This is a genomic window from Plantibacter flavus, from assembly GCF_051487245.1.
GTDB lineage: Bacteria > Actinomycetota > Actinomycetes > Actinomycetales > Microbacteriaceae > Plantibacter > Plantibacter flavus_B.
Window position 1 is genome coordinate 1 of the sequence record NZ_JAHVDH010000003.1, and the last position, 230,686, is coordinate 230,686.

Sequence of the window (230,686 nt, forward strand, 5' to 3'; positions counted from 1 at the left end):
GCGTAGTACACGGTGTTCTCCAGCAGCGACTTCTCGACGAGCACGTTGTCGCCGTGGATCTTGATCGAGTCGACGTTGCCGACCACGTGCACGTTCCGGGCGGTGAAGTCCCAGCCCTTGATGCCGTCGAAGTACACCGAGGGGAACTCCGCGACGACGTCGACGTGGTCGATGACGAGGTTGTCGAAGCCGTAGTTCGTGATCAGGCCGGTGGCGAAGCCCTGCGCTGTGCCGCCGCGGACGATGGAGTTCTTGATCGTCACGTTCGGGGCCTTCACGTTCACGAAGCCGTGGATGTCGAGACCGTCGATCACCGTCCCGGCCGTCGTGATGGTGAGGTCGCCGTCGCGGCGGGTCAGCTTCGTCCCCGCGGGAACGCCGGTCGTGGCAGCGGACGGCTTGGCGGAGCCAGCCCCACCCGAGCTGCCGCTGGACGGCGCCTCCGGCTTCGGTGCGGTCGTGCTCGGCGCGGGTGTCGGAGCCGCGGTGGGAGCCGGCGTGGGGGTCGGCGCCGGGGTCGCGGAGGGAGCGGGGGTCGCGGCGGGCGCCGGGGTCGCAGCGGGCGACGGTTTGGGCGCTGCAGGAGCACTCGGCGTGGCGGCGATGGGTGTTGGCGCGGACACCGAGGCGGAGGTGGTCGCGTTCGAGAACGGCACCTGTGCCTTGCCGACCGCGGTGCCGGACACGTACCCCCAGAGCCGGACCGCGCCAGCGGCGGCGATGCGGCTGCTGGTCGTGTCCTTGACGGCCTGCTGCCAACCGGGGGTCGGGCTGCCCTCCACCCACGCGCGCACCGACAGCTCCACCGGGTTCGTCCCCTTGACAGCGCCCTCGACCTTGAGCTTCTGGCCTGCCCGCACGGTGACCTTCGTGAGCCCAGCCGCGAGAGTCGTCTCCACGCCGCCCGCCACCCGCACGAGACTGACGGAGACCTCACCGCTCGGCAGCACACGAGCCTTCGCCCGGTATCCCGAGGAGACCGCGGCCGAGCGCATCTGCACCGCGAGGTACGCCGACCGCTGCGTGGGAACGGTGAACTGCGCGGACGCCGTGACGTTGCCGAACTTCGTCTCCGTGACGGTGGCTGCCGCGGACGCGCCGGGAGTGATGCTCAGCGTGCCGGCGGTCGCGGCATGTGCGGCCGCGGGAGCGAGCAGGGTGGACGCGATGGCGATGGCGACGGCAGCGATTCCGGCCGTCAACAGACGACGTCTTCCGGCACCGGCCTGCACGGTGTCGTGCGCGATCGAGCGTGCTGCGAGGGTTGACTGTGTCACGGGCGGCTCCTCCGTCGGACAGGTACAGCGGTTCGGCGGAAACCGTCCCCGACGGTCCCTGATATTGCGTGTGCGCAATACCTTGCCCGTAGGGATAACCCTGATGCAAGAGGTGGGTGACCGGGTATTTCTTGATGCCCCCCGCGCGAATGCGCCTCGTCGGGACGTCGGCGTGCCCGTCGGATTCGAGGCGCAGGACGCTCAAACCGCACCAGCACTGGCTTCTCCCCCACTTGGGGGTCACGCCTGCGACCCCCGCCACCTCCCGGCTCGGGGCGGGACGACCAATCCCGCTCGCCGAGAAGTTTTTCTGATGACCCCCTCGTTCGGGGGTGTCGTGGCCGGATCGCGAGGCGTGAGAACGACGACGGCCGCCTGTGCGATGCACAGGCGGCCGTCGATCGAAGCGGAGGACTACTCGGCGTCGTGGTCCGTCTCGAGGACGGCCGCGAGCTCCGCGAGCGCAGCGTCGGCGCCGTCGCCCTCGGCACGCAGGGTGACGACGTCGCCGTTGCCGGCACCGAGCGCCATGATGGTGAGGATGCTCGAGGCGTCCATCGCAGCGGCGTCACCGAGTGCGATGGTGATCGGCATCGGCTGGCGCTTCACCGCTTCGATGAAGATCTTCGCGGGGCGGGCGTGCAGTCCGACACGGCTGGCGATGGTGGCTTGGCGTTCGGCCATGGTGATACTCCTTCGTGAGTTGTACGTGTGGATCGGGTCGGCTGGTGCCGGTCAGACGGTCGCGGGTTCCGCGACGGCGGCCGACGTGGTCTCGTCGACGCCCTCGACCGGACGGCGACGGGCGAAGCGCTTCAGGAGGATGACGGCGACGGCAGTGATGACCGTGCCGACCGCGATCGACAGCAGGAACATCCCGAAGTTGCCGATCGCGAAGAACACGAACAGACCACCGTGCGGTGCCTGCGAGGTGACACCGGTCGCCATGATGAGCGCACCGGTCGCCGCCCCGCCGAGGATCGACGCGGGGATGACGCGGAACAGGTCTGCTGCGGCGAACGGGATCGCGCCCTCGCTGATGAAGGCGAGGCCGAGCAGCCAGGCCGCCTTGCCGTTCTCCCGCTCGACCGCGGTGAACGAACGGCGGCTGAGGACGGTGGAGGCGAGCGCCATCGCGAGCGGCGGCACCATGCCGGCCGCCATGACCGCGGCCATGATCTCCCACGGAGCCTGGTTGGCGACGGTGCCCGCACCGAGACCGGCGACGGCGAACGAGTACGCGACCTTGTTGACCGGACCGCCGAGGTCGAACGCCATCATCGTGCCGAGGATCGCTCCGAGCAGGATCGCCGAGGCACCGGTGAGACCGGACAGCCAACCGTTGAGGCCGTTCATGAGCGCCGCGATCGGACCACCGAGGACGATGATCATGAGGCCGGAGGCGACGATCGAGCCCACGAGGGGGATGATCACGACGGGCATCAGACCGCGCAGCCAGCGGGGCACGTTGAGCCGTCCAAGACCGTATGCCACACCACCGGCGAGCAGACCGCCGACGAGACCGCCGAGGAAGCCGGCGCTCATGAGCAGCGCGACGGCACCGGCGACGAACCCGGGCGCGATGCCCGGGCGATCGGCGATCGCGAAGGCGATGAAGCCCGCGAGTGCCGGCACCAGGAAGCCCATCGAGGCGGCGCCGATCGAGAACGCGACCGCACCGAGGTAGGCACCGAGGCCGCCGGCGGGCAGGTTCACGAGGCTGTTCTCGACGATGATCTTGCCGGCGTTCTCGGTGATGTCGTAGCCGCCGAGCAGGAAGCCGAGCGCGATGAGCAGACCGCCGCCGGCGACGAACGGGATCATGTAGCTGACGCCGGTGAGGAGCCAACGCTTGACCGACTGACCGGCGCTCTCGTTCTGCTTCGCCGACGTCGAACCCGTCGAGGCACCCGCGGAGGCGACGCGCGGTGCGTCCGGGTTGGAGATGGCTGCGACGGCGTCGTTGATGAGCTGCTCCGGGGCGTCGATGCCGCGCTTGACCGGCGCCTTGATGACGGGCTTACCCGCGAACCGACCGATGTCGCGGACGTCGACGTCGACGGCGAAGATCACCGCCTGGGCTGCTGCGACCACCTCGGCCGGCAGCGGCGTCGCACCCGACGCACCCTGTGTCTCGACGTGGAGTTCGACGCCGAGCTTCTTGGCGGTCGCGGCGAGCGAGTCGGCCGCCATGTAGGTGTGGGCGATTCCTGTGGCACAGGACGTGACGGCGATGAGGACCGGCTTCGGAGTGTTCGGCGCTCCGGCGGTCTCGACCGGTGCGGCTGCGGCGCGTTCGGCTGCCGGTGCGGCCGGTGCCGGTGCATCGCTCAGGGCGCCGTCGACGAGCGCGACGATCGCAGCGGCGTCCGGTGCCTCGCGGAGCGACGCCACGAACTCGGGCTTGATGAGCGAGCGTGCGAGCTTCGACAGCAGCGCCAGGTGCGCCTGGTCTGCGCCGTCCGGAGCGGCGATGAAGAAGAGGAGGTCGGCCGGGCCGTCATCGGAACCGAAGTCGACGAGTGGCGACACCCGGGCCATGGCGAGCGTCGGGACGGTCACCGCCGCGGAACGGCAGTGCGGGATGGCGATGCCACCGGGGATGCCGGTGTCGGTCTTGCTCTCGCGAGCCCACGCGTCGGCGAAGAGCGCGTCGGTGTCGGTGGCACGTCCTTCGGCGACGACGAGCTCGGCGAGCGCGCGGATGACGCCCGCGCGATCGGTGCCGAGGTCGGCATCGAGGGCGACGAGCCCGGTGGTGATCAATGGGGTGGACATCTGGGTTCTCCTTCGAAACGGATGCTGGTGCTTCGGGTATCGGGGTGGCCCTTCGACAAGCTCAGGGACCGGGGTTGCTCAGGGACCGGCGGTCGCTCGGTCGCCGAGCGGAGCCCGATCACCGAGCCTGTCGAGGTGGGACGTCGAGGGCAGCCGGACGACGTCGATGGCGGCAGCGTCGGTATCGGCGAGCGCCGGAACATCGCTCCCGGGCAGCGCCGCGGCGGCTGCTCCGTGGGCGACGGCCTGCGCGAGGCGGGCAGCGGGCTCGAGGCCCGCGGTACGTGCGATCAGGTAGCCGGCGAGCGAGGAGTCTCCCGCGCCGACGGTGCTGCGCGCGACGATCTTCGGTGCGCGGGCGAACCAGGCGTCGCCGGACTCGACGAGCACCGCCCCACGCGAGCCGAGCGTCACGAGGACGCCGACGACGGGTCCGGGCGAGGCGTGGGTGCCGACGAGTCGTTCGGCGACCGATGCCGCGAGCGCCGGGTCTGCCTCGATCGCGTCGCCCGCGGCCGCTCCGGTGAGCTCGGAGAGTTCGGCGCCGTTCGGCTTGATGAGGTCGAGGCGCTCCCCTGAGGCGGCGAATGCGGCGATGAGGGCTGCAAGCGGTTCGCCCGAGCTGTCGACGGCGACGAGCGGTCGGCCGCCACCGGCGACGGCGCGCGCCGCACGGACGACGCGTGCGTAGAAGTCCGGGGACAGTCCGGGCGGCAGGGAACCGGCGATGACGATCCAGTCGGCACTCGCCGCCGCTCTGGCCGTCGCCTCGACGAGCCGGGACGCGTCGTCGTCGGTGAGCAGTGGGCCGGGCTCGTTGATCTTCGTCGTGGTGCCGTCGGGCTCGGTGAGGGTGATGTTCCGTCGGACGGGCTGCCCGGTCGACACCGACAGCACGTCGATCCCCTGCGCTCGGAGCGCGACGATCATCGGGTCACCAGGTTCCCCGGGGAGCACCGCGATCGTGCGGAGCCCGGCTGCGGCGAGCGCCCGCGACACGTTGACACCCTTCCCACCGGGCTGCTCGCGGCTGGAGAGTGCGCGGAGGACCTCGCCTCGTTCGACGACGCCGGGCAGCTCGACCGTGTGGTCCAGCGACGGGTTGGCGGTGAGCGTGATGATCATGCGACCACGACCTCGACGCCGGCGCGCTCCAGCGCGGTCGCGAGCACTGCCGAAGCCGGTTCGTCGGTGATCACGGTGTCGATCTCGTCGAGCGCGGCGAACCGGACGAGGGCTTCCTCGCCGAGCTTGGCGGCGTCGGCCAGGACCACGGCACGGCGGGATCCGCGGACGATGGCGGACTTCACGGCGCCTTCGAGTTCGTCCGGCGTGCTCAGACCGAAGTCGGCGCTGACACCGTTGGCCCCGACGAAGGCGATGTCCGGGCGGAAACGACTGAGCTCGTCGACGGTGGTGCTGCCGACCGCGGCGCTCGTCACGCCGCGCACCCGACCTCCGAGGAGGTGGAGTTCGAGGTGCTCGCAGCGGTGCAGGACGGCTGCGATGGGCACCGAGTTCGTGATGACGGTGAGTGACTGCGACGGGGCGACGGGCCGCCAGGCGACGAGGAGGTCGGCCAGGTGGGCGGTGGTGGTGCCCGCGTCGAGCACGATCGAGCCACTGAAGGTCTCGGGGATGAGGCGGAGGGCTGCGCGGGCGATCAACGCTTTCGCCTCGCTTCGCTGGTCCTGGCGTTCGGCGAGGCTCGGCTCCGCAACGGAGGCGCGGGCCGCGGAGACGGCGCCACCGTGGACGCGGCGCAGGATGCCGGAGGACTCGAGCTGGTCGAGGTCGCGGCGGATGGTCTCGGCGGTGACGCCCAGTTCGCGCGAGACGTCGGCGACGGAGACCCGTCCGCTCGTCGTCACCCGGTTGGTGATGTGCTCGTGCCGCTCCGTCGCGTACATGCGTCGTCCTTGACCTTGGTTTCTGTGCTGCAGGTTCGCAGTGCGAAGAAACTATCACACAAACACAGAGAAACACAGATCCAATATCAAGGGAAGACGACACCTATCGTCAGGCTCAGGGAACGACCGCTCAGCGCACCGTGGCGCGGACGGCGAGATCGGGCACCGGCAGGTGGAAGGTGTTCCGCAGCGCGGACTTCGCCGCGAGGAAGCCTGCCATGCCGTGGACGCCCATCCCGGGCGCAGCTGAACTCGAGCACAGGTAAATGCCGTCCGCCGGGGTCCTCCACGGTTCGCGACTCACCACCGGGCGTCGCAACAGCTGCTTGAGCGACGGTTCGCCGCCCGAGATGTCGCCACCGATGTCGTTCGGATTCTCCCGCTCGACGACCACGGTGTCGCGGCCCACCTGAGCGATGATCGTGTCGCGGAAGCCGGGCGCGAACCGCTCGATCTGATCGATGATCGCTTCGGACATGTCGACCGTCGAGCCGTGCGGCACGTGGCAGTACGCCCACACGGTGTGCTTGCCCTCGGGTGCCCGCGTCGCGTCGAACAGCGACGGCTGGGTGAGCAGCACGTACGGACGCTCCGGGTGTCGGCCGGCGGCGACCTCGTTCTCCGCAGCGGCGACCTCCTGCGCGGTCCCGCCGAGGTGCACGGTGGGAGTCTGGAGCAGCCCACGGTTCCGCCACGGGATCGGTGCCGACACGGCGAAGTCGACCTTGTAGACGGCGTTCCCGTACTGGAATCGCTTGAGGGTGCGTGCGTAGCCGGCGGGGATCCGCGAGCCGGAAGCCGCCAGCAGGTCGCGCGGAGAGGTGTCGAACAGCACCGCGGAGCCGCCCGGTAGATCAGCCACGTCCGTCACGCGATGCCCGGTGACGACCCGGCCGCCGTGAGCCTCGAGGTCGGCGACGAGCGCGTCGGCGAGGGATTGCGCTCCGCCGATCGGCACCGGCCATCCACCGGAGTGCGCGGTGGCGCCGAGCACGAGACCTGACGCCGCGGCCGGGATCCCCGGGAGTCGGGTGATGCTGTGCGCGAGGACTCCCGACAGCAGCCCAGGAGCGACCGTGCCCTCGAAGCGTCCGAGCCAGGCACGCGACGAGGCCTCGAGGACGCGCAAACCGTACGGGATGACCTCGAAGAGGCGCTTCGGCAGCGGCAACACGGGGTTGAGGGTGAAGTCGGTGACCGCCTCCATGCGGTCGACGATCGGCTGGTAGAGCTGGCGCCACACGATCCCGTCGACGCCGAGCGTGCCGGCCGTCCGGTCGAGGTCGCGGTAGGCGATACCGGCGCGACCCCGATCGAGCGGATGACCGTAGGACGCTTCGGGGACGACGTACTGCACGCGCTCGGTCGCCCGCCACGCGCGGAAGAACGGCGACGTCAGCACCATGGGGTGGATGGCCGAGCACACGTCGTGGAGGAACCCCGGTTCGGTGAGCGCCTGAGAGCGGAGTCCACCGCCCACGGTGTCCGCCGCCTCGTGCACCTCGACATCGAGGCCGGCGCGCGCCAAGGTGACCGCTGCGGCCAGTCCGTTCGGGCCGCTGCCCACAACCACCGCGTCTACCATCGTCCCAGCCTAGGTGTCGGATCCTTCACTGGATGCACGGGACGGACGTGTCCCCGTGCGGTGTCGCAAGGAATGGCGGCGGTCGGCGCAACCGTGGCGCCGACCGCCTGTTCGTCTCGCACCCGAACGTGCAAGACGTCTGTGGTCACGACGGCGAACCCACCTTCGTCGTGACTGGTCTGTCTGCCGCCTCACGTTCAGGCAGCAGTTGGCGGAGGACTCCCCCGGCATGTCTCGCCCAGCGGCCCGCAGCGACCCAACTGCGGTCGCGGACGAACAGGAGGTCGAGGGCGATCATGGCGAGCGAGAACGGCCACAGCCCGAGGAACAGGCCGATGCCGAGGTGCATCATGATCGTGAAGGCGAGCGCGACGATACGGGTCGGGCGCCACAGGATGAGCAGCGGGAACAGCAGCTGCACCCACACCGACAGGAACGTCGCGATCCACACGAACCCACTCACCTGCCAGGCGAGGTCGCTGAGCGCGGGGAACGGGCGGAAGACGTCGAGCACGAGCGAGTAGTAGAACGCCGTCCCCTCGCGCCACTCCGCACCCATCAGCTTGTAGATGCCGGAGTTCACGTAGACGAGCATGATCTGGTACGCGCAGAGCATCACCGCGGTGTTGTTCGCCGCGTTCGCAAGCCATCCCGGGACGGCGAGACGTCCGCGGAGGATCGGACGGAGCTCGCGCCCACGTCGCTTCGTCAGCCACGCGTCCACCGACCAGTGCTTCGACAGGTTCGCGAAGATCAGGAACAGGAGCGTGATCCGCAGGATCGTGTCACCACCGTTGGTGAGCACCGTGCTGTTCGTCGCCAGGCCCACCCAGAACACGAGGAGCACCGGGGTCACGAACCGGGTCTGCCAACCCACGAGGAACAGCAGACCGAGGACGATGAGCACGCCGTACGCGAGGTCGAAGAGGAACGCGTTGTCCTTCGTGAAGATCACGTCGAACAGGGGGAACCAGCCGCGTCGCCTGGCCTCGGGGTCCACCCACTTCGACGCCACACCCCAGAGGTAGTGGCGGTCGGCGAGGTTGGTGAAGAGGAAGCTGACGATCGCGATGCCGTAGAGGATCCGCAGAGCGGAGAGACTGTACCCGGCGTGCTTGGCACCGGTGATCCAGCCCGCGAGGCGGTCGAACTGTGTGCGGACGGCGTTCATCGTGCATCTCCGTACCGGCTGATGATGTCGCGGTACACCGCGAGCGTCTCTGGGTCGATGACGTCGTCGACCTGGCGCCATCCGAAGGTGACCGCGGTGTCGTCGAACTGCTGGTCCGCGGAGAATCGATGCTCGAAGTCGTTCGGTCTCGTCCGGTCGATCCGCCACCGCACCCGTTCGACATCCTGATCGAAGTAGGCGGTGGAGAACGCCGTCGCATACTCCTTCAGCATGTAGTCGTAGCGAAGGAACCGGACGACGTCGCCCTGGCCCGATCCCGCAGGCTCCGCCACGGCGTCGAGGTCGGCGATGAGGGTCGCTGCGGGCTTCGCCTGGTAACCGCCGCCGTCGGCGCGCTGGATGAAGGTGTCGCGAACGATGTCCCGCTGCGCCTGGTCGAGGGCGAGGTACCGGCCGTTGTAGGCGAGCATGGCGTTCCACGACGACTTCTGAATGCGTGACGGCTCCGGGTTGCCGGGGACCGACTGCTGCTCGAGCTGGGTGACGTTCACCCAGTCCGACTTCACCAGGGCGCCGGATTCGTCGCGCCACTGGGCCTGGACGGAGAAGGTGATGTTCGTCTTCATGATGCTCGGGGCGAAGACGTTCCACTTCTGCGTGAAGTACGGGCCCGCGGCAGCGACGACGGCACTGCGGACCGGCGTGGTGGGCGAGACGATGATGATCGTGCTCGCGACGTAGGCCGCGACGATCGCGATCGAGACGGCTGCCGCGACGCGCGCGACGCGTTTGGGCGGTGGGGGTGGTGCGGTCGGTGCAGTGCGGCCTCGCGCGGAGCGTCCCGAGCCGGAGCCGCTGGACGCCTCATCGGTGGGTGCGCCGGCTGCATCCGGCGCCTCTGTGGTGTCGAGATCGCTCTCGACGGGCGTTTGTGTGATCGGAGTCACGGTTCCTCCTTGTCGGTGGTGCTGGTGTCATCCGCGACCGGGCCAGTTCGGTGGCATCCGGTACGGAGAGCGGAGTGGGCCGTGCCGACCCGAAACGGCACGGCCCACTCCTGTGGGGGCTACTCCATGCGTGCCCGTCGTGTGGCGACGAACGCGCCACCGAGGAGCAGCATGAGCGCTCCGACCCCGCCGACCAACAGGCCGTCGAAACCGGTGTTCGCGAGGCCGCCTCCACCAGGCTTGGTGCCCGGTGCAGCGGTCACCGTGGTGACGGTGAACGCCGTCGCCTCACGGTCCAGCGGCAGGTCGCCGGAGACCGAACCGGTCAGCTCGACGCGGTGTGCACCCAGCGCGAACGCCGAGTCGATCGCGAAGGTGAACGTCGCGTTGCCGGAGGCGTCGGCCACGGTGGGCGTCAGCGCGAACGGCGTGGAGAAGACCGTTGCGGAGATCGTCTCGCCGGGCTCGAAGCCGGTGGCGTAGACCTCCTGGATCACTCCCGTGCCGCGGACGATCGTCGAGTACTTCACGGTCGCCTCGCGCTGGTCGCCTGCGTCGGTGTCGCCATCGGCGTCAGCTGCGACGTCAGCGTCAGCTGCGACGTCCGCGTCAGTAGCGACGTCAGCGTCAGCCGCAGCGTCCGCGTCAGTGTCTGCGTTCAGGTCGACATCGGTGCCAGCGCTGTCGGTGTCGGCCGCAGCATCTGCATCGGCCGCGGTGTCAGCTGCAGCATCAACATCAGCAGCAGCGTCAACATCAGCGGCAGCATCCACATCAGCGGCAGCATCCACATCAGCGGCAGCGTCAACATCGGCGGCAGCATCTACGTCAGCGGCAGCGTCAACATCGGCAGCAGCATCAGCGTCTACGTCAGCAGCAGCATCGACATCGGCAGCAGCATCAACATCGGCAGCAGCATCAACATCCGCGGCGGCATCAACATCCGCGGCGGCATCAACATCCGCTGCGGCGTCTACGTCAGCGGCAGCGTCGACATCAGCTGCAGCATCCACATCAGCTGCGGCATCAACATCGGCAGCGGCATCAACATCGGCAGCAGCGTCAACATCAGCTGCGGCGTCTACGTCAGCAGCAGCATCCACATCAGCGGCAGCATCCACATCGGCGGCAGCGTCAACGTCAGCAGCAGCATCCACATCGGCAGCAGCGTCAACATCAGCTGCAGCATCCACATCAGCAGCAGCATCCACGTCAGCAGCAGCGTCAACATCAGCAGCAGCATCCACGTCAACATCAGCAGCGGCATCAACATCAGCGGCGGCATCAACATCGGCAGCGGCGTCAACGTCAGCAGCAGCGTCAACATCAGCAGCAGCGTCAACATCAGCAGCAGCATCAACGTCAACATCAGCAGCGGCATCAACGTCAGCTGCAGCATCCACATCAGCAGCAGCATCCACATCAGCAGCAGCATCCACATCAGCAGCAGCATCCACGTCGGCAGCAGCGTCAACATCAGCTGCGGCGTCTACGTCAGCGGCAGCGTCAACATCGGCAGCAGCGTCTACGTCAGCGGCAGCGTCAACATCAGCAGCAGCATCCACATCAGCTGCGGCATCCACATCAGCTGCGGCGTCAACATCCGCGGCAGCGTCAACATCCGCGGCAGCGTCAACATCGGCAGCAGCGTCTACGTCAGCAGCAGCGTCAACATCAGCAGCAGCATCCACATCAGCTGCGGCGTCTACGTCAGCAGCAGCGTCAACGTCAGCAGCAGCGTCAACGTCAGCAGCAGCGTCAACATCAGCGGCAGCGTCAACATCAGCGGCAGCGTCAACGTCAGCGGCGGCATCCACATCAGCAGCAGCATCCACATCGGCAGCAGCGTCAACATCGGCAGCGGCATCAACATCGGCAGCAGCGTCAACATCGGCAGCGGCATCAACATCAGCCGCAGCATCGACGTCGACCGCGGCAGCGTCGGTGTCGGCGTCGACCGCTGCATCCTCGACGGTGAGGCCGGTGGTGGCCGGCGTCGCCGAGACGTTGCCCGTTGCCGTGATCGTCACGGCACCAGCCGGGTAGTCGACCGGAACCGGCAGCTCGACGGTGAACGACCCGTCGTCTTCCGCAATGACGGTCACACTCGGTGCATCCGGGATGCTCACGGTGACGGTCTCCCCGCCAGCGAAGCCCGTGCCGGACACCTGGGTGGATGTACCGGCGTCGAGCGTCGTCGGCGTCGCCGTGATCTCGGTGTCGTACACGATCGCCTCGACCGTGACCTCCGTGGTCGCAGGGACCAAGGAGACGTCGCCGGAAGCGGTCAGCGTGATCGGCCCGACAGCGGTTCCAGCAGGAATCGTCACGTCCACCGAGATGGCGCCGGTGTCGCTGGCGGTGGTGATGACGTCCGGCCCACCAGGAACCGTGATCGTCACCTCCTCTCCGTTCGCGAAACCGGTACCGGTCACGAGCGTGGTGCCTCCCGCGTTCACCGTGTCCGGTGTCGCGGTGATGGCCGTCACGTACGCCTCGACCTCGACGGTGTCCTCGGCCGGCGTGTTCGAAACCTCACCGGTCGCGGTGATGACGAGCGGCCCAGCAGGCGTACCGGCCGGGATCGGCAGGTCAACTTCGAATTCACCGTCGTCGTTGGTCGTGGTCGTCACCGGGGTGCCGCCGGGGTAGGAAACGGTGACCGTCTCGTTCGGCGCATAACCGGTTCCGGTGACCGTCACCGGGTTCCCGGGGAGCACCGTGGTCGGGTCGACGGTGATCGCCGTGTCGAACGGGGCCACCGTGACGTCCGCCGTCGCCGGCTCGTTCGAGGTGGCACCGACAGCGGTGACCGTCACCGGGCCGAGCGGCGTACCGACCGGGATCGGCAGCGTGGCGGTGATCCCGCCGTCCTCGTCAGCCACGACCACGACGGGCGTACCGCCGGGGATCGAGACGCTCACCGACTCGCCCGGCAGGAAGCCGGTTCCGGTGACCTCGGTGGAACCCCCTGGGTTCACCGTGTCCGGATCGACCGAGATAGCGGTCACGTACACCGTCGCAGTCACGTCCACAGTCGTCGACGCCTCCGTGGCGGAGACATCACCGAGCGCCGTGACCGTCACCGGTCCGACCGCGAAGTTCTGCGGGATCGCGACGGGAACCGTGATCGCCCCGAGGACCGATGCGGTGGTTGCGATCGGCGCGAGCCCCGGGAAGGTGACCGTGACGGCCTCATTCGGAGCGAAACCGGCACCGTTGATGATCGTCGTGGTGCCGCCGGGAACGGAGGCCGGAACAGCGACGATCGACGTCTCGTAGGTGACCGTGACGTTCGTCGTGGCCGGAGTGTCGGACGTCGCACCGAGTGCGGTCACGACGACCGGGCCGGCAGCGAATCCGTTGGGAACGGCGAGAGCCACCGAGATCGTTCCGGTGCCGGTCGCGGTCGTGGCGACCGGGTCGATGCCTGGAATCGAGACGACGACCGACTCGTCGGGCGCGAAGCCCGTGCCCGTGATCGTCGTGCTGGAGCCTGCGACGACCGTCGCCGGGTCAGCCTCGATCGAGGTGACGAACTCAGCCTCCTCGACGGTGACGTCCGTGCTGGCCGGGGTGGCAGAGACAGCACCGGTCGCGGTGATCGTCACGTCGCCGAGGGCGAAGTCGGCCGGGAAGGCCACGCTCGCCGTGATGGCGCCCGAGCTGTTCGCGGTCGTCGTGATCGGCGTCGCGATGCCGGGGACCGTGATGGACACCGACTCGTTCGCAAGGAAGCCCGTGCCCGAGATCGTCGTGCTCCCGCCCGGAGCCACCGTGGCGGGGTTCGCCGTGATCGCGGTCGCGTACGGAGCGACGACGAGGTCCGTCGTGGCAGGAGTCTCGGAGACCGGACCGGTCGCCGTGAACGTCACCGTGGCGGGTGTGAAGCCGATCGGGATCGCGATGAGCTGGCTGATCTCACCGGCCTCGTTCGCCGTCGTGGTCGTGTCGGGCAGGCCGGGCGCCGTGATCGTCACGGTCTCGTTCGGCGCGAAGCCAGAACCCGTGATGGTCGTCGCCTGGCCGGGGTTGACCGTCGCAGGCGTCGCCGTGATCGCGGTGTCGAACACGACGTTCGTGCCGCGAACGGTGGACGACGCGAGGTTGACGGTCGCGAGGGAGATCGCGGGAACCAGGGACACCTGCACCGCGCGGACCGTTGCCGAGCCGGCACCGAGGTCACCGGTCGCGGGTTGGACGTTGGCGGTGACGTCGGCGACGAGCCGGACGATGTCGAGCACCGGGCCGACGACGTTCGTCGCGAGGCCCCCGGTGATGGCGTTGAGTCCGGTGTTCACGGTGCCGAGACCGGTGAACACGGTGGCGACCACGTTCTTCACGAGGTTGAGCGCCAGGTTCGCGACGTCATCGATGCTCAGGCCGAGCAGTGCGAGCACGGGGTTCAGAACGCCCGGCAGGAGACCCGTGGTCGTGAACGCCGCCGTGCCCCCCTGGACCGCGCCGAGCGTCGAGTCGAGGGAGATGGCGATGACGTTCTGCCAGTTGGGCGTGATGACGCCGGTGTTGAGCTGGATGTTGCCCGTCACCTGGATACGCGTGCTGTCGAGCAGGGTCTGGAGGCCGGTCGACACCGCGGTCACCTGCGCGGTGACGGCCGAGGTGATCGCGGCCGCGATGGCGGCGCCGATCGGACCGGACAACAGCGAGGTGTTGGGCGGGAGTTCGTTCAGGTCCGGCAGCGACGGATCGTTCGCGAGCAGTGTCGCGAGGTTCACGGAGACGGCGCCCGTCAGGAGGTTCACCGAGACACCGGTCGCCGAGGTCTGCGAGGCCTGGGTGGTGAGGATCTGGTTGACCGTGGTGCTGAGGTTCGGCGGGGTGACGGTCGCCGTGGCGTTCACGCGGAGCGCTCCGATGAGGTTCACGTTCGCGAGAGCACCGTTGAGCGCGGAGGTCAGGCCGTTGAGCGTCGTCTGCAGCGGCGGCAGCAGGTTGGTGACCTGCGTGCCGACGTTCGCCACCAGCGGGCTGGTGAGGTTCAGGGTCGCACCGGCGATCTGGTAGTCGGGCACCGCCGTGCCACCGTCGGTTTGGGAGATCTGCGACGCGAGCGCCCCGAGGCTGAGCGACAGGTTGCTCAGGATGCCGGTCGTCGGCGTGCCGACGCGACTGAGCAGTCCGGTGAGGTTGAGGTTCGCGTTGGCCGGCGGAGAACCTGGGCCGCCGATCGAGATACCGCCCTGATCGCTGACCGCACCGGACGCAGCGACCGCGTCACCGTTGTCCGCGGCCGAGCCGTACTGGGCGACGGCGCCGAGCTCGATGACGCCCGCGTTGCCGAAGAGCTGCAGTGAGCTGCCGAGGTCGACACCGAGCGCGTTGAGCACCTCTGCCGACAGCGGGTTCGCCGCCGTGGGGTGCACTCCGCTGGGGTTCTCGGCGCGAGCGCCGCTCACCGCGGCGAGGTCGTCGAGGTTGATCCCCGCCGCCTGCCCACCGAGGAATCGGCCGAAGCCGTCGGACACGTCACTCGGGGCCGCGATGGCCGCCGTCGTGGTCGAGCCCATGGCGATGACCGAGCCGACCACGACGATCGCCGCGGCCTTCCAGGCTCTTCCTCGCCCGAGGATGTTTCGTCGTTCCCCCACAGTGGGACCCTTTCGTCGGTGCGCGAGCGTGCCTGCGCATGGCGTCAATCCCGGCCAATCTAAGGTCGCTGGAGCCTGACCCCCAGAGGGGGGACGGCAACCCACGTAGTGCACGCGCGAAAATCAGTATTCGGACGACCGTCCGAATCAGCAGTCCACGTGTCGGGTCACCTCCCCGTCTCCGAGCGACGCGCGTGCTGGCGTTCATCTCGCGCCACTCGGCTCACGCGCACCGATCACGGCGCCGCCGATCGATGACAACGAGGGACAACGCCAGGGGGCAGCGAAAACCCCCAGAAGACGGCACCTGCGAGTCGTTTAGGCTCAGTAGTAACTACTGAGAACGCTCAGGTTCATCCCCACAAGCCCCCAGGCACTACCGATAATGGACACACCGCGCCCGCAGGCTCCGAACAACGATGGGAGCTTTCGGGAGCAGCATTGCGGCGACATCAGCCAGAGGGGGCGGCGTCATGGAACACGATGCATGGGCACAGCAGCAGCAGATCGGGCGGGGGCCTGAGAAGCGCACACGCGACACGAGTACTGGCAGCACCACGCGCACCGGCGCGATGGATCGAGGGCGATCACACGGAGGTCGATCTGCATGAGCGACGGTCTCCGTCCTGATCGAGTGCGCGAACCGATCGACATCGTCCAAGAGGAACCTCGCCGACCGCTCACCGAACCTCAGGCGATCCGGCCGAGGGCCGAGCGGTTGAGCGGGCGGCAATCCGCGCTCGCCCGTGCCGTCGAGCTCCTCGAGCACCGCACCAGCGCGCTCCTCGTCGGCCCGAACGGCTCAGGGAAGACCTTCGCCGCCGAACGGATCGGGCGCACACTCCTCGAGGCAGGCAGAGCGGTCCACATCGTCCATGCCCGCTCCTCGGACTGCACCGAGACGATCGACCACTGGCGCGACGCCCCGAGCGGTTCGGTGTTCATCATCGACGATGGTGCCGCGCTCCCCGCAGAGGCGATGCCATCGGTGATCGACCTCTCCCGTGCGAGCGATCACGCCGCGCTCATCACCCTCGAACCCACACAGACCGAGGGAGGCGGAGACGAACACGACCGCGCCACCGCACGGCTGCTCGATGTCTGGCGCAGCGGCGCGCTCAAGCGAATCGATCTGCCGGGCATGGACCGCGCGGAAGCGAAGGCGCTCGCATCCTCGACCGCCGAGGGCAGCGTCCTCGACGACATGGCGCAGGCCACGATCGTGAGGCTCGCGAACGGCTCGCCGTTGCTCATCACGGAGTTGACGAAGGACGCGCTCGAGACCGGTGGCGGCTTCTACCGCCCTCGGAGCATCCTCTCCCTCGGCGATGCCGGGGTCTCGCCCCGGGTGCACGACCTCACCCTGCCCCTGCTCGAACGCCTCGACGACGCGGAACGCTACTCACTCGTCATGCTCGCGAAGCTGGGACCGACACCGTACGCGCGAGCGGCGCGACTCCTCGGCGAAGACAACCTCCACGCGCTCCTGCGCCACGGGCTCGCCCGGAACGACGGCTCGTCGCTGGACCGCGTCATGGCCGATGAACTGCACGCCTGGTCAGCCCTGTCTGACTGGCGCCACTCGTGGCGCCTCCGCACACACGACCGGGTGCAGCGGCTGCTCGTGGGCGACCTGCAACGCGGCACCCGCCTCACCCCGAACGAGTCCTTCATCGTCGGACGGTACTGGGTGTACCTGTCAGACCAGGAGATCCTCGCCGACGTCATCGCCCGCACTGCCGCCGATGTGCTCCTGAGCGCAGCGCACGTCGCGAACATCGCAGGCCTCCCTGGCGACGGCCAACTCCTCGCCTCCCGCGCATTCACCTTCGTCCCCTCGGTGGCAGCGGCGCTGCAGGAATCGCGCTCCCTCGCCATGCTCGGCGACGTCCGTGGCGCTGTGAGCGCTCTCAACGTCGACACATCCGCGGAAGTCGACGACGAGTCACGAGCCGAACATCTCAGCTGGAGCGGCATGCTCGCCCGATGGGACGGGCGCGAAGCCGAACGCGAAGCCGAGCTGCAGTGCGCCGAAGCGCTTGCCAACGGGAGTCAAGAACTCGCGCAGCGCGCTGAACTCGTGGAGGTGTGGCGGGCTGCAGACCGGCCTGGCCCCTCACCGGCCGACGCCGTGTTCTCCCGAGTCCTCAACGATTCGTCGGCGACCATGCCGGCACGCCTCTACGCTGGCGCGGGACTGCTGTCGAGACTCGCTCCGTTCCGCTCGTTCGACCAGGCACGCGCTGCACTCACGGCTGGGAACGCCGTGCACCGCACGGTGCCGTACACCGCGCTCCAACCGATCTCCCACTCACTGCGTGACGCGAGCGCGATGTACTTCCTCACCTCGGGACTCACCCGACTCGAGGCGGGCTTCTCGTGGGCGAGCGTCGAACAGGACATCGAAGACTTCACGCTGCGAGCCGGCGCCGCGAGCGGACAGCTCGCCACGGTCGACCAGTGCGTCGTCGGGATCCTGACGGGCACGATCGCCTTGCTCGACCGCGCCGCTGAGCGGGCCGTCGCCGACCTCACCGTCGTGGAGGGACTTCTCGACAGCACGCTCCCACCGGACGTCCACGCGCAGACCAGCCTCACCCTTGCCCTCGCCCTGACCGCGACCGGGAACATCGCAGCGGCCGAGCGACGTCGCGAATCCCTTGATCGCGCCGTCGTCGGTGCCAACGGACTGCTGTCCCTGTTCTCCGATGCCCTCGACGTCGCCATCGCCTCCCAGAAGACGCCCCAGAGCGCCGCATCTCGACTCGTCCGCGACCTGAGCTCGGATCGGAGGAAGGCACCGTCCACACGGATCCTCCTCGCGCACGCCAGTCGTGCGACGGGGGTCTCCGCGGCGACCGCGATCGGATGGATCGACGACCTCCGCGGCGAAGAACTGACTCCGATGCCATCGGCCTTGCTCGCCCTGTTGGACGCCGAAGCGACCGGCGATGCGGCGACCGCGGAGCGCGCCGCCCGCGCGTTGGAGACCATCGGTGCCAGGCACCGTGCGGCACTCGCCTACCGGCTGGCAGAGGAACTCCATCTGGCAGCAGGTCGGCCGGGCCATGCCAGACGTTGCGTCGAGCAGGCCGAACGACTCGTCGCTCCCGGCTCCCTCGTCACCGCGGGTCACCGACCGCCGATCCGCCTCGATCCGCCGATCGCCGTCGAGGAGTCCGCTCCCCTCGCCGACATCAGCGGCCTGACCAAACGCGAGCTCGAGATCTCCCGTCTCGTCGCACAGGGCCTCAGCAACCAGGAGATCGCCAACCGCCTGTTCCTCAGCGTCCGCACCGTGGAATCGCACGTGCTCCAAGCCCGCACCAAGCTCGGGGCCGCACGACGCAGAGATCTGGGACGACTGGTCACCTCCCGTCAGGACGGCGCCTGACGCCCTGACCTCCCCCATTCAGGGGATCTCAGTAATCGAACCGACTTCCCAGTACCCCACTACTGGTTACACGGCCCACCGCGCCGAATAGCCTCCCTGGAACGGCCATCGGTTCGCGCACGACACGCCAGCGCCCGGCAGCCGACCGACTGAGACGAGGGGCCATCACATGAACACGGACGAGCAGCTGACGACCGACACCACCGCACCGGAGCGCGGCCTGCGCAGCAAACGGGTGAGAGCGATCCTCGCCGGCGGACTGGTCCTCGGCGTGGGAGCGGCGATCACCCTCGCCGCCTGGAACGACTCGGAGTTCGCCACCGGGATCTTCTCCGGCGGTGCGTTCAGCATCGAGGGCAGCACCAACGGGACGGCGTTCACCGAGCACGCGACCGCCGGCACGGCCGCCGGTCTCACCTTCGAGCTCGACGCCGACAACCTCGCTCCCTCCGAACCGGTGTACGCAGGGTTCGCCGTCCAGCTGACGAGCGCCTCCACCTACGCTGCGACCGTCGACATCGTCGCCTCGAGCAGCGACACGATCGCGTCCTCGCTCACCTACTCGCTCGTCGAGACGGCGACCTTCGGCTGCGATGCGACCACGTTCGCCGCCGGCGACGCGCTCGTGACCACTGCTGCGACGACCACGAGCACCGCGACCGACATCTTCACGCTCGACGCGGTCACAGACCCGGTGTTCCTCTGCTTCCAGGTCACGCCCGCAGCGAACCTGCCGCAGGCGTCGCCGCAGGGCACCGTGCTGTGGGAGTTCGCAGCCGAGTCGACCACGCCGCTCCCGTAGGGCGGGTGAGCAGCATGGGACGCCACACCACCCGGGACGCACGACACCATCGCCCCGAGCCGCGACCGGCCCGCTGGTGGTACACGAGGACCCGTGCGGCGCTCGCCGGCGCGCTCGTGCTCGGTGTGGGAACGACGCTCACGCTCGCCGCGTGGAGCGACGACGAGTTCGGGACGGCCACCTTCGCAGCGAGCACCTTCGTCGTCGAGTCGCAGACGCCCTCGTCGACGTGGGCGGCTCACGAAGCGGGCAACCCGGCGACACTCGCGTTCAACGCGGTCGCCATGTCGCCCGGACTCTCCCAGTACGCGTACATCGACATCCGCACGACGACCGCCACGAACATCGGCGGTACCGCGGCACTCGCGGCCGTCTCGGCAGCAACGGGCACCCTGTTGCCCCAGCTCGAGTACCGAGTGGTGGTCACACCGGCTGCGACCGCGTGCAACTCCGCGGCGTTCACCTCGGCGACGGTTCCGGCGTACACGACGACCCTCGCGACGACCACGGCGCCGCCGAGCGTGTCAGGCGCGCTCTCGGCCGCCGGGGCATCGACGGTCCGGTTCTGCTTCGACGTCCGGGTGAAGGCTGGCACGGCGTCGACGTTCCAGGGCGGGACAGCCTCGGCGACCTGGCAGTTCACCTCGACGTCGAGTTCCTGATCGGAGCGATGTGACCCGGATCGACGTGGATGAGTTCGACGTCGCCGAGCGGCAGCGGCCCCGCCGCTCGGCGGCGTCGATCGTCGGTGGCACCCTGCTGAACGTCGCCGCGGTCGGCGGCGTGATCTGCATCGTGCTCGTCATCCTCGCGTACTGCTTCAACATCACCCTCATCATGTTCAAGACGGGGTCGATGAGTCCGACGATCCCGACGGGCTCGCTCGCCCTCGTGCGTGAGATCCCGGCCTCGGACATCTCCGTCGGCGACGTGGTGACGGTGGACCGAGCCGGGCAGCTGCCCGTGACGCACCGGGTCACCTCGGTGACGGGTGATCGCGGCACGGAACGGACCATCACGCTGAAGGGCGACGCGAACCTGTCGGAGGACCCGGCACCATACGTCGTGTCGACGGTGCGCATCGTGCTCGCGTCGGTGCCCGGCCTCGCCTACGTCGTCATCTGGTTCTCGAACCCGTGGGTGCTCGCCGGGCTCACACTCGGGTGCTCAGCACTCGTCATGTGGGCGTTCTGGCCGCGCGCTGGTCGCAAGCGTCCTCCTGGCTCGTCCGGAGGGACCGGTGTGCACGGGGGCGGGTCGAGGACGGACGGCGCCGCGAGCTCGCAGTCACGGCAGCCGGGTCAGCGACCGGCTCGCCACGCCGCAGCGCGGAACACGGCCGTCGCCGTCGTCCTGGGAGCAGGTCTCACCGTGGCCGGCGTCGCCGCGCCCGCGTCGGCTGAGCCGCAGGAGAAGGTCGTCGCCGGTGAGGCGGTCGTGCTGACCGCCATCGGCGACGCCTCCGTCATGCAATCCCTCACGCCGGGCGCATCGGCTCCGTGGGAGGTCGGCATCACGACCAGACCCCAGGCGGGTCCCGGTTCCATCGACGTGACGCTCGCCGGCGCGGGTTCGGCGGCGCTCGGCCTCGTGATGGTGGTGGACTCCTGCACCGTCCGCTGGACGAGTGCGGGGTGTGCCGGCACGAGCACACGACTCCTCGACGAGGAACCCGTCCCGGTGGACGGTGTCGCACGCGCACTGCTGTCGATGCCGAGCGACCAGGCCCGCTGGGTGCGGTTCGACGTGACGATGCCCGCAAGTGCCGAGGTGGTGGACGCATCCGTGGCGCTCACGGTCACGGCGAACGGGATCGGTGACGACGTATCCGTCTCCCCCGGCCCCATCTCATCGCTGCCGTCGACGGGCGCGAACCTCGGGTTCGCGGTCTGGGCCGCCGCGGGTGCGATCGTCTTCGGCCTCGTCGGGGCATGGATCGGCCGACTTCGGCAACGCGCGCGAACCGAACGGACTGTTCGATGAGCGCGCGCTCCGCCGAAGCCGCCGCACCACGAGGTCGGACAGGACACCACGGCTGGCGCCGACGCATCGTCGTGCTCCTGATCGTCCTCTCCGCCGTCCTGGTCTTCGCCCGCCCGGCACCGGTCCAGACGGAGGCGGCCTGGACGGACCCGGAGTTCGGTGCGGCCAGTTTCACCGCTCTGACGGTGCCTCCCGTGACGGCGTCCGGCTGTGTGGTGAACCCCGGGCTCGCAGGCATCCTCGGCTCGTTCACGATGACGTTCCAACTTCCCGCGGGCTATGCCCTCGCGAACGTCAGCTACGCGGTGGCGAACAATGCCGCGATGACCGGAGCGACGGTGGTGACTCCGTCGGTCGCCGGTCCGACCGGCGCGAACTACACGGCGACGTTCGGCACCGGCCTCCTCGGATTGCTCGGCTCGAACGTCTACCTCGGCATCCTCGTCTCCCAGCCATCGACCACGCCGGCGTGGACGTCGCCGTACAAGGTCGCGCACGGTGTGGTCGCTGCACTCGCGATCAACTCCAGTTGCACCCTGGTCTGATCGACCCGCGGGGCCCGACCGACGACGCGGGCGTCCCGAGACGACGAAACGGCGGCCGGTGCAGATGCACCGACCGCCGTTTCGTGTGCGGCGCGAGCCGCGAAGGGTTACGCCTCGATGGACGCGCGCTGGCGGCGCACCATCATCAGCACGGCGATGAGCGCTGCGCCGAGGGCGACAGCACCGGCCGCACCCCAGACGACGAACGCCGGAGCGCCGAAGCCGGTGTCGGCCAGGTCGTTGTTGTTGCCGCCCGAGCCGGAGCCCGAACCAGCGGCCGTGACCGTGAGGGTGGCGGTGCCAGGGTTCCCCGACGTGAGACCGACGGCCGTCACCGTGTAGCTCCCGGTCGCGTTGCTCGGCAGCGTGACGTTCAGGTTGACTGCGCCGGTGGCCGAAGCGGTCTTCTCCAGCGACTGCGAGTCGACGGCGGCGAGGGTCGCACCGGAGGCGTTCTCACCGGTCAGCGTGAAGGAGACGGTCTCGCCACCCAGGAAGTAGCCGTCGCTGAACGAGACAGTGCTCGTTGAGCCTGGCGCGATCGAGCCGCTCACCTCGACGGTGGCACCGGGCACGTAGGAAGCGTTTGCGGCAACCGGCGCGATGAACAGGCCTGCGAGGGCCAGCGCGAAGACCGCGGTGATTTTCTTGATCATGTGTGTCCCCTAGGAGGCGGTGCAGAAGTGGTGGTGCGATGACAGTGCTGTAGCCCACCGCCCGGACGGAGTCGTCGCGAAACGGAAGGACGTCGAGTCGATCTGACACCCCCCGAAAACGGGTCAGAGGCGACAACAGTCCTCACTGTAGAGCAAATTCACAGTTAATCGCCACATGTTGTGTTTCGCGGAGATGAATTCTGGGCGTGGCGACGACTTCCGGCGGTTTCGCCGTGTCATACGCCGTCACACCGACGTCGACCGTCGTCGTTTCGCCGGGCGCGAGCTCGACGACGAACTGCGTGACGGGGAACTCACCGTCCGTCGCGAGTTGCACCGGGAGCATCGCGCCATCGCGTTGTACCCCACCCGGCATGGACCCCGGTGGCGCGTAAACGACGACGTTGAACCGGAAGTTGCCGGGCGTCACGCCCACCTGGCCCGCCCCGGTGACGTAGTCGCTGAGCGTCGATGCGGCATCCGCCGGTGCGGTGTTCGTGAGCGTGAGCTGCAGTCCGAGGAGCCGGCCGTCGGAGCCGCACTGGGTGACACCGGTCGACGTCTCGACGTCGAGGTAGTAGCCCATCTTGCTGCCGGTGGCGTCGTTGATGTACACACCGAACGTGTCCGGCGCCTGCTCTGCCGTCGGCAGCAGATCGGTCAACGACGTGCCGTCGAGCAGCGCCTGTTCCGCGTCGTCGGCGTTCCACAGCAACACCCGGCGCTCGGTTCCGGCGTGGGCCAACGCGCCGATGAGCTTGCTCGGATCGAACGAACCGGAGGCGATCCGGTCGAACACCGCCCCTGAGGCGGCAGCGAAGAACGCGTCCTGTTCCGCGCCGGCCGGATATCGGTTGTAGACCTCGCTCAGCAGGAGCGTGCTCGCGTTCTCGCTCGTGAGTTGGTCGCCGGTCGCCAACGCGATCGGGCCGGTCGCCTCGAGCAGGTAGCCGAGGGCGACGGGGTCGATGCTGAGGACGCCGTCGACCCGTGTGCCGAAGCGCTGGAACCACATCTCGGACGCGAGTTCCGCGGACTGCTGGAACCTCGGGGTCAGGGTGACGTCCTGCAGGAACCTGCCGGTGAGGTTGCCGTAGATCCCGGCGGTCTCCGTGGTGAGCGGCAGGACGGGTTCGGGGAATCTGGGGAAGTCGGCGGTCGAGGCCTGCTGCAGCAGGGAGATCCGTCCACCGTCGGTGCCGACGAGCGCGAGAGCGCCGGGATTCCCGCCACTCGCCCGGGGCTCGGCCGGATTCTGGAACATGACGAGGTAGGTGCGCGGGCCGTCGGCTCCGAGCATGGCGGGAAGGAGATCGATGGCGCGGCGTGCGGCATCGACGGTGTCGGCCGTCTCGGTGAGGACAGGGCGCAACTGATCGACGGCAGACCGGACCGGGGCGAGCAGCGGGTCCGCGTCGATCGCCCGGACCCGGCCGGCCGCTCCGGCGAGCGCGTCGTCCGCCTTGCGCACATCGTCCTGAGCGTCGATGACCGGCTGCAGCGGCACCGCGCCGTCGACGGGCTTGAACAGTTCGGGGCTGAGCGACCCGGACAGGTTCACGAGGGGCGTGATGGCTCCGACGGCGACGTCCTCGGTCGCACCGGCGAGTTCGCGGACGGCCGAGAGGTTCGGGCCGAGCCACGGCACGATCTCGGCTGCGCGCCAGATCGGGTCGCTCGTGAGTGCCGCGGCGGACCGTGCGTGGGCGGCGAGTTCGCGAGCCGTCTTGCCCGCGGTGGCCGGGTCGTCGGCGACGACCTGTTCGCGGACGGTCTGCGCCAGCGGAACAGCCGCTTCAAGCTCGCCCTTCGCCAGCAACGCACGCACGCCGATCCATGCGACGACCGCGACCACGAGCAGCACGAGTCCCCCGACGACCAACAACGTCGTCCGGCGGCGAACACGAATCCGCTCGTCGCGGGCACCGTCGCGTCTGCGGGCACGGGCGCGCGCACCGGACCCTCGATCGGAGCTTGCGGGGCGCCCTGAGGCTGGGCGACCATCGGAATGAACACGACGATCGTCGGATTGGGGCGGCATGCGCGCTATTCAATCACGACGCCGGTACCACCGGTCACAGCGGTGACGCCGAGCACCAGCAGCGAGGCGTTGAACACCACGTGGGTGACAACGGCCACCCCGATCCGGCCGGTCAGGACGACGGCCGTTCCCGTCCCGAGCCCGACGAGGAACGTTCCGAGACCTGCGACGAGCGCTTCCTTCGGTCCGTTCGCGACGACGAGGTGCAGCGCTGCGAACATCGCGGCAGAGACGAGCACCGCCGCCCAGACTGCTCCACCGCGGACGCTCGCTCGAAGCGACCGCAGCAGCAGACCCCGGAAGAACAGCTCCTCGATCAGTGGCGCGAACAGGGTCGCCGCGAGCACCGCGATGACGAACGACGACACGATCGCGGCACTTCCCGACGGGGCCGGTCCGCTCGCGACCGCCGGCATCGTGCCGTTGACGAGCACCTCGAGCACGCTCACGAGGATGCGCAGCAGCAGGCCTGCGGCGATTCCCCACAGGAGGTCGATCGGGCGGAACCCGAATCCGAGCACGGACGGTGACCCCGCCGGCGCACGCACACCGAACCGCGCGACCACCACGGCCGCCAGCAACGGAGCCCACACGAGCACGTACCCGCCGAGCGCGTCGAACGGTTCCGGAATCCGCACCCCGGCGCGCATCGAGCCCGCAAGAACGGCGGCGACGATCCAGCCTGCGAGGGCGACGAGCAGCCGCTTCCGAGCGAGGCGCTCTGCGGAACTCGGCCCGGTGTCCACCCTGTCTGTCACGGCAGCAAAGCTACGCCACGAGGCGAGTCGCTTCACAGCGGCGCTCGGGAACACGTGATGGTTTATGGCACCATGGCACAATCCCCCTCTTCGGGGCCCGCCTCGATCCGAGGCGCCATGCTCTCCCCTCTCACCGATCGGATGCCACCGCGTGGAGCTTCGTGACTATCTCCGTGTCCTTCGCAAATACTGGGTGTTGATCGTGGCGCTCGCGCTGCTCGGCGTCGGGATCGCGGCGACGTACTCGATCATCAAGACACCCGAGTACAGCTCGTCGGCCAAGGTGTTCGTGTCGACCCAGTCGAGCGACAACGTGCAGGAGCTCGCGCAGGGCAACACGTTCACGCAGCAGCGGGTCAAGACCTACGCGGACCTCGTCACGACGCCGATCGTCCTGCTGCCGGTCATCGGGACCTTGCAGCTCAACATCACCTCGGCACAGCTCGCCACGCAGGTGACGGCGTCCGCGCCACTCGACACGACGCTCATCGAGATCACCGCGATGAGCCCGGATCCCGTCCTCGCTGCCGAGATCGCGAACACGACGGCGGAGAGCCTGACCAACGTCGTCTCGAAGATCGAAACGCCCGAGAACGGCGCATCCAGCCCGGTCAAGCTCACCCGCGTGCAAGAGGCCGATGTGCCGAACACTCCCGTGAGCCCGAACGTGCCGCTCAACCTCGCGCTCGGCCTGCTCGTCGGCCTCGCGCTCGGTGTCGGCTTCGCCGTGCTGCGCGAGACGCTCGACACGCGGATCCGCAACGAACGTGACGTCGAAGGCGTCACCGACATCCCGCTGATGGGCGGCATCGCCTTCGACCCCAAGGCGAAGCAGCGTCCCCTCATCGTGCAGGCCGACCCGAAGAGTCCGCGCGCCGAGTCGTTCCGCAGTCTGCGGACCAACCTGCAGTTCCTCGATGTCAGCGACCAGCCGCGAAGCTATGTGATCACGTCGTCGATCCAGAGCGAGGGCAAGAGCACGACGGCGGCGAACCTCGCGATCGCGCTGACGGATGCCGGCCACAAGGTGATCCTCATCGACGCCGATCTCCGTCGCCCGAAGCTCGCGAACTACTTCGACATCGAGGGAGCGGTCGGTCTCAGCGACGTCCTCATCCGCCGCGCAAGCCTCGACGACACGATCCAGCAGTGGGGCCGCGGACTGCTCTCCATCCTGCCGGCCGGCGCGATCCCCCCGAACCCCAGCGAGCTGCTCGGGTCCACCGTCATGCAGCAGCTCATCACCGGGCTCGAGAAGCAGTTCGATTACGTGCTGATCGACGCGCCGCCGCTGCTGCCGGTCACCGACGGTGCGCTCCTCGCCCGTCACACGGGCGGCGCGCTCATCGTGGTCGCAGCCGGTCGCACGCACAAGAACCAGCTGAAGGGTGCGCTCGAGTCGCTCACGCACGTGAACGCCTCGATCGCAGGTCTCGTGATGACGATGGTCCCGACCAAGGGCCCTGATGCGTACGGGTACGCCCGCTACGGGTACGGCGCCGGCTACGGCTACGCCGAGGATGTGAAGAAGTGACCGGTTCCCCGGCGACTGCGGCTCGACCCTTCTCGGTGCTGTTCGTGTGCACGGGGAACATCTGCCGCTCCGCACTCGGCGCGCAGATCCTGTCTGCCAGGCTCACCGCCGACGGCGTGACCGCTCGTGGCCGTCCGATCGCGGTGTCGAGTGCTGGAACCGGCGTGGGCCAGGGCCTCGAGATGCCCCCTGAGGTCGTCGCGCAGTCGATCCGCTTCGGCGGTTCGCCCGAGGGACACGTCCCGACGGCGCTCGATCGTGACCTCGTGGCCGGGGTGGACCTGATCCTCACCGCGACGCGCGACCACCGCAGCGTCGTCGCACGGCTGCTCCCCCGTGCGTCGCGCATCACGTTCACGATCCCCCAGTTCGCTCGCCTGACAGCCGACGCGCCCGAGGTCACGGACCCGTGGGAGCTCGTGGCCGCGGTCGCAGCGCAGCGCGGTTCGGTCATGCCTCCGGAACGCCCCGAGGACGACGACATCGACGATCCGTACCGACGGAGCGAGAGTACCTATGCGCGCGTCGGTGAGCAGATCCACGGTCTCGTCGAGGTCATCGCCAGCCGCCTCGTGCAGGCCGGAGACCGGGCGTGACGACGAAACGTGGACGGTCGACGTACCGACCGACGAACCAGCCCGAGAGCTTGCGCGACCGCCTGGGCTCCAAGCGCCGGATCCTCGTCTTCGTCGGGCTTGCGTTGTTCCTCATCGCCGATCTGGTGCTCGTGGGTCTCGCGCTCACGGCCAACGGGCGCAGCGGTGAGACTCCGACCCAGCGCCCCTTGACGACGTTCGGCATGTCGCCGACACCGACACCGACGTCGACCGAAACACCGGTGGCAGCGGCCCCGACGGGTCGATTCCTGGTCGCCGGGAGCGCTGACGTGCTGTGGCGAGCGACGGAGGGCAGCTGCGAGACGCCTGCGGTCGTGGAGCGCAGTGTCGACGCCGGCCTGACCTGGACGGCTCTGCCCACGGGAGCGGGCATCGACCTCCGCGTCGTGCGGGCGCTCTCCGCAACGAGTGCGGACGAGCTGCAGCTCGTCGGAGCCGCTGGCGCGGACTGCACGATCGACGGCTTCTCGTCGACCGACGCCGGCGACACCTGGGAGAGCGACCCGGCAGTGGTGACGACCGCAGCCTACGCGTCGACGGGTGCGGGCGACGGCGGGACCACGATCACGATCGGAGGGCAGCCGGTGGTCTCACCCTGCCCGACCGTCGACGTCCTGACCGCCCGCGACGAGCGGACGGTCGCCGCCTGTTCGGCGGTGCTCGCCGAATGGGACGCTGTCGCGGGGGCGTGGGTCGCGGTTCCGTTCGCCGGCATCCATGCCGCGGAGGTCCAGGACGACCAGATCCTGTTCGCCGCCCGCGGGACGACCGGCTGCTCCGGCCTCGGTGTGATGCGCGTCGCAGGCACCGTCCTGACACCCTCGTCCGGGATCGAATCCGTCGGCTGCGTCCCTGATGCCGACATCACGGCTCCCGCCACGCTCGCGTCGTTCGACGGCGCAGTGTGGCTCTGGGTCGGCGACGCGGTCTTCCGCTCCGTCGATGCCGGAGCGAGCTGGACCGCATGATCGCTCATCGCTAGCCGGAAAACGCAACGCCCGTGCGCCGAACGCACACAATACGCTCTGCACACAGGGCTATCCCTACATCTGCCCCCGTTTCGGGTGACAACCGTCATAAGGGGGACAGACGTTGGATATCTCAACCGATAGTCTCAGCTCCACAAGCGATACGCTCGCGTATCGAACCACCTCCTCCCCCTCCCGTCATCAGTAGTAATTACGTGTTCCATCACGGAGACCGCATGCTGTCGCAGCCTTCCGTGCCGCTGCCATCGACGCCTGCGAGCACCGCCACCGCACTGCGCGGGGTTTCAACGCGCAACTGGCGTGACGTGTACGCCCGGCGGCTCGTGGTCACCGATCTCCTCGTGCTGATCTGGGTGGTCTTCGGCGTGCAGCTGCTGTGGTTCGACGTCGACTTCGGTGACGCCGGCGCGAGCGCCATGCCCGCCGAGATGGTTCGCGGTGCCATCAGTTACACGGCCATCTCGGTGATCATCATCGTGGCGTGGATGGTCACGCTGACGGTCTACGGCACCCGTGAGTACCGCGTCGTCGGCAGTGGCAATACGGAGTACAAGCTCATCGCCGACGCCAGCATGCGACTGTTCGGTCTCATCGCGATCGTCGCCTTCCTGTTCAAGATCGACCTCGCTCGCGGCTACATCCTCGTAGCGCTGCCGGTCGGTGTCGCGGTGCTGCTGTTCTCACGGTGGCTGTGGCGCCAGTGGCTGGCAATCCAACGAGCGCACGGCAAGTACTCCTCGACGGTGCTGCTCGTCGGCTCGGTCCCGTCTGCGCTCCACATCGCCCGCGAACTGGCGCGCAACTCCGACGCCGGCTACCGGGTCGTCGGCGCCTGCGTGCCGACCGGCGAGGTCGGTGGAACGCTCGGCGACACGAGCATTCCGGTGTCCGGTTCGGTCGACTCCGTGCTCGAGGCGCTTGCGGCGACCGGCGCCGACACCGTCATCATCACGAGTTCCGACGATCTCCCGCCGAAGAAGGTGCAGGAGATCGGCTGGAGCCTCGACCAGGGTCGCCAGCACCTCGTCGTGGCGCCGAGCCTGACGAACATCGGCGGCCCGCGAATCCACACGCGTCCCGTGGCGGGCCTGCCGCTCATCCACGTGGAGACGCCACGGTACGAGGGGCGGAAGCGGTTCTCGAAGCGCACGTTCGACCTCCTCGGTTCCGGCATCATCCTGCTCCTCACGTCGCCGGTTCTGCTGGTCGTCGCCCTGCTGGTGAAACTGACGAGCCCCGGCCCGGTGTTCTACCGTCAGGAGCGCGTCGGGCTGAAGGGCGAACCGTTCGACATGCTGAAGTTCCGCTCGATGCGGGCGAACGCCGACGACGAACTCGCTGCACTCCTCGAGGCGCAGGGAACGGCGGAACAGCCCTTGTTCAAGGTGCAGAACGATCCCCGCATCACATCGATCGGAGCCTTCCTGCGCAAGCACTCGCTCGACGAGTTCCCGCAGCTCATCAACGTGTTCCGCGGGGACATGAGCCTGGTCGGTCCTCGTCCGCAGCGCGAGGGCGAGGTCGCCCTGTACGACCACGCAGCGAAGCGTCGCCTGATCGTGCAGCCCGGCATGACCGGGCTGTGGCAGGTGAGTGGACGCTCCTCGTTGAGCTGGGAGGATGCCATCCGCTTGGACCTCTACTACGTCGAGAACTGGTCCATCATGGGCGACGTCGTCATCCTGTGGCGGACGATCCGCGCCGTGCTTGTCCCGGGAAAGGAAGCGCACTGATGGCCGGGCTGATCGTGCACGAGTGGATCGAGCGTCACGGCGGATCCGAGAACGTCGTCGACGAGATGGCCGCGGCTTTCCCGGACGCGGACATCCACTGCCTGTGGAACAACGCCCCGGACCGCTATGCCGGACGGAACGTGACCGAGTCCTGGCTGGCTCGCACGCCGCTCCGCAGGAGCAAGGCGGCTGCCCTGCCGTTCATGCCGGCGACCTGGGCTGCGACGAAGGTGTCGCAGGCGGACTTCGTCCTCATCAGTTCGCACGCCTTCGCGCATCACGCGGGTGGGCGCCAGCACGCCGACGGTCCGGAGCGCTTCGTCTACGTGCACACGCCCGCCCGATACCTGTGGGCGCCTGAGCTCGACGTCCGTGGCGGGAATCTGATCGCCCGCGCCGTCGCGCCAGCGCTTCGTCGAATCGATCACCGGCGCGCGCAGGACGGCGCGACGTTCGCGGCGAACAGCGACTACATCCGTCGGCGGATGGAGCGTGCCTGGGGTGTCGAGGCGACGGTGATCCATCCGCCCGTCCGTGTCGAACACCTGCAGAGTGTCCCGTCGTGGGCGGACCTGCTGGATGACGCAGACGCGTACCTCTTCTCGACGCTGCCGCCGGAGTTCATCCTCGGAGCCTCGCGGTTCGTCGACTACAAGCGTCTCGATGTCGCGATCCGCGCCGGGGAACTCGCGGGCCTTCCCGTCGTGCTCGCCGGCGCGGGACCGCAGTACGCGGAGCTGCAGGCGATCGCGGATCGTGCGTCCGTGCCGGTCGTCTTCATGACTCGACCGAGTGATCAGCTGCTGTTCGCGCTGTATCAAGCGGCGTCACTACTCGTGTTCGCGGCGATCGAGGACTTCGGGATCATGCCGGTCGAGGCGATGGCGTTGGGAACGCCTGCGCTCGTCGTCTCCGAGGGCGGGGCTTCGGAGAGCGTGCTCGCGCTGGATGGTGGCGTCGTCGTCGATTCCCTCGACGACGCTTCCCTCGCGGAGGCGACCGAACGCGCACTGACCCTGGACATGACGCTCGCGCAGGCTCTGGCGAAGGACTCCTTCGGTTCGGCCGCGTTCGGTGAGCGGCTCACGACCTGGGTGGGACGCCCCGCCACCGCGGTCGACCGGAATCGGACGCTGGCCTCATGATCCTTGCCGACACCAGGTGGAGCGGCGTCCACGGCATCGGCCGGTATGCCTCCGAGGTGCTCCCCCGGTTGAGTGTGGAGTGGACCGCGCTCGACGTGGGTGGCCGACCGTCCCAGCCGCAGGACTTCCTGCGGGTGCGTCGTGTTCCGGCGGGTGCGAGCATCTACAGCCCCGGATACAACGCGTTCGTGGCTCGAGTGCCCCAGGTCGTCACGATCCACGACCTCATCCACCTGCATGCGACGACCCCGCGACGCGCCGTCTACGCAGCACACTACGCAGCGGTGCTCCGGCCCACCGTGCGGAGGAACGGCCTCGTGCTCACCGTCTCGGAGACCTCGAAGCGTGTGATCGAGGAGTGGGTCGACGATGATCGGGTGCGCGTGGTCAACGCCGGCAACGGTCTGTCCGCCGCGTTCCGAGTGGACGGCCCGTCGGACGCCACCGAGCACACTCGTCCGTATTTCTTGTACGTCGGGAACCTCCGAGCGCACAAGAACATCGACGTCGTCCTCACAGCGCTCGCGCAGACCGAGGGCTGCCGTTTGGTCATCGTCATGAACGACCGTGAAGGAGCCCTCCAGCGCGCGGCCGAGTTCGGTGTCGCTGATCGTGTCGAGGTCCGGAGCGGTCTGACCGATGAAGCGCTGGCCGAACTGTATCGAGGGGCCGTCGCCACGGTGCTCCCCTCGCTCGTCGAAGGCTTCGGTCTGCCTGCCGCTGAGAGCATCGCCTGTGGAACTCCGGTGATCTTCTGGGAGGGGTGCGAATCGATCGCGGAGATCTCCCGCGGCCAGGGCGTCCCGGTCGCTGATCCACATGACGACCTCGAATGGGCGCGCGCGCTGTCGACGGCACTGTCAGTTCGCCCTCGTGCTGGTGCGTTCGCAGCCGAGTACAGCTGGGACCGCACGGCGAAGCTCGTCTCGACGACATTGCGTGAGCGTTGATGGGCGTGCAGTCCTCGCTCACGCAGAGATCTCCCTCAGTCGCGGCCGTCGTACTGAACTGGCGAGACACAGAGAACACCATGGCCTGCCTGGGCTCTCTCGCAGAGCACAGCACGCTCGAGCAGATCTTCATCGTCGATAACGAGACCGACGGGTCGTTGGGGCAGGCGCTGGCGTCGCCCGGAACTCCGTCGCACACTCTGCTCGAAGAGCCAGCCAACCGCGGCTTCTCGGCCGGCGTCAATGTCGGTCTGCGCGCGGCCATCGCCGCGAAGTCCGACTACGTGCTCGTCATCAACAATGATGCACGTCTCCGCGAGAGAGCAGTCGAGACGATGCTTCGGCAGTTCGCGGAAGATCCGAACGTCGGAATCGTGGGCCCAGCGGTGTTGAACGAAGACGGCTCGTTGCAAGCCCTCGGTCCCCGCATCGGTTTCCCACTCAGCATCGATGAGACTGCCGCTTCCGCGACACCCGACTTCGTCACTTGGGCGTGCGTCTTAGTGTCACGCGAACTCCTCGAAGCCGTCGGCCTCTTGGACGAGACGTTCTTCATGTATTGGGAAGACGTCGAGTTCGGAGCTCGAACGCGCTCTGCCGGGTTCCGAATCGCGACGGCTTACAGTGCACTTGTCACTCATGCGGTCTCTTCCTCCCACAGCATTGCCGGCGATCGCGTCGAGCTGTACTCCGCGTACGGGCTCGGCCGTATCGCCGCCCGGGATCGCCGTCTGCTGTTGCCCTCGCTGATCCGTGCAACACTTCGTGTCGGGAAGCGCGTCGCCACAGGCCGATTCCGTTTCGCCGCGGAGCTCGGACGTGCCTACCGGGATGGCTTGCGACCGAATGAGCAGGCGGCTTTCGACCGGGTGACGAAAGGCGCATGGCCAGGATGACGACGAAACCGATAGCGCGCTACTACCGCGGTGCACGAACCACCCACCTCGAGCGACTCCATGACAGCGCGCCGGGCGACTTCTTCTACCAGAAGCCGATGTACGACTTCGATGTCTCACGCGCACCGTCGTCTGTCCGCGTGGAACAGACGTCGTTCCTGCGCATCGGGCTCCTGGTCTTGAAGGGCACGTATTCGTCACTCGAAGTCGTGGAGCCATACGCTCCCAGCGCGCTACCTCAGAACCTCATCCTCTCGCTGGCGGCCCGAATCGGCCACATCCTGCACCGCAACCCGACGCAGCTGGTCACATACGCGATCGAGAACGCGGACTTGCCGAAGAAAGTGGCGGCAAGCACCCGTCTCCCGATCAGAGTGACCCGAGCGCTCCTCCGTCTGACCGTCGGATTCTGTTACAGCTCACTGAGCCGTGTCGTGTTCGGTACAGGTGATGCCGAGCAGAACTATGCCGCGCTTCTTGGAAGTCGGTTACGCCGGCGCCGCCCGAAATCGAGGCTGATCTGGGGGCTCCCCGCTGCTCGCGGTGACCTGCGCAGCGACGCTGGCACCAGGTCCGGAGACGCACGGCGGGTGACCTTCGTCGGAGCTTTCGACGAACGGAAGGGTATTCGTCAGCTCATGGACAGCTGGTCGTCTGTCGTGGCCGAGGAGCCGGACGCGCAGCTACACATCGTAGGTAAGGGCGAACTCGAAGAGACGATCTTGGCCTGGTCAGCGTCTGCGCGGAACGTCACGGTGACGGTTGACCCGCCACGTGCGTCCATCTGGAAGGCCTACCGCGAGTCTGATGTCCTCGTTCTGCTCTCGCAGCCGTTCACGAACTGGAAAGAGCAGATCGGCCTTCCGATCGTGGAGGGACTGAGCTTCGGCAATGAGATCGTCGCAAGCACTGAGACAGGTATCGCGAGCTGGCTGACGGAGCACGGACACCGCGTACTTTCTCCGAAGGCGACGCGTGACGAACTCCGCGACGCAATCGTCAGTTCGCTCAGGACACGTCGGCCGCGGGTAGATGTCGTCCGCGACCTCCCGTCGGTGGATGGCCGTTTGACCGCCGACCGATGGTTGTTCCCGCGGGATACCGAGCAGATCGAACGGGCCCACTGAAATGATCGGTCTCGACAAGACGCGCGTGGCCATGTTGCCGTGGCCGCGAGCTTTGGGGGTCCAATGAAGATCGCAATGCTCACTCCTGACATCAGCTCGAACTCTCTCGGTCGGACGTATTGCCTGTGGCTGCTCATGCAAGCCAACGGATGGTCTGTCGAAGTTTTCGCTCCGCTGGGCGCAGAGCTCTGGATGCCGCTCCGCGGAACGGAGTTCGCCACAATCTGCTCCACGGTGGCCGAGGACGATCCCCGACTGAGGGAAGCAGTCTCCGCGGCAGACCTGGTCGTCGCGGTGAAACCCGTGGACGCGTCCTTCGGGCGCGCGACTCGCCTCGTCGCGCGTGTGCACAAACCGCTGCTGCTCGACGTCGACGATCCAGACCTCGAGGCGGCGCTTTCCTGGCGTAGGCCCGTCCGTCGGTTCGTGAAGGGGGTGGTGAAGTTTCGATCAGTCCGACAGAACGTTGCTCTGAAGAACATGGCTCTGCAGGCCACGACCATCGTGAGCAACCCGGTCCTCCAGACCATTTACGGCGGCGAGATCGTCCCGCACGTACGCGCGGATCTTGGCCCAGGTTCGGTCCACAGCAGTCGCACGCCCAACGTCGCCTTCGTCGGAACGAACCGGAAACACAAGGGCGTCGATGTCCTGCGGGCTGCCGTCGCGACGCGGCAGTCTGAAGGCGTCACCCTCACTCTGACCGATACGCCGCCGGCGGATGCGCGACCGTGGGAGAACTGGATCGGAACAACCACTCTGGAGCACGGCCTTCAGGTCGTGGCAGAGGCCGACATCGTCGTCATTCCCAGCCGGGTGGACGGCTACTCGCGAGGCCAACTTCCGGCGAAGATCATCGACGCAATGCTGAGCGGTCGGGCGATCGTGGTGTCCGACATCGAGCCGATGCCATGGGCTGTCGCAGATGCTGGTGTCGTTGTGGAACCCTCATCTGTGGCTGCACTTGCTAGCGCGCTACATCGCCTCGCTGATCCCGATCTTCGTCACAGGCTCGGCTCAGCTGCTCGGGAACGAGCGCTCATGCTTTTCACTGTCGATGCCAATCGCGATGCGTTCCGTCACATCTGCGAGCGGACAGTTGCGGCGTTCGCGCGCTCTCAGGGGAGCCGATGAAGTCCACTGATCTGCAAGACTTCCGGCGGGAGACGCTTCAATGAACGCGAGGTCATTCCGCCGTCTGTTCGGGTTCCTCATCCTGCCGATGCTCGGGGCGATCAGTCCGCTGATCGCGCTTCCGGCGATCACCTCGAACTTCGGAGCACGTGCGTGGGCCGCCATAGCGATCGCGCAATCGGTCGGCGCCGCCTGCGGCGTCATCGTGGAATTGGGCTGGGGACTCAACGGTCCGCAGAGGGTGGCCCGCGCGCAACGCCGCAATCAGCGACAAATCATGGCGACCTCCATTGCAACCAAGGCGTCTGCCTTTGTCGTCATGGGTCCGCTGGCCGTGGTGCTCTCAGCAGCACTCGCTCCCGGCTATGTCCTCGCTGTAGCGCTTGTCGCCCTCGGCGCGACCGGTGTCGGGCTGACCGCCTCCTGGTTCTTCGTCGGCACAGGTTCACCCGCCAAAATCATGGTCACAGACTCTCTCCCCCGCATTGCGGCGGTCATCATCGCGACATTGCTGATCAGCGTCGGTGCGCCTCTCTACGTCTACGGCCTCGCCATCCTGATTCCGTCGCTCATCTCCCCCCTGCTTGCGATCGTCCTGACGGGCGTATCGCCGGTCGACTTTCGCGCTGTTCGAGGAGTGCGGCTTCTGATCGCCATTCGCCTGCAGCTCGTCGCCCTTTCCGGGCGGGCGGTCTCCGCGCTCTACATCGCCCTACCCATCACTTTGGTCAGCTTGGTTTCACCGCAGTCGGTCGCCGTGTTCGCGTCGATCGAACGACTCCAGCGGATGACACTCACGGTCCTGCAGTCGGTACCCAACTTCATGCAAGGCTGGGTCGGCCGCACAGCGGATCGTGAGATGAGGTTGAAGCGCGCTACGCACTCGATTCTCTTGAACGCTGTGATGGGAGCTGCCGCCGGTGGCGTCTTCACCGCCCTGGCTCCGTGGGTCAGCTCCGTTCTGTTCTCAGGAGTCGTCACGATCTCCTTCACGTTGAGTGCTCTCGGTGGGTGCATGATCTTCATCGTCTGCGTGTCGCGAGCGACAGGCAACATTGCCCTTGTGGCACTTCGAAACATCCGGGCAATCAGTCTGAGTGCGCTCGCTGGTGCCCTGATCGGCGTCCCGGCGATACTCGTGCTCGCCTTCGCCCTCGGCCCGGCCGGCGGCCTCCTCGGGGAGATCATCGCCGAGGCCGTCGTGCTGTCGATTCAGCTCACAGCAGTTCGACGCGCCATCAAACGAGGCTGAAGGACGATGTGGAAAGCCTCTATGTGGCCAGGCATTCACCGGTTTGGCATCCGGTGTCCGCCGGCGCCCCACGGTACTGTCGACCGTATGTGCATTGACGATCATCGGCCGCGAGGCCGCACATGATCATCTACCTCGTCACCTTCACGGTCACCGCAGTCTTCGTTCAAGCCGCCGGTAGCCCGCGCATACGGTCGGGAGTGCTTCGAGTTCTCGTCCTCTCCGTCCCCGCCCTCATCATGAGTACGGTTGCGGGCATCAGAAATTACGGCGTCGGAGGACCCGATGCACTCGTCTACGGCAATGACGCCTTCGCCGGAGCCGTCAGCGCAAATAGCTTCGGCAGCTTGGTCGAATACGCGAACCGGTTGAGTATCCGCGGCGAGGTCGGATACCTCGGCCTCAACTATGCGGTCTCACGCATCTCATCCGACGCGCATGTCTTCTACTTCTGGCTTGCGCTCGTCAATGCGACCATCGTGCTCATCGCGATCATGCTGATGCGCGACTACGCACCTCCGGGGCTGATGTGGCTGACCTACCTGTGTACCGCCTATGTCGACAGCTTCAACCTCCTACGCCAAGGACCGGCACTAGCGTTGGCGCTTCTGGGGATCGTGCTTGTGCTCCGAGCGCGCGCATGGACAGGTCTCGTCGTGGGTCTCCTGGGATTCCTGTTCCATACATCGGCCATCGCGTTTATCCCGATGTGGTTGGTTGCTACTTACCTTGCCCGTCCAACGACGAAGCGGGGGCGTCGTGCCATCCTCATCATCGTTGTGGTCGTCGTCGGCATGTTTGCGAGTTCGGCCATTCTCCAAGCCGTCGGTGGGTCTTTTGCGGGCGGCGCGTACTCCGACTACCTCGGCGGATCCGCCCGACGTGGGGCTGCGGTCGGAACGGAAGTTCTGTATCGTCTCATCCCGATTCTCGGTGGCTTGTATGCGCTGAAGGCGATGGCTCGACGATCCGAACCAACCGAGCTGCTGGCGGAACGATCAGACAGGGACCTTCCAGGGCACCGAATAGTGGAGTCCGTTCTCTCGGCGACAACCCGCCAGAAAGCTCTCCTCATCGTTGTGGTCCTGCTCATCATCGAATTGATCATGCTGCCGATCCGGGAGATTTCGTATCCTCTGTACCGCATTCCGGCGTACTTTGGCTACATCAGAATCGTCGCGTATGCGATGATCGCCAGCAGTCTGCGCACACATAAGCTGCCTGGGTACCTCGCCGTTGTCACGTTTGTGGCAGCCTATTTCTACCTCGTTGTGTACCTTCGCAGCCAGGGCGAGTACTCATCATCTGTCCTCAACGGCTGGTTGCAGTTGTAACTGCTTGACGTCGCCCGTTTGTCGAAGAGCAGTGGCCTCTATCGCCCACCCCAGTCGTCGCGACACAACTATGGCTGGCGGCTGCACTCCGGAAGCGGCCACTCATCGTGAGCGCCCGCCGAATCTCCGGCCCGGATGGTCACGCACAACACACCACGCCTACGCTGGTGGTCACGATGTCGACCTCGACCGGGCGCCATCCGCAAGCACCGGGAGGCATGAGTGACGACGAACGACGAAGAACCGCATCCGGACGCTGGCCCTGCCCAGACCCCCCGCCCCAAACACCCCGCGTCCCGCCGAGACTTCTTCCGCGCTGCGGGCTTCGGCGTCGCCGGACTGGCTGCGGGTGGCGCAGTCGCGGGCGGTATCGCAGCGGCGACTGCCGCGAACACGCAGGAGGAGTACGGTTTCACGCCACTGCCCAAACGGAGCGAACCCGGCTTCGACCACGTCGTCGTGATCATGTTCGAGAACCGCTCGTTCGACCACATGCTCGGCTGGTTGTATCCGGCGGGCGGAGAGCCGGCCGGGCAGACCTTCGACGGCCTCGCCCAGGGCGACTACAGCAACCCGGGGGAGAACGGCGAGGCGGTCCCGGCGCACGTCTACTCGGGCCCGACCGACCAGATCATGGCCCAGCCGGATCCGGACCCCGGCGAGTTCTACCCGCATGTGAACACGCAGCTGTTCGGCACGATCGCCCCGGAGAGCAACGGCGACCTCCGGAACCCGCTGCAGCCGCCGTGGAACCTCCCGTCCGACACGTCTGCACCGAGGAACGACGGCTTCGTGAAGGACTACATCGTCAACTCCACCCTCGCCCGCGGCCGGAAGCCGACGCCGGAGGAGTACTCGGTGGTCATGGGCGGCTTCTCCCCCGACATGCTGCCCGTCCTGTCGACGCTCGCGAAGAACTTCGGCGTCTACGACCACTGGTACGCGGCGGTGCCGTCGCAGACCTTCTGCAACCGCTCCTTCTTCCACGCGGGGACGTCGCACGGCTACGTGACGAACGTGGAGGGCGACGGCATCGGCAAGTGGCTCGATGCCCCTGCCGTCCCGACCGTGTTCACCCGGCTCGAAGAGGCAGGCAAGAGCTGGCGCGTCTACTACGACGCGCAGCAGGTCGTGTCTCTGACCGGACTCCTGAGCGCCCCGTCGATCGAGCGCTACTGGAAGACCAACTTCCGGAGCATGGAACAGTTCCACGAGGACGCGAAGAACGGGAACCTGCCGGACTACGCCTTCGTCGAACCGCGGATGGTGTTCGACCACAACGACATGCACCCGCCGGTCGTCCGTCCCGTCGACCGCCCCGGCGATGAGGAGACACCGAACCTCGCCGAGACACCGGAGCTCGACTCCGCATTCTCCGACATGCGTGCAGGCGAACAGCTGCTCGGTGAGGTGTACACCGCGGTGAAGGCGAGTGCGTCCACGACGGGGTCCAACGCGATGAACACCGTGCTGCTCGTCACGTTCGACGAACACGGCGGTATCTACGACCACGTCGCGCCGCCGAAAGCCGTGCCGCCGTCCGGCGAGCCGGAGGCCGGGGAGATGGGGTTCACCTTCGACCGCCTCGGCCTGCGCGTGCCGTCGATCGTCATCTCCGCGTACACGAAGGCCGGGAGCGTCATCAACGAGGAGATGCACCACGGTTCGCTCATGAAGACGCTGGCCGAGCTGCACGGGCTCGACCCGCTGACGAAACGCGACGACTCGGCGACGAGCATCTTCAACGCAGTGAATCTGAAGACACCGCGCCAGCCGGCGCTCTGGCCGACGGTCACCCCGGCGTACGTCCCACCGAACCCGGAAGCGGATCCGCGCTCCGACACCGACAAGGACCGAAGGCGCCCGCTCACCCCGCCCGCACTCGGCCTGATCGGCATCCTGCTCGCGAAGTACGAACCGGGGGCTCCTGTGCCCGACAACTACGCCGACGCCTACGCGGTCCTCACGAAACACGGTGACGGCCTGTTCGGCACCACGGACTGAGGCCTCAGGAGCGTCGGCCCTCGATCCGATCGAACGGACGCCACTTCGGCCCCGCTGCAGGCGACATTCGTCGGGTAAAAAGGCCAGATCAGAGGCATCTTCCAATGTCAGTGGTCCGTGTTTGGATAGTCCCATGTCCAGCACCCCCGCCACCGGCCCGATCGCGAGCGACGCACGCTCAGCGATCACCGGCGCGGTCGGTGACGTGCTGCAGGCGTGGTCGGGGGCACTCGACGCACTCCGCCCGGGCGACGACACCTTCGAGCAGCTCGAGGGCATGAACGACGCAGGCGCGCTTCGGGTCCTCGACGCCCTCGGCGCTCTCCGCCACGTGGTCGACGGTGTCGCGGCCCACGTCATGGGCACCGTCGGCCACCGCTCGGCGCGCTCCAAGGGCAGCGAGGGGCTGGCCCGCTCACAGGGGCACGCGAACCCGATGACCCTGCTCGCCGATCGGTGGCGGATCCCGCGCGCCCAGGCATCGGCGCTCAGCACCGTCGGCACCGCCGTCGCGCCAGGACGCAGCTTCCTCGGAGAACTCGAGCCGTGTCCGTTCCCGGAGATCGCCGCAGCGATCGAACCCCAGCCAACCGAGACGGGCGGACGGGGAGCAGCCGCACTCAGCGTCGACGGCGCAGCAGTGCTCCTCCGCGAGATGAAGGTCGTCCCGGGCTCCGTCGAACGCGCCCACCTGCATGCTGCCGTCGCCACCGGCATCGAGCACGCCGCCCACGCGCCGCTCGCGGAAGTCACGGGCATCGCGAAGCTGGTCCGCACCAGCCTCGACCAAGACGGCCGGATGCCGCGGGAAGACCGTCTGCGGCAGGAGCAGAGCTGCACTGTTCGCGAACTCCCCAGTGGCATGACCGAACTCCGAGCACTCTTGGCCCCGGAGGCAGCAGCCTGGGTGCGAGCGGGCATCGACGCGATCGTCGGCAAGCAACTGCGGCAGGTCAGGTTCGTCGACAGTGCACGTGACACGCGCTCCCCAGACCCCGAGTCCTCGGCACGCCGAGCTTCGGTCGACCCGTTCGACGACGATTTCGTCCCTCCAGCCGAACTCCCCGACACGCGCACGATGGAACAGCGTCGGGCGGACGCCCTCGTCGACGTCTTCCGCCACACCGGCGGGTGCGCCGGCGCGGCAACCGAGCTCGCACCGGTCTCCATCGTCGTGCGCATGGACTACGACGACTTCACCGCCGAGGAGAGCCTCACCCACGTCGGTACCGCCACCATCGAGGGCATCGCCGAGCCCATCACCGCCGGAGCCGCCCGTCGCATGGCCGCAGACGCCCGCATCATTCCCGAAGTCCTCGGCGGAGCGTCCCAGATCCTCGACCTCGGGGTCGGCACCAGGTTGTTCACCAAGGCGCAGAAGCTCGCCCTCGCCGAACGCGACGGCGGCTGCGCGTGGACGGGCTGCACACACCCGCCGACATACACCGAAGCCCACCACCTGAAGTGGTGGTCACGTGGAGGCACCACAGACCTCGCCAACGGAATCCTGCTGTGCAGTTTCCACCACCATCGGATCCACCACGATCGTTGGGAGATCGTCGTGCGCGACAATGTGCCCTGGTTCATCCCACCAGCGAACATCGACCTCAGCCGCACGCCCCGCCGAGGCGGCCGACCACGCCTCGCCGCCTGAGCGCCCGTTCACCAGGCGCAGACGTCTGCCCACGCCCACGTGCCGCAGCATCCACCCACCCGCCGAACCGGTCACCGTGCCGTCACCAGTGCAGTCACCGATCGCCACCTCAGTCACCGAACGCCACGCCGTCGCCCAGCGCAACGCCGGTCACGGAACGCAACGCCGTCGCCGAACGCCACGCCGGTCGCCCAGCGCAACGCCGGTCACCGAGCGCAACGCCGGTCGCCCAGCGCAACGCCGGTCAGCGAGGCTGTCGACGTGCGCCCTTGCTCAAGCTCAGGGGCCGACAGCCACCGCGGGACGGAACTGTCCGACAACCCTGCACACCGGCACACGAAGCCCCGCCCTCGAGTCGAGGACGGGGCTTCGCGAGACGACGTCGCCGTGATCTACGCGGTGACCTGCGCACCCTTGCGACGTGCAGCTGCGAACAGCATTCCCGCAGCACCGAGGAGCATCAGCGCGGCAGCGCCACCGACCAGGAGGCCGGAGTCGGCACCCGTGTCGGCGAGCGTCGGCGTCACCGGCGCACCAGCTGCGACCGGGTCGGCGATGACGGCGATGGAGTCCGCCTCGCTGACACCATCTGAGTCGGTCACCGTGAAGATGTACGTCCCCACCTGGATGCCTTCGCCCTCGAGCGTGAGCCCGTCCGCCGCGAATCCACCGTTCTCATCGGCGACGACGGTGTTCTGTCCGTCGACCGATCCGAAGACCTCACCGTTCGGGTCGGTCACCGCGAACGACAGCGTGTCACCCGGGGTGAAGCCCGTGACGGTCACACTGAATCCAGTGCCGCCCGGGCGAACCTGGGAGAAGAAGATCGTGTCAGGGTCGACGACCACCAGCGGGTCGAAGACCGGCGCCGGCACGAAGAAGTTGTAGTCGTCCCCGTTGAACGAGATCGTCTGCACGACGTCGTCGCCACTCTCGATGGCGAGCACGCCGAATGCGAGCAGGCGGAAGTCGCCGATGGCGGCGCTCAGCTCGTCGATCGAGTACGGGGTCTCGGCGGTGACGCCGGGGATGCTGTTGCTCGAGACCCACTGCCCGGTGAGGCCCGCCTGGCCGGGCGCCAGCGGCCGCAGCGTGGTGAACTGGCCCGCGGCGCCATCACCGAAGATGGGGATCTGGAAGTACACGGCGTCGTTGGTGGACGTGAAGCCGGCCGTCCCGGCGAGGTCGGCGAACGTCGTGTCGACCCCGTCGACGTCGATCGGCGTGGTGAGGCCGTTGATGATCTGCGAAGGACCGGTGAGCACCAGGCCCGCGTCGGTGATCTCTGCGGGAGCGCCGACCGCGTCGGCTGCATAGCCCTCGTGCCACCCGGCATACGCGCCGGGCTCGATGCTGCCCTGAAGCTGGTCAGGAGTCACCTGGAAGTCGGCGGCCGACGCCGGGGCGGCCAGCAGCAGGGTGGAACCGGCGACGACAGCCAGGCCGGTGGTGAGAGCCGCAGTACGGCGAGGAATGAGTTTCACGTGGATGAACACCTTTGTCTTGGGATCGCGGTTCGGCGATCCCGACAAGACTAAGGAGATTCACAGCAAAAACTAATGGGGGGAACCACTTATTCCTTGCAGTCCCCCGAATGGAGGACAACAGGCTCGGTGATTACGCGAGCGCAGCGACCGTCTGGCGCGCGATCTCGAGCTCCTCGTTCGTCGGCACGACGAGCACGGTGACCGGGGAGTCGTCGGTGGAGATGACCCGGATACCAGGAACGCGCGTCGCGTTACGCTCCTCGTCGAGAACGATGCCGAGCCCCTCGAGCCCCTGCACCGCACCGGCACGGATGAGCGGCGCGTTCTCCCCCACGCCGGCCGTGAACACCACGACGTCGAGCCCGCCGAGCACCGCGAGATATGCGCCCAGGTAGTGCCGCAACCGATGGATCGTCACCTCGAGGGCGAGCTTCGCTGCTTCGTCTCCCTGCGCCGCTGCGTCCGTGACATCACGCATGTCGCCAGTACCCGACAGCCCGAGCAGACCGCTCCGCCGGTTCAACAGCGTGTCCAGTTCCTCGAACCCGAGCCCGGCCTTGCGATGCAGATGGAACAGCACCGCCGGATCGAGGTCGCCCGATCGGGTCCCCATCACGAGCCCCTCCAACGGCGTCATGCCCATCGACGTGTCGACCGACCGACCGCCGTCGACCGCGCACGCCGAAGCACCGTTGCCGAGATGGAAGACGATCTGCTTCAGCTCGCCGAGTGGACGCTCGAGGTATGCCGCAGCGGCCTCCGACACGAACTTGTGCGACGTGCCGTGGAAGCCGTACCGACGCACCCGGTGCTTCTCGGCCAGCTCCGCATCGATCGCATACGTGTACGCCGCCGCCGGAATCGTCTGATGGAACGCCGTGTCGAACACCGCCACATGCGGCACATCCGGGAACGCCGCCTGCGCCGCCGTGATGCCCTGCAGGTTCGCGGGGTTGTGCAGCGGCGCGAGCTCGGAGATGTCCTCGATGTTGATCTTCACGAGATCGGTGACGACCGTCGGCTCGAAGAATCGCTTCCCACCGTGCACGACCCGGTGCCCGACCGCGACCGGAGCGTGCTCCACCAACGACGGACCGTGCTCGGCGAACGCCTCGAGCATCACACGGAACCCGGCGGTGTGGTCGTGGATCGTGCGCTCGATCAGCCAGCGCTCCTCGATCGGCGGGTCGTCGACGCCCGCCGCCTGGTCGATGGTGAACGACCGGTGCTCCGCAGCCCCGCTCTCATCACCGATGCGTTCGACGAGGCCACTCGCAAGCGTCCGCTCCGTCTCGACATCGATGAGCTGGTACTTGAACGACGAGGAACCGGAGTTCACCACGAGAACGGTTGGCATATGCGTGCGGAGTCCTTATTCCTGTTCTTGCGCCTGGATGGCGGTGATGGCGACAGTGTTCACGATGTCCTGCACGAGGGCCCCCCGCGAGAGATCGTTGATCGGCTTGTTGAGCCCCTGCAGCACCGGCCCGATGGCGACAGCACCAGCCGAACGCTGCACCGCCTTGTAGGTGTTGTTGCCGGTGTTGAGGTCGGGGAAGATGAAGACCGTCGCACGGCCGGCGACCTGCGAGTCCGGCATCTTCGTCGCAGCCACCGCAGCATCCGCAGCAGCGTCGTACTGGATCGGGCCCTCGACGAGCAGGTCGGGACGACGCTCACGCACCTGCTGCGTCGCAGAACGCACCTTCTCCACGTCCGCGCCGGCACCGGAGTCGCCCGTCGAGTACGAGAGCATCGCGATGCGCTGCTCGATACCGAACTGCTCAGCCGTCTCAGCCGACGAGATCGCGATGTCCGCCAGCTGGGCGTCCGTCGGGTCGGGGTTCACGGCGCAGTCTCCGTAGACGAGGACGCGGTCGGCGAGCGCCATCAGGAACACGCTCGACACGACCGAGACCCCCGGCTTCGTCTTGATGATCTCGAACGACGGACGGATCGTGTGCGCCGTGGTGTGCGCCGCACCCGACACCATGCCGTCGGCGAGCCCCAGGTGCACCATCATCGTGCCGAAGTAGGAGACGTCGGTGACGGCGTCGTTCGCCATGTCGATCGTGACGCCCTTGTGTGCGCGCAGCTTCGCGTACTCCTGCGCGAACTTGAACCGCAGCACGGCGTCGAACGGACTGACGATCGTCGCCTTACTGAGGTCGATGCCGAGTTCGATGGCCCGCGACCGCACTTCGATCTCCTCACCGAGGATCGTGAGGTCGGCGACCTCGCGGGCGAGCAGGGTACCCGCCGCGCGGAGGATGCGGTCGTCGTCGCCCTCAGGCAGGACGATGTGCTTGCGGTTCGAGCGGGCACGCTCCAGCAGGCCGTACTCGAACATGAGCGGCGTGACGACGTCTGCACGCGCGACGTTCAGCAGCTCCAGCAGCAGCGGTGCGTCGACGTTCTGCTCGAACAGCGCGAGCGCCGTGTCGTACTTGCGTTGCGAGTCGGCCGCGAGACGCCCACGTGTGTTCATGACCCGGACGGCGGTCTCATAGGTACCGAGGTCGGTGCTGACGATGGGCGGGATCTCGCCGAGCCCGGAGATGAGCTGCTCGACCGCCTCCGGCAGCGGGAAGCCACCGTTCAGGACGATGCCGGCGATGGACGGGAAGGTGTCGGATGCGTTCGCCATGAGCGCCGCGAGCAGCACCTCGGTGCGGTCGGCGGGGATCACGATGACGGCACCCTCGGTGAGTCGCGGCAGCACGTTCACCATCGACATGCCGGCGACCACCACGCCGAGCGCCTCACGGGTGAGGAGCTCCTCGCTCCCCTTCACCAGCGTGCCGTCGACCGCCTCGAGGATGCTCTGCATCGTCGGCGCGATCAGGAAGGTGTCTTCAGGGATCGCCCACACGGGCACCATCGCGGCACCGGCAGCGTGGCCGGCCGGCGCGACGACGGAACCGTGGGCAGCGCCGTCGGGGTGGATCGCATCGCTGATCGCGGCCGTGATCTCGAGCAGATGCTCGGGGTCGGCACGGTTCGCGACGACGGCGAGGAGCTGCGCGTGAGCGTCGGCAAGCTCCCCGAGGGCGAGCTCCGCGATGTTCCGCATGTCGTCGGGCGTCCGCGCGAGCGATCGACCGAGCTGCTCACCTGACCCCTGCCCGGCACGACCACCGAGCACGAGCAGCACCGGTGCGCCGAGGTTCGTGGCGATCCGCGCGTTGTACCCGAGCTCGGTCGGGCTGCCGACGTCGGTGTAGTCGGAACCGAGGATGACGACCGCGTCGCACTGCGCCTCGATGTGCTTGTAGCGCTGCACGATACGGGAGAGCGCCGCCTCCGGGTCGGTGTGCACGTCGTCGTAGCTGACCCCGATGCAGTCCTCATAGGAGAGGTCGACGCCGTCGTGCTCGAGGAGCAGCTGCAGCACGTAGTCGGGTGCCGTGGTGGAGCGCGCGATGGGCCGGAACACCCCGATCCGCTCGATCTGGTGACTCAGGGTGTCGAGCACCCCGAGGGCCACCGTCGACTTCCCGGAGTGTCCTTCGGCAGAGATGATGTAAATGCTTCGCGCCACCCCTCAAGCCTAGGCCGGGGGCATCCGTGCCCGCTGGGTATCCGCACAATGCTGTGTCGCCTACCGGACAGCCTGTCACCGGGCGGACCCGGAGTTCGTCGACGAGCGGTCCCGGTTGCGGGCGGTCGGCCAGAAAGAGTGGATGGATTTCCGATCTGGACCCGTGATCCTGCGGCCAGATGAGGATCGGTATGGCCCGCCCGGAGCACGAAAAGACTCCCCGCGCACCCGCCAGAGCCCGGTTACCCTTGCTGCGTTTCCGCCCTGGGGGAGTTGGCCTGGATGGCGCCACGCGGGGAGCCGTCAACCAGTGTACCTGAGCATCGGCCGGGTTGCGCGCGCCGCCGATGGGGCGTTGACTGACGCACGCAACACCCGAGCATCCACCCGAACGAGAGGACCCGAATGACTGACGTCGTGATCGCCGGAGGACACGGACAGATCGCCCTGCACCTGCAGCGCCTCCTCGCCGAAGCAGGGCACTCCCCCGCCGGCATCATCCGCAACCCGGAACAGGTCGGCGAACTGCAGGCCATCGGCTCCCGAGCCATCGTCCTCGACCTGGAGCACTCGTCCGCTGCTGAGCTCGCCGACGAACTCGCCGGGGCCGATGTGGTCGTCTTCGCGGCGGGCGCCGGCCCGAACAGCGGCGCGGAACGGAAGCTGACCCTCGACCGCGACGGCGCCATCCTGCTGGCCGAGGCCGCCGAACTCGCGAACGTGCCCCGCTATCTGATGGTGTCCGCGATCAGCGCCGACGACTTCGACCCCGACTCCGACGACGTCTTCCAGGTCTACCTGAGGGCGAAGTCCGAAGCCGACGCCGATCTTCGCGGCCGCGACCTCGACTGGACGATCGTCCGCCCGGGTGGCCTGACCGACGACGAGCCCACGGGCCGCATCACGGCGGCGGCATCCACCGGCCGCGGCACGATCCCTCGTGCGGAGGTGGCTGCAGTCCTGCTCTCGCTCATCGAGACCGGGGCCGCGTCACGCACGCAGTTCGAAGTCATCGAGGGCTCGACGCCGATCGCGGAGGCGCTCGCGGCCCTGTAGTCGCGCCGGGTGACCTGCGCACCCGGTGCCTGAGCCTGTCGACGGACGCCTCGACGAGCTCGGCGACCGGGTGGGCACTCCGGTGGCCAGGTAGGCACTTCAGCGACCGGGTGCACTTCAGCAACCGGGGGCACTTCAGCGACCGGGTGCACTTCAGCGACCGGGTGCACTTCAGCGACCGGGTGCACTTCAGCGACCGGGTGCACTTCAGCGACCGTGTGCACTTCAGCGCCCATCCGCTCCGGCCCGCGTTCCGAACAGATCATGTGCAACGCAACTGCGCCACATATGCAACTGCTGTGCACCATTCCGCCAGGGGTGTTACCTGTTCGTTATCAGCCATAGGATCGGCATGAGTGGATCAGACCGCCACGACGAGGTGAGGCCGACGATGGATCAGCGTTACGATCCCGCATTCCAGCGCGGACACACCGCCGAGCGCCCACGTCCGGTCGCCATCGAGAACAGCCGCCGCAGCCACCTCGCCTCATTGGAGGAGATCGCACCCCAGCTGATCGAGCCACCACGGGACGCACCGGTTCGCCCGCCCGTCGACGACCGCTTCGACCGCGGCCACGACGGCGGATACGACGGCGGCCCTCGAGCGCGCGTACAACCGTACGAGCAGCGCACCACGAGTGTCGACGCCAGGATCGGTGATGCGCCAGCTCCGGCCAACACCCTGTCGGAAGCACCCGAGGGCTTCGATGGAGCAGATCCCCTCCCGCCGCGCCGCAACAGCTGGGAGCACGCCCTGTGGGTCATCGGCGTCGTGCTCACTGTCGGCGGGATCGTCCTCACCTGGCAGGCGACGAACAACTCCTTCCGCGGATGGAACTCGTCGGACGGCCCCGAGACCGGCTACATCCTCATGCAGACCGTCTACGCGATCGCACCCGGCTTCATCACCGTCGGCCTCGCCACCATCGTCGCGCTCATCTTCCGGCGCATGCTCGACCACGACCGCAGGAGCCGATCATGACGGAACAGACCTCGCGCATCGACCCAGAGCTCCGCGACACGGTCGCCGCCATCAAACCGCCCCTCGGCGCCGCAGAGTTCCAGGCGCTCGCGGAACGCATCCTCCAGAACGTTGAGCAGGTGCTCGACGGCAAGCCCTTCGCCACCCGCATGGCGCTCATCGTCATGCTCGCCGAAGGTCACCTCCTCATCGAGGACGTACCGGGCGTCGGCAAGACGGTGCTCGCGAAGGCCCTCGCCGCCTCGGTCGGGAGCAGCGTCCGCCGCATCCAGTTCACACCGGACCTGCTGCCCTCCGACGTCACCGGCGTCTCGATCTTCAACCAGGTGGACCGCGAGTTCGAGTTCAAGCCGGGTGCGGTGTTCGCGAACATCGTGATCGCCGACGAGATCAACCGCTCCTCACCGAAGACGCAGTCGGCGCTGCTGGAGTCGATGGAGGAAGGACAGGTGACCGTCGACGGCGAGACGCACGCGCTGCCGTCACCGTTCACCGTCGTCGCCACCCAGAACCCGTTGGAGATGGAGGGGACGTACGCCCTCCCGGAGGCCCAGCGCGACCGGTTCATGGCACGGATCTCGATGGGCTACCCCGATTCCACCGCTGAACTCGCGATGCTGCGCCAGCGCGACACCGTCAACCCGCTCGACACGATCTCTCCGGTTGCGAGCCGCAGCGACGTCGAGCGCCTCATCGCCTGGGCGCGCAGCGTGTTCGTGTCGCCGATCGTCGAGCAGTACTGCGTCTCGCTGGTGCAGGCCACGAGAACCCACCCGGAGCTGCGTCTCGGGGCAAGCCCGCGCGCGACCCTGCAACTCGTGCGGGCGGCGAAAGTGCTCGCGGCCCTCGACGGTCGTGAGTTCGTCCTCCCCGACGACATCGACCAGTTGCTCGCCCCGGTGCTCGCCCACCGCCTCATCCCCACGCGTCGAGCCGTCAGCGCACACGACCGTTCCGGTGTGCAGGCGGTCGCCGAGGTGCTCGTCGAACTGCTCGAGCGCACGCCCGTGCCTCACTCGGGCCGGGTCGACCAGAGGTCCTGAGGCGATGAAGCGCCGGGCGCCGCTCACGAGACGCGCCGTCGGCGTGCTCGTCGCCGCGGGTGTGTGCCTCGTGTTCGCGCGCGGGATCGGCTCGCAGGAGCTCCTCGCAGCAGCCGGGCTGCTCATCGCCCTCGTCGCAGCGAGCTTCGGCGCCGTCTACCTCGAGCGCCCCTCCCTCCGCGTCGACCGCTTCACCCGGCCGGACCTCGTCAGCGTCGGCGGGCGCACCGAGGTCGAGGTCACCATCGCCGAGACGAGTGCCCTTCCGCACGTCCACACCGAGTGGAAGGACCGCGTCCCGCCGGGGCTCAACGGGAGCGCCTCCGGCACCCTGCCGAGCACCGGGGTCGCCGGCATCGGTTCGCGCGGCCGCACCGCCCGATACACCGTGACCGCTCTGCGCCGTGGCGAGCACCAACTCGGCCCCCTCGCCCTCACCGTGAGCGACCCGTTCGGTCTCGTCGTCCGGCGGCGGGACGTCGGTGGCACCCACCCCGTCATCGTCCTGCCGGAGATCATCGCACTGCCCGAGATCCCGGCCCTCACGGCCAGCCGAGACGGGTCGACGAGGCCATCCGCACTCCACGTCGGCGTCGGCGAGGACGACATCATCGCCCGCCCCTACCTCCCGGGCGACGCGGTCCGCAGGCTGCACTGGCGCGCGAGCGCCCACCACGGTGAGCTCATGGTGCGACAGGAGGAACAGCGCAACGACCCTGAAGCGACCGTGCTGCTCGACACCGCGGCAGCGCACTGGGCGTGGCCCGACGACGATCCCTCGTACCTGCCGGCCTTCGAGCAGGCCGTCTCACTCGCGGCCTCCATCGCGAACCACCTCGTCGACGCCGACTACCGGGTGAACCTCTTCGGCGCAGGCGACGAAGGACTGGCCCGCGAGATCAGCGCCCGGTCCGCCGCGAGCGGACTCCGGTCGTCACCGGTCGGCGGCATGGGCGATGCCCTCGAACGCAGCGGCCAGCACGTCGAGGAGGACGAACTCGATGCAGCGCTCCTCGACCTCGCCCTGCTGCGGCCCACGCGGAACGAGAACCGGTTCCTCGACCTCTCCCAGGTCACGGCCGCCCGACGCGCCCAACCGGTCATCGCGATCCTCGGCGACGTCGACGAGGGCGACCTCAGTGAGCTGACGGCGGTCGCGCACCTCTCCCCGCTGCCGATCGCCCTCCTGCCCGCCGGCGCCCGCCACCGCACCATCGACCTCCTGCAGCTCGCCGGGTGGCGCTGCCACGTCGGCGAACGCGGCGAGTCGTTCTCCGCACTCTGGCTCGGGACGAGCGGGCCGGCGACCACGACCAGCGCATCGCCGACTGGGCGCACGAGAGGTCGCGCCGGTCGCCGGAACGGAGGCGATCGTGGCGGTCACTGAGGATCGACGCCTCCCTCCGCAGCACCGACCGTCGACCCCTGATCCGGCTGCGGGTGGCGGGTCCGGCACCGGAGCGAGTGGCGGCTCCTGGTCCAACCTCCCTCGCGCGGACGACCCGCGCGACACCGCGAACGTCGGCGATCTCCGGCTCGCGCTCGCGGCCTTCGTCCTCCTGGCGACCGGTGGTCTGGGCTTCGGCCGGGTCCTCGCCGAACTCGACTGGTGGTTCGTCACGAATCTCGTGATGGCGATCGTCATCGCCACTGCCGTGCTCCTCCGGCGGACCCGACTGCCGGCGGCCCTCGTCTGGCTCGGTGCCGCCGCCGTCTGGCTCGTCACCATCACGCTGTTCTTCGCCTCCTCGACCTCGATCGTCGGGCTCATCCCCACGCCGGCGACGTTCGACGCGTTCGTCCAGTTGCGGGACGCCGGATTCCAGACCTTCCACGACGGCTCGGCGCCGCTCGACACCGACGGCGGTGTCGTCTTCGTCATGGCAGCGGGTGGTGGCCTGGTCGCACTCGCCGTCGCCTGGCTGGTGCTCGGCCGGCATGCGCCCGTGATCGCCGGGGTGTTCGTCGTGGCCGTGTACGCCGCGCCGACCGTCGCCGTCTCCTTCCCCCTGGACCCGTGGGTGTTCGCGCTCGTCGCCGTGTCGTTCCTGTGGCTCCTGCGGGAGGACGTGCGACGCAAGGAGCTCCTGCGGGCGGTCGCGGCCGCTCGGGCGTCGGGCCGCGGCGCCGGCCGCGCCGCCGTCGCCGGCAACGGGCGGCTCGGGAGTGTCGGCCCGGCGATCATCGTCAGTGCCGTCGCCGTGATCGTCGCCCTCCTCACCCCGGCGATCCTGCCCGACCTCGCGGTCCGTGACGCGACCGTCGGAGCGCGCGGCACCGGCCCGTTCGTCAACGGCATCAACCCGCTCATCTCACTCGGGCAAAGCCTGCGACGCCCGGCGAACACGACGGCGCTGCAGTACACCACCACCGCCGACGCGGCCCCGTATCTGAAGGTCACCGACCTCAACGAGTTCACCGGCAGCGTGTGGGGACCGGACAACTCCGGCTACGACGACGACAACCGCATCGACGCCTTCGCCACACCACCGGGTCTCGGTGAGGCCATCCCGGTGGAGACGTTCGAGACGACCGTCACGATCGACTCGCTGTCGAGTCCGTGGCTCCCGCTGCCGTACCCGACGAAGCAGGTCGACGGCCTTCGCGGCGACTGGCGCTTCGAGGCGGCTGGACTCACCGCGATGGCCCGCAGCGGGTCGACGCGCGGGCAGACGTACACGGCGACGAGCTATCAGGTGCTCCCCACCGCGCAGCAGATGCGCGACGTGCCGCCCGTCGCCGACCGCGCATCCGCCGAACCGTACCTGGCGCTGCCGGAGGACATGCCCGACATCATCGGGGACACGGCGCGCGAGGTGACGGCCACGGCATCGACCGACTACGACCGGGCGATCGCGTTGCAGCGGTACTTCCGCAGCACCTTCGAGTACTCGGAGACCGCGCCGGTCGAGGAGGGCTTCGACGGCAGCGGGACGGACGTGATCGCGACGTTCCTCGAACGCAAAGCCGGGTACTGCATCCACTTCTCCTCCGCGATGGCCGTGATGGCGCGGATCCTCGACATCCCCGCGCGCATCGCGATCGGCTACCTGCCGGGCACCACGATCGACAACACCGTTGCGAACCGCGACACCTACGTGGTGACCTCCGACCAGCTGCACGCCTGGCCCGAGCTGTACTTCGAGGGCGTCGGTTGGGTGCCCTTCGAGCCGACCGCGAGCCGCGGAGTGGTCACGTCGTTCAGCGACGAGAGTTCGGCGACACCCGGGAGTGGTTCGGTGAACCCGGACAGCCGGCCGGCGCCGACGGCGGAGTCGACCCCGACACCGTCGGCGAGTGCCCTCGGCGGGCCGACGGAGACCGCGACCGACGGTGCACTGCCGGCCGCCCTCGTGCCGTTCGCGATCGTGCTCGGGGTGCTCCTGCTGCTGGCGAGCCCGGCGATCGCCCGAGGTGTCAGTCGGTCGGTCCGGCGTCGCCGGGCGGTCTCCGAGGGGACGAGCGCCGGTTGGGCGTGGTCCGAGTTCCTCGACAGTGCGCGGGACCTCGGTTTCTCGGTCACGTCGGCGGAGTCGCCTCGCGGGTTCGTCGCGCGGCTGCACGGGCAGTTCCGGATCGATTCGCCGGCGATCGACCGGCTGCTCGCGGCGGTCGAACGGGAGAGCTACGCGCCGGGCACGAATCCGGCGGCGGCGCTCGACGCGACGTTGACCGAGGCGGTCGGTGCACTGCGGGCGGCGAGCACCCCGTTCGAACGGTTCGTCGCGAGCGTGCTTCCGCGGTCGCTGGTGTTGCGGGCTGATCAGCGGGTGGACTGGCGGCCGCCCGCGACCGGGTGAGTGTGGCCAGCGCGATGCGCTGAGTCGAGCGCGGCCCACTGGCGCGACCGCGGGCCTCCGGAGGGGTGCGCCCGCGCGAGCGCACCGCGCTGACGCGGGTGGCGACGAACCCGGGCAGACCAGCCCCCAGACGCACGAAAGCCCTGATCAGCAGACCAGGGCTTTCGTTCTTGGCGGTGACGGAGAGATTCGAACTCTCGAAGGCTTGCACCTTACACGCTTTCCAAGCGTGCCTCTTCGGCCGCTTGAGTACGTCACCAACGCCTCACAATGTTACACGACTGAGCGCCGCACTTCGAACCCCTCCCGTGACCCTGACGCCAGCGCCACGACTCCTCGCCCATCGATCACTTCGAAGGTTGACTATTTGAGATCGAAGAGTTAGGGTTCTAACTATGAACGAAACGACGCCCGTCCTCACCAGCAGCCTCGAACTGATCCGCTGGATCGGCTGGGCACAGCGTAAGGTCGGCGAAGACTGGATCCGCGCCCGCGAACTCAGTCACGAGCAGGCCTTCGTCCTCGGTTACCTCGTCCAGAACCCCGGCGCCATCCAACGCGACATCGCCGAGATCAGTCGGACGAGCGCGGCAAGCGTGTCGAGCCTCCTGCAGGGGCTCGAACGACGCGAACTCGTCGATCGTCGAACCGAAGGCGACAATGCACGCAGCAAACGCGTGTATGCGACCCCGTCCGGCACCGAACTCATCGCCGGCTTCGACATCGCGATGCGCGCCGCCGACGACGTCATCCTCGCCCCACTGAACGACAGCGAGCGCGAGACCCTGCACACCCTCCTCACGAAGGTCACTGCCGAACTCCCGCAGCCGACCCGCTGAGCCGCGACGCCCCCAGCCGGTGACCCCGGCGGTGTCCGTCGCGCCTGGAATCATCGCCCACACCGGCACGCATGCGATCCATCGCATCGGTGCTCCCTCACCCGGACCCCCGGTCTCCTCAACCCCGCCGCGCCGGCCACCTTCGGCGCGCCCACGAACCTGCCCGGAAAGGAGCACGTTCATGAACCCCACGCCTTCAGATCCCACCGCCACGAACCCGTCTGCACTCTCCCCCGCCAGCGCGTCCGACGCCCCCGGCTCCAACCGCTGGTACCTCTCCACCGCCCCGATCATCCGTGCCCTCATCCACCTCTGCGTGCCGATGGCCGCGGCCATGATCGTCAGCGCCGTCTACAACCTCATCAACGCCGGGGTCATCGGTTCCCTCCACGACACTGCCCTCCTGGCAGCGATCACCCTGGGCGCTCCGATCCTCGGACTCGTCATGGGCATCGGCGACCTCTTCGGCGTCGGAGGCGGTGCCTTCATCTCGCGACTGCTCGGAGCCGCAGAACACGATCCGACCCGGGCAGGCCAGATCAAACGGGTCGCCTCCTTCGCCGTGTGGGGATCGCTCCTGACCGGCGCCCTGCTCGGCGGCATCGGCCTCGTGTTCCTCGGTCCGCTCGTCTCGCTCCTCGGGGCGGATGCCGCAGCCGTCCCCGCCACGACCGCGTTCGTCGGGGTGATGCTCGCCTTCGTCCCCGTCATGGCCACAGCCTTCTGTCTCGAGCAGCTCGTGCGAGCGGAAGGTGCAGCCCGTCAGGTGATGATCGCCCTCATCGCCTCGACGGTCGCCAACCTCGCACTCGACCTCGTGTTCATCCTCGGTCTCGGTTGGGGCGTCGCAGGAGCGGCGCTCGCGATGGGACTGGCGAACCTGGGCGTCGCCGTCTTCTTCGTCGCGTGGTTGCAACGCAACAGCGAGCACGTCAGCCTCGCACCGCGCTGGTTCACCCTCTCCCCCGCGGTCACGAGGCCGGTGCTCGGCGTCGGCGTCAGCACCCTGCTGCAATCGTCCTTCCTCATCGTCACCTCCCTCGTCCTCAACAACCTGGCTGCGGCGTACGGCGATGGCCCGCTCGCGGCGATGGGCGTCGCCGTCCGGATCGCGCAGGTACCGGAGTTCCTGCTCATGGGCGTCACCCTCGGTATCCTGCCCCTGCTCGCGTACACCTTCGGCAGAGGGGACGGAGCACGTCTCCGGGCCGCGCTGCGCACGTCCGCGCTCGCCGTCGGCGGGATCTCGATCCTGTTCGCGGGCGTCGTGTTCGTCTTCCGGGAGCAGATCGTCGCAGCGTTCATCGCAGATCCCGCCGTGCTCGGCCTCGGTGTGACGATTCTGGTCGCCCAGCTCACGGCGATGATCGCGAACGGCTTCACCGGGCTCATCACCTCCCTGTTCCAAGCGACGGGTCGGGCACTGGCGGCGACCGTCATGGCGGTCACCCAGGGTGTCCTGTTCATCCCGATCGTGCTGCTCGGCAACCTGTGGTTCGGGCTGAGCGGCATCGTGTGGTCGCTGACGGTCACCGAGGTGATCGTCGTCCTCGTCGGCGGAGCACTCTGGCTCGGCTCTCGGCCGGCGATCGAACGCGGCCTCGCGGACGGCACCCCGGAGCGCGCGGAGGCAGCTCTCGCAGAGGGGTGAGGGTCGCCGCGCCGGGTACCGCGCCCCGGGGCGGGTCCAGCGCGATGCGCCCGACCGACCGCGGGGGTGTAGCGCGAGCGCGGGTCTCCGGACGGGCGCGCTCGCGCCACAAGCCCGCGCTCGCGCCAGCGCACCGCGCTGACTACGACGACGCCGCGAGCGGGTATTCCGCCGCGAGGAACGCAGCATACCCGCCCGGCGTCCTCCCGCGCCGCCGGGCGGACGTGGTGACCATGCCGTCGAGGGTGGGGACGATCCGCAGTCCGGCGGCGCGGGCACGGGCGACGAGATCGACGTCCTCATGCTCAGGCATCGCACCGAACCCGCCGAGCTGTCGCAATCGGTCCGCTCGCACCCCGAGGTTCGCTCCGTGCACGTTCCCCGGCAGATGTCCGGCCGGGTGCGTCGCCAACCAGTGCTGCACGTCCCGCTCGGAGAATTCGTCGAAATCGGGCCGCACCGTCCCGAGGAGCACGTCGACACCAGCATCGAAGGCCGCCATGTGTGCCACGAACCAGTCGGCGGGAACCCGTGAATCGGCATCGGAGTTCGCGATCCACCGCTCGTCGTCGGCTGCGTCACCGAGCTGGAGTGCCGCTGCGACACCGGCGCCCCTCGCCGCCCCCACGCTCCGCTCGGTCACCGACACGACCACGCCTCCCGCACCAGGTTCCCACCCTCGCGCCAGGCGTTCGCGCACGATCCGTGCGGTGTCGTCGCGGCAGTCGTCGAGAACGATCACGACTCCGACCTCGAGCCCGGGCCGGTGAGCCAACACAACGGCACCGGCGACGAGCAGCGCATCGATGGATGCGCCCACCAGGTCCTCCTCGTCGTGCGCCGGCACCACTGCGTCGATCCGGCGGAGCATCATCTCGCCAAGCCGTGCTGCGCGGCGACACTCGGTTCACTGCGATCGACGAGGACGTCCAGGAGGAAGTCGTCCTCGACGTGCTGGACCGCGTGTCGTCCCGGCCAGCGCTCCAGCAGGCGGCGGTGCACGAACGACGCCGACGTCGCCGCATGGTCGTCCGGATGCCGCCAGTGGCAGGCCACGACGCTGCCCCCGTCCGCGAGACTGGCGAGGACACGGTCGATCACTCCGTCCAGGTCCGCCACGGAGAGGTAGTAGCCGACCTCGGAGAGCACGACGAGGTCGAACCTGCCCGTCGGCCACTCTTCCGGAACGGTGAGCCGTTCGAACCTGGCAGTCGGCACCGCGAGGCGCGCCACCGCGAGCGGAGCCTCGGCGATGTCGACCCCGAGGACGTCGTCGCTGCGCTCGGACAGCCGTCCGGCGAGCACCCCGGTCGCGCAGCCGATCTCCAGGACCGAGCCGTAGCGCCGACGCGGCAGAGCCGCGAGCAGCACCTCCCGTTTGCGTTCCTCGTACCAGGAGCCGAAGTCCCACCCGTCCGGGTGCTCGCGGTAGTGCGCGTCGAACGAGTCACGGGAACGCGACGACGCATCACTCCGACCGGCGGACGGGCCACCGAGGGCGAGTGCGCGCGCATCCGGGAACAGCACCTCGAAGCGGCGGGCGTAATGCTGCAGATGATGGTGGTCCACGATCGCCTCATCACCCGGCGCATCCGAGAGCGGTTCGGTCTGCGAGGGGTAGGCGTCCATCGCCGCGATCTTCGCGCCGTGGGCCGCAGCGTCCAAGCCCACCGTCCGCGCATCGGCCCACGGGAGGGTCTCGTCGTCCGTCGCCGCCCAGTGCCAGAGCCAGATCGGGAACTCGGCGAACGCGACACCCCGCTCTCCGGCGAGCGCCGCCGCGATCTCACCGGCCACCCGGTGGTCGCGGTGCCCGTCGCCACGCCACGGGGCGACGATCAACGGTCGGTCACCCGCAGCGTCGATCGCGTCCCGTAGGGCCAGTGCGAGCCGTGGACGTTCGTCGTCGAGGCCACCGTCCGGCACCCGCAGCAGGACGTGCCGCACCTGCGGATGCAGGCGGGCGAGCGCATCGGTGAACTCCCGCTCGCGCACTCGGGCGAGCGACTCCGGGGTCGTCGTCGGCGAATCCGGATGGGAGCCCTCGCCGAGCGTGACGAGGATGACCAGCACCGGGACGCCGGCTGACGCAGCAGCAGCGATGAGCCCACCGACGCCGAGCGACTCGTCGTCGGGGTGCGGCGACAGCACCACGATGCCGGTCGCAGCTCGCCAGCCGTCCCAGGCGTCCAGGTCGAGCTCGTGCAGTCGGGTGGCCCAGGCTGCGGCCGAGGTCCCTGGGTCTCGATGATCGAAGGCGGGCATCACTCGACCTCGAGGAGCATCCGACCGTACCTCGCGAGGTCGCGGTCGCCGTGGTCCTGCAGCACGTAGAGCTCCAGATCGGACATCCGGCTGAGGTGGGCGGGCTCGGTCGTGAGCGGACCCGGTCCGAGGGCGGCGAGGACCGCGGCCCGGATCGCGTCGACGCGACCCCGCACCGTTGAGCGGACGCGCTGGGCGAGCCTCGGCCCCGCAGCGCCCTCCGCTCGTCCCTGCTCGATGGCGCGCGCCGCCTCCGCGATCGCCTGCTCGGCGATCGCCAGGTCGATCGCGGCCGTTCCCAGGGTGCGGAGCAGGAGCTCTGCACCCGGGCGGGTGCGAGCGGCGGCCAGGAGTCGGTCGACGAGGGGGACGGCGCCACCCCACCAACAGGCCGCGACACCGATGCCGCCCCACGAGAACCCCGGCCGGCGCAGGTACCAGCCGTCCTCACCGACGGGCGATGCCGGCACCTGGCTGAACTCGACCGGACCGCTGGCGACGAGCGGCAGACCCCGGGCGAGCCAGGCGTCGTCGTCGGTCGTGACCCCGGGAGCGGTGAGGGAGACGGCGAACAGTCGACGCTCGCCCGGGCCGGTGTGCGCGGTGACGAGTGCATCGCTCAGGCGGGATGCGAGGGAGCACCACGGCTTGACGCCGTTCAGCCGCCAACCGTCGGGGCCCTGTGTCGCGTCGAGGTGCAGGCCGGGCGCTTCCGCGGCGAACACACCCCAGCTGGAGTCCGACGAAGCTTCGCGACCAGCCTGCCCGAGGATCCCGAGCGCGTCGAGGTGCGGTTCGACGACGCGCGCCAGCGTCACCTCGACGGCCGCGATCGCGCCGAGGCCGGCGAAGTGACGACCGGCGGTGTGCTGCTCGAGCGTCCCGACCAGAGCGGCCGCACGCGGTGCGAATGCGATCCGGGATTCGATGTCCCCCAGTGCCGCCGACGCTCCGTCGTGCAGCGCAGTGAGGTCGAGCTCGGACACGTCGTCCGGCCAGGCGGTCGACTGCAAGCGGATCATCCGACGACCGACCAGGTCGACTCGGATCCTTCGGATACGCGCATGCGACCTCCTCGCGTCGTGTGAGGTTCAAGCGTGCTCCGTGCGGCGCGGTGTCGCCCGGGGGTGGACCCTGGGCGCGGGGACTGATAGAGGCGGGTGGTGGCCGAGGACCTGGCCCGGAGTGTCGTCCTGGTCTCGCCCAGCGCCAGGCAACTGCAGCCCGGGAGCAGCTCAGTCGCGGAAGAGCGCGCTGTAGGCGTTGAGTGCCGGCTGCCCGCCGAGGTGCGCGTAGAGCACGTTGCTCGTCGCCGGGATGTCGCCACTCGTGACGAGGTCGATGAGGCCCGCCATCGACTTGCCCTCGTACACCGGATCGATGATGACGCCCTCGAGGCTCCCTGTCAGACGGATCGCCTCCATGGTCGACTCCACCGGGATCCCGTAGAGGTCACCGGCCCACCCCTCGAGCACGGTGATCTCGTCCTCTCGCAGTTCTCGGTCGAGGCCGATGAGCGACGCCGTGTTCCGAGCGATCCGCGCGACCTGGTCACGGGTCTCGTCGATCTTCGCGGACGCGTCGATGCCGATCACCCGACGAGGCCGTTCCTGCCCGGCGAACCCGGCGATCATGCCGGCATGTGTGGAACCGGTCACACTGCAGACGACGATGGTGTCGAAGAACACACCGAGCTCGCGCTCCTGCTGTTCCACCTCCATCGCCCAGTTCGCGAACCCGAGACCTCCGAGACGGTGGTCGGACGCACCGGCCGGGATCGCGTACGGGGTGCCACCGCGCTCACGGACGTCGTCGAGCGCACGCTCCCAGCTCGACTTGAAGCCGATCCCGAACCCGGCCGGGTCGAGCCGCACTTCAGCGCCCATGATCCGCGAGAGCATGATGTTCCCGACCCGGTCGTTGAGGGAGTCCGGCCAGTCCACCCAGTTCTCCTGCACCAGCACGGCCTGCATGCCGAGCTTCGCCGCGACCGCAGCCACCTGGCGCGTGTGGTTCGACTGGTAGCCACCGATCGACACGAGCGTGTCAGCTCCCTGCGCGATGGCGTCGGGGATGAGGTACTCGAGCTTCCGCGTCTTGTTCCCGCCGTAGGCGAGACCGGAGTTGACGTCCTCACGCTTGGCCCAGATCCTCGCCCCGCCGAGGTGCGCGGTGAGCCGACTCAGTTCATGGACGGGGCTCGGGCCGAACGTGAGCGGGTAACGGGGGAAGTCGCTGAGGGACACGGTGGCTCCTGGTTCTCGGTGGTGGTGAACGGCATGGGACGTCGGATGGTACGGCGGTGCAGGTGCAGTGGGGCGGTGGCTCAGGTGCGGCGGCTCAGGTGCGAAGGTGCACGTGGTGCGGTGGTGCAGGTGCGATGGTGCACGTGGTGCGGTGGTGCAGGTGCGATGGTGGGAAACAGCGTCACAGCCGTCGCAGCGACACAGCCGTTCAGCGCTCGTCCGGGTGGGCGAGCACGAGGTCGGCGAGGGTGGTCCAGTTCCCACGGACGAGCGTCGCAGCGGCGTCGGCATCGCCCGCCGCGCACCGCTCGATGACGGCGGCGTGCTGGGCGATCGATCCGCGGGCGGCGACGGACGAGAACCGCAACCGTTCGACCCGGTGCAGCAGCGGGGTGACCGCTTCGAGCGCATCGCGGATGAACGGGTTCGCGGCGACCTCGACCGCGACGGCGTGGAACGCGTCGTCGGCGTCGAGTGCGGCATCCGCGTCGTCTCGTTTGAGGGCCGCCGCGAACGCCTCGTTCGCCGCCTGCATGCGGTCGAGGTCGTCGCTGGTGAGGTTCGGAACGGCTTCACGCACGGCGAGTTCGTGCATGGCGGCGGCGACCGTCTGCGCCTGGAGCGTGGCCAGGGTGTCGAGCGGCGCCACGACGGTTGAGCGGCCGGGCTTCGCGACGACCAGACCACTGCGCGCAAGTCGGAGCACCGCCTCGCGGATCGGGGTGCGGCTCACGCCGAGCCAGCGTTCGAGCTCGGTGTCGACGAGTTTCTCCCCCGGCGCGAAGGTCCCGTCGACGATCGCGTTGCGCAGCGAGCGGTAGACGTCGTCGCGGAGCAGCGCACGACTGTGCAGGTTGGCTTCAGCGGGAGCGGGCATGCAATATATTGCACATTGCAACGCGGTGAAGTCAAGTCACAGCACCGCCGCGCCGTGCCGCGGGGCCCGGCACGGACTGAGTCAACCGTCCCACTTGTCCTCCACAAGGTGGATTGTCTGCCCCCTGAATGCAGGCCACGATTGAACAGGGGGCCAGCAGGTCCGATGGACCGATGGAAGACGGGGTACGTGTGCAGGTGACGGTCAGACCACATCGTCGAGTCTTCTGGGGCACCATCCTGAGTGCGGCCATCCTCGTGCTCCCGGTGTGGGCAGTGTCGCTCTGGCTCGTCGCGTCGACTCCCGGTGCCGAACGCGGTTGGGTCATCGGCCTCGGCTCAGTCGGCGCGATCACGCTCTTCGGACTCGCCCTGCTCTCCCGCCGGCAACGCATCGTCGTGCAGGCCGACGGCATCCTCGAACAGCCGATCATCGGCCCGGCGACCTTCATCCCCCGAGAGGACATCGGGCGCAGCCTGCTCTTCGAGTTCACCGGCCGCGGACCGGAACCGACCACCCACTTCTTCGTGTGCGACGCCGAGAACCGCCCGTTGCTCCGCATGCGCAGCAACCGGTGGAGCAACGACAGCATCGCCGCCGTCGTCGAGGCCTACGACGGCCCCGTCGAACGCGCCAAGCAGCCGGTGTCTCTCGACGACCTCCGCGAGGACCACCCGGCCCTGCTCACGCCGTTCGAGCGTCTGCGCTGGGCGCGCTCGGAACTCCTCTAGCCTGCAGCGCGACGCCCGGGTGCAGCTTCAGAGTCGTTTCGCGTACCAGATCGCGCCGTCGTCCTCGGCGACGCGTGTGAAGCCGGTTCGCTCGTAGAAGCGGTGCGCACCAGTGTTCCCCACCCCGACCCCGAGGTGTACACCGGGCACACCTCGCTCCCGCAGCAGTTCGCAGAACGCGTCGATCAAGCGGCGCCCGACGCCCATCCCCTGGGTCTCCGGCAGCAGGTCGATGTGCAGGTGGGCGGGATATCCGGCCAGCAACTCCTGAGGCAGGCCGCCACGCTCGGTGGCCGATCGCACGATGGCGCGCTCACCCTGCGAGGCGGTACCTGCAGCGACCGCGGCGGCGTACGTGTCCGCGACCGTCGGCCACCAGCTGTCGACGAACCAGCGATCGAAGGCGACCGTGTCGGCAGTACCGAGCACATAGCCGATCGCCCCGGCACCGGCGTCGACGAGCAACGCGAGTTCCGGCTCGTGGTCGACGTAAGGCAGCGCGTAGATGTCCGGAAGCAGGTCGTCGGTGCTGAAGTGCCCCGTCGCGTCGCCTCCCGAGTCGCCTGTCCTCGTGCAGATCTCCGCCACGCGTGCACGGTCGGTCGATCGGTACGCACGGATCTCGGTCATCGCGCCAGCCTAACGGCCCTGCGCGATCTCGCGATGGCGTCGCGTCCGGCGCGGTCTGCGATGGTGCCTGCGTAGGCTGGAGGGCGTGGCATGGCGACCGGGGAGCATCGACGAAGCCGTCCGCCGATGGGCTCTGGTGCCCGACGGCGAGGCGTTCAGCACCGCGTCGAGCACGCTGCTGCCCGTCCGGCACGACGGTCGACGAGCCATGCTGAAGGTGCCACGCGTCGAGGAGGAGTCGCTCGGCGGGCGCCTCCTCGCCGCTTGGGGCGGCGTCGCCACGGCCGCCGTGTTCGAAGTCGACGAACAGGCCATCGTCCTGGAACGCGCAGAGCCCGGGCAGGACCTCAGCAGACTCACCCGCGACGGGGACGATTCCGCGGCCGTCGCGATCATCTGCTCCGTCCTCGACACCCTCCACAGCGCCCGGCCTGCCGATCAGGTGGTGAGGGAACTCCCGACACTCCGGCGCTGGTTCCGCGATCTCGAAACGGCGGCCGGGCGCATGCAGGGCGAGCACCTCACGGATGCTTCCACCGCGACCCAGGCGTTCCTCGTCCGCGCCTGGACGATCGCGGCGCGACTCCTCAGCACCGCCGAGCTCCCGCAGCACGCTGGTGACACCGTCGTGCTCCACGGAGACCTCCACCATCAGAACGTGCTCGAGTTCGCCCCGGGCGACTGGCGCGCGGTCGACCCGAAGGGCATCGTCGGGCATCGCGCGTTCGACCACCTGGTGCTCTTCGGCAATCCTGACCCGGCCACCGCCCACGACGAGGCGGTGTTCGCGCGGCGGCTCGCGACCGTCAGTGCACTCAGCGGGTTGGCCGAACGGACCCTCCTCGAGTGGCTCGTGGCCTGGAGCGCACTGTCCGCCACGTGGAGCCTGCAGGACGGCGACCAGGGTGCGGCGACCGACGTCCTCGCCGTCGGAGCCCTCGCAGAACGTGCCCTCGGAGAACGTGCCCTCGCCGAACAGGACTCCTGAACCCGCCCTCGCCTGTGCGCCCGTGCCTGTGCGCCCGTGCCTGTGCGCCCGCGCCTGCCCGGAACCCAGCACCCGCCCCGGCCCCTGAGCTTGTCGAACTGCCATACCTCGACGCACTCGGAGTATGCGCCGGACCGTCAGCGCAGTCGCTCAGCGGGCAGCGACTCGGCGGTACCGGAGCGGCGCGTCGGCACGACGCCGTGGCTGCTCGAGGAGTCCGGATGCGGCGAGCGCCCGTTCGAAACTGTCGGGCAACCGGGTGAGCAGTTCCGTCGTGCGCGGCTTCGTCCATCCGTCGGACGACCCCAACCCGACAAGCACTTCCAGGGTCCGATCAGCGCTCCGTACCTCCGCCCGGGCGTTCCAGCCGGTGCGTTGCCAGACGAACTCGACGACCTCGGCCAGCGGCACCCGCTCCACGCGTCCGCCGCGCACGAGCGCGATGCTGTCCGTGTCGAGGCGGATCGTCACGTCGCTCGCGCGTCGCGCGAGCCAGCTGGAGGCGAGGGCGAGCGGCAGGATGAAGATCGGCGCGAGGAGCACGAGGAAGCCGACACCGCGGAAGCCCGCGTCGTCGAGCGCGAACACCGCCGGGAGGTAGACGCCGACACCGATGACCGACGCGATGACGATGACCGTCAGCGACGCTCGCTTCGACCAGCCGGCAGCCCGGACGGTGAGTGCGTAGCCGTCGCGGTCGCGTCTCCAGCGTTGGCGCTGCGCAAGCACCGCAGCAGATTCGGAGGCCGCCGCGGTCGTCCGTGCACTCGATGACGACATCGCGAGCTGGCCGATCCGCCACAGGAGCGCGAGGGCGAGCATCCCGGCGCACGGGAGTGCGGCGAAGAGCAGGAAACCCAGCGCACCGACCATCCAGCGCGGAGCGGCGGCGAAGAGGGGCGTGAGCACGTCGAACTCGATCATCAGCACGATGACGGTGCCGAGGACCACCACGATCAGCACGTGGACCGTCCACCCGAGCGCCGGGTGTTGCGGGCGCTGGACGAATCCGAGGACGCTCGAGGCCACGCAGCCGCCCGCGATCAGCGCCAACACCATCGGGACGAGGTCGATCGCTTCGCCTCGGACGACCCACCAGGAGGCGGCGACGAAGCAGAGGACGGCGTAGACCCACGGCTCGCGCAGCAGCCGCGCGAGCACCCCGCGCCGCTCGGACGCCGGCCGCGCGTCTGAGACGTTGTCGATCACGCATCTCCCCCACGTGCTGCTGGACGTACTCGATCACGCTATCGCGTCGGATGCCCGGGGACGAGACGCTCAGATCGGGTGCCCGGCGAGCTGTCCAGCTCGCGCCCTGCGACAGGCTCAGGAACCAGACCCGAGCTCAGGAACCGGGACACCGCCGAACGAGACCGGTCACGGGGCCTGTCGAGGTGCCGTGTCCGCAGGCCGGCGGCTCCAGCTCAACGACGGCGTCGGGTCCCGAAGATCCCCTCGACCACACCGGTGAGGATCGACTGCGTCGTCTTCGAACCGAGCAGCTCCTCCAAGGGGCTCTTCGCCTGCCTGCTCGTCGAGGTTTTCGTCGTGCGACGGGTCGTCCCGGCAGTCTTGCGCAGCAGGCGCTCGTACTCGGCGTCGGCCTTCTTCTGCGCTGCCGCCTGCGCCTTGTCTGCCGCCGCCTGTTGCTTCGCGAGCTCGGCCGCGATCCGCTGACGTTCGAGCTCCGCCTCAGCAGCAACCGCCGCCTGGTTCGCTGCCTCGAGCTTCGCCGTGAGGATCTCACGCGCGGACTCACGGTCGATCGGCGTGCCGTACGTCGCGAGCAGCGGCGACGCTTGGACGGCCGCATCGATCTGCGCGTCCGGTGTCGGCGACATGAGCCCCTGCGGTGCGCGCAACCTCGTCCAAGCCACCGGCGACGGCGCACCCTTCTCGTTCATCACCGTGACGACCGCTTCACCGGTGCCGAGCGAGGTGAGCACCTCGCCGAGGTCGTAGCCGGACTTCGGATACGTCGACACCGTGGCCTTCAGCGCCTTCGCGTCGTCGGGGGTGAACGCACGGAGCGCGTGCTGCACACGGGACCCGAGCTGCGCCAGCACCTCGCCGGGGACGTCCTTCGGCGTCTGGGTGACGAAGAAGATGCCGACCCCCTTCGAGCGGATGAGCCGCACCGTCTGCGTGATCTGCGACAGGAAGTCCTTCGACGCGTCCGCGAAGAGCAGGTGGGCCTCGTCGAAGAAGAACACGAGCTTCGGCTTGTCGAGGTCGCCCACCTCGGGGAGGCTGTTGAACAGGTCGGCGAGCAACCACATGAGGAAGGTGGAGTAGAGGGCCGGTTTGTCCTGCACGCCGGGCACTTCGAGGAGGCTGACGATGCCCTTCCCGCTCGCGTCCAGGCGGATGAACTCGGCCGTGTCGATCTCCGGTTCACCGAAGAACACGTCGGCGCCCTGATCCGCGAAGGTGATGAGTTCACGCAGGATGACGCCGACGGTGGCACCGGACAGCCCACCGAGGTCTTTCAGCTCGTCCTTGCCCTCGTCGCTCGCGAGGAAGCTGAGGACGGCACGGAGGTCGCTGAGGTCGAGCAGCGGCAGGCCCGCCTTGTCGGCGTAGTGGAAGACGAGGCCGAGGCTCGACTCCTGGGTGTCGTTGAGGCCGAGGACCTTACTGAGCAGGAGCGGTCCGAACCCCGCGATCGTCGCGCGGATCGGGACACCCTTTCCGAGCCCGCCGAGCGCGAAGTACTCCGTCGGCGTCGCGGCCGGAGTCCAGTCCTGTCCGATGCCGCGCGTGCGATCGAGGAGTTTCGCGCTCGACTCGCCCGGCGTCGCGATGCCGGAGAGGTCCCCCTTGATGTCGGCAGCGAACACCGGGACCCCGTTCGCGGACAGCTGCTCCACGAGACCCTGCAGGGTCCGGGTCTTGCCCGTGCCGGTCGCGCCGGCGACGAGGCCGTGGCGGTTCATCATGCCGAGCGGGATGCGCACCTGCACGTCGGGCAGCGGGTCGCCGTTGACGAGCGCGCCCATCTCCAGTGCGGGGCCGGAGACGACGTAGCCGTCGCGGATCGCCGTGACGTCGTCGAGACCGAGCGGCCCTGCGCCGATCGTCTCGGCGGTGAGTGCTTCCCCGGCGCCGGCAGCGGGAACGTCACCTGCGGCGGGCGCGGTTGCAGTGCCTTCCGACACCGAGGCGGCGGGTGCGGGTGCAGTACCTTCCGACACCGAGGCGGCGGGTGCAGGCTCGGTTGCGGGCGGGGTGTCGGCAGCCTGTGCAGGTGCCGGTGCCGGTGCCGCGCTTGCGGCAGCGGTGATCCCGGCCCCGGCGAGCGCCGCCGCGGCCTCCGCGGCTTTCACCTTCGCTGCGGCGAGCGCCGCCTGCGCCTGGGCCGCTTCCAGTTCGGCCTGCGCCTGAGCGGCTGCGGCCTGGAGTGCGGCGATCTGCGGGTCGGATGCTGCGTCACTCGGCGTCATGACCTGAGCCTATCGATGCGCCAACCACCGGTCGAGGTCCTCGCACCCTTGCCCGCGAGGCTCGTCGTTGCAACACTGTTCCTGTCGGCCCAGCACACGGGTTCCGGCCTGTGACGCCGAATCGTCGCCGCACCAGCAGGATGAACCGGCCGTCGGCTCGCCGCCCGGCCAGGACAGAGGAGAGCATGGGACTGTTCGATCGCGCGAAGAACGCACTGGGCGGCGGAACCCCCGCCGGGACCGACTGGGCGGCTCAGGCGCAGGCCGCTCAAGAACTCGCGAATCAGCACCTCCGCGACGCCGGATACACCGACGGCAGCCCGGTGACCGCGGCGAACGTCGGCACGATGGCCACGGACATGTACGCCGACCGCGAGGTGCTCACCGCCTACGGCCAGGAGCTCAACCGCATCATCGCGATCGGCGCGCCGGGCACCGCCGTCATCCGCTCCGCCGTGGACACGGGAGAGCGCATCTCGGGAAATCCCTGGTACCAGCTCGAGGTCGAGGTCACCTTGCCGGGTGCGGCCGTCTACACGGTGAGCAAGCGCGAGATGGTCGCGCCGCAGTTCCTCGCGAACTATGCGGTCGGCACCGAGCACGGCGTCGCAGTGGATCCGGCGAACCCGCAGCAGATCGCCTTCACGAGCTGACCGTGGGCGTCTTCGGCGATGTGTTCCGGCTGATGAAGGCCGGAACGAAACAGACCGCCAACACCGACCTCGCAGCGAACCTGCGTCAGTCTGCAGACCTTGCGGAGCAGTTCGGCGGTGCGGCCCCGAACACGCCGCTCGGCACGCATGGCGCGGCCGCAGCGAACCCGTTCACGAATCTGGCGGCCTACGCGAACATGCTCCAGGGTTCCGGAACGGTCGTCTCGCTCGCCCCGACAGGTGGTGACGTCGCCGGAACACCGGTGTACGCGGTCGAGCTCGATGTGACGGTGCCCGGACGAGAGCCGTACCGCACGAGGTACCAGACGGTCATCGCCCAAGCCGCACTGCCCGGCTGGCAACCCGGCGCCATGTTCCCGTTCCGGGTCTCCCCGACCGACCCGCACTCGCTGATGCTCGGCTGAGCCGCGCGAAGCAGATCGGCAGCGCGGATGGTCGAGGAGAAGCGATCGCTCAGCGCACGAGCAGTTTCCACGCGCGCTCGAGGTCGGCCCCCATGTCGATCGAGGGGTCGAGGCTCCACTGCACCTGCAGGCCGTCGGCGATCGCGATGAGGATCCGCGCGAGGTGTTCCGGATCCGCGTCCGCCGACACCTCGCCCGCGGCCTGTCGCACGGTGATCGCCTCGACCAGTCCAGCGCGTGTCACGCCGATGTGCTCGACGAAGAACTCGTGCGCCGGATGCGTCGGGTCGCCGGCCGCGGCCGCCATCGTCAGGTACAGCTCGACGAGCCCTGGCACATCGCGGTTGTGACGCATGACCGCGATGAGTCCGTCGATGACGTCCCCGGACGACGCCGTGAACTCCTCGGCGTCGACGGCGTCTCGCGCCCGCAGGATCGCTGCGAACAGGTGCTCCTTCGACTCGAAGTAGTGCATGAGCCCCGGGAGGCTCACTCCGACCTCACGCGAGACCTCCCGCAACGAGGTCCCCCGGTAGCCCTCACGGGCGAACACGGAGAGCGCCACGCGCAGGATCTCCACCCGCCGCGCGACACCCTTCGCGTACGAACCGCGTGCTGTCGTCATGCGCCGATTGTATGGCTGCAGCCGGTCGGCGACGAGGGGGCGCTCCCCACGCGTGCGATGCTGCTCCGGCACCGCATGCCGAGCGAGCGCCCCGCGACCGGCCGGTCGCCGACTCAGGCGCTCAGCCCGACCGCCGTCCACGACACGGGAGGCAGCGTGATCGTCAGGACACCGTCGGTGAGCACAGCGCTCTCGTTCGCGACCAGACCGACGCGCTCGCGGTCGTCGATCGTGTTCTTCGCGTACACGTCCTCGTCGTGGATGCCGTTCGCCTCGGCGACGGTCGTCACACCGAGCGCCGACACGTCCACGCGCACGGCGATCGCCTCATCCTGGCTGCGGTTCACGAGGAACACGGCAGCGGCGCCGGCCTCGGCGTCGTAGGTGGCGACCGAGTCGACCAGGGGCGCGTCACCGTGCACCTTCGTCGCGTAGCTGCCGACGTCGATGCGCGGCGCGAGCACGACTCCCGAGGCCAGACGACTGGTGACCGAGAACGGGAAGAAGGTGGTCTGTCTCCAGGCCTCGCCGCCCGGCTCCGTCATGATCGGGGCGATGACGTTGACGAGCTGCGCGAGGCTCGCGGAACCGACCCGGTCGCTGTGCTTCAGCAGCGTGAGCAGCAGGTTGCCGAACACGACCGCGTCGGCGACGGAGTAGACGTCCTCGATGAGGCGGGGCGCGTAGGCCCACTCCTCGATCGTGCCCTCGATCGCGTTCCACTCGTCGAGGTACCAGACGTTCCACTCGTCGAACGAGAGCATGATCTGCTTGTCGGAGTGGCGCTTGTGCTGCACGTGGTCGGCGGCCGCGACGACGGTGCGGATGAAGTACTCCATGTTGAGCGACGAGGCGAGGAACGACCCGAGGTCGCCCTCGCGCTCCTGGTAGTACGCGTGGCAGGAGATGTAGTCCACCGAGTCGAAGCTGTGCTCGAGGACGGTCCGCTCCCAGTCGCCGAAGGTGGGCATCGACGAACTCGACGACCCGCACACGACGAGTTCGAGTTTCGGGTCGACCATCTTCATCGCCGAGGCGGTGCGGGCGGCGAGCTTGCCGTAGTCGTCGGCCGACATCGCACCGACCTGCCACGGCCCGTCCATCTCGTTGCCGAGGCACCACATGCGGATGCCGTAGGGCTCGGGTGCACCGTTCGCCACCCGCTGATCCGACAGCGCCGTGCCACTCGGGTGGTTCGTGTACTCGAGCAGGTCGAGCGCTTCGAGCACCCCGCGGGTGCCGAGGTTGACGGCCATCATCATCTCGCTGTCGGTGAGCTTGCACCACTTCGCGAACTCGTCGACACCCACCTGGTTCGTCTCGAGCGAGTGCCAGGCGAGGTCGCGACGCACTGGGCGGTCCTCCCGCGGTCCGACGCCGTCCTCCCAGCGGTACCCGGAGACGAAGTTGCCGCCGGGGTAGCGGATGGTGCTGGTGCCGAGTTCCTTGACGAGCTCGACCACGTCGCCGCGGAACCCGTCAGCGTCGGCCGTGGGGTGGCCGGGCTCGTAGATGCCGTCGTAGACGCAACGCCCGAGGTGCTCGACGAACGAGCCGAAGATCCGACGGTTGACGGGTGCGACGACGACGGCCGGGTCGACGACCACACTCGCGGTGGTCTGCTGCACGGTGGGGGTCTGCTGGGACATGCTGCTCCTTGGCTACAACGTTGTAATGGCTGAGCACAGCATACGATCGGTCACTGCGATCTGTCGAGTCCCGCCCGCGGATTCCCGTCAGGAAGCGGTCGACTCCCGCGGAACGACGCGGAACCCGCTCACGAACTCGCGTGGCTCGATCGTCGCGCCACCCTCCGCAATGCGTTCGATGAGGAGTTCGACAGCATGCTCGGCGATCTCCTCACGACCGATGTCGACCGTCGACAGGGTCGGGATCGCGTACCGCGTCTCGTCGAGGTCGTCGAAGCCGATGATCGCGACGTCCTCCGGTACGCGCAGGCCGGCCTCCTGGAGGACCCGCATCGCACCGAGCGCCATCGAGTCGTTGAACGCGACCACGCCGTCGAACGGGATGCCGGAGGCGATGACGTCGCGCATCGCGCCCGCCCCGTCGCTCCGATGCCAGCTGACGACCGTGCTCACGTAGGCGGGGTCGGTGTCGATCCCGGCGGCCGCGAGCGCCTCGCGATAGCCCTGGAGGCGGAGGGCGGCCGGGCCGCCGAGGTCGTCGCGGGGATCGGTGCCGAGGGCCACGATGCGGCGACGCCCCTGGGCGAGGAGGTGCTCGGTCGCCGCCCTCGCGCCGTCGACGTTCGCCATGGTGACGTGGTCGCGGCCGTCGAACACCCGCTCGGCGAGGACGACCATGGGTCCATCCGGCAGGAGCGCACTGTCCTCATGGTCGAGGCTGAGGGGGCTGTAGAGGATGCCGTCGACGAGCTGCATGCGAGGACCACGGAGGATCTCGAGCTCGACCTCCCGCCCGCCGGCGACCTGCTCGATGAGGACCGAGAGACCACGCGCCCTGGCCCGTCGCATGACCGCGTCGGCGAGCTCGGCGAAGTAGGCGTTGCGCAGGTCGGGGATGATGAGACTGATGACGCCGGAACGGCCGGAGCGGAGGCTGCGTGCGGACAGGTTCGGTCGGTATCCGAGCTCGGCGATCGCCTGCTCCACCTTCGAGCGGGTCACGGCACTCACGTACGGGTAGTCGTTGATGACGTTGGAGACGGTCTTGATCGACACTCCAGCCCGGGCGGCGACGTCATGCATCGTGATCGACACGCGGCTCCTCCCGATCGGCTCGCACTGTCCAGCACACTACCGCTCCGGCGCGGGCACTCCGATCCGTCAGGCGTCTGCCAAGGCGACCCGTCGCTTCGGCTCGGTCGACATCCGCTGCAGCAACGGGACGGCGAGGATCAGCGCGACACCTGCCCCCAGCAGGAGACCACCGACGGTGTCACTCAGCCAGTGCGCCCCGAGGTAGGTCCGCGAGAGCATCATCAGCAGCGTGTAGGCCGCACCGATCAACCACACCCACACCCGAGGGAAGATGATGCCGAACGCGACCGCGATCGTCGCAGCGTTGGCGCTGTGGCCAGACGGGAACGACCCGAAGTCGGCGTGGACCAGGATGTCCTCCGGCCTCGAACGGCCGACGATGTTCTTGATCAGCTGCACCGCGCCCGCACTCACCGCCGACGCCAGGGCGAAGTACAGCGCGGCCCACGGGCGTCGCAGGACGAGCAGCACGGCGATCCCGAGGAGCGGCACCACGAGGATCGCGACGATCCCACCACCCAACCAGTTCATCACCAGTGCCGCCTGGACGAGCCATGGCGAGCGCTCCTCGAGGATCTCCTGCATCCACTCCTCGTCGAACCCGAACGGCGCGTTGGGTCCGCGAAGGAAGATCAGGACGCCGAGCAGGAGGACCAGCACGACAGCGATGCCGCCGCTGAACAGCGGCCACCGCCGGGACACCTTGGCCGCGAGCTTCGGGTCCGGGCGGATCGCCGCAGGGTCCGGGTCCATCGCGAGCGCACCCGACTCGTCGAGTGCCGGCGGCACGCGATCGTCGGGTCGCGCCCGGGCTGCGGGGTCGTCGTGCTCGTCTGGTGCCGTCATCGTCCCATCATGCCGTGTCGACCGGCGATCGCCCGGAGGGTTGCGCCGACGGGCGATACTGGACGGATGTCTTCTTCCGCCGCCGCACCGCTCGCCGACGACGCCCGCTGCCCGTGCCTGTCGGGCGAGACGTACGGCGCCTGCTGCGGCCGGCTGCACCGCGCCGAGGCGTCAGCGGCGACCGCCGAGGCGCTCATGCGCTCGCGGTTCTCAGCCTTCGCGGTGGGCGACGTCGCGTATCTGCTGCGCACCTGGCACCGCTCCACCCGGCCGGCGACGTTGGACCTCGACCCCTCGGTGCGCTGGTACCGGCTCGACATCATCGCGACCACGCGGGGAGGGCTGCTCGACGACGAGGGCACGGTCGACTTCGTCGCCCATCACAAGGTCCAAGGCGTCGCCGGATCCGCGGGCCGGCAGCGGGAGCTCAGCCGGTTCGTGAAGGAGGCCGGTGCCTGGACGTACCTCGACGGCACCGAGCCCATCGGCTGACCGGTCCCCGGCGTCGCACTCGGCCGGACCACCCGTCGACCCGATGGCCGGCGCGGTGCGCTGGCAGTCACTGCCGGAGCTACCCTGCGAGCGCCGGGACCTTCTTCGGCTGCACGATGAACCAGAGCGCGAGCACCGAGACGAGCGACGTCGCCGCCATCACCGACCCCATCGGGATCGCCGTCCCGATACCGAGCACACCGACGATCGGCGAGATGATGCCCGCCAGGCCGAAGTTCAACGCACCGAGCAACGACGCAGCCGTCCCAGCCTCATGACCGTGGTTCGCGAGCGCGAGCACCTGCACCGCCGGGAAGCCGAAGCCACACGAGAGGATGAAGAAGAACAGCGGTACGAGCACCCCGAACAAGCCGACGTCGGCCATCGTCAACGCGACGATCGTCAACGCCGTGATGAGCTGCACGATCGTCGTGCACGCGAGGATCCACTGCGGCCCGTACCAGCGCATCAGGCGCGAGGAGATCTGCACACCCGCGACGATGCCGAGCGAGTTCACCGCGAACAGCAGCCCGTACTCCTGCGCGTCGAACTGATACACCTCCTGGAACAGGAACGACGAGCTCGACAGGTAGGCGAACAGGCCGGAGAAGCTCATACCGCCGATGAGGGCGACACCGACGAAGACGCGGTCGCTGAACACGGACCGGTAGCGGTCGCGCACGGTGCTGTGCCCGGCGTCCTGGCGACGGGCCGGCGGCAGCGTCTCCACGATCCACAACGACACGGCGATCACGACGAGCAGCCCGTAGGCGGCGAGGAAGATGAAGAGACCGCGCCAGTCCATCACGAGGAGCAACTGCGAGCCGATCACGGGAGCGGCGATCGGAGCGAGTCCGTTGACGAGCGCGAGACGCGACAGCATCCGCACGAGCGGCTTGCCACCGAAGAGGTCGCGCACCATCGCCATCGCGACGACACCACCGGCAGCCGCACCGGCGCCCTGCAGGATACGGAACACCATCAGCCAGGCGATGTCGGGAGCGAACGCCGCACCGAGCGACGCACCGATGTGGATGATCGTCGCGAGGATGAGCGGCAGCCGACGGCCCACCTTGTCGCTCCACGGCCCCATGAAGAGCTGACCGACCGCGAAGCCGATGGTCGTGCCCGTGAGCGTCAGCTGGATGAGGCTCACCGGGACGTCGAGGTCCTGTTCGAGCACCGGGAACGCCGGAAGATACAGGTCGATCGTGAACGGGCCGAGCGCGGTGAGGGCACCGAGCACGAGGATGTAGACGAGCCGTTGACGGCCGGACAGTGAGTCGCCCGGGTGGACGACGGTGATTCCTGCGGTGTGCACTGGTGGACGGTTCCTCAAGATGGTGGAGACGGGGATGGGGCTTCCGAATCGAGTCGAATCGATTCGAGAACGACGATCAAGGGTAGCAGCCGACGCCTCGCCGCCGCGACGTCAGCCGTCGCCACGTTCACGATCGGGCCGCCGGTTCCAGCTCCCGTTTCCCCTCGCCCGATAGGCTGTCCCGGCTGCGCGCGACGTCCCGCACCCGCCGGCGAGGGCACCCGCAGCGAACCGCAGCACGCCGATGGAAGAGAGCCCATGTCAGACGACACCCGAGCCCCGCTGCCGTTCCAGGTGGACCTGCGCGGGGTGGTGGACCTGCTGAGCCGTCACATCTACTCCGGGCCGCGCGTCTACCTCCGCGAGCTGTTGCAGAACGGACGGGACGCGGTCGCCGCGCGCCGGGCCGAGGATGCGGCTGCACCCGTCGGACTCGTCACGATCACCGCGTACGCGTCGGAGCATGATGCGCCAGGCGACGACGGCACGGCCCGCCCGTTCCGCTTCCAGGACAACGGCATCGGGCTCACCCGCGACGAGGCCGCAGAGCTGCTCGCGACGGTTGGCCGGAGTTCCAAACGCGGCGATCTCGACGAGCTGCAGCGCGGTGACTACCTGGGCCGGTTCGGCATCGGCCTGCTCAGCTGCTTCATGGTGGCCGACACGATCACGGTGCGCAGTCGCTCGGCGCGGGGTGGTCCGGCGATCGAATGGATCGGGAGCACCGACGGCACGTTCACGATCCGGGAACTGGACGAACGGACGACCGCCGAGACACCGATCGGTTCCGAGGTGGTCCTCGTCCCGCGCGACGGCGGGCCGCAGCACGACGGCTCCCTCCTCGCCCACGGTGCCGTCCTCGGTTCGGCGACCGCCTACGGACGCTTCCTCGACCTCGACGTCGACGTGGTCGACCCGGCGCACCCCGACCGCCCGACGCGCATCAACGTCGCCCCGGTGTTCCGATCCGCCTCCTCCACGCCGAGGGAGGACCTCCTGGCGTTCGGTGAGGAACTGCTCGGCACACGACCGTTCGAGGCGATCGAGATCGTCGTGCCCGGCACCGGGACGCGCGGAACGGCCTTCGTCCTGCCGACGCCGCCACCGCCCGGCGCCCGACAGGCGAGCCGTGTGTACCTCGGCGGCATGCTGCTGAGCGAGCAGATCGACGACCTCCTGCCGGACTGGGCGTTCTTCGTGCGCTGCATCGTCGACACGACCGGGCTGCACCCGACCGCGTCACGCGAGCAGCTCGTGCAGGACGAGTCCCTCGAATTCACCCGTGAGGCGATCGGTGCCGCGCTGCGCCGTTGGATCCTCGACCTCGCGCGGTCGCGCCCGCACCGGCTGCAGGAGTTCATCGGCATCCACCAGCTCGGCATCAAGGCGATCGCCGTGCACGACGACGACCTCGCGAGCGCCGTGGTGCGCTGGTTGCCGATCGAGACGTCCGCCGGCACGGTGACGATCGAGGAGCACCTGGAGCGCACGAGCACCGTCCGGTACACGGCGACGCGCGACGAGTTCCGACAGATCGCGGCGGTGGTCGACCCATCGTCGCCCATCGTGAACGCCGGCTTCGTGTACGACCAGGAGATCCTCGAACGGCTGCCGCACCTCATCGACGGGGTCCTCGTCTCTCGGGTCGCGGTCGCCGACGAACTCGACAACCTCGAGCCACCGCACCTCGACGACCTCGCGGTCACCTCGGCGCTCGAAGACCGTGCGAGTCGGGTGCTCGCCGAGGTCGAGTGCCGGGTGTCGGTGCGTCGCTACCGGCCGGACGACCTCTCGGCCCTGTACGTCGCCGACCCCTCGGTGCTCCGCCGTTTGGAACGGCACCGCGCAGCATCGGTCGCGCCCGGCATCTGGTCCCAGGTGGTCGGCACCGTCGACACCTTCCTGCAGAGCGCCGATCGGAACGACGACACCTCGCCCGGTGCTGCCAGGCTCTGCCTCAACTGGAACGCGCCCCTCGTGCGTCGACTCGCCTCACTCGACGACGAGCTCGTCTTCGACCGCAGCATCCAGCTCCTCTACGTGCAGGCGCTCCTCGCCGGCCACCGACCACTCGAAGCCCGTGACCGCCGCATGCTCGACTCCGCCATGACAGATCTGATCGGCCTGAGCGTCGGTCTCGACGACAAGGAACTCCGATGACCGACATCGCCACCCCCGACGGCGTCTCCGACCCGACCGCGAGCATCCAGGACCTGCTCGACGAGGCGGACACCCTCCCCTGCGGTCCGGACGAGCGCGCCCTGCTCGACGAGGCCCTGCGCCGCGCGGAGAGCGCCGGCGACGACGAGGCCGCCTACGCGACACGCCTCCGGCTCACGCAGTCCGCACACATGACCGGCGACACCGACACCATGTTCAGCTCCTTCGGCTGGTGCGTCGGCAAGCACGACGAGGACCCGCAGCGCTTCCCGACCACGGTCGACGGCTGCGACCTCCTCTTCCAGTACAAGTGGATGGCCGGCCGTCTGTCGACGAACCCGGCGTTCTCCCTCGCGCAGATCAGCGCGATGCATGAGGACATGCTGGCCAGGTACCGCGCCGCCGGAGCGACGGACAGCGGCGTCGTGCAGTCCCAGTTCCACATCGCGAGCGTCACCGGTCGGCTCGACGAAGCGGCTTCGCTCCTCGAACGCCGCAGCGCGATCGAGGACGACCGCTACAGCCACTGCGAGGCGTGCGTCCGCAACGAGGACGCCTGGTTCCACCAGCTGCGCGGCAACGACGACGAGGCCATCCGGATCTACGACGAGATGTTCGAGAACCGGATGAGCTGTGGCGAGGAACCGGAGACCAGCGAGGCGCAGGCGCTCCTCCCCTATCTGCGCGCCGGTCGCCTCGACGACGCGAAGGCCGCGCACCAGCGCAGCTACCGTGCAGCCCGCAACAACGCCGACGGCTTCGGCATCATCGCCGACCACCTCGTGTTCTGCGCCGTCACCGGGAACGAGGCGCGCGGCCTGACGATGCTCGAGCGGCACCTCCCGGCGCTCGTCAACGACCCGATCAACCTCTCGGGACACACCGACGGTCTCGTCGCGATCGGCGTCCTCCTCGACGCCGTCACGCGAGCCGGGCACGGCGGGTTGCCCGTCCGCGGAGCCGACGCACCGGAGCTCGCGCACTACCTCGGCACCGACGACCAGACCTCCGACGCGTGGAGCGTCGCCGCAGTCGCCGCCCGCGCGTGGGCGTCGGCCGAGCGTCTCGCGAGCGCGTTCGACGAGCGGAACGGCAATGCATTCCGCACCGAACGCCTCGAGCTCGCACGCGCGCTCGCCGACGAGCAGTGGGACCTGCCCCTGTCCGCCGAGAGCTTCATCGCCCCGGTCGTCGAGCCGGCCGCGGCCACGACCGCCGCCGAATGGCGCGAGCGCACCTCGGCACTCCTGCAGAGCGCCGACACCCGCGGCGCGATCGTCGCCGCCGAGCAGGGCCTCGCGCTCCTCTCCACCGAACCCGCGCCCGATGCGACGCTCGGGGCCGCGTTCTTCGGCGTCATCGCACAGGCGAGCGTCATCCAGGGAGACGACGATCGTGCGTCGGCCGCCTGGGCCGACCGCGTCGACGCGCTCCGCAACGCCGGACGCACCGCGGTCGCCGACCTCGAGGAACGCTTCGGCCCTGCGCTCCTCGGCACAGCCAGCGCCGAGCGCCTCACCGCGCTCCAGGCGGAGCTCGACGAGGCGCGCCAGGTGCCCGTCGACCCGGACCGCCTCATCCACACGCTCGTCATCACCGCCCGCCACGCCTTCGAGCTCGCGGGCCAGCAGACCGAGCAGGAACCCGCCGAGGAGTTCATGGGCATCGCCGACCGGCTCGCTGGAGAGGCCGTCCTCGCGGCGGCGATCGACGATCCGGGCGAGGCCGGTCCGTCGGCGCGGTTGCTGCACGCCCACCTCTTCGCCGTCACGAGCCGCGTCGAGGAGTCGATCGAGCTGCTCGACCCACTCGTCTCGCCGGAGCACCGCGCCTCCGTGCGCCTTCCCGCGCTCGCACTCCGCACCCGCATGCTCGGCGGCTCCGGTGACTTCGCGGAGGGTGTCGCGCTCGCCGACGAACTCGTCGCACTGCAGACGACGCTCGGCAACCGTCTCGGCATCATCCAGGCGTGCGCCCTCTCAGCGGCGCTCCTGAGCGACGCAGACCGCGACCGCGAGGCGGCAGCGCGCATGCAGCTCGCGATCTCGCACGCGAACCGGGCAGAGTACGCGGACCTCGACGCCCTCACCCTGCAGCTCGCCCGCTACCTGCAGTTCGCGGGCGACGCCGACGCCGCGCTCGAACGCTACGACGAGGTGTACCAGGCCAGACGTGAGCACGCTGCGCCCGGCGAGCTCGCCGACCTCCTCGCCAACATGGGTGAGGCTGCGCGCGCGATCGGCGAGCACGGCATGGCCTACGGCATCTGGCAGACGGCGCTCGAGGACGCATCCACGGTCGGCAACGATCCGGTCACCATCCGCGTCGGCTTCGGGCTGAGCACGCTGCTCGTGCAGTTCGAGGACGACGACGCGGTCGAGGTCGCCGAGCAGGCACTCGCGGCGGCCCGTCGACTCGGCGACCCGCAGCTGCTGATCCAGGCGCTGCAGCGGAAGGCGAGCGCGCAGGCCGGCTTCGGTGACGACACGGGACTCCCCCTCTACGCCGAGGCGCGGGACATCGCGGCGGCACACGACGCCACCTGGCTCGTCGCCGACATCACGGACTCCGAGGCTCGCGCACTCGGTGCACTCGGCCGCGCGGACGAGGCGACGGCCCTCGCACGCCAGGCTGCCTCTCGGTTCCTCGAGGCCGGCGACGAGAACGGTGCTGCGGTCGCCGAGGTGTTCGCCGCACGCTCGCGCGCCGGGGCAGGCGACCACGCGGCCGCAGTCGAACTGCTGCGGTCGGCGCGCTCACGACTCCCGCAGGGTTCGCCCGACTGGACGACGGTGACGGCCGAGCTCGCTGACGCGCACGAGCGTCTCGAGCAGCACACCGACGCCGCCCTCCTGCGAGCCGAGCTCGACGCCTGACGCAGGGCCGAGCACGTCGACGCGTGGGCGAGCGGCGCGCCTGCGCTCAGCGGGCACGGCACGTCCACGCGCCCGACCGGTCGCGTCGGCCTCGGTCGACCACTCCACCCTGACGGCAGCCTGGCGAAGGCGCGCACCGCCGAGATCCGTGTCCCTGTCGAGGACGAGCTGCAGGCACCGGCGCGCCGTCCGTCGCATCAGGGCCGGACGACCAACCCGAGCTGCTCCGGCAGCCTGGCGAAGGCGCGCACGGGGAAGGTCGCGAAGTCCTCGACGAGCGGCGGGGTCGCCGTGAACGTCGCACCACTCGCCGGCAGCTGCTCGAGCCCGGTGAGGTGTTCGACGACCTGGATGCCTGCTTCCAGCAGCAGCGAGTGGGCCGGACGCGCGCCGCCCGACTCCGGCTCGGTGTCATCGATGTTGATGGAATCGATGCCGACGAGGACGACGCCCTGTTCGACGAGGTAGCGGACGCCGTCCTCCGCGAGGAACGGTGCATCCTTCGTGTACGCGGGGCTCGCGAAGTGACGGTCCCAGCCGGTGTGCAGCAGGACGGCCGTGCCGCGGAGGTCACGATCGAGGAGCGTGTTGGCGCCGATACCGCGCGAGGTCGAGTCCTGGAGGTGGAACACCTCGGCCGGGAGGTCGACGAGCTGCTCCAGCGTGAGACTGGCGAGGTCGCCGCCGCCGGCGTATCGGTGGAAGGGGCTGTCCAGATAGGTGCCCGTGTTCCCGATCATCTCGATGACGTCCATCGCGAACTCGGTGCCTTCCGCGTACTTCGCGCGCGAGTCCTCGCGGGTGAGGAACGGACGGATCACCGGCTCCGGCAATCCCGGATACGTGCGGAGGCCGGCGCGGATCGGGTGGCTGAGCTCGACGAGTCGGCCTTCCGGCCGGATGCGGGGTGCCGGTGCGTCGGCTGACGGCTCGGGCAGCTCAAGACCGGCGGCGGCCGCCGCGGCGAGGATGCCCCGGCTCCCCTTGTGCTGCTCGCGCACGATCTCGAGCTTCGTGATGCGGATCTCGCCCACCATCGCGAGCCCGAGGTGCTGGACGAGGAGCCGTCCGACCTCGTGCTGCTGCGCCTTCCCCTTCGCCTGCGCGACCGCGGGAGGGAGGTCGAGCCGGAAGTCCTCGACGGCGAGGCCGCCGCCGTTGACGAAACTGACGGTGGCATCGAGGACGGCGCGGAGTTCGGTCATGCTCTCATTCTGCCGCCTGCCGACGCCCGACGTCCGTCAATCCCCTGCCGCACATCCTCCGATTCCCGCCACTCCTCACCCCGGCCGGGCACTGCGAACGTCTCGGGGCACGCCCTCTGCGGCGTGCCCCGAGAACGGGCACGTGCCCGAAGCGCTCCTAGAAGCCCTGGGCCAGGCGGTAGTAGGCGTTGTTCCAGCGCACTTCGCGCGCGAAGTCACGGGTCGTCGTGCTCTCGTCGATGACGAGGAGCTCCGTCTTCGCGATCTCGGCGAAGTCGGCGAAGACCTCCACACCGATGGCGGTCGACATGACCGTGTGGTGAGCGGCACCGGCGGTGAGCCAGGCGGCGGCCGACGTCGCGAAGTCCGGTGCCGGCTTCCAGACCGCACGGCCGACGGGCAGCTTCGGCAGGGCCTCGATCGGCTGCACGACCTCGACGACGTTCGCGGTGAGGCGGAAGCGGTCACGCATGTCACTCATCGCCACCACGACGGCCGGGCCGGAGTCGGCGGTGAAGACGAGGCGCACCGGGTCCTCCTTGCCGCCGATCCCGAGCGGGTGCACCTCGAGCGTGGCGCGAGCCGACGACAGCGACGGGCTGACCTCGAGCATGTGGGCGCCGAGGATGAGCTCGTTGCCTGGCTCCATGTGATACGTGTAGTCCTCCATGAGCGAGGCCCCGCCTGGCAGACCCGCACCCATCACGGAGGCGGCACGCACGAGCACCGCGGTCTTCCAGTCGCCCTCGGCACCGAAGCCGTAGCCGTCGGCCATGAGGCGCTGGACCGCGAGACCCGGCAGCTGACGCAGCTCGCCGAGGTCCTCGAAGCTCGTCGTGAACGCGGCGAAGTCACCGGCCTCGAGGAAGGAGCGGAGCCCGAGCTCGATCGCGGCACCGTAACGCAGCGACTCGTGCCGCTCGCCGCCCTTCCGCAGCTCGGGGACGACGTCGTACAGCTCCTCGTACTCGGCGACCAGCGCGTCGATGTCGGCGTCGCTCGAGGCGTGCACCGCCTCGGCCAGCTCGTTCACGCTCCAGGTGTTGACCTGCACACCGAACCGCAGCTCGGCCTCGGTCTTGTCGCCCTCGGTGACCGCGACGTATCGCATGTTGTCGCCGAAACGTGCGAGTTTCAGCTCGTGCGTCGCCGCCCAACCGGCGGCCGCGCGCTGCCAGGTGCCGACCTCACGCTGCACACGCGGGTCGGACACGTGCCCGACGACCGTCTTGCGTGCGACACCGAGCCGCGTCTGGATGTACCCGAACTCGCGGTCGCCGTGCGCGGCCTGGTTGAGGTTCATGAAGTCGAAGTCGATCTCCGACCACGGCAGCTCCACGTTCGCCTGCGTGTGCAGGTGCAGCAGCGGCTTCTGGAGGGCGTCGAGCCCAGAGATCCACATCTTCGCGGGGCTGAAGGTGTGCATCCAGGTGACGAGACCGATGACGCTGTCGTCGGCGTTCGCATCGAGCATCGCCCGACGGATCGACTCCGAGTCCTTGAGGACGGGCTTCCACTCGATCCGGACGGGGACGTCGGCCGCTGCGCCGAGCTCGGCGGCGATCGCCTGCGACTGCTCGGCGACCTGACGCAGCGTCTCCTCGCCGTAGAGGTTCTGACTGCCGGTGAGGAACCAGACGGTGTAGTGGTCGAGGGTGGTGGTGGGCTTCGGCATCGCCTGAGTCCTGCTTTCTGGAGGAACGGATCGAGAGTGGTGAGTGGGGGCCGGCGCTAGAGGGCGCCCTGGGGAGCCTGGCCGTAGACGTTCTGGTAGCGGTCGAACAACGAGTCGATCGCCTCGGCCGGGATCGGCTTCGGCTCGCCGAGCTGGCGCGAGATGTGCACCGTACGCGCGACGTCCTCCACCATGACGGCAGCCTTGACGGCGTCGCGGGCATCCTTGCCGATCGTGAACGGCCCATGGTTCCGCATGAGGACGGCCCGCGACCGATGACCGGAGAGGGTCTCCACGACGCCACGGCCGATCGAGTCGTCGCCGATGATCGCGAACGGCCCGACGGGGATCTCCCCGCCGAACTCATCGGCCATCGCCGTGATGACGCACGGGATCGGCTCATGACGGGCCGCCCATGCCACCGCATAGGTGGAATGGGTGTGCACGACCCCGCCGACCTCCGGCATGTTCCGGTACACGTAGGCGTGTGCGGCGGTGTCGCTCGAGGGCGAGCGCTCGGAGCCCGGCGTCCCCGGCACGACCTCGCCGTCGAGGTCGCAGAGGATCATGTTCTCAGGGGCGAGGTCGTCGTAGTCGACGCCCGACGGCTTGATGACGAACAGGTCGGCACCGGGCACACGGCCCGAGACGTTGCCGCCCGTCCACACGACGAGGCCGTAGCGGACGAGTTCACCGTGCAGTCTCGCGACGTCGGCCCGGACGCGCGCGATCGCGACCTCGATCTCGGGTGAGTAGGTGTTCACGCGGTCACTCCTTCGAGGGCGGTCGTCTCCGTGTCGGCGGGCGCGCCGTCGACTCCGGCACCGAGGGCGGCCCGGCGGATGCGCTTCAGTCGCTTCATGACGTCGTTGGCTCCGCGACCGAAGTAGTCGTGGAGGGTGTCGTACTCCGCGTACAGCAGGTCGTACGCGTCCGCAGCCGCCTCGTTCGGCGTGTAGACGGCGCGGTTCACCTTGCCCATCGCGGCGCTCGCGGCGGGGACGTCCGCGTATGCTCCCGCGGCGACGGCGGCGTGGATCGCGGAACCGAGCGCCGGACCCTGGTCGCTCGCCGTGATGGAGATCGGCAGACGCAGGATGTCGGAGTAGGTCTGCATGAGGAACGGGTTCCGCTGCAGACCACCGGCGACGATGAACTCGGTGACGGGCACCCCTGAGGCGTTGAACGTCTCGACGATCTTCCGGGTGCCGTACGCGGTCGCCTCGAACAGCGCACGGTAGACCTCCTCGGTGCGGGTCGTCAGCGTCAGGCCGAGGACCGTTCCCGAGAGTTCGTGGTCGACGAGCACCGAGCGGTTGCCGGAGTGCCAGTCGAGCGCGACAAGGCCGTGTGCGCCGACCGGCTGGTCCTGGATGAGGGAGGTGAGGTGCTCGTGGATGCTGATCCCGCGGGCCGCCGCCTCCTCGGTGTAGCGCGCCGGCACCTGGTTGGCGACGTACCAGGCGAAGATGTCGCCGACGCCGGACTGACCGGCCTCGTAGCCGTAGAGGCCCGCGATGATGCCGCCGTCGACGACGCCGCACATGCCGGGGACCTCGCGCAGGACATCGCCGTTCATCACGTGGCAGGTCGACGTGCCCATGATCGCGACCATCTGGCCCGGCGAGACCGCCTGGGCCGCCGGAGCGGCCACGTGCGCGTCGACGTTGCCGACTGCCACGGCGATGCCCTCGCGGAGGCCCGTCCAGCCGGCAGCCTCAGCGGAGAGCGTGCCGGCGGCCGCGCCGAGCTCGCCGATCTCGTGCTCGACCTTGTCGTCGGCGAAGCGCTCGAACGCTGGGTTGAGGGCGGCGAGGAACTCGTGGCTCGGGTAGGCGCCGTCCTGGTAGATGCCCTTGTACCCCGCGGTGCAGGCGTTCCGGACGTAGCTGCCGGTCAGCTGCCAGATGATCCAGTCGGCGGCTTCGACCCAGTGGTCCATCCGCTCGTACAGCTCCGGGTCCTCCTCGAGGAGCTGGAGGCCCTTCGCGAACTCCCACTCGCTGGAGATGAGTCCGCCGTAGCGCGGCAGCCACGACTCGCCGCGCTCGGCGGCGAGGGCGTTGATGCGGTCGGCCTGTGGCTGCGCGGAGTGGTGCTTCCACAGTTTCACGTAGGCGTGCGGACGGTCCGCGTACTCGGGGAGTTCGTTGAGGGGGGTGCCGTCCGCGATGACCGGGACCATCGTGCAGGCGGTGAAGTCGGTGCCGATGCCGATGACGGCTGCGGGGTCGATGCCCGCGGCCTCGACCGCACGCGGCACCGCGGACTGCAGCACGGCGACGTAGTCGGCCGGAACCTGCAGCGCCCAGTCGGGTGGGAGGACGGCACCGGAGGACGCGAGCGTACGGTCCATGACGGCGTGAGGGTAGTCGAGGACGGCCGAGCCGAGCTCGGCGCCGTCGGACACCCGCACGACGACGGCGCGCCCCGAGAGCGTGCCGAAGTCGACGCCGATCGTGTACTGCTCGGTGGAGGCGCCGTCTGCTGGGACGGCTGGGGTGGGGGCGGTGTTCACCGGCGGGACTCCTTCGTCTGGTGCTGCTGGTGGTGATCCGGGGTGCGGATCGAGGTACGTGGGTTGGGGGATCGGCTGTCGACCGGGTGGTTCAGGGGGCGTTCGCCGTCCAGTGTACAACGTTGTAGATTCGCTTGGCCATCGCGTACATCAGGCGAGTCCGCCCATCGCGGCGAGGAGGTCCGACGGCGTGGATCGCCGACGGGAAGCGGTCTCGCGGGGATCGACCTCTCCCACGATCCGACCCGCCCGGACGGCGAGCACGCGATCGCACACGGCGGCGAGCGCCGACGGGTCCTCGCTCGAGACGACGACGGATCGACCGGTGGCGGCGAGCGCTCGGATGAGCTCGCGACGTTCTGCCGCATCCGCGGCACGTGGATCACCGAAGGGCTCGGCGAGGAGGACGACCCGGGCCGGCGAGGCGACGAGCAGGTGCAGCGACTCGGTGAACTGCGCGGCGCTCGGGCCGCGGTGGGCACCGGGCAGCGCGGCGACGAGCCCGCTGGGCACCGTCGTCGCGCGGTAGTCGCGCCGAGCGTCTGCGACGCCCACCGACACCATGCGGGTGAGCGACTCCGGAGACACGCTCGACGGCACTCCCCCGAGGAACGAGAGGTCGAAGCGGATCGGATGCTCGGTCGTGTAGAGCACCCCGGCGGCGCGGGCACGGTCGGTGGTGGAGACGTCGACGGCTGCTCCGTCGATGAGGACCGCACCGCTGATGCGCGCCCCGTAGGAGCGGCCGAAGACGCTGAGCAGCACTTCCCCGGCGCCGGAGTCGGCCGGTCCGAAGAGCCCGAGCACCTCACCGGGCGCGCAGTCGAAGGTCAGTCCGTCGACGACCGTGCGGTCGGCGTCCGCGGGGTGGCTCGCGGTCCAGCGTTCGACGGTGAGGCCCGCGGTGGCCGCCGATGCTCCGGCTCCGGCTCCGGTTCCGGGTCCGGGTCCGGTTCCGACTCCGACTCCGGAGCCCGCCGACTCGTCGGGGACCTCGCCGAACGACGCGGCGAGCGCCTCGAGCACGAGCCGTTCGTCGGAGGTCGACCGCAGCTCGAACGTGGCCGTCGGCGGCGCGGTCGCGGACCCCGCGAGCACGGTCGCCCGGTCGGCGACGGACGCGAGCCCGGTCACCGTCCCGGAGACGAGCAGCACGGCGGGCGGAGCGCCGCTCGGTCGTGCCGCAGCGGCGACCGCGGCGACGGCGTTCCACCAGCGCCCCCGGTCGGCATCGGTCAGACCGGCACCGATGTCGTCGACCAGGACGACCGCCGACTCGGCTGCGACGGCCCGCGCGAGTTCGACGAGTCGGCGCTCCACCGAGGACAGCCCCGACACCGGTTCGGCCTGCGCACGGCCCAGTCCGACGAGTGCCAGCGCGCGGGAGGCGCGCTCGGTGTCGCTCACGTGCGTGCCGGGTTCCGGCCGTCTGCCGAACAGCCTGGCGACGGCGCCTCGCAGCCCCGCGCTCCGCTCGTTGCCGAGGAGCACGTTCTCGCCGACGGTCTGCGACCAGCTGATCGCCTGCCCGCCGGTGACGACCGCGATCCCGGCGGCGTTCGACGCAGCCCGCGACGACAGGCGAGCCGGCTTCCCCGCCACCAGCACGCCCTCGGCCGGGTGCCCACCGCCGGTGCCTGCGAGCCGCGCCAGGAAGCGTCGCGCCAGCGGCGGCGCTCCGAGCACCGCGTGGACGACTCCCCCGGGCACCGCGAGCTGCGTTTCACCGCCCTGCAGCACCTGCAGCGCGAGCGGATCACCCGCTGCACGCACGGAGGCGAGCATCCCGGCTCGGTCGCCGGGGTGCTCGCCTCCGTGGTGCGCGGTCATCGCGTGGGTGGTGTGGTGGCCGCGACTGCGGATCCGTGGATCAGCGTCCGCCGCTGCGGCGCTTGTTGTAGACGTCGAACGCGACCGCCAGCAGCAGCACGAGACCCTTCACGGCCTGCTGCCACTCGATGCCGAGGCCGATGATCGACATGCCGTTGTTCAGCACACCGATGATGAGACCACCGATGATCGCGCCGCCGATGGTACCGACACCGCCCTGCACCGCAGCTCCACCGATGAAGGCTGCGGAGATCGCCTCGAGCTCGAAGCCGTCACCGGCCTTCGGACCGGCGAGGTTCAAGCGGGCCGTGAAGATGAGGCCCGCGAGCGCCGCGAGGAAGCCCATGTTGACGAACAGGAAGAAGTCGACCTTGCGGGTCTTGATGCCGGACAGCTCCGCGGCGTGGCGGTTGCCGCCGATCGCGTAGATGTGGCGGCCGAAGACCGAGCGGTTCATGACGATGCCGTAGACGAGGACGAGGACGGCCAGCACGATGAGCGTGACCGGGATGCCCTTGTACGCGGCGAGCGAGTACACGAAGAAGCCGATGCCCGCGACGATCAGGACGAGCTTGGCGACGAACCACGGGAACGGCTCGGTCTCCTGACCGTACTTCTGGCGACCGAGACGTGTGCGGACCTGCTGCACGACGAGTCCGACGACGGCGATGACGCCGATACCGAGCGTGAGCGGATCGATCGGGAAGTCCCCGAAGACGTCGTTCAGGAAGCCGTTGCCGAGCGCGCGGTACTCCGCCGGGAAGGAACCGATGTTGGCGTTGCCGAGCACCACGAGCGCGAGCCCTCGGAAGATGAGCATGCCCGCCAGGGTGACGATGAACGCCGGGATGCCGACGTAGGCGATCCAGAAGCCCTGCCAGACACCGACGAGTGCGCCGATGGCGAGCGACAGGATGATCGCGATCCACCAGGGCATCTGCATCTGCACGGCGAAGACACCGGAGACCGCACCGACGAAGGCCGCGACCGAACCGACCGAGAGGTCGATGTGGCCGGCGATGATGACCATCACCATGCCGATCGCGAGGACGAGGATGTACCCGTTCTGCACGATCAGGTTGGAGATGTTCTGCGGTCGCAGCAGGATGCCGTCGGTGATGATCGCGAAGAACACGACCACGAGCAGGAGGGCGATGAAGATGCCGTTCTTGCCGAGGTCGGAGAGGACGTGCGTCAACCAACTGGTGAAGCGGTTCACGGTCGGGTTGACGAGGCCGCCGGCGGCCTCGCTGTCCCCGGCCGGGACGGTGGGTTTGGTGTCCAGGTCGGACATTGCGGTTCTCCTTTTATCCGTCCGCACCCGCCTAGCGGGGCTTCTCCATGGTCATGAGTTTGAGGAGCGCTTCGGGGTTCGCTTCCTCGATCGGCAGTTCGCCGGTGATGCGGCCCTCGCTGAGGGCGTAGATGCGGTCGCAGATGCCGATGAGTTCCGGCAGTTCGGAGGAGATGACGATGACGCCCTTCCCCTCCGCTGCGAGGCGGTTGATGATCGTGTAGATCTCGTACTTCGCGCCGACGTCGATACCGCGGGTGGGCTCATCGAGGATGAGGACGTCGGGGTCGGAGTAGATCCACTTCGACAGCACGACCTTCTGCTGGTTCCCGCCGGACAGCTTCCCGGTCTTCGCGAGCACGCTCGGAGCCTTGATGTTCATGCTCCGCCGGTACTCTTCGGCGACCTTGTACTCCTCGTTGTCGTTCACGAGTCCGCCGCGTTCGAGCTTCTTCAGGGACGCCATCGAGATGTTCCGTTTGATGTCCTCGATGAGGTTGAGTCCGTAGTACTTGCGGTCCTCAGTGGCGTAGGCGAGGCCGTTGTCGATCGCTTCGGAGACCGTGCGGGTGCGGATCTCGGTGCCGCGCTTGAAGACCTTCCCGCTGATCCGACTGCCGTACGACTGCCCGAACAGGCTCATCGCGAACTCGGTGCGTCCGGCGCCCATGAGGCCGGCGATGCCGACGATCTCACCGGCGCGGACGTTGAGGTTGACGGCGTCGACCATCACGCGGGTCGGGTCCTGCGGGTGGTGGGCCGTCCAGTCCTCGACGCGCAGGATCTCCTCGCCGATGTCGGGCGTGTGATCCGGGTAGCGGTGCTCGAGGTCGCGGCCGACCATGTCCTTGATGATGCGCTCTTCGGTGACGTCGTTCTTCACGATCGTCTCGATCGTCTTGCCGTCGCGGATGACCGTGACGGTGTCGGCGACCTTCTTGATCTCGTTGAGCTTGTGGCTGATGATGATCGACGTGATGCCCTGCTCCTTCAGGTGCAGGATCAGGTCGAGCAGGTGGTCGGAGTCCTCGTCGTTGAGCGCTGCGGTCGGCTCGTCGAGGATGAGGAGCTTCACACGCTTCGAGAGGGCTTTCGCGATCTCGACGAGCTGCTGCTTGCCGACGCCGATCTCGAGGATCTTCGTCGTCGGGTTCTCCCGCAGACCGACCCGTGCCAGCAGCGCTGCGGCCTCCTGGTTCGTGCGGTTCCAGTCGATGAGGCCGAGCGGCCCCTTCAGCTCGTTGTTGAGGAAGATGTTCTCTGCAATGGAGAGGTAGGGGCTGAGGGCCAGCTCCTGGTGGATGATGACGATGCCCTTGGACTCGGAGTCGCGGATGTCCTTGAACTCCACCACCTCGTCCTCGAACACGATGTCGCCCTCATAGGTGCCGTGCGGGTAGACGCCGGACAACACCTTCATGAGCGTCGACTTGCCCGCGCCGTTCTCGCCGCAGATGGCGTGCACGGTGCCGCGCTTGACGTCGAGCGTGACGTTCGAGAGGGCTTTGACGCCGGGGAAGGTCTTGATGATGTTGCGCATCTCGAGGATGCTCGTGGTCTCGCCTGACACCGTGTCTCCTTACTGGTGGTCGAGGTGCGATGGTGCGGGCTCTCGCGGTTCGACAGACTCACGGACCGGATTCGGGTTCCGGTCACTGAGCCTGTCGACGTGCGAGGTGAAGCTGGGCCCCTCGACAGGCCCAGGGACCGGAACGACGTCCGATCACTGAGCCTGTCGAGGTGTCTGTGTCCTACTGACTAGCCCTTGATCTCGTCTTCGGTCCAGTAGCCGGAGTCGACCAGGACCTCCTGGATGTTGTCCTTCACGACGATCTGCGACTCGAGGAGGAAGGACGGGACGACCTTCTTGCCGTTGTCGTAGTCCTCGGTGTTGTTCACCTCGGGCTTCTCGCCGTTGAGCACCGCGACAGCCATCTTGACGGCCTCGGCAGCAAGCTGACGGGTGTCCTTGAAGATGGTCGCGTACTGCTCACCGGACTCGATGGCCTTGACCGAGTCGAGCTCGGCGTCCTGGCCGGAGATGATCGGCCAGCCGTCGCCCACCGAGTAGCCGGCGTCGGTCAGTGCCGAGATGATGCCTCGCGAGATGCCGTCGTAGGGCGACAGGACCGCGTTCACCTTGGAACCGTCGGAGTAGGTCGACGTGAGGATGTTCTCCATGCGCTTCTGCGCGGTCTCACCGTCCCAACGGAGCGTCGCAGCCTGCTCGAAGGACGTCTGGCCGCTGCCGACGACGAGCGTACCCGCGTCGATGAAGGGCTTCAGGGTGTCCTGCGCGCCGTCCCAGAAGAACGTGGCGTTGTTGTCGTCCGGCGAACCGGCGAACATCTCGATGTTGAACGGACCGGCGGGTGCGCCCTCGGTGGGCTTGCCCTCGAGGTCGACGAGGCCGAGGCCGTTGAGGACCGAGTTGGCCTGCTGCACGCCGACCTTGTAGTTGTCGAACGACGCGTAGTAGTCGACGTTCTCGCTGTCGCGGATCAGGCGGTCGTAGGCGATGACGGGGATGTCGCCGTCCTTGGCCTCCTGCAGCACGCTCGTGAGCGTGGTGCCGTCGATCGAGGCGATGATCAGGACGGAGGCGCCCTTGGTGATCATGTTCTCGATCTGCGAGACCTGGGTGGGGATGTCATCCTCTGCGTACTGCAGGTCGACCTTGAAGCCCTCCTTCTCGAGCTGCTCCTTGACGGCGTTGCCGTCCTGGATCCACCGCTCGGAGCTCTTCGTGGGCATCGCGACGCCGACGAGCTTGCCGTCGCCTTCGCCGCCGGATGATCCGCCGCTTGCGCCGCCGGAGCAGCCGGCGAGCGACACGACCATCGTGCCTGCGGCCAGTGCGGCGAGGAGCATTCTCTTCTTCACTGTGGTTCCTTCCCTCAAGGGTTTGCTTGGACGTCGTTGTCGTGCGCAGGTCTGCGGCGTCGATGTGTCCAGCTCATCGGGCCGCTCGTCGGTTACAGGGCGTTCGCGGGTGCGGGTGCGGACGCCCCGTCGTGATACCGACGAGGGTGCAAGGAGAAGCGGTCGGCTGGATGCCGAGCCGTGAGGAGGTTGCGGTCGGACCGATCGGAGCACCGGGACGGGAGGTGGCGTGTCGCCTGCCTGCTCGCTCCGTTGCGCTTCGTTCCCACGTTGACTTCCTCGTCACTCCGAATGTGACCGTTCACATTGTGTGTCACACGATAGCCCCAGACCTCCCACCGATGTCAAGTCGGGATGTGTCTCTTTTTGGTAACCGGCCGAACTGGGGGCGTGGTCGCGCTCTCAAACCGGGCCGGGGCGGCACGTGCCCGGCCGTGACGGCATGGACGGAGCTGCGGCTAGAGCTGGGCGTCGATGGCGCGGATGACGTCCCAGGCGCCGTCCTCGGAGTTCGACAGCACGACGACGTCGATCGCGTCGGCTGCCGTGGGGCCGAAGTACGTGCGGACGATGCCGCTCACGCCCGGGTTCACGCCGTCGAGGTACATCGAGCGCACCTGAGCGTCCTCGTCGAGGTCGAACTCGAATCCGAATCCGTACGCGATCTCCTCGTCCACATCGACCTGCGGGGAGGTGAACTCCTCGGTCAGCTCAGCGGTGAGGAGCTTCGCATCACGAGCCGCCCGGAGGAAGGTGATCAGATCGGCGGCAGTGGACTGCGCGCCGGCGTCAGGGCCACCGAGTGGCGGGAACGCATCCACGTTGGAGTGCCACACGCCGTCCTCGTCGACGTCGCCACCCTCGGCGAGACCGGCCTGGCCCGTCCTGCGATCGGCGAACCCGGAGTCGGTCATGCCGAGGAGGCCGAACACCTGCTTCTCGATGAGCTCACGGTAGGGCAGGCCGGTGACGCCTTCGAGCGCGAGGCCGAGGAGGACATAGCCCGCGTTGACGTAGTTCGCCTCCTCACCGGGGGCCGCGAGGGGCGGTTTCTGGGCGAACAGGGGCAGGAGGTCGGCGGTCTGCTCGATGGACGACGCCGGTCGCGCAGCCCACAGCTCCTCGTAGCTCTCCCCCGCCGTCTCGTCGGCGTCGTCGGCGATGCCCGAGGTGTGCGTGAGCAGATGCAGCAACTGCACGCCGCGGCCGATCGTCGTGCCCTGGAGGTCGACGTACTCGTGGATCGACTCGTCGAGGTCGATGTGTCCCGCATCGACCTGCTGCAGCACGGCGGCAGCGGTGAAGAGCTTCGTGATCGACGCCGTGTCGAAGCGGGTGTCCATCGTGATCGCCTCACCGCGCTCACGGGAGGCGAGGCCGCGCGCGGCTTCGAAGAGCGTCTCCTCGCCGCGGCGGACGAGCACGACGCCCGAGAAGTTGGTCTCTTCGATGACGCGGGTGACGCTTGCGGTGTCCATCCTCCAACGGTACCGTCGCGCGCCCGATGTGGTCGCACCGGTGCGGGGCCAGCGGATCCGCCGACAGGCGGGCGGATGTGCATAATGGGTGCAGCACGGAATGTGACCGTGCACATGAGGTCCGAGGAATCCGTGAGCGACGACGCCGAACGGGGGCGAGCCCCCAATATCCGCGATGTCGCGCGCCTGGCCGGGGTCTCCCACCAGACGGTGTCGCGTGTGCTCAACAACCACCCCAGCATCCGTGATTCCACACGTGACCGGGTGCTCGCCGTCATGGACGAGCTCAACTACCGGCCGAACCGCGCTGCCCGCGCCCTCGTCACGAGTCGCTCGCGCACCATCGGCGTGCTGGCCAGCCAACGGTCCCAGTACGGACCCGCGAGCATGATCCAGGCGATCGAGAACGCGAGCAAGGACGCCGGGTACCTCGTGAGCACCGCGAACCTGCCCGACACGGGCGAGGAGTCGATCAGGGCCGCGGTGGAGCATCTGCTCGCGCAGTCGGTCGAGGGCATCGTCGTGATCGCGCCGCAGGTGCGCGTCGTCCGCGTGATCGAGGGTCTGCAGGTCCGGGTGCCGTTCGTCACGGTGCAGTCGGGCGGCGACCTCGACGACCATTCGATCGGTGTCGACCAGGTGGCCGGTGGGCGGCTCGCGACCAGGCATCTCATCGAACTCGGGCACCGGAACATCTACCACCTGGCGGGCCCGCAGGACTGGATCGAGGCAGAGGCCCGCATGCGCGGGTTCCTCGCCGAGATGAGCGACCAGGACGTCCCGACGACGGCGCCGATCCTCGGCGACTGGACGGCGGACTTCGGCTATCGCGCGGGGATCGAGCTCATGCGGGTGCGCGACTTCACGGCGATCTTCTCGTCGAACGACCAGATGGCGCTGGGGCTGATCCACGCGATCCGCGATGAGGGCTACGACGTGCCGCGTGATGTGTCGATCGTCGGGTTCGACGACATCCCCGAGGCGCCGCACTTCTGGCCGCCGCTCACGACCGTCCGGCAGGACTTCGACGAGCTCGGTCGCCGCTGCGTCGCGAGGCTGCTGGGCAACCTCGAGCCCGGAGCGGCCGGTTACCGCGGCAGCATCGACCCCGAGCTCGTCGTCCGCAAGTCGACGGCACCCCCCTCGTTCTGAGCCGCGCCGGCCAGCGCGATGCGCTGGCCCGAGCGCGCCCCACTGACGCGAGCGCGCCCCTCCGGAGGCCCGCACTCGCGCCAACGACCCGCTCCCGCGCCGGTTCGCGACGTCTCGCGTCAGCGCGGTGCGCTGGCCCGAAGCCCACGCGCGGAGCCCGTGCCCGAGCGCTCACAACCGAGCGCTCAGGACCGAAGCCTCGCTACCAGGCGGCAGGGTCGGCGATCAGACGGTCGAAGGCGAGTTCCGCAGCGCCGATGAGCAGCAGGTCCTGACCGAGCGCAGCCCGCACGATGGCGACGTCCTCGAACGGCGGCTCGAGGGCTCGCTCCCGGACCGCGTCGTGCAGATCGTCGGAGGCGAGTTCGAGCACGATCCCGAGGTGACCGCCGAGGACGACGAGCTGCGGGTCGAGGATGTTCACCGTTCCGGCGAGCGCCCGACCGAGCGTGCGCGCCTGCCGGACGACCTCTGCCGTGACGGGCCGCTGTCGTTCATATGCCTCCACGGGCATGGACGCGGTGACTCCCTCGTCGACCGACGCTTCCGCAGCGATCGCGGTCGCCAGTGCGGCCTCCAGGGCGGCGTCATCGCCCGCCGTGAGCCCGACGACGTGCAACAGTTCGCTCCGCCGCACCGCGTCCTCGAGCGCGTTCCCGGCGGCAGTCGCCGACGTGTGCCCGAACTCACCGGCGTACCCTCGTGCACCGCCGATCGGTCGTCCTCCGGCGATGATCCCGCCGCCGATGCCACTCGCTCCGCCGTTCAGGTACACGAGGTCGTCGATGCCCCGCCCGGCCCCGAAGGTCCGTTCGGCCCGGGCCCCGAGGCTGGCGTCGTTCGCGGCGAAGACCGCTCGGCCGGTCGCCTGGCGCAGTCGGTCCACGATGGGTTCGTCCACCCAGCCGAGGTGCGGTGCCAGTCGAACGACACCGTCCGCGTCCCGCACGAGCCCGGGGATCGCGAGACCGATCCCGCCGCCGCCCTGCGCTTCGGAGGGCAGCCGTGCGGCGAGCTCCTCGACGAGCTCTGCGATGATCGCGCTCGCCTCAGCGGCGGACGGTGTCGTCGCGACCTCGCGGCGCACCCGTTCGACGACGTCACCACCCAGACGGACGGCCGCGACGGTGATGGCGTCCAGCTCGGGGTTGGCGGCGAACGCCACGGCACGGGGGCCAGCGGCGACCATCGGCGACGGTCGCCCGACGCCCTGACCGCCGACGGGGATCGACTCGACGACGATCCCGGCGGCCGCGAGCTCCGTCACGAGGGCTGCGACGGTGGACCGGTTGAGGCCGGTCGCCTTCGTGAGCGCGGATCGCGACTGCACCCCACCCTGGTGCACGAGTTCGACGATCCGGCCGAGGTTGTGGCGGCGCACCGAGTCGAGGCCGCTCCCCGTGCTGACTGCTTCGCTCACGTGCCCATCCTCCGGTCGATCCTCCTAGTGTTCCCTATCCGTGGCGGGAACCTCGCGCGACGGCAGGAGCACGCGCCGGCGATCGACCTCCGGCGGCGCGGGACTCCTGCGCGGAGCGGGTGTGTTTGACTTGCAGGATGCCTGAAGCCTGGACCCTCCGCCCCGCCACCGCCGACGACGCGACGTGGATGGCCGAGCTCAGGGCCGTCGTGATGCGCGCAGACCTCGAACGCCTGGGCCGGTTCGACGAGACCCGCGTCCGTCAGCGGTTCCTCGACGCCTACCGACCGGAACTGACGTCGGTCATCGAGGTCGACGGGGTCGCCAGCGGGCTGGTCGCCGTGCGTCCCGAACTCGACGCCCAGTGGATCGAGCACTTCTACCTCTCCCCCGCCCACCAGGGACGAGGCCTCGGTACGTCCATCCTCGCCCGGGTGCTGACGGACCGTGCCGACGACCGCCCCTTCCGGCTCAACGTCCTGCAGGGCTCGGCAGCCAGGCGCCTCTATGAGCGGCACGGGTTCACCCTCGAGTCGGAGGACGAGGTCGACGTGTGGATGGTGTGCGCCCGCTGACCGGGCAGCAGGAGATCCGCCCGACAGCAGGAGACCCCTCACGGGAGGGTCCTGCTGCGGCGCGGATCTCCTCGCTGCGCGCCTAGCGCGTGAGTGTGGCGACACCGGCGTCGGATGAGACCTCGCCCGCGGTGCCGCCCGCGAGCCGCGCCGTGAAGGCGAGCCCGGCCGGCCCCGTCACGACAGCCCCCTCCGCAGTGCGCACGACCTCGAAGGTGACCGCCTCGCCACCCGTCGGGTCGGACACACGGACGCCCGACGTCCCCTCCGGCCCCGGGTAGACGGTCACGAGCGGCGCATCGGTGTAGTCGTAATCCGGTCGGTCGTCGCGCGATCCCGTCACGAGCACGGCCCCTTCGCGCACCCACAGCGGCAGCGAGGAGAAGTCGTGCCGTTCGCTCCGCCAGACGGGTCCTGCCACGACCTCGTCCGTCAAGAGGTTCGTCCAGGTGCCGGCGGGCAGGAAGTACTGCACGTCGCCGGCCTCGCTGAACACGGGCGCCACGAGCAGATGCTCGCCCAGGAGGTACTGGCGGTCGAGGTGGTCGACGGCGGGGTCTCCCGGGAACTCCAGCTGCATGGGGCGCATGAACGGGATGCCCGTCGCGTGAGCCTCCAGCCCGACCTCGTACAGGTAGGGCATGAGTCGCAGCTTGAGGTTCGTGAAGCGCCGGGCGACGTCGACGGCACTCTGGCCGGGTGCCTCGGTGCCGTCATCGAATGCCCACGGCACCCGATAGCTCGACGAACCGTGCAGCCGCGAATGGCTCGACATGAGCCCGAACGCCAGCCAGCGCTTGAAGACGGCGGGGTCGGGGAAGCCCTCGAAGCCACCGATGTCGTGGCTCCAGAAGCCGAAACCACTCGCCGCGAGCGACAGCCCACCGCGCAGCGTCTCAGCCATGGACTCGTAGCTCGACGAGTTGTCGCCACCCCAGTGCACCGGTTGCTGCTGGCCGCCGACCGTCGCGGAGCGCGCGAACAGCACGGCCTCACCGACCCCGGACGCCTCCTCCAGCGCCTCGAACACGGCGGCGTTGTAGAGCTGCGCGTACCAGTTGTGCATGACCTGCGGGTCGCTCCCGTCATGCCAGACGACATCCGTCGGGATGCGCTCGCCGAAGTCGGTCTTGATCGCGTCGACGCCCTGGCCGACGAGCGTGCGGATCTTGCCCTGGAACCACGCCGTCGCCGCGGGGTTCGTGAAGTCGACGAGGCCCATACCCGACTGCCACATGTCCCACTGCCAGACGGTCCCGTCGGCGCGGCGGACGAGGTAGCCGGCGTCGGCCGCCTCGGCGAAGAGCACGGAACGCTGCCCGATGTACGGGTTGATCCACGCGCTCACCTTGAGGCCGCGCTCGTGGAGGCGCGCGAGCATGCCCTCGGGGTCCGGGAACACCCGCGCGTCCCACTCGAAGTCCGTCCAGTTGAACTCGCGCATCCAGAAGCAGTCGAAGTGGAAGACGCTGAGCGGCAACCGGCGTTCGGCCATCCCGTCGATGAAGCGCCCGATGGTCTCCTCGTCGTACTCCGTGGTGAACGAGGTCGACAGCCAGAGGCCGTACGACCATGCCGGGACCCGCGCCGGACGCCCGGTGAGCGTCGTGTAGCGCTCGAGCACGTCCTTCGGTGTCGGCCCGGCGAACACGAGGTACTCGAGCGAGGAACCGGCGACCGAGAACTGCACGCGTTCCACCGACTCCGTCCCCACCTCGAACGACACGTGCTCCGGGTGGTTGACGAGCACGCCGTAGCCGCGGTTCGTGAGGTAGAAGGGGACGTTCTTGTAGGACTGCTCACTGGAGGTGCCGCCGTCGGCGTTCCAGATGTCGACCGTCTGGCCGTTCTTCACGAACGGACCGAACCGCTCCCCCAGGCCGTAGACGAGCTCGCCGACACCGATCGACAGCTGCGCGTGCACGTACGACCCCGGCGCAGCGAGACCGGTCGTTGTGACGCCGGCCACACCGGCGGGTTCGGTCGTGACGGGTGCGCCGTCCGCGAGGTCGACGAGCGCGATGGACTTCGGTCCGCTGGAGGTGATGGGCTTGCCGTCCTCCAGGAACTCCAGCGACCAGGGCGCACCCGCCGTCACCCGAGCCGTCAGCCGGCCACTCGTGAGCGACCCGCCCGTCTCGTCGATCGACACCTCCCCGACACCGCCCGCGGTCGCACCGACGAGCTCGAAGCCGGGGCTCCGACGCGCGCCCGTGTGGTGGTCCACCCGCACAGAGATCACCCCGTCCAGCGGCGAGGAGAGCGTGACCGTCAGCAGCGTGCGGTTGAGGGTGTCACCCCGGCCGGTGATGACCTTCGTCGGAGCGCTGACGATGAGCGACCGGCCGTCCGCCGAGGCGTCGAGGTCATAGGCCTCCTGCGCATAGCGGGCGTCGACTAGTGGGCGGGTGTGCCAGAATCCGTCGGTGAATTTCATCGTTACTTGACTGCTCCTGCGGTGATGCCCCTGGTGAGGGTGCGTTGGAAGATGAGGAAGAACACGAGCGTGGGGATGAGCCCGAGGAGGGCTGAGGCGCTCGTCGTCGTGACGTCCATGAGTCGGTCGCCCTGCAACACGCTGATCGCGACCGGCACGGTCTGGTTCGCGTTGCTGACGAGGAAGGTGAGCGGGATGAGGAACTCGTTCCACGTCCAGATGAAGAAGAAGATCAGCAGCACGCTGAGCGTCGGACGCGAGATCGGGAACACCACGCGGGTGAGGATCCGCCAGCGACCGGCACCGTCGAGCGATGCGGCCTCGAGGATCTCCTTCGGGAAGGTGCCGTAGACGCTCGAGAGGAGGTAGGTGCCGAAGGCGCACTGGATCACCGTGAAGATGATGATGACGCTCCACACGTTGTCGTACAGGCCCACCTGCTTGAACATGAAGTACAGCGGGTAGAGGAGCACCTCCTGCGGCAGCATGTTCGCCAACAGGATGAGGACCACGATCCAGGTGCGTCCCTTCACCCGGCCGATGCCGAGCGCGAAGGCGTTCAACATCGAGATGCCGACCGCGAGGATCGCGACGACACCCGAGATGAAGATGCTGTTCCAGAGCTTCTCGGGGAAGTTCACCCGGTTCCAGAAGTTCACCAGACCGTCGGTGTAGACCTCGGTCGGCAGGGTGAGCGGGCCGCTCGTTGAGTAGTCCGCGGGCGACTTGAACGAGTTGACGAGGATGAGCAGGAACGGCACGGCGATGAACACGCCGATGAGGATCGCGATGGCGAGGATCAGCCAGTCGCCGGCGGTCTTCTTCTTCGCTCCCTTGCGCCGTTTCGGGGGCCGCTGCACGGCGGGAGCCTGGTCCGTGGTGTTCTGCACGACTCGGCCCGGGATCATGGCCCGGGGGTCTTCGGTTCTGGCCGACATGGTCAGTGCTCCTCTTCGCGTCGCTCGAGTCGCGTCTGCACGAGGATGAAGACGATCGACACGGCGGCGATGACGACGGTGAGCGCGGTCGCGATGGTCGCGCCGTACCCCACCTGCTGGGACTGGAAGAACTCGGTGTACGCGTAGTACGCGGGCACGATCGTCGACGTGCCTGGCCCACCACCGGTCAGGGTGTAGACCGGACCGAAGACCTTGAGGGCCGCGATCGTGCAGGTGAGCGTCACGACGAAGATCTCCGGGCGGATGATGCCGACGGTGATCGCGCGGAACCGCTGGAACCAACCGGCGCCGTCGAGTTCCGCCGCCTCGTAGAGCTCGGGATCGACGCGCTGCAGGGCCGCCATGAAGATGACGATCGGGTAGCCGAGCTGCACCCAGACCATGATCACCATGATGCTCGGGAGCGCCGTGTCCGGGCTGCCGAGCCAGTTGTGCTGCAGGGCCCCGAGCCCGATCGCGTCGAGGATCTGATTGAGTGCACCGTTCTGCGGGCGCAGGATCCACCCGATGACGATCGCCGCGATGACGGCCGGGAGGATCTGCGGCAGGTAGTACGTGGCGCGGAGGAAGCTCGCGATCCTGCCGCCGAACTTCTTCCCGACGAGGTCGAACAGCATGGCCGCGAGGACCAGTCCGGCGAGCGTCGGAACGACGACCATGGCGACGATCATGGCGATCGAGTTGCCGAAGGAGGTCCAGAAGACGCCGTCTCCGGCGAGCTTCACCCAGTTGTCGAGGCCGATCCACTCCGGCGGTTTGATGCCCCGGTACTTGGTGAAGGTGAGGTAGATGTTCCACCCGAGCGGCACGATGACGATGACCGTGATGAGGAGGAGCCCTGGGATGAGGTACGGCCAGAAGCGGTTCGGCCGACTGCCGGGAATGAGGCTCTGCGCCGCTCGTCTGCGGGCGACCGGTGCCCCTCGGGTGACCACGGCTTCCGTGTTCGGTGCGGCTGTCATCGTGGCTCCTCTCTGCTGGGTGATGCGTGTTCGTGGGATGTCTCTCGGGCACGTGCCGGAGCCGCCGGCACTCCTGCGGTCTCGCGGCAGGTCGTGCAGGGCGTGCCCGGTGTTCCGGCACATGCCCGGTGGAGGTGGGGCAGGTGGGGCTAGCCGATGATGTCGTCGACGCCCGACTGGTACTGCTCACCGAGCTGCTCCTGCACCTCGGCCGGTGTCTTCGTCCCGTTGATGAGCTCCTGCAGACCGGCGTTCAGCTGGTCGTAGAAGGTCGGCGTCGGCCAGTCCGGGTAGAAGGCCAGACCGTCGTTGTCGTTCACCGTGTTGAAGTTGGCGATGAGCTCCTGGCTCTTCGGGTCGGTGATGTCGGCTGCGTCGGCCGCGACCGGCACACCGCCGTTGTTTCCGATGAGGGCTTGGATCTCAGGACGCAGCGTGATGTCGATGAACTGCTCTGCGAGCTCCTTGTTCTTCGCGTTCTCCGGGATGACCCACATGTTGCCGGCGGAGCCGGGCGTCAACGTCGTGCCGGGGAACAGGAAGGAACCCCAGTCGTAGCTGGTGATGTCGGTGGCGAAGCGACCCTGCCACCAGCTGCCCGACACGAAGATCGGGTAGGTGCCGTTGATGAAGGCGGTCCCGGCGTCCTCGGCCTTGAAGCCGCTGGCGTCCTGGGCGATGTAGCCCTTGTCCGTCCAGTCCTTCACCGTCTCGGTGCCGTAGGTGATGGCCTCGTCGTTCCAGTCGACCGGGTTCGTGTAGAGCTGGTAGTCGTCGACCCAGTCGCGGTCGGCCTTCGTGAGCGCGAGCTGGTACCAGAGCTGGCCGAGCGGGTACTCCTGCGCGCTCTCGGCGAGCGGGGTGATGCCCTTGTCGGCGAACGTCTGCAGTGCGGCCTCGAACTCGGGCATGGTCGTCGGGACGGCCACACCGTTCGCCGCGAACATGTCCTTGTTGTAGTACACCTGGACGAACTCGCCGTAGTTGGGCACGCCGTACCAGTCGCCCGAGCCCATGATGCCGTTCTCGTCGTAGCGCGCCGTGGTCTGCAGCGACGGCGAGAGCTTGTCGTCCCAGCCGTACTTCTTCACCGCGTCGTCGAGGCTCGAGAGGAGGCCCTGGCTGGCGAGCAGACCGGCGGTCGCGTTGCCCTTGTTGTACTCGAGGATGTCGGGGGCCTCGTTGGAGTTGAGCACCTGGCTCGCGGTGGAGCGGATCTGCTCGAAGCTCTTCTCCTCGAACTCGACCTTGGCGCCGGTCTCCTTCTCGAAGACCTTGATGGCCTCGTCCCAAGCGATGCCCATCGCGCTGGTCTCGCTCTCGAAGTGCCAGAGCTTCAGGGTGTTCCCGTCACCTTCGGACGAGCCGCCGGCCGCGCAGCCGGAGAGCGCGAGAGCGCTCACACCGATGGCTGCCACGGCGGTCAGGATTCTGCTGGTTCGCATGGGTCTACTTCCTCGTAGGGCGGCATGAGCCGCGATCGTTGGGTGGTGCTGTGTGTCGGGGTGCGTGTCGTGCTGCGTGTCGTACTGTCGAAACGTTTCGATGATGCGCGTCCGGACGCCTCAGGCGGCGTGGTGGGCAAGGTCAGTCGGCGGGTGGACCCGCGACGGAGCCGTACTCGACGAACCAGGGTTCGATGAGTTCGACGTGCGGCAGCACGGTTCCGTCCAACTGCCGCATGGTGAGCGCGATGGCTCGCGCACAGGACTGTTCGGCCGGCAACGGGATGACGTCGAGGGCCGGTTCGAGATGCGAGGTCTCGAAGCTGGAGCACGCCGAGATCACGGAGAGCTCCTCCGGGATCCGCACGCCGCGCCGACCGAGCAGGTCGAGCGCCATGGCTTGGACGGGTTCATTGGTCTGGAACACGAGCGCGGTCGGTGCCGCGCCGAGGCGTTCAGTGACCCGGTCGATCACACGCGCGACACTCACGGCATCCTCGACACATGGCTCGAACACCGCATCGATACCGTTCGCCGCGCAGGCAGCCAGGAAGGCGTCGCGGAACCGCGGCGGGAAGTTCGACCCGCGCTCGTAGATGGCGGGTGACTGGCCGATGCACGCGATGCGGCGGTGACCGAGCGCGACGAGTCGTTCGACCGCCAGCCACGCTGCCCGCTCGAAGTCGAGGTCGACGCAGACGAGCCCCTCGGTGTCGCCGGGGACGCCGATGACGGTGGCCGGGACGCCGAGCTCACGCACGAGACCCGCACGCTCGTCGACGGTGGAGACGTCGAGGAGCACGATGCCGTCGACCAAGGAGGACTGGGACACCCGCCGCAGGCCGTCGATCGCGTCATCCTGCGTGAGGAGGACGACGTCGTAGTCGTACTCTCGGGCGGCGTTCACCACACCGAGGACGAACGCCATGTGGGCGGGCGCGTAGGTGCCGGCATGGAGCGGGGCACTCAGCGCGAGGAGGTTGGTCCGCGCACCTTTGAGCATCCGCGCGCCGGCGTTGGCCCGGTAGCCGAGGGCGTTCGCCGCTTCCTCGACCCTGAGCCTCGTGCCCTCCGTGATCGACCGCTTGCCGGTGAGGGCGTACGAGACCGTGCTGATCGAGACACCCGCGGCCTGCGCCACGTCGTGAATACTGACCATTCGGGACTCCATCGTCGATACGTTTCGATTGCTACGACCAGGAGCCTAAGCGACAGACGCTGCGCGCGCAAGCCTTTTGTGGTTCTCGCCAACAAATCGCCTGTGTTCAGAATTCAGGGAACTTCCGTCCGCGCCCTCCGACTCGCCGAGAAGACGAGCGGGAATCGGACATCACGGACATCGCGAGGCCAGATTCCCTGAATTGCGAACAGAAGTTGCGGCGCGTCACGCGGGTTCGCGAACCGTGGTCACAATGTCGACGAGGTGGGGGTCGGCGGGCGCCGAACCGAATCCGAAGCGCACGGGTGGGTCGAGCCGTGCGAGCGAGCCGAGGTCGGAACCCGACCAGCTCGCGCTCACCGAGGTGATGCGGCGAGCGCCCGTCACGCCGTAGTACTCGCGACGCCCGTTACCGGCGGATCCGGCGGTCCGGGCACCGGGTTGCAGGACGCGTGCGACCGGGTCGATCGCCTGCAACCAGGCCGGGTGCACGGCGAGCGGCTTCGGCACCACGCGGAGCGCCCGACCGAGCGGCGAACTAGTACCGATGCGCAGGGTCGTATCGAGCGGCCCGCCGACGAACCGCAGGCCGGTGGGCAGACGGGTCCAGCCGACCGTGCCGATCTCGACCTCGTCGAAGGTGTAGGTCGCGGAGATGAAGTCGCCGATCTCCTGCGTCGGGGCGAGGAGCAGTCTTCTGCCTCGGGAGTCCTCGATCATGGCGTCCGCGAAGCTCCCGAAGGGTGAGCGCGACCAGAGCCCGAGCACGATACGGACGCCGCCGGTGGTGCCGTACCCGGCGATCCGTCCGGAGAAGCGCAGGTCGGTGTCTGGCATGCGCCAACTGTAGCCGAGCGTGCTGTGCGCCAGCCTCCGGTCACTGGGCGCTGGGCACTGGGCACTGGGCACTGGCCCAGGTCACTGGACACTGGCCCAGGTCACTGGCCGCCGGTCGCCGGTCACTGGGCACCGGACACCGGTCACTGGTCACCGGCCCAGGTCACTGGACACCGGTCGCCGGTCACTGGTCATTGGCCCAGGTCACTGGCCGCCGGTCACCGGTCACCGGTCACCGGCCCAGGTCGCCGGTCGCCGGTCGCCGGTCGCCGGTCGCCGGTCGCCGGTCGCCGGTCGCCGGTCGCCGAGCCTGTCAAGGCGCGCCCTTCGACAGGCGCAGGGACCGACGCTCACTCCCCGAGCCCGCGGACGGGTGCGAGCGTCGGAAGGCGGAGAATGGAGCCCATGTCGACCTCGCTGCTGCTCCTCTCCGACACGCACCTGCCGAAACGGGCGCGCGCTCTGCCGGAAGAGGTCTGGACGGCCGTCGATGCCGCGGACCTCGTCGTGCACGCGGGCGATTGGGTGGACGAGGCCACGCTCGACGCCCTCGATGCGCGCGCAGCGCGGCTCATCGGTGTCTTCGGGAACAACGACGGCCCGGAACTCCGTGCCCGCCTGCCCGAGGTGGCGCGCTTCGTCGTCGACGGGTTGCGGTTCGCGGTCGTCCACGAGACCGGTTCCGCGGCGGGCCGCGAGCAACGCGCGGACGCCGCCTACCCCGACACCGACGTGCTCGTCTTCGGCCACAGCCACATCCCGTGGGACTCGGTCTCCCCTGCCGGTCTGCGCCTGCTGAACCCCGGGTCGCCGACCGATCGACGGCGGCAACCGGAGTGCACGATGATGACCGCGCGTGTCGAGGACGGCGCGCTCTCGGACGTCCGGATCGTCCCGGTCGCCCGGTGAACTACTGAGGAGCACCTTCACACAACTCCTGCGGCCCTGATCCCGGAGCGCCCGCGTGCGCAGGTGTCCGGGGGTCGAGCGGTAGCCTCCACCGGCGCAGCAGGAGTTGTGCGCATGGAACCAGCTGTCGAGCGCTCAGGCACCGATGCGTGTGCTCGGCAGCCGGCCGTCCACAACTCCTGCCTCCCGCCCCCAGGGCCGGGATTGGTACCTGATGCAACCGGCAGAACCGCGAACCGAGCCAGGATCGCAGGAGTTGTGAACGGCCCGAGCGCGCTACGTGCCGGCGCGCACCGCCTCGGGGAGCGGCACAGGCGCCGGACGCTCCACCGTGCTCGTGAGCTCCACGACGCGGTGCTCACGACCAGCGACGATGATCGTCTCCATGATCTCGAGGACATGGAACGCGAGATCACCGGAGGCCCGGTGCTGTCGCTCCTCGTCGATCGCCGAGGCCAGGTCGGCGAGACCGACCCCCCGACCGGCGTCGACGAAACCGGCGCTGTCGGGCACCGCACGCCAGGTACGGTCGTCAGCCGTCGCGATCTCCACCGTGTCCGAGAACCGGTTCGGGTCGGGCACGGCGACGGTCCCAGCGGTGCCGTACACCTCGAAGAGCGGCGTGCGGCTCGCCCACACCTCGAAGGAGACCGTCACGGTCGACACCACACCGTTCGCGTGCTCGAGGATCGCCGTCACGTGCGTGTCGACGTCGTCGTGCACAGGGATGGGCGTGCCGGCGAGCGGACCGGTGGCGACCGAACGCTCACGGTCCGAGCGTGCGACGGCTCCGGACACCCGGACGACGGGCCCGAAGAACGACACGAGGCTCGTCAGGTAGTACGGGCCCATGTCGAGCAGCGGTCCGCCACCCGGCTGGTAGTAGAACGCGGGTGCGGGGTGCCACAGCTCGTGACCGGCCGCGCTCCAGGCGACCGCCGCAGCGATCGGACGACCGATCGCCCCGCTGTCCAAGACGGCGAGGGCTGTCTGGATCCCCGAGCCGAGCACGGTGTCAGGCGCGCTGCCGACACGGAGCCCCTGTGCGGCGGCCAGCTCGAGCACGGGCCGGGCCTCAGCGGTCGACAGCGCGAGCGGCTTCTCGCCGTACACGTGCTTCCCTGCTTGGAGGGCGCGCAGGGCGATCTCGGCGTGCGCAGCCGGGATCGTGAGGTTGAGCACGACGTCCACCTCGGGGTCGGTGAGCAGCTCGTCGACGCTCGACGAGCGCACCCCCTGCTCCGCGGCCACCTCGGCGGCTCGCGCGAGGTCGAGGTCTGCGACGACGACGAGGTTCAGGTTCGGCAGCTTCGGGAACTCGGCGAAGTACTGCTTGGAGATGTTGCCGACGCCGATGACGCCGACGTTCAACGTGCTGCCCACAGGAGGCCCCTCTCGATGATGGTGCGGACGTTCGGATCCTCGACGATCTCGATGCGGTGGCCGGGGGCCGAGACGAAGATGCGGCCCTTGCCCCATTGACGCGTCCAGATCGCCGGAGCCGTCACGGGACGGTTCCAGGCATCCCACGGGCGGACGTCCTGGGTCGTGGTCGCGAGCACGTCGTTGTATTCGTCGCTCAGCACCCAGTACTGCTCGGTGACGAGGTCGAAGTCCTCGATCCCGGCCATGATCGGGTGCTGCCTCCCGTACTCGGTGACGTGCACCGTGTACGGGATGTAGTTGTCGGACTGCTCGCCGGTTCGCTCCGCCGGGTCCTTGCCCGCGTGGTGCGCGAACTGCCCGCCGATCATGTGGAGGTAGTCGGCGTTGTTGCGGTACGAGTCAGCGATGCCCCCGTGCCAACCGGCCATGCCCGTCCCGTTCAGGACGGCACGCTGCAGGCCGGCGAACTCCTCCGGCTCGATCGTGTTCATCGTGTTGATCTGCACGATGAGGTCGACCGTGTCGAGGTAGTCGGCGTCGGTGTAGACCGTGGTGCCGTCCTCGACGCGGACGGTGAAGCCGTTCGCCTCCAGGAAGGGGATGAAGGCGGCGGTGGTCTCGACGGGCATGTGCCCGTCCCAGCCGCCGCGTACGACGAGCGCCTGCTTGTCAGTCATGTGTTCCTCTCGGGGGTGGTGGGCCGTGCATGCTCGGTCACTTGCTGAACCCGGCCGTCATGCCGCTGATCAGCTGTCGCCTGCCGAACAGGTACAGGATGAAGATCGGAAGGGTGGACAGGACGACTGCGGCCAGGACAGCCGGGACATTCACGCTGAACGAGCCTTGGAACGTCCAGAGCGACAGCGGGAGCACGCGGTAGCTGGGCGACTGGGTGAGCACCAGTGGGAACAGGAAGCCGTTCCAGACGTTCAGCGCGTTGTACAGACCGACGGTGACGATCGCGGGGCGGGCCAGCGGCAGCACCAGCGAGACGAGGGTGCGCCAGCTCGACGCTCCGTCCACGGTCATCGACTCGAACAGCTCCTTGGGGATGTCCCGGATGAAGTTCGAGAGGATGAGCACGGTGACCGGCACGGCGAAACCGATCGACGGCAGGATGAGCGCCAGCAGGGTGTCGTAGAGACCCGCCTTCGAGAGCATGTAGAACAGCGGGATGATCGTCGCCTGCAGCGGGATCGCGAGCCCGAGCAGGAAGAACGAGAACGCTCCCCTGGTGAACCGTGAGTTCGTCCGCACGATCGCGTAGGCGGCCATGATGCACACGAACACGGTGACGGCGACGCTCGCGATCGTGATGATCGCACTGTTCGCGAGGTACAGGAAGAAGTCGCTCTCGAGCACGAGCGCATAGCCGTCGAGCGTCGGGTCGGTTGGCGGGATGAGCTGGTTGCTCGAGAAGAACCCCGCCTGCGGGCGCACCGAGGTGATGAGGATGTAGTAGATCGGCAGCACGATGATGAGCAGCCAGATCCACGCCCCGATCCCGCCGACGACGTTCGGCTTGCGGCGCGCGCCGCGCGGGCGGCGTCCCCGCGATTCGTGATGCGACGGCCGGCCGCGCTTCGAACCCGCCGTCGAGACGCTGACGGTGTCGAGGCTTCCGGTCGGCAACGTGCCGGGCTTGGTGAGTCTGTTCGTCGCTGACATCAGAGGCCCTCCTGCTGACTGTCCATCTTCGCGAAGCCGCTCAGCTTGGTGAGCAGCAGCGCGATCGCGAGGCCGATCGCGGCCAGGATGATCGCCATGACGCTGGCCTGGCCGAACTGGCTGGCTGAGAATCCCGTCACGTACATGAGGATCGGGAGGATGCGGGTACCGGCACTCGGCACGCCGCCCGTGAGCACGAAGATCACGTCGAAGTAGGTGAGTGATCCGATGATCATCAGCGTCGACGAGGTGACAAGCGTGTAACGCAACTGCGGCAGCGTGATGTGGAAGAACTGCTTGATCGTGCCGGCGCCGTCGATCTCAGCAGCCTCGTAGAGCGACGCGGGGATCTGTCGCACGCCACCCTGGAAGAGCAGGGTGTGGAACGGCACGAACTGCCAGGCGATGATGAAGATCACCACGAACAGGACGAGCTGCTGGTTGCCGAGCCAGTCCTGCTTGAGGAACGGGATGCCGAGCGAGGCCGACAGGCCGAAGTTCGGGTCGAGGATCGCCTTGAACGCGATCGCGATGGCGGCGGACGACAGCAGCAGCGGCAGGAAGAAGATGGCGCTGAGCACGGCTCGGTTGCGCTGCTTGCCGGCGGTCCAGGTGCCGAGCAGGAGGCTGATGGGTGTCTGGACGAGCCAGGAGATGACGATGACCTTGAGCGTCAGCACGAGGGCGTCGATCGTGACCGGGTCGACGAGCACGGAGGCCCAGTTGTCGATGCCGACCCACGCCGGGTCGCTGATCGCGTCCCAGCGGGTGAAGCTCAGGTACAGGGCGACGACGAGCGGGATGATCGCGAAGACGAGGAAGAAACCGAGCGCCGGCGCCACCATCCAGCCGCTGGGGCCGGTGCGGCGGTTCGCCACCGCACCGGCCCCTCGGGCCCCGTTCAGCTGACGGGTTGCAGTCATGGGTGGATCACTGACCGATCGTCTTGTTCATGTTGTCGGAGAACTCCTGCGGCGTGATCTGCAGGTTGAAGAGCTGGTCGAGGTTCGTGAGCAGCGCGGTCGCCTGTGCGGGCGGGAGTGCCTGGTCCCAGGACATCTGGAAGTTCTTCGCGTTCTTCGAGAGGTCGTACACGGTCGTCCCGAAGTCGCCACCGCTCTTCGCGATCTGGTCGTCGATCCCGGTGATGGGCGGAACCTGACCGGTCTCGACCATGCGGTCGATGTAGCCCTTGTCGAAGACTCCCTCGGTGAGGTACTTCAGCGCGCTCGCCTGTTGCTCCTTGCTCGCCGCGGAGGAGATCGAGAAGTAGCCGGAGGGGTTGCCGACGATGTTCGACGGGTCGCCCTTCCCGCCGGTGACCGCCGGGAAGGTCGTGTAGCCGAGTCCCTTCGCGGCGAAGTCGGCCGCCTGCTCCTTGAACGTCGTCATGACCCAGGCACCCTGCAGCATCATGGCCGCCTTGCCGGTGTAGAGCAGGGCGACGTCGGCGTTGCTGTCAGCGGTGACCGAGGCGAAGCCGTCGACGAAGGCGCCCGCCTTGACGAGTTCCTGGATCTTCTCGTTGGCCTCGATGATGCCCGGGTCGCTCCAGGCGTCCGCTTCGCCGGCCATGACCTTGTTGAAGGCCTCCGGGCCCGCCACGCGGTCGACGAGGTACTCCTCCCACATGAGCGACGGCCACTTGGATGCGCCGGCGAGGGAGAAGGGCGCGACACCCGCGGCCTTGAGCTTCGGGATGGCGTCGACGATCTCGTCGAAGGTGGTGGGGACGTCGACACCCGCGGCGTCGAGGACGTCCTTGTTGTAATAGAACATGATCGGCGTCGTGGCGTTCATCGGCACGGCGTAGACCTTGTCGTCGATGACGCCCTGGTTCCACACCGACTCGAGGAACTTCCCCTTGGCGTCGGCCGTCTCCGAGGTGATGTCGGCGACCTTGCCTGCGTCCACGTAGGAGTTCAGGGTGCCACCGGCCCAGCTGTAGATGATCGTCGGGGCGCTTCCGGCTCCGACGGCGGTGCGGATCTTCGTCTTGTACGCATCGTTCTGGAAGTAGGTCGCGGCGATCTGGTCGTCGGCGTTTGCGCCGTTCCAGTCCTTCAGCGACGGGCCGAGGACGGTGTCCTCGTCGGTGCCGGTGAGCCCCCAGAGGGTGGCGGAACCGGCCGCGGCGCCGGAACCGCTCGAACAGGCGGTCGCGCCGAGCATGAGGGCTGCGGTGCCGATTGCGACGGCGGCCAGTCTGGCGCGGCGGCGGCGTGAGGTGCGAAGCGTCATTGCGTTCTCTCCTTGGTGGATGCTGCTGGTGGTGATGCGGGTCGGTGCCTCAGTGTGTGTGGTGCCCGATCGGTGGTGCATCGGGCGGGTCCCGAAACGGGAGGACGAGCGAGGATCGCTGCCTGTGGAGGACGGTCGTGGTGAGTTCGTGGTCAGTTCGTGGTGGTCCAGGCGCTGCCGTTCGCCGCACTGGCTTCGACGGCGCGCAGCACCCGCTGCACCTGCAGCCCCTCGGCGAAGGACGGCTCCGGATCGATGCCGGACGTGATGGCGTGGACGAGGTCGCGCACCTGGTGCGAGAAGGGGTGCTCGTAGCCGATTCCGTGGCCGGTGGGCCACCACGCCGCCATGTAGGGGTGCTCGGGTTCGGTCACGATGATGCGGGTGAACCCCTGTCTGCCGGCAGGGGCGGTGGCATCGTAGACCTCGAGCTCGTTCATCGACTCGAGGTCGAAGGCGATCGCACCTCGCGAGCCGCTGAGCTCGATGCGCAGGGCGTTCTTCCGGCCGGTCGCGTAGCGGGTGGCCTCGAAGGCGCCGATCGCCCCGTCGGCCAGTCCGCCGGTGAGCCGCGCAGTGAACCACGCGGCGTCGTCGACGGTCACCTCGCCTCGCTCATCCGAGGCGGTGCCGCTCAGACCGACCGTCTCGCCCAGCAGGGGGCGTTCGGTGACGAAGGTCGCAAGCGTGCCGCTCACCGCGTCAAGCCGGGCACCGGTGAGGTGTTGGACGAGGTCGATCGCGTGCGCGCCGATGTCGCCGAGGGAACCCGAACCGGCCTTCGCCTTGTCGAGCCGCCACGTCATCGGACCGTCGGCGTCGCTCAACCAGTCCTGCAGGTACAGCGCACGGACCTGCCGGATGTCGCCGAGCGCGCCCTCGGCGATGAGCTGGCGGGCATACCCGATGGCGGGCACCCTGCGGTAGCTGAATCCGACCATCGAACGAACGCCACGCGCGGCGGCGGCCTCGGCGGCGGCCACCATGAGCTCGGCCTCCTCGACGGAGTTGGCGAGCGGCTTCTCGCAGAGCACGTGCTTGCCCGCCTCGAGGGCGGCGATCGCGATCTCGACGTGGGAGGAGCCCGGGGTGCAGATGTCGACGATGTCGATGCCCGGGTCGGCGATGACCGTCCGCCAGTCGGTCGACGAGCTCTCCCAACCGAACTTCACGCGCGCAGCCTCGAGGGCTTCGGGATTGCGGCCGACGATCGTCGCCATGACGGGCTCCGCATCGAGAGCGAAGAAGCGGGGTGCCGTCCGCCAGGCCTGCGAGTGGGCGGCTCCCATGAAGCCGTAGCCGATCATCGCGACCCGGAGTTCCGTGCGTCCGCTTCCACCCATGCCGTGCTGCTCCCGTGTCTCTGAGGCGCTGCCGCGCTCTCCGGTCGTCCGGGGCGCGTCGCTGCGATGCCTCAGAAGCTAGCCGCGAGCGCTACGGCCCCGCAAGCTTGCGCACCTTCATTGGAAACTTTTCGCGCTCACGTCGACTCGCGAGGCGACGGGACGGGCGGCGGTGCCGTCGAGCCTCGGACGACGAGGGACGTGGCCAGATCGAGGCGGACGTTGTCGACCGTCTCTGATCGGAGCTTCAGCACCAGGCGGGTCGCCTCCTCCGCCATCTCGATGAGCGGTTGGCGCACGGTCGTGAGCGCGGGCCCCACCCAGCGCGCCGGCGGCACGTCGTCGTATCCGACCACCGACAGCTGTTCCGGGATCGAGATGCCGAGCGATCGGGCGGCCTCGTAGACACCGAACGCCTGCATGTCGTTGCCGGCGAAGATGGCCGTCGGGCGGTCCTCCTGCTCCAGCAGTTCGAGCGCGAGCACCCGCCCGGCCTCCGGGACGAACTCGCCCCGGCGGAGGATCGACTCGTCGAGCGGGATCCCGGCCTCTTCGAGCGCGGACCGGTACCCGGACACCCTCGCGCGCGAGCACATGAGGTCCTGCGGCCCCGAGATCAGGCCGATCCGGCGATGTCCGAGCTCGATGAGGTGTCGGGTGGCCGCCATCCCTCCCGACCAGTTCGTCGATCCGATCGCCGGGACCTCCGGCCCCGGATCGCCCGCGGGATCCACGACGACGACGGGGATGTTGCGCGTGTGGAGCTGGCGGCGGTATGCGGGTTCGATGTTCGAGAAGACGAGGATCACCCCGACCGGTTTCCGCGAGATGATCGCCTCCACCCACCCCTCGCCTGTCGAGCCGCGCGCGCCGGTCTCGGTGAGCGTGACGCTCATCCCGTGCTGCCGCGCCACCTTCTCGACCCCGCGGATGATCTCGAGCGACCAGGAGCTGTCGATGTACTCGAAGACGAGTTCGATGAGCGATCCCTGCGCGAGTTCGGCGCCGCGGCGACTGTAGCCGTGGCGGTCGAGCAGCTCTTCGACGATCTCGCGTGTCTCGGGCGAGACTCCCGGTCGGCCGTTGAGGACCTTCGAGGCCGTCGAGACCGAGACCGAGGCCTCCCGTGCGATCCGGGTCAGGGTCGCCCGCCCTCCGGTCCCGACCGTCGCCGTGTCACCGTCACTCATCGTGCGCCTCCGTTCACTCGACGGGCGGACCGGCGGCCGTCTCCACATCGAGAAGTTGTCAGCAGCATAGCGAAACATTTCGTGCAGAGGAACACGTGACGACCTCGCCGCCATCTGCTACTCTCGACTATAAGTTGTGATTAACAACAAATCATCCGATCGCCAACGACGCTGAAGGACTGCCAGCATGAGCATCACCCCCACCAAAGCCGACAGGTTCTCCTTCGGCCTCTGGACCATCGGTTACAACGGGACGGACCCCTTCGGCGGCCCGACCCGCCCCGACCTCGATGTCGTGGAAGCCGTCACCCGCCTGAACGAGCTCGGTGCCTACGGCCTCACCTTCCACGACGACGACCTGTTCGCATTCGGCTCCACGGACGCCGAGCGCCAGAAGCAGATCGACCGCCTCAAGCAGGCCATGGCCGACACCGGCATCATCGTCCCGATGGTGACCACCAACCTCTTCAGCGCCCCGGTCTTCAAGGACGGCGGCTTCACCTCCAACGACCGAGCCGTCCGCCGCTTCGCGCTCCGCAAGGTCATCCGCAACCTCGACCTCGCCGCTGAGCTCGGCGCGAAGACCTTCGTCATGTGGGGTGGCCGAGAGGGCGCCGAGTACGACGCCGCGAAGGACGTCCAAGCTGCGCTCGAGCGGTACCGCGAGGCCGTCAACCTCCTCGGCGACTACGTCACCGACAAGGGCTACGACATCCGTTTCGCGATCGAGCCGAAGCCCAACGAGCCCCGCGGCGACATCCTGCTGCCCACGCTCGGCCACGCGATGGCCTTCATCGAGACGCTCGAGCGTCCCGAGCTCGTCGGCATCAACCCGGAGGTCGGCCACGAGCAGATGGCGGGTCTGAACTTCACGGCAGGCATCGCTCAGGCCCTCTACCAGGGCAAGCTCTACCACATCGACCTCAACGGCCAGCGCGGCATCAAGTACGACCAGGACCTCGTGTTCGGTCACGGCGACCTCCAGAACGCCTTCTCGCTCGTCGACCTCCTCGAGCACGGTGGAGTGAACGGTGGCCCGGCGTACGACGGCCCGCGTCACTTCGACTACAAGCCGAGCCGCACCGAGGACATCACGGGCGTCTGGGACTCGGCTGCCGCGAACATGCGCATGTACCTCCTCCTCAAGGAGCGTGCCGAGGCGTTCCGCGCCGACCCCGAGGTGCAGGAGGCCCTCGCGGCCGCGCGCGTCCCCGAGCTGCGCGAACCCACGCTGAACCCGGGCGAGACCGTGGAGCAGCTGCTCGCCGACCGCTCGGCGTACGAGGACTTCGACGCGAACGCGTACTTCGGCGGCAAGGGCTTCGGCTTCGTGCGCCTGCAGCAGCTCGCCGTCGACCACCTCACCGGCGTCCGCTCGTAACCGTCCGTCGGTCCCGCACGAAGCGCCCGCGACACTCGGCGCCGATGCGAACGGCGTCCCAGCTCCGGATCCGCGAGGATCAGGACCTGGGACGCCGTTCCGTGTGAGGATGCACTGCACACCGAACCACCACCACGTTGAAAGGGAGAGCGATGACGCTCGTCGCCGGCATCGATTCGTCCACCCAGAGCTGCAAGGTCGTCATCCGTGACGCCGACACCGGAGCGTTGGTGCGCGAGGGACGCTCCTCACACCCCGCAGGCACCGAGGTCGACCCGGCAGCCTGGTGGACAGCGCTCCTCGAGGCGATCGACGCCGCCGGCGGGCTGACCGACGTGGCGGCAGTGTCGGTCGCAGCGCAGCAGCACGGCATGGTCGCGCTGGACAGCGACGGCCAGGTCATCCGCCCGGCGCTCCTCTGGAACGACACCCGGAGCGCCGGTGCTGCGACCGACCTCATCGCCGAGTTCGGTGCAGCCGAGCTCGCCGAGCGCACCGGGTGCGTCCCGGTCGCCTCCTTCACCATCACCAAGCTCCGTTGGCTGCGAGACGCCGAAGCGGCGAACGCCGCCGACGTCGCTGCAGTGGCGCTCCCCCACGACTGGCTCACCTGGCGTCTGCGCGGATTCGGTCCGGCGGACGACAGCCCGCTCGGTGCCGACCTCGACGAACTCACCACTGACCGGTCCGATGCCTCCGGCACGGGCTACTGGTCACCGGGGTCCGAGTCGTACGACCGCGAGCTGTTCATCGCGGCGCTCGGCCATGACGCGGTCCTGCCGCGCGTGCTGGGTCCCGGGGAGTCCGCCGGCACCGGTGTCGCCGGTGGCCCTGTCGGCCCCGACACCGTCATCGGGCCGGGTGCCGGCGACAACGCGGGTGCCGCCCTCGGCCTCGGTGCCAGTGCCGGAGACGTCGTCGTCTCGATCGGGACGAGCGGGACCGTGTTCGCCGTCACACCGACCGCGGTGCGCGATGCGTCGGGAACGGTCGCCGGCTTCGCCTCGGCCGACGGCGCCTTCCTGCCCCTGATCGCGACCCTCAACGCGGCCCGCATCCTCGACTCGGTCGCGTCCCTGCTCGGCGTCGACCATGAGGAACTCGGTCGCCTCGCACTCGCGGCTCCCGCCGGCGCGCGCGGCCTCGTCCTCCAGCCCTACTTCGAGGGCGAGCGCACCCCCAACCTTCCCGATGCGACCGCGACACTGTTCGGCATGTCCCTCGAGTCGACGACGCGCGACGGCCTGGCCCGCGCGGCGATCGAGGGGCTGCTGTGCGGGCTCGCCGACGGTCTCGACGCCGTTTTGTCGCAGGGCGTGGTCGCGCAGCGAGTGCTCCTCATCGGTGGTGCCGCGCAGAACCCGGCCGTGCAGGCGATCGCCCGCGAGGTCTTCAGCGTGCCGGTCGTCGTTCCGGCTCCCGGCGAGTACGTCGCAGACGGCGGAGCGGTCCAGGCGGCGTGGGCGCTGACCGGAGTCCGTCCGTCCTGGCCGGTCGAGGGCACGGGCGACGCTGCACCGTCGCACGCCGACTCCGGCTCCGGCGTCGCCCGCGCGCAGTACGCCGCCCGCCGCGCCTGAGCCACCGCCTGTCGACAGGCGCAGGGACCGCACCCGACGGACCACGGAACCTCCCCGGTCACCGAGCCCGTCGAGGTGGATCCCGCGTACAGCTCCGCAGCGCAGCTCAGGTGTCCGACTGCTCGGCGAGCGCCGCTCCCGCGGAGCGGAGGTGGACGAGCGGCGCGGCCATCGCGGCAGCCACCCCTCCCGCAAGCTCGGTGAGCGATGCGGCGGCGATGAACACGCCCTCGGTGGGAGCCTGGATCATGCCGGCGACCAGCATCGCGCGCCCCGGTGCGAGACCCGCGACGTAGGACGCGACCTTGCCATCGGCGGTCTGATCGTCGTAGCGTCCCTCGCCAGTGACGACGACGGTCGCAGCGGCGGCAGCGGCAGGCAGGCCGATCGCCTCCCCCACCCCGCTCGCGCCGGATGACGCCGTCGCGCCCCACAACAGGAGCCCGTAGCCCGCACCCCCGGCGGCTCCGGCACCCGGTGCCACCGCAACACGGCCCGACGGGTCGACGGCCGCCGCCGCAGCCCGGTCGACGAGACGCGCGAGGTTCGCCTCGAGCACGGCGACGTCCTCGTGGGTCGCGCCCTTCTGCGGCCCGAAGACCGACGCGGCTCCTCGTGCGCCGAGCAACGGGTTGGTGACGTCGCTCAGGACGAGCGCACCGCCCGGCGGGAGTGCCCGCAAGCCCGACACGTCGATGGTCGCGAGTTCCGCGAGGCCGGCGTTCCCGAGGGCGGTGTCGGAACCGTCCGCGTCGAGGAACCGCGCACCGAGCGCACCGAGGAGCCCTGTCCCGCCATCGGTGCTCGAACTGCCGCCGATCGCGAGCAGGAGCCGTCGTGCGCCGGCGTCCAGCGCTGCGGCGATGGCCTCCCCGAAACCGACGGTGTGCGCGGCGAACGGCTGGAGCGGGTCGAGGAGGGTCAGCCCGCTCGTCTGGGCGAGTTCGACGACCGCGGTCCCGTCGGGCAGCTCCAACCAGGACGCCTCGACGGGTGCGCCCACCGGCCCCGTCACGGTCACCGCGTGCCGCACCGCTCCCGCGACGGCGACCGCGAAGGCGTCGAGCGTGCCCTCGCCGCCGTCCGCCATCGGGAGGAGACGCACCTCGTCGTCGGGCCGGACGGAACGCCAGCCTTCGGCCAGCGCCGTCGCAACCTCGGCGGCGTCGACGGTGCCTTTGAAGGAATCGGGGGCGATCACGACGGTGTGCATGCGGTCAGTCTCCCAGACTGCGACCATGGCGATGGCGGGACGGTCCGCTCGATCGGCGAGGTCCGCCCGTGCTGGGCACCCGGTCGTTACTCGGCGATCTCCGCTTGGAACCACGGCGTGTACGCGGCGACCTTCGTGCGCAGACCAGCTGCGGCCACGAGGCGCTTGACGGTCTCCCGCACGTTCACGGTGGCGACGCCGATCACGGTGATGCGGTCGAAGGGGACTGCGTCGGCGACGAGCACCTCGGCCCGGCGCAAGGCGGCCGGATCCTCGTCCGTCGCGAACCGCTGCACCATGCGGTCGGCCGTCATCGCGTTGGCGCCGATGCTGGTGAGCACGTGGGAGGCGTCGCCGTCGGCGACGACCACGCGTCCGCGGGAGGGGCGGCCGGTGTCCGCATCGAACTCGCCCGGGTGGACGGAGGCGCCGTCGATGGTCGTCACGAGGACGACGTAGTCGTTCACCGCGGACCCGAGCGCTTCAGCGGAGAGCCGGACGTCGCCTTCGCCTGCCCGGATCCCGGCCCAGAGGTCGGCATCGGGTGTGAGGAAGAACGGGACGAAGTCTGCGGGCGACAGTTCGTCGGTGCCGGCGATGACGGCGGTGCGACGGGCCTCCCGATGGCTGGCCGCAGCGATGTCGACGGGCGGACCGTCGGACAGCTCCTCGGAGGACGCGGGCAGGATCCGGCCCGAGGTGAGGATCTGCTCCAGGTTGCGGATGTGGGTCACGTGATACAGACGCTGGTCACCGACGCGCACGACGGGCAGAGACGCAGCCGCCTTCGCCGCGGTCTTCACCGTGGCGGCCGTGCGCACACGGGTCGGAGCCGGTTCACGGAGTGACGGCGCGACGGTCGAACGACGGACGCGCGGGGCTGGAGCTGCCTCGGCCGGCACCTCACGCGGAGGCGGTGGGAAGCACGTCGCACAGAGGCCGTTGTCGAAACCGTGTTTGCATTCGTCGCTCAAGAGAGTCCTTCTGCAGTCTCCAGGCTCCGAGACTCGAGGTGCGGGTCAACTGGGGGAACGAGCCGAGACGTGCGCATCAAGGTTACGCGCCTTCCGGCACCTGTGTGCACCACCGATGGCTCCCCTTCGGCCTCCGGGCCGCCTGGGCACTGCAGCGATGCGCGGGCGACGCTACCCCCCGCGCACCGCAGCACTACCCAGGCGACGAATGCCACCTATCCGCGTTCGGCGGCCTGCATCGGCCGACTCACCCGCCTCGCGACGACGACCGCAGCGACGCCGGCGACCAGTGCGATCGCGAAGCACCCCGCGAACGCGATGCCGCCTGGCGCGATCCAGACTGCCCCGTCGAGCACACGGGAGCCGTCGAGCGCACTGAACGCCAAGCCGGTGGCCGCCAGCGCGAGCGCCCCACCGATCGCATCGCCGATCGACATCGCGGCACTGTTGAAGCCCTGCGAGCGCTCGTCGGAGTACGCGAGCGTCATCACGCTGAGCCGTGGGTACATGAGCCCCATGCCACCGCCACTCACCACCCATGCGACGATGGGCACCGCTGGAGGCAGCCCGGCGAGCGCCGACAGGAGCGCGATCCCGACCGCGAGGGTCACGAGCGACGCACCGATCTGCACCGCCGTCGCGTTGGAGAGCCGATCGCCGAGCCGTCCCTGCAGCCACGAGGCGATCGACCAGGCGATGGCACCACCCGTGAGCGCGAGGCCGGCGAGTGCCGGGGTGAGGCCGTGTTCGCGGGTGAGCAGGTAGGGGACGTACACCTCGGCCCCGAAGAACGCGGCTGACGCCAGCCCGCGCACGAGGATCACCGTGGGCAACCCGCGCCGCGAAGTGAGGGTGCCCGCAGGGATGAGCGGGCGGAGGGCGAGCACCGCGACCACAGCACCGATGATCGGGAGGAGCCAGGCCGTCCAGCCGGAGAACTCGGTCGACACGTTCACGGCGAGCACCGCGACGGCGACGAGCAGCGCCCAGCCCAGACGGCGGGCCTCCCCCACACCGCGAGCATGGCCCGGGTCGGGGTCCTCCGTCTGCCGCTCTGCGCCTTCGGCGGACACGTCGCGCAGCATCCGGAGTGCGGGCAGCAGGAGGAGCGTCGCCACCACGACGAGTCCGACGACTCCGAGGAAGACCCAGTGCCAGCTGAACTGCTCGGCGACCACTCCGGCGAGGAACGGCCCGACGAGCGACGGGACCACCCAGGCGGCGGCGAAACCGGCGAAGATCCGTGGATGCAGCGCCGGCGGGTAGACGCGTGCGACGAGCACGTACAGCGCCACCGTCATCGCGCCGGAGCCGAGACTCTGCACGAGCCGACCGGCGACGAGCGCCCACATCGTGGTCGCGGTGCCGGCGAGCAGCAGCCCGACGACGAAGAGGGCGACCGAGGCGAGCAGCGGCTGCACCGGACCGAGGCGGTCCGCGACGGAACCGGCGGCGACCATCCCGATGACGCTCACGGCGAGCGGCCCGGCGAACGCGAGCGCGTACAGCTGCTGGCCGTCGAGCTCGGTGCTCACGAGCGGCATGATGGTGGTCACCGCGAGCGCCTCGAACGCGCCGAGGAAGACGAGCGCACACGCACCGACGGTGACGAGGACGAACCGTCGTGAGAGGATGCCGTCGCCGACGGTCGGGGTCGGCTGGGTCTGCGGGTTCGTCACGGTCACGCTTCCGAGCCTAGAACCTCAAGTAAGGTTGAGGTCAAGTCATTCGCTGACGGTGTCTGAGGGAGTGGTCCATGGTGCAACTCGAGGGTGGTCCATCCCGCCTCCTCACGGTGGGTGAGCTCTCGCAGCGCAGTGGTGTCGCGGTGTCCGCTCTGCACTACTACGAGCGTCAGAACCTCCTGACGAGCGAACGCACGGTCGGCAATCAACGTCGGTACCGTCGGGACGCGCTGCGGCGGGTGGCGTTCATCCGGGTGTCGCAGCGCGTCGGGGTGCCGCTCGCCCGCATCGCCGAAGCCCTGGCGACACTCCCCGATGGGCGCTCCCCCACCAAGCGCGACTGGGCCCGCCTGTCGAACCTCTGGCGTGACGAACTCGACGCCAAGATCATCGACCTGCAGCACCTCCGTGACGACCTCACGAGCTGCATCGGCTGCGGTTGCCTGAGTCTGCGCACCTGCGGTCTGCAGAACCCGGAGGACACCCGCGGCGCTCGCGGAGACGGCCCCACCATCTGGGCCGACCCCCGACTCCCCGCCTCGTCCTGACGCGGCACGCCCCCTGCCGAACGCGCGTGCGAGAGCGAGTCATGAACCCGCCAGGCGGGTGACACGACGACGCTTCACGACCGTGACGAGGACGGCGACCACCGCGAAGCCGAGCGGGATGAGCAGGTGCGCACCCGCGAGCACGAGCAGGCCGAGGACCAGGACCGCGGAGATCAGGGCCATCCACCAGCCGGCCGACCAGCGCCGCAGGATTCGCAGCGCGGCGACCACCCCCAACGCGTAGACGGCCACCATCGAGCTCGTGTGGATGAGCACGAACGGCTCGAGTCCACCTCCGGTGAGCACGACCGCCCCGAGGTAGACGAGGGCGAGCAGGGCGACGAGCGCGAGGCTCCGACGGGGTACCCCACCACGCTCCGCACCCTTCGCGAACCAGCGCGGCAGGTCGCCGTCGCGGCCGAGCGACGCCCCCAGCTTCGCGAACGCCCCCGCGTAGGCGTTGAGCACACCGACGGCGACGATGACGGCGACGACCGCGACCGCCGTGCGGCCGGCTCCCGGGAGTGTTGCGTCGACGAGGTCGAGCAGCGGCACCGTCGACGAACCGGCGCGCTCGCCCAGGACCGTCACGGTCACGAACTGCAGCGACAGGTAGGCGAGGCCCACGACGGCGATCGCGATGGCCGTCGCCCACGGGATCGTCCGTTTGGGGTTCCGGAACTCCCCGGCGATGTGCGTCACCGCCTCCCACCCGGCGAACGCCCACACGTAGAGGCTGATCGCCAGCCCGACCCCGGCGAGACCGTTCGGGAGGAACGGTTGCAGCCGCGCGACGTCGACCGCGGGAGCCGCGAAGGCCACCACGCCGACGACGAGCGCGACCAGGGCTCCGGTGAGTGCGAGCTGCACCGGCCCGGCGAGCCGCAACCCGAACGCGTTCGCGGTGAACGGCGGCACGAGGATGACGAGCGCCAGCGGATAGACCGACCACGCCGGACCGCCCGTCGCGGCGACGACGTATTGCGCACCGAGCATCGCGACGACGGGCGAGCCGACGCACACGCCGAAGAAGAACCAGTAGCCGGTCATGCGGGCGGCTGTCGGCCCGAGCGCGAGGCGCACGTAGGTGGCGACACCGCCTGCGTCCGGGTGCCGGGACGCCAACGCGGCGAAGGTTCCGGCGAGTGGGATGGAGAGCAGAAGGACGGCCCCCACGGCGACGAGCGACGCCGGGCCCGCCGCCTGCACCGCGAGCGCCGGGAGCAGGAGGATGCCGGTGCCGAGCACGGCCGCCGTGTAGAGCGCTGAACCGAGCACGAGCCCGATGGAGCCCCGGGCACCGGGCTCGACGAGCACCGGATCGGCGACGACGTCGGCATGCTCGGTGCTCATGACCCCATCCTGGCCCCGACCGCAGACATCCGGCAGTGGCAGCCCGGCCGCCCGAGCGCGGTTTCCTGCCAACCCCGATGCCGACCGCTGTTCGCAACTCAGGAGCCCTGCGGCCTGTCGGTGCGTGCACCCGCGCACCGTGGGCGAAACGCCGAGGTCGTCCTGAGTTGTGCACGACTCAGGACGACCTCAGCGGATGCGCGACAGCGCGCGGGTGGAGACGGTCAGTGCTTGGCGTCCGCCTTCACGACCTTCGCGAGCGCGCGGTCGAGGTCGGCGATGAGGTCGGCGACGTCCTCGATGCCGACCGACAGTCGGACGACGTTCTCCGGGACGGCGAGCTCGGTGCCCTTGACCGAGGCGTGGGTCATCTCGGCCGGGAGACCGATGAGCGACTCGACACCGCCGAGCGACTCCGCGAGGGAGAACAGCTTCGTCTTCTCGACGAGGCGTTTCGCCGCCTTCGGGCCTCCGACGAGCGCCACCGAGAGCATGCCGCCGAAGCCCGACATCTGGCGTGCCGCCAGTTCGTGCCCGGGGTGGCTCGCGAGGCCGGGGTAGTACACGCGCTCGATGGCGGGGTGGCCGTCGAGGTACTCGGCGATCGCCTGCGCGTTCTCGCTGTGCTGACGCATGCGCACGGCGAGCGTCTTGATGCCCCGCGTCGTCAGCCAGGCGTCGAGCGGTGCAGACACGGCACCGGCCGCGAACTGCAGGAAACCGAGCTGTTCGGCAAGCTCGTCGTCGTTCAGGATCACGGCGCCGCCGAGGACGTCGGAGTGGCCGCCGAGGTACTTCGTTGTGGAGTGCACGACGATGTCCGCGCCGAGGGCGATGGGCTGCTGCAGCGCCGGGGACGCGAAGGTGTTGTCGACGACCGAGAGCACACCGTGGCGGTGCGCGAGGGCCGCGAGTGCCGCGATGTCGCTGATCTTCATGAGCGGGTTGCTCGGGGACTCGACCCACAGGAGCTTCGTGCGTCCGGGGATGATCGCCGCCTCGACCGCGGCGAGGTCGCCGATGTCGACGACCGTGTGCTCGATGCCCCAGGCGCCGTGCACCCGGTTGATCAGGCGGTGGGTGCCGCCGTAGACGTCGTTGCCGATGACGAGGTGGTCGCCCGGGCGCAGGACGGTGCGGATGAGCGCGTCCTCGGCGGCGAGACCCGACGCGAAGGAGAAACCGTGCTTGGCTCCCTCGAGGGCGGCGAGCTGCGTCTCGAGCGAGGTCCTCGTCGGGTTCGCGGAGCGGGTGTACTCGTAGCCGCCCCGGAGTCCGCCGACGCCGTCCTGGACGAACGTCGAGGTCTGGTAGATCGGCGGGATGATCGCGCCGGTCGTCGGGTCGAACTCCTGGCCGGCGTGGATGCTGCGGGTGGCGAAGCCGTGGTCGTGCGTGCTCATGGTGTGCTGCTCTCGATTCGTGGGAGGTTCAGAATTCAGGGACGTTGCGGGGGATGGGCTCAGCGGAGCCGGGGACACGCGGAAATCGGACATCGCCCCCATGAGACGACCCGGATTCCCTGAATTCTGAACACGACGATCAGCTGGCCAGGTAGGTGAGCAGGTCGTGGCGGGTGATGACGCCGATCGGCTTGCCGCCGTCCGTCACGAGGAACGCCGGCGACGAACCGAGCGCGGCACGAGCGGCCGGGATCGACTCACCCAGGCCGATGAGCGGCAGCGGTTCGCCGACGAACGCACTGGCTGCATCGTTCATCTTGGCGGCGCCGCTGAACACGGCGTCCATGAGACTCGCCTCGTCGATCGCACCGACGACCTCGCCCATCACGACGGGCGGTTCGGCGCTCAGCACGGGCAACTGGGAGACGCCGTACTCGGTCATCACGTCGACGACCTCGCGGACGGTGTCGGTCGGGTGCACGTGGACGAGGTCGGGCATGGAGCCTCGCTTGCCCCGGAGGATGTCACCGACGGTGCGGTCGTCGGCGACCTCGCTGAATCCGTACGACTGCAGCCAGGTGTCGTTGAAGATCTTGCCGAGGTAGCCGCGGCCACCGTCCGGGAGGAGCACGACGACGACGGCGGAGGCCGGCAGGTCCTTGGCCGCGACGAGCGCCGCCTGGACGGCCATGCCGCTCGATCCACCGACGAGAAGGCCTTCCTCGCGGGCGAGGCGGCGCGTCATCGCGAACGACTCCGCGTCGGTCACCGCGATGATCTCGTCGGGGATGGAGGGGTCGTAGGCGGTCGGCCAGAAGTCCTCGCCGACGCCCTCGACGAGGTAGGGGCGTCCGGTGCCACCGGAGTACACGGAACCCTCGGGGTCGGCGCCGATGATGCGGACGCCGCCCTCGGAGACCTCCTTCAGGTACTTGCCGGTGCCCGAGATGGTGCCGCCGGTGCCCACGCCCGCGACGAAGTGGGTGATCTCGCCATCGGTGTCGCGCCAGATCTCCGGCCCCGTGGTCTCGTAGTGACTGCGCGGCCCGTTCGGGTTCGCGTACTGGTTGGGCTTGAACGCTCCGGGGATCTCGGCCGTGAGGCGGTCGGAGACGCTGTAGTAGGAGTCGGGGTCCTCCGGCGCGACCGACGTCGGGGTGACGACGATCTCGGCGCCGTAGGCCGTGAGCACGTTCCGCTTGTCCTCACCCACCTTGTCGGGCAGGACGAACACGCACCGGTAGCCGCGCTGCTGCGCGACGAGGGCGAGCCCGACACCGGTATTGCCCGAGGTCGGCTCGACGATGGTGCCACCGGGCTGCAGCTGACCGGACGCCTCAGCGGCGTCGATGATGCGCGTGGCGATGCGGTCCTTCGAGGATCCGCCCGGGTTCAGGTACTCGACTTTGACGAGCACGGTGGCCGCGATGCCCTCGGTGACCTTGTTGAGCTTGACGAGCGGCGTGTTCCCGATGAGATCGAGAATGGTGTCTGCGTAGTTCATCTCTGCAATCTGTTCCTGTGGTGCGTCACCGCACGACTCTCGCGTGCGTCACCGAATGGCTGGTACCGGCTGATGGGATCGATCAGCGGGGACAGCAGGAACACGACAGGCGGAGACGCATGGCTCCCACCATACCTGCCGCGTCACGGGTGCGCAGCTCGATGACGGGACGAGCGGCGCAGCGTCAGTGCAGGGCGACGACGGCCCGGCGCGGGACCAGTGCTGAGGCGACGACGGCGAGGAGCTGGACGGTGAGCGCGACGACGAACGCCGCGGCGATCCCCGCCAGCACGATGGTCGCGAGGAGCAGGACGGCGACGACGGCCGGGAGGCGCCGGAGTCGCAGTTCGACGGTCCACGACGAGGTGTCACCGCGGCGCGCTGCGGCTTCGAGGTGCCCCGTCCCGGACATCGCACCGGCGACGAGCTCGAGGACGGCGCGGGCACCGGCGCCCAGCCGGGCGGTCGAGGTGGTGAGTGCCTGTGACATCGCAGGGCCCTCTCGTCGGGTGGTGGAACGGTGATCGCCGGGGCGAAGTGTCTCGACAGTAGCAGTCGAGTGCCCCGTTCGGGGGTGCTGGGGGCCAGTCTGCCACGCGCGACTGAACGCGCGGTGCCCACGCGGGGGAACGGCAGATGACCGACCGATGACGGCACGGTGGACGAGTCGCGCGTTCCTTAGACTGTCTGCATGTCCGTCTCTGGCCTCTCTCCCGTCTCCCAGGACTACCTGAAGACCATCTGGACGACGTCTGAATGGGCCGACGAGTCCGCCACGGTCAAGCAGCTCGCCGAGCGGATGGGGGTCCGCCCAGCGACCGCGTCCGATGCGGTCAAGCGCCTCGCCGCGCAGGACCTCGTCGTCCACGAGCCGTACGGCAGCATCGAACTCACCGACACCGGGCGCGCACACGCGGTCGCGATGGTCCGCCGGCACCGCCTCATCGAGACCTTCCTCGTCGAGATGCTCGGTTACGGCTGGGACGAGGTCCACGACGAGGCCGAGACCCTCGAGCACGCCGTGAGCGACACGATGATCGAGCGCATCGACGCAGCACTCGGCCACCCGATCCGCGATCCGCACGGCGACCCGATCCCCTCCGCCGACGGCACACCGCACCGCCCCGACGCCACCCGACTGAGCGAGGCGCCGACCGGCACCCCCGTGACGGTCTGCCGCATCTCGGACGCCGACCCGGAGACACTGCGTCACCTGAGCGCTCTCGGGATCGTCCTCGACACCGAGCTGCGCGTCGACGACCACCGGGCGTTCGCCGGCGAGCTCGAGCTCCTGTTCACCGCGTCGGGCGCGACCCTGACGCTCGGCCGCATCGCCGCGGACGCCGTCTGGGTCACCGTCGCCTGATCCCGCTCGTCCGAGCGCGGACGAGGGCACGGCTCAGCCGGCGATGGTGAGCACGATGAGGGCGACGTTGAGGGCGACGATGAGCGCGACGACCACCCACGCCAACACCCGCGTCACGGCGGCGTCGACGTGCACGCCCATGATCCGGCGGTCACCCGTGTACTTGACGAGCGGGATGAGCGCGAACGGGATGCCGAGACTCAGGAACACCTGGCTGAGGACCAGCGCGGTCGTGGGGTCGATCCCGGCCGCGAGGATGATCAGCGCGGGGATGAGGGTGATGACGCGTCGCGCGAGCAGCGGGATCCGCACCTTGAGCAGGCCCCCCATGATCGACGCGCCGGCGTAGGCACCCACCGAGGTCGATGCGAGCCCAGAGGCGAGGAGCCCGACGGCGAAGATGACGCCGATGACCGGACCGAGCGCCGCGGTGATGGCCGCGTGCGCACCCTCGATGGAGTCGGTGCCGTCGACACCGCTGAGCGAGGCCGCGGCGAGCAGGAGCATCGCGATGTTCACCGCCCCTGCGATGACGAGGGCTGCCGCGACGTCCCAGCGGGTCGCGACGATGAGCCGTCGGATCGCGCCGTCGCTGGTCTGCACACCGTGGCGGTCGCGACTCAACGAGGAGTGGAGGTAGATGGCGTGCGGCATCACCGTCGCGCCCAGCATGCTCGCGGCGAGGAGCACGGTCGCAGGCCCCTCGAACCTCGGGACGAGTCCACCTGCCGCCTCCCCCCAGTCGACGGGACTGACGAAGAGCCCGGCGAGGAACCCGACGGCGATGACGGCGAGCAGCGCGAGGATCGCGAACTCGAACCGCCGTTGGCCGTACCGGTTCTGCACGGCGAGCAGCGCGATCGAGAAGACACCGACGATGACCCCGCCGAGCACGAGCGGGATCCCGAACAGCAGGTGCAGTGCGACGGCACCGCCGATGACCTCGGCGAGGTCGGTGGCCGCCGCGACGAGCTCGGCCTGCGCCCAGTAGAGGCGCCGCGGGCCGTTCTTCAGCCGGGATCCGAGGAGCTCCGGCAGGCTCTGACCGGTGGCGAGGCCGAGCTTCGCGGAGAGGTACTGCACGAGCACGGCCATCGCGTTGGCGGCGACGAGCACCCAGACGAGGAGGTAGCCGTACTGCGCGCCCGCCGTGAGGTTGGCTGCGACGTTGCCGGGGTCGACGTACGCGATGGCGGCGACGAAGGCCGGCCCCAGGAGGAAGAGCAGCCGCGGGCCGCGACGTGGTGGAGCTGGCGGGGCGGCGGTGTCGGTGGTCACGTCCGCAATGTTAGCAACTCCGACGTACATTTGTTAGACCGCCCTAACACTTGGATTTCCCCGGTCTCTGCTTGGATGAGGCTGAGAATCGCCTGCGCATCATCGAAGCCCGGAAAACGTGCCGAGCCCCATCTGCTTCGATAGTTACGCATACAACCTTCGAGAGGCCCGCCAGTGACCCCCGCATCAGACCGCCCCAAGGGCGCCCCTGTCCCGCCAGCCGTGAAACAGCAGACCGTCAAGCAGGAGCGGGAGGTCCAGCGCCAGGCCAAGGTCGCCGCGTTCAAGCAGGCACAGAAGCGGAAGAACCGCAACAAGCGCATCGGCATCTGGGCCGGCGTCGTCGGTGGTGTCGCGGTCATCGCCGTCCTCGTCACGAGCGTCATCCTCACACTGCCGAAGAACGCCAGCTACCCCGGCGGCGGCACGGGAACCGGCGCGGACATCGCCGGGGTCGCGCTGTTCGAGAACACCTCCGAGCACGTCGAGGGCGTCGTCGACTACCCGCAGAACCCGCCGGCCGGTGGCCCGCACAACCAGTACTGGCTGAACTGCGGCGTGTACACCGAGGAGCAGACGAACGAGAACGCCGTCCACTCCCTCGAGCACGGCGCGATCTGGGTCACCTACGACCCCTCCCTCGCAGACAGCGAGCTGGTCAAGCTCAAGGAACTGCTGCCGAAGACCTACGTCATCCTCTCCCCCAAGTCCGACCTGCCCTCGCCGATCGTGCTGAGCGGTTGGAACTCGCAGCTGCAGGTGAACAACGCGAGCGACGCCCGCATCGCCGACTTCTTCGAGGAGTTCTGGAAGAGCAACAACGTGCCGGAGCCGGGTGCCGCGTGCACCGGCGCGGTCGACGGCCCAGGCAAGGTCTGATCCGATGAGCCGCACCTCCTCGTCCGGTGACGACCCGGCCGCACCCGTCGACCTCGACGACGGCGGCGTCACGGACGAGGAGCTCGCGGCCTTCGACGCCGAGCGCGGCACCGAGGGCTCCAGCCGCACCCGTGTCATCATCGCCGTCATGGCCGTCGTCGCCGTCGTGGTCGCCGCGGTCATCGGGTTCTCGGCCGGTCGGTTGAGCACGCTCGACGACCCGACCCCGACCACGACGAGCGCTGAAGCCGGCTTCTCACGCGACATGCAGGTGCATCACAACCAGGGTGTCGAGCTCGCGATGCTCATCCGCGACCGCTCCGACAGCGTCGACGTGCGCACCCTCGCGTACGACATCGCGACCGCGCAGGCGCAGCAGTCCGGGCAGCTCTACGACTGGCTCGTGCAGTGGGGTCTCCCCCAGAACTCGCGGCAGCCGGACATGACGTGGATGACACTGCCGACCCTCGCCGGCGCACCCGGCCATGCGCACAGCGGCGACGCTGCGAGCGAGGCGACGACGCACACCCCCGGCGATCCGATGCCCGGCCTCGCGACCTCCGGCCAGATCGCCCAGCTCACCGCGGCGACGGGTGTCGAGGCGGAGCGGGTCTTCCTGACGCTCATGATCGCCCACCACCAGGGCGCGATCGAGATGGCCGAGGCGCTGCAGGAACGCAGCGTGAACACCACCGCGCTCTCCTTCGCCCGCGCCGTCATCGCGAGTCAGCAGGCCGAGATCGAACTGATGACGGGCATGCTCGACGACCGCGGCGGCCCGATCGCGCTCGCCGAGTAGTCACCCACCGTCCGTCATCGGGCGACGTTCACGGGATTGGGACTGGTCAGATGCGCCCGGAAGCCCTCAGAATGAGCCATACGCCCGAAACAGGGCCGATGAGAAGGAGTGACACATGGGACTCGAGGACATCACCAAGAAGGCTCAGGACTTCCTGAACGACAACAAGGTCAAGGACGCGCTCAAGAGCGAGCAGGCCGAGGGCATCAGCGACAAGCTGCTGGACGGCGTCGCCGATGCCGCGAACAAGGTCACGGGCGGCAAGTTCGAAGAGCAGATCGATGGCGCACGCGACGCCGCCGACAAGGCTGTCGGCACGGAGTAGCCGTCCAGCGGACGACGACCCTCATCGGCCGGTTCGACGCGTCGCGTCGGGCCGGCCGATCGTCGTCAGCCGATCAGTCCTCGTCGGACCCGGTCTCGCCCGAGGCGCTCCGGAACCGGTCGAGCGCGATCGCCACGAGCTCGGGCGCCGACAGGTGGGTGTCCTGCATGAGGTCGGACAGCACCTCGGAGGCTCGCCCGCTCAGCGTGAGCTGCACGCTCGAGGAGCGGTCCTCGTCGACCCCACTGAGCGAGCGTCGACGCTCACCGAGGCTGAGGACGGCGGAGCGCAGGTAGGTTCGGCTCGCGACGGTGTCGATCTCCCATCGGCCCGACTGGCGCGTCGCGATGACGTTGCCCCGGCGGATGTTCGTCATGAGCGAAGCGCGGCTCACGTGCAGCCGTGCGGCGAGCTCCGCGGTGCGAACGGGCGTCGGGAGGTCGTCGATGAAGTCCTGCACGAGCGCCTCCTGCAGGAGCTCCCAGGCGACGGCCTGGGGCAGTGGCCCGCTCGACTCCCCACCGTCCGGGTACCGCGGAGAACCCCCTGCGGTCGCGGGGGCGTCGGCTTCAGTCATCGTCATCGCCCCTCCAAGGATGTGGCGTTCGAACTCCCAGCTTGCTCGGTCTTCCAACAATCCGCGTCCCCCAAAGCGGGTTGCCCGCGTTCGCGGGGTGCGCGGGGCAGAACGACGACGCGCCCCGTCCACCGGGCGGTGGGCGGGGCGCGTCGGGATGACGACGATCAGGGGATCAGCGGTTCGCGACCGGCTTCGACACGACGGGCTTCGTGCCGTCGAACAGGAGCTTGTAGCTGAACCCGGCGATGAGGGCGCCGATGATCGGGAACACGATGAACACCCACACCTGCGCCAGCCAGTCGCCGCCACCGAAGATCGCCGTCGCGATGGAGCGTGCCGGGTTGATCGAGGCGTTGTCGATCGGGATGGCGATGAGCAGGAGCAGGGTCAGCGTGCCACCGATGGCGATCGGTGCGAAGCCTGCCGTCGCACGGGTGTGCGTGACCCCGAGGATGACGAACAGGAACAGTGCGGTGATGATGACCTCGATGACGATCGCGGAGCTGAGTCCGAAGCCACCGGGCGAGAGCTCGCCGAAACCGTTCGAGACGAATCCGCCGGCGACGGCCGCGTCGAGGAAGCCGGCCGGGCCGCCCGAGGCGAGACCGAAGACCGCGAGCGCACCGAGGAAGGCGCCAACGAGCTGCGCGACGATGTAGGTCCAGGTCGCCCGCCACGGGAAGCGTCCCGCCGCAGCGAGGCCGAGCGTGACGGCGGGGTTGAAGTGGCCGCCGGAGATCGGACCGAACGCGTAGGCGCCGATGGTGACGGTGAGGCCGAGGGCGATCGCGACGCCGAGGAAGCCGACGCCCAGCGGGTTCGACACCTCGTCGCCGAAGGCCGCCGAGAACGTCGCCGTGCCGACGAGGCCGAACACGAGCAGGAAGGTGCCGGCGAGCTCGGCGATCAACTGGGCGGCGGTGGTGGGGACGGGTGCTGGTGGGATCTCTGGGGACGACATCTGGACTCATCTCGCTTTCGCAGGAACAACGGCAACATCAGGAACGCGGTCATCCGACCGACGACCGCGTCCTCTGCAGACTATTGCCTGGGAATGCGGTGTGAACAGCGTTCTGCGCAGTGTTTCCTCGGATTTCGGCGAAATGAGCGTCAGTTCAGTGGCGTCTGCAGCCGGAACACATGCTCGATCGCGAGTTCGGCGGCCACGGCGTCACCGTTCGCGATGGCCGTCCGGAGGTGCGGATACCCGACCGCCAGATCATCCCACGCGGTCGTCTCACCCGATCGGGTCACCGAGAGCCGGTAGATGAGGGCACCGATCACATCCTTCGTGGTGCGCACGAGGATGGGGTTCTGGCAGTGCGCGAGGAATCGATCCACGAGTCCCCAGACGCTCCGCCCGTGCCCATCGGCGTCGCGAGCCTCCACGGTCGCCAGGGTGTGCTCGACGAACGCGATGAGCTCGGCCCGCTGACCGGCGTCGAGGGTGGGCACGGTCACCCGCACGACACCGCTGACCAGGGCGCCCACGGTCTGCAGCACAGCCGTCCGATCCTCGGACCTCGGCTGCGCGACCCTGGTGTAGCGCTGCGGGGCCATCTCGACGAGCCCCACCCGTTCGAGCTCGTGCAAGGCTTCACGGACCGGCGTCCGCGAGACACCGAGCCAGTCCTGCAACTCCTGATCGATGAGCAGCTCGCCGGGCTGCAGCGTGCCGTCGTAGATGGCCGCTCGGATGCGATCCGCGGTCGACTGCCGGAGCGGGACGCGGGGCGCCGTGGGATGTCCTCCGGGGATCGGCATGCGTCTCGCTCTCGTTCGTCCGGCGCGCCGGCTACCGGCCGATCGTACCGCGCAGGACCCCAGCCTCGGCCAGCGCAGCCTGCGCCTGCTTGTGCTTGTTGTCGATGGAGGCGCCGATCTCCTGGGCCAGCCGAGGTTTCGTCCGGACCAGGTCGTCGATGGTCGCGAGCGGCATGCGCAGGATCAGCGTGGTCCCGTCGGCGATCGCCGCAGCCATCGCGACCTCCCGCGTGAGCGCGGTCTGCCCGATGAAGTCGCCGGCGTCGAGGCGTTGGAAGGTGATCAGCCCGTCGCTCGTCGGCACCGCGAGGTGCACGCCACCCTCGACGAGGAAACGCATCGCGCCCGGGATGGTGCCGGCCTGCTGGACCGTCTCCCCCGGACCGTAGCGTTCGAGCGTGCAGGAGGCGGCGAGGGCGTCGTAGTCGGTCTCTCTCGCGTGCAAGGTCGGCGCGATCGAGGCGATCGCCTCGCGCAGGCGTTCCGGCGTGGCGATCGGGTCCGAGTTGTCGCCGTCGAGGGCCAGACCGCGTCGACGGGCCGCGTACCAGAGCCAGGAACGGAAGAGCGCGACGGCCGCGTCCGAGGCGGACGGGCCGGTCACGGGCAGCGTCACCGAGTAGGCGGCGGCACCGAGGTACGACGCCGACGGACGGTCGCCCGGTTCGAGCAGGGGCAGACCCGACGCCACATCGCGCAGCAGGCGCAGGACGTCGTCGGGCGGGTCGTCGGTGGAGAACTTCACCTCGAGACTGGCCGTGTACGCGCCCACCGGCTGGCTGAGGTTGCGGAACGACGAGGTCGCGAGCGCGGCGTTCGGGACGATCTGGATGCCGTTGCCGGTGTCGAGGTGCACCGCCCGCCAGTTCACCTCGACGACCCGGCCTCGCACGCTGCCCGTGTCGAGCCAGTCACCCAGTTTGAACGGCTGCTCGAACAGCAGCAGCAGTCCCGAGATCACCCCACCGACGGCGTTCTGCAGTGCGAGGCCGATGACGATGGACGTGACGCCGAGGGCGGTGATGAGGCCGCCGATGTCGGCACCCCACACCCACGAGAACAGGATCGCGAGACCGACGAGGATGAGCGCGAGCCGCGCGAGGTCGACGAAGATCGACGGGATCCGGCTCCGCCACGTGCCCTCCTCCGCGTTGCTGAACAGGGCGACGTTGAAGGCCGACAGGATCAGCAGGATGACGAGGAACCCGAGGAGCGTCCCGATGATGCGCACCCAGGTCGCATCGTCTGAGCGGGCGGTGGCGAGCACGATGAGCCCGAACACCGCACCGACCGGCACGACGTAGTTGCGCATGAGGCGCACGGGCTTCGCTGCGGCACTGCGGCGCCGGACGAGGGTTCCGAGCAGTTCCGTGAGCACGATGAGGAGGACCGGGATGCCGATCGCCAGACCGAGCGCCCAGGGGAACCACGGCTCCTGCCAGACCTCGGTCATGACTTCGCCCCGGAGACGACGCGCCACACGGCCTGTTCGCCCTCTCGGGTCTCGACCGTCCCTGCCGGCTCGAACGTCACGGTGTCCTGCATCCGGTCGCGGACGCGTTCGCTGACGAAGATGCCGGGCTGGCCGGACACCGACTGCACCCGGTTGGCCAAACTCACGGCATCACCCCACATGTCGTAGGCCATACTCGTGCGGCCGACGAGACCGCTCGTCACGATACCGGCGTCGACGCCGACCCGGAGCGTCAGGCTCGCCTTGTGCTGGGCGTTGAAGCGGTCGACGATCGTCCGCATCTCGAGGGCGAAGTCGAGCGTGCGACGGACGTTGTCGACGCGCGGCACGATCAGCCCGCAACTGGCCAGATAGCCCTCGCGCAGCGTGCGCACCTGCTCGATGCCGAGCCGTTCGGCGGCCTCGTCGAAGCTGCGGACGAGGTCGTTGAGGAGGGCCAGCTCACGCTCGGAGTCGAGCCCTCTCGTCAGGTCGTCGAAGCCCACGAGGTCCGCGAAGATGACCGACACGTCCTGGTGCACCTCGGAGATCGTCTCTTCGCCGTCCTTGTAGCGTTTCGCCACCGACGCCGGCATGAGTGTGAGGAGGAGCTTCTCGTTCTCCGCGCGTTGTTCGTCGATGAGCTCCTGCTTCAGACGCAGGCTCCGGCTCATGTCGTTGAACGCAGAGCCGAGATCGCCGAACTCGTCCCGTCGGTTGTTCGGCACCTCCGTGGAGTAGTCGCCGCCGGCAACCCGACGCACCGCACCGACGAGGGCCCGGACGGGTCGTGCGAACACCTGGGCGAGGGCGAGCGACAGCAGCGAGACCACCACGATGATGGCGAGCACCGAGATGATGAGGTTCCGCGTGAAGTCGGTGACCGGTGCGAACGCCTCCGACGCGTCGATCCGGGCGACGAGCACCCACTGCAGGCCGTCGATGTCGAGTGGCGTGTAGGCGGTGAGGTTCTCACCACCGAGGTAGCCGGGCCCGATGAGCGTGCCGGTCTCCCCCGCCAGCGCACGCTCGACCGATGCGGTCCTGACCGGTTGGATCTCGATCGTGCCCTCGACCTCCACCGCCCGCTGCGCATCCTGGGGCGGCGTGCCGGCCGCGACGGACCGCTTCAGATACGCCTTCGGGTCCTCGATGAGGAGGCGGGAGTTCGACCGCATCAATTCGTCCGGACCGGCGAGGTACGTCTCCCCGGTCTCGCCGAGGCCGTCCTGCTTCCAGTCGCCGTCGCTCGTCATGATCCTGTTGATCTGATCGATGGGCACCTGCAGTGCCATGACGCCGTCGATCTGTCCGTTCTGGCCGACCGGCGAGAAGATCCACTGCGTGGGCACGTTGAGCGAGGGCTGGTAGCGCTCGAAGTCGGTGATCGCCGTGTAGTCGACCGCGTTGGAGCGCATGGCGGCGGTGAAGCCGCTCTCGAGGACGCCGCCCTTGTACGGCCCCGTCAGCACGTTGGTGCCGAGGTCTGGTCCCTTGAACGCGCTGTAGACCACGTCTCCCTCGTCGTCGATGAGGAGCGCGTCCTCGTAGCCGAAGCGGTTGATGATCTCGCGGAAGTAGTCGTTGTAGACCGCATTGACCGAGGACCACGTGCTGCCGTCTCCGGCGTCGTCAACGGTGATCGCGGTGTCGTAGTCGAGGTCCGTGGGCGTGTACGTCGACTGGAGATAGGTCTGCGCGGGGTTCGTCGGGATGAACGCCTTCGGGTCCGCCTCGTCGCCCGTCCGCTCGGCGAGCGCCGGGACGAAGGTGTCGGTGTAGAACGACTCCACCTTCGTCGCCCTCGCAGGGTCCACCGGCTGCTCCTCCAACTCGTGGAACGCGTTGTGGAACCCGTTCATCGCGTCGACGACGGTGGTGCCGCGCGTGTAGACGACGAGCGAGTCCGCGGTCTGCTGGTAGTAGTTCGTGATCTCGCGTGCGCGCGACTCCCGCAGTTCGGTGAGGCGCTCGAACGAGGCCTGCCGCAGGGACTCACTGCCGGAGAGGTACCCGACGATGCCAGTGACGACCGACGCTCCCACGCTGACGAGCAGCAGCATCACGAGCAGCTTCGACTGGATGCTGAACGCCGGCCGACCGAACCGTCCCCGGCCGAGTCCGGCGGTGCGGGCCTTCGACGACGGCGCCGGTGGAATGGGTGGAGCGGTCGGTTCTGCGGTCATCGATGAGTCCCCTACTCGGCACTGCAGCAGTCCTATCCCTCATGCGAGGGACACGATGGGTGTCACTCTAGCCACACCGTTCACAAGCCCACAATGGTTGGACAGCTGGAGTTCACGAGACCGAAACGTCCGTGACGCCTCGCGACTCACGAGCTGCACGGGAGACTCAGACGGTGACGGCCTGCTGCTCGTACAGCGTCGCGTAGACACCGTTCGCCGCGAGCAGCTCCTGGTGGGTGCCCTGCTCGACGATGCGGCCGCCGTCGAGCACGAAGATGACGTCGGCGTGCACGATCGTCGACAGACGGTGCGCGATCGACACCGTCGTCCGGCCACGCGTCGCATCGTCGAGGGCGAGCTGGACGACGCGCTCGGAGATGGTGTCGAGCGCGCTCGTCGCCTCGTCCAGGATGAGCACCTCGGGGTCCTTCAGGAGCACCCTGGCGATCGCGATGCGCTGCTTCTCCCCGCCGGAGATCCGATAGCCGCGCTCGCCGACGATGGTGTCGTAGCCGTCCTCGAACCGCATGACGGAATCGTGGATGTTCGCCGCCCGGCAGGCGGCCTCGAGCTCGGCGAGGGTCGCCTCGGGCTTCGCGTACCGCAGGTTCTCGGCGATCGTGGCGTGGAACAGGTAGGTCTCCTGGCTGACGATGCCGATCCGGGACACGAGCGACGCCTGCGTGACGTCGCGGACGTCGGCTCCCGAGACGGTCACCCGCCCGCCCGACACCTCCTGGAAGCGCGGGATGAGGTACGAGATGGTCGTCTTCCCGGCACCTGAGGGCCCGACGAACGCCGCGAACTGGCCGGGTTCGATGGTGAAGGAGACGCCGTCGAGTGTGGGTGCGGACTCGGGTGTCGCGTCCGCGTACCGGAAGGTGACGTCGTCGAACCGGATCTCCGGCGGGCTGCCCGGCAGCGGCTTCGCGTCTGGACGGTCGGCGATGGTCGGCTTGAGGTCGAGGTACTCGAAGATGCGGGCGAACAGGGCGCCGGAGGTCTGCAGGTCGAGCGCGACCCGCATGACCCCCATGAGCGGGAACAGCAGCCGGGCCTGGATCGTCGTGAACGCGACGATCGCGCCGGCGGTGACGTCGGTCGCGCCGCCCGTGATGAGGTAGCCGGCGACGAGGTACACGATCGCGGGGATGGACGAGAGGAAGATGTTCACCATCGCGAAGAACCACTGGCCGCTCATCGCCTGGCTGACCTGCAGGCGGATCTGGGTGCGGTTCTCGGCGCTGTACCGTTCGACCTCGGTGTCCTGGCGGTTGAAGCTCTTCGCGAGCAGCACGCCGGAGACGCTCAGCGCCTCCTGTGTGATCGCGGTCATCTCCGACAGCGACTCCTGCGTCTTCGTGGCGATGCGTGCCCGCACCTGTCCGACGCGCCGCTGGGCGATCACCAGGATCGGCATGAGGATGAGTGCCACGATCGTGAGCTGCCAGTTGAGGATGAGCATGGCGACGAGGGCGGAGATCACGGTCACGGTGTTCCCCAGAACGCTCGACACCGTGTTGGTGAGGACGTTCGCCACACCGCCGACGTCGTTCTGCAGGCGTGACTGGATGATGCCGGTCTTGGTCCTCGTGAAGAAGCTCAGTTCCATCGCCTGCAGCTGCGAGAACAGCTTGATGCGCAGCGCACCCATGACACTGTTGCCGACCGTTGCGGTGAGGTAGGTCTGCCAGACGCCGAGGAGCGCGGCGATGATGAACAGGGCGACCATGGCGCCGACGATCTCGGCGAGTGCGAGGAGGTTCGGGCTGCCGCCGTCGGTCGGGAAGAGGCCGACGTCGAACGCCTGCTTGACGAGCAGTGGCGGCAGCACCGCGAGGGCTGCGCCGATGACGACGAGCACCATCGTCAGGATGATCTTCGCCTTGAACGGGACGAACAGGGCGACGATGCGCTTGCCGAGGTCGGGGATCTTCGGCGCCTCTGCGTTCAGGGCCTTCTGCGCTGCGGCGTCTCCACCGCTGACGCGCCCGCCGCCGCGTGGCCCGCCGCCGCCTCCACCGCGTGGCCCGCCTCCGCCCCCGCCACCGTGCATGCTCATGTCGCCACCCTATCCCCGACCGCCGTCGCTCCCGCCCCGTTCCCTCCTCGCGCCCGTGGTCATTTCCCTAACTCAGGAACGCCTCGGCGTGGCGGACCCCCTGCCAGAGATAACCACGCGACACGCCGAGCGGTTCCTGAGTTAGGGCGGGAGGTCCAAGGCGCTCCACAGTCGGCCAGGAGAGAGACTTCTCCACAACACTCGGATGTCCACGATCGAGCGCTGACGACGGCGTCCACGATCGAGCCATGACCAGCGCGACAACATTCCTCCGACCGGCGCACGGCATCGCGACCGTGCACCAGTTGCGAGTCCTCGGGCACACGAAGCACACGCTGCGCCTGTCGGTCGAGACGGGGGCGCTCGTCCGCGTCAAGCGTGGTTGGTATGCCGAACCGGACGCTCCACAGCTCTTGGTGCAAGCGGTGCGTATCGGCGGACGGCTGAGCTGCGTCTCGGCCGCCACCTGGTATGGCTGGGCCACACCGCCGGATTCACGCCTTCATGTCGCCCTGCCGCTCAACGCCGCACGGTTGCGGGCATCGGACGACCGACGGAGGCGTCCACCCGCATCCGAACGTGACGACGCGGTGCTGCACTGGGACGATTCGGTCGTGACCCCGGATCGCGGGAGCATCCTTCCGCTCCTCGTCGAGCCGCGACGCAAAGCGGTCGAGCACCTCGTCGAGTGCCAGCATCCGGAGGCGGCCGGCGCGGTACTGGACTCGTTCGCGCATGTGGAGCGGGAGTTCGCCCCCGCGTTGATCTCGTGGATCCGGGCTCTTCCGGCCGGCACCATCGCTCGCCTTCCACGACTCGAATCGGGCTGTCACAGCTTCCTCGAGAGCATTGGCCGGATCCGACTCGAATCGGCTGGAATCGTCGGCTGCCATCAGGTCACGATTCCCGGTGCCGGGAGGGTGGATGAAGTCATCGACGGCTGGCTCGTCATCGAGTGGGATGGCAGAGAGTTCCACGACAACCGCGACGCACACGAGGAGGATCGATGGCGAGACACCCAGCTGGCGATACGCGGCTACCGCGTCCTTCGTTTCACATATCGCATGGTCATGAACGACTGGTACGCGGTCCTCGGTGCCGTCCGCGCAGCGCTTGCCGCTGGCCCGGGCCGCCGTCACGCAGAACCTTCTCCTGCCCTAACTCAGGAACACATACGCGTGTCGGTCCATCCCCGCCTGGTGTCCGCGCGACACGCCGACACGTTCCTGAGTTAGGGCAAAAGGACCTGCACACAGGGAGACACAGATACGCACGGATGCCCCGGGAACCTGGGCTCCCGGGGCATCCACCATCGACGACGCTGTCGATCAGCCCTTCGTCGAACCGGCCAGCAGGCCGCGGACGAAGTACCGCTGCAGCGCGAAGAACACCACGAGCGGCACGAGGATCGACACGAACGCGCCAGCGGTGAGCAGGTGCCACTCGTTCCCTCGGGTACCCGTGATCTCAGCGAGCAGCTTCGTGATCGGTGCGACCTCGCCGTCCGCGAAGATGAGGGCGACCAGGAGGTCGTTCCACACCCACAGGAACTGGAAGATCGCGAAGGAGGCGATCGCCGGCATGGTCAGCGGGAGCACGATGCGGAAGAAGATCTGCCCGTGACCCGCGCCGTCGACGCGGGCAGCCTCGATGACCTCGGCCGGGATCTCCGCCACGAAGTTGTGCAGCAGGAAGATCGCCAAGGGCAACGCGAACATCGTGTGCGCGATCCACACCTGCGCGTACGTGCCGCTCGCGTCCAGCCCCTCGCCCACCTGGAGTCCGAAGATGTTCAGTCCCCGGGAGAACGTGGACAGCAGCGGGACGAGGGCCATCTGGATCGGCACGACCTGCAGTGCGAACACCATGATGAACAGGAAGTTCTTGCCACGGAAGTCGATCCACGCGAACGCGTACGCCGCGAGGCTCGCCACGACGAGCGGGATGAGGGTCGCCGGGACCGCGATGGCGATCGAGTTGATCCACGAACCCGCCAGGTTGAGCGTCGAGTTGCCCGACTGCAGCACCTGGACGTAGTTGTCCATGGTGACCTGGAAGTCGGAGAAGATCGTCCACCACCCGGTGGTCTTCACCTGCTGTTCGGGCCGGAACGAGGACACGAAGAGACCGAAGGTCGGCACGGTCCACAGCACGGCGATGATCACCGCAGCGATGGTCGCCCCGCGACTGGTGAGCCGCTTCTTCGTCCGCTTGCTCGCCCCTTCGAGCCCGCGTTCGCCCTGTTCGAGTTGTTGCTTCGTTGCATCGTCGAGCGGTAGCTCGATCGGAGTGACGGCGCTCATCGGATCTCCCTCTGCTTCTTGATCTGCCGAGCGTTGTAGATGACGATCGGCAGCACGAGGATGAACAGGATGACGGCGAACGCCGCACTCCGCCCGTTCTCGAAGTTCTTGAACTGGGTGTACATCTCGTTCGCGATGACCGAGGTGCCGTTGTTGCCGGCGGTCATGGTGCGGACGATGTCGAACACCTTGAGCGACGCGATCGAGATCGTCGTGACCACGACCACGAGCGAGGAGCGGATGCCGGGGACGATCACGTTCGTGAACCGCTGCCAGGCGTTCGTGCCGTCGAGTTCAGCGGCCTCGATCTGCTCGGTGGGCACGCCCTTGATGGCTGCGGACAGCACGACCATCGCGAAACCGGTCTGCACCCAGATGAGCACGACGATGAGGAACAGCGTGTTCCACGGTTCGTTCTGCAGCCACTGCACCGGTGTCCCACCGAACCACACGACGATCTGGTTGAGCAGACCGATCTGGGTGGCGCCCGCCTCACGGTAGGCGTAGATGAAGCGCCAGATGATCGACGCACCCACGAAGGAGATCGCCATCGGCATGAACACGAGGATCTTGAAGTACTTCTCGCCACGAGACTTGTCGATGAACACGGCGTAGGCCAGCCCGAAGGCCGTCGACAGCGTCGGCACGAGGAGCACCCAGATGATGGTGTTCACGATGGTGCGGATGGCGCTCGGCTGCGTGAACAGCCAGACGAAGTTGTTCAGACCGACGAAGTTCTTGCCCGAGGCGGACATGAACGCGGCGATCGTCGTGCTGATCGTCGGCAGGATGAGGCCGATGAGCAGGAGCAGGAACGCCGGCGCGAGGAAGCCGACGAGCTGGACGAGGTAGCCGACGCCCTTCTTCGACCGGTAGTCGAGGAGGAAGAGCACGCCACCGAGGACGGCGGCGACGGCGGCGGCCCACAGGAACGAGCCGAAGAAGAGGACGACGACGGTCGGGACCACGACGCAGAACGCGAGGCGGATGACCGTGTACTTCGTCCCCTTGCGTGGAGCGATGTCCACGAAGAACAACAACAGCGCCACCACCGCCGCGAAGGCGATGACGACGATCGGGATCTGGGCGAGCGGTGGCAGTCCGCCCAGCCAGTTGAGGAAACCGGACATAGTTAGCCTTTCGAGTACGACGGTGGACCCTGGGTGCCGGACGACCGGCGACACAGCTGAGGCGGAAGCGCCGGAGGATGGTGGTCCTCCGGCGCTCCCGCGCTCAGCTCAGTCGGTACGGCTCACGATCACTCGCTGGAGGGCCAACCGGCTTCGATGTCCTTCAGGACCTGGTCGGTCTCGTCGCCGTTGATCCAGTTGACCATGCCCTTCCAGAAGGTTCCGGCGCCGACGGCACCGGGCATCAGGTCGGACGCGTCGAAGCGGAACGTGGTGTTCTTGTCCTGCAGGATCTCGATCGCCTGGCTGAGGATCGGGGTGGAGGCGTTGGCCGGGTCGAGGCCGTTGTTGGCGGAGATGACGCCGCCGAGCTTGACCCGCTTGTTCGCCCACTCCGGGCTCGAGAGGTATTCCTGAACCTTGACGGTGCTCTCGTCGTCGCTGAACGCGCCGACGATCTCGCCACCACCGGTGACGGCGGTCTCGCCCTCCTTGACGCCGGGGGTCACGAAGGCCCACACGTCACCGTCGGGGGCGACGGTCGCGCCGGCGTCCTCGAGGAAGCCGGAGAAGAACGACGCCTGGTGGTGCAGGGCGCAGGCACCGGACGCGAGTGCCGGAGCGACATCGCCGAACTCGGTCGAGTTGATCGACGTCACGTCACCGAAGCTGGCGTTGACGTAGTCCGGGTTCTTGAGGATCTCGCCGACCGAGTCGAAGGCTTCCTTGATCTTCGGGTCGGTGAACTTCACCTTGTTGGCCACCCAGTCGTCGTAGACGTCGGGGCCCTGCTGGCGGAGCACGAGGTCTTCGACCCAGTCGGTTCCAGGCCAGCCGGAGGCGTCGCCGGAGCCGAAGCCCGCGCACCAGGGTGCCGTTCCGGTCTTCTCCTGGATGGTCTTCGTCAGCGTGAGGAGCTCGTCCCAGGTCTTGGGAACCTCGACGCCCCATTCCGTGAACTTCGCCGGCTGGTACCAGACGAGGCCCTTGACGCTCGCCATGAGCGGAGCACCGTACACGGTGTCGTTGACGGTGCCGTATGCGGCCCAGTCCGTCGACCAGTACTTCTCGATGTTGGCCTTGACGCCGTCAGGTGCGGGCTTCAGGTAGTCGCGCTTCGCGAGGTCGGCCAGCAGGCCGGGCTGCGGGAAGATCGCGAGGTCGGGCGGGTTGCCGCCCTGGGCGCGGATGCCGATCTGCGACTCGAACTCCTTGGAGGACTCGTACTTGATCGTGATGCCGCTCTCCTTCTCGAAGTCGGCCCAGCTCTCCTCGAGCAGCTTCGCCTCCGTGTCGGCGATCGTGCCGTAGATGGTGACGGTCTTGTCGTCGGAGCTGCTGCTGCCGGAACCGCCCGAACAGGCGGTGAGCGCGACGCCCGCGACGGCCAGGACGGCCAGCGGCAGGGCCGTCCGGCGGGTCCGAATGAAACTCATCTGTGTCCTCCTCATTGAGTGCTGCAGGTGGGGACAGCCCCTCAGGATCGGGCTGTTCCGGTGGTGCTCTGGTGCGGAAGCGGTCATGATGCGGAACCGTTTCCATGCGTCAAAGTACGGCAAGCCGCGCCACTTCGCAAGCACGAGAACATAACGAAATAGACAGTGAGAGCGCTCCCACGAGTTTTTCCCAGTCCTGACGCGGAATCGTCACTCCACCGTCATGCGTGTCGGATACGTGCTGGTTCCAGGTTCGTTCCAGATTCGCTATGGTGGTGCTACCCAACGGAGGGAGGCAGGGATGAACGGCGCCATCAGCGATGTCGCGGCCCTCGCCGGCGTCTCCAAAGCGACCGCGTCCCGCGCGCTGACAGGCCGCGGGTACGTCTCAGCAGAGACCCGCGAGCGCGTCGTCCAGGCAGCAGCGACCATCGGCTACGTCGCCTCCCCCATCGCCTCCAGCCTGTCCACCGGGCGCACCCTCGCCATCGGAGTCGTGACCTCGTTCCTCAACCGCTGGTACTTCGGCGAGGTGCTCGAGGGCGCAGAGAGCGCCCTGCGCGCCAGGGGCTACGACCTCACGCTGTACCACCTCCCGCCGGACGCCTCCGAGCGCGCCCGGATCCTCGACTCCTACCTCGCGAACAAGCGCTTCGACGCGATGATCTCGATCGGCATCGAGGCGTCGCAGGACGAGATGACCCGCCTCACCACGAACGGGCGCCCCCTCGTCGCGATCGGTGGCAACATCCGCGGCGGCCACTCGATCAACATCGACGACCAGGCGCTCGGCCGTGAGGCGACGGAGCATCTGATCACCCTCGGCCACACACGGATCGCGCATGTGACCGGGCACGACGCCGAGCTGCAGACCGACACGGTCCACGGCAGGCGGCTCGCAGGCTACCTCGCCGCCATGGGGGACGCCGGCCTGACGAGCGCGGTCCACGTGCTGCCCGCGGTGCACTCGCTTCCCGGCGGTTACGAGGCGGCGGCGCAACTCCTGCGGGACGCCCGCATCAGACCGACGGCGGTGTTCGCCTCCACGGACGAGGTCGCGATCGGCGTCATCATCGCCGCGCGCCGCCTCGGGATCGCGGTGCCGGCGGAGCTGTCGGTCATCGGCATCGACGGACACTCCTATGCCGAGATGTTCGCCCTCACGACCTTCGACCAGCAGCCTCGGGGCCAGGGCGCACAGGCCGTCGAGATCCTGCTCGAAGAGCTCGAGGATCGCCCCCGCGCGCGCGGCACGGCCTCGGACCCGGCCGTCGGTGCCGCGGTCGAGGTGCACTGGCCGACGCGTCTCGTCATCCGCCAGTCGACGACGCGACCCGAGTCCGTCGACTGAGGCCCAAACCATCGACGCACGGGCTGAGCGGAGCACCCTCAGCGCAGCGCTCGGATGACCGTCAGGCCGTGGGTCGCCTCGAAGGTCGAGCCCATTACGATTTTCTCGAATATTCGGTCTTCACATGTGATATCCCAGTGGTCTAATGTGGGATCAGTCGCGGCTCGCGACGATAACCACATCCCTTGGAGTCAACGATGAACCTCCGCAGCATCCTTCTCGGTGCCACTGTCACCGCCGTGCTCGTCCTCGGCGGAGGTGCAGCGGCACATGCCGTCACCCCTCCGGAGGGCGGTTCGTGGAACTACGGCGTATCAGGCCTGTACACCTACTCGAACTATCTGCACGATGCTCGAGTCCACAAGGCGACAGCCTGCGGCGCAGGCTGTGCCACGACCGGGTGGGTCAGCCCTGGCACGTGGGCCAACGCACGGACAGCAAGTGCATTGGGCGGGAACACGGCCTACTACGACGTCCGATAGCTCTGCCCGTGTTCTGTTGTCACAAGGCCCGGATCGGTTCGCATGCGATCCTCGGACTGATCGTCCTCGCAGTCTCCACAGGGTGCGCCGAGTCCGGACCCTCGGCACAGACCGAATCCCGACCGGGGGCGGGAACCTGGCCCGAGGAGATCGCACAGGCGATGGATGCGACGGATTCTGCGGAGGTGAAGGATGCACTTGCAGACGGCGTGGTCTCTGATCGTGAGTACGCAGAGATGACCGCCCGCTATGAGGAGTGCCTGTCAAGCGCGGGTATCACCTTGACCAGCTACGAGTTCGACGGATCCGCCTATCTCCCGCCCGTATCGATGGAGAACGACGAGGCGAACAGGATTGCGTCCGACTGTTCTGAGCGGTCCGGTGAGTACCCGTTGAGCTATTTCTACGTCCAGATGCGAGCGAATCCAGATCACGAGGATCTGGGTCAGGCAATCGTCGATTGCCTGAAACGCGAAGGGCTCGTCGGCTCCGGCTATGGCCTGAAGGACTATCGGGCTGGTGATCTTCCGACGGGAGACGCTGACGCCGCGGTTGTGGCGACCTGCACGATCGATCCCCGCGGCCTGCTCGGTGGCTGACCGGGACGCCCGCCGGACGCTGAGCTGGATCTGGCTGATTGCGACGATGTCCGCCGCGGTCGGAGCGGCGGTATCCGTATCAGTGCTCACGCTCCCTCCCCCTGACCTCAGGGAGCCGGACGACATCTCCTCGGTGCCCGTCGGGACCGACGTCTACGACGATGCTCGAAGCGTGCAGATCTCTGTCGACACCCCAACCGATGTTCCGTTGACCGCTCCGATCTCGGGGCGGGTCACCTCCTTCACGTGTCGCGTCGGTGCGACGCTGTCCTCCGGGGAAACGGCCCTGTCGATCGACGGCACCCCTGCGCTCGCCCTCGCCACAGAAGTACCCCTGTGGCGAGACGTCCTGCTCGACACGACCGGGGACGATGTGCGCGCCCTGCAGACTGAGTTCACTCGCCTCGGCTATCCCTTGGAAACCGATGGCGTAGCCGGCAGGGGCACGCTCGCCGCAGCGAGATCTCTGTTCGCAGGGATCGGCTTGTCGATCGGCGCTGACCGGGTCCCGTCCGACGCTATCGTGTTTCTCCCGTCCGCGATCGCGACCATCGAACACTGCGACGTACCCATCGGATCGGAGGTGCAACGAGGTGAATCATTGGCGACGTTCAAGGCGCCCTCGGCCGTGACCTCACCCGTACAGTTGCCGTCCGACCTCACTCCGGGTGCGCGGGAGATCGTGCTGGGCTCAGTGCGGCTGCCTGTGGGACAGGATGGATCGATGGTGGTTCCGGAAGACGTTGTCGAGGAGATGCACACCGACACACCTGGCGAGGTGACCGGTCCGAGGCGCGTCGACGCGCAGCTCGTGCTGACGGAACCGATCCCGGTATCCGTGGTTCCGCCGAGCGCGTTGTTCTCGGTCGATGGCACGACCGGCTGCGTGGTCTCCGACGGACGGGGTTTCGCCGTGGACATCCTCGGGTCGCGTCTCGGCGAGACGATCGTGCTCTTCCATTCGGAGGCCCCGCCCGCACAGGTCGAGGTGCAACCGAAGTCGGATTCGACGTGCCGGTGACGCTGAGCGGACTCGGACATCGATTCGACGACGGTCCCTGGCTGTTCGAGAACCTCTCGACGATCCTGGTCCCTGGTCGGAGCTACTCCCTGACCGGTCCGTCCGGTTCCGGAAAGAGCACGTTCCTCGCACTGCTCGCAGGGTGGATCACACCGGCCGCCGGCGTTGTACTCGTCCCGACGGGGCTGCGCACGACCTGGGTCTTCCAGAACCCGCATGGGTCGCCCCGGCGGTCGGTCCAGGACCATGTCGCCTTGCCGTACTTGGCTCACGGGTATTCACCTCATGAGGCGGATCGCCTCGCCGTGGCGATGCTCGATCGCGTCGGCTTGAGCGCACGCTCGACGCGGCCCTTTCGAGAGCTCTCGGGCGGAGAAGCCCAACGGCTCATGCTCGCGCGAGGGATGGCGACCGCACCGGACCTTCTCCTCGTGGACGAACCAACGTCCCAGCTCGACCGCGCAACGGCCGCCACGGTCAACCAAGCCATCCCTGCGATCGCCGCCGAGGAGACGATCATCGTCGTGGCGACGCACGACCCCGCCACGCGCGCCGCCTGTTCCGACCACATCACCCTCGGACATCCCGTCGGGACTCCATCGCTGGAGATCTCATGAGGAGATCTTCGATTCTCCGCGAGGCGTGGAGGAATGCGGCGACGGGAACCGCTCGATCAGGCGTCATCGCCTCCGCCGCGATCGCCCTTGCCCTGGTGGCCGGCGGCGCGGACATGATCTCGGTCGGCCAGATGATGCAGCGCGGACAGGAATTCCGGCGGAGCGGCGCAGCCACGACGGTCCTGTTGGCGCCGGGGAGCATCGACGGCCCTCGCTGTGATGCACTCGCGGAGTTGCCCGCAATCGATATGGCGGGAGCCAAGCGGGACTCGACCAGAAAACTGAACCCGATCGTGCTCCCGAGCGCCCCGCTGCCGGTCGATGCTGTCACTCCTGGATTCATCGATGTGGTCGGAGGTACCGTCGACGGCATCGGAGTCCTCCTCGGTCCCGAGGCAAAGGAGACGTTGGGGGCTGAAAGCACCTTCATTCAGACGGCAGCCGGCGCCGTGCGAATCGGTGGCAGCTTCACGTATCCGGACGACGGCCGCCGACCCGGTCTCGCCTATGCGGCGATCGCACCGACCGTCGACGGCGATCCGTTCGACGAGTGCTGGGTCACCAGCTGGCCGCAGAGCGATGTGCGGAGTGCGCTGCTGACCTCGATCCTCGTGAGCCTGCCGATGGAAGACCCACCGGAGATAACGCAGCTGAACACAACGCGCGGCGCGGCCTTCGACGGTCACGAGCTGTTCGCCGGACGGCCCAGTCGGTTCGCCGCCGCACTTGCGACGCTCGGGGGTGCTGCGATCGGATTCATCGGTCTTCGCATCCGCCGGTTGTCGCTCGCCGCCGCACTGCACGCAGGCCTCTCACGGAATTCGCTCTCAGCCATCGTCACCGTCGAGACGGTGATCTGGGGCGCGCCGTTCGCGTTCGTGACGGCGTCCCTGACCATCCTGATTGCCAGAGGCGTCGGTGAGGGCAACTCGGAAGTCGTCATGGTCGGTCTGGCGGCATGCGGTCCAACGTGGGTTGGCGGGCTCGCAGGAGCGATGATCGGAGTCGCCACGATTCAAGAGAAACACCTGTTCCGCTACTTCACGGCCAGATGATCACCCTACGACGCGTCGGCTGCCGTCAGCGCGATGGCCTCGTCGAGCTCGCTCTCGACCGGGCCGTCGACCCGCGCGAGGTGCTTCCGGCCGATCACGACGATGAGGAGCGCGATCAGGAGCGACCCCGCGGCGACGTAGTACGGAGCCGCCGGCGAGATGAGCTTCGCGATCTCCGCAGCGGCCGGCGGCGCGATGGCACCACCGAGGAACCGGACCGACGAGTACGCCGACGACGCGACGTTGCTCGGCAGGTCGGTCGCCTCCATGACGGCCTCCGTGAGCACGGTGTTCATCACACCGAGGAGCAGACCACCGACGACGATGCAGACGATCAGACCGACGGTCGATGCGACGAGCAGCCCGCCAGCGATGAGGTCGAGCGCGAGCAGGGGCAGCACGAGCTTGATCACCGAGGTGCGTCGCATGCGAGCGGTGAGCAGCGGAGCGACGAACACGCTCGTGATCGCGAGCGCGACACCCCAGCCGAAGAAGGTGAAGCCGAGGCCCATGGCGTCGAGTCCGAGCGGGAATGGCGAGTAGGCCAGCAGCGTGAAGAAGCCGATGTTGTAGAACAGCGCGGCGGCCGCGAGGATGCCGAGGGCCGGGATCGTCAACGCCTTGAACGGTGCCGACAGCTTGAGCGGCGCGGGCTTGGGGCCCTCCGTCTTCAGCAGCGTGACGATCGCGATGAACCCGACGGCCATGAGCGTCGCGGTCCCGAAGAACGGCCACTTCCAGCCGATGCCGCCGAGGAGTCCGCCGAGCAGCGGCCCGATCGCGATGCCGAGCCCGAGCGCGGCCTCGTAGAGGATGATCGCGTTCGCCCGCCCACCGGCGGCAGCACCGACGATGGTCGCGAGCGCCGTCGAGATGAAGAGCGCGTTCCCGAGGCCCCAACCGGCACGGAAGCCGATGACGGCGCCGACCGAGTCGGACAGACCGGCGAGCAGCGCGAAGACGACGACGAGGGCGAGACCGATGAGGAGCGTGCGCTTGGCGCCGATGCGACTCGACAGCCAGCTCGTGAACAGCATGGCGACACCGGTGACGAGCAGATAGCTGGTGAAGAGCATCTCCGCCTGCGTGGGCGTGGCCTGGAGGTCCTCCGCGATGGCGGGGAGGATCGGGTCGACGAGGCCGATGCCCATGAAGGCGATGACGCTCGCGAAGGCGACGGCCCAGACGGCCTTCGGCTGGTGCAGGATGCTCCCGAAGCCCCCACCGTGGCCGTGGCCGTGCGCAGCAGCGGTCGACGGGGCGGCGGACTGCGATCTGGTGTCGGCGCTCATGCCGACAGCTCCGAGGCCGTCTCGACGGCGACGCGGGCCTGGATGATCTCGACGGTGCGCGCGATGGCCGCGAGGTCGTCGTCGTCGAGGTCGGTGAAGGCCGGTTCGAGGGCGTCGGTCAGTTCGTCGCGCCAGCCGAGGAGCGCCGCGGTGCCCTTCGGGGCGATGGCGATGAGCCAGGCACGGTGGTCGTCGACGTCGGCGATGCGCTTGATCCAGTCGCGTTCGTCGAGGTTCTGGACGAGTTTCGTCATCGTCGGCTGTGAGACCCGGCTCTGTCGGGCGAGTTCGCCGACGCGGACCGGGCCGAGGGTCGTGAGCACGGAGAGCGTGCGCCAGACGGCTGGGGATTCGGAGGATCCGGTGGCCTGGGCGGCAAGGCGCGTGAGGCGGTGCGACGCCGTGATGAGGTCGCCGAGGATCGTGTGCAGGGGTGAGTGCGTGGTGTTCTCGGTCATGATGCAACCAGTATACATAGCCCAGCTATGCATATCCACCCGCCCCCATCCTGTTCCCCAACTCAGGAAGCCTGCGGCGTGTCGCCGTGAGCGAGCGGGGCCGCGGGGCGACACACCGGGACGTTCCTGAGTTGGGGAGACCGGAGGGGATGGATCGGACGGGTCAGCGCATCCAAGTGGTGAATGACTGGCTGTACCGGATATCCGGCGGGTGGGCGTCGGTCGCCCGCTCCGGTTCGGTGAGGGCGGACGCGAGCTCGGCTCGAATCCAGGCCGCGATGGCACGCCATCGTGCAGTGGTGTTCATGGTGGTGGGTTCTCCCGATTCGGGCACCACACGACGAAGGCGCACGATGTGCGCGGTCGACGATGCGGATGCCTGCGTGAACCGTCGACGAACGTCGTCGACGGGGTGCAGAGCATCCGCGGAGTGGACTCTCGGTCCGGGCATCGCGAGCTGACGGAACAGCTGGCGGTAAACGGACGGAGGGCATCGCCCCCGAACGAATCGGGGGCGATGCCCTCCGATCACGGATGTCTCTGCCGAGTGCGTGGAGCACTCGTCTTCAGGAAATCCGCGATCGTCAGCGATGTCCGACCGGAGTCGGGCATCGGCTCAGTGGTTGTCCCCCGCAGGGGACCGACTACTTGAGCGTGACGGTGGCGCCGGCAGCCTCGAGGGCTTCCTTCGCCTTGTCAGCGGCTTCCTTGTTGGCGCCTTCGAGGACGGCAGCCGGAGCGCCGTCGACGAGAGCCTTGGCCTCGCCGAGGCCGAGCGAGGTGAGCTCGCGGACCGTCTTGATGACCTGGATCTTCTTGTCGCCAGCAGCCTCGAGGATGACGTCGAAGTCGGACTTCTCCTCAACCTCTTCAGCAGCAGCGCCACCGGCAGCAGCCGGGCCGGCAACGGCGACGGGAGCAGCAGCGGTGACCTCGAAGGTCTCCTCGAACAGCTTGACGAACTCGCTGAGCTCGATGAGCGTGAGCTCCTTGAACGCGTTGATCAGTTCTTCGTTTGACAGCTTTGCCATGATTGTTCTCCTTGTTTCATGCCCTGTGCCCGACTACGCGGCGCACAGGTACGGGGTTGATTGTTCGCGGAACCGAATTACTCGGCCGCGGACTCCTGCTTCTCGCGCAGCGCCTCGACCGTGCGAACGGCCTTCGAGAGCGGTGCGTTGAAGAGGTAGGCAGCTCCGAACAGCGAGGCCTTGACGGCGCCGGCGAGCTTCGCCAGCAGCACTTCACGGGACTCGAGGTCGGCGAGCTTCCGAACCTCATCAGCGGTCAGCGGGTTACCGTCGAAGTAACCGCCCTTGACCACGAGGAGAGGGTTTGCCTTGGCGAAGTCGCGGAGACTCTTCGCAACGGCGACAGGGTCACCGTGCACGAATGCGATGGCGGACGGACCGGCGAGCTCGTCGTCGAACGACGTGATGCCGGCGTTGTTCGCCGCAATCTTGGTCAGCGTGTTCTTCACCACGGCGTAGGTTGCGTCCGCACTGATGCTCTTGCGCAGGGTCTTGAGCTGAGCAACAGTGAGGCCGCGGTACTCGGTCAGCAGAACGGCAGTCGAGCTCTGGAACTTCTCCGTGAGTTCGGCAACCGAGGCTTCCTTGTTCGCCATGGCCACTCCTTTTCGAATCTTGAATGCACGCGGCGGAAGCCACATGCACCGACCACCGGAGTGAAGTGTTCAGCACATGAAAAAAGCTCCGGCGCAAGCGCACGGAGCTGGGGAGAGGCGAGCCTCGATCAGATCTTCATACACCTGCGCAGGACGTCTCGTTCATGAGAACCTTCGACTGGCGACGCTTGCACGCACACCAGTAACCGGCGGTCTTTGGTTTCCCCAACGATAACACAACCCGCGAGGGGTCCCAAATGGCCAGTGCGGGTGTGCGCGCACTGACCATTTGGGACCCCTCGCGGGCTGGGGGGTCAGGGGATGGCGATTGATTGGCAGAGGCGGTTGACCCTCGGGTTCGCGTGGCAGCCGATCCAGAGCATGGCGTCGGAACGACCGTCGGGATCTACCCGCACCCACTCGTCGAGCCACGCCTCGATCGCCCTGACGAGCGACTCGCCCTTCGCGGCACCGGCGCCGATGCGCTCCTCACTGCGCCGGGTGTCGCGGCACAGCCAGGTGATGTTCATCCCACCAGGCGCATCGAGGCGTTCGACCTGGATCGGGCCGAAGACCTCGACGAAGACCTGTCCGTAGGCGTCGCACGGAAGACTCGCGAGGAGACCGCGGATGGCGGGGAGGTCGCCGGCATCACCCGCGATGAGTCGAGGGCCGTCCTGGCCGTGCCAGTGGAGGTGCGTCGAACGATCGTGCATACCTCATACATTAGGTTAGCCTTACCTTGTTTCTCAACCGGATCGACGAAGAACCCTGTCTCGATGTCCGCGGCACCAGGCACGATGGGACCCATGCTCCAGACGCTCGCCATCTCCGGGTTCCGATCCATCCGCGACCTCGTGGTGCCGCTCCACGGGCTCGATGTCGTGACCGGCGCGAACGGCAGCGGAAAGTCGAATCTCTACCGCGCGCTGCGTCTGCTCGCGAGTGCCGGCGACGGCAACGTGGTCGGCTCGCTCGCCCGCGACGGCGGACTCGCCTCGACGCTCTGGGCCGGACCGGAGACGATCAGCAGGGCGATGCGCGACGGATCCGTGCCGGTCCAGGGCACTGTCCGCAGCGCGCCGATCAGCCTGCAGCTCGGCTTCGCGACCGACTCGCTCGGCTACCTCCTCGACCTCGGCCGTTCGCTCGAGGGCGGCACCCTGTTCGGCAACGATCCGGCCATCAAGCGGGAACAGATCTTCGCGGGAGCCCTCGCGAAGCCGAGCACGCTCCTCGTCGACCGCAGTGGGCCGGGCGTGCGGGTACGAGACGGCGACTGGCGCAGCATCGGGCGGGCACTCGCCGAGCACGAGAGCATCCTGACGGAGTTCTCCGACGCCGACGCGACACCCGAGGTGCTGCGCGTGCGCGGCCAGGTGCGCGGTTGGCGGTTCTACGACCACTTCCGGACGGATCCGACAGCGCCGGTGCGCTCCCCGCAGGTCGGCACCCGCACCCCTGTCCTCGGCCACACGGGTACCGACCTCGCCGCGGCCCTCGAAACCATCATCGAGTCCGGCGGCCGGGATCGCTTGGACACGGCGATCGACGACGCCTTCCCCGGCAGCGAGCTGCGGGTGCGGGAGGACGACGGCGTCTTCCGCATCGAGCTCCGCCAGCCCGGCATGCTCCGGCCACTCGGTGCCGGAGAACTCTCCGACGGCACCCTGCGCTACCTGCTGCTCATCGCAGCGCTCCTGACTCCTCGTCCGCCCGAGCTCATGATCCTGAACGAACCGGAGACGAGTCTCCACACCGATCTGCTGCCCCGCCTTGCACGACTGATCCTCGCCGCGAAGGAGGACACGCAGATCCTCGTGGTCTCGCATGCGCGCGGACTGATCGACGCCCTGCACGATCATGGAGAGGCCCACGAGCACGAGCTCGTCAAAGAGCTCGGCCAGACCACCCTCGTCGGCCAGGGACTCCTCTCGACGCCGCCCTGGGCCTGGCCCTCGCGTTAAGCCCACGAGTCGCCCGAATACGCGCCGATCTCCGCAGAGAACGCGCACATCCGGGCGACTCAGGGGTGGAGTCGAGTCGGCGACTATCCTCGCGCGAGCTGCTGACCGCGGTAGCGGTCCGAGCCGTAGCTCAGGATGAAGAACCCGATGAGCTGGAACAGGATGAGGCCGAAGATCCGGAACACCGTGCTCTTGTCGTACTGCTTGCCGATGTTCCAGCCGACGAACCAGCCGAAGATGATGTTCACGATCGGGATGAAGTAGAGGATCGTCGCAGCCCCGTGGAAGCCCGCGATCTTGACGATGACGTACCAGTTGTAGATCGGGATGATCGCGGTCCAGCCGGACCGCCCCGACTTGACGAACATGCCCCAGACCGAGGCGACGAACAGCGCGTAGCCGATGAGGCCACCGAAGACGTTGCTCGGCGCGTTCATGAACTCGATGCCCGAGCCCTGGTTGTCGTTCGCCGCGAGGAGGATGGTTTCGAACACGGTGATGGCGCTCCTTGTCGTGATCGCGGTCGATCGACCGCTTTATCCGACGAATGTAGCGCGAAATGGGGCATTCCCGTGGGATCACCGGACGAACCACCCGGTCGTCCCGTCGTCATCCCTCGCTCGCATCGCGGAGCATCGCCGGGCACTCGCCCCCTGGCGTCGTCGACAGTTCGAAGTGCCACATCTCGTTCGCATACGTCTGGCACAGGCCGTAGTCGCTGCCATGCTGACTCAACCAGCTGTTCGCATCGGTCCGTCCGATGTCGACAGCTTCGCCCGTGACGTGCTTGGACCGCTCAGGCGACGCCACATACGCGCTGGCCGCCTCCGTGCTGCCGTACTCGGTGACGGCGGCGTCGAACAGCGCACGCTGATAGTCGGCACTCCGCCAACCGTTGGTGACGATGAACTCCACGCCGTCCGCGGTCGCAGCATCAGCCGCCGCCTGCATGGCGGCGCGCAGGTCCGGGTCGAGGTTCGCGAGCGCCGGCAGCTCGTCCGCGAAGGGTGACACCCCGTCCCCCTCCTCGATGTACCCGTCCTCGACGCCGAACGGTCCGTGCCCCACCGATGCCGGCGGGAGGATCGACGACCCGGCTCCCGACGCGGCGCCGAGTCCACGCGTCGTGTCGAGAGCCAGGAGCACCGCCGCAAACGCCCCGGCGAGGAGGATGCAGACGATCGCCAGGACGCCGACCAGACGTGCTCGCCCTCGGTCTCGGCGGGACGGTGGCGGAGTCGTCCGGGCGCGGACGGCCGGAGTGGCATGAGCGGTCGAGGTGGGCATGGGGGACCTTTCGAGGATCGCGATCCGACCGCACCACGCGGGCACCGGATCGCCGTCACGAACCGTTCGCGACCCGTCCAGTCCACCGCGCGGCCCGTTGCCCGGGCGTCGCCGTTTTTCGAGACAGGGACGATATCCCCATGCGGTCGGGTCCGCAGCGCTCGGGCCCGGCTGACGCACGATCACCCGGTGCGCCGTGTGGCCTCCACCGCCGTACTCGGCGCTGCGAACCGGACGCGCACCGCGAGCCCTCCGCTCGGAGGAGCCTCGATGTGCAGCCGGGCACCGTGCACGTCGACGATCCGCGCCGCCAGGGCGAGGCCGAGACCGCTGCCCTCCGATCCCGGACGCGCACCGGTGGCCGAGACGCGCCCGGCGACGCGGAAGAACGGCTCGGTCAGTCTCGTGACCAGTTCAGACGGCACGACAGGGCCGGTGTTGGTGACGGTGAGTTCGACGCCGCCGTCGCGCAGGGTGCGCGTTCGCACCCCCACGGTGCCCGCCACGTCCCGGTTGTGGCGGATGCCGTTCAGGACGAGGTTCGAGACGAGCTGACGGAGCAATCGGTCGTCACCGTCGAGGTCTCCCTCCTCGAGCGCCGGGATCAGGGTCACCCCCGCTTCCTCAGCCAGTACGCGCACTTCCCCGAGGCAGTCGTCGACCAGCTCCACGAGGTCGACGGGGCGCCGACGGATGGCCCGGCCGGCGTCGAGGGAGGCGAGCGCCAGGAGCGCTTCGACCACCTCGATCCCCCGACGGTTCGTGGCATCGAGTCGGGCGATGAGCTGCCCGGCGTCCACCCCGCCGGGATCGGCGATCGCGAGGTCGAGGAGTGAGCGTTCGATGGCATAGGGCGTCCGCAGTTCATGCGAGGCGTTGGCGGCGAACCGTCGCTGCTCCTCGATCGACCGTTGCAGCCGATCGAGCATCGAGTCGACGGTGTCCGCAAGCGACCGGAACTCGTCCATCGGACCGTCCAGGCGGACGCGCTCGTCGAGCGAGCCGGCGGCGATGCTGTTCGCCACCGCGTTGATGCGCGCGAGCGGTCGCAGCATCCGGCCGGCGAGGAACCAGCCGCCGATCACACCGATCGCTGCGAGGACCGCGAGCACCTGCCAGACCCTCGGCCAGAGCGCATCGAGCAGGTCTCCACGGTTGGGGACGAAGGGGCCCCCACCCGACAGGTCGCCGTCCGGCACGAACCGGATGATGTAGAAGAGCAGCGCGATGAGGGCGACCCCCGCCACCACGAGGAAACCCGCATAGCTGAGCGTCAGCCGGAGTCGCGCGCTCATGCGCCCGTGGTCCCTGCTCCGTCGGGTTCGTCGACGCGGTAGCCGACGCCCGCCACGGTGTGGATGATCCAAGGGTGCCCGAGCCGTTTCCGCAGCGAGGAGATCGTGATGCGGACGGCGTTCGTGAACGGATCGGCGTTCTCGTCCCAGGCGCGTTCGAGCAGCGTCTCCGCACTCACCACTCCTCCGCGCGCCGCGAGCAGCACCTCGAGCACGGCGAACTGTTTGCGCGTGAGCGCGACATACCGCCCACCTCGGAACACCTCACGACGGAACGGGTCGAGTCGGAGCCCGGCGAACTCCACGACGGGCGGGGCACCCTCCGCCGGCCGACGACCGAGCGCCCGCAGGCGCAGCACGAGCTCGCGGAGCGCGAACGGTTTCGTCAGGTAGTCGTCCGCTCCCGCTTCGAAGCCCTCCACTTTGTCGTCGAGCTCATCGGCGGCCGTGAGCATGAGGATCCGGGTCGGCAGCTCATCGGCGACGATCCGCCTCGCGACCTCGTCGCCGTGGATCCCCGGAAGGTCGCGGTCGAGGACCACGACGTCGTACTCGTTCACCGACAGGCGCTCGAGCGCGGCCGCGCCGTCTCCGACGACGTCGGCCGCGATCGCTTCCAGCCGCAGGCCGTCCCGAATCGCCTCGGCGAGGAAGAGTTCGTCCTCGACGATCAGCACACGCATGCCCCACATCATAGGGAGCGGCGCATATCGTCCGTGTATGCGCCGTGCCCGAGCGCTGGGGCGGGTCAGGCCACCGGTGCACTCCGGGCCGCCGCGACGAACGCGCGGATCAGATCGGGCGACTTCACACCACGGGAGGACTCGACACCGCTCGAGACGTCGACTCCCCATGGCGAGAGTTCGGCGACGAGCCCCTGCACGTTGTCCGGCGTGAGTCCACCGGCGAGAATCCACTCGCGGGTGGGCGGGTTCGCGACGAGCGCGATCGTGTCGAAGGTCTTGCCCGCGCCGGGGTCGGGGGCGTCGAGCAGCAGGAACTCCTCCGCGAACGCGGCGCGTTGGGCGGCGTTCTCCGACGCGTAGTGCACTGCAGAGGTCGCCCGCAGCGTCCTCCAACCCATCGCCTGGAGTTCGTGGAACACGTCGGCGGGCTCGTCACCGTGCAGCTGCACCGCCTGCACGCCTGCCTCGCCGGCGAGGCGGGACACCTCCTCCACCGACTGGCGACGGAAGACACCGACGGTGAGGACGGACTCGGGCACGTCGCCGATCAGCGAAGCGGCGAGCGCCGGCTCCACGGTCCGCGGCGATCCCGGAGCGAACACGAAGCCGACGGCGTCGACGCCGGCCTCCACCGCCGCAGCGACGCTCGTCGATTCGGACAGTCCGCACACCTTCACCCACATGGCCTCCACGCTACCCGGCCGGGTGGTGTCACGGCTCCGTCGTCAGGGGCTCCTCAGCTGGCGACTCCTCCGCCACGGTCGGTTCGGTGGTGGACGAGGTGGGGCCTCCGCCGGTCATCGCCGGGAGCTCGACGCGGAACTCGGTGCGTCCCGGCGCGCTGTCGACGCTCACGGTGCCGTGATGCGCGGTCACCACGGCGTGCACGATCGCGAGACCGAGTCCGGTGCTGCCGGTCGCCCTCGAACGCGAGTCGTCGCCGCGGACGAAGCGTTCGAAGAGGTTGGGCTGCAACGACCGGTCGATGCCGGGGCCGTCGTCGACGACAGTCAACACGGCGACCTCGCCACCAGGGCGGCTCTCGACGGCGAGCCCCGTGCGCACCGTCGTCCCGGCGGGTGTGTGCGTCCGGGCGTTCGCGAGGAGGTTCACCATCACCTGCTGGAGGCGGGACCCGTCCCCGGTCACTTCGACCGGTTCGTCGGGGAAGTCGAGTTCGAAGACGTGGTCGGGTCCGGCGACGTGCGCGTCGCCGACCGTGTGGATGACGAGCTCGGTGAGGTCGACGGGCCGTTTCGCGAGCTCGCGTCCCTCGTCGAGGCGTGCGAGCAGCAGGAGGTCCTCCACGATCGTCGTCATGCGTCCGGCCTCGGAGCGGATCCGGCCGAGCGAGTGCGTGACGTCGTCGGGCAGGCCGTCGGGGTTGCGTGCTGCGAGCTCGGAGTAGCCGGCGATCGAGGCGAGCGGGGTGCGCAGTTCGTGGCTCGCATCGGAGACGAAGCGCCGCACCTTGTTCTCGCTCGCCTGGCGAGCGTTGAGCGCCGACGACACGTGGCCGAGCATGCGGTTGATGGCGGAACCGACCCGCCCGACTTCGGTGCGCGGGTCGGTGTCGGACTCCGGCACGCGGACGGCGAGCGCGACCTCACCGCGGTCGAGCGGCAGCTCCGCCACGACGGACGCGGTGGCGACGACGCGGTCGAGCGGACGCAACGAGTACCGCACGATGGCGAAGGCGGCGAGCCCGGCGAGGAGGAGCACGACGACGCTGATGATCGCGATGAGCGTGACGAGCTGGGTGACCGTCGCCGTCACCTCGTCCAGGGGAAGCCCGACGACGCGGGTCGCCCCGCTCCCGTCGGTGACCGCGACGACGCGGTACTCGCCGAGTCCCTCGCCGAGGTCGACGGTCGTGGGATCCGTGTCGGCTGCGACCGTCAGGATGATCGCGTCCTGACTGGCGGTGCACGGCACCGTCCCTCCGTCGGGATCGAGGTAGCCAGCGTGCACGACGGTGTTGCCGACGATGATCGCGCCGAGCGAGCCCGGGCCGAGACCGGGCAGTCCGATGAACGACGGCGGCGTGCGGCCCGAGCCGTCGTCGTCGTAGCCGTCGGGGAACGTGCCGGGCGAGGGCAGGGGCTGTGACCCGGGGCCGTAGTCCACCGCGCGCTCCGCGGCCTTCGTCAGCTGCCGGTCGACGCCCTCGGTGAGGAGTCCGCCGACGCTGAGCGCGCTCGCGAAACCCACGATGAGGCTGCCGAGCGCGAGGAGACCGACGACGACGACCATGAGGCGCCTGCGCAGTGTCCAGGGCGCGCGTGAGGGCCGGGACGCTGTGGCTGCGGTGCCACCGGATCGTGGAGCGGGGGTGTTGGTGCTCACGGACCCACCGTCGGGATCTTCAGCATGTAGCCGGCGCCCCGCACCGTGTGGATCATGGGCTCGCGTCCGGCGTCGATCTTCTTCCGCAGATAGGAGATGTAGATCTCCACGACGCTCGCACGCCCACCGAAGTCGTAACTCCACACCCGGTCGAGGATCTGTGCCTTGCTGAGGACCCGCCGCGGGTTGCGCATGAGGAAGCGCAGCAGTTCGAATTCGGTCGCGGTGAGCTCGATCATCTCCCCGGCGCGCGAGACCTCATGGCTGTCCTCGTTGAGCACCAGGTCTCCGACGACGATGTCGGGACCCGATTCGTCGGCGGCGAGGAGCGTGGAACGGCGGATCAGGCCGCGGAGGCGTGCGACGACCTCCTCGAGGCTGAACGGCTTCGTGACGTAGTCGTCGCCGCCGGCGGTGAGACCGGCGATGCGGTCGTCGAGCGAGTCCTTGGCGGTGAGGAAGAGCACGGGGACGTCGCTGCCCGAGGTCCGGAGGCGGCCGAGGACCTGGATGCCGTCGAGGTCGGGCAACATGATGTCGAGGACGATCGCGTCGGGCCGGAAGTCACGGGCGACGGTGAGCGCCTCGCGACCGTCGGCGGCCGTCCGGATCTCCCAGCCCTCGTAGCGCAGAGCCATCTGCAGGAGGTCGGTGAGCGTCGCCTCGTCGTCGACGACGAGGACGCGCACGGGGCTACCGTCCGCCCGCTTGAGGGCACTTCGTGCGGCGCCGGGCGCCTGGCTCTGGATGTTCACGGCATCAGTATTCGCCTCATGCCTATGAGCTGTCTATGAGCGAACTCGGCGAGCCCTGAGGCTTTCCGGAACGCCAGGGTCGCTGGGGCGATTCATAGAAACGCCGAGGCTCGGCCATAGCGACACTCCTTACCGTCGCCTCGTGCCACCCGCGCCGTGCGGGTCGCCCGCATGGTGCGGATCCGCACGCAGGGCACAGACGCAGGAAGCAGAAGGAACACAGACATGTTCGGAACCTATCTCCGGAGAGAACTCGTCGGTCGCCGCAAGCAGACCGTCATCATCGCCATCGGCATGGCCCTCGCCATCGCCCTGGTCATCATCGTCAACTCCGTCGCCGCCGGGGTGAAGAGCGCTCAGGCCTCGGTGCTCGAATCCGTGTACGGCGTCGGCACCGACATCACCGTGAGCGAGGCCGCTGCGGCGCCGACCGACGGTGAGGGCGGACCGGGTCAGAACTTCGCGTTCGGATCCGGCGACGGGACGACGACCGACGGGACGACGACCGTCAACCAGGCGACGCTCTCGGCGGGCCGCGGCACGACCACCTTCGACGCCACCGCACTCGACACCATCTCGGGGATCGACAACGTCGCCGCTGCAGCGGTGACGCTCTCCCTGTCGAACACGACGTTCACGGGAGAACTCCCCGACTTCTCGCAGAACCAGGGCTCAGGGGATGCTGCGGGCGGCACGGGTGGCGAAGCCGCTGCGGGCGGAACCCCTCCGCAGGGCGGTCCGGACGGCGCCGGTGGCAGCTCGTTCGGAATCGACTCGTTCACCGTGCTCGGTCTCGACCCGGCCGGCGACGCGGTCGGTCCGCTCTCCGCCGTCACCCTGGATGACGGCCGCACGCTGACGGCAGACGACGCCGGAACCGACGTCGCAGTCCTCGACGCGTCGTACGCGACCGAAGCCGGGCTCACCACGGGCGACACCATCGACATCGCGGGCACGACGTTCTCGATCGTCGGCACGGTCGCCGCTTCCGGAGCCGATGCGACGACGGCGTCCAACGTCTACATCCCGCTCGACGTCGCCCAGACGCTGTCCGGACTCGACGGCCAGATCAGCAACGTGTACGTCCAGGCTGCCTCCTCGACCGACATCGCCCAGGTGCAGACCGACATCGAGACCGCGTTGCCCGACGCGACGGTGAGCACGCAGGAGGACCTCGCGTCCACGGTCTCCGGATCGCTCGCGTCGGCGTCCACGCTCGTGTCGAACCTCGGCACCTGGCTGTCGCTCATCGTGCTGGCCGCGGCGTTCCTCATCGCGATCCTCTTCACGATCTCCGGCGTCACCCGCCGCACCCGCGAGTTCGGCACCCTGAAGGCGATCGGCTGGAGCAACAGGCGCATCGTCGGTCAAGTGGCCGGTGAGTCCGTCGTGCAGTCCCTGATCGGCGGTGCGGTGGGTGTCGCGGTCGGTCTCGTCGGCATCCTCGTGGTCAACCTGATCTCACCGACGCTCAGCGCCGCGGCGTCGACGACCTCGGCCGGCGGCGGATTCGGCGGCGGCCAGGGTGCGGGCCCCGGTGGCGGTTCGACCGACGCCGCATCGGGCGCCGCCGACGGCGCCGCGGCCATGGCCGGCGGATTCGGCGGCGGACCCCAGGCTGCCGCGTCGACGACCGACATCGTGCTGCAGGCCCCCGTCACCGTCTGGATCATCGTGATCGCGGTCGGCATCGCCATCCTCGGCGGTCTCCTCGCCGGTGCGATCGGCGGGTGGCGCGCCTCCCGCCTGCGTCCGGCCGAAGCGCTCCGCTCGGTCGCCTAGCCAGAGCCCGATTCCGGGCCCGCAGACCCCGTCGGGTGGCGGCACTCCCCCTGCAGCCACCCGACGGCCCCCTCACTCATCACGCGATCCCATCCAGAAGGACATCCCATGTACACGATCACCGGACTCTCGAAGCAGTACCGCCAGTCGAAGCGGACGATCAACGCCCTCGACGGCGTCGACCTCGACATCCCCGACGGGCAACTCGTCGCCATCCAGGGGCCGACGGGCGGCGGCAAGTCGACCCTGCTGCAGATGCTTGGAGCCCTCGACCGGCCCACCGGCGGCAGCATCTCCCTCGGCACCGACGACCTGTCGAAGCTCGGCGAGGCGCGGCTCGGCAAGATCCGCGCCAAGGAGATCGGCTTCGTCTTCCAGGGCTTCAACCTCATCCCGACGCTGACCGCGCAGGAGAACGTCGAGATGGCGCTCGTCCCGCTCGGCACTCCGCAGGCTGAGCGCCAGACCCGGGCACGCGCGGCGCTCGCCTCGGTGGGGCTCGCGGAACGCGGTTCGCATCTGCCGTCGGAACTCTCGGGCGGCCAGCAGCAGCGCGTCGCGATCGCCAGGGCACTCGTCAAGGAGCCGGAAGTGCTCCTCGCCGACGAACCGACCGGCAACCTCGACGAGGAGACGCGCGACGAGATCATGGATCTCCTCGAGGGCCTGTGGCGTGATCGCGGCCTCACCGTCGTGATCGTGACCCACGACACCGCCGTCGCCCGACGCGCCGAACGTCGCCTGCACATCAAGAACGGCAAGCTCAAGGACGTCACGAACGGCCGGTGAGCACCCGTCGACGGGCTCAGGGGCCGGGGCCGGCCAAGCAGGAACCGGCGCCCGGTCGCCGAGCCTGTCGAGGTGCCATCGGTTGGGAATACCGCGCCCGCTCGATTAGTTGACACCAATCAACTACTTGTCATATAGTTGACGCATATCAACTATGTAACGCAACCATCGATCGCGGAGCCCATGTCAACCACCACCCCCACCGCCACGCCCGCCCGCGCGGACAACGGCATGACCCACCGCCAGGTGCTCGAGGCCCTCTCCGGCCTCCTCCTCGGCATGTTCGTGTCGATCCTCGCCGGTACCGTCGTCTCCACCTCGCTACCCCGGATCATCTCCGACCTGAACGGCGACCAGACCGCCTTCACCTGGGTGGTCACGGCGACACTCCTCGCCACCACCGTCTCCACACCCATCTGGGGCAAGTTCGCCGACCTCTTCAACCGCAAGCTGCTCATCCAGCTGTCCCTCGCGATCTTCGTCCTGGGCTCCGCCCTCGCCGGGTTCTCGCAGGACACCGGCACGCTGATCGCGTTCCGCGTCGTCCAGGGTCTCGGCGCCGGCGGCCTCACCGCGCTCAGCCAGATCATCATGGCCGACATCATCAGCCCGCGTGAGCGCGGCAGGTACATGGGTCTGTTCGGGGCCGTCATGGCCGTCGGTACCGTCGGTGGCCCGCTCTTCGGCGGTCTCCTCACCGACTCCGTCGGCTGGCGCTGGAACTTCTTCGTCGGTGTCCCCGTCGCGATCATCGCGATCTTCCTGCTCCAGAAGACGCTCCACCTCCCGAAGCGCTCGGTGGGCAAGGTCAAGATCGACTACCTCGGCGCCGCCCTCATCGCCGGTGGCGTCTCCCTGCTGCTCATCTGGGTCACCCTGGCTGGGAGCCAGTTCGAGTGGGCCAGCTTCACGACGCTCGTCATGGTCGGCGTGTCCGTCCTCCTGCTCGCCGCAGCCGTCATCGTCGAGCTGAAGGTGAAGGAGCCCATCATCCCGATGACGCTCTTCAAGAACCGCACGTTCACCCTCGCGGTCATCGCGAGCATCTCCGTCGGTGTGGCCATGTTCGGCACCTCGGTCTTCCTCAGCCAGTACATGCAGCTCGCCCGTGGCGCGACGCCGACCGAGTCGGGCCTGCTCACCCTGCCGATGATCGGCGGTCTGCTGATCGCCTCCATCGTCGTCGGCCAGTTCATCTCCCGCTTCGGCCACTGGAAGCCCTACCTCATCGTCGGATCGATCCTCCTGACCGCCGGGCTGTTCCTCATGAGCACCATCCACTACGACACGAACTACGTGCTCGTCTCGGTGTTCATGTTCATCCTCGGCGCCGGCGTCGGCATGGTCATGCAGAACCTGGTGCTCGTCGTGCAGAACGACGTCCTCCCGCAGCAGCTCGGCACGGCGAGTGCCGGCGTGGCCTTCTTCCGCAGCCTCGGCGGCACGATCGGTGTCTCCGTCATGGGTTCCGTCCTCGCCACGAAGGTCGCCGACATGCTGGCGGACCGGCAGGCAGACCTCCAGGCGGCGATCGTGGCCCTCGGCGCGCCTGGAGCGAAGATCGCCGAGCAGCTGTCGAGCGGCACCATCCCGAAGGTGAGCACGCTGCCGGAATCCGTGCGGACGATCATCGAATCCGTCTACGGGGACGCCGTGGCCGACATCTTCCTCGTCGCCGCGCCGCTGGCCATCCTCACGATCATCGCGGTCGTCTTCCTGCCGAACAAGAAGCTCGGCTCGAAGAACGCCGTCGAGCGCATGGCCGAGCAGACCGCCGCTGAACCGGCTCTCGTCGGTGCAGCCACCGGCGCCGTCGCGACCGTGACGGGTTCGACCCCGACCCGTTCCATCGCGACCGGAGCCATCGACGTCGCCGAGGCCATGATCGGCGGGGAGGCCGACCCGCGGCTCGAGTCCGCCGGTGAGACCGGACGGGACGGCGAGGTCAGGCTCGACGCCGACGCCGAGGCCCACTTCCCCCGCCACGGCCGCTAGTCAGCCGTACAATGCAGACGATGTCCTCAGAAGCTGCACCACAGCCCGCCGTCCGCACCGAGACGTCTCTCGGTGCGGACGGCGCTGCCGTGGAACGCCCGGAGCACGACGTCGCGATCGGCGCGGTCGAGGAGCAGTTCAGCCTCCTCATCAACCGCATCCGGAACGGTATCCGCGAACGCGCGGAACGCATCTCCCCCGGGCTGCAACCGGCCGGGTACAAGCTCCTCAGCATGGTGACCCGCAGCGGGTCGATCCGCGCCGGCGCACTGGCCGAGATGCTGGCGACCGACAAGAGCGCCGTCTCGAGGCTCATCCACCAACTGGAAGGGCTCGGGCTGCTCGCGCGCACCCCCGACCCGGAGGACGGACGCGCCAGTCTCGTCATCGCGACGCCCGAAGGCATCCGGCGCATGGAGTCGACGAGGGCCAGCGATCAAGCGCTGCTCTACCAGCAGCTCGCCGCCTGGGACGAGCACGAGGTGCGTCGTCTCGCCGAGCTGCTCGCCAAGCTCAACGAAAGCCTCTGACCGCCCCTCGCACCTCCCTCACTCAGGACGACCTCGGCGTGTCGCCGCGGATTCCGGAGCGGCTCCAGCGACACGCCGAAGCGTTCCTGAGATGGGTCGAGACGAGCGGGCTCAGCGCCAGGAGTGCTGCGGGTCGAAGCCGAGGACGGTTCGCGCGTGATCGATCGACAGGAGCGTTCCGTTGCCGGCGATGTCACCGTTCACCGGGACGTCGGGGAACACCTCGGCCACGAGCTCGGTGTTGTCGCGGGACATCACGGTGTCGGCCGCGGCGATGATGAAGCGGTCGAAGCCCGTCGCCGGGTGCTCGAGCGCGAGCCGCACGGCCTCGGCGCCGTCACGGCCGTCGATGTACCCCCACAGGTTCCACTTGCGGAGCGTCGCATCGGCGTCGAACGAGGGGAACGCCTCGTAGTCGGCCTCGTCCATGACGTTGGAGAACCGCAGCGCGATGATCTTCAGTCCCGGATGCCAGCGGGTGAGCTCGATCGCGAGCTGTTCCTCGAGGTGCTTCGACAGGGAGTACGTGGACTCGGGACGCGCGGCGTAGTCCTCATCGACCGGGATGTACGGCGGCGGGGTGTCGAACGGCAGTCCGAGGACCGTCTCGCTCGACGCCGTGACGATGTTCGTGATGCCGGCCTTGATGGCAGCGTTGAACACGTTGTACGTGCCGATGATGTTGTTCTGGAAGGTCGCACTGTTGGGGGCGAGTCCGGGCGCCGGGATCGCGCCGAGGTGCACGACCGCGTCGAAGCCGTCCGGCGCCTGCTCGTCGATCCCCGTGAGGGCGTCGAGCACCTGCCCGGCGTCGCGGAGGTCGATCCGGACGAAGCCCGGACCACGCTCCCCCGACTGATCGAGGTTGACCACCAGATGACCGTGCTCCCGCAGATGCCGGACCACCGTTCGTCCGAGTTTGCCCGAGCCACCCGTCACTGCGATTCTCATGCGCTCATCCTGCCGCATTCCCTCCCCGAAAACCGTCGAATGGGCGATCATTCACCCTGAGACGGCCGAACGGACGGAATGGCGAGCGGGCCGCGCGCGTTGGGGTCCGTGTGAAGCTCACCCTGTACACCTCCGCGTTCTGCGCACCCTGCATGCAGGCTCGAGCCGTGCTCGCCGAGGTACCGGCCCTCGTCGCCGGCGCGGTGGTCGAAGAGCGCGACGTCGCCTTCCGAGCGGACGAGGCCGAAGCCGACGGCGTCCGCTCGACCCCGACGGTCATCATCACGAACGACGACGGCACCGAGGTGTTCCGGGCGACGGGCGCGCCGACGCTCAACCAGGTGCTCGTCGCGGCCGCGAAGGCGCTCTGAGCAGACGCCCCACCCCCTACTGCGTGCTGAAGGCCGCGTCGAAGGACTGCTCTGGCAGCTTCCAGAGCAGGTCGCGGATGTACCGGACCGCCTCCTCGGCTCCGTGCAGCCGGTCCATGCCGGCGTCCTCCCACTCGATCGAGATGGGTCCCGCGTAGCCGATGCTCGACAGCGCACGGAACGCGTCCTCCCAGGGCACGTCGCCGTGACCGGTGGAGACGAAGTCCCACCCACGACGAGGGTCGCCCCACGGCAGGTGCGAGCCGACGATGCCGGAGCGACCGGACGCAGGACGCACCCGTGTGTCCTTGCAGTCCACGTGATAGATGCGATCGGCGAAGTCGACGATGAACCCGATCGGGTCGACCCCCTGCCACATCATGTGCGACGGGTCCCAGTTGAAACCGAACGCCGGACGACGGTCGATGGCTTCGAGCGTCTTCACGCTCGTCCAGTAGTCGTACGCGATCTCCGACGGGTGCACCTCGTGCGCGAATCGGACGCCCTCTGCGTCGAACACGTCGAGGATCGGGTTCCAGCGGTTCGCGAAGTCCTCGTAGCCCGCGTCGATCACGGACGCCGGCACGGGCGGGAACATCGCGGAGTACTGCCAGATCTTCGAGCCGGTGAAGCCCACCACCGTGTCGACGCCGAGTTTGCGGGCGACGCGGGCGGACCGCTTCATGTCCTCGGCGGCTCGCTGGCGCACACCCTCGGCGTCTCCGTCACCCCACGTGTAGTCGCGCACGATCGCCTGGTGGCGGAAGTCGATCGGGTCGTCGCACACGGCCTGGCCGGTGAGGTGGTTCGAGATCGCGAAGACCTCGAGACCGTGTCGGTCGAGGATGTCGAGGCGTGACTGCAGGTACGCGTCGTCCTCGTCGGCCCGCTTCAGGTCCAGGTGGTCGCCCGAGGCAGCGATCTCGAGGCCGTCGTAGCCCCAGGAGGCGGCGAGGCGTGCGACCTCTTCGAACGGGAGGTCGGCCCACTGACCGGTGAACAACGTCACGGGCAGGCGACTGGCGTACGTTCTCGTGGTCGGGTCGGTCATGCGGGGATCCTGTTCTCTGTGGTGGGGGACGCGATCCGGACCCAGCCGCCCTCGGCCGCCGCGTCGAGGACCGCTTCGGTGATCCGGGCCGCTCGGAGGCCGTCGGCGAAGACCGGCAGACCCTCAGGCGACTGACCAGCCATCGCCGCGTAACTGTCGGCCACGAACGCGTTGAAGGCGTCCTGGTACCCCATCGGGTGCCCCGACGGCACGATGGAGAGCCGGGCTGCATCGGGGTGCAACTGGTCGGCGTCGCGTGGGAGCAGCTGGGTCCCCGAACGCCTGCCGAGCCACAGCGTCTCGGGAGCCTCCTGGTCGAAGCCGATGCTGAGCTCGGTGCCCGCCACCTCGATGTGGAGACGGTTCTTCCGCCCTGGCGCGACCTGCGACACGAGGAGGGTGCCGATCGCACCGCTCTCGAGGCGGATGACGACCGCTGCCGCATCCTCGGTCGTGATCGCGGTGGTGTTCCCCCGCTCCGCGAAGAAGGTGCGGACCGCCCCGCTGAGCTCCGTGATGCGTGTCCCGGTGATGAACTCGATGAGGTCGACGAGGTGCGATCCGATGTCGGCGAAGGCCCGCGAGCGCCCTCCTGCGGCGGAGTCGACGCGCCAGTTGTCGTCGGTCTGCGCCAGCAGCCAGTCCTGGAGGTACGAACCGCTGATGGTCAGGAGCGCGCCCAGCTCGCCGGAGGCGACGCGGGCGCGTGCCTCCCGGACGAGCGGGTGGAAACGGTAGACGAACGGCACCGTTGCGGTGACCCCGGCGACCTCCGCCGCCTCGACGAGGCGGGCTGCGGTGTCGACGTCGGTCGCGAGCGGCTTCTCGCAGATCACGTGTTTGCCCGCGGCGATGACCGCGAGGGCCTGCTCGGCGTGGAGGGCGTTCGGGGTACACACGTGCACGACGTCGACCGCCGGGTCCGCAAGGAGCTCGTCGAACGAGTCGTAGCCCCGCTCGAAGCCGAGCGTTGCGGCAGCCGCGGCTGAGCGCTCAGGGGATGACGCGACGACACCGAGCAGCCGTGCACCGGCAGCTCGGGCCGCGCGGCTGTGGACGGTGGCCATGAAGCCACCGCCCACGACCGCGACGCCAGGGGCGCCGTCGGTCATTCGCCGAACGTCTTGTCGCTCGGGTCCCAGCCCTCGGGCAGCGCAGGCGCGAGCTCGACCGTGCTCCGGACCTCGACCGGTGCACCGGCCGCGGCGGACTCCGCGGTCGACACCATGATGTCGAGGACATGGAAGGCCAGTTCGCCCGAGGCCCGCTCGGGGCGACCGGCGCGGATCGCCTGAGCGAGCTCGACGACACCGGTGCCACGACCCTCGGTCGGGCCGGTCGACGGGATGGTCTCGATGCCTGCCTCCCCGCCGCGGTGGACGAGCAGATCGCCCTCGAAGGTGTTGGGGTCCGGGACGACGAGCGTCCCGGTGGAGCCCGCGACCTCGAACTGCGTGCGGCCGAGCTTCGAGTCGAAGCTGAAGACGGCCTGGGCCGACTGACCGCTCTCGAACTCCAGCAGCGCGCTCGTGTGCGTGGGAACGGTCACGTCGAACGATTCGCCGGCACGCGGGCCGGAACCGATCGTGCGCGTCGGGAACGCCTTCGAGCTGAGCGCCGTCACCTTGCGGACCGGCCCGAACAGCTGGACGAGGGCCGTGAGGTAGTACGGTCCGATGTCGAACAGCGGGCCGGCGCCCTCCTGGAACAGGAAGTCGGGGTTCGGGTGCCACGACTCCGGGCCGGGGCTCTGCATGAGCGTCAGCGCGGTGAGCGGCTGGCCGATGCCACCGGCCTCGACGAGGCGGCGGGCGGACTGGATGCCGGCGCCGAGGAAGGTGTCGGGAGCCGTGGCGACGCGGAGCCCCGCGGCGTTCGCGGCATCGAGCAGGGCCTGTCCGCTCTCACGGTCGAGGGCGAAGGGCTTCTCGCTCCAGACGTGCTTGCCGGCGGCGAGCACCTGCAGCGCGACCTCGACGTGGACCTTGGGGATCGTGAGGTTCACGACGATCTCGATCGTCGGGTCGGCGAGCAGCTCGGCGACGGTTCCAGAGCCCGGGACACCGTACTTCTCAGCCTGCGCCTTCGCGCGGTCGAGGTCGAGGTCCGCGACGAAGCGGACGTCGAGGTCGGGGAAGGTGACCATGTTGCCGAGGTACTGGTCGCTGATGACTCCGGCGCCGATGAGGCCGACGCCGATGGGACCTGTGGTGTTGCTCATGCCTGAACTCCGTTCGTGGTGAGGTACGCGAAGCTCTGTTCGAGCCCCGCGAAGATGTCGCCGTCGTAGGCGTCGAACTCGATGACGCGTAGCGCCTGCGGTGCTGCCGCGATGATGTCGAGCACGGGGACGACGCCTGCGCCGGCCGGCAGCTGCTTCAGGGTGTCGCGAGAGGCGTCCCCGTCCTTGACGTGGATGAAGCGGACGCGGTCGCCGAGGGTGGCGAGCACGTCGACGGCACGTCGTCCGCCGACCTCGACCCAGTAGGTGTCGACTTCGAAGACGACGGCCGGGTCGGTGAGCGAGGCGAGGTGCTCGAGCGGGCTCGTGCCTGCGACGTCGCCCTCGAGCTCCCACCAGTGGTTGTGGTAGCCCAGCTGCACGCCGTGGCCGGCGGCGACGGCTGCTGCCGCGTTCAGGTCGTCGGCGACCGCCGCGACGCTCTCGGCGGTCGCCCACCGCTCGGCCGCGATGGCCGGGTCGATGAGCACCTGCACGCCGGACTCGGCCGCTGCGCCGAAGTAGGCGGACACGTCGGTGCCCTCCTTGATGAAGTTGGCGTGGGCGCTCGGGGTGGCGAGACCTGCGTCATGCACGTCCTGCAGGCTGACGCCCGGGCCGAAACCGAAGGGCTCGGCCTGGCGGAATCCGATCTCGGTCAGTCGCTGCAGGGCCGCGGCGCGGTCCGCTGCCAGCGGCTCCCGAACCGAGTAGAGCTGGACGGAAAGTTCTGAAGTCGACACGATGCTCCTCGCTGATGATGGTGTCAAGCAGCCGCTGCTGCGGAATCCAGGCTAGCCGGACTTCTGTCGGTGGTCAAACAAAAGTCGTATGTCCGCCGTCAATTGCCGGGACGGATCAATACCGATGGACTCGCCTGGGTGCGGGACAATGGAGGAGTGAACCCCGCCTTGCTGTCCCGGATCGTCGCCGACTCCAGCGACCGCATCTCGTGGCTGCGTGCCCGCTCGCGAGGGATCACCGCCACCGATGTCGCGACCCTCTCGACGCCGGCCTCCATCCAGCGCGCCGCCGACGCGAAACTCGGCGGCACGGGGTTCTCGGGGAACGCGTTCACCGATCACGGTCGAGCGCGCGAACCCGAGATCGCACGCTGGGTGGCGGCAACGCACGGCATCAACCCGTCCTCGGCCCTGTTCCGCGCCGAGGTCGAACATCGCCACCTGGCGACCCCCGATGGCATCGCCGTCACCGAGCAGGGCTCCGTGGTGCTCGCGGAGATCAAGACCACGACGAAGTCCTGGCGCTCGATCCCTCGCAACTACCTCCGGCAGGTCTGGTGGCAGCAGTACGTGATCGGCGCCGAACGGACGCTCGTGGTGTGGGAGGAGCACAAGGACTTCGTCCCCGTCGACGACGAGCCGCTCTGCCGCTGGGTGGACCGCGACGACCGGGAGATCGCGAAACTCGTCGGCCTCGCCAACTCGCTCATCGACGAGCTGTACCACCGCACCAACCCCGCCGCCCGCCAGCAGGCTCCAGCCCCCTCCCACTTCTGACGAGAGTCGACAGAAGTCACCGGAGATGGTTGACTGTCGCCATGACCGAGCTGCAGCGCCCCACCTCCCCCGCCTCACCAGGCGCCGGCGAGCTCTTCCAGCTCTTCCGCAACGGGACCGCCCGGACGAAGTCCGAGCTGTGCACGCTCACTGGGCTCGCCCGCTCCACCGTCTCCTTGCGGGTCGACGCCCTCCTCGCCGCAGGCCTCCTCCGGCCTGCCGGTGAGGCCGCGTCCTCCGGCGGACGGCCGCCGGCTCGAATCGCCTTCAACCCGCTCGCCCGGATCGTGGTCGCCGTCGACCTCGGCGCGACGCACGGCACCGTCGCCGTCACCGACCTCGCGGGTGCCATCCTCGCCTCCACGCGGTCCCAGCTCGACATCGCGCAGGGCCCGGAGACCGTCTTGCGCTGGGTGGTCGAGACCGCGACCGCCCTGCTCGCCGAGCCCGGCGCGTGGACCTCCCCCCAGACGACCGCACCCCCGGTCGTCGGTGTCGGGATCGGCCTCCCGGGCCCGGTGGAACACTCGACCGGCCGCCCGACCAACCCGCCCATCATGCCCGGGTGGGACCGGTTCGACGTGCCCGCCTGCATCCGCCAGACGCTCGACGTCCCCGTGTTCATCGACAACGACGTGAACCTCCTCGCGCTCGGCGAGCACGCGCTCTCCTGGCCGGACACCGACGACCTCGTCTACGTGAAGGTGTCGACGGGCATCGGCGCCGGCATCATCGCCGGTGGCGAGCTGCAGCGGGGCGCGCTCGGCGCCGCCGGCGACATCGGCCACGTGCAGGTGCCGGCAGGACGCGACTCCCGGCGCCCGGTCCACGACGAGCGCGACCTCGAGGCCATCGCGAGCGGTCCGGCGATCGCGGCAGCCCTGCGAGAGCAGGGTGTCGAGGCGCAGAGCAGCCGGGACGTCGCATCGCTCATCCGGTCCGGCGACCACGCCGCGATCGAGGCCGCCCGCCAAGCGGGTCGTGAGATCGGCGAAGTGCTGAGCGTCGTCGTCAACCTGCTCAACCCGTCCCTCGTCGTCCTCGGCGGGACGGTGGCGCGGGCCGGCGAACACCTCCTGGCGGGGGTCCGCGAGGTCGTCTACCGCCGATCCATGCCGCTCGCCACGGGGCACCTCGGCATCGTGACCTCGACGGCTGGCGAGGAGGCGGGCGTCCTCGGGGCGGCGATCATGGTCCTTCGCGACGCCCTCTCGGCGGACGCGATCGACGCGATGACTCAGCCGAGGACGGCCTCGGGCGAAGCGTCGGCCTGACGCCCCCTCGCGGCGACCGGTCGTCTGGCCGGGTCGGCCGGTGAACCGATCGACAGCGACTCCGCGAGGCCGTAGCCGGCGAGCCAGAACAGCGCGATCGTCGTCGCCGCGAACTCCAGCCAGCTGCCGACGCTCTGCCCGACCTCAGCGAGCGACAGGAGCCCTCCCGCACCCGCGACGATCGCGACGCTCGCCCCGGCGAACCAGGACATGCTGCGCACCGCCGCAACCCGCGAGCCGAGGGCCGAGCCGATCATCGCGAGGCAGGCGAGCGCGAAACCCAGGACGGCGAACGAGATGTGCGCAGCGTCCTGCACGGTGAACCGGGGGCTCGCCGGGATCGGGCACTCGTAGGTGCACGTGACCTGCGAGGCCGCGAAGAAGCAGAGGCTCGACGCCGCGATGAGGAGCCACGGCACGAGCAGGAGTCGAGCACGACTCGTCCGCGGCCCTCCCTCGTCCGGCCGACCGGCTCGACGGAGCGCGACCGCGATGCTGAGTCCGCCGAGCGACACCATGAGCAGCGCCGCGTTGAAGACCGGCGCCGTGACCTCTCCGGTGGCACCGAGGCCGCTGACGTAGCTGTTCTTCGCGAGACTCAACCGCGCAGCCCAGATCATGGCCGTCGCGACGACGACGAGGACGCTGCCGACGACCGCGAACAGCAGCGCCGTGGACCGCCGGCTGGCCGTCTCGGAGGGGTCGCCCACGATCATCCGCGCAGGATCCTCGTCCGGCTCAACCACACGACGACGGATCCCATCAGCCCGATGAAGCCCGCGATGGCGATGACGTACACCGCGACAGCACCGTAGCCGCCGGGCTGCGCAGGATTGAGGAACGGGTACGGGTACCAGCCGACGGCCGCTCCGCGGATCATCGTGTACACCGACCAGACGAGCGGGAAGGCGATGATCACCCACAGCTGTCGCCATTCCAGGCGGGACTTCCCGGGAGTGATGATCCAGACGAGCACCAGGTAGATCGGTGCGATCAGATGGAGGATCTCGTTGGACCACGGCAGCGTGGACGCCTGGTCGAGCGAGATGTTGCGCAGGAGCAGGTTGTACACGACCCCGGTCGTGCCCATGTAGGTCACGGCGCACGCGAGCACCAGGTTGTACCAGCGCGGGTCCTTCCGCACCCGGAAGCAGTACCAGGCCCCGATGAGCAGGACGACGGCGGAGATGGCGTTGGAGAGGATCGTGAAGAAGCTGAAGAAGTTGACGAAGAAGTCTGCCGGGACGTCGTAGGACAGGCTGTGCACGAACTGGCCGACGATGGCCGCGATGATGACGCCTGCGGCGATGATCCTGATGACTCCGAACAGTGCACGCATGGCGCAACTGTAGCGGACCGGCGCCGCGCCACACGGCCACCGCGTGTCCCCCGTCGGAGGCTTCCCGCAGGAGCACAGGGCACGCGGCGAGCGGCAGTGGATGTCCCCCGAAATGCGGGAATCGTTATCATCCAATTGACACCGCCGTAACAGGCCCGACTCATTGGACAGCTTGGATGAGAGCAGAGCCGGACCCCGTACCGGAGCGACCCTCGTAGCCGAGCAGACCTCCATCCGTGGAGCTCCGGGGGGGGAAGAACCACGAAGGAGCACCGATGCGTCAGGGAGTCGGACACTCCTGGTCACTGGCCACCACCGCCGACGCGGTGAAGCCGGCACCAGAGGTCATGCGGGCCGCAGTCATCGATGCGGTCGGCAGCCCGGAGGTGTTCCGGATGGACACCGTCCCCACACCGGAACCGGTCATGGCCGAGTTCCTCGTGAAGGTGGTCGCCGCCGGTGTGAACCCCATCGACGCGAAGACCCGATCCGGACGCGGTGTCTCCTCGGCGATCGACTCCATGCCGGCGGTGCTCGGCTTCGACTTCAGCGGGATCGTCGTGCAGTCGCCCTTCGCCGCCGCCGGGCTCCTCCCGGGCGACGAGGTGTACGGCATGACCGCCTTCCCACGGACCGGCGGCAGTTACGCCGAGTACGTCACGGTCTCGTCACTGAGCCTCACGCGCAAGCCGACCACACTCTCCCATGTGGAGGCGGCCGGCGTCCCGCTCGCCGCGCTGACCGCCTGGGGCATGGTCGTCGACGTCGCGAAGGCCCACGAGGGTCAGCGCATCCTCATCCACGCGGGCAGCGGTGGCGTCGGGCACTTCGCCGTGCAGTTCGCCGCGTACTTCGGCGCCCAGGTGTATGCGACGGGGTCCGCCCGCAACCTCAGCTGGCTCCACGAGCTGGGCGCCCATCAGGCCATCGACCACGAGACCGAGCGGTTCGAGGACGTCGTCCCGCAGGTCGACGTCGTGATCGACCTCATCGGGAACACGGTCGACGACACCGGGACGCGCTCGTTCGGCGTCCTCCGGCCCGGCGGACTCATCATCAACGCCCCGACCGGGTCGTGGCCGACACTCGCGGAGGACGCCCGAGCGGCCGGTGTTCGGGCGACCACGTTCACGGTCGCACCGGACGGCGGGACGCTCGACACGATCAGCCGGCTCCTGGAGTCCGGCGATGTCCGGGTGTTCGTCGACCAGATCTTCGAACTGTGTGACGTGCACCAGGCCCACGGGCTCCTGGAGGGTGGGCATTCACGCGGCAAGATCGTCCTCAAGGTCGCCAACGGTTGACCGTCAGAACACCAGTTCCATGACGAAGTCGTCGTGGCGTTCCGGACCGACGTGGAACACCTTCGGTCCGACGATCGTGAAGCCGCTCTTCTCGTAGAAACGGATCGCCTTCGCGTTCTGCTGGTTCACCCCGAGCCAGACAGCGCCCGACCCTCGTTCGCGGACGACGTCGAGCGTCGCTGCCATGAGCGCCCTAGCGGTGCCACGACCGTGGTCGGCCGGCAGCACGTACACCTTGCTGAGCTCGACCGACGGCGGCTGGGTGAGCGCAGCGAGGACGTCCTCATCCTGGGTCCGCCCGAAGACGAGCATCGTGTAGCCGATCGGAGTCCCCTCGTCGTCGATGACGAGGGTGATCGCGCGGTCCTGGTCGCCGAGGTAGCCGTCGAACCGCTCACGGGTGAAGTGCTCCGCGATGAACGCATCGATGTGTTCCTGGGCCGTGCCTGGCGGGCAGGCGAGGGCGAAGGTGGCGGCGGCGAGTCCGACGAGCGTCGCGGCGTCGTCGACGGAGGCGGGGCGTGTGGTGACCATCCCTGCATCGTACGAGGTCGACCGCGGACCCGCCGAACTGCGCGTACGACGACGAAGGCCCGGTCGCGAATCGCGACCGGGCCTTCAGACGGTGAACCTAGATGGAGTTGACGTCCAGCGGGATGCCGGGGCCGAACGTGGTGGACACGGCGCCCTTCTGGATGTAACGGCCCTTCGAGGACGACGGCTTGAGGCGGAGGATCTCCTCGAGCGCGGCGTTGATGTTCTCCTCGAGCTGCGTGGCGTCGAACGAGGCCTTGCCGACGACGAAGTGCACGTTGGAGTGCTTGTCGACGCGGAACTCGATCTTTCCGCCCTTGATGTCGGAGACAGCCTTCGCGACGTCGGGGGTCACGGTGCCGGTCTTGGGGTTCGGCATGAGGCCACGGGGACCGAGGACCTTACCGAGACGACCGACCTTGCCCATGAGCTCCGGCGTCGAGACCGCGGAGTCGAAGGCGGTGTAGCCTTCGGCGACCTTGGCGATGAGCTCGTCGCCGCCGACCTCGTCAGCGCCGGCCGCGATCGCGGCCTCTGCTGCCGGGCCCGTCGCGAAGACGATGACGCGGGCGGTCTTGCCCGTGCCGTGCGGGAGGATGACCGTGCCGCGGACCATCTGGTCAGCCTTGCGCGGGTCGACACCGAGCTTGAGGGCGACCTCGACGGTGCTGTTGAACTTGGCGGAACCGGTCTCCTTGGCGAGGGCGACTGCCTCGTTGGGGGTGTAGAACTTGTCAGCCTCGATCTTCTCGGCTGCGGCCCGGTAGGCCTTCGACTTCTGTGCCATGTGCGTTCTCCTATGAGAAATGTGGTCATCTGCGCCTGGCCGGCGCTGCCACGAGTGATTAGGGAAGGGCGTGAGCCCCGAGCGGTGGAGGGTTAGCCCTCGACCGTGATGCCCATGGAGCGGGCGGTGCCGGCGATGATCTTCGAGGCGGCCTCGATGTCGTTCGAGTTCAGGTCGGGAGCCTTCTGCTCAGCGATCTGACGGACCTGCTCCTTGGTGAGCTTCGCGACCTTGACGGTGTGCGGGGTACCGGAGCCCTTGGCGACGCCGGCGGCCTTCTTGATGAGCTCCGCTGCGGGCGGGGTCTTCAGGATGAAGGTGAACGAACGGTCCTCGTAGACGGTGATCTCGACGGGGATGACGTTGCCGCGCTGCGACTCGGTGGCCGCGTTGTACGCCTTGCAGAACTCCATGATGTTGACGCCGTGCTGACCAAGGGCGGGGCCGATGGGGGGAGCAGGGTTTGCGGCGCCGGCCTGGATCTGCAGCTTGATGAGACCCGTGACCTTCTTCTTCGGTGCCATGTTTCTTCCTTCTTCTGGGGTTCGAGCACCATCGGATGATGTGTGCTCTCCCGCGCGCCCGTCGGGCGGCGGTGGACTGTGGAGTCCCTTGCGGGGCTAGAGCTTGGTGACCTGGTCGAAGCTGAGCTCGACCGGGGTCTCGCGCTCGAACAGGGAGACGAGGACCGTGAGCTTGCCGCTCTCGGGCTTGATCTCGCTGATGGAACCGGGGAGGCCTGCGAACGAGCCTTCCTTGATGGTGATGGTCTCGCCGATCTCGAAGTCGACCTCGGCCGGGATGACACGCTGCTGCGTGGCACTGCCCTTGGCGCCGGTCCCCTTGGCGGGTGCGGTCTCCTTGACCTCGACGAGCGACTTCAGCATGTTGAAGGACTCTTCGAAGCGGAGCGGCGTCGGGTTGTGCGCGTTGCCGACGAAGCCCGTGACACCGGGGGTGTGGCGGACGACCGACCAGCTGTCCTCGTTGAGGTCCATCCGGACGAGCACGTAGCCGGGGATCCGGACGCGCGTCACCATCTTGCGCTGGCCGTTCTTGATCTCGACGACGTCCTCCATGGGGACCTCGACCTGGTAGATGTAGTCCGCGACCTCGAGCGTCGACTTGCGCTGCTCGATGTTGGCCTTCACCTTGCGCTCGAATCCGGCGTAGGAGTGGATGACGTACCACTTGCCGGGCAGGAAGCGGAGCTCCTTGCGGAAGGCGTCGTACGGGTCTTCCTCTTCATCGACCGGCTCGGCCTCTTCTTCGGCGATGGCTTCTGCAGCCGCTTCAACCTCGGAGGCCTCGTCGATCTCGAGGGCGTCGTCGACGATCTTGTCTGCTTCGGGGTCGACGGCCTCGGCCATCGCGTCGAGCATGGCGTCGAGGTCGACCTCGGTGTCGCCCGTCTCTTCGACGTGGACGGCGTTGTGCTCAGCGGGGTCGACGGAGTGCTCGTCGGCGGAGAGCACGTTGCCCTCCTGCGCCTCGTCGTCCTCCGAGGACTGCTCGGCAGCGGTTGCCCAGTCGACGTCGTTCGAGTTTCGCTCAGACACTGATTTCCATTCCGTTTCTGTTGTGCGGTTCGCGGGGGTACCCGCTCCGCCGCGCCAGATCGTGGCGCGTGACGACCGTGTCGCCGTCTTCGATTGTGGAGCCGAATGCAGATGGTGCCGGACGGGCGCCGATACCGCGGAGAACTAGCTCGCGGTGCCGAACACCAGCGTGACGACCCAGGCGAAGACCAGGTCGATGCCGTAGACGAGCGCCATCATGATGCAGACGAAGACGAGCACGACAGCCGTGTAGCTGAGGAGTTCCTTGCGCGTCGGCGTGACGACCTTCTTGAGTTCGGCGACCACCTGCTTCAGGAACAGGATGATGCCCGCGAAGAAACCGCGCCGCTCAGCGCGGTCCGCCTTCGCCTTGACGACGACGTCCTCACCGGGCGTGTCGGTACTCTTCGGGGCCACTCGTTACACCTTTCGTGTGCCGATGCGTATGCATCGACTCGCAGGGCGGACAGGACTTGAACCTGCAACCTGCGGTTTTGGAGACCGCTGCTCTACCAATTGAGCCACCGCCCTTCAGCGCGTGGAGCGCTGGAGGGGCCGAAATCCACGCGACCTTCGACGACCTGCCATCACCCAGAAGGAATGAAAACAGGCGCAAAAAAGCATGGCAGATTTCAACTACCTGCAACCAGTGTACGGCACTGACGAGCCTCTGTAAAACGCGCTCGGGTCCCGCGGCCACGGGTTCCCCTCCGCCTGCTGAGCTGATTGGGTGGAAGACCGACCACGAGGGGGAAACGTGACCGAGAGTGCCAGTTCACCGCGCAAGCCCATCGACGATCGACCGCTGTACGCCGCGACACCGTGGCAAGCCGTCGCACGATTCTGGAAGCGATACTTCCTGTTCCTCGGGCGCGCGAGCGGATCCGAGTTCTGGTGGTGGTTCCTCGCCAACGCGGTCGTCGTCACGACGATCGCCGTCGTCGGGCGCAGCATCGATGCAAGCGTCGCCGGCCCCGGCTGGACCGGATTCTGGAGCGGCGACATCACCGACGGCGCCCCGGGCAGCGTGCAGAACATCGCCCTGGGCGTCTGGGGGCTCGCCACACTCATCCCCGGTCTTGCCCTCGCAGCCCGTCGCCTGCACGACATCAACTCGAGCGGGTGGTGGCAGCTCGTCGCCCTGATCCCCATCGCGGGGACGATCTGGTTCCTGATCCTGTGCGCGTCGCCGAGCGACCCGCGCGGCGTGCGGTTCGATGCAGCCTCGCAACCGTCGGCGACCGGTGGCAGCGCCGAGGTGGTTCGCAGCGACACGTCCGAACCATGAGTCCGCGCTGTCCGGCGCAGTCAGGGGCGCGATAGGGAGATCTGGAGGATCGACCGGTGCCGGCACCTCCCCCTCGGATGCGCCGGCACCGGCGAGCACCCACGGGACTGCGGGGACGGAACCCGATGAGCACGCTCTGATACTAGCGGCTGAGATACCAGATGCGCAAGGTTCAGAAGCATCATCGGAATACCGAGATCGCGTCCATCGTTCCGTCCTGAGTCCGTGCGCACTCGCCGGGCAGCGACGAAAGGCACCAACGCATGGATCTGTTCTCCCCCGTCCGTCTCGGCGACATCGAACTCGGCAACCGCGTCGTCATGGCGCCACTCACCCGGATGCGCTCCGGAGCCGACGGCGTCCCCGGCGACCTCGTGGTGGAGCACTACCGTCAGCGCGCCGGCCTCGGGCTGATCATCACCGAGGGCACCTACCCGAGCGCCGAGTCGCGCTCGTACCCCGGACAGCCGGGCATCGTGACACCCGAGCAGACCGCAGGGTGGCGCCGGGTGGCGGACGCGGTGCACGCCGCCGGCGGACGCATCGTCATGCAGCTCATGAACGGTGGCCGCGTCTCGCACACCGCGATCACCGGAACCGAGCGCATCGTCGCGCCCAGCGCGATCGCGATCGTCGGCGAGGCCCGCACGCCGGAGGGCGCGCTCCCGTACCCCGTTCCGCACGCCCTCACGACGCCGGAACTCGACACCGTCCGCGACGAGTTCGTGCAGGCGGCCCGCAACGCGATCGACGCCGGTCTCGACGGCGTGGAACTGCACGCCGCGAACGGCTACCTGCTCCACCAGTTCCTGTCTCCAGCGTCCAACCAGCGCGACGACCGCGCCGGCGGGAGCCCGGAGGCACGTGCGTCCTACGTCGCGGAGGTCGTGACGGCCGTGGCCGACGAGGTCGGTGCTGCGCGCGTGGGCATCCGCATCTCACCGATGAACGGCGCCGGCGACACGGCGGAGACCGACGAGGCCGACGTCCGCGCCACGTACGACGCGCTCCTCGACGCCCTCGCGCCGCTCGGTCTCGCCTACCTCAGCGTGCTCCACGCCGAGCCGACGAGCGCCCTCGTGCAGGACCTCCGCCAGCGCTTCGGCGGGAAGCTCGTCATCAACAGCGGCTTCGGTACCGTGACCACGCGCGAGGAGGCCATCGCGCTCGTCGAGGACGCCCACGCCGACGCCGTCGCCGTCGGCCGTCTCGCCATCGCGAACCCCGACCTCGTCGAACGGTGGGCCGGCGAGCACGAGGAGAACACCCCGAACCCCGCGACCTTCTACGCCTCGGGCGCCGAGGGGTACACCGACTACCCGCGCCTCGCCGGCTGATCCGGCGGCGGTGAGGCGGATCGTCGCCCGAGGATCCCGGAAGACGATCCGCCTCACCGCCCATCCACGTCATCCCAGAGGCGCGTGAGCCTCCAGGAACTCGTACACCTCGACCGAATCGACACCGGGGAACGACCCCGTCGGCAGCGCCGCCAGGAGACTCGTGGGCGTGCGCGCGGCCGGCCAGGCCTGCCCCTCCCAGCGTTCGGCGAGCGCCGGCGATGCCCGCCGACAGCAGCGCTCATCGGGACAGTTCGACGTGGCCCGGTGCGGCGTCTCCCGCCCTCGGAACCACTTCACGTGCGCGAAGGGCACACCGACGCTCACCGAGTACTCCCCCTCTTTCGCCTTCTCGATGCGGGAGGTGCACCAGAACGTCCCGGTCGCCATGTCGGTGTACTGGTACCACGGACTGAACCGGTCCTCGACGTCGAACACCGAGCGCGCCGTCCAGTTCCGGCAGACGAGCGATCCCTCCACAGCACCGAGTGCGTCGGAGGGGAACCTCACGCCGTCGTTCTCGTACGCCTTGATGATCGTGCCGGACTCGTGCACCTTCATGAAGTGCACCGGCAGGCCGAGGTGCCTGGTCGCGAGGTTCGTGAAACGGTGCGCCGCTGTCTCGTACGACACGGCGAACGCGTCGCGGAGGTCCTCCATCGAGATGCGTCGGAGGTTCTTCGCCTCGGCGAGCACTCGGACGGCGTCGCGTTCGGGCAGGAGGATCGCGGCCGTCAGATAGTTCGTCTCGACCCGTTGGCGCAGAAAGTCCGCGTAGTTTCTCGGCTCGGCGTGCCCGCAGAGGTGGCTCGCGAAGGCCTGGAGGATCGGCGAGCGCGAGTCTCGGGAGGCGGACTGCTCGGTCGGCAGGTAGATGCGGCCGTTGCGGCGGTCGGTGACCGAGCGCGTGGAGTGCGGGAGGTCGCCGACGTAGTGGAGCGAGAAGCCCAGGTGCTGGGCCATCTCCGCGACGGTCTGCTGCGACACCGGTCCGCCGGTGTAGCCGACCGCGTCGAGGAGCCCGCGGGCGATGGTCTCCAGCTCGGGGAAGAAGTTGTCTGCGGCGCGCATGTCGGCGCGGAGCACCGCATTGGCCCGCCTGGCCTCCTCCGGCGTCGCCGCGCGTTCACGGTGGAGACGGGCGACTTCGTCGTGCAGCGCGAGCACGGTGCGGAGCGTCTCGTCGGCGGTGCCTTTGGAGACGCGGATCGGGTCGATGCCGAGTGCGCTGAACACCGGCCCTCGCTGCGCACGCTCCACGGCGATCTCGAGCGCGGCGCGTTCACTCGGAGCCTCATCGCGGAGCAGCTCGTCGACCGTCGTGCCGATGGCCGCGGCGATCGTCCGCAGCATGGCGAGGCTCGGTTCCCGGTGGCCGTTCTCGATCGCCGATGCCTGGGACGGTGCCCGATCGATCGCGCGCCCGAGTTCCTCGAGGGTGAACCCGGCGGCGACACGCGCCTCGCGGATGCGTCGACCGAGGACGAGCGCGTCGGCCTGCGCCGCCACCTCCTCGGAGGGGACGGCGGCGGTTGATGGAGCAGCGGCAGTGCTGGTCATGCGGTCCATGCTCACACGGCGCGGTTCTTCTGGCAAACAGAAGAACCGGGGTATTTCTGCGCATGGATGCAGATGAGACGGCGGTTGAGGAGCGCAGGATCGTTCCCACAGCAGCACCGACCGAGCAGCACTCCCGACGAACAGGAGCCATCGTGAGCAACGACGCCACCACCGCAGACAGCCAGCCACCCGCACGCCGCGCTCCCCTCCGAGCCGGAGACCAGACGCAGACCGCGGCCGAACTCCAGGAGGAGTGGGACACCGACCCCCGCTGGGACGGCATCCGCCGCGACTACACGGCCGAGGACGTCATCCGGCTCCGTGGCGGCATCCGCGAGGAGCCGACACTCGCCCGCCGCGGCGCGGAGAACCTGTGGAACCTCATCCACACCGAGGAGTGGGTGCCGGCACTCGGCGCCCTCACCGGCAACCAGGCCGTCCAGCAGGTGCGCGCCGGGCTGAAGGCCATCTACCTCTCCGGCTGGCAGGTCGCGGCCGATGCGAACCTCTCCGGGCAGACCTACCCCGACCAGAGCCTCTACCCGGCCAACTCGGTGCCCGCGGTCGTCCGACGCATCAACAACGCCCTCCTGCGGACGGAGCAGATCGAATTCGCCGAATCGTCCTCGCTGCCCGAGTCGGGCGACAGGCGGATCGACTGGCTCGCCCCCATCGTCGCCGACGCCGAGGCGGGCTTCGGCGGACCGCTCAACGCCTACGAACTCATGTCGGGCATGATCCAGGCGGGCGCCGCCGGCGTGCACTGGGAGGACCAGTTGGCCTCGGAGAAGAAGTGCGGCCACATGGGCGGCAAGGTCCTCGTCCCCACCAGCCAGCACATCCGGACGCTCAACGCCGCCAGGCTCGCAGCAGACGTCGCCGGGGTCCCGACCCTCGTCATCGCTCGCACCGACGCCCTCGCGGCCACTTTGCTCACGAGCGACATCGACGAGCGTGACCAGCCGTTCCTGAACGGCACGCGCACACCGGAGGGCTTCTACGAGGTCGAGAACGGCATCGGTCCGGTCCTCGCCCGTGGGCTCGCCTACGCCGAGTACGCCGACCTGCTGTGGGTGGAGTCGGCCGAGCCCGACCTGGACCTCGCACGCCGCTTCGCCGAGGCCATCCACGAACGGTTCCCGGGGAGGAAGCTCGCCTACAACTGCTCGCCCTCCTTCAACTGGAAGTCCCACCTCGACGACGCGCAGATCGCGTCGTTCCAGCGCGAGCTGGCGGCCATGGGATACGCGTTCCAGTTCATCACCCTCGCAGGCTTCCACGCCCTCAACCACTCGATGTTCACCCTCGCGAGCGACTACCGGGAGCGGGCGATGAGCGCCTACGTCGAGCTCCAGGAAGCCGAGTTCGCGTCAGAAGCCAGCGGCTACACCGCCACCAAGCACCAGAGGGAAGTCGGTACCGGCTACTTCGATCTGGTCGCCACCGCCCTCAACCCCGGCAGCGCCACCCTCGCCCTCGCCGGCTCGACCGAGGAACAACAGTTCCACTGATCGGTCCCTGAGCCTGTCGAAGGGCACCTCGGCAGGCTCGGCGACCAGCCGACCTCACCTCACCACTTCCTTCGAAACGGAGTCCCACCATGAACACCATGCTCGCCTCACCAGCCACTCCCACCACGTCTCCCGTGCCGATGCAGCGCACCGGCCCGGCCATCGAGGTCCTCGGCCGTCTGGGCGACCGCTACGACGAGGTCCTGACGCCAGAGGCCCTCGCCTTCCTCACCGAGCTGCACCAGCGCTTCGCCGGCCTCCGACACGATCGACTCGCCGACCGCATGCGGCGTCGTTTCGAGATCGGCAACGGCCGCGACCCGCGCTTCCGGGACGACACCGCGGCGATCCGCGCCGACAGGTCCTGGAAGGTGGCCGGTGCCGGTCCCGGCCTCGAGGACCGCCGCGTCGAGATCACCGGACCCACCGATCCGAAGATGACGATCAACGCACTGAACTCCGGCGCGAAGGTGTGGCTGGCCGATCAGGAGGACGCCACGAGCCCCACCTGGCGGAACGTCGTCGAGGGGCAGCTGTCGCTCCGGGACGCGATCCGGGGTGAGCTGTCATTCACGAACGAGGCCGGCAAGGAGTACCGCGTCACCGCGGCGGAGACGCCGACGATCGTGATGCGACCACGCGGGTGGCATCTGGTGGAGAAGCACCTGCGTTTCATCGACCGCTCGGGTGCCGGCATGGCGGCTTCCGGCAGCCTCGTCGACTACGGCCTGTACGTGTTCCACAACGCGCAGGCACTCATCGACGGTGGCCGCGGGCCGTACTTCTACCTGGCGAAGCTGGAGTCGAGCGAGGAGGCGAAACTCTGGGACGACGTCTTCACCTTCACCGAGGAGTTCCTGGGCCTCGAGCACGGCACCATCCGGGCCACGGTCCTCATCGAGACGCTTCCCGCGGCCTTCGAGATGGAGGAGATCCTCTACGTCCTGCGCGACCACTGCGCCGGGCTCAACGCCGGCCGTTGGGACTACATCTTCTCGATCATCAAGAACTACCGGGGCCGTGGGGCGCGCTTCGTGCTCCCCGACCGCAGCGAGGTCACGATGACGGTCCCGTTCATGCGTGCGTACACGGAGTTGCTCGTGCAGACCTGCCACCGACGCGGCGCTCACGCGATCGGCGGCATGTCGGCGTTCATCCCGAACCGTCGCGACCCGGAGGTCACGGCACGGGCGATCGACAAGGTGTCGGCGGACAAACGTCGCGAGGCCGGTGACGGCTTCGACGGCACCTGGGTCGCGCACCCGGACCTCATCGCCACGGCTCGGGCGGAGTTCGACGAGGTGCTCGGCGACCGCCCCAACCAACTGGACCGTCTGCGGGAGGACGTGTCGGTGACCCCGGCGCAGCTCCTCGATGTCCACATCGGTCGTGCGGTCACCGACACCGGCCTCCGTGACAACGTGTCGATCGCCGTCCGCTACCTGGACTCCTGGCTTCGGGGCATCGGCGCGGCGGCGATCGACGGGCTCATGGAGGATGCGGCGACGGCGGAGATCAGCCGTTCGCAAGTGTGGCAATGGATCCATCAGGAGGTGTCCACCGACGACGGCGAGCGCATCACCCGCGAACGCGTCGAGCGCATCCTCGCGGAGTTGCTCGCCACACTGCCCCGCACGCTCGAGGACCGCTTCGACGACGCCGCCGAGCTGTTCCGTGAGGTCGCCTTGCGTGAGGAGTTCCCGACCTTCCTGACGGTTCCCGCCTACACGAGGTACCTCGTCGACCTCACGTGAGTGGTGCGTGAGACGCATCGTCGCTCCAGCGTCTTCCGGGCGACGATGCGCCTCACCTCGCGCAGCCGACCGTGCGCGCGCGTAGAGTCGGGCGTATGACTGACAGTGCAACCCTGACCAGGACGACCGAGTCGATTGCACCGCGACCACGGCTCTGGAGCGCGTCCGGCCGGCACGGCGCCTCCCTCGTCGCCGTCCTGCTCGGCGGGTATCTGCTCATGCGCACGCAGCTGAGCATCGCCGTCATCCAGCCCGCCGAAGCTGTCGAGGTCATCACCGCGCTCGTCCTGCAGTTCCTCGTCGCCGCCGCCATCCTCGTCGCGGGCGCGATGATCGCCCCCGCGTCACTCACGCGACGGGTCATCGCCGTCGCCGTGATCGTCGCAGGGCTCGGCGTCCATGCGGCCGGATTGGCGACCGTCAGCGCTTCGACGCCAGATCAGCTCGTCTACGCACTGCTCCCGACCACGGTCGGAGCGTTCACCGCCACCGCCACCTGGTTGATCGTGCGCGGACGGTCATGGCCGACGCTCCTCCCCCTCGCCGCGTTCGCGCTCGTCCCGGCACTGAACGAGCGGCTGAGCTCCACCGGATGGTCGGGTGTCGTCCGCGACGAGCTGACCATCGTGGCCGCGGCGGCGATCGGTGTCGGTGTGGTGTGGCTGGCGGCCGCCATCGATCACAGCCGCGGGAAGGAAGCTGCACTGGCTCCGACACAGACTGTCGAGGAGGTGTCGCGGCCGGTACGCTCGGAGAGTGCCTGAACACTCCTCATCGCCTCGTCTGTCCACGAAGATCTCCGCGATCGCCGAATCCGCCACCCTGAAGGTCGACGCGAAAGCGAAAGCCCTCCAGGCGCAGGGCCGACCGGTCATCTCCTATGCGGCCGGTGAACCCGACTTCCCGACCCCCGAGCACATCGTCGAGGCGGCCCTCGTCGCAGCCCGCGACCCCAAGGCGCACCGCTACACGCCGGCCGCCGGGCTCCCCGACCTCCGCGCCGCGATCGCCGAGAAGACGCTCCGCGACTCCGGACTCGAGGTGGACCCCAGCCGCATCGTCGTCACCAACGGCGGCAAGCAGTCGGTCTACGAGGCCTTCCAGGTGCTCCTCAACCCGGGCGACGAGGTCATCGTGCCGACGCCGTTCTGGACCACCTACCCAGAAGCCATCGCCCTCGCAGACGGCGTCGCGGTCGACGTCTTCGCCGACGCGTCACAGAACTACCAGGTCACCGTCGAACAGCTCGAGGCGGCGCGCACCCCGCGCACGAAGGTCATCCTCTTCGTGTCTCCGTCGAACCCGACCGGGTCCGTGTACTCGCCGGAGCAGACGAAGGCGATCGGCGAGTGGGCCCTCGAACACGGCATCTGGGTCATCAGCGACGAGATCTACCAGAACCTCACCTACTCCGCAGGCGAGTCGGGCGAGGCCGTCAAGGCCATGTCCATCGTCGAGGCTGTTCCGGAGCTCGCCGAGCAGACGCTCCTCGTCAACGGCGTCGCGAAGACGTACGCGATGACGGGTTGGCGTGTGGGATGGACGGTCGGCCCGGCCGACGCGATCAAGGCCATCGGCAACCTGCAGTCGCACCTGTCCGGCAACGTCAACAACATCGCCCAGCGTGCAGCGATCGCGGCGCTGACCGGTCCGCAGGACGCCGCCGAGACCATGCGGGAGGCGTTCGACCGCCGCCGGAAGGTGATCGTCGCCGAGCTCAACAAGATCGACGGCTTCCAGACGCCGACGCCGCAGGGCGCGTTCTACGTGTACCCCGACGTGTCGGCGCTCCTCGGCCGCACCTTCGGCGGCGTCACGCCGACGACCTCGCTCGAACTCGCCGACCTCATGCTCGACCAGGCAGAGGTCGCGGCGGTGCCGGGTGAGGCGTTCGGGCCGTCCGGCTACCTGCGGTTCAGCTACGCGCTCGGCGACGACCAGCTGCTCGAGGGCGTCCAGCGACTGCAGCGACTGTTCGCCTCCTAACCCAGCATCAGGAGATCAGCGCGGCAGCAGGACGGATCGGCGCGGAGTGTCCTGCTCTCGCGTCGATCACCTGCTGGGGCGACGCTCGGCGCTAGATCGTGACGCCGACGACGACGGGTTCGGGCTGGAGCAGCACCCCGAACTCGGCGTGGACACGTGCCTGCACGAAGCGCGCGAGTTCGGCGATCTCGGCAGCGGTCGCACCCCCGCGGTTGGTCAGGGCGAGCGTGTGCTTCGTGGAGATCGCAGCGCGCGAGGATGGGAGCGCGTACCCGCGACGGATCCCGGCGCGCTCGATGAGCCAAGCCGCGGAGAGCTTCGCCAGACGGGGCTGGTGCACCGGGCGCGGCGGGTTCACGACCTCGCCGAGCGGGAAGACGTACTCGGCGTCATCGTCGGGCGCGGGGTCGACCGGCCACCACGGCGCATCCCCGGGCAACGCACGCGCGACATGCTCGGAGACGATCGGGTTGGTGAAGAACGACCCGGCACTCGCGGTGTCGGGGTCTGCGGCGTCGAGCACCATCCCCTTCGAGGCACGGAGCGCGAGCACCGTGGTGCGCACCTGGGCGAGCGGCACGCGCTCGCCGAGCTCGACTCCCAGTGCGAAGGCGAGCTGCGGGAACGCGATGGGCGAGGCCAGACCGTCGACGCCGACATCGTCGAGCTCCATGATGACCGCGACGACGACACCGTCACGCTCCGGCGGGCCACCACCATGGCGCTTCAAGACCGAGGTCCGGTAACCGAGACCGAGCTCGGCGGCCGGCACCCGCTCGAGGTCGTGCGAAGCAGCGTCGAGCAGGTCGACCGCGACGAGCGAGGTGACGACCTCCTGACCGTAGGCGCCGATGTTCTGCACGGGCGCTGCACCGACGGTCCCGGGGATACCGGACAGTGCCTCGATACCCGACCAACCGTGTTCGACCGTGTACGCGACGAGGTCGTCCCACCCCTCGCCCGCCTGCACCCGCAGCCGCACGCGGCCGGGCGCCGCTTCGAGTCGCTCGACGCCCCGGTTCGCGACGTGGAGGACGGTCTCGTCGAGGTCCTCGTCGCCGATGAGGAGGTTCGAGCCACCGCCGAGCAGCAGCCACGGTTCCTCCGACCGCCAGACGTCGAGGACCGCTGCGATGAGCTCGCTCTCGCTCGTGCAGTCGATGAACGCCGCAGCGGCACCACCGACCCCGAGGGTCGTGTGGTCACTCAATCGGATGCGGTCGCCGCTCATGATCCCGCGCGTCAAGCGAAGCTGACGACCAGCTGCGCCTTGCCGAGCACGGTCTGGTCGGCGTAGGTGACGGTCAGGTCGATGCGGGCCGTGCGTGCCTCTTCATCGAGCTTGCCGGCCTTCGCGACGATCTGCAGTTCGGCGCCCGTCTCCGGGTCGACGACGACGGGGCGGGTGAACCGGACCTGGTAGTCGAGCACGCGCCCGGGATCGCCGATCCAGTCGACGACCGGCTGCGCTGCGATGCCCATCGTCAGCATGCCGTGGGCGAGCACGCCGGGAAGGCCGACGGATGCGGCGACGTCGTCACGGTAGTGGATCGGGTTGAAGTCGCCTGAGGCGCCCGCGTAGCGCACGAGGGAGTCTCGGGTCAGCTGGACGGTGCGCTCGGCGACGACGTCGCCGACTGCAGGCATGGGCGGGAGGGTCTGCTGCACGTCGCTCATCCTTCGTCTCCTCGCACCACGAGCGTCGACGTCGCCGTGACCACGGGTTCACCGGCGGCATCCGTCATGACCGACTCGCACGTGACCATCGAGTGGCCGCCGAGCGACTTCACCGAGGCCACGGTGAGCTGCGCGGTGAGTTCGTCGCCGGCGACGATGGGCCGGTGGTGCACGAAGCGCTGGTCACCGTGGACGACGCGGCTGAAGTCGATGCCGGCGTCGGGAGCCGCGAGCAGCTGCTGGAGCGTGTGCTCCTGGACGACGACGGCGAACGTCGGCGGCGCGACCACATCGGCGTGGCCGGCAGCGCGAGCCGCCTCAGGGTCGAGGTTGATGGGGTTCGTCGCGAAGACGGCCCGCGAGAACTCGCGGATCTTCTCGCGTCCGACCAGGTACGGGGCGACGGGCGGGAAGACCCGGCCCGCCAGTTCTGGGTTCACTGACACGACGTCCACCCTACCCGTCAGCCCGCTCGACCCGTCAGCCCGCCGCCGGCCGTCGGCGCTCCGGCAGCCTGCCTCCCCGTTCACAACTCAGGCCGCCCGCGGTGTGTCGCGCGAGACGCTGCGCCGCGACGCAGCGTCTCGCCGCGGCTGGCCTGAGTTGTGGACGGAGAACGCGACAGACGGTCAGCGCTTGCCGCCGCCGAGGAGACCACCGAGACCACCGAGGAGGTCGCCCAGGCCGCCTCCGCCTCCGGAGCCGGAGCCGGATCCACCGCCGAGCAGCCCGCCCAACAGGTCGCCGATGCCGCCTCCGGACGGTGCCGTCGGCTTCGACTCGGTCGGCTCACCGGTCGTCTTCGGCGTGAACTGCTTCGCGAGGAAGCTCAGGACGATCGGCGCGAGGATCGGCAGGACCTTGCCGATGAGTTCCGGGCTGATCCCGCCTGCCGCGGCTGCGGGCTTCGACGAACTGAGCGCCGCGACGACCTCGGGTTTCTTCGCACCGAAGACGTTGTTCACGATCTTCTCGCCGTCATCGGTGTCGACGTCGTCGAGCGAGACACCCCCGTCGACGAGCGAGGAGCCGTGCTTCTCGACGGCTTTCGTGATCGAGTCGGCGCCGCCGTCGTTGGCGTTGGCCGCGAGACCTCCGACGAGGGCCGGCAGTGCCTGCTTGACCGCTGCCTCCGCAGTCGCACTGTCGACGCCGAGCTTCTTCGCGATGTCGCCGATCGGCAGCGTTCCCAAGATGTCGTCGAGGCTGGTCATGACACACTCCCTGTCCGGGCCCGTCACGGCGACGGGCACCCACGGGGTGAGGCTAGCGCCGCGCGGGACGGCCGCACCAGGGGTGTCGTAACCTGCCGTCGCGGGCTAGGAACGCTTGAGTGCCTGCAGCACCATCCGGATCGCGATCGCCACGAGGAACGCTGCGAACAGGAGGTTGCCGACGAACGGCGGCACCACCGATGCGACGATCGCGCCGAGGGCGGTGGTCGTGCAGGCGGCGATGCCGATGATGGCCGCCGCGCGGAGGTCGACGTTGCCGCGCCGCAGGTTGCCGATCGTTCCGGAGATCGCGGTGGGCACCATCATGAGCAGGGAGGTGCCCTTGGCGATGAGGTCGCTCGCACCGAACAGCAGGATCAGCATCGGGACGACGACCACGCCGCCACCGATTCCGAGCAGACCGGACAGCACTCCGGTCACGAACCCGAGGGCCACGAGGCCGATGATCGTGCCGACCGAGAGGTCGATCTCCGCGGTGCGCGACGGGACGACGAGGAACAGCGACACGACCACCACGAGGATGAATCCGATGAAGCCCCATTGCAGCGCCCGCTTCGGCAGTTTGGCGAGCAGATAGCTGCCGAGTTGAGCGCCACCGATGGCTCCGACGGCGAGCAGGATCGCCGAGACCCAGTCGACCGTGCCGTGCACGGCATAGGAGACGACGCCCACGAGCGACGTCGGGACGATCGCTGCGAGCGAGGTTCCGGCGGCGATGCGTTGACCGAAGCCGAGCAGGAACACCACGGCCGGGACGATGAGGATGCCACCGCCGACGCCGAACAGGCCGGAGAGGAATCCAGCCGTGAGACCGATGCCGATGAGCCAGGCGATGCTCGCGGCGCCGCGCTTGCGCTCAGGCAGTGCTGCGTCGTTCACCGAGCATCGGCGCCGTTGAACGCGTTCTCGAGCGACGGCGTCGTTCGGAAGTCACCGGATTCGAGGACCGTCCAGCCCGACTCGCCCGGTTCGACCGTGGAGATCGAGCAGTTCTCGAGTGGCGGGATCGCCTCGCCCGCGATGTGGCTGAGGGTGAGTCGGATGAGCGTGCCGTGGCTGACCACGAGCACGTTCTGGCCGGGGTAGTCGCGCGTGATCGCGTCGAGGCCGCGCAGGCCGCGTTCGATCACCGACTCCTCGGATTCGAGGTTCGGGTACACGTGGTCTGGCCAGTTCTCGCGGACGATCTCGGCTGTCGCGCCCTCTGCGTCACCGTAGTGACGCTCGACGACGTCCGGGTAGACCGGGCCGAGTTCCAGTCCGAGGGCATCGGCGACGATCTGCGCCGTCTCACGTGCGCGGCCGAGGGGCGAGGAGACGATGACGTCCCAATCGCCGGTGAGGCGCGGTGCCACGGTCGCCGCCTGCTCACGACCGGTGTCGTTCAGCGGGATGTCCGTCGTGCCCTGCAGTCGTCGTTCGAAGTTCCAGGCGGTCTGTCCGTGACGGATGAGGGCGATGGTCATGCCACAAGCCTAACCGGGCGCCACACCGCAACCTCCCGGTATCCGACGAACATCGCCTCCGCGGAGGGCCCCGTCACGCCCATACTGGTACCAGCTCGACCGGCCCGGTCACAGCGAGCGCAGAGGAGTCGATCATGGTGGATGGAACCGGCACGAAGGAATCACCCTGGCAGCTCACGACCGCGCCCGGCAGTTCCGCCTACACGATGTACCGCGACGACGAGGCCACGCCCCCGGCGCTCGTCTGCCAGGTCGGTTCGACGACGTTGAAGTACCACGCGAGCGCCATCGACGACCTGCACACGTGGCTGCTCGAGCAAGGCGACTGGGTGCCGCTCGGTGCCGCAGACGAGAAGAAACCGGCCGCCGACGGCACCGTCGAGGCGTGGGGCCGCTCCGAGGACAACCCGGTCGGTGGCTGGTACGGCCTCCGCAACGGGTACAGGGGCCGTTTCGGCATGTACCTGCCACCACTGCTCGAAGCGCTCGGCCTCGCGGAGCTCACCCACGACGCCCGCAACAACAGCATCCGCGCGATCGCCCGCTGAGTATCCCGTTCCGGGACGGCCGCACTGCACTCGATCTGACGCACGGCGACGTGTGGAGTGGGACTCGCCGAGGTGCTCAATCGGTCCGGGCGGTCCGGATCCTGATCGGGCCGCGCGCGTCGACCGGATCGACGACCTCGGCACCCTGCGTGACCCGCACACGACCCTCCTGCACGAGACGACGCGCGACCCGGCGGATGTCGTCCATGAGCGGCCGCCAGTCCTCCCCGCCGATGGCCCGTGCGACGTCGGAGGGGCAGATGGACGAGGTCGCGGCGCGCTGGTCGAGCAACTCGACGATCGACGCCTCGATGGCCTCGTCGTCGACGGCGTGGACCACGGGAGGCGGGAGGGGCACTGCTTCGCTCATGCGCCCAGTATGCGCGCGCCGTGCTCGCTTCAGACTGCGCAACGTCTCAGACCTGCACATCGCCGAGAAACGCAAAAGGCCCGGAGACCCGGGCCTTGCAGTAGCAGGAGAGAGATTCGAACTCTCGACCTCACGATTATGAGTCGTGCGCTCTCACCAACTGAGCTACCCTGCCACGTCTCTCCGTATGCCGGCGAGAGCAGTGACGGAGAGAACGAGCCCCGAGCGGGACTTGAACCCGCGACCTCTTCCTTACCAAGGAAGTGCTCTACCACTGAGCTATCGGAGCGCGAACCACTTCGCTCACGCGGAAATGGCACCAGTAGAGACTAGCATCCCCGGAGGGCTGCTTCGTACACGTCCGGGCTCAATTCGTCGCGAACGTGTCTGCGGCGTGAACGATCTTCGCCAGATACGAGGCCGCACCGTTGTAGGAGCCGATCGCGGCGACCCAATCCGGCTCGATCCGGAGGTCGCGCCCGCCGTGGCAGAGGTAGTTCGCTGCGGCGAGCGCGGCGTCGTCGATCTGCTGCGGATCCGCGACGCCGTCGCCGTTCCCGTCGGCACCCCACCGATTCCAGGTGGAGGGGATGAACTGCAACGGGCCGACCGCGCGGTCCCAGCGGGCGTCGCCGTCGAACGCTCCGCCGTCGGTGTCGCTGATCGCGTCGAACTCGGTGCCGGTGAGGGCGGGACCGACGATGGGTGGCGCCGCGCGACCGTTCGCATCGAGGGCGCCGCCGAAGATCGTGGCGTGGCCGGACTCGACACTGCCGATCGCGGCGAGCGTGTTCCACGCGATGCCGCAGCCCGGCTGCGACTCGGCTGTGGCGAGAGCGGCTCCGGCGTAGGCGAGCATGGCCCGTTCGGGGATGCCGAGGCGGGTGGAGGTGCCGGCGGCCCAGCCGCGGTCGACTCGCTCGGTGATTGCCGTGGGAGCAGGACCTGCCGACCGTGTTGCCGGGATGCCTGGTCCTTCGACGGCGGCGTGAGGAGCTGTGCCGAGCACGGAGTCGCGTGCCTGGGCGCGGCTGGTGAGGTCGGGGCCCCAGGCGATCGCGGCGACGACGACCGACAGGCCGACGATCAGGACCGCACCTGCGGCGATGAGCCACCCGGACCGGAGAGCGCGTGGGCGGGTGGTTCGGGAGCCGCGTCGATTCCTCGAGCGTGGACGGTTCCCCACCGCCCGTGCTCGGGGCCGGGGTGCCCCGCGGGATCCGCTCGATGTCCGACGTGTCGTCGAGCTCGGGCGTCGCGGTTGCGCCGGCCTCTTCCGCTTCCCGCCCGACGTCTTCCCCACCGCACCACCGTATCCCGCCGCATCGCCCACCCCGCCCACGCCGCGTCGTCTTGGGGGTGTGCCAGCGCGGTGCGCTGAACCGAGCGCGGGTTCCTGCGGCGAGCACGCCCCTCCGGAGGGCCGCGCTCGCGCCGCCACCCCGCGGCCGCCGCTGTTCTCCAGCGGTCACGCCCATTCGCCAGCGCTCGGATCAGCGCATCGCGCTGGCGGCGGCCTGCACGCACTCAGTCGACAGGTGCAGCCCCCTTCGCGGCCTTCTTCGCCTGACGCTTCGCACGCTGTTCCTTCGCGATGGCGACTCCCTTGCGCGCAGCGGCGTTGGCTTTGGCGCTCGCGCGTTTCGCACCTTCGAACTCGGTCGCCAGCATCGCCAGCCCACCGACCGCGATGAGCGAACCGGGACCGGGCAACGGGATGAGGACGACCCCGAGGGCGACCGTCCCGCCGCCGACGACGCCGACACCGGTCCGGTAGACGCGGTTCGCCGTCGGGTTCCGACGGATCGTCTCGCGTGTGGCGCGCGCGGCTGAGCCGGCTGCACGTCCGGCAGCCTTCCCGACCCGTTTCGCGGTGCTGCGGGCGGTGTTCGTGCCGTCGGTCTCGCTGTCCATCCCCACACTCTAAGCACCCCGTGCCGTGCAGACCCCGGGAATCCGGTGCGAATCGTGGCAGCGCGGTGCGCCCACACGAACCGGAGCCGATCGCCGGCGCCGCGGGGTAGCGGCGCGAGCGCGCCCCTCCGGAGACCCGCGCTGGCACGAATGCACCGCGCTCGCCTCAGCGCACCGCGCTGGCAACCACACCGGAACAGCCTCGGCAGGCGCCCGGACTCCAGTCGTCGACAGGGATGCCCTAGGGTAGCGGCATGGACTCCGCCCTCCCGACGACCTCGGCGACCGCAGCTCACCGGCCATCCCCAGTGGGAGGATCAACACCTGGATCGGAGTGGTGGCGCTCCGCCGTCATCTACCAGATCTACCCGCGCTCCTTCGCGGACGCCAACGGCGACGGCCTCGGCGACCTCCCGGGCATCACCTCCCGGCTGGGTGCCCTGCAGGAGCTCGGCATCGACGCCATCTGGCTCTCCCCCTTCATGACGAGCCCGCAGAAGGACGCCGGTTACGACGTCGCCGACTACTGCGACGTCGACCCGATCTTCGGCACCCTCGCCGACTTCGACGCCATGACAGCCGCCGCGCACGCAGCCGGCATCCGCGTCATCGTCGACCTCGTCCCGAACCACTCCTCCACCGCTCACCGCTGGTTCCAGGAGGCACTCGCGGCAGGACCTGGCTCCGTCGAACGCGCCCGGTACATGTTCCGCGACGGCACGGGCGAGCACGGCGAGATCGCTCCGAACAACTGGGAGTCGGTCTTCGGCGGCCCGGCCTGGACGCGCATCACCGAGGCCGACGGCACCCCCGGTCAGTGGTACCTGCACATCTTCGACTCCTCGCAGCCCGACTTCGACTGGACCAACCCCTGGGTGCGTGAGCAGTTCCGCGACATCCTGCGCTTCTGGCTCGACCGTGGCGTCGACGGCTTCCGCGTCGACGTCGCCCACGGCATGATCAAGGCTGAAGGCCTCCCCGACTACACCCCGCCCGTCGAGGGCGGCAGCATGGGTGGCGCCGCGGGGGTCACGCTGGAGCCCGCGATCAGCACGGGCCCGGAATCGTGGCCCGAGACGGCACCGTACTGGGGCCAGGACGGCGTGCACGAGATCTACCGCGACTGGCACGAGGTCCTCGAGGCCTACGACGGCGACCGGGTCCTCTGCGCCGAGGCGTGGGTCGACCCCCTCGACAAGATGGCGCTCTGGGTGCGTCCTGACGAGATGCAGCAGGCGTTCAACTTCCCCTACCTCGAGACACCGTGGAAGGCTTCGGAGCTGCGCGCGGTCATCGCCGACTCGCTCCGTGCGTTCGCCGCCGTCGGTGCACCGAGCACGTGGGTGCTCTCCAACCACGACGTCGTCCGTCACGCCTCACGTCTCGCGCTCACGGCCGACAACCCGCAGGGTCACGGCATCGGGCCGAACAGCGTCGGCAAGCCCGACCGCGCGCTCGGGCTGCAGCGTGCGCGTGCGGCGACGGCACTCATGCTCAGCCTGCCCGGCGGCGCCTACCTGTACCAGGGTGAGGAGCTCGGCCTGCCCGAGGTCATCGAGTTGCCCGACGACGCGCGTCAGGACCCGACCTGGTTCCGCACGAACCACGAGCGCTATGGACGCGACGGCTGCCGCGTACCGATCCCGTGGGAGGCCGGCCACCCGGCCTACGGCTTCAACTCGACGGGTGCCGCCTGGCTCCCGCAGCCCGACGACTGGAACGACTACTCGCGGGACGCCCAGGCAGGCATCCCTGGTTCGACGCTCGAGCTCTACCGCACCCTGCTCCGGCTCCGACGTGAGCACGGGCTCGGGCTCGGTTCGGTCCTGTGGGTCGAAGGTGCGCCAGAGGACATCCTCGCGCTCACGAACGGTGCGGTGACCGTCGTCGCGAACACCGGCGCGTCCGCCGTGGCGGTCCCGTCGGCACTCTCCTCGTCTGCCGTCCTCGTCGCGAGCGGGCCGTTCGACGGCACGACGATCCCCGCCGACACGACCGTCTGGTTCACGACGCCGTAGCCCCTTCCGACCGGGCCGCCAGCGCGATGCGCTGACGCGAGACCAGCGGAAGCGGCTTGGCCGCGGGGTCACTGGCGCGAGCGCGGGCCCCCGGAGGGGCGCGCTCGCGCCAGTGAACCGCGCGCGGTCCAGCGCACCGCGCCGGCCGCAGCACCGCCCCCGGTCAGAGGTGCAGGATCGCCACCGCGTGGGGGCCGAGGCGCAGGCTCGATGCCGTCGTCGCGACGTCTCCGAAGCTGTCGAGGAGGTCGCCGACGCGCAGCGACAGGTCGACCGGCGCCGTTCCGAAGTTCACCGCCACCGCCGCCGAGCCACGACGCATGACGAACGAGCCCGTGGCCTCGTCGGCGATCGCCGTCGTGTCGCCGAACGCCGGATCGGTGAACGCCGCAACCGTTCGACGCAGCTCGATCATCCGTCGGTACCAGGTGAGCAGCGTCGCGTGCCGGCCGCGTGAGCGCTCCGACCAGTCGAGGATCGACCGTCGGTACGTCTCCGGGTCCTGCGGATCGGGCACATCGGCCTCGTTCCAGCCCATCCGCGCGAACTCCGCGATCCGCCCCTTCGCGGTCGCCTCGCCGAGCTCCGGTTCGGGATGCGAGGTGAAGAATTGCCACGGTGTCGACGCCGCCCACTCCTCACCCATGAAGAGCATCGGCGTGAACGGCCCGAGCAGGGTCACCGCCGCGGCGATCGCGAGCTGCCCGTCGTCCAGGGTCGCAGCCAGGCGGTCGCCCGTCGCCCGGTTCCCGATCTGATCGTGGTTCTGGTCGGACACGACGAGCCGCCAGCTCGGTGTCCGCTCGAGGTCGAGGCGCCGGCCGTGGTGTCGCTTCCGGAAGCTCGACCAGGTGCCGTTGTGGAAGAAGCCCTCCTCGATCACCTTCGAGAGTGCTGTCAGCGGCGCGAAGTCGGCGTAGTACCCGGACACCTCACCCGTGAGCGCGACGTGCAGGGCATGGTGGAAGTCGTCGCTCCACTGCGCGTCGAGACCGTACCCACCGGCACCACCAGGGCCACGCGGGGTGATGAGCTTCGGATCGTTGAGGTCCGACTCCGCGATGAGCGTCAGAGACCGTCCGAGATCAGCGGCGAGCGCGTCGACCGCGGCATCGAGCTCCTCGAGCAGATGCACCGCGCGGGTGTCGCGCAGCGCGTGCACGGCGTCGAGCCGCAACCCGTCGACGCCGTACTCGTCGAACCACATGAGCGCGCTGTCGACGATGAAGCGCCGGACCTCGTCGGAATCCGGCCCGTCGAGGTTGAGGCTGCTCCCCCAGGTGTTGCCAGCGCCGTCCGACAGGTACGGGCCGAATCGTGGCAGGACGTTCCCGGAGGGGCCGAGGTGGTTGTGGACGACGTCCTGGATCACGGCGAGACCGCGGTCGTGACACGCCCGGACGAACCGTCGGTAGCCGTCAGGCCCGCCGTACGCCTCGTGCACGGCCGACCAGAACACGCCGTCGTAGCCCCAGTTCCAGACCCCGTTGAAGGCGTTGACGGGCAAGACCTCCACGGCGTCGACGCCGAGGGCCACGAGATCGTCGAGCCGCTCGATCGCGCCGTCGAACGTGGCCGCCTCGGTGAACGTGCCGATGTGCAGTTCGTAGAGCACGGCGCCGATGAGCGGGCGTCCGCGCCAACCGGTACCGTCGCACGGGGTGGGGCTCGACTCGACGACCCGCGACGGCCCGTGCACCCCGTCGGGCTGCCGGCGCGAGCGCGGATCCGCGTAGGGCCCTTCGCCGTCGACGAGGTACGCGTAGTCGGCTCCGACGACGGCGACTCTGGGCGTGTCGCCGTCGAGCGCCACCCACCAGCCGTCGGCCGAGGCGTCGCGCTGCATGGTGAACCGTTCGCCGTCGAGGACGAGCTCGATCACCTGCGGTGTCGGCGCCCACACCCGGAAGCCGTCAGCGGGGCTGGTCGTGACGCTCATCGCGCGGTCTCCCCATCGTTCGTCCGGTCGTCGTCCTCGTCGTCTGCGCTGCTCCGGGTCAGCACCGCGACCGGGTACTGCTCGAGCAGCGCGCCGACCTCGACCTCGCCGCCGTCGATCTCGCGTCCGCTGAGCACGTCGATCCATCGACCATTCGGCAGGGCCACGGTGGTGTGCTTCCAGCCTCCACGTGCGGTGAGACCGATCGGCAACCGGGTCGCGACAGTGACGACACCGCCGCGAGAGAATCCGACCACGTGCTCGGCCGCGTGGCCGGTCGCTCGCAGAGGGCTGTAGTCCACGAACCGCTCCGGGTGGTCCCGTCGCAGCCGCAGGAGTCGAGTGGTCACGAGCAGTTTCGCGGCCCCGTCGGCGGCGACCGTCGGCAACCAGCCCTCGTCGATGCGGGCGAGCACCGCTCGGCGTTCACCGAAGTCGACCGGCCGACGGTTGTCGGGGTCGACCAGTGAACGGTCCCACAGCTCGCTGCCCTGGTAGACGTCGGGAACGCCGGGCATCGTGAGCTGGAGCGCCTTCGCGACGAGGCTGTTCGACCAGCCGGCCGCCTCGACGTCGGCGACCGCGTCGACGATCGCTGCGTTCGCTCGCCGGCTGTCGTAGATGCCGTCGACGGCCGCGTGCAGCGCCGTCTCGAACGCCTGATCCGGCGTGATCCACGAGGTCGAGTCGCCGGCCTCGCGCGCCGCCTTCTCGACGTAGGCGTGCAACCGATCCCGCTCGATCGGCCACGCACCGACCGCGGCCTGCCACACGAGCTGTTCGAGCCGACGGTCGGGGAACCCGTTCGCCGTGTGCAGCGCGACGGCGTGCTCGGCCCAGCGATCCGCGACCTCGCTCAGCGCGTCGATGCGGGCGCGCACATCCTCGCTCCGCTTCGTGTCGTGGGTGCTCAGCGTCGTCATCGAGAACGGCCACTCCGTCTGCCGCCGCTCCTGGCGGTGGTGGAACTCCGCCACGCTGATGTCGGTCTCAGCCGGATCGCCTCCGACCTCGGTGAGGGACGTGAGCGCGGTGAAGCGGTAGAAGGCGGTGTCCTCGACGCCCTTCGCCATGACCATGCCGGACGTCTGCTGGAACCGGACGGCGAGCGCGTCACCGGGGTCGCGAAGGCGAGGCGCGAGCGCGGCGAACGCATCGCCGAGCTCTGGTCGACGCGTCTCGGCCGTTTCGAGCGCGGCGTCGAGGTGCTCGTCGCCGAGCGGCAGGTACGAGCGGTAGACGGGGAAGGCGGTGAGCAGCTCCGCGATCGCGTCGACCGCGTCCGGGACCTCCGGCGCGAGACGGGCGAGGCGACGCACCTCGGAGCCGAGGATGCCGTCCGCGATGCCGCGCTTCGTGCTGTGGACGAGGTCGTCCCACGCCTCGCGACTCGTGTCACCTCCGGTCAGCCTCGCGAGCGTCGGCAGACCTGCTGGGTCGATGAGCACCCGGTCGACGTCGCCGAGCGCGTCGTAACCGGTGGTGCCGAGGGTCGCCCACTCCGCTGGCAGGTCTTCGGCGCCTTCGAGGATCTTCTCGACCCAGACGGGTGCTCCTCCAACGCGCTCGGCGAGACGGTCGAGGTACGCTCCGGGGTCGCGCAGACCGTCCGGGTGATCGACGCGCAACCCGTCGGCGAGGCCTGCGTCGAACCACCGGCCGATCTCGGCGTGCGAGGCGTCGAAGACCGACGGCTCCTCGACCCGGATCGCCGCGAGGGTGTTGACCGCGAAGAAGCGACGGTAGTTCAGCTCGGAATCCGCGCGTCGCCAGTTCATCAGCTCATAGTGCTGTCGGTCGTGGACCTCGCGGGCCGACGCGCCGTCGTCGGCGGTTCCCGGGGCGATCGGGAAGCGGTGATCGAAGGAACGGAGCTCGCCGTCTTCGACCCGCAGGTCGTCGAGGGCGCTGCGGTCACCGTCGTCATCGCCGAGGACCGGCAGCCGCACCCTGCCCGCACCCGCATCCCAGTCGACGTCGAAGGCCTTGGCGTGTTCGGCGTCCTGCCCGTGCTGCAGGAGATCCCACCACCAGGTGTTCTCGGCTGCGCTGGCGACCCCCATGTGGTTCGGCACGATGTCGATGAGGACGCCCAGCCCTGCGGCATGAGCCGCTTCGGCGAGCGCAGTGAGCCCCTCGGCTCCGCCGCGCTCGGGGTCGATCGCACCGTGGTCGACGACGTCGTAGCCGTGGGTGGAGCCGGGTTCCGCGCGCAGGATCGGCGAGAGGTACACCCAGTCGGCCCCGAGAGTGCGGATGTAGTCGACGAGCTCCGCCGCGTCCTGCAACCGGAAGTCGGCGGTCAGCTGGAGCCGGTAGGTGGAAGCGGGGACGGCCCTCATGAGCGGACCCCGGATCGCAGCAGGGTGAAGGACGTGCCCTGCACGATGACGGTGGACGACGTCTCGGACAGCGACTGTTCGGGGTCGCTCGACTCGACGAGCGTCCACGGCAGCCCCGGCACGGCTGGAAGCGCGAACTCCACGCCGTTCTCGGCTGCGTTCAACAGCAGGGCGAAGGACGCGGATCCGGCGTGGCGGAAGACGAAGACGATCGACCGGGCGTCGGGGTTCTCCCAGTCCTCCTCGGAGAAGGACTGGCCGTCGGAGCGGGCGATGTAGACGCGGTCGTCGGAGGTGGACTCGGGGCCCTGGCGGAACCATTCGGGCCGCAGGGCGCGTTCGGACCGTCGGAGGGCGATCATCCGCGTGGTGAACGCGAGGAGCTCCTCGTCGACGGCGTCCCAATCGAACCAGGACACCTCGTTGTCCTGGCAGTAGGCGTTGTTGTTGCCGCCCTGGGTGCGGGCGATCTCGTCGCCGCCGAGCAGCATCGGTACACCCGCAGACAACAGCACGGTCGCGAGGAAGTTGCGACGTTGGCGGTCGCGGCGGGCGTTGACCGCCGGATCGTCGGTCGGGCCCTCCGCTCCGTTGTTGCTGGAGCGGTTGTCGCTCTCACCGTCCTTCCCGTCCTCACCGTTCGCTGCGTTGTGCTTCGTCGAATACGCAGTGAGGTCGGCGAGGGTGAACCCGTCGTGGGCGGTGACGAAGTTGACGCTCGACAGCGGCGAGCGCCGGGACGCCTCGTAGACGTCGGGGCTGCCGAGCACGCGCTGCGAGAGGGTTCCGAGCACGCTGTCGGCGCCGTTCCAGTAGTCGCGGACGTCGTCGCGGAACTTCCCGTTCCACTCGGACCAGCTCGCGGGGAAGCCGCCCACCTGGTATCCGGCGGTGTCCCACGGTTCGGCGATCATCTTGATCGGCGCGAGGACCGGGTCCTGTTCGATGAGCGAGAGGAAGGCGCTGTGGATCTCGGCCGACCCGTCCTGGCGGGTGAGGGTCGTCGCGAGGTCGAAGCGGAATCCGTCGACGTGCATCTCCGTCACCCAGTACCGCAGCGAGTCCATGATGAGTCCGAGTGCCGCCGGGTGTCCGACGTTGACACTGTTGCCGGTGCCGGTGGTGTCGAAGTAGTGCTCGCGGTCGTCCTCGACGAGCCGGTAGTAGGCCGCGTTGTCGATGCCTTTGAACGACAGCGTCGGGCCCTGGTGGTTCCCCTCCGCGGTGTGGTTGTAGACGACGTCGAGGATCACTTCGAGGCCCGCGGCGTGCAGGGCCTTCACCATCGCCTTGAACTCGTCGACCTGCCCGCCGGTGTCACCGGCCGCCGCGTACTCGCCGTGCGGCGCGAAGAAGCCGATGGTGTTGTAGCCCCAGTAGTTCCGGAGTCCCTGCTCCTCGAGGTGACTGTCCTGCACGAACTGGTGCACGGGCAACAGCTCGACGGCGGTGACACCGAGGTCGGTGAGGTATCGGATGGCGGCCGGGTGGCCGAGGCCCGCGTACGTGCCACGGAGTTCCAGCGGCACGTCGGCGAGCTGCTTCGTGAAGCCCTTGACATGCATCTCGTAGACGATCGTCTCGGAGAGCGGAGTGCGCGGCGCGACGTCCGGGCCGCCGGCGTCCCAGTCGAACGCGTCCGGGTCGGTGACGACGCCCAACGCGACGTGGCCCGCCGAATCGGTGTCGTCGATGTCCTCCGGGGAGTCGAGACGATGCCCGAACTGCGCCTGCCCGCGGTCGTAGGAACCGGTGATCGCAGTGGCGTGCGGATCGAGCAGCACCTTGGCCGCGTTGTGCCGCAACCCGTTCGCCGGGTCCCAGGGTCCGTCGACACGGATGCCGTAGCGCGCGCCTGGGACGAGACCGCTCACGAGGCCGTGGAACACGTGGCCCGTCCGGCGCACGAGGCGTGTCTGCTGCTCACCCCCGTCCTCCGGGAAGACGCACACGGTGACGCTCACAGCCGTCTCCGAGTAGATGGCGATGTTCGCTCCGTCGTCACGCAGGGTGACGCCGAGGGGATAGGGGGTCGAGAGCGGCATGGCGCCCTTTCACTCGTGGCTGGCGATCCTTGCTGAGCACCGTACACCGGCGAGATGACTTCGCACGTGCAGGGCCCAGCTCAGCGGACGCCGGCCGGATTCAGAATGCGAGGATCCCGACGGCGAGACCGATCGCGAGACCCGCAGCCGCGGTTGCGGCAGCGAGCAGGAGGGCGATGCGCGGTGCGACGCCTTCGGCGGCGACGACACCGAGGCGGGCCCGCACCCGTCGAACGCGACGGACGCGGGAATCGGCCCAGATCTCGCGCAGGCTCGACGCGACCTCGTGCGCGGCGGGACGGTTCTCCGCCTTGCGCGCGGTCATCGAACGCAGCAGCGGGTGCCAGGCGGCCGGCAGTTCCGGAGGGATGACGGGGTCGCGGTGGAGGCGGGCGACCGCCGACTCGACGATGCCGCCGTCGAACTCACGCCGACCGGTGATCGCCTCGAGCAGCACGAGGCCGAGCGAGTAGATGTCCGTCTCCGTGCCGACCGTCTCGCCGAGCGCCTGCTCGGGCGAGAGGTAGGAGGCCGTCCCCGAGATCGCCTCGGTGTTCGTGAGGCGTGAACCGCCGACGAAGTGCGCGATCCCGAAGTCGGAGAGTTTGACGAGGTTCGCGTGCCCGAACGCTGCGATGTCGCTGAAGAGGATGTTGTCCGGCTTGACGTCGCGGTGCACGATCGACCGCGTGTGGATGAACGAGAGGGCGTCGGCGACCTGCGCACCGAGCGCGGCGGCGTCGCGCGGCAGCATCGGGCCGTCCTGCAGTCGGTCCGTGAGCGTCGCGCCAGGGATGTACTCCATGACGAGGTAGCGGTGCTCGACACCTCGGTGCAGGACCGATCCGGAGTCGTAGAGCTCCACGAGCCCAGGGTGACGCAACTCACCGAGCAGGCGGATCTCGCGCTCCTGCCGCAGGCGGTCGTTCGCGGTCGCAGCCTCGTCACGGAAGAGTTTGACCGCGACCGGGCGCGACAGCAGCTCATCCCGCGCGCGGTACACGTTGGCAGAGCCGCCCGAGCCGAGCTGTTCGCCGATGCTGTAGCGCCCGTTCGAGAGGCTCACCCCGGTGGTCACGAGGTCCTCCGGCTCGGTGAACATCGCTTCAGGGCCGGTGATCGAACCGGCGTGAGCCGGCGATCTGTTCGCGGATTCGGTCACGGCCGCCCTTTCACGGTGCAGTCGGTGCTGGCTGCTCAACCGTGGAATCGGCAGGCTGTTCCACCATCAACGCTACAAGCCGTTCGTCGTTCAAGCGCATTGCGCCCGGAGTGTTGAGATTCGGTCACGCAGCTGATAGGCGACTGCGAGCGGTGTCGGCCCCCTTGCGAGCGGACGACGCGGCCGAGCAGCATGGACCAGCGGGGTCGGGGTCCCGGCCGCATCGCCCAGTCGCGAGGAGCACCCATGTCCACTGTCGCCCAGACCGTCGTCGCCACCCTGCAGGCCAGCGGGGTGAAGCGCGTGTACGGGCTGCCGGGTGATTCGCTCAACGGATTCACCGACGCACTGCGGACCGACGGACGCATCGACTGGGTGCACGTCCGCCACGAGGAGGCTGCCGCGTTCGCGGCCGCAGCGGAGGCCGAACTGACGGGCGAGCTCGCGGTCGTCGCAGCGAGCTGCGGTCCGGGGAACCTGCACCTCATCAACGGGCTGTTCGACGCGAACCGGTCCCGCGTGCCCGTCCTTGCGATCGCCGCGCACATCCCGAGCGCAGAGATCGGGACCACCTACTTCCAGGAGACGCATCCGCAGGACCTCTTCCGCGAGTGCAGCGTCTACGTCGAGCTCGTCTCGGTGCCCGAGCAGTTGCCCCGCGTCCTCGAGATCGCGATGCGCACAGCCGTCGAGCGCCGCGGTGTGGCGGTCATCGTCGTGCCAGGCGATGTGATGCTGCAGCAGGCGGTGAGCGAGCACGTCGCGGCGATCCGGGCGACGTCGCCGCGCGTCCTGCCGTCTGAGCAGGAACTCGACGAGGCCGCCCGCATCCTGGGCGGCGCCAAGCGCGTCACGATCCTCGCCGGAGCAGGTACCGCGGGGGCGCACGCCCAGCTCATCGACACCGCCGACGCCTTGGCGGCTCCGATCGTGCACGCCCTCCGCGGCAAGGAGCACGTCGAATACGACAACCCCTTCGACGTCGGCATGACGGGGCTCCTCGGCTTCTCCAGCGGCTATCGCGCGATGCTGTCCTGTGACGTGCTCCTCATGCTCGGCACCGACTTCCCGTACCAGCAGTTCTACCCGGAGAAGGCGACGGTCATCCAGGTCGACATCCGCGGCGAGCAGATCGGCCGACGACACCCCGTCGACCTCCCCCTCGTCGGTACGGTGCGTGACACCCTCGACGCGCTCCTGCCGCGCCTCGAGCGTTCGACGAACCGCAAGCACCTCGAGGACTCCCTGAAGCACTACCGCAGCTCCCGGAAAGGTCTGGACGAGCTCGCGACCGCTGATCACGACGACGAACCGATCCACCCGCAATACCTCGCGACGGTCGTCGACGAACTCGCGAGTGACGACGCCGTCTTCATCCCAGACGTCGGCTCCCCCGTCGTCTGGGCGTCCCGCTACCTCACGATGAACGGGCGCCGCCGGCTCATCGGTTCGTTCAGCCACGGCAGCATGGCGAACGCCGTCTCGCACGGCCTCGGCGCGCAGGCCTCGCACCCCGGCCGTCAGGTCGTCGCGCTCGCGGGTGACGGCGGGCTCACCATGCTGCTCGGCGAACTCATCTCGCTCACGCAGAACCGGCTCCCGGTGAAGATCATCGTGCTGAACAACTCCTCCCTCAACTTCGTCGAACTGGAGATGAAGGCAGCCGGGTTCGTGAACTACGGCACCGACCTCGAGAACCCCGACTTCGCCCGCATGGCCGAGGGCATGGGCATCCACGGCGAACGGGTCGAGCGGGCCAACGAGGTGCAGGGCGCCATCCGTCGAGCCTTCGACCACGACGGGCCGGCACTCGTCGACGTCGTGACGGCTCGGCAGGAGCTGTCGATGCCGCCGTCGATCACCGCCGAGCAGGTGAAGGGCTTCACGCTCTACGCGTTGCGCACGGTGATGTCGGGCCGTGGGGACGAGCTGCTCGACCTCGCGAACACGAACCTGCTCCGCCGGATCCTGCCGGGCCACTGAAGCCCACCCGGCCTGGGGGCAGGATTCCCCCGTGCCTCTCAGGGCCGTCCGGGTAGACTCGTCTACCGTGTCCAGACTTCTCGTTACCGGCGGCGCCGGATTCATCGGCTCGAACTTCGTCCACTACGTCCTGAACAACACCGAGCACTCGGTGACCGTCCTCGACAAGATGACCTATGCGGGCAACCGCGCCTCACTCGACGGCCTCCCGGCCGATCGCTTCGAGCTCGTCGTCGGCGACATCCAGGACGCGCAGCTCGTCGACGAGCTGTTCGCCCGCCACGACGCGGTCGTCCACTATGCGGCTGAGTCGCACAACGACAACTCGCTGCACGATCCGCGTCCGTTCCTGGACACGAACATCATCGGCACGTACACGCTGCTCGAGGCGGCCCGCAAGCACGACACCCGCTTCCACCACATCTCCACCGACGAGGTCTACGGCGACCTCGAGCTCGACGATCCCGAGCGGTTCACGGAGGACACCCCGTACAACCCGTCGAGCCCGTACTCCTCGACGAAGGCCGGCAGCGACCTCCTCGTCCGGGCTTGGGTCCGCTCCTTCGGCGTGAAGGCGACGATCTCGAACTGCTCGAACAACTACGGCCCGTACCAGCACGTCGAGAAGTTCATCCCGCGCCAGATCACCAACGTGCTCGGTGGCGAACGTCCGAAGCTCTACGGCACAGGCGAGAACGTCCGCGACTGGATCCACGCGAACGACCACTCCTCCGCCGTCCTGACGATCCTCGACAAGGGCGTCATCGGTGAGACATACCTCATCGGTGCCGACGGTGAGAAGAACAACAAGGACGTCGTGGAGCTCATCCTCACGCAGCTCGGCCAGCCGGCCGACGCGTACGACCACGTCAACGACCGCCCCGGCCACGACCTGCGCTACGCGATCGACTCCTCGAAGCTGCGGACCGAGCTCGGCTGGACCCCCGCCTTCAGCGATTTCGAGGCCGGCCTCGCCGACACCATCAACTGGTACCGCGACAACGAGTCCTGGTGGAAGCCGCAGAAGGCCGCCACCGAGGCGAAGTACCAGGAGCAGGGTCAGTAACCCTCAGCACTGTATCCGAGGCCCGTCCCGCATCCGCGGGGCGGGCCTTTCGCTGCTCCGGCCTCGGCCGCTTTTCGCACACCAACACGCACGGCTCCGGGCACAACTCCTGCACCGCACGGCGCCGCGTCACAGCTGCCCTGTCAGCACACGGCCCGAAGCAGCGCCAGCGGACGGACCGCAGGAGTTGTGCACAGGACGCCGTGCCGCCCCCGCCCCCTCCGCCCCTCCGCCCCTCCCCGGAGGCACAACTCCTGCGCAAGGAGCAGGAGGGCAGGGCGATGACGCACAAGTGCTCCTCAGGACCGCGAGGAGCAGGAGTTCTGAACGGTACGGACGCGGCTCAGGGTTGGGGTGAGCTCACGGGAGGTGCGCTCTGGGGGCGTCAGTTGACGTTCGCGTAGAGCCACTCGAGGGGGTCGACCCAGGTCACGCCGTCGAGGCGGATCTCGAAGTGGAGGTGGGGGCCGGTGGACATGCCCGTGCTGCCCGTGAGGCCGATGATGGTGCCGACCTTGATCACCTGGCCCTCGACGACCTTGGTCGAGCCGTGCTGCATGTGGGCGTAGACGCTCGACACCAGCTGGCCGTTGATCGTGTGGTCGACGATGATGTTCACGCCGAGCGATCCTTCGCCGTCTTCGACGTGACGGACGACGCCGTCGGCGATGACCTGGATGGGCGCACCGTTGCCGGGGTTGAAGTCCTGGCCGTGGTGGTCGCTCGAGCAGCCGGCGCAGTCGCGGGCTCCGAAGCGGTCGCCGATCGTGACTCCGACGGCGAACGGCCACTGGATGGTCCCGTTGGGGTTGTTCGTGAAGGTGTTGGCGGGGCGAATGCCCATCGCGGCCGCGGCTTCTTCGACGGTGCTCGTCGTGTAGTCGTCGCGGGTGAAGGTCAGCTCGGCCGAACCTTCGCTCTCGAGGGACTGTGAGGCCTGGTTGCTGAGGCCGTTGCCGTCACCCAGTTCGAGCTGCTCCTGCGTGGTGCTCGCGACCGATGCCGCGACGTCTTCCGCGGTGAGCAGGGCGTTGGCGGGCACCGATGTGGCGACCGCCATGAGGGCGACGAACCCCATCGCCGCGCCGGCGAAGATCTTGGTGGTGATGCGGCGCTTGCGGGCCGGCCGCGACGACGAGGCGGGCCGTGGGGCCGACGTCGGGCGGGACGTCGCAGCGGACCGCTTCGGTGCGGGGCGACGCACTCGCGGGGCGTCTGCCGCGGGAGCGTCGGTGCTCACGGGGATCGAGGCCGTAGCCGAGGTGGATGCGGGTGCGACCGCGGGGTCTGCGATGAGCGGCTCGGTCTCGACCGGAGCTGCAGCATCGACCGGGGAGTCGACACCGGCGTCGATGGCCGCGGCGATGATCTGGTCGACCGGGTCGATGACCGGTGCGGGCTCGGAGGCCTCGACGACGCGCTCGGACGATTCGATCGGCGAGGACTCGACGGACACCTCAGCGGCTCGGCTCGTCGACACGAGGACCTCTGCCGCCGCCTGTCGCTCACGCTCGCGCAGTTCACGGCGGCTGAGCGGCGGGGTCTGCACGGGTGCAGCTGCGCTTGCAGCGGGCGTGTTCAGCTTGTCCTGAGGGTCGGGAAGCACAGGGGTGTCCTCAGGGTGGGCATGGCGTGACAAGGGGGCGGGGGCCTTTCAATGGTGCAGACAGGTGGAGAGATGATCACTCTGCGCCGGGGGAACGCAAAAGTAACGAATGCATAAATGCTAGCAACCGGTGCCTGAAAAAGCCATGCCAATGCTCGGTTTTGTCGATAAAATCCCTGATCAGGGGCATCATGAGAGTTCTGCCATGGACCCATGAGCGTCGACTCCCGCCACGCGAGGGTCGGTTTCCGGTGACGGATCACCGGGGCGCGGTCAGGCGATGGGCGTCGCGAAACCCTGCTCGACGAGCAGCCGCTCCAACACTGCGAACAGCGGCGCATCAGCCGCCATGATGAGCTGCGTCGTCGCCGGTGCGCCGTCGAAGCCCGCGACCGTCGCGCCTGCTTCCGCGGCGACGAGTGCGCCGGCGACCTGGTCCCAGGGCTTCAGTCCGCTCTCGTAGTAGGCGTCGAGTCGGCCGCTCGCGACGCTGCACAGGTCGAGTGCGGCGGAACCGATCCGGCGAACGTCACGGAACGTGCCGAGCAGGGCTCCGAGAACAGCGGCCTGCTCCATCCGGCGCGATGCCGTGTAGGAGAAGCCCGTGCCGAGCAGCGCGATGTTCGGCGCAACGTCGCGGTTCACTTCCAGGGCACGACCATTGAGGTGTGCGCCCTCACCGAGCGATGCCGTGTACATCTCACCGAGGACGGGGTTGACGACGGCGCCGGCCAGCGCCGTCCAGCTCGCCGGGTCGGGTTCGCCCTCGACGACGCCGATGCTGACGGCGTAGGCGGGGATGTCGTAGAGGTAGTTGACGGTGCCGTCGATGGGGTCGACGACCCAGGTGAGCCCGGACGTCCCCGTCGCTCCACCGGCCGCGCCGGTCTCCTCGCCGAGGAACCCGTCGTTCGGGCGCGCTGCGAGGAGTCGCTCGCGGATGAACTGCTCCGACTCGCGGTCTGCGCGCGTCACGACGTCCTCGGCGGAGGACTTGCTCGCGGCGACCTCGACGCCCTCTCGACGTCGGCGCAGGATCAGCTCTCCCGCTTCTGCGGCGATGTCGGTGGCGATCTGGAGGAGTTCTGCTGAGCCGGTCACCCCTTCAGCCTACGGCTGGTACCAGCCTGGAGCCGCTTGTCGGCCAGTACAACGAGCAAGCCCCACTCAACAGGGTGAGGCATTCTGCGCGGCGGAGCCGCTTGCCAGCTGGCACAACGAACGAAAGCCCCGGCCAGAGAGCGGCGCTTTCGTCGCGCGGCGGAGCCGCTTGCCAGCCAGCACAACGAAAATGCCTCACCCAGCAGGGTGAGGCATTCTGCGCGGCGAAGCCGCTTGCCAGCTGGCACAACGAAAATGCCTCACCCAGCAGGGTGAGGCATTTTGGTGGCGAGTGAGGGATTCGAACCCCCGAAGGCTGAGCCGTCTGATTTACAGTCAGATCCCTTTGGCCGCTAGGGTAACTCGCCGGGCGCGCCCGACCAACTTTCGAACAGCCAACCGAAAGCGCTTGATCAATATAGCCGGGGTTTGCCCGGACGCGAAATCAGGACGGAAGTTCGGGCGTTCGGAGCAGGGCGCCTTCGCTTCGGCAGGTGGCGGCGGCGATGATCATGGCGTCTTCGAGGAGCACTCCCCAGTCCGCGGCTCCCTCGGGGAAGCCGTTCTCGAGCACTGTCGCGACGCTTGAGGCGAGGGTGGCGTCACCGCCACCCATGGTGTCGACGATGGGCCCGGGGAGCTCGGCGATGGGACGTTCGACCTCGAGGTTCGCGGTGCGGACGAACGCTCCCGCTCGTCCGGCGGTGCCGAGGACGGCGTTGGTCCCGCCGTCGATGAGGCGCTGGACGAAGGGGGCGAGGGCTGCGCCGGCGAGGAGGTCGGCATCGTCGTCGCCGACTTTGACGAGCAGCGAGTTCGCGGCGAGCCGCTCGAATCCGTCGAGGAACCGTTCTGCGGAGTGCAGCATCCCGGCCCGCGGGTTCGGGTCGATCACGAGTCGGTCCGGCGCGTCGGTCACGGCGGCTTCCAAGGCCGCGGTCTGTGCGATGTCGTCGAATGGGTAGCAGCTCACCACCACGAGTCGGGCGGCGGCGATCGCCGCGTGCTCTGGTGCGCCGAAGTCGATCGCCCGGTTCCACGCGGCGGTGTTGAACTCGTAACGCGGTTCCCCGTCTGTGCGGTCCGACACGGCACGGGAGGAGCCGTTCGGGCCGACTGTGGCGACCAGCTCGACGCCATGCCCGTCGAGGAACTCGCGGATCCGGGCCCCGTCTGCGTCGTCGCCGACCATGGCGATGAGTGTGGTCGGCACCCCGAGGATGGAGAGGCCGACGGCGACGTTGAGCGCCGCACCGCCGACGAAGTCCCGGGAGCCCTCCGCGTCGCGGAACTCGTCGATGAGTGCGTCGCCGATCACGACCACACGGTTGTCTGCCACCATGACCACCTCTCTGCTGCGTCCGGGCGTCCGCACTGTCTCGCTCAGCGTAACGAGTGGAACGAGACGTCGGGGACGGCGACTCAGTCGTCGGCGGAGGGCGCGGCTTCGGCGTAGTCGTTCGCGGCTGCCGCCACGCGGCGGAGGTACTCGGGCGAGGAGTTGTAGGCCCGGATGCCCGCCAACCAGCCGTCCTCTGTCCGCATGTCGTAGTCGCTGGCCCGGCAGAGGTAGTTGGCTGCTGCCATGGCCGCGTCGTCGAGGTTCTGCGGATCGAGGACGCCGTCTCCGCTCGCGTCGGTGCCCCAGTTCTCCCAGGACTGCGGGATGAACTGGAACGGCCCGACGGCGCGATCGTGCTTCGTGTCGCCGTCGATCACGCCGTCGTCGGTGTCGGTGATCTCCTCGGTGTCGCCACCGTCGAGAGGCACGCCGAAGATCGGTGGTGTGACGACGCCGTCTTCGCCGAGCGTCGAGCCGTCGTGGCGTCCGTGGTCGCTCTCAGCGAAGCCGACCGCGGCGATCGTCGTCCACCCGATCCCGCACTCCGGCGTGAGCTCGGTCTTCCGGATCGCCGCACCCGCATAGGACCGGAGCGCTCGTTCCGGGATGCCACTCGCCTCCGACACCGCGGTGATCCACGCCGGGTCGGCGAGGTCGACGTTGGCGACGCCGCCATCCGGTGCGTCGCTCCTCGGTGGGAGCTCGACCGGGACGGCGTATGGGATCGGTTCCGGTTCGGGCGCGCATCCGGGCAAGGACACGGCCGCGACGAGGAGCACCGCACCGACGATCACTCGTCGACGGGCGTCGTCCAGTCGGTGCTTCTCGGGGCTGCGCATCGCATCCAGCCAACCACACCCGCCTGGTCGGACGCCCCGGTAACATGGGCTGCATGGCAGATTCATCGTTTGACGTCGTGAGCAAGGTCGACCAGATGGAGGCGGACAACGCCCTCAACCAGGCGCACAAGGAGGTCGAGCAGCGGTACGACTTCAAGAACGTCGGTGCGTCGATCGCCTGGAGCGGCGAGAAGGTCCTCATGAAGGCCAACACCGAGGAACGCGTGAAGGCCATCCTCGACGTGTTCGAGTCGAAGCTCATCAAGCGCGGCATCTCCCTGAAGAGCCTCGAGGTCGGTGATCCCTACCCGAGTGGCAAGGAGTACCGGATCGAGGCGACCCTCAAGGAGGGCATCAGCCAGGAGATCGCGAAGAAGGCCAACAAGCTCATCCGCGACGAGGGTCCCAAGTCTGTCAAGTCGCAGATCCAGGGCGACGAACTGCGTGTCTCCTCGAAGAGCCGTGACGACCTCCAGGCCACCATGGCACTGCTGAAGGGCGCCGACCTCGACATCGACCTGCAGTTCGTCAACTTCCGCTGAGTCCGAACCGCCGCGACGAGGTCAGCCTCGACGCGGTGTGGCGAGGTATCCGCGCCCCCAGGTGACGATCTGTTCGAACGCGCGCTGACGCACGGGTTCGTCCGACAGGAACACGTCGTGCAGCGCGCCGTCGAGTCGCACGATCGTCACGGTGTCGCCGAGGTCGAGTGCGCGTTCGGCGACGGCGTCGACGTCGAGGGCCGTGTCGCTGTGCATCATCGAGTCGTTCCAGCGCGGCAGGAGGGCACTGCGCGCTGAGAGCAGGGTCAGGACGGGGATCCGGAGCGAGAGACCCGCATCGACCGTGCGGTGCCCGGTCAGGATCGCGTTGAGCCAGCCGGGGTGCAGGCGGAAACCGTGCACGGGGCGCCACGTGAGGTCGTAGTCCCAGGCACCGTCCATGGTCGACGACACGGAGCGAGTGTAGAAGCCGAGGTCGACAGCCGGGAGCTGCGCGCGCGGGTCGATCCGCGATCCTGCCTGGATGAGCGGGGCGATCGCGAGACGCCCGAGCTGTCTGGCTTGGAACTCCAGCCACGGGCTGTTGAGGACGAGCCCCGCGACACGATCCTGGTTGCGTGCCGCCCACAGGCTCAGGGTGAGCCCGCCCGTCGAGTGCCCGAGCAGCACGAGTCGGCGACGCGAGCCTCGGCCGTTCGCGCGATCCTCCGCGCCGTGACCGATGACCGACAGCGCCGCCTCGATGTCCTCGTCGTAGATCGAGAGGTCGTCGATGTAGCCGGGCGTCTGGTGTGCACGCAGGCTTCGACCGTACTTCCGGAGGTCGAGGGCGTAGAACCGCGCGCCGTGCCTGCCCCAGAACCGGGCGAGGTGTCGCTGGAAGAAGTAGTCGGACCAACCGTGCACGTACAGGACGTCGATACCGTCCGCGACGTCCGGGAGGAGGAACTCGCCGAGCTGTTCGATGGCCGGCATCCGGTAGCGGACGAGCGTCGCGACGACCTCACCCTCGTCATCCGGTTCGAGTGGAAGCGTGCGCTGCTGGAAGCCGTCGCCGAGGATGTCGGCGACCCACCCCCGGGAATCGACCATGGGCCAACGCTACCGCGAGTGGAGCGGAGGCGGGTCGGTCCGGACTCCTCCGGACCGACCGACCCGCGCTACTGCTGGTACGGGTTGTGCTGCGGCGGCTGGTTCTGGCCCTGCTGGAACTGCTGGGGCGCCTGCTGCTGGAACTGCTGGGGTGCCTGCTGCTGGAACTGCTGCGGCTGGCCCTGTTCCGGGTAGGACGACTGCGTCGGCTGCTGCGTCGGTGCGTCGGCGAGGCCCGCCGGGGCGACGAAGCGGGTGACGAGCACGGCGCCGACGGTGAGGAAGCCCGCCAGGGTCACCCCGTAGAGGATGGGCGACAGGAAGCCCTGGTTCACGAAGAACGCCGGGGAGCCGTACTGCTCGACCACACCGCGGACGATCGTGACGAGCAGGACGACGACGAGCATGACGCCCGTGCCGACGGCAGCCGCGAGCCCGACGGCCTGCAGGAGGTCACGCGCCGTGCGCACCCGGGTCAGCGGACGCACCTGGATGAGGATGAGGGCCGCGCCGGCACCCCACAGGGCGATGTTCAGGAGGTTGGCGCCGAAGCTCAGGAAGATGTCGCCGAACGTGTAGTACTCCGACAGGCTGAAGAACGAGCCGATGAGCGAGACGAAGGCGACGGCTGCCGCGATACCCGCTGCGATGCCGACGGAGACGAGCGCCAGACGGGTTTCGCGCGCGCGCGGCCCCGGGGCCTTCGGAACCGGGGCGTACTGCGGCGCACCGTACTGCGGCTGCTGGCCGTACTGAGCCGTCGGCTGGCCGTACTGACCCGTGTCCTGCTGGCCGTACTGACCCGTCGGCTGTTGGCCGTACTGGCCCGTCGCCTGCTGACCGTACTGACCGGTCTCCTGCTGACCGTACTGACCGGGATGCTGCGGCTGGCCGTACTGGCCCGGTGCATGCTGCGGCACCTGCTGGCCGTACTGCGGCGCCTGAGGAACCTGGGGCTGCTGGCCGGTCTGGTCCCACGACTGCTGTGGCGACTCCTGCTGCAGCTCGCCGTAGCGCGGCTGCTGAGGTGCCTGCGCGGCTGCCGGCGGCTGCGACGGCGGCACCGGGGTCGGCTGCTCCGACGGGACGTTCTGAGGGGCGTTTGAGTCGGTCATCCGTCCAGCATAGTGACAGGAGTTCCCTCGAACAGGGGTGGGAACACCAGATGCCGGGTGCCTCGACATGAGGTACCCGGCATCCGGACCGAACGCGTCAGGCCGAGGGTGCGTCGGAAGCCTGCTGCTCCTCGCGCGAGATCGCCACCATCTCATCGCGCGGGACGACCTTGATGCGTGCGCGGCCGTGCGGCTCGCCGAGAGCGATCTCATGGGCGTCGAGATGGTGCCAGCCCTCGAGGTCCGTGTACCGGACGCCTCGAGAGTTGAGGAGCGCGACGACCGACTCCTCGCTCGGTTCAGCGGGCGTCCACCAGTCGGCCTGGTCGTTGATGACGTGACTGATCGTCTCCATCGCGTCGGACTTCGTGTGTCCGATGAGCCCGACCGGCCCGCGCTTGATCCAGCCGGTGGCGTAGACACCGGGCACGCGCTCGTTGCTGCCCTTGTGCAGCACCTTGCCCTCGTGGTTCGGGATCACGCCGTGCTTCTTGTCGAAGGGCACACCGTCGAGCGGGCTGCCGAAGTACCCGACGGCACGGTAGATCGCTTGGATCGGGAGTTCGCGGATCTCACCCGTACCCTCGACGCCCCCCTGGCCGTCGGGACGCGTGCGCTCGTAGCGGAAGGCCGCGACACGTCCGTCGCCACCGTCCACGACCTCGACCGGCTTCGCGTAGAAGTGCAGGTGCAGACGGCGGGACGCCTGACCGACCTCACGGGTGCGCCACTGCTGGAGCACACGGTCGATGACCATGACCTGCTTGTTGCTCGCGACGGCGGCCTTCGACGCCTCGTCGTAGTCGAAGTCCTCGTCGTGGAGGATCATGTCGACGTCGTTCAGTTCGCCCAGCTCGCGGAGCTCGAGCGGCGTGAACTTCACCTGGGCGGGTCCTCGACGACCGAAGACGTGCACGTCGGTGACGGGCGACTGCTTGAGCCCCTCGTGGACGTTGTCCGGGATCTCGGTGGACAGCAGGTCCTCGGGGTGCTTCGCCAGCATCCGCGCGACGTCGAGTGCGACGTTGCCGTTGCCGATGACGGCGATCGACTCGGCCTCGAGCGGCCAGGTGCGCGGGACGTCGGGGTGTCCGTCGAACCAGCTGACGAAGTCTGCAGCGCCGTAGGAGCCGTCGAGCTCGATGCCCGGGATGGCGAGCGGTGCGTCCTCGACGGCACCCGTGGAGAAGATCACGGCGTTGTAGTGCCGCTTCAGGTCGTCGAGGGTGATGTCCTCGCCGAAACGCACATTGCCGAAGATCCGGATGTCACCGCGGTCGAGCACGTCGCGGAGCGCGTTGATGATGCCCTTGATGCGCGGGTGATCGGGCGCGACGCCGTAACGGACGAGACCGTAGGGCGCGGGGAGCTGCTCGAAGAGGTCGATGGAGACGTCGAACTTCCGCTCCGCTTTGAGGAGGATGTCTGCCGCGTAGATGCCTGCGGGTCCTGCTCCGACGATGGCCAGCCTGAGCTTGGTCACGGTGCTTCCTTTCGTGTCCCCTCGAGGGGTTCCGGGTGCGGCCGGAGATCACTCCGACCGTGCTGTGTTCGAGTCACGTCCACCCGCACCGCACGGGATCCTGAGCTCCCCGGCGCGGTGCCGGCGTCAGCTCCTTCGGTCGACGATCGCCTCGGCGAAGTGCACGAGCGACTTCTTCACGGAGCCGTCCGGCAGAGCGGCGAGGGCGGCGACGGCCTCACGGGACCACTGCTTCGCCTCGGCGAAGGTGCGGGCGGTGACGGCGTGATCGCGCAAGGTGGCGACGAGCGCTGCGAAACGGACCGGGTCGTGCTCAGGCTCTGCGACCTCGGCGTCGATGCGGGCGACGAGTGCCGCGGCCTCTGCGTCGGTGGCGGCTTCACGACGCAGGTACAGCATCGGGAGCGTGACGACACCGGCGCGAAGATCGGTGCCGGGGACTTTGCCGGTCTCCTCGGGCTGGGGCGAGAGGTCGATGACGTCGTCGATGAGCTGGAAGGCGATGCCGACCTTCTCGCCGAACTCCACCACCGCGCGTTCGTACTCGGCGGGGGCGTTCGAGAAGATGACGCCGCTCTGGGCCGCGGCTGCGATGAGCGAACCGGTCTTGTCGGCCAGGACCTGGAGGTAGTGCTCGACCTCGTCTTGACCGGGACGCGGTCCGGTCGTCTCGTGCAGCTGGCCGAGGACGAGGCGTTCGAAGGTGGCGGCCTGGATGCGGATCGCGCGCTCACCGAGATCGGCCATGAGCTGGCTCGCGCGGGCGAAGAGCAGGTCGCCCGTGAGAATGGCGGTGTTGTTGCCGAACACCTGGTGGGCGCTCGGCACTCCGCGACGCTTGTCGGCGTCGTCCATGACGTCGTCGTGGTAGAGCGAGCCGAGGTGCGTGATCTCGATGGCCTCGGCTGCCGTCAGAACGTCCTCGGTGATGCCGTCGCCGAGTTGGGCGATGAGGAGCGTCAACAGCGGTCGCACGCGCTTGCCGCCGGCCTCGAGCAGGTACCTGGCGGTGACGTCCACGAGGTCGTCGGTGAAGGCGAGCTGCTGCGCCAGACCGATCTCGAGGCGGTCGATGCCGTCGTCGATGGTCTTGGCCAGTTTGCGATCGGAACCGGTCGCGAACATGCGCTCGGCCAGCCCGACCGAGCTGGCCAGGCTGCTGACACGGCGGGTCGCGCTGGGATTCACAGCACTAGCCTAGCCGGGGCAGCCGCTCCGGTGCGCCCGAGCGGGCGAATCCACGGGCTCGTACCGGCCGATTCGCAGCTGTGGTCGGACCACAGACCTGCGATCAGCGGAGTTGGATGCCGTCGGAGTCGTAGAACGCGAGGTGCGGGAACTCGTGGGCGAGCTCCAGGAGCATCGTGTAGCCGTCGGCGTTGAGTGGCGGCCAGGTCCACGCGTCGACTCCGGGGGCGGCGGGGAGGGCGGCCCGGAACAGGCCGGCCTCGGCCCCCGTGCCGAGGTGCTTCGGCGGCACGACGACCATCTCGATGCGCGCGGACGGTCCCGACACGACGAACTGGAGGCGGGCGCCCGTGCCGTCGTCCCGCACGATGAAATCGCGCGTCCCCGGAGTCTCCGGCGGGATCTCCGTGACCTCGTACCGTTCGTACGGCTTCCCGAACGCCGACTTCGCCCGCCGCGCGTTCATGATGATGACGACGAGCACGAGGCCGACGATCGCGATGCCCCAGATCCACGGGCCACCAGGCAGGTTGTCCAACATGCCACCAGTATGCCGGTCCAGCCTGGACGCGTCGTGGCTCTCGGAGAGGCTCAGTGACCGGTGCGGACGACGAGGGCCCGGTCGCCGAGCCTGTCGAGGTGCGTCAGGTCAGGCCACCGTCGACGGAGCGACCGTACTCGGCAGGGTCCTCGGGCACGAGCACCTCGGTGTCCCGGTTGAGGCTCTCACCACGGAAGAACGGCTTCGACGACCTGCGGGAGTACCAGAGCAGCATGAGCACGAAGCCGAACGCCAGCGAACCGACCCCGATCACGAACGTGCCGCCGACACCGAACAGGACCGTGTACCCGTAGTCCACGTCGAACATGTCGATGCAGCTCTGCACGAAGGCGAAGGTCAGCATGAGCGCACCCAGCAGGGGGAAGAGGCCCTTGAAGAAGAAGTCGCGTGCCGACCGGAACAGGTCCTTCCGGAAGTACCAGACGCACGCGTACCCCGTGATGCCGTAGTAGAACGCGATCGCGAGCCCGAGGGACAGGATCGAGTCGGCGAGGATGTTCTCGCTCACGAACGTCATGCCCACGTAGTACACGATCGCGACGATGCCCATGACGAGCGTCGAGAAGGACGGCGTCTTGAACGTCGGGTGCACCGTCGAGAACCGCTCGGGCAACGCCTTGTAGGCCGCCATCGCGAGCGTGCCGCGCGCCGTCGGCAGGATCGTCGTCTGCGTCGACGACACCGCCGAGATGAGGACGGCGACCACCAGGATCCAGGCCCACGGCCCGAGGATGAGGTCCTTCAGCGCCAGGAAGATGTCGTTCGCGTTGTCCTCGTTGCCGAGGCCCGTGCCGCTGTCGCCGAGTCCCGCGTAGACCATCGCCGCGACCGTGACCGTGACGTACGTCACCAGCAGGATGACGGTGGAGATGAGCGCCGCACGGCCGGGGATCTTCTGCGGGTCCTTCGTCTCCTCATTGAGGGCGAGACAGGTGTCCCAGCCCCAGTAGATGAACAGCGCGAGCAGCACCGCCTCGGTGAAGGCGTGGAAGTCGGTGAACGCGAACGGGTTGAACCAGTCGAGCGACACCGGCGTCGCGTCGGGGGCCGATCCGTTCGCCGCGCCGATGAAGGCGAAGACGGCGAAGAGGACGAGCGCCAGGTACTGGACGGCGAGCAGGATGTTCTGGATCCGTTCGCCGAGCTCGATGCCGCGATAGGACACCCACGTCATGAGCGCGATGAACACGACGCCGGTCGCGGTGACGAGCGGCACGTTCGAGGCGAGCGAGCCGTCACCGATCAACAGCCACAGGTACTGGCCGGCGATCTGGGCGAGGTTCGCGAGCACGACGATGCCGGCGAGCGCGACACCCCATCCGCCGATCCAGCCGATGACCGGGCCGAAGGCCTTCGTCGCCCAGGTGAACGTGGTGCCGCAGTCGGGCACGTCACGGTTCAGCTCGCGGTACGCGAACGCGATGAACAGCATCGGGATGAACGCCACGATGAACGCGATGGGCGCTTGCGCCCCGACAGCGAGCACCACGAAGCCGAGGGTGGCGACGAGTGAGTAGACGGGAGCCGTGGAGGCCAGCCCGATGACGACCGAGCCGAACAAGCCGAGCGTGCCGGTCGCGAGCCCCTTGCCACCCGTGGGTGGTCCCGACTGCGGCGCGCGTCCCGTGTCGTGTGCTGTCATGACCGAAACCTAGGGCCGGGCGCTCCCGGTGTCAATGGACCCGAGCGGGTGCCATCAGCTGGAGGGCGCCCGGGAGGCTCCGGCTCAGCGGGGCTTGAGCCCGCGGTGCAGCGCCACGATGCCGCCGGTGAGGTTGCGGTAGGCGACCTGCTCGTAGCCGGCTTCGCGCAGCCAACCGGCCAGTTCGGGCTGGCTGGGCCACGCGCGGATCGAATCGTTGAGGTAGGTGTACGCCTCGGCGTTCGAGGAGGCGACCCCGGCGACCAGAGGCATCACCCGGTCGAGGTAGAGGTTGTACGCGGCACGCATCGGAGCCAGGGTCGGCGTCGAGAACTCGCAGATGACGATGCGTCCGCCGGGCTTGGTGACGCGCAGCATCTCCGCCAGCGCGTCCTTCGGACGGACCACGTTGCGGAGACCGAAGGAGATCGTCGTCGCGTCGAACTCCTCATCGCCGAACGGGAGTTTCGTGGCGTCCGCCTCGACGAACTCGATGTCGCGGCGGTCGGCGTACTTCGCGCGGCCGACGGCGATCATGCCCGGGGAGAAGTCGGCGGCGACGACGTGGGCACCGTTCCGGGCGAGCGACGCGGAGGAGGTGCCGGTGCCGGCGGCGAGGTCGAGAATGCGCTCGCCGGCCGCAGGACCGACAGCACGCGTGGTGGCGACACGCCACAGTGCGTCGTTGCCGACGGAGAGGACCGCGTTCATGCGGTCGTACTTCGTCGAGACGTCGTCGAACATGGCCGAGACCTGCTCGGGCTGCTTGGAGAGGTCGGCGCGGTTCACCCGTCCATCCTACGTCGGCAAGACCTGGCAGAGCCCCGCAGCGACCGGGGAGGGAGGGTCACCGCACAGGCGTAGGGTTGGATGGTGACCATTCCCCTGACCTCGTCACTGGTCGCAGAGACCGTCGCGATCGACGACCCGCGCCAGCTCCTCCCCTACGCCGACCAGGCGTCCCCGATCCTCTGGCAGCGCAAGGGCCACGGCATGGTCGGCCTCGGTGAGGCGCTCCGACTGGAGTTCACCGGCCCCGACCGGTTCACCCGGGCAGCCGCCGCCTGGCGCGAGGTGGCCGCGGCCGCCGCGGTCACCGACCACGTGCGTCGGCCGGGCACCGGTCTGGTCGCGTTCGGCACCTTCGCGTTCGACGACACCTCGACGGCGACGAGCGTCCTCATCGTCCCTCGCACGATCATCGGGCGGTACGCCGACGTCAGCTTCATCACCCGGATCTCCGCCGCCGATCAGACCGGTGCGGAGCCCGACGTCACCGGCTACGGCCCCGAGTACCGCCTCCAGCTCGTGCCAGGCGTGCAGACCCGCGAGGGCTACGTCGCAGCCGCCGAGCAGGCCGTCGCCCGGATCCGAGCGGGTGAGCTCAGCAAGGTCGTGCTCGCCCGCGACCTCACCGGCCACCTGCCGGCCGAGGCCGACCTGCGACGCGTCCTGTTCGACCTCGCGCTCGGCTATCCCGACTGCTGGACCTACGCGGTCGACGGCTTCATCGGTTCGAGCCCGGAGACCCTCGTCCGGGTCGACCGCGGCACGGTCTCGGCTCGTGTGCTCGCCGGGACGATCTCCCGCGGACCCGACGCCGACAGCGACCACGACCAGGCGGTGGCACTCGCGACGAGCACCAAGGATCAGGACGAGCACCAGTTCGCCGTGCAGTCCGTCCTCACGGCGTTGCAGGCGCACAGCTCGCAGTTGCGCCGCAGCGACATCCCGTTCACGCTCAAGCTCCCGAACCTCTGGCACCTCGCGACCGACATCGAGGGCCGTCTCTCCGACGGCTCTTCAGCCCTCGACCTGATCGACGGTCTGCACCCGACCGCTGCGGTCGCCGGCACGCCGACACCCGATGCGCTGGAACTCATCCGCGAGCTGGAACCGTTCGACCGCGGGCGCTACGCCGGCCCGGTCGGTTGGGTGGACGCCTCCGGCGACGGCGAATGGGCCGTCGCGCTGCGCTGTGCCCAGGTGGACCCCGACGGCGACATCACGGCATACGCGGGCTGCGGCATCGTCGCCGACTCCGACCCGGCCGCCGAGCTCCTCGAGACCAAGATGAAGTTCCGTCCCATCGTCGAGGCCTTCGGTTAAGTTCAGAATTCAGGGAACTTTCCCGCGCCGCCGCGCGGCAACGCCGAATCCGAGCGGAAATCGGACACTCCCGCGCATGAACCGGCACATTCCCTGAATTCCGAACAGATCGGAGACGGTCACGTGGCGGCGAGACGGGCCCGCTCGACAGCGATGTCGTAGTCTGCCGCCGGCCACTGGGGGTCGATTCCCTCGAGCGCGTCGAGGAGCAGCCGCTGCACGGCGATGCGTGCGTACCACTTGTGATTCGCGGGGACGACGTGCCATGGAGCCAGTGCGGTGCTCGTCCGCTCGAACACCGTCTGGTACGCCTCCTGGTATGCCGGCCACAGCTCGCGCTCGTCGACGTCGCCAGGGTTGTACTTCCAGTACTTGTCCGGCCGGTCGAGACGCTCTGAGAGACGCGCCTTCTGTTCGTCCGCGCTGATCTGCAGCATCACCTTCACGACCCGGACCCCCCGACCGACGAGACCCTCCTCGAAGTCGTTGATCGCACCGTAGCGCCGTTCGATCTCCGCCGCGTCCGCGAGCTGGCGGACCCGACCGATGAGGACGTCCTCATAGTGCGAACGGTCGAACACCCCGATCTGCCCGCCCGCCGGAACCTGCGACTCGACCCTCCACAGGAAGTCGTGAGCGAGCTCTTCAGGCGTCGGCTTCTTGAAGGCGTAGTGGCGCACGCCCTGCGGATCGACGGCGCCGACGACGTGGCGCACGATGCCGCCCTTGCCCGCCGTGTCCATCGCCTGCAGCACGAGGAGGACGGCGTCCGGCGCACCCTGCGTGCTCGCGGCGAACAGTCGCTCCTGCAATTCGGAGAGCGTCGGTACGCCGGCTGCCAGCTCACGTTCAGCGTGCTTCTTCCCCGCGTCGAAGCCGGGAGTCGACTCGGGGTCGACGTCTCGGAGGTGGAACCCATGACCGACGCGCAGAGCGTCCCGAGGAGGCGTGGACCAGGAGGATGCGTGCTTCGTTGCCGTCATCCGCCCATTGTGGCCGGAGCGGTCTCCCGAAGTCGAGGCCTCGCGCCAGACCGGGTGATCAGTCGCGTGGCAGCGGGACCTCGATCAGCACCGGACCGGTCACCGGTGCGGTGAACGCCTGATCGAGTTCAGCTCGGGTACCCGCCTTGCGGTACGCCCAGCCGTACGCCGAGGCGATCGCCTCCAGCTGCACGTGCTGCGGTGTGTACTGCACGCGGTCGAACAGCGACGCCGGAGCCGAGCCGGCGACCTCGAGGGCGTCGAAGATGGTGCCGCCTCCGTCGTTCCCGACGATGACCTGCAGCCGGGGCATGATGTCGTCGTCGAGCAGCAGGGCGCCGACGTCGTGGAGGAACGCGAGGTCCCCGAGCAGCACTCGGGTGACGCCTGGTCCGCCCGATGACTGGCTGGCGAGCGCGATCCCGGTGGCGGTGGCGATCGTGCCGTCGATCCCGGCCAGGCCACGGTTCGCGTGCACGCTGATCTTGCGGCCGGGGACGAGGCCGTCGGCCACCCGGATGAGTCTCGAGGCACCGACGACGAGACGGTCGTGTGGCCACGTCGCGCGCCACACCGCATCGACGAGGACCTCGCGTGTGACGGGCAGGCGGACGGCGTCGAGTTCCGCGCGCACCGAGGCGAGCCGTTGGGCGGGTGTCTTCGAGTGGAGACCCTCGAGGTCGGGCGCAGCGGGAGCGGGGTCGACCACCCGCTCGCGCGAACCGACGACCCAGGCGCCGAGCCAGGACCGGTCGGGGGGCCCTGCACCGACATCGACCGATGCCACGATGCGCGTCGCGGCATGACCGGGGTTGAACACCTCCGCGCCGATCGGTGCCACGATGATCGTCTCCACGCCCGGCTCCTGGAGCAGCGCCGGGACCTCTCGGCTGAGGGTCGGGTGGCCGAAGACGACGACCCGCTCGACGGCAGCGCGGTAGTCGTCCTCCCGCAGGAGCTCGCGGTAGGCGACGACGACGTTGCGACCGAAGCGCGCACCGCTCGAGACCTCGGCGACGAGCGGCCAGCCGCCGTCGGCCGCCAGCTGCTCCGCGGCAGGACCGGCGCCGTGTCCGGCGATGACGAGGGTGCGTGGTCCGCGTTCGAGTACGAGGTGCTGACGCTCTGGGAACCGCTCGGAGACGGACTTCTCAGGAGCCGGCTGCGTATCGGCATCTGCTGCCGACGTGGCCATGGCGGCGGTGTCGACGGCTCCGGACAGCGGCTCCCGGAAGGCGAGGTTGAGGTGGACGGGGCCAGCCGTCACGGCCTCGCTCGCCGCGCGGTAGGCGCGGAGCGCGAGGGCCGCCGCCATGTGTGGCTCCCCCACCGCCCCGGTCGGTGCGTCGAGTGCGACGGACAGCCGCGTGGCGGAGCCGTAGAGGTCGTCCTGCTTCGTCGTCTGGTTCGCCCGGATACCGTGGGCCTCGGCCGGCCGGTCTGCGGTCAGCACGATGAGCGGCACACCCGAATGGTGCGCCTCGAGCACGGCCGGGTGCAGGTTCGCCGTCGCCGTCCCCGAGGTGGTGATGACGACGGCCGGGCGCCCCGTCTCGACGCCGAGGCCCAGCGCGAGGAAGCCGGCGACGCGCTCGTCGATCCGGACGTGCAGCGCGATGCGGTCCTCCGCTGCGAACCCGGCGGCCGCGAGCGCGAGCGCCTGCGACCGGGAGCCGGGGCACACGACGACATCGCTGACACCGGCGGAGATCAGGGTGTCGAGGAGGACTGTCGCGAAGGTGCTCGCCGGGCTCGTCGATGGGACCGGACCGTCGGGTCCGGGAACGGCGGCCGTGCTCACGAGGCGCTCGGGGCGCCAGGTGGCTTCCGGCCGGGACCGTCGTCCGGGCTCTCGGAGCCCGGCTTCGTGTCGTCGTGCGAACCGGTACCGGTACCTGGTTCGTCGTCGAAGCGCTTCAGTTCGTCCTCGAGGTCGCGGATGCGCTGTTCCTGGGCACGCTCTGCATCGAGCTTCTTCAGGAAGTCGGGGTCGTCGTCCGGTGCTTTGCCTCGCGGCGCCGCCTTCGGTGCCCTGACGCGCCCGATGATCCACCAGAGCAGGCCGCCGATGACGGGCAGCAGGAGGATCGCGAAGATCCAGGAGGTCTTGGAGATGCCTCGGACCCGGTCCTTGGGCATGGTCGCGCAGTCGACCACCGAATACACGATGAAGACGACTGCCGCGACCGTGAGGCCGATCCAGAGACGAACCATGTACCCATCGTAAACGCCAGATGACGTGATTGGCTGGGGTTCCCTTCAGCTGCGACGCCTACACTTGCCTGGTGAATCGCATCCCCGCCGCTGTCCGCTACACCGTGTTCCGCCTGTTGGCGTTCGTGGTGCCGCTTCTGCTCCTCGTCTTCCTCACGGGTCTCCAGCCCTGGATCGCCGCGATCATCGCCGCGATCATCGGGCTCTGCGTGTCGTACATCTTCCTGCGGGCCCCGCGGGAGACCGTGGCGCAGGAGCTCTACGAGCGCCGCCACGGCGACAAGCCTTCGCCGCACGACGACGAGGACTCCGAGGACGCGGTCCTCGACCAGGCGATTCCGGACGCCGAGTCGGTGTCAGCTTCCGATTCCGGGCGTGTAGAAGAACGCCAGGCCGAGGATCACCCCGAACGCTAGCTGCACGAGCCCCGTCAACTTCAGCGCGAGGATCTGCTCCTTCGGCGTCGTCGAGAACACGACGATGACGCACGCGGGGATCGCCGCCAGCAGTGCGAACATGGTGAGCCACGCCACGGGGTAGAACAGTGCCAGGAAGCCCGCGATGGCGAACGGGACGAGCAGCAGGATGCAGTAGAGCACCTTCGAGGCGACGCGACCGACGATCGTGGACAGGGTTCGCTTGCCGACCGACTTGTCCTGCTCGAGATCGCGCAGGTTGTTGACGACGAGCGCCGCACACGCGATGAGTCCGGCACCGACCGCACCGAACCACGCCTCCTGATTGACGCTCCCGACCTGCACGAACGTCGTCCCGAGCGTGGCCACGAGGCCGAAGAAGACGAAGACGAACACCTCTCCGAGTGCGAAGTAGCCGTACGGACGCTTGCCGCCGGTGTAGAACCATGCGGCGATGATTGCCACGGCGCCGACGGCGAGCAGCCACCAGAACTGCGTGAGGATCGTCAGGATGATGCCGGCGACGGCCGCGATCCCGAAGAAGACCAGTGCGACGGTGAGCACCGCCTTCGGCCGCGCCGCACCGGAACCGGTGAGGCGGCTGGGGCCGACGCGGAGATCGTCCGTGCCACGGATGCCGTCGGAGTAGTCGTTCGCGTAGTTGACCGCGATCTGCAGCGCGAGGGCGACGACGAGGCAGAGGAGCGCCCGCACCGGGTGGTACACGCCTGGGCCCGCGATGATCGAGGCGGCACCGGTGCCGATGAGGACCGGCGCGACCGCCATCGGGAGGGTGCGGATGCGTGCGGCACCGACCCAGTCGCCGAACGTCGCCGGGCGCACGGGCGGGGCGTTCTTGCCTCCGCTCCGTGCGGGGTTGCCGGATCGTCCGCCGTGCGCTCCACGACCCGCGAGGGTGGGATGAGGGGTCTTCGTCTGCTGTCTCGGCGCTGTCGGCCGTGCTCCACTTGCCACGGGCCGAGTCTACTCGCGGCGTCCGGGAGTGAGCCGATCAGAGCGCCCCGACGGCCGCCAGAGCCTGCCGGATCGCCGGGGCGATGTGCTCGGCGAACGCCGGCGTGAGATGCACGCTGTCGTACTTCGTCGGCGTCGTCCCGGCGAAGGCCGGGCATGCGCCGTCCGCGCAGCTGAACGGGAGCGACGAGACGAAACGCTCCCCGGCGGCGGCGGCCGACGACTCGTTGGCCGCAGCGAACTCCGTCCAGGCGGCGTCCACCCCGACGACGCAGTCCTGCGGGCTCGACACCCGCGAGTAGCAGCTCCCGAGGTCGGCGCCGAGTGGAGGCGGTGCGAGGAACACCAACCGGCCAGGCACGGCGTAGCCGGATGTCTCCGCGAGGGTCGACGCCATCATCGCGGCGGCGTCCATCGGGCGTCCATCGGCGGTCCGGCCTGCGGCGAATGCGTTCGAGACGACGACGAGATCCGGCTGGTCCTGGGCGATGCGTTCGGCGACGTCGTGCTTGCGGGTGGGGCAGTCGTCCATGACGCCGGCCCCGCTGTTCTGGATGAGGTCCTGTGTGAACCGGCACCCGTAGAGTCCCACTGTCGTCACCCGCCACACGCCCCCGCTCTGTTCGGCGATCGCTCTGAAGGCCGGCGCATAGGCGAGGGCCGTGGAGTCCCCGACCAGGTACAGGTGCTTCGGCGCCGAGGCGTCGCCCCAGGTACAGGATCCGATGTCGGGCGTCGCACCGATGTCGAAGCAGGTCCGTGCCGGATTCGTGCTCGACGTCGCAGCGATGGCGTCGTCGAGGCTCGGCATGAGATCGTCCGGCCAGCTCGCCGCAGTGCTCGCGAGCTGGAGCTCCCCCGCGATCGCCGCCAACGGGTCACCGGCGGGAGTCGACACGGCCGCTGGTCCGCCGCCGGTGACGGGCACGCGGAGCGCCGGACCCAACACGATCACCGCGAGCCCCGCGACGATCACGACGCCGACGGAAGCGTAGAGGTACTGACTGGCGTACCGCTCACGCCAGCGCGTCCAGGCTGCGGCCCTCGCGACGGCGTCGCCTCGCACGCCACCGGCGAGCGGCGCACGGTGGAGCGGTTGCTCGATGAGGAGGAAGGACAGCAGCGAGACCGCCAGGATGACCGCGAGCAGGCCCGGCACGCTGCTCAGCGTGGTGTCGGGCACGAGCATCGGCACGAACACGAGGACCGGGAGGTGCCAGAGGTACAGCGAGTAGGAGATCGCGCCGACCCCGCGACTCAGACGGTTCGTGAGGGGCAGGAGCCACCATCCGTACGCCGGTCCGGCGCCGGTGCCCGCGGCGATGAGCAGCATGGCCGAGACGACCGGTGCGAGCGCCCACGGGACGGGGAACCCGGACTCGCCGGAGATGAGCAGAGCCGAAGCCACGATGCCGGCGAGTCCAGCCCACCCGGCGAGAACGCGGAGCGGTGTCGGCATGGTCGCGAGGAGCGGGGCACACACCGCCAGGAGCGCGCCCGCGCCGAGTTCCCAGACGCGCGCACCGGTCGAGAAGTAGGCGGCCTGCGGCGCGGACTGGGACTGCCACAGCCCGAACGCGAGCGATGCCACGACCATGGCGAGGAGCAGGGCGGCGATGACCATCCGCGTGCGGACCCGCGACGCCGTGCCACGGGCCACGAGCGCGAACACGACGACGAGCAGCACCGGCCAGACCAGGTAGAACTGCTCCTCGATCGAGAGTGACCAGAAGTGCTGCAGTGGCGACGGCGCATCGTTCGCGTGGAAGTAGTCGGTGCCCGTGGCCATGAACCGCCAGTTGGACACGAGCGCCGCGGCCGAGACGGCGTCCCACCAGGTGGCGAGCGCCCGGGGGGCGTTGAACAGCCACGAGCTGAGGGCGAGTGTCGCGACGAGCACGGTGAGCGCCGCCGGCAGGATGCGCTTGACACGGCGGACGAAGAATTCCCCGAGCGAGAGACGCCCGGTGCGTTCATCCTCGCGGAGGAGGAGTCCGGTGATCAGGAAGCCTGAGATGACGAAGAACACGTCGACGCCGACGAACCCGCCGACCGGCAGACCGGTGGTGTGCGCCAGGACCACCACGACGACGGCGACCGCGCGCAGGCCCTGGATGTCGGCGCGGAACCCACCCGGCTGAAGCGTCGTCCGCACGTCCGCGTCGATCGTCGATGTCACGTGCACTCCCCCGGTGCGGTCATCCGGTGACGCGCATGAGAGAGCTTGCCGCATGCGACGGTGCGCTGCAAACGCTGCGGGGCGACCGGGCGGCGCGACGAGGAGCGCAGTGTCAGGCGAGTGCTGCGCGGATCGCCCGCACGTCCGGTTTGCCGCTGGCGAGGACGGGCAGTGCGTCGAGACGCGCGAGTCGTGCCGGGCGGGCGGGACGACCGAGGGCGGACTCGACCGCGGAGCGGACGGAAGCGAGCAGCTCGGCGTCGGCATCGGCATCGGCACCTCGTTCACCTGCCGCAACCACGGCGGACGCCTGGCCGAACCGTTCGTCGGGCACCGCGACGACCACCGCATCGGCGAGTCCCGGCAGGGTGCGGACGACGGCCTGCACGCGATCGAGCGAGATGTTAATGCCGCCGCTGATGATGACGTTGTCGGCTCGCCCTGTGACCCGGACGACACCGTCGACGATCTCCGCCAGGTCTCCCGTGCGGTACCACCGGGTGTCGCCGTCGACGGGGAACGCCTCGGCGGTGCGCTGCGGATCGTCCAGGTACCCCTCCGCGAGCACCGGACCGCTCAGCTCGAGCGCCCCGTCGACGAGCCGGGTGCCGACGCCTGGGAATCCCTGCCCGTCGTACAGACACCCGCCTGCGGTTTCGCTCGAGCCGTAACTCCGGACCACCCTGATTCCGAGCTCGGACGATCGTCTGAGCAACGACACCGGCGTCGATTGGCCGCCGACGAGCAGACCACCGAGACTCGCGAGGGCGTCGCGGACGGCCGTACTCGCCTCGGCTCCGTCGACGAGGGTCCGCAGCTGCGCCGGGACGAGCGCTGCGAAGCCGGTATCGGTCCCGAGGGCGTCGACGAGCCCGCAGAACACGTCGGCGTCGAAGGGGCCCGGCGGGGCGACGATGGGATCCGCGCCGGCGACGATCGAGCGCACCAGGACGTTGACACCGGCGATGTAGTGCACCGGCAGAGCGAGGATCCACCGGGCTGACGTGGCCGGTCCAGCCGGCCCTCCGAGCGCGATCGCCGATCCCGCGGCACTGGCCAGGAGCGCGTCGGCCGACAGCGCGACCCGCTTCGGTACCCCCGTCGACCCGGATGTCTCGATGACGAGCGCGACCCGGTCGTCGACGGTGCCGGGCTCGCGACGTGCCCCGGTCTGCACCGGGAGAACGGCGGGCCCGTCGCCGTCGAGGGCTACCCTGAGCGCCGCGAGCATCCTCGGCGCCGAGGCATCGACGGGATGCAGTGCGCGGGTCATGGATGTAGCGTACGCCGGATCGGACGACTGGCCGCGTGCCCTTCGACACACTCAGGGACCACCCGTCGAGACGTCACGACAGGATGCCCTGGCCGAGGCCGACGACCGATCAGAACTGCCAGGGGAAGGGCGCCCAATCCGGCTTCCGCTTCTCGAGGAAGGAGTCGCGGCCCTCGACGGCTTCGTCCGTGCCGTAGGCGAGGCGGGTGGCCTCCCCCGCGAACACCTGCTGTCCCACGAGGCCGTCATCGACGGCGTTGAACGCGAACTTCAGCATGCGGATCGCCGTCGGCGACTTGCCCATGATCGTCCTCGCCCACTCGATGCCGGTCGACTCCAGTTCGGCGTGCGGCACCGCGGCGTTGATCGCGCCGGCTTGCAACGCGCGTTCGGCGTCGTACTCCTGCGCGAGGAAGAACACCTCGCGGGCGAACTTCTGCCCCACCTGGCGGGCGAAGTAGGCGCTGCCGTACCCGGCGTCGAAGGAGCCGACGTCGGCATCGGTCTGCTTGAAGCGGGCGTGCTCGCGGCTCGCGATCGAGAGGTCGCACACGACACCGAGCGAATGCCCGCCGCCCGCCGACCACCCGGGCACGAGGTTGATGACGACCTTCGGCATGAACCGGATGAGCCGTTGCACCTCGAGGATGTGCAGACGCCCGTTGCGCGCTGCGTCGATGCCGCTCGCCGTCTCGTCGCCGGAGGCGTCATCGCTCGCGTAGCGGTACCCGTCACGGCCGCGGATGCGCTGGTCGCCGCCCGAACAGAACGCCCAGCCGCCGTCCTTCTCGCTCGGGCCGTTGCCGGTGAGGAGCACCACGCCGACCGTCGGGCTCTGACGAGCGTGGTCGAGGGCCCGGTACAACTCGTCGACGGTGTGCGGGCGGAACGCGTTGCGCACCTCGGGGCGGTCGAACGCGATGCGCACGAAGCCACCCTCCCTGGCGACGTGGTACGTCAGATCGGTGAGGTCCTCGAAACCCGGTACGACGTCCCAGATCTCGGGATCGAACAGCTCTGACACGCGATCGCTCATGCCTCCAGCCTAGGCACTACTCCGGCTTGTCGAGGCCTTCGTACGGTTTCAGCGCGGCGAGGTAGTCGGTGCGGTCAGCCTCTTTGAGGAGTGCGTAGGCGTCCGCATGGAGCTCGATCCCCTCCGCCGCCATGCCGTAGTAGTCGACGTCGAACTGCCGATCCTCGGCGACGGTGCCCGCGGCGTCGAGGTCCAGATCGACGATGCTCACCTCGAAACTGCCCGACTGGGTGAACAGGTCGTAGGTGTGCAGATTCCACAGCGCCTGGGTCTCGATCGTCTCGCCCCCGTACTGCTCGGTCAGCTCACCCGGCTCACGCCACGAGCTCGGCGCGTTCCGCATGTCGAGGTTCGCGACGCCGTACCGGAGCAGCACCTGTCGGATGAGTTCCACCACGCGACTCTTCTCCTCGAAGGTCCGCACGGTCGTCGTCGTCTGCCAGACCGGCGCATCGTACGAGTACAGCATCGACTCGCCGCCGTACCCGTTGTTCCCGATCTCGCCCTCAGCCGGCTGTCGTTCCACCCACTCGAATCCGAACTCGTCCGTGAGTGCCGTCCGCATCTCGGCGAGCATCGTGTCCGACTGGTCGGCGAACTCCTCGTAGGTGAGTCCGTCGAGCGTGTCCTTCGCGTCGACGTAGGCCGATCCGGGGTAGGTGTCCCAGATCGGATCGTGTTCGCGGTCACCGTCCCCGCCCGCGGAGATGCCGCCGCCCGACCCTCCGGACGCGATACCGCGAACCATGGTCGCGGTGAGCGGGTTGACGGCGATGAGGATGACCAGCGCGAGCACGCCCAGCCGGCGACCGGTCTTGCGCGTGATGACGACGATGGTGCCGTAGAACAGCGTCAGCTGGACGACCCCGATGAGGATGAGCGCGCCAACGACGGCCCACGCCGTCGCACCGGGTTGGAACAGGAACACGAGGAGCACGGCGAGGAGACCGATGACGATGGTCGCTGCCAGCAGCACCGGCGCGGAGAGGACAGCCGCACCTCGCGTTGGCGCCGCGTCCGTGACGTCGGTGCTCGGTCCGGGTGCGCCGTCGGGGGCGCGATCGGGTCCGCCCGGTGCCGGGGAGGAGGAGGACGACGTCGTCGGCGGGGCCACGGCGGCCCGCTCGCTCGCCGCCTTCGCCTCACGACGCTTCCTCCGGGCAGACGGGCGGTTCCTGATCCCTCGTCGTGAACCCGGCCGAGCGAAGCGGGCCGTGCGGGCCTCGAGCTCCTCGGCGCTCGGCTCCGGCTCGGGAACCGCAGGGCGCGCGGAGCGGCGGGAGACGGGCGGTGCTCCGGGGATCGGTGGGGCGTTCGGGTCGCGTGGCTCCGAGGGCTCCTGGTCGAGGACCGGAGCTCCCACCGCCCCGAGTACATCCTCGGCCGCGGGCGTGAAGATCGGAGTGGGCACGGAGAACGCCTCTGGCTCGTCGACCGGTCGTCCAGGCGCAGCGGGCGTCTGACCGGCGGTCGGCTTGCGTCGGGAGAACAGCGGCACGTGTTCGATTCTGCCACGCCATCAGGCCAGCGCCCCGGTCATCGGGTCGCCCCCACCGGCTGCCGAGCCCGTCGAGGCGCAGCTCACCGGTTCCCTCCGGGCTCGATGCGACCGAGGGTGCAGGATAGGGGGATGCAAGCGACCATCGAAGACGTGCTCGCCACAGCCCGCGTCGTGTCCATCCCCCTCCGCGTCCGGTTCCGCGG

196 protein-coding genes, 5 tRNA genes, 1 other RNA gene and 1 pseudogene (1 of these 203 cut by a window edge) are annotated in these 230,686 nt (G+C 68.8%); 72 read left to right on the plus strand and 131 right to left on the minus strand.

Going from position 1 to position 230,686, the window contains the following annotated elements; all coding sequences use genetic code 11:
• The 9 genes and pseudogenes from KXS11_RS07155 to KXS11_RS07195 all read right to left on the minus strand — a co-directional run.
• Window positions 1–1,277, minus strand: a pseudogene (locus tag KXS11_RS07155) (hypothetical protein); the annotation flags it as partial.
• A gap of 414 nt (window positions 1,278–1,691) precedes the next feature.
• Complete coding sequence (locus KXS11_RS07160) at window positions 1,692–1,961, minus strand: HPr family phosphocarrier protein (RefSeq protein ID WP_437384873.1); 270 nt, start codon at window positions 1,959–1,961, stop codon at window positions 1,692–1,694.
• Between the two features lie 51 nt (window positions 1,962–2,012).
• Window positions 2,013–4,055 (minus strand): PTS fructose transporter subunit IIABC, encoded by a 2,043-nt coding sequence (locus KXS11_RS07165; RefSeq protein ID WP_437384874.1) that lies wholly within the window; start codon window positions 4,053–4,055, stop codon window positions 2,013–2,015.
• A gap of 78 nt (window positions 4,056–4,133) precedes the next feature.
• On the minus strand, window positions 4,134–5,180 hold the full coding sequence (locus KXS11_RS07170) for a 1-phosphofructokinase family hexose kinase (protein WP_437384875.1): 1,047 nt from the start codon (window positions 5,178–5,180) through the stop codon (window positions 4,134–4,136).
• On the minus strand, window positions 5,177–5,965 hold the full coding sequence (locus KXS11_RS07175) for a DeoR/GlpR family DNA-binding transcription regulator (protein ID WP_437384876.1): 789 nt from the start codon (window positions 5,963–5,965) through the stop codon (window positions 5,177–5,179). The genes KXS11_RS07170 and KXS11_RS07175 overlap by 4 nt, the downstream gene beginning before the upstream one ends.
• Before the next feature lie 130 nt (window positions 5,966–6,095).
• The gene (locus tag KXS11_RS07180) at window positions 6,096–7,550 is read right to left on the minus strand and encodes a phytoene desaturase family protein (RefSeq protein WP_437384877.1); all 1,455 of its coding nucleotides are present in this window, start codon (window positions 7,548–7,550) and stop codon (window positions 6,096–6,098) included.
• A 145-nt stretch (window positions 7,551–7,695) separates the two neighbouring features.
• On the minus strand, window positions 7,696–8,721 hold the full coding sequence (locus KXS11_RS07185) for an HTTM domain-containing protein (protein ID WP_437384878.1): 1,026 nt from the start codon (window positions 8,719–8,721) through the stop codon (window positions 7,696–7,698).
• Entirely contained in the window at window positions 8,718–9,629 is a 912-nt protein-coding gene (locus tag KXS11_RS07190; protein WP_437384879.1) for a DUF5819 family protein, read from the minus strand. The genes KXS11_RS07185 and KXS11_RS07190 overlap by 4 nt, the downstream gene beginning before the upstream one ends.
• Before the next feature lie 119 nt (window positions 9,630–9,748).
• The gene (locus KXS11_RS07195) at window positions 9,749–15,241 is read right to left on the minus strand and encodes a choice-of-anchor G family protein (RefSeq protein WP_437384880.1); all 5,493 of its coding nucleotides are present in this window, start codon (window positions 15,239–15,241) and stop codon (window positions 9,749–9,751) included.
• Between the two features lie 607 nt (window positions 15,242–15,848).
• On the opposite strand from KXS11_RS07195, the gene KXS11_RS07200 reads away from it, so the two are divergent.
• The 5 genes from KXS11_RS07200 to KXS11_RS07220 all read left to right on the plus strand — a co-directional run bounded on the left by KXS11_RS07200 (window position 15,849) and on the right by KXS11_RS07220 (window position 21,965).
• Window positions 15,849–18,635 (plus strand): helix-turn-helix transcriptional regulator, encoded by a 2,787-nt coding sequence (locus KXS11_RS07200; protein ID WP_437384881.1) that lies wholly within the window; start codon window positions 15,849–15,851, stop codon window positions 18,633–18,635.
• A 169-nt stretch (window positions 18,636–18,804) separates the two neighbouring features.
• Window positions 18,805–19,437, plus strand: a complete 633-nt coding sequence (locus KXS11_RS07205; protein WP_437384882.1) for a SipW-dependent-type signal peptide-containing protein — start codon at window positions 18,805–18,807, stop codon at window positions 19,435–19,437.
• A 14-nt stretch (window positions 19,438–19,451) separates the two neighbouring features.
• Window positions 19,452–20,099 carry a hypothetical protein gene (locus tag KXS11_RS07210; protein ID WP_437384883.1) on the plus strand — a complete coding sequence of 216 codons (648 nt, stop codon included), beginning with the start codon at window positions 19,452–19,454 and terminating at the stop codon, window positions 20,097–20,099.
• A gap of 25 nt (window positions 20,100–20,124) precedes the next feature.
• Window positions 20,125–21,420, plus strand: coding sequence for a signal peptidase I (locus KXS11_RS07215; RefSeq protein ID WP_437384884.1), 1,296 nt, complete (start codon window positions 20,125–20,127; stop codon window positions 21,418–21,420).
• Complete coding sequence (locus KXS11_RS07220; protein WP_437384885.1) at window positions 21,417–21,965, plus strand: hypothetical protein; 549 nt, start codon at window positions 21,417–21,419, stop codon at window positions 21,963–21,965. Before KXS11_RS07215 ends, KXS11_RS07220 begins: the two co-directional genes overlap by 4 nt.
• A 107-nt stretch (window positions 21,966–22,072) precedes the next feature.
• On the opposite strand, the gene KXS11_RS07225 is transcribed toward KXS11_RS07220, so the two are convergent.
• From KXS11_RS07225 to KXS11_RS07235, 3 genes are all read right to left on the minus strand, one after another.
• Complete coding sequence (locus KXS11_RS07225; protein WP_437384886.1) at window positions 22,073–22,621, minus strand: hypothetical protein; 549 nt, start codon at window positions 22,619–22,621, stop codon at window positions 22,073–22,075.
• Window positions 22,622–22,763: 142 nt separating this feature from the next.
• On the minus strand, window positions 22,764–24,506 hold the full coding sequence (locus KXS11_RS07230; protein ID WP_437384887.1) for a DUF4012 domain-containing protein: 1,743 nt from the start codon (window positions 24,504–24,506) through the stop codon (window positions 22,764–22,766).
• Between the two features lie 161 nt (window positions 24,507–24,667).
• Window positions 24,668–25,420 (minus strand): CPBP family intramembrane glutamic endopeptidase, encoded by a 753-nt coding sequence (locus tag KXS11_RS07235; protein ID WP_437384888.1) that lies wholly within the window; start codon window positions 25,418–25,420, stop codon window positions 24,668–24,670.
• 151 nt (window positions 25,421–25,571) lie between these two features.
• Here KXS11_RS07235 and KXS11_RS07240 point away from each other — a divergent pair, with 151 nt between their 5' ends.
• The 13 genes from KXS11_RS07240 (at window position 25,572) to KXS11_RS07300 (ending at window position 41,789) form a co-directional block, all read left to right on the plus strand.
• Entirely contained in the window at window positions 25,572–26,954 is a 1,383-nt protein-coding gene (locus KXS11_RS07240; protein WP_437384889.1) for a polysaccharide biosynthesis tyrosine autokinase, read from the plus strand.
• Window positions 26,951–27,550, plus strand: a complete 600-nt coding sequence (locus KXS11_RS07245; RefSeq protein WP_437384890.1) for a low molecular weight phosphatase family protein — start codon at window positions 26,951–26,953, stop codon at window positions 27,548–27,550. Before KXS11_RS07240 ends, KXS11_RS07245 begins: the two co-directional genes overlap by 4 nt.
• A complete protein-coding gene (locus KXS11_RS07250) occupies window positions 27,547–28,539 on the plus strand; it encodes a hypothetical protein (RefSeq protein ID WP_437384891.1) in 993 nt (330 codons plus the stop codon). The genes KXS11_RS07245 and KXS11_RS07250 overlap by 4 nt, the downstream gene beginning before the upstream one ends.
• 236 nt (window positions 28,540–28,775) lie before the next feature.
• Window positions 28,776–30,293 carry a sugar transferase gene (locus KXS11_RS07255; protein WP_437384892.1) on the plus strand — a complete coding sequence of 506 codons (1,518 nt, stop codon included), beginning with the start codon at window positions 28,776–28,778 and terminating at the stop codon, window positions 30,291–30,293.
• The gene (locus KXS11_RS07260; RefSeq protein WP_437384893.1) at window positions 30,293–31,438 is read left to right on the plus strand and encodes a glycosyltransferase; all 1,146 of its coding nucleotides are present in this window, start codon (window positions 30,293–30,295) and stop codon (window positions 31,436–31,438) included. The genes KXS11_RS07255 and KXS11_RS07260 overlap by 1 nt, the downstream gene beginning before the upstream one ends.
• Window positions 31,435–32,388, plus strand: a complete 954-nt coding sequence (locus KXS11_RS07265; RefSeq protein WP_437384894.1) for a glycosyltransferase family 4 protein — start codon at window positions 31,435–31,437, stop codon at window positions 32,386–32,388. The genes KXS11_RS07260 and KXS11_RS07265 overlap by 4 nt, the downstream gene beginning before the upstream one ends.
• A complete protein-coding gene (locus tag KXS11_RS07270; protein ID WP_437384895.1) occupies window positions 32,388–33,284 on the plus strand; it encodes a glycosyltransferase family 2 protein in 897 nt (298 codons plus the stop codon). Before KXS11_RS07265 ends, KXS11_RS07270 begins: the two co-directional genes overlap by 1 nt.
• Window positions 33,272–34,411, plus strand: coding sequence for a glycosyltransferase family 4 protein (locus KXS11_RS07275; protein WP_437384896.1), 1,140 nt, complete (start codon window positions 33,272–33,274; stop codon window positions 34,409–34,411). The genes KXS11_RS07270 and KXS11_RS07275 overlap by 13 nt, the downstream gene beginning before the upstream one ends.
• Before the next feature lie 75 nt (window positions 34,412–34,486).
• On the plus strand, window positions 34,487–35,545 hold the full coding sequence (locus tag KXS11_RS07280) for a glycosyltransferase family 4 protein (RefSeq protein ID WP_437384897.1): 1,059 nt from the start codon (window positions 34,487–34,489) through the stop codon (window positions 35,543–35,545).
• Between the two features lie 40 nt (window positions 35,546–35,585).
• A complete protein-coding gene (locus KXS11_RS07285) occupies window positions 35,586–36,797 on the plus strand; it encodes a hypothetical protein (RefSeq protein ID WP_437384898.1) in 1,212 nt (403 codons plus the stop codon).
• Between the two features lie 122 nt (window positions 36,798–36,919).
• Window positions 36,920–38,131, plus strand: a complete 1,212-nt coding sequence (locus KXS11_RS07290) for an EpsG family protein (protein ID WP_437384899.1) — start codon at window positions 36,920–36,922, stop codon at window positions 38,129–38,131.
• A 222-nt stretch (window positions 38,132–38,353) separates the two neighbouring features.
• The gene (locus tag KXS11_RS07295) at window positions 38,354–40,135 is read left to right on the plus strand and encodes an alkaline phosphatase family protein (RefSeq protein ID WP_437384900.1); all 1,782 of its coding nucleotides are present in this window, start codon (window positions 38,354–38,356) and stop codon (window positions 40,133–40,135) included.
• Between the two features lie 133 nt (window positions 40,136–40,268).
• Window positions 40,269–41,789 (plus strand): DUF222 domain-containing protein, encoded by a 1,521-nt coding sequence (locus KXS11_RS07300; RefSeq protein WP_437384901.1) that lies wholly within the window; start codon window positions 40,269–40,271, stop codon window positions 41,787–41,789.
• A gap of 392 nt (window positions 41,790–42,181) precedes the next feature.
• Here the strand turns inward: KXS11_RS07300 and KXS11_RS07305 are convergent, their stop codons facing one another.
• From KXS11_RS07305 to ffs, 4 genes are all read right to left on the minus strand, one after another.
• Window positions 42,182–43,273 (minus strand): hypothetical protein, encoded by a 1,092-nt coding sequence (locus KXS11_RS07305; protein WP_437384902.1) that lies wholly within the window; start codon window positions 43,271–43,273, stop codon window positions 42,182–42,184.
• 133 nt (window positions 43,274–43,406) lie between these two features.
• Window positions 43,407–44,633: an acetate/propionate family kinase gene (locus KXS11_RS07310; protein ID WP_437384903.1), complete on the minus strand. Its 1,227-nt coding sequence runs from the start codon at window positions 44,631–44,633 to the stop codon at window positions 43,407–43,409.
• Between the two features lie 15 nt (window positions 44,634–44,648).
• Entirely contained in the window at window positions 44,649–46,817 is a 2,169-nt protein-coding gene (gene pta / locus KXS11_RS07315; RefSeq protein ID WP_437384904.1) for a phosphate acetyltransferase, read from the minus strand.
• 208 nt (window positions 46,818–47,025) lie between these two features.
• Window positions 47,026–47,122: signal recognition particle sRNA small type (gene ffs / locus KXS11_RS07320), an RNA gene on the minus strand.
• Between the two features lie 100 nt (window positions 47,123–47,222).
• Here ffs and KXS11_RS07325 point away from each other — a divergent pair.
• From KXS11_RS07325 to KXS11_RS07345, 5 genes are all read left to right on the plus strand, one after another.
• Window positions 47,223–47,873, plus strand: coding sequence for an SDR family oxidoreductase (locus KXS11_RS07325; protein ID WP_437384905.1), 651 nt, complete (start codon window positions 47,223–47,225; stop codon window positions 47,871–47,873).
• Window positions 47,874–48,225: 352 nt separating this feature from the next.
• The gene (locus KXS11_RS07330) at window positions 48,226–48,855 is read left to right on the plus strand and encodes a hypothetical protein (protein ID WP_437384906.1); all 630 of its coding nucleotides are present in this window, start codon (window positions 48,226–48,228) and stop codon (window positions 48,853–48,855) included.
• Entirely contained in the window at window positions 48,852–49,898 is a 1,047-nt protein-coding gene (locus KXS11_RS07335) for an AAA family ATPase (RefSeq protein WP_437384907.1), read from the plus strand. Before KXS11_RS07330 ends, KXS11_RS07335 begins: the two co-directional genes overlap by 4 nt.
• A 4-nt stretch (window positions 49,899–49,902) precedes the next feature.
• Complete coding sequence (locus KXS11_RS07340; protein WP_437384908.1) at window positions 49,903–51,285, plus strand: DUF58 domain-containing protein; 1,383 nt, start codon at window positions 49,903–49,905, stop codon at window positions 51,283–51,285.
• Entirely contained in the window at window positions 51,272–53,698 is a 2,427-nt protein-coding gene (locus KXS11_RS07345) for a transglutaminaseTgpA domain-containing protein (RefSeq protein WP_437384909.1), read from the plus strand. The genes KXS11_RS07340 and KXS11_RS07345 overlap by 14 nt, the downstream gene beginning before the upstream one ends.
• Window positions 53,699–53,869: 171 nt before the next feature.
• On the opposite strand, the gene KXS11_RS07350 is transcribed toward KXS11_RS07345, so the two are convergent.
• A tRNA-Ser gene (locus KXS11_RS07350) sits at window positions 53,870–53,957 on the minus strand.
• 136 nt (window positions 53,958–54,093) lie between these two features.
• On the opposite strand from KXS11_RS07350, the gene KXS11_RS07355 reads away from it, so the two are divergent.
• A complete protein-coding gene (locus tag KXS11_RS07355; protein WP_437384910.1) occupies window positions 54,094–54,537 on the plus strand; it encodes a MarR family winged helix-turn-helix transcriptional regulator in 444 nt (147 codons plus the stop codon).
• Window positions 54,538–54,718: 181 nt separating this feature from the next.
• On the plus strand, window positions 54,719–56,188 hold the full coding sequence (locus tag KXS11_RS07360) for an MATE family efflux transporter (RefSeq protein ID WP_437384911.1): 1,470 nt from the start codon (window positions 54,719–54,721) through the stop codon (window positions 56,186–56,188).
• Window positions 56,189–56,330: 142 nt separating this feature from the next.
• Here KXS11_RS07360 and KXS11_RS07365 read toward each other — a convergent pair whose 3' ends face one another.
• The 5 genes from KXS11_RS07365 to KXS11_RS07385 all read right to left on the minus strand — a co-directional run bounded on the left by KXS11_RS07365 (window position 56,331) and on the right by KXS11_RS07385 (window position 61,576).
• Entirely contained in the window at window positions 56,331–57,062 is a 732-nt protein-coding gene (locus KXS11_RS07365) for a glycosyltransferase (protein ID WP_437384912.1), read from the minus strand.
• Window positions 57,059–58,453 carry a PIG-L family deacetylase gene (locus KXS11_RS07370; RefSeq protein WP_437384913.1) on the minus strand — a complete coding sequence of 465 codons (1,395 nt, stop codon included), beginning with the start codon at window positions 58,451–58,453 and terminating at the stop codon, window positions 57,059–57,061. The genes KXS11_RS07365 and KXS11_RS07370 overlap by 4 nt, the downstream gene beginning before the upstream one ends.
• Window positions 58,453–59,475 (minus strand): acyl-CoA dehydrogenase, encoded by a 1,023-nt coding sequence (locus KXS11_RS07375; RefSeq protein WP_437384914.1) that lies wholly within the window; start codon window positions 59,473–59,475, stop codon window positions 58,453–58,455. Before KXS11_RS07375 ends, KXS11_RS07370 begins: the two co-directional genes overlap by 1 nt.
• A 213-nt stretch (window positions 59,476–59,688) precedes the next feature.
• Window positions 59,689–60,699 carry a 1-aminocyclopropane-1-carboxylate deaminase gene (locus tag KXS11_RS07380; RefSeq protein ID WP_437384915.1) on the minus strand — a complete coding sequence of 337 codons (1,011 nt, stop codon included), beginning with the start codon at window positions 60,697–60,699 and terminating at the stop codon, window positions 59,689–59,691.
• A 208-nt stretch (window positions 60,700–60,907) separates the two neighbouring features.
• Window positions 60,908–61,576: a GntR family transcriptional regulator gene (locus KXS11_RS07385; protein WP_437384916.1), complete on the minus strand. Its 669-nt coding sequence runs from the start codon at window positions 61,574–61,576 to the stop codon at window positions 60,908–60,910.
• Between the two features lie 173 nt (window positions 61,577–61,749).
• Between KXS11_RS07385 and KXS11_RS07390 the strand changes: the two genes are divergently transcribed.
• On the plus strand, window positions 61,750–62,307 hold the full coding sequence (locus KXS11_RS07390) for a hypothetical protein (protein WP_437384917.1): 558 nt from the start codon (window positions 61,750–61,752) through the stop codon (window positions 62,305–62,307).
• Window positions 62,308–62,334: 27 nt separating this feature from the next.
• On the opposite strand, the gene KXS11_RS07395 is transcribed toward KXS11_RS07390, so the two are convergent.
• Window positions 62,335–62,937, minus strand: coding sequence for a GNAT family N-acetyltransferase (locus KXS11_RS07395; RefSeq protein ID WP_437384918.1), 603 nt, complete (start codon window positions 62,935–62,937; stop codon window positions 62,335–62,337).
• A gap of 85 nt (window positions 62,938–63,022) precedes the next feature.
• On the opposite strand from KXS11_RS07395, the gene KXS11_RS07400 reads away from it, so the two are divergent.
• Complete coding sequence (locus KXS11_RS07400; protein WP_437384919.1) at window positions 63,023–63,925, plus strand: aminoglycoside phosphotransferase family protein; 903 nt, start codon at window positions 63,023–63,025, stop codon at window positions 63,923–63,925.
• Window positions 63,926–64,075: 150 nt separating this feature from the next.
• Here the strand turns inward: KXS11_RS07400 and KXS11_RS07405 are convergent, their stop codons facing one another.
• Window positions 64,076–65,134, minus strand: a complete 1,059-nt coding sequence (locus KXS11_RS07405) for a hypothetical protein (protein ID WP_437384920.1) — start codon at window positions 65,132–65,134, stop codon at window positions 64,076–64,078.
• Between the two features lie 215 nt (window positions 65,135–65,349).
• A complete protein-coding gene (locus KXS11_RS07410; protein ID WP_437384921.1) occupies window positions 65,350–67,368 on the minus strand; it encodes a helicase HerA-like domain-containing protein in 2,019 nt (672 codons plus the stop codon).
• Window positions 67,369–67,553: 185 nt separating this feature from the next.
• Between KXS11_RS07410 and KXS11_RS07415 the strand changes: the two genes are divergently transcribed.
• Window positions 67,554–68,021: a hypothetical protein gene (locus KXS11_RS07415; protein ID WP_437384922.1), complete on the plus strand. Its 468-nt coding sequence runs from the start codon at window positions 67,554–67,556 to the stop codon at window positions 68,019–68,021.
• 2 nt (window positions 68,022–68,023) lie between these two features.
• Window positions 68,024–68,446, plus strand: coding sequence for a hypothetical protein (locus tag KXS11_RS07420; RefSeq protein WP_437384923.1), 423 nt, complete (start codon window positions 68,024–68,026; stop codon window positions 68,444–68,446).
• Window positions 68,447–68,495: 49 nt separating this feature from the next.
• Here the strand turns inward: KXS11_RS07420 and KXS11_RS07425 are convergent, their stop codons facing one another.
• From KXS11_RS07425 to KXS11_RS07440, 4 genes are all read right to left on the minus strand, one after another.
• The gene (locus KXS11_RS07425) at window positions 68,496–69,071 is read right to left on the minus strand and encodes a TetR/AcrR family transcriptional regulator (protein ID WP_437384924.1); all 576 of its coding nucleotides are present in this window, start codon (window positions 69,069–69,071) and stop codon (window positions 68,496–68,498) included.
• A gap of 113 nt (window positions 69,072–69,184) precedes the next feature.
• Complete coding sequence (locus KXS11_RS07430) at window positions 69,185–70,720, minus strand: alpha-N-arabinofuranosidase (RefSeq protein ID WP_437384925.1); 1,536 nt, start codon at window positions 70,718–70,720, stop codon at window positions 69,185–69,187.
• Between the two features lie 87 nt (window positions 70,721–70,807).
• On the minus strand, window positions 70,808–71,815 hold the full coding sequence (locus tag KXS11_RS07435) for a LacI family DNA-binding transcriptional regulator (RefSeq protein ID WP_437384926.1): 1,008 nt from the start codon (window positions 71,813–71,815) through the stop codon (window positions 70,808–70,810).
• A gap of 66 nt (window positions 71,816–71,881) precedes the next feature.
• On the minus strand, window positions 71,882–72,661 hold the full coding sequence (locus KXS11_RS07440; protein ID WP_437384927.1) for a phosphatase PAP2 family protein: 780 nt from the start codon (window positions 72,659–72,661) through the stop codon (window positions 71,882–71,884).
• A gap of 66 nt (window positions 72,662–72,727) precedes the next feature.
• On the opposite strand from KXS11_RS07440, the gene KXS11_RS07445 reads away from it, so the two are divergent.
• Window positions 72,728–73,153 (plus strand): YchJ family protein, encoded by a 426-nt coding sequence (locus KXS11_RS07445; protein ID WP_437384928.1) that lies wholly within the window; start codon window positions 72,728–72,730, stop codon window positions 73,151–73,153.
• A gap of 79 nt (window positions 73,154–73,232) precedes the next feature.
• On the opposite strand, the gene KXS11_RS07450 is transcribed toward KXS11_RS07445, so the two are convergent.
• Window positions 73,233–74,474 (minus strand): multidrug effflux MFS transporter, encoded by a 1,242-nt coding sequence (locus KXS11_RS07450; protein WP_437384929.1) that lies wholly within the window; start codon window positions 74,472–74,474, stop codon window positions 73,233–73,235.
• A gap of 258 nt (window positions 74,475–74,732) precedes the next feature.
• On the opposite strand from KXS11_RS07450, the gene KXS11_RS07455 reads away from it, so the two are divergent.
• Both KXS11_RS07455 and KXS11_RS07460 read left to right on the plus strand, forming a co-directional pair.
• A complete protein-coding gene (locus tag KXS11_RS07455; RefSeq protein ID WP_437384930.1) occupies window positions 74,733–76,634 on the plus strand; it encodes an HSP90 family protein in 1,902 nt (633 codons plus the stop codon).
• Window positions 76,631–79,510 (plus strand): hypothetical protein, encoded by a 2,880-nt coding sequence (locus KXS11_RS07460; protein ID WP_437384931.1) that lies wholly within the window; start codon window positions 76,631–76,633, stop codon window positions 79,508–79,510. The genes KXS11_RS07455 and KXS11_RS07460 overlap by 4 nt, the downstream gene beginning before the upstream one ends.
• A gap of 197 nt (window positions 79,511–79,707) precedes the next feature.
• On the opposite strand, the gene KXS11_RS07465 is transcribed toward KXS11_RS07460, so the two are convergent.
• The 9 genes from KXS11_RS07465 to KXS11_RS07505 form a co-directional block, all read right to left on the minus strand.
• Entirely contained in the window at window positions 79,708–80,715 is a 1,008-nt protein-coding gene (locus KXS11_RS07465; RefSeq protein WP_437384932.1) for a cyclase family protein, read from the minus strand.
• A 157-nt stretch (window positions 80,716–80,872) separates the two neighbouring features.
• A complete protein-coding gene (araA, locus tag KXS11_RS07470) occupies window positions 80,873–82,390 on the minus strand; it encodes an L-arabinose isomerase (protein ID WP_437384933.1) in 1,518 nt (505 codons plus the stop codon).
• A gap of 56 nt (window positions 82,391–82,446) precedes the next feature.
• Complete coding sequence (locus KXS11_RS07475; RefSeq protein ID WP_437384934.1) at window positions 82,447–83,154, minus strand: L-ribulose-5-phosphate 4-epimerase; 708 nt, start codon at window positions 83,152–83,154, stop codon at window positions 82,447–82,449.
• Window positions 83,151–84,908: a ribulokinase gene (gene araB, locus KXS11_RS07480; protein ID WP_437384935.1), complete on the minus strand. Its 1,758-nt coding sequence runs from the start codon at window positions 84,906–84,908 to the stop codon at window positions 83,151–83,153. Before araB ends, KXS11_RS07475 begins: the two co-directional genes overlap by 4 nt.
• 150 nt (window positions 84,909–85,058) lie before the next feature.
• Entirely contained in the window at window positions 85,059–86,738 is a 1,680-nt protein-coding gene (locus tag KXS11_RS07485; RefSeq protein ID WP_437384936.1) for a hypothetical protein, read from the minus strand.
• 40 nt (window positions 86,739–86,778) lie between these two features.
• Window positions 86,779–87,957: a multiple monosaccharide ABC transporter permease gene (gene mmsB / locus KXS11_RS07490; protein WP_437385487.1), complete on the minus strand. Its 1,179-nt coding sequence runs from the start codon at window positions 87,955–87,957 to the stop codon at window positions 86,779–86,781.
• A gap of 106 nt (window positions 87,958–88,063) precedes the next feature.
• Window positions 88,064–89,572: a multiple monosaccharide ABC transporter ATP-binding protein gene (mmsA, locus tag KXS11_RS07495; protein WP_437385488.1), complete on the minus strand. Its 1,509-nt coding sequence runs from the start codon at window positions 89,570–89,572 to the stop codon at window positions 88,064–88,066.
• A gap of 218 nt (window positions 89,573–89,790) precedes the next feature.
• The gene (gene chvE / locus KXS11_RS07500) at window positions 89,791–90,915 is read right to left on the minus strand and encodes a multiple monosaccharide ABC transporter substrate-binding protein (RefSeq protein WP_437384937.1); all 1,125 of its coding nucleotides are present in this window, start codon (window positions 90,913–90,915) and stop codon (window positions 89,791–89,793) included.
• A gap of 458 nt (window positions 90,916–91,373) precedes the next feature.
• Window positions 91,374–92,393: a serine hydrolase domain-containing protein gene (locus tag KXS11_RS07505; protein WP_437384938.1), complete on the minus strand. Its 1,020-nt coding sequence runs from the start codon at window positions 92,391–92,393 to the stop codon at window positions 91,374–91,376.
• A gap of 114 nt (window positions 92,394–92,507) precedes the next feature.
• Here KXS11_RS07505 and KXS11_RS07510 point away from each other — a divergent pair, with 114 nt between their 5' ends.
• The gene (locus KXS11_RS07510) at window positions 92,508–93,545 is read left to right on the plus strand and encodes a LacI family DNA-binding transcriptional regulator (RefSeq protein ID WP_437384939.1); all 1,038 of its coding nucleotides are present in this window, start codon (window positions 92,508–92,510) and stop codon (window positions 93,543–93,545) included.
• A 202-nt stretch (window positions 93,546–93,747) separates the two neighbouring features.
• On the opposite strand, the gene KXS11_RS07515 is transcribed toward KXS11_RS07510, so the two are convergent.
• Window positions 93,748–94,965: an ROK family protein gene (locus tag KXS11_RS07515; RefSeq protein ID WP_437384940.1), complete on the minus strand. Its 1,218-nt coding sequence runs from the start codon at window positions 94,963–94,965 to the stop codon at window positions 93,748–93,750.
• Window positions 94,966–95,102: 137 nt separating this feature from the next.
• Here KXS11_RS07515 and KXS11_RS07520 point away from each other — a divergent pair, with 137 nt between their 5' ends.
• On the plus strand, window positions 95,103–95,540 hold the full coding sequence (locus KXS11_RS07520) for an N-acetyltransferase family protein (protein WP_437384941.1): 438 nt from the start codon (window positions 95,103–95,105) through the stop codon (window positions 95,538–95,540).
• Window positions 95,541–95,622: 82 nt separating this feature from the next.
• Here the strand turns inward: KXS11_RS07520 and yicI are convergent, their stop codons facing one another.
• The 6 genes from yicI to KXS11_RS07550 all read right to left on the minus strand — a co-directional run bounded on the left by yicI (window position 95,623) and on the right by KXS11_RS07550 (window position 103,339).
• Window positions 95,623–97,977, minus strand: coding sequence for an alpha-xylosidase (gene yicI, locus KXS11_RS07525; RefSeq protein ID WP_437384942.1), 2,355 nt, complete (start codon window positions 97,975–97,977; stop codon window positions 95,623–95,625).
• A gap of 2 nt (window positions 97,978–97,979) precedes the next feature.
• Window positions 97,980–98,915, minus strand: a complete 936-nt coding sequence (locus KXS11_RS07530; RefSeq protein ID WP_437384943.1) for a carbohydrate ABC transporter permease — start codon at window positions 98,913–98,915, stop codon at window positions 97,980–97,982.
• Window positions 98,916–98,917: 2 nt separating this feature from the next.
• Window positions 98,918–99,898 carry a carbohydrate ABC transporter permease gene (locus tag KXS11_RS07535; RefSeq protein WP_437384944.1) on the minus strand — a complete coding sequence of 327 codons (981 nt, stop codon included), beginning with the start codon at window positions 99,896–99,898 and terminating at the stop codon, window positions 98,918–98,920.
• Window positions 99,899–100,047: 149 nt separating this feature from the next.
• Window positions 100,048–101,343 (minus strand): ABC transporter substrate-binding protein, encoded by a 1,296-nt coding sequence (locus tag KXS11_RS07540; protein WP_437384945.1) that lies wholly within the window; start codon window positions 101,341–101,343, stop codon window positions 100,048–100,050.
• Window positions 101,344–101,485: 142 nt separating this feature from the next.
• Window positions 101,486–102,502 carry a LacI family DNA-binding transcriptional regulator gene (locus tag KXS11_RS07545; protein WP_437384946.1) on the minus strand — a complete coding sequence of 339 codons (1,017 nt, stop codon included), beginning with the start codon at window positions 102,500–102,502 and terminating at the stop codon, window positions 101,486–101,488.
• Window positions 102,503–102,727: 225 nt separating this feature from the next.
• Window positions 102,728–103,339, minus strand: coding sequence for a hypothetical protein (locus KXS11_RS07550; protein WP_437384947.1), 612 nt, complete (start codon window positions 103,337–103,339; stop codon window positions 102,728–102,730).
• A 405-nt stretch (window positions 103,340–103,744) separates the two neighbouring features.
• Here KXS11_RS07550 and KXS11_RS07555 point away from each other — a divergent pair, with 405 nt between their 5' ends.
• Window positions 103,745–104,248 carry a metallophosphoesterase family protein gene (locus KXS11_RS07555; RefSeq protein ID WP_437384948.1) on the plus strand — a complete coding sequence of 168 codons (504 nt, stop codon included), beginning with the start codon at window positions 103,745–103,747 and terminating at the stop codon, window positions 104,246–104,248.
• Between the two features lie 276 nt (window positions 104,249–104,524).
• On the opposite strand, the gene KXS11_RS07560 is transcribed toward KXS11_RS07555, so the two are convergent.
• From KXS11_RS07560 to KXS11_RS07590, 7 genes are all read right to left on the minus strand, one after another.
• Window positions 104,525–105,631, minus strand: coding sequence for a Gfo/Idh/MocA family protein (locus KXS11_RS07560; protein WP_437384949.1), 1,107 nt, complete (start codon window positions 105,629–105,631; stop codon window positions 104,525–104,527).
• Complete coding sequence (locus tag KXS11_RS07565) at window positions 105,616–106,311, minus strand: ThuA domain-containing protein (RefSeq protein ID WP_437384950.1); 696 nt, start codon at window positions 106,309–106,311, stop codon at window positions 105,616–105,618. The genes KXS11_RS07560 and KXS11_RS07565 overlap by 16 nt, the downstream gene beginning before the upstream one ends.
• 37 nt (window positions 106,312–106,348) lie before the next feature.
• Window positions 106,349–107,302 carry a carbohydrate ABC transporter permease gene (locus tag KXS11_RS07570; RefSeq protein WP_437384951.1) on the minus strand — a complete coding sequence of 318 codons (954 nt, stop codon included), beginning with the start codon at window positions 107,300–107,302 and terminating at the stop codon, window positions 106,349–106,351.
• On the minus strand, window positions 107,302–108,225 hold the full coding sequence (locus tag KXS11_RS07575) for a carbohydrate ABC transporter permease (protein WP_437384952.1): 924 nt from the start codon (window positions 108,223–108,225) through the stop codon (window positions 107,302–107,304). Before KXS11_RS07575 ends, KXS11_RS07570 begins: the two co-directional genes overlap by 1 nt.
• Window positions 108,226–108,232: 7 nt before the next feature.
• Window positions 108,233–109,543, minus strand: coding sequence for an extracellular solute-binding protein (locus tag KXS11_RS07580; RefSeq protein WP_437384953.1), 1,311 nt, complete (start codon window positions 109,541–109,543; stop codon window positions 108,233–108,235).
• 152 nt (window positions 109,544–109,695) lie between these two features.
• The gene (locus tag KXS11_RS07585; protein ID WP_437384954.1) at window positions 109,696–110,886 is read right to left on the minus strand and encodes a Gfo/Idh/MocA family protein; all 1,191 of its coding nucleotides are present in this window, start codon (window positions 110,884–110,886) and stop codon (window positions 109,696–109,698) included.
• A 137-nt stretch (window positions 110,887–111,023) separates the two neighbouring features.
• Window positions 111,024–112,076 (minus strand): LacI family DNA-binding transcriptional regulator, encoded by a 1,053-nt coding sequence (locus KXS11_RS07590; protein WP_437384955.1) that lies wholly within the window; start codon window positions 112,074–112,076, stop codon window positions 111,024–111,026.
• A gap of 187 nt (window positions 112,077–112,263) precedes the next feature.
• Between KXS11_RS07590 and xylA the strand changes: the two genes are divergently transcribed.
• Window positions 112,264–113,457: a xylose isomerase gene (xylA, locus tag KXS11_RS07595; protein ID WP_437384956.1), complete on the plus strand. Its 1,194-nt coding sequence runs from the start codon at window positions 112,264–112,266 to the stop codon at window positions 113,455–113,457.
• 152 nt (window positions 113,458–113,609) lie between these two features.
• Window positions 113,610–115,037: a xylulokinase gene (locus tag KXS11_RS07600; RefSeq protein ID WP_437384957.1), complete on the plus strand. Its 1,428-nt coding sequence runs from the start codon at window positions 113,610–113,612 to the stop codon at window positions 115,035–115,037.
• Between the two features lie 106 nt (window positions 115,038–115,143).
• Here KXS11_RS07600 and KXS11_RS07605 read toward each other — a convergent pair whose 3' ends face one another.
• The 3 genes from KXS11_RS07605 to KXS11_RS07615 form a co-directional block, all read right to left on the minus strand.
• Window positions 115,144–116,250 carry a glycerate kinase gene (locus KXS11_RS07605; RefSeq protein ID WP_437384958.1) on the minus strand — a complete coding sequence of 369 codons (1,107 nt, stop codon included), beginning with the start codon at window positions 116,248–116,250 and terminating at the stop codon, window positions 115,144–115,146.
• A gap of 86 nt (window positions 116,251–116,336) precedes the next feature.
• Entirely contained in the window at window positions 116,337–117,224 is an 888-nt protein-coding gene (locus KXS11_RS07610; RefSeq protein WP_437384959.1) for a DarT ssDNA thymidine ADP-ribosyltransferase family protein, read from the minus strand.
• A gap of 215 nt (window positions 117,225–117,439) precedes the next feature.
• Window positions 117,440–118,909, minus strand: coding sequence for an MFS transporter (locus tag KXS11_RS07615; protein ID WP_437384960.1), 1,470 nt, complete (start codon window positions 118,907–118,909; stop codon window positions 117,440–117,442).
• A gap of 71 nt (window positions 118,910–118,980) precedes the next feature.
• Between KXS11_RS07615 and soxR the strand changes: the two genes are divergently transcribed.
• Entirely contained in the window at window positions 118,981–119,457 is a 477-nt protein-coding gene (gene soxR, locus KXS11_RS07620) for a redox-sensitive transcriptional activator SoxR (protein WP_437384961.1), read from the plus strand.
• Window positions 119,458–119,496: 39 nt separating this feature from the next.
• Here the strand turns inward: soxR and KXS11_RS07625 are convergent, their stop codons facing one another.
• The 4 genes from KXS11_RS07625 to KXS11_RS07640 form a co-directional block, all read right to left on the minus strand.
• The gene (locus KXS11_RS07625; protein WP_437384962.1) at window positions 119,497–120,810 is read right to left on the minus strand and encodes an APC family permease; all 1,314 of its coding nucleotides are present in this window, start codon (window positions 120,808–120,810) and stop codon (window positions 119,497–119,499) included.
• 224 nt (window positions 120,811–121,034) lie between these two features.
• Window positions 121,035–122,213, minus strand: coding sequence for a cystathionine gamma-synthase (locus KXS11_RS07630; RefSeq protein WP_437384963.1), 1,179 nt, complete (start codon window positions 122,211–122,213; stop codon window positions 121,035–121,037).
• Window positions 122,214–122,352: 139 nt separating this feature from the next.
• Window positions 122,353–123,717, minus strand: a complete 1,365-nt coding sequence (locus KXS11_RS07635) for a cystathionine beta-synthase (RefSeq protein WP_437384964.1) — start codon at window positions 123,715–123,717, stop codon at window positions 122,353–122,355.
• A gap of 184 nt (window positions 123,718–123,901) precedes the next feature.
• Window positions 123,902–124,207: a hypothetical protein gene (locus tag KXS11_RS07640; RefSeq protein WP_437384965.1), complete on the minus strand. Its 306-nt coding sequence runs from the start codon at window positions 124,205–124,207 to the stop codon at window positions 123,902–123,904.
• A 201-nt stretch (window positions 124,208–124,408) separates the two neighbouring features.
• Between KXS11_RS07640 and KXS11_RS07645 the strand changes: the two genes are divergently transcribed.
• Window positions 124,409–125,083, plus strand: a complete 675-nt coding sequence (locus KXS11_RS07645; protein WP_437384966.1) for a metal-dependent transcriptional regulator — start codon at window positions 124,409–124,411, stop codon at window positions 125,081–125,083.
• 33 nt (window positions 125,084–125,116) lie between these two features.
• Here KXS11_RS07645 and KXS11_RS07650 read toward each other — a convergent pair whose 3' ends face one another.
• Entirely contained in the window at window positions 125,117–126,361 is a 1,245-nt protein-coding gene (locus KXS11_RS07650) for an Nramp family divalent metal transporter (RefSeq protein ID WP_437384967.1), read from the minus strand.
• Between the two features lie 174 nt (window positions 126,362–126,535).
• Here KXS11_RS07650 and KXS11_RS07655 point away from each other — a divergent pair, with 174 nt between their 5' ends.
• The 3 genes from KXS11_RS07655 (at window position 126,536) to KXS11_RS07665 (ending at window position 128,364) form a co-directional block, all read left to right on the plus strand.
• Window positions 126,536–127,240: a DUF3105 domain-containing protein gene (locus KXS11_RS07655; RefSeq protein WP_437384968.1), complete on the plus strand. Its 705-nt coding sequence runs from the start codon at window positions 126,536–126,538 to the stop codon at window positions 127,238–127,240.
• Between the two features lie 4 nt (window positions 127,241–127,244).
• Window positions 127,245–128,039: a DUF305 domain-containing protein gene (locus KXS11_RS07660; protein WP_437384969.1), complete on the plus strand. Its 795-nt coding sequence runs from the start codon at window positions 127,245–127,247 to the stop codon at window positions 128,037–128,039.
• A 115-nt stretch (window positions 128,040–128,154) separates the two neighbouring features.
• Window positions 128,155–128,364: an antitoxin gene (locus KXS11_RS07665; protein WP_437384970.1), complete on the plus strand. Its 210-nt coding sequence runs from the start codon at window positions 128,155–128,157 to the stop codon at window positions 128,362–128,364.
• A 73-nt stretch (window positions 128,365–128,437) separates the two neighbouring features.
• On the opposite strand, the gene KXS11_RS07670 is transcribed toward KXS11_RS07665, so the two are convergent.
• The 6 genes from KXS11_RS07670 to KXS11_RS07695 all read right to left on the minus strand — a co-directional run bounded on the left by KXS11_RS07670 (window position 128,438) and on the right by KXS11_RS07695 (window position 136,409).
• The gene (locus KXS11_RS07670; protein WP_437384971.1) at window positions 128,438–128,947 is read right to left on the minus strand and encodes a hypothetical protein; all 510 of its coding nucleotides are present in this window, start codon (window positions 128,945–128,947) and stop codon (window positions 128,438–128,440) included.
• Between the two features lie 169 nt (window positions 128,948–129,116).
• Window positions 129,117–129,905, minus strand: a complete 789-nt coding sequence (gene aqpZ, locus KXS11_RS07675; protein ID WP_437384972.1) for an aquaporin Z — start codon at window positions 129,903–129,905, stop codon at window positions 129,117–129,119.
• 149 nt (window positions 129,906–130,054) lie between these two features.
• The gene (locus KXS11_RS07680) at window positions 130,055–130,708 is read right to left on the minus strand and encodes a GntR family transcriptional regulator (protein ID WP_437384973.1); all 654 of its coding nucleotides are present in this window, start codon (window positions 130,706–130,708) and stop codon (window positions 130,055–130,057) included.
• Window positions 130,709–130,739: 31 nt separating this feature from the next.
• The gene (locus KXS11_RS07685; RefSeq protein WP_437384974.1) at window positions 130,740–132,161 is read right to left on the minus strand and encodes a mechanosensitive ion channel domain-containing protein; all 1,422 of its coding nucleotides are present in this window, start codon (window positions 132,159–132,161) and stop codon (window positions 130,740–130,742) included.
• Window positions 132,158–134,347, minus strand: coding sequence for an adenylate/guanylate cyclase domain-containing protein (locus tag KXS11_RS07690; protein WP_437384975.1), 2,190 nt, complete (start codon window positions 134,345–134,347; stop codon window positions 132,158–132,160). The genes KXS11_RS07685 and KXS11_RS07690 overlap by 4 nt, the downstream gene beginning before the upstream one ends.
• Window positions 134,348–134,513: 166 nt before the next feature.
• Window positions 134,514–136,409, minus strand: a complete 1,896-nt coding sequence (locus KXS11_RS07695) for an ABC transporter ATP-binding protein (protein WP_437384976.1) — start codon at window positions 136,407–136,409, stop codon at window positions 134,514–134,516.
• 248 nt (window positions 136,410–136,657) lie between these two features.
• Between KXS11_RS07695 and KXS11_RS07700 the strand changes: the two genes are divergently transcribed.
• Window positions 136,658–137,644 (plus strand): DUF559 domain-containing protein, encoded by a 987-nt coding sequence (locus KXS11_RS07700; RefSeq protein ID WP_437384977.1) that lies wholly within the window; start codon window positions 136,658–136,660, stop codon window positions 137,642–137,644.
• Window positions 137,645–137,737: 93 nt separating this feature from the next.
• On the opposite strand, the gene KXS11_RS07705 is transcribed toward KXS11_RS07700, so the two are convergent.
• From KXS11_RS07705 to KXS11_RS07715, 3 genes are all read right to left on the minus strand, one after another.
• The gene (locus tag KXS11_RS07705; RefSeq protein WP_437384978.1) at window positions 137,738–138,712 is read right to left on the minus strand and encodes a carbohydrate ABC transporter permease; all 975 of its coding nucleotides are present in this window, start codon (window positions 138,710–138,712) and stop codon (window positions 137,738–137,740) included.
• Window positions 138,709–139,842: a carbohydrate ABC transporter permease gene (locus KXS11_RS07710; protein WP_437384979.1), complete on the minus strand. Its 1,134-nt coding sequence runs from the start codon at window positions 139,840–139,842 to the stop codon at window positions 138,709–138,711. The genes KXS11_RS07705 and KXS11_RS07710 overlap by 4 nt, the downstream gene beginning before the upstream one ends.
• 128 nt (window positions 139,843–139,970) lie before the next feature.
• Window positions 139,971–141,278 (minus strand): ABC transporter substrate-binding protein, encoded by a 1,308-nt coding sequence (locus KXS11_RS07715; RefSeq protein WP_437384980.1) that lies wholly within the window; start codon window positions 141,276–141,278, stop codon window positions 139,971–139,973.
• Window positions 141,279–141,579: 301 nt separating this feature from the next.
• Between KXS11_RS07715 and KXS11_RS07720 the strand changes: the two genes are divergently transcribed.
• The 6 genes from KXS11_RS07720 to KXS11_RS07745 all read left to right on the plus strand — a co-directional run bounded on the left by KXS11_RS07720 (window position 141,580) and on the right by KXS11_RS07745 (window position 146,403).
• Window positions 141,580–142,629: a LacI family DNA-binding transcriptional regulator gene (locus KXS11_RS07720; protein WP_437384981.1), complete on the plus strand. Its 1,050-nt coding sequence runs from the start codon at window positions 141,580–141,582 to the stop codon at window positions 142,627–142,629.
• Window positions 142,630–142,826: 197 nt separating this feature from the next.
• Complete coding sequence (locus KXS11_RS07725) at window positions 142,827–143,111, plus strand: lactococcin 972 family bacteriocin (protein WP_437384982.1); 285 nt, start codon at window positions 142,827–142,829, stop codon at window positions 143,109–143,111.
• A gap of 185 nt (window positions 143,112–143,296) precedes the next feature.
• Window positions 143,297–143,710 carry a hypothetical protein gene (locus tag KXS11_RS07730; RefSeq protein WP_437384983.1) on the plus strand — a complete coding sequence of 138 codons (414 nt, stop codon included), beginning with the start codon at window positions 143,297–143,299 and terminating at the stop codon, window positions 143,708–143,710.
• Window positions 143,703–144,731, plus strand: a complete 1,029-nt coding sequence (locus tag KXS11_RS07735; RefSeq protein ID WP_437384984.1) for a peptidoglycan-binding domain-containing protein — start codon at window positions 143,703–143,705, stop codon at window positions 144,729–144,731. Before KXS11_RS07730 ends, KXS11_RS07735 begins: the two co-directional genes overlap by 8 nt.
• The gene (locus KXS11_RS07740) at window positions 144,722–145,348 is read left to right on the plus strand and encodes an ATP-binding cassette domain-containing protein (protein ID WP_437384985.1); all 627 of its coding nucleotides are present in this window, start codon (window positions 144,722–144,724) and stop codon (window positions 145,346–145,348) included. Before KXS11_RS07735 ends, KXS11_RS07740 begins: the two co-directional genes overlap by 10 nt.
• 95 nt (window positions 145,349–145,443) lie before the next feature.
• Window positions 145,444–146,403, plus strand: coding sequence for a hypothetical protein (locus KXS11_RS07745; protein WP_437384986.1), 960 nt, complete (start codon window positions 145,444–145,446; stop codon window positions 146,401–146,403).
• 5 nt (window positions 146,404–146,408) lie between these two features.
• On the opposite strand, the gene KXS11_RS07750 is transcribed toward KXS11_RS07745, so the two are convergent.
• The 5 genes from KXS11_RS07750 to KXS11_RS07770 all read right to left on the minus strand — a co-directional run bounded on the left by KXS11_RS07750 (window position 146,409) and on the right by KXS11_RS07770 (window position 150,496).
• Window positions 146,409–147,695, minus strand: coding sequence for an MFS transporter (locus KXS11_RS07750; RefSeq protein ID WP_437384987.1), 1,287 nt, complete (start codon window positions 147,693–147,695; stop codon window positions 146,409–146,411).
• Window positions 147,692–148,153, minus strand: a complete 462-nt coding sequence (locus KXS11_RS07755) for a MarR family winged helix-turn-helix transcriptional regulator (protein WP_437384988.1) — start codon at window positions 148,151–148,153, stop codon at window positions 147,692–147,694. The genes KXS11_RS07750 and KXS11_RS07755 overlap by 4 nt, the downstream gene beginning before the upstream one ends.
• A 644-nt stretch (window positions 148,154–148,797) precedes the next feature.
• Window positions 148,798–149,184, minus strand: coding sequence for a 50S ribosomal protein L7/L12 (rplL, locus tag KXS11_RS07760; protein ID WP_064294533.1), 387 nt, complete (start codon window positions 149,182–149,184; stop codon window positions 148,798–148,800).
• A gap of 77 nt (window positions 149,185–149,261) precedes the next feature.
• Window positions 149,262–149,780 (minus strand): 50S ribosomal protein L10, encoded by a 519-nt coding sequence (rplJ, locus tag KXS11_RS07765; protein WP_437384989.1) that lies wholly within the window; start codon window positions 149,778–149,780, stop codon window positions 149,262–149,264.
• A 314-nt stretch (window positions 149,781–150,094) separates the two neighbouring features.
• The gene (locus KXS11_RS07770) at window positions 150,095–150,496 is read right to left on the minus strand and encodes an SIP domain-containing protein (protein WP_437384990.1); all 402 of its coding nucleotides are present in this window, start codon (window positions 150,494–150,496) and stop codon (window positions 150,095–150,097) included.
• A 93-nt stretch (window positions 150,497–150,589) separates the two neighbouring features.
• On the opposite strand from KXS11_RS07770, the gene KXS11_RS07775 reads away from it, so the two are divergent.
• Window positions 150,590–151,747 carry an AAA family ATPase gene (locus KXS11_RS07775; RefSeq protein ID WP_437385489.1) on the plus strand — a complete coding sequence of 386 codons (1,158 nt, stop codon included), beginning with the start codon at window positions 150,590–150,592 and terminating at the stop codon, window positions 151,745–151,747.
• Between the two features lie 83 nt (window positions 151,748–151,830).
• Here the strand turns inward: KXS11_RS07775 and KXS11_RS07780 are convergent, their stop codons facing one another.
• The 7 genes from KXS11_RS07780 to KXS11_RS07810 form a co-directional block, all read right to left on the minus strand.
• Window positions 151,831–152,241, minus strand: coding sequence for a DUF5684 domain-containing protein (locus KXS11_RS07780; RefSeq protein WP_437384992.1), 411 nt, complete (start codon window positions 152,239–152,241; stop codon window positions 151,831–151,833).
• A gap of 115 nt (window positions 152,242–152,356) precedes the next feature.
• A complete protein-coding gene (locus KXS11_RS07785; RefSeq protein ID WP_437384993.1) occupies window positions 152,357–153,034 on the minus strand; it encodes a M15 family metallopeptidase in 678 nt (225 codons plus the stop codon).
• Window positions 153,035–153,216: 182 nt separating this feature from the next.
• Window positions 153,217–154,329 carry a sensor histidine kinase gene (locus KXS11_RS07790; RefSeq protein ID WP_437384994.1) on the minus strand — a complete coding sequence of 371 codons (1,113 nt, stop codon included), beginning with the start codon at window positions 154,327–154,329 and terminating at the stop codon, window positions 153,217–153,219.
• Window positions 154,326–155,012: a response regulator transcription factor gene (locus tag KXS11_RS07795; RefSeq protein WP_437384995.1), complete on the minus strand. Its 687-nt coding sequence runs from the start codon at window positions 155,010–155,012 to the stop codon at window positions 154,326–154,328. Before KXS11_RS07795 ends, KXS11_RS07790 begins: the two co-directional genes overlap by 4 nt.
• A gap of 65 nt (window positions 155,013–155,077) precedes the next feature.
• Window positions 155,078–155,698 carry a phosphoribosylanthranilate isomerase gene (locus KXS11_RS07800; RefSeq protein ID WP_437384996.1) on the minus strand — a complete coding sequence of 207 codons (621 nt, stop codon included), beginning with the start codon at window positions 155,696–155,698 and terminating at the stop codon, window positions 155,078–155,080.
• 28 nt (window positions 155,699–155,726) lie between these two features.
• Window positions 155,727–157,361, minus strand: coding sequence for a sensor histidine kinase (locus KXS11_RS07805; RefSeq protein ID WP_437384997.1), 1,635 nt, complete (start codon window positions 157,359–157,361; stop codon window positions 155,727–155,729).
• The gene (locus tag KXS11_RS07810) at window positions 157,358–158,116 is read right to left on the minus strand and encodes a response regulator transcription factor (protein ID WP_437384998.1); all 759 of its coding nucleotides are present in this window, start codon (window positions 158,114–158,116) and stop codon (window positions 157,358–157,360) included. The genes KXS11_RS07805 and KXS11_RS07810 overlap by 4 nt, the downstream gene beginning before the upstream one ends.
• A 225-nt stretch (window positions 158,117–158,341) precedes the next feature.
• Here KXS11_RS07810 and KXS11_RS07815 point away from each other — a divergent pair, with 225 nt between their 5' ends.
• The 4 genes from KXS11_RS07815 (at window position 158,342) to KXS11_RS07830 (ending at window position 163,212) form a co-directional block, all read left to right on the plus strand.
• Window positions 158,342–159,898 carry an ABC transporter permease gene (locus KXS11_RS07815; protein WP_437384999.1) on the plus strand — a complete coding sequence of 519 codons (1,557 nt, stop codon included), beginning with the start codon at window positions 158,342–158,344 and terminating at the stop codon, window positions 159,896–159,898.
• Between the two features lie 108 nt (window positions 159,899–160,006).
• Window positions 160,007–160,687, plus strand: a complete 681-nt coding sequence (locus tag KXS11_RS07820; protein ID WP_437385000.1) for an ABC transporter ATP-binding protein — start codon at window positions 160,007–160,009, stop codon at window positions 160,685–160,687.
• A 183-nt stretch (window positions 160,688–160,870) separates the two neighbouring features.
• Complete coding sequence (locus KXS11_RS07825; RefSeq protein WP_437385001.1) at window positions 160,871–162,682, plus strand: MDR family MFS transporter; 1,812 nt, start codon at window positions 160,871–160,873, stop codon at window positions 162,680–162,682.
• 20 nt (window positions 162,683–162,702) lie between these two features.
• Window positions 162,703–163,212 carry a MarR family winged helix-turn-helix transcriptional regulator gene (locus KXS11_RS07830; RefSeq protein WP_437385002.1) on the plus strand — a complete coding sequence of 170 codons (510 nt, stop codon included), beginning with the start codon at window positions 162,703–162,705 and terminating at the stop codon, window positions 163,210–163,212.
• Between the two features lie 111 nt (window positions 163,213–163,323).
• Here KXS11_RS07830 and KXS11_RS07835 read toward each other — a convergent pair whose 3' ends face one another.
• The gene (locus KXS11_RS07835) at window positions 163,324–164,163 is read right to left on the minus strand and encodes an NAD-dependent epimerase/dehydratase family protein (RefSeq protein WP_437385003.1); all 840 of its coding nucleotides are present in this window, start codon (window positions 164,161–164,163) and stop codon (window positions 163,324–163,326) included.
• 110 nt (window positions 164,164–164,273) lie between these two features.
• Here KXS11_RS07835 and KXS11_RS07840 point away from each other — a divergent pair, with 110 nt between their 5' ends.
• Window positions 164,274–164,534, plus strand: a complete 261-nt coding sequence (locus tag KXS11_RS07840; RefSeq protein ID WP_437385004.1) for a thioredoxin family protein — start codon at window positions 164,274–164,276, stop codon at window positions 164,532–164,534.
• Between the two features lie 16 nt (window positions 164,535–164,550).
• Here the strand turns inward: KXS11_RS07840 and KXS11_RS07845 are convergent, their stop codons facing one another.
• The 4 genes from KXS11_RS07845 to KXS11_RS07860 are packed head-to-tail and all read right to left on the minus strand — an operon-like array spanning window position 164,551 to window position 168,549.
• Window positions 164,551–165,585 carry a sugar phosphate isomerase/epimerase family protein gene (locus tag KXS11_RS07845; protein WP_437385005.1) on the minus strand — a complete coding sequence of 345 codons (1,035 nt, stop codon included), beginning with the start codon at window positions 165,583–165,585 and terminating at the stop codon, window positions 164,551–164,553.
• Window positions 165,582–166,697 (minus strand): Gfo/Idh/MocA family protein, encoded by a 1,116-nt coding sequence (locus tag KXS11_RS07850; protein ID WP_437385006.1) that lies wholly within the window; start codon window positions 166,695–166,697, stop codon window positions 165,582–165,584. Before KXS11_RS07850 ends, KXS11_RS07845 begins: the two co-directional genes overlap by 4 nt.
• The gene (locus KXS11_RS07855; protein ID WP_437385007.1) at window positions 166,694–167,806 is read right to left on the minus strand and encodes a Gfo/Idh/MocA family protein; all 1,113 of its coding nucleotides are present in this window, start codon (window positions 167,804–167,806) and stop codon (window positions 166,694–166,696) included. Before KXS11_RS07855 ends, KXS11_RS07850 begins: the two co-directional genes overlap by 4 nt.
• Window positions 167,803–168,549, minus strand: coding sequence for a sugar phosphate isomerase/epimerase family protein (locus tag KXS11_RS07860; protein WP_437385008.1), 747 nt, complete (start codon window positions 168,547–168,549; stop codon window positions 167,803–167,805). Before KXS11_RS07860 ends, KXS11_RS07855 begins: the two co-directional genes overlap by 4 nt.
• Window positions 168,550–168,705: 156 nt before the next feature.
• Here KXS11_RS07860 and KXS11_RS07865 point away from each other — a divergent pair, with 156 nt between their 5' ends.
• Both KXS11_RS07865 and KXS11_RS07870 read left to right on the plus strand, forming a co-directional pair.
• Window positions 168,706–169,326 carry a YqaJ viral recombinase family protein gene (locus KXS11_RS07865; RefSeq protein ID WP_437385009.1) on the plus strand — a complete coding sequence of 207 codons (621 nt, stop codon included), beginning with the start codon at window positions 168,706–168,708 and terminating at the stop codon, window positions 169,324–169,326.
• A gap of 41 nt (window positions 169,327–169,367) precedes the next feature.
• Window positions 169,368–170,600, plus strand: coding sequence for an ROK family protein (locus tag KXS11_RS07870; RefSeq protein ID WP_437385010.1), 1,233 nt, complete (start codon window positions 169,368–169,370; stop codon window positions 170,598–170,600).
• Here KXS11_RS07870 and KXS11_RS07875 read toward each other — a convergent pair.
• Together KXS11_RS07875 and KXS11_RS07880 are read right to left on the minus strand one after the other, a co-directional pair.
• On the minus strand, window positions 170,564–171,316 hold the full coding sequence (locus tag KXS11_RS07875; RefSeq protein ID WP_437385011.1) for a DUF998 domain-containing protein: 753 nt from the start codon (window positions 171,314–171,316) through the stop codon (window positions 170,564–170,566). The genes KXS11_RS07870 and KXS11_RS07875 overlap by 37 nt on opposite strands.
• A complete protein-coding gene (locus KXS11_RS07880; protein WP_437385012.1) occupies window positions 171,313–171,939 on the minus strand; it encodes a Pr6Pr family membrane protein in 627 nt (208 codons plus the stop codon). Before KXS11_RS07880 ends, KXS11_RS07875 begins: the two co-directional genes overlap by 4 nt.
• A gap of 347 nt (window positions 171,940–172,286) precedes the next feature.
• On the opposite strand from KXS11_RS07880, the gene KXS11_RS07885 reads away from it, so the two are divergent.
• Window positions 172,287–173,243, plus strand: coding sequence for an NADP-dependent oxidoreductase (locus tag KXS11_RS07885; protein WP_437385490.1), 957 nt, complete (start codon window positions 172,287–172,289; stop codon window positions 173,241–173,243).
• A 3-nt stretch (window positions 173,244–173,246) separates the two neighbouring features.
• Here KXS11_RS07885 and KXS11_RS07890 read toward each other — a convergent pair whose 3' ends face one another.
• The 6 genes from KXS11_RS07890 to KXS11_RS07915 form a co-directional block, all read right to left on the minus strand.
• Window positions 173,247–173,777, minus strand: a complete 531-nt coding sequence (locus KXS11_RS07890; protein ID WP_437385013.1) for a GNAT family N-acetyltransferase — start codon at window positions 173,775–173,777, stop codon at window positions 173,247–173,249.
• A gap of 97 nt (window positions 173,778–173,874) precedes the next feature.
• Complete coding sequence (rplA, locus tag KXS11_RS07895) at window positions 173,875–174,564, minus strand: 50S ribosomal protein L1 (RefSeq protein ID WP_437385014.1); 690 nt, start codon at window positions 174,562–174,564, stop codon at window positions 173,875–173,877.
• Between the two features lie 92 nt (window positions 174,565–174,656).
• A complete protein-coding gene (gene rplK / locus KXS11_RS07900) occupies window positions 174,657–175,088 on the minus strand; it encodes a 50S ribosomal protein L11 (protein ID WP_347870612.1) in 432 nt (143 codons plus the stop codon).
• A 96-nt stretch (window positions 175,089–175,184) separates the two neighbouring features.
• Window positions 175,185–176,123 carry a transcription termination/antitermination protein NusG gene (nusG, locus tag KXS11_RS07905; RefSeq protein WP_437385015.1) on the minus strand — a complete coding sequence of 313 codons (939 nt, stop codon included), beginning with the start codon at window positions 176,121–176,123 and terminating at the stop codon, window positions 175,185–175,187.
• A 144-nt stretch (window positions 176,124–176,267) separates the two neighbouring features.
• Window positions 176,268–176,540 (minus strand): preprotein translocase subunit SecE, encoded by a 273-nt coding sequence (gene secE / locus KXS11_RS07910; protein ID WP_347870614.1) that lies wholly within the window; start codon window positions 176,538–176,540, stop codon window positions 176,268–176,270.
• A 41-nt stretch (window positions 176,541–176,581) separates the two neighbouring features.
• Window positions 176,582–176,654, minus strand: a tRNA-Trp gene (locus KXS11_RS07915).
• Between the two features lie 226 nt (window positions 176,655–176,880).
• Between KXS11_RS07915 and KXS11_RS07920 the strand changes: the two genes are divergently transcribed.
• Together KXS11_RS07920 and KXS11_RS07925 are read left to right on the plus strand one after the other, a co-directional pair.
• Window positions 176,881–177,411, plus strand: coding sequence for a DUF805 domain-containing protein (locus KXS11_RS07920; protein WP_437385016.1), 531 nt, complete (start codon window positions 176,881–176,883; stop codon window positions 177,409–177,411).
• 263 nt (window positions 177,412–177,674) lie between these two features.
• Entirely contained in the window at window positions 177,675–178,748 is a 1,074-nt protein-coding gene (locus tag KXS11_RS07925; RefSeq protein ID WP_437385017.1) for an alkene reductase, read from the plus strand.
• 69 nt (window positions 178,749–178,817) lie between these two features.
• Here KXS11_RS07925 and KXS11_RS07930 read toward each other — a convergent pair whose 3' ends face one another.
• On the minus strand, window positions 178,818–180,308 hold the full coding sequence (locus tag KXS11_RS07930) for a helix-turn-helix domain-containing protein (RefSeq protein ID WP_437385018.1): 1,491 nt from the start codon (window positions 180,306–180,308) through the stop codon (window positions 178,818–178,820).
• Window positions 180,309–180,460: 152 nt separating this feature from the next.
• On the opposite strand from KXS11_RS07930, the gene aceA reads away from it, so the two are divergent.
• From aceA to KXS11_RS07950, 4 genes are all read left to right on the plus strand, one after another.
• Window positions 180,461–181,819 carry an isocitrate lyase gene (gene aceA, locus KXS11_RS07935; RefSeq protein WP_437385019.1) on the plus strand — a complete coding sequence of 453 codons (1,359 nt, stop codon included), beginning with the start codon at window positions 180,461–180,463 and terminating at the stop codon, window positions 181,817–181,819.
• 140 nt (window positions 181,820–181,959) lie between these two features.
• Window positions 181,960–183,573, plus strand: a complete 1,614-nt coding sequence (gene aceB, locus KXS11_RS07940; protein ID WP_437385491.1) for a malate synthase A — start codon at window positions 181,960–181,962, stop codon at window positions 183,571–183,573.
• Window positions 183,574–183,668: 95 nt separating this feature from the next.
• The gene (locus KXS11_RS07945) at window positions 183,669–184,337 is read left to right on the plus strand and encodes a hypothetical protein (protein WP_437385020.1); all 669 of its coding nucleotides are present in this window, start codon (window positions 183,669–183,671) and stop codon (window positions 184,335–184,337) included.
• Window positions 184,330–185,559 carry a pyridoxal phosphate-dependent aminotransferase gene (locus KXS11_RS07950; RefSeq protein WP_437385021.1) on the plus strand — a complete coding sequence of 410 codons (1,230 nt, stop codon included), beginning with the start codon at window positions 184,330–184,332 and terminating at the stop codon, window positions 185,557–185,559. Before KXS11_RS07945 ends, KXS11_RS07950 begins: the two co-directional genes overlap by 8 nt.
• A gap of 91 nt (window positions 185,560–185,650) precedes the next feature.
• Here KXS11_RS07950 and KXS11_RS07955 read toward each other — a convergent pair whose 3' ends face one another.
• The 6 genes from KXS11_RS07955 to KXS11_RS07980 form a co-directional block, all read right to left on the minus strand.
• Window positions 185,651–186,790, minus strand: coding sequence for a UDP-N-acetylmuramate dehydrogenase (locus tag KXS11_RS07955; RefSeq protein ID WP_437385022.1), 1,140 nt, complete (start codon window positions 186,788–186,790; stop codon window positions 185,651–185,653).
• A gap of 11 nt (window positions 186,791–186,801) precedes the next feature.
• Window positions 186,802–187,236, minus strand: a complete 435-nt coding sequence (locus KXS11_RS07960; protein ID WP_437385023.1) for a MaoC family dehydratase — start codon at window positions 187,234–187,236, stop codon at window positions 186,802–186,804.
• The gene (locus KXS11_RS07965) at window positions 187,233–187,682 is read right to left on the minus strand and encodes an FAS1-like dehydratase domain-containing protein (RefSeq protein ID WP_437385024.1); all 450 of its coding nucleotides are present in this window, start codon (window positions 187,680–187,682) and stop codon (window positions 187,233–187,235) included. Before KXS11_RS07965 ends, KXS11_RS07960 begins: the two co-directional genes overlap by 4 nt.
• 183 nt (window positions 187,683–187,865) lie before the next feature.
• The gene (locus KXS11_RS07970) at window positions 187,866–188,450 is read right to left on the minus strand and encodes a DUF937 domain-containing protein (protein WP_437385025.1); all 585 of its coding nucleotides are present in this window, start codon (window positions 188,448–188,450) and stop codon (window positions 187,866–187,868) included.
• Between the two features lie 105 nt (window positions 188,451–188,555).
• Window positions 188,556–189,350 carry a sulfite exporter TauE/SafE family protein gene (locus KXS11_RS07975; protein ID WP_437385026.1) on the minus strand — a complete coding sequence of 265 codons (795 nt, stop codon included), beginning with the start codon at window positions 189,348–189,350 and terminating at the stop codon, window positions 188,556–188,558.
• On the minus strand, window positions 189,347–189,937 hold the full coding sequence (locus tag KXS11_RS07980; RefSeq protein ID WP_437385027.1) for a histidine phosphatase family protein: 591 nt from the start codon (window positions 189,935–189,937) through the stop codon (window positions 189,347–189,349). Before KXS11_RS07980 ends, KXS11_RS07975 begins: the two co-directional genes overlap by 4 nt.
• Before the next feature lie 134 nt (window positions 189,938–190,071).
• Here KXS11_RS07980 and KXS11_RS07985 point away from each other — a divergent pair, with 134 nt between their 5' ends.
• Entirely contained in the window at window positions 190,072–190,485 is a 414-nt protein-coding gene (locus KXS11_RS07985; protein ID WP_437385028.1) for a DUF6855 family protein, read from the plus strand.
• Window positions 190,486–190,561: 76 nt separating this feature from the next.
• Here the strand turns inward: KXS11_RS07985 and KXS11_RS07990 are convergent, their stop codons facing one another.
• The 5 genes from KXS11_RS07990 to KXS11_RS08010 form a co-directional block, all read right to left on the minus strand.
• Entirely contained in the window at window positions 190,562–190,855 is a 294-nt protein-coding gene (locus KXS11_RS07990) for a DUF3253 domain-containing protein (RefSeq protein ID WP_437385029.1), read from the minus strand.
• 101 nt (window positions 190,856–190,956) lie between these two features.
• Window positions 190,957–191,030 (minus strand) — tRNA-Met (locus KXS11_RS07995).
• Window positions 191,031–191,072: 42 nt separating this feature from the next.
• Window positions 191,073–191,144: transfer RNA gene (locus KXS11_RS08000), tRNA-Thr, on the minus strand.
• Between the two features lie 78 nt (window positions 191,145–191,222).
• Window positions 191,223–192,041 (minus strand): lytic transglycosylase domain-containing protein, encoded by an 819-nt coding sequence (locus KXS11_RS08005; protein ID WP_437385030.1) that lies wholly within the window; start codon window positions 192,039–192,041, stop codon window positions 191,223–191,225.
• 341 nt (window positions 192,042–192,382) lie between these two features.
• The gene (locus KXS11_RS08010) at window positions 192,383–192,769 is read right to left on the minus strand and encodes a PGPGW domain-containing protein (protein ID WP_437385031.1); all 387 of its coding nucleotides are present in this window, start codon (window positions 192,767–192,769) and stop codon (window positions 192,383–192,385) included.
• 254 nt (window positions 192,770–193,023) lie between these two features.
• Here KXS11_RS08010 and KXS11_RS08015 point away from each other — a divergent pair, with 254 nt between their 5' ends.
• The gene (locus KXS11_RS08015) at window positions 193,024–194,787 is read left to right on the plus strand and encodes a glycoside hydrolase family 13 protein (RefSeq protein WP_437385032.1); all 1,764 of its coding nucleotides are present in this window, start codon (window positions 193,024–193,026) and stop codon (window positions 194,785–194,787) included.
• 163 nt (window positions 194,788–194,950) lie between these two features.
• On the opposite strand, the gene treZ is transcribed toward KXS11_RS08015, so the two are convergent.
• The 4 genes from treZ to KXS11_RS08035 all read right to left on the minus strand — a co-directional run bounded on the left by treZ (window position 194,951) and on the right by KXS11_RS08035 (window position 202,275).
• On the minus strand, window positions 194,951–196,726 hold the full coding sequence (treZ, locus tag KXS11_RS08020) for a malto-oligosyltrehalose trehalohydrolase (RefSeq protein ID WP_437385033.1): 1,776 nt from the start codon (window positions 196,724–196,726) through the stop codon (window positions 194,951–194,953).
• Window positions 196,723–199,068 carry a malto-oligosyltrehalose synthase gene (gene treY / locus KXS11_RS08025; RefSeq protein ID WP_437385034.1) on the minus strand — a complete coding sequence of 782 codons (2,346 nt, stop codon included), beginning with the start codon at window positions 199,066–199,068 and terminating at the stop codon, window positions 196,723–196,725. The genes treZ and treY overlap by 4 nt, the downstream gene beginning before the upstream one ends.
• On the minus strand, window positions 199,065–201,113 hold the full coding sequence (gene glgX / locus KXS11_RS08030) for a glycogen debranching protein GlgX (protein WP_437385035.1): 2,049 nt from the start codon (window positions 201,111–201,113) through the stop codon (window positions 199,065–199,067). The genes treY and glgX overlap by 4 nt, the downstream gene beginning before the upstream one ends.
• A gap of 100 nt (window positions 201,114–201,213) precedes the next feature.
• Entirely contained in the window at window positions 201,214–202,275 is a 1,062-nt protein-coding gene (locus KXS11_RS08035; RefSeq protein ID WP_437385036.1) for a serine/threonine-protein kinase, read from the minus strand.
• A gap of 246 nt (window positions 202,276–202,521) precedes the next feature.
• On the opposite strand from KXS11_RS08035, the gene poxB reads away from it, so the two are divergent.
• Together poxB and rfbB are read left to right on the plus strand one after the other, a co-directional pair.
• Window positions 202,522–204,258, plus strand: coding sequence for a ubiquinone-dependent pyruvate dehydrogenase (gene poxB, locus KXS11_RS08040; RefSeq protein WP_437385037.1), 1,737 nt, complete (start codon window positions 202,522–202,524; stop codon window positions 204,256–204,258).
• A 67-nt stretch (window positions 204,259–204,325) separates the two neighbouring features.
• Complete coding sequence (rfbB, locus tag KXS11_RS08045) at window positions 204,326–205,324, plus strand: dTDP-glucose 4,6-dehydratase (RefSeq protein WP_437385038.1); 999 nt, start codon at window positions 204,326–204,328, stop codon at window positions 205,322–205,324.
• Window positions 205,325–205,709: 385 nt separating this feature from the next.
• Here the strand turns inward: rfbB and KXS11_RS08050 are convergent, their stop codons facing one another.
• From KXS11_RS08050 to KXS11_RS08070, 5 genes are all read right to left on the minus strand, one after another.
• Window positions 205,710–206,930 carry a peptidoglycan DD-metalloendopeptidase family protein gene (locus tag KXS11_RS08050; RefSeq protein WP_437385039.1) on the minus strand — a complete coding sequence of 407 codons (1,221 nt, stop codon included), beginning with the start codon at window positions 206,928–206,930 and terminating at the stop codon, window positions 205,710–205,712.
• Window positions 206,931–207,203: 273 nt separating this feature from the next.
• Window positions 207,204–208,031: an inositol monophosphatase family protein gene (locus KXS11_RS08055; RefSeq protein WP_437385040.1), complete on the minus strand. Its 828-nt coding sequence runs from the start codon at window positions 208,029–208,031 to the stop codon at window positions 207,204–207,206.
• Window positions 208,032–208,314: 283 nt separating this feature from the next.
• Window positions 208,315–208,399 (minus strand) — tRNA-Tyr (locus KXS11_RS08060).
• Window positions 208,400–208,476: 77 nt separating this feature from the next.
• The gene (locus KXS11_RS08065; protein ID WP_437385041.1) at window positions 208,477–209,370 is read right to left on the minus strand and encodes a carbohydrate kinase family protein; all 894 of its coding nucleotides are present in this window, start codon (window positions 209,368–209,370) and stop codon (window positions 208,477–208,479) included.
• A gap of 83 nt (window positions 209,371–209,453) precedes the next feature.
• Window positions 209,454–210,212 (minus strand): lytic transglycosylase domain-containing protein, encoded by a 759-nt coding sequence (locus tag KXS11_RS08070; protein WP_437385042.1) that lies wholly within the window; start codon window positions 210,210–210,212, stop codon window positions 209,454–209,456.
• A gap of 53 nt (window positions 210,213–210,265) precedes the next feature.
• Between KXS11_RS08070 and KXS11_RS08075 the strand changes: the two genes are divergently transcribed.
• Complete coding sequence (locus KXS11_RS08075; protein ID WP_437385043.1) at window positions 210,266–210,754, plus strand: YajQ family cyclic di-GMP-binding protein; 489 nt, start codon at window positions 210,266–210,268, stop codon at window positions 210,752–210,754.
• A gap of 21 nt (window positions 210,755–210,775) precedes the next feature.
• Here the strand turns inward: KXS11_RS08075 and KXS11_RS08080 are convergent, their stop codons facing one another.
• The 7 genes from KXS11_RS08080 to KXS11_RS08110 form a co-directional block, all read right to left on the minus strand.
• Window positions 210,776–211,807: an alpha/beta hydrolase gene (locus KXS11_RS08080; RefSeq protein ID WP_437385044.1), complete on the minus strand. Its 1,032-nt coding sequence runs from the start codon at window positions 211,805–211,807 to the stop codon at window positions 210,776–210,778.
• Between the two features lie 68 nt (window positions 211,808–211,875).
• Window positions 211,876–212,922 carry a hypothetical protein gene (locus KXS11_RS08085; RefSeq protein ID WP_437385045.1) on the minus strand — a complete coding sequence of 349 codons (1,047 nt, stop codon included), beginning with the start codon at window positions 212,920–212,922 and terminating at the stop codon, window positions 211,876–211,878.
• A 97-nt stretch (window positions 212,923–213,019) separates the two neighbouring features.
• Complete coding sequence (locus tag KXS11_RS08090) at window positions 213,020–214,405, minus strand: FAD-dependent oxidoreductase (RefSeq protein ID WP_437385046.1); 1,386 nt, start codon at window positions 214,403–214,405, stop codon at window positions 213,020–213,022.
• Between the two features lie 126 nt (window positions 214,406–214,531).
• Entirely contained in the window at window positions 214,532–215,593 is a 1,062-nt protein-coding gene (locus KXS11_RS08095; RefSeq protein WP_437385047.1) for a polyprenyl synthetase family protein, read from the minus strand.
• A 103-nt stretch (window positions 215,594–215,696) separates the two neighbouring features.
• A complete protein-coding gene (locus tag KXS11_RS08100; protein ID WP_437385048.1) occupies window positions 215,697–216,134 on the minus strand; it encodes a hypothetical protein in 438 nt (145 codons plus the stop codon).
• 103 nt (window positions 216,135–216,237) lie between these two features.
• Window positions 216,238–217,797, minus strand: a complete 1,560-nt coding sequence (locus KXS11_RS08105; RefSeq protein ID WP_437385049.1) for an APC family permease — start codon at window positions 217,795–217,797, stop codon at window positions 216,238–216,240.
• 84 nt (window positions 217,798–217,881) lie between these two features.
• The gene (locus KXS11_RS08110; protein WP_437385050.1) at window positions 217,882–218,586 is read right to left on the minus strand and encodes a demethylmenaquinone methyltransferase; all 705 of its coding nucleotides are present in this window, start codon (window positions 218,584–218,586) and stop codon (window positions 217,882–217,884) included.
• A gap of 81 nt (window positions 218,587–218,667) precedes the next feature.
• On the opposite strand from KXS11_RS08110, the gene KXS11_RS08115 reads away from it, so the two are divergent.
• Window positions 218,668–219,906: an isochorismate synthase gene (locus KXS11_RS08115; RefSeq protein ID WP_437385051.1), complete on the plus strand. Its 1,239-nt coding sequence runs from the start codon at window positions 218,668–218,670 to the stop codon at window positions 219,904–219,906.
• A gap of 119 nt (window positions 219,907–220,025) precedes the next feature.
• On the opposite strand, the gene KXS11_RS08120 is transcribed toward KXS11_RS08115, so the two are convergent.
• Genes KXS11_RS08120 through KXS11_RS08130 form a run of 3 tightly spaced genes read right to left on the minus strand, consistent with a single transcriptional unit; the run spans window position 220,026 to window position 223,103 of the window.
• A complete protein-coding gene (locus KXS11_RS08120; RefSeq protein ID WP_437385052.1) occupies window positions 220,026–220,889 on the minus strand; it encodes a PPK2 family polyphosphate kinase in 864 nt (287 codons plus the stop codon).
• Between the two features lie 58 nt (window positions 220,890–220,947).
• Window positions 220,948–222,690, minus strand: a complete 1,743-nt coding sequence (menD, locus tag KXS11_RS08125) for a 2-succinyl-5-enolpyruvyl-6-hydroxy-3-cyclohexene-1-carboxylic-acid synthase (RefSeq protein WP_437385053.1) — start codon at window positions 222,688–222,690, stop codon at window positions 220,948–220,950.
• Window positions 222,687–223,103 carry a PLD nuclease N-terminal domain-containing protein gene (locus KXS11_RS08130; RefSeq protein ID WP_437385054.1) on the minus strand — a complete coding sequence of 139 codons (417 nt, stop codon included), beginning with the start codon at window positions 223,101–223,103 and terminating at the stop codon, window positions 222,687–222,689. The genes menD and KXS11_RS08130 overlap by 4 nt, the downstream gene beginning before the upstream one ends.
• Before the next feature lie 71 nt (window positions 223,104–223,174).
• Between KXS11_RS08130 and KXS11_RS08135 the strand changes: the two genes are divergently transcribed.
• Complete coding sequence (locus tag KXS11_RS08135; RefSeq protein ID WP_437385055.1) at window positions 223,175–223,519, plus strand: DUF4229 domain-containing protein; 345 nt, start codon at window positions 223,175–223,177, stop codon at window positions 223,517–223,519.
• Here KXS11_RS08135 and KXS11_RS08140 read toward each other — a convergent pair.
• The 5 genes from KXS11_RS08140 to KXS11_RS08160 all read right to left on the minus strand — a co-directional run bounded on the left by KXS11_RS08140 (window position 223,460) and on the right by KXS11_RS08160 (window position 230,480).
• On the minus strand, window positions 223,460–224,494 hold the full coding sequence (locus tag KXS11_RS08140) for a 1,4-dihydroxy-2-naphthoate polyprenyltransferase (protein WP_437385056.1): 1,035 nt from the start codon (window positions 224,492–224,494) through the stop codon (window positions 223,460–223,462). The two genes, KXS11_RS08135 and KXS11_RS08140, sit on opposite strands and share 60 nt — an antisense overlap.
• Window positions 224,495–224,531: 37 nt before the next feature.
• Window positions 224,532–226,673: an acyltransferase family protein gene (locus KXS11_RS08145; protein ID WP_437385057.1), complete on the minus strand. Its 2,142-nt coding sequence runs from the start codon at window positions 226,671–226,673 to the stop codon at window positions 224,532–224,534.
• Window positions 226,674–226,785: 112 nt separating this feature from the next.
• Window positions 226,786–227,946 (minus strand): AMP-binding protein, encoded by a 1,161-nt coding sequence (locus KXS11_RS08150; RefSeq protein WP_437385058.1) that lies wholly within the window; start codon window positions 227,944–227,946, stop codon window positions 226,786–226,788.
• Window positions 227,947–228,055: 109 nt separating this feature from the next.
• Window positions 228,056–228,982: a 1,4-dihydroxy-2-naphthoyl-CoA synthase gene (locus KXS11_RS08155; protein WP_437385059.1), complete on the minus strand. Its 927-nt coding sequence runs from the start codon at window positions 228,980–228,982 to the stop codon at window positions 228,056–228,058.
• Window positions 228,983–228,998: 16 nt separating this feature from the next.
• On the minus strand, window positions 228,999–230,480 hold the full coding sequence (locus tag KXS11_RS08160; protein ID WP_437385060.1) for a hypothetical protein: 1,482 nt from the start codon (window positions 230,478–230,480) through the stop codon (window positions 228,999–229,001).
• Window positions 230,481–230,612: 132 nt separating this feature from the next.
• Here KXS11_RS08160 and KXS11_RS08165 point away from each other — a divergent pair, with 132 nt between their 5' ends.
• A protein-coding gene (locus KXS11_RS08165) for an o-succinylbenzoate synthase (protein WP_437385061.1) crosses the window boundary here: on the plus strand, window positions 230,613–230,686 show its start. The gene runs 904 nt beyond the window's last position; 74 of the gene's 978 nt are visible here — the first part of the coding sequence; it begins with the start codon at window positions 230,613–230,615; the stop codon falls past the right edge of the window.

What these genes read in the sequence shown, in the direction of transcription:
- KXS11_RS07160 (WP_437384873.1), bottom strand. Translation starts at nt 1,961, where the DNA reads ATGGCCGAACGCCAAGCCACCATCGCCAGCCGTGTCGGACTGCACGCC.
- KXS11_RS07165 (WP_437384874.1), bottom strand. Translation starts at nt 4,055, where the DNA reads ATGTCCACCCCATTGATCACCACCGGGCTCGTCGCCCTCGATGCCGAC.
- KXS11_RS07170 (WP_437384875.1), bottom strand. Translation starts at nt 5,180, where the DNA reads ATGATCATCACGCTCACCGCCAACCCGTCGCTGGACCACACGGTCGAG.
- KXS11_RS07175 (WP_437384876.1), bottom strand. Translation starts at nt 5,965, where the DNA reads ATGTACGCGACGGAGCGGCACGAGCACATCACCAACCGGGTGACGACG.
- KXS11_RS07180 (WP_437384877.1), bottom strand. Translation starts at nt 7,550, where the DNA reads ATGGTAGACGCGGTGGTTGTGGGCAGCGGCCCGAACGGACTGGCCGCA.
- KXS11_RS07185 (WP_437384878.1), bottom strand. Translation starts at nt 8,721, where the DNA reads ATGAACGCCGTCCGCACACAGTTCGACCGCCTCGCGGGCTGGATCACC.
- KXS11_RS07200 (WP_437384881.1), top strand. Translation starts at nt 15,849, where the DNA reads ATGAGCGACGGTCTCCGTCCTGATCGAGTGCGCGAACCGATCGACATC.
- KXS11_RS07205 (WP_437384882.1), top strand. Translation starts at nt 18,805, where the DNA reads ATGAACACGGACGAGCAGCTGACGACCGACACCACCGCACCGGAGCGC.
- KXS11_RS07210 (WP_437384883.1), top strand. Translation starts at nt 19,452, where the DNA reads ATGGGACGCCACACCACCCGGGACGCACGACACCATCGCCCCGAGCCG.
- KXS11_RS07220 (WP_437384885.1), top strand. Translation starts at nt 21,417, where the DNA reads ATGAGCGCGCGCTCCGCCGAAGCCGCCGCACCACGAGGTCGGACAGGA.
- KXS11_RS07225 (WP_437384886.1), bottom strand. Translation starts at nt 22,621, where the DNA reads ATGATCAAGAAAATCACCGCGGTCTTCGCGCTGGCCCTCGCAGGCCTG.
- KXS11_RS07255 (WP_437384892.1), top strand. Translation starts at nt 28,776, where the DNA reads ATGCTGTCGCAGCCTTCCGTGCCGCTGCCATCGACGCCTGCGAGCACC.
- KXS11_RS07260 (WP_437384893.1), top strand. Translation starts at nt 30,293, where the DNA reads ATGGCCGGGCTGATCGTGCACGAGTGGATCGAGCGTCACGGCGGATCC.
- KXS11_RS07265 (WP_437384894.1), top strand. Translation starts at nt 31,435, where the DNA reads ATGATCCTTGCCGACACCAGGTGGAGCGGCGTCCACGGCATCGGCCGG.
- KXS11_RS07270 (WP_437384895.1), top strand. Translation starts at nt 32,388, where the DNA reads ATGGGCGTGCAGTCCTCGCTCACGCAGAGATCTCCCTCAGTCGCGGCC.
- KXS11_RS07275 (WP_437384896.1), top strand. Translation starts at nt 33,272, where the DNA reads ATGGCCAGGATGACGACGAAACCGATAGCGCGCTACTACCGCGGTGCA.
- KXS11_RS07280 (WP_437384897.1), top strand. Translation starts at nt 34,487, where the DNA reads ATGCTCACTCCTGACATCAGCTCGAACTCTCTCGGTCGGACGTATTGC.
- KXS11_RS07285 (WP_437384898.1), top strand. Translation starts at nt 35,586, where the DNA reads ATGAACGCGAGGTCATTCCGCCGTCTGTTCGGGTTCCTCATCCTGCCG.
- KXS11_RS07290 (WP_437384899.1), top strand. Translation starts at nt 36,920, where the DNA reads ATGATCATCTACCTCGTCACCTTCACGGTCACCGCAGTCTTCGTTCAA.
- KXS11_RS07300 (WP_437384901.1), top strand. Translation starts at nt 40,269, where the DNA reads ATGTCCAGCACCCCCGCCACCGGCCCGATCGCGAGCGACGCACGCTCA.
- KXS11_RS07310 (WP_437384903.1), bottom strand. Translation starts at nt 44,633, where the DNA reads ATGCCAACCGTTCTCGTGGTGAACTCCGGTTCCTCGTCGTTCAAGTAC.
- KXS11_RS07325 (WP_437384905.1), top strand. Translation starts at nt 47,223, where the DNA reads ATGACTGACGTCGTGATCGCCGGAGGACACGGACAGATCGCCCTGCAC.
- KXS11_RS07330 (WP_437384906.1), top strand. Translation starts at nt 48,226, where the DNA reads ATGAGTGGATCAGACCGCCACGACGAGGTGAGGCCGACGATGGATCAG.
- KXS11_RS07335 (WP_437384907.1), top strand. Translation starts at nt 48,852, where the DNA reads ATGACGGAACAGACCTCGCGCATCGACCCAGAGCTCCGCGACACGGTC.
- KXS11_RS07340 (WP_437384908.1), top strand. Translation starts at nt 49,903, where the DNA reads ATGAAGCGCCGGGCGCCGCTCACGAGACGCGCCGTCGGCGTGCTCGTC.
- KXS11_RS07355 (WP_437384910.1), top strand. Translation starts at nt 54,094, where the DNA reads ATGAACGAAACGACGCCCGTCCTCACCAGCAGCCTCGAACTGATCCGC.
- KXS11_RS07360 (WP_437384911.1), top strand. Translation starts at nt 54,719, where the DNA reads ATGAACCCCACGCCTTCAGATCCCACCGCCACGAACCCGTCTGCACTC.
- KXS11_RS07365 (WP_437384912.1), bottom strand. Translation starts at nt 57,062, where the DNA reads ATGATGCTCCGCCGGATCGACGCAGTGGTGCCGGCGCACGACGAGGAG.
- KXS11_RS07370 (WP_437384913.1), bottom strand. Translation starts at nt 58,453, where the DNA reads ATGCCCGCCTTCGATCATCGAGACCCAGGGACCTCGGCCGCAGCCTGG.
- KXS11_RS07375 (WP_437384914.1), bottom strand. Translation starts at nt 59,475, where the DNA reads ATGATCCGCTTGCAGTCGACCGCCTGGCCGGACGACGTGTCCGAGCTC.
- KXS11_RS07385 (WP_437384916.1), bottom strand. Translation starts at nt 61,576, where the DNA reads ATGCCCGCTCCCGCTGAAGCCAACCTGCACAGTCGTGCGCTGCTCCGC.
- KXS11_RS07390 (WP_437384917.1), top strand. Translation starts at nt 61,750, where the DNA reads ATGGAAGACGGGGTACGTGTGCAGGTGACGGTCAGACCACATCGTCGA.
- KXS11_RS07395 (WP_437384918.1), bottom strand. Translation starts at nt 62,937, where the DNA reads ATGACCGAGATCCGTGCGTACCGATCGACCGACCGTGCACGCGTGGCG.
- KXS11_RS07410 (WP_437384921.1), bottom strand. Translation starts at nt 67,368, where the DNA reads ATGACGCCGAGTGACGCAGCATCCGACCCGCAGATCGCCGCACTCCAG.
- KXS11_RS07415 (WP_437384922.1), top strand. Translation starts at nt 67,554, where the DNA reads ATGGGACTGTTCGATCGCGCGAAGAACGCACTGGGCGGCGGAACCCCC.
- KXS11_RS07425 (WP_437384924.1), bottom strand. Translation starts at nt 69,071, where the DNA reads ATGACGACAGCACGCGGTTCGTACGCGAAGGGTGTCGCGCGGCGGGTG.
- KXS11_RS07430 (WP_437384925.1), bottom strand. Translation starts at nt 70,720, where the DNA reads ATGTCCCAGCAGACCCCCACCGTGCAGCAGACCACCGCGAGTGTGGTC.
- KXS11_RS07440 (WP_437384927.1), bottom strand. Translation starts at nt 72,661, where the DNA reads ATGACGGCACCAGACGAGCACGACGACCCCGCAGCCCGGGCGCGACCC.
- KXS11_RS07445 (WP_437384928.1), top strand. Translation starts at nt 72,728, where the DNA reads ATGTCTTCTTCCGCCGCCGCACCGCTCGCCGACGACGCCCGCTGCCCG.
- KXS11_RS07455 (WP_437384930.1), top strand. Translation starts at nt 74,733, where the DNA reads ATGTCAGACGACACCCGAGCCCCGCTGCCGTTCCAGGTGGACCTGCGC.
- KXS11_RS07460 (WP_437384931.1), top strand. Translation starts at nt 76,631, where the DNA reads ATGACCGACATCGCCACCCCCGACGGCGTCTCCGACCCGACCGCGAGC.
- KXS11_RS07465 (WP_437384932.1), bottom strand. Translation starts at nt 80,715, where the DNA reads ATGACCGAACTCCGCGCCGTCCTCGATGCCACCGTCAGTTTCGTCAAC.
- araA (WP_437384933.1), bottom strand. Translation starts at nt 82,390, where the DNA reads ATGCCGAAGCCCACCACCACCCTCGACCACTACACCGTCTGGTTCCTC.
- KXS11_RS07485 (WP_437384936.1), bottom strand. Translation starts at nt 86,738, where the DNA reads ATGACCGCGCACCACGGAGGCGAGCACCCCGGCGACCGAGCCGGGATG.
- mmsA (WP_437385488.1), bottom strand. Translation starts at nt 89,572, where the DNA reads ATGCGCAACATCATCAAGACCTTCCCCGGCGTCAAAGCCCTCTCGAAC.
- KXS11_RS07505 (WP_437384938.1), bottom strand. Translation starts at nt 92,393, where the DNA reads ATGGACACCGCAAGCGTCACCCGCGTCATCGAAGAGACCAACTTCTCG.
- KXS11_RS07510 (WP_437384939.1), top strand. Translation starts at nt 92,508, where the DNA reads ATGAGGTCCGAGGAATCCGTGAGCGACGACGCCGAACGGGGGCGAGCC.
- KXS11_RS07520 (WP_437384941.1), top strand. Translation starts at nt 95,103, where the DNA reads ATGCCTGAAGCCTGGACCCTCCGCCCCGCCACCGCCGACGACGCGACG.
- yicI (WP_437384942.1), bottom strand. Translation starts at nt 97,977, where the DNA reads ATGAAATTCACCGACGGATTCTGGCACACCCGCCCACTAGTCGACGCC.
- KXS11_RS07530 (WP_437384943.1), bottom strand. Translation starts at nt 98,915, where the DNA reads ATGTCGGCCAGAACCGAAGACCCCCGGGCCATGATCCCGGGCCGAGTC.
- KXS11_RS07535 (WP_437384944.1), bottom strand. Translation starts at nt 99,898, where the DNA reads ATGACAGCCGCACCGAACACGGAAGCCGTGGTCACCCGAGGGGCACCG.
- KXS11_RS07540 (WP_437384945.1), bottom strand. Translation starts at nt 101,343, where the DNA reads ATGCGAACCAGCAGAATCCTGACCGCCGTGGCAGCCATCGGTGTGAGC.
- KXS11_RS07545 (WP_437384946.1), bottom strand. Translation starts at nt 102,502, where the DNA reads ATGGTCAGTATTCACGACGTGGCGCAGGCCGCGGGTGTCTCGATCAGC.
- KXS11_RS07550 (WP_437384947.1), bottom strand. Translation starts at nt 103,339, where the DNA reads ATGCCAGACACCGACCTGCGCTTCTCCGGACGGATCGCCGGGTACGGC.
- KXS11_RS07555 (WP_437384948.1), top strand. Translation starts at nt 103,745, where the DNA reads ATGTCGACCTCGCTGCTGCTCCTCTCCGACACGCACCTGCCGAAACGG.
- KXS11_RS07565 (WP_437384950.1), bottom strand. Translation starts at nt 106,311, where the DNA reads ATGACTGACAAGCAGGCGCTCGTCGTACGCGGCGGCTGGGACGGGCAC.
- KXS11_RS07570 (WP_437384951.1), bottom strand. Translation starts at nt 107,302, where the DNA reads ATGTCAGCGACGAACAGACTCACCAAGCCCGGCACGTTGCCGACCGGA.
- KXS11_RS07575 (WP_437384952.1), bottom strand. Translation starts at nt 108,225, where the DNA reads ATGACTGCAACCCGTCAGCTGAACGGGGCCCGAGGGGCCGGTGCGGTG.
- KXS11_RS07580 (WP_437384953.1), bottom strand. Translation starts at nt 109,543, where the DNA reads ATGACGCTTCGCACCTCACGCCGCCGCCGCGCCAGACTGGCCGCCGTC.
- KXS11_RS07585 (WP_437384954.1), bottom strand. Translation starts at nt 110,886, where the DNA reads ATGGGTGGAAGCGGACGCACGGAACTCCGGGTCGCGATGATCGGCTAC.
- KXS11_RS07590 (WP_437384955.1), bottom strand. Translation starts at nt 112,076, where the DNA reads ATGAGTGACGGTGACACGGCGACGGTCGGGACCGGAGGGCGGGCGACC.
- xylA (WP_437384956.1), top strand. Translation starts at nt 112,264, where the DNA reads ATGAGCATCACCCCCACCAAAGCCGACAGGTTCTCCTTCGGCCTCTGG.
- KXS11_RS07600 (WP_437384957.1), top strand. Translation starts at nt 113,610, where the DNA reads ATGACGCTCGTCGCCGGCATCGATTCGTCCACCCAGAGCTGCAAGGTC.
- KXS11_RS07605 (WP_437384958.1), bottom strand. Translation starts at nt 116,250, where the DNA reads ATGCACACCGTCGTGATCGCCCCCGATTCCTTCAAAGGCACCGTCGAC.
- soxR (WP_437384961.1), top strand. Translation starts at nt 118,981, where the DNA reads ATGGTGCAACTCGAGGGTGGTCCATCCCGCCTCCTCACGGTGGGTGAG.
- KXS11_RS07625 (WP_437384962.1), bottom strand. Translation starts at nt 120,810, where the DNA reads ATGAGCACCGAGCATGCCGACGTCGTCGCCGATCCGGTGCTCGTCGAG.
- KXS11_RS07630 (WP_437384963.1), bottom strand. Translation starts at nt 122,213, where the DNA reads ATGAGCACGCACGACCACGGCTTCGCCACCCGCAGCATCCACGCCGGC.
- KXS11_RS07635 (WP_437384964.1), bottom strand. Translation starts at nt 123,717, where the DNA reads ATGAACTACGCAGACACCATTCTCGATCTCATCGGGAACACGCCGCTC.
- KXS11_RS07640 (WP_437384965.1), bottom strand. Translation starts at nt 124,207, where the DNA reads ATGTCACAGGCACTCACCACCTCGACCGCCCGGCTGGGCGCCGGTGCC.
- KXS11_RS07645 (WP_437384966.1), top strand. Translation starts at nt 124,409, where the DNA reads ATGTCCGTCTCTGGCCTCTCTCCCGTCTCCCAGGACTACCTGAAGACC.
- KXS11_RS07660 (WP_437384969.1), top strand. Translation starts at nt 127,245, where the DNA reads ATGAGCCGCACCTCCTCGTCCGGTGACGACCCGGCCGCACCCGTCGAC.
- KXS11_RS07665 (WP_437384970.1), top strand. Translation starts at nt 128,155, where the DNA reads ATGGGACTCGAGGACATCACCAAGAAGGCTCAGGACTTCCTGAACGAC.
- KXS11_RS07670 (WP_437384971.1), bottom strand. Translation starts at nt 128,947, where the DNA reads ATGACGATGACTGAAGCCGACGCCCCCGCGACCGCAGGGGGTTCTCCG.
- aqpZ (WP_437384972.1), bottom strand. Translation starts at nt 129,905, where the DNA reads ATGTCGTCCCCAGAGATCCCACCAGCACCCGTCCCCACCACCGCCGCC.
- KXS11_RS07680 (WP_437384973.1), bottom strand. Translation starts at nt 130,708, where the DNA reads ATGCCGATCCCCGGAGGACATCCCACGGCGCCCCGCGTCCCGCTCCGG.
- KXS11_RS07685 (WP_437384974.1), bottom strand. Translation starts at nt 132,161, where the DNA reads ATGACCGAGGTCTGGCAGGAGCCGTGGTTCCCCTGGGCGCTCGGTCTG.
- KXS11_RS07690 (WP_437384975.1), bottom strand. Translation starts at nt 134,347, where the DNA reads ATGACCGCAGAACCGACCGCTCCACCCATTCCACCGGCGCCGTCGTCG.
- KXS11_RS07695 (WP_437384976.1), bottom strand. Translation starts at nt 136,409, where the DNA reads ATGAGCATGCACGGTGGCGGGGGCGGAGGCGGGCCACGCGGTGGAGGC.
- KXS11_RS07700 (WP_437384977.1), top strand. Translation starts at nt 136,658, where the DNA reads ATGACCAGCGCGACAACATTCCTCCGACCGGCGCACGGCATCGCGACC.
- KXS11_RS07705 (WP_437384978.1), bottom strand. Translation starts at nt 138,712, where the DNA reads ATGAGCGCCGTCACTCCGATCGAGCTACCGCTCGACGATGCAACGAAG.
- KXS11_RS07710 (WP_437384979.1), bottom strand. Translation starts at nt 139,842, where the DNA reads ATGTCCGGTTTCCTCAACTGGCTGGGCGGACTGCCACCGCTCGCCCAG.
- KXS11_RS07715 (WP_437384980.1), bottom strand. Translation starts at nt 141,278, where the DNA reads ATGAGTTTCATTCGGACCCGCCGGACGGCCCTGCCGCTGGCCGTCCTG.
- KXS11_RS07720 (WP_437384981.1), top strand. Translation starts at nt 141,580, where the DNA reads ATGAACGGCGCCATCAGCGATGTCGCGGCCCTCGCCGGCGTCTCCAAA.
- KXS11_RS07725 (WP_437384982.1), top strand. Translation starts at nt 142,827, where the DNA reads ATGAACCTCCGCAGCATCCTTCTCGGTGCCACTGTCACCGCCGTGCTC.
- KXS11_RS07750 (WP_437384987.1), bottom strand. Translation starts at nt 147,695, where the DNA reads ATGAGCGCCGACACCAGATCGCAGTCCGCCGCCCCGTCGACCGCTGCT.
- KXS11_RS07755 (WP_437384988.1), bottom strand. Translation starts at nt 148,153, where the DNA reads ATGACCGAGAACACCACGCACTCACCCCTGCACACGATCCTCGGCGAC.
- rplL (WP_064294533.1), bottom strand. Translation starts at nt 149,184, where the DNA reads ATGGCAAAGCTGTCAAACGAAGAACTGATCAACGCGTTCAAGGAGCTC.
- rplJ (WP_437384989.1), bottom strand. Translation starts at nt 149,780, where the DNA reads ATGGCGAACAAGGAAGCCTCGGTTGCCGAACTCACGGAGAAGTTCCAG.
- KXS11_RS07770 (WP_437384990.1), bottom strand. Translation starts at nt 150,496, where the DNA reads ATGCACGATCGTTCGACGCACCTCCACTGGCACGGCCAGGACGGCCCT.
- KXS11_RS07775 (WP_437385489.1), top strand. Translation starts at nt 150,590, where the DNA reads ATGCTCCAGACGCTCGCCATCTCCGGGTTCCGATCCATCCGCGACCTC.
- KXS11_RS07785 (WP_437384993.1), bottom strand. Translation starts at nt 153,034, where the DNA reads ATGCCCACCTCGACCGCTCATGCCACTCCGGCCGTCCGCGCCCGGACG.
- KXS11_RS07790 (WP_437384994.1), bottom strand. Translation starts at nt 154,329, where the DNA reads ATGAGCGCGCGACTCCGGCTGACGCTCAGCTATGCGGGTTTCCTCGTG.
- KXS11_RS07795 (WP_437384995.1), bottom strand. Translation starts at nt 155,012, where the DNA reads ATGCGTGTGCTGATCGTCGAGGACGAACTCTTCCTCGCCGAGGCGATT.
- KXS11_RS07800 (WP_437384996.1), bottom strand. Translation starts at nt 155,698, where the DNA reads ATGTGGGTGAAGGTGTGCGGACTGTCCGAATCGACGAGCGTCGCTGCG.
- KXS11_RS07815 (WP_437384999.1), top strand. Translation starts at nt 158,342, where the DNA reads ATGTTCGGAACCTATCTCCGGAGAGAACTCGTCGGTCGCCGCAAGCAG.
- KXS11_RS07820 (WP_437385000.1), top strand. Translation starts at nt 160,007, where the DNA reads ATGTACACGATCACCGGACTCTCGAAGCAGTACCGCCAGTCGAAGCGG.
- KXS11_RS07825 (WP_437385001.1), top strand. Translation starts at nt 160,871, where the DNA reads ATGTCAACCACCACCCCCACCGCCACGCCCGCCCGCGCGGACAACGGC.
- KXS11_RS07830 (WP_437385002.1), top strand. Translation starts at nt 162,703, where the DNA reads ATGTCCTCAGAAGCTGCACCACAGCCCGCCGTCCGCACCGAGACGTCT.
- KXS11_RS07835 (WP_437385003.1), bottom strand. Translation starts at nt 164,163, where the DNA reads ATGAGAATCGCAGTGACGGGTGGCTCGGGCAAACTCGGACGAACGGTG.
- KXS11_RS07845 (WP_437385005.1), bottom strand. Translation starts at nt 165,585, where the DNA reads ATGACCGACCCGACCACGAGAACGTACGCCAGTCGCCTGCCCGTGACG.
- KXS11_RS07850 (WP_437385006.1), bottom strand. Translation starts at nt 166,697, where the DNA reads ATGACCGACGGCGCCCCTGGCGTCGCGGTCGTGGGCGGTGGCTTCATG.
- KXS11_RS07855 (WP_437385007.1), bottom strand. Translation starts at nt 167,806, where the DNA reads ATGAGCAACACCACAGGTCCCATCGGCGTCGGCCTCATCGGCGCCGGA.
- KXS11_RS07870 (WP_437385010.1), top strand. Translation starts at nt 169,368, where the DNA reads ATGACCGAGCTGCAGCGCCCCACCTCCCCCGCCTCACCAGGCGCCGGC.
- KXS11_RS07875 (WP_437385011.1), bottom strand. Translation starts at nt 171,316, where the DNA reads ATGATCGTGGGCGACCCCTCCGAGACGGCCAGCCGGCGGTCCACGGCG.
- KXS11_RS07880 (WP_437385012.1), bottom strand. Translation starts at nt 171,939, where the DNA reads ATGCGTGCACTGTTCGGAGTCATCAGGATCATCGCCGCAGGCGTCATC.
- KXS11_RS07885 (WP_437385490.1), top strand. Translation starts at nt 172,287, where the DNA reads ATGCGGGCCGCAGTCATCGATGCGGTCGGCAGCCCGGAGGTGTTCCGG.
- KXS11_RS07890 (WP_437385013.1), bottom strand. Translation starts at nt 173,777, where the DNA reads ATGGTCACCACACGCCCCGCCTCCGTCGACGACGCCGCGACGCTCGTC.
- rplA (WP_437385014.1), bottom strand. Translation starts at nt 174,564, where the DNA reads ATGGCACAGAAGTCGAAGGCCTACCGGGCCGCAGCCGAGAAGATCGAG.
- rplK (WP_347870612.1), bottom strand. Translation starts at nt 175,088, where the DNA reads ATGGCACCGAAGAAGAAGGTCACGGGTCTCATCAAGCTGCAGATCCAG.
- KXS11_RS07925 (WP_437385017.1), top strand. Translation starts at nt 177,675, where the DNA reads ATGGATCTGTTCTCCCCCGTCCGTCTCGGCGACATCGAACTCGGCAAC.
- KXS11_RS07930 (WP_437385018.1), bottom strand. Translation starts at nt 180,308, where the DNA reads ATGACCAGCACTGCCGCTGCTCCATCAACCGCCGCCGTCCCCTCCGAG.
- aceB (WP_437385491.1), top strand. Translation starts at nt 181,960, where the DNA reads ATGCAGCGCACCGGCCCGGCCATCGAGGTCCTCGGCCGTCTGGGCGAC.
- KXS11_RS07945 (WP_437385020.1), top strand. Translation starts at nt 183,669, where the DNA reads ATGACTGACAGTGCAACCCTGACCAGGACGACCGAGTCGATTGCACCG.
- KXS11_RS07955 (WP_437385022.1), bottom strand. Translation starts at nt 186,790, where the DNA reads ATGAGCGGCGACCGCATCCGATTGAGTGACCACACGACCCTCGGGGTC.
- KXS11_RS07960 (WP_437385023.1), bottom strand. Translation starts at nt 187,236, where the DNA reads ATGAGCGACGTGCAGCAGACCCTCCCGCCCATGCCTGCAGTCGGCGAC.
- KXS11_RS07970 (WP_437385025.1), bottom strand. Translation starts at nt 188,450, where the DNA reads ATGACCAGCCTCGACGACATCTTGGGAACGCTGCCGATCGGCGACATC.
- KXS11_RS07980 (WP_437385027.1), bottom strand. Translation starts at nt 189,937, where the DNA reads ATGACCATCGCCCTCATCCGTCACGGACAGACCGCCTGGAACTTCGAA.
- KXS11_RS07985 (WP_437385028.1), top strand. Translation starts at nt 190,072, where the DNA reads ATGGTGGATGGAACCGGCACGAAGGAATCACCCTGGCAGCTCACGACC.
- KXS11_RS07990 (WP_437385029.1), bottom strand. Translation starts at nt 190,855, where the DNA reads ATGAGCGAAGCAGTGCCCCTCCCGCCTCCCGTGGTCCACGCCGTCGAC.
- KXS11_RS08010 (WP_437385031.1), bottom strand. Translation starts at nt 192,769, where the DNA reads ATGGACAGCGAGACCGACGGCACGAACACCGCCCGCAGCACCGCGAAA.
- KXS11_RS08015 (WP_437385032.1), top strand. Translation starts at nt 193,024, where the DNA reads ATGGACTCCGCCCTCCCGACGACCTCGGCGACCGCAGCTCACCGGCCA.
- treZ (WP_437385033.1), bottom strand. Translation starts at nt 196,726, where the DNA reads ATGAGCGTCACGACCAGCCCCGCTGACGGCTTCCGGGTGTGGGCGCCG.
- treY (WP_437385034.1), bottom strand. Translation starts at nt 199,068, where the DNA reads ATGAGGGCCGTCCCCGCTTCCACCTACCGGCTCCAGCTGACCGCCGAC.
- glgX (WP_437385035.1), bottom strand. Translation starts at nt 201,113, where the DNA reads ATGCCGCTCTCGACCCCCTATCCCCTCGGCGTCACCCTGCGTGACGAC.
- poxB (WP_437385037.1), top strand. Translation starts at nt 202,522, where the DNA reads ATGTCCACTGTCGCCCAGACCGTCGTCGCCACCCTGCAGGCCAGCGGG.
- KXS11_RS08070 (WP_437385042.1), bottom strand. Translation starts at nt 210,212, where the DNA reads ATGCGCAGCCCCGAGAAGCACCGACTGGACGACGCCCGTCGACGAGTG.
- KXS11_RS08075 (WP_437385043.1), top strand. Translation starts at nt 210,266, where the DNA reads ATGGCAGATTCATCGTTTGACGTCGTGAGCAAGGTCGACCAGATGGAG.
- KXS11_RS08080 (WP_437385044.1), bottom strand. Translation starts at nt 211,807, where the DNA reads ATGGTCGATTCCCGGGGGTGGGTCGCCGACATCCTCGGCGACGGCTTC.
- KXS11_RS08085 (WP_437385045.1), bottom strand. Translation starts at nt 212,922, where the DNA reads ATGACCGACTCAAACGCCCCTCAGAACGTCCCGTCGGAGCAGCCGACC.
- KXS11_RS08100 (WP_437385048.1), bottom strand. Translation starts at nt 216,134, where the DNA reads ATGTTGGACAACCTGCCTGGTGGCCCGTGGATCTGGGGCATCGCGATC.
- KXS11_RS08105 (WP_437385049.1), bottom strand. Translation starts at nt 217,797, where the DNA reads ATGACAGCACACGACACGGGACGCGCGCCGCAGTCGGGACCACCCACG.
- KXS11_RS08115 (WP_437385051.1), top strand. Translation starts at nt 218,668, where the DNA reads ATGGTGACCATTCCCCTGACCTCGTCACTGGTCGCAGAGACCGTCGCG.
- KXS11_RS08120 (WP_437385052.1), bottom strand. Translation starts at nt 220,889, where the DNA reads ATGACGGCAACGAAGCACGCATCCTCCTGGTCCACGCCTCCTCGGGAC.
- KXS11_RS08130 (WP_437385054.1), bottom strand. Translation starts at nt 223,103, where the DNA reads ATGGTTCGTCTCTGGATCGGCCTCACGGTCGCGGCAGTCGTCTTCATC.
- KXS11_RS08150 (WP_437385058.1), bottom strand. Translation starts at nt 227,946, where the DNA reads ATGACCCGCGCACTGCATCCCGTCGATGCCTCGGCGCCGAGGATGCTC.
- KXS11_RS08155 (WP_437385059.1), bottom strand. Translation starts at nt 228,982, where the DNA reads ATGAGCGATCGCGTGTCAGAGCTGTTCGATCCCGAGATCTGGGACGTC.